This window comes from Hymenobacter sp. J193, assembly GCF_024700075.1.
GTDB lineage: Bacteria > Bacteroidota > Bacteroidia > Cytophagales > Hymenobacteraceae > Hymenobacter.
In genome coordinates this window covers 1147409-1376526 of the sequence record NZ_JAJONE010000001.1, presented here as the reverse complement: position 1 = coordinate 1376526, position 229118 = coordinate 1147409, and the positions used below count along the sequence as shown (strand labels likewise).

203 protein-coding genes, 1 tRNA gene, 1 other RNA gene and 3 pseudogenes (2 of these 208 running past the window's edge) are annotated in these 229118 nt (G+C 61.2%); 106 read left to right on the top strand and 102 right to left on the bottom strand.

What is annotated here, in order from left to right:
• The 7 genes from ureG to cobA form a co-directional block, all read left to right on the top strand.
• Nucleotides 1-105, top strand: partial view of an urease accessory protein UreG gene (gene ureG, locus LRS06_RS05955; RefSeq protein WP_308239871.1) — the 3' portion only. The gene continues 639 nt to the left of window position 1, outside the view; the window shows 105 of its 744 coding nt (coding positions 640-744); its start codon lies beyond the left edge, outside the window; it ends in the stop codon at nucleotides 103-105.
• 289 nt (nucleotides 106-394) lie between these two features.
• Nucleotides 395-2899 carry a nitrite reductase large subunit NirB gene (nirB, locus tag LRS06_RS05950; protein WP_257870646.1) on the top strand — a complete coding sequence of 835 codons (2505 nt, stop codon included), beginning with the start codon at nucleotides 395-397 and terminating at the stop codon, nucleotides 2897-2899.
• Between the two features lie 146 nt (nucleotides 2900-3045).
• On the top strand, nucleotides 3046-3396 hold the full coding sequence (gene nirD, locus LRS06_RS05945) for a nitrite reductase small subunit NirD (protein ID WP_257870645.1): 351 nt from the start codon (nucleotides 3046-3048) through the stop codon (nucleotides 3394-3396).
• A gap of 112 nt (nucleotides 3397-3508) precedes the next feature.
• Nucleotides 3509-4771 (top strand): MFS transporter, encoded by a 1263-nt coding sequence (locus LRS06_RS05940; protein WP_257870644.1) that lies wholly within the window; start codon nucleotides 3509-3511, stop codon nucleotides 4769-4771.
• Nucleotides 4772-4808: 37 nt separating this feature from the next.
• Entirely contained in the window at nucleotides 4809-8324 is a 3516-nt protein-coding gene (locus LRS06_RS05935) for a nitrate reductase (protein ID WP_257870643.1), read from the top strand.
• A gap of 31 nt (nucleotides 8325-8355) precedes the next feature.
• Nucleotides 8356-9852 (top strand): rubredoxin, encoded by a 1497-nt coding sequence (locus LRS06_RS05930; protein ID WP_257870642.1) that lies wholly within the window; start codon nucleotides 8356-8358, stop codon nucleotides 9850-9852.
• 101 nt (nucleotides 9853-9953) lie between these two features.
• Entirely contained in the window at nucleotides 9954-10754 is an 801-nt protein-coding gene (gene cobA / locus LRS06_RS05925) for a uroporphyrinogen-III C-methyltransferase (RefSeq protein ID WP_257870641.1), read from the top strand.
• Here cobA and LRS06_RS05920 read toward each other — a convergent pair.
• The 11 genes from LRS06_RS05920 to LRS06_RS25330 form a co-directional block, all read right to left on the bottom strand.
• The gene (locus LRS06_RS05920) at nucleotides 10692-11285 is read right to left on the bottom strand and encodes a DUF4202 domain-containing protein (protein WP_257870640.1); all 594 of its coding nucleotides are present in this window, start codon (nucleotides 11283-11285) and stop codon (nucleotides 10692-10694) included. The genes cobA and LRS06_RS05920 overlap by 63 nt on opposite strands.
• 98 nt (nucleotides 11286-11383) lie before the next feature.
• Entirely contained in the window at nucleotides 11384-12241 is an 858-nt protein-coding gene (locus LRS06_RS05915; RefSeq protein ID WP_257870639.1) for an urease accessory protein UreD, read from the bottom strand.
• A gap of 114 nt (nucleotides 12242-12355) precedes the next feature.
• Nucleotides 12356-12763, bottom strand: coding sequence for a hypothetical protein (locus tag LRS06_RS05910; protein ID WP_257870638.1), 408 nt, complete (start codon nucleotides 12761-12763; stop codon nucleotides 12356-12358).
• Nucleotides 12764-12942: 179 nt separating this feature from the next.
• Nucleotides 12943-13590: a bifunctional 4-hydroxy-2-oxoglutarate aldolase/2-dehydro-3-deoxy-phosphogluconate aldolase gene (locus tag LRS06_RS05905; RefSeq protein WP_257870637.1), complete on the bottom strand. Its 648-nt coding sequence runs from the start codon at nucleotides 13588-13590 to the stop codon at nucleotides 12943-12945.
• Between the two features lie 84 nt (nucleotides 13591-13674).
• The gene (locus tag LRS06_RS05900) at nucleotides 13675-14049 is read right to left on the bottom strand and encodes a PH domain-containing protein (protein ID WP_257870636.1); all 375 of its coding nucleotides are present in this window, start codon (nucleotides 14047-14049) and stop codon (nucleotides 13675-13677) included.
• Nucleotides 14050-14076: 27 nt separating this feature from the next.
• A complete protein-coding gene (locus LRS06_RS05895; protein ID WP_257870635.1) occupies nucleotides 14077-14718 on the bottom strand; it encodes a hypothetical protein in 642 nt (213 codons plus the stop codon).
• 60 nt (nucleotides 14719-14778) lie between these two features.
• A complete protein-coding gene (locus LRS06_RS05890; RefSeq protein WP_257870634.1) occupies nucleotides 14779-15282 on the bottom strand; it encodes a HEAT repeat domain-containing protein in 504 nt (167 codons plus the stop codon).
• A 187-nt stretch (nucleotides 15283-15469) separates the two neighbouring features.
• Nucleotides 15470-15862 carry a hypothetical protein gene (locus LRS06_RS05885; protein ID WP_257870633.1) on the bottom strand — a complete coding sequence of 131 codons (393 nt, stop codon included), beginning with the start codon at nucleotides 15860-15862 and terminating at the stop codon, nucleotides 15470-15472.
• Nucleotides 15863-15960: 98 nt separating this feature from the next.
• Nucleotides 15961-18303, bottom strand: a complete 2343-nt coding sequence (locus LRS06_RS05880; protein ID WP_257870632.1) for a M1 family metallopeptidase — start codon at nucleotides 18301-18303, stop codon at nucleotides 15961-15963.
• Nucleotides 18304-18501: 198 nt separating this feature from the next.
• Nucleotides 18502-18912, bottom strand: a complete 411-nt coding sequence (locus LRS06_RS05875) for a HupE/UreJ family protein (RefSeq protein WP_308239870.1) — start codon at nucleotides 18910-18912, stop codon at nucleotides 18502-18504.
• Nucleotides 18884-19105 (bottom strand): HupE/UreJ family protein, encoded by a 222-nt coding sequence (locus LRS06_RS25330; RefSeq protein WP_308239869.1) that lies wholly within the window; start codon nucleotides 19103-19105, stop codon nucleotides 18884-18886. The genes LRS06_RS05875 and LRS06_RS25330 overlap by 29 nt, the downstream gene beginning before the upstream one ends.
• Nucleotides 19106-19198: 93 nt before the next feature.
• Between LRS06_RS25330 and LRS06_RS05870 the strand changes: the two genes are divergently transcribed.
• From LRS06_RS05870 to LRS06_RS05860, 3 genes are all read left to right on the top strand, one after another.
• The gene (locus LRS06_RS05870; RefSeq protein ID WP_257870631.1) at nucleotides 19199-20107 is read left to right on the top strand and encodes a hypothetical protein; all 909 of its coding nucleotides are present in this window, start codon (nucleotides 19199-19201) and stop codon (nucleotides 20105-20107) included.
• 220 nt (nucleotides 20108-20327) lie between these two features.
• Complete coding sequence (locus LRS06_RS05865; RefSeq protein ID WP_257870630.1) at nucleotides 20328-20732, top strand: hypothetical protein; 405 nt, start codon at nucleotides 20328-20330, stop codon at nucleotides 20730-20732.
• A 54-nt stretch (nucleotides 20733-20786) separates the two neighbouring features.
• Nucleotides 20787-21218, top strand: coding sequence for a hypothetical protein (locus tag LRS06_RS05860; RefSeq protein WP_257870629.1), 432 nt, complete (start codon nucleotides 20787-20789; stop codon nucleotides 21216-21218).
• A gap of 143 nt (nucleotides 21219-21361) precedes the next feature.
• Here the strand turns inward: LRS06_RS05860 and LRS06_RS05855 are convergent, their stop codons facing one another.
• The 3 genes from LRS06_RS05855 to clpB all read right to left on the bottom strand — a co-directional run bounded on the left by LRS06_RS05855 (nucleotide 21362) and on the right by clpB (nucleotide 25378).
• Nucleotides 21362-22150 carry a hypothetical protein gene (locus tag LRS06_RS05855; RefSeq protein WP_257870628.1) on the bottom strand — a complete coding sequence of 263 codons (789 nt, stop codon included), beginning with the start codon at nucleotides 22148-22150 and terminating at the stop codon, nucleotides 21362-21364.
• A gap of 150 nt (nucleotides 22151-22300) precedes the next feature.
• Nucleotides 22301-22492 carry a hypothetical protein gene (locus LRS06_RS05850; RefSeq protein WP_257870627.1) on the bottom strand — a complete coding sequence of 64 codons (192 nt, stop codon included), beginning with the start codon at nucleotides 22490-22492 and terminating at the stop codon, nucleotides 22301-22303.
• Nucleotides 22493-22762: 270 nt separating this feature from the next.
• A complete protein-coding gene (gene clpB, locus LRS06_RS05845; protein ID WP_257870626.1) occupies nucleotides 22763-25378 on the bottom strand; it encodes an ATP-dependent chaperone ClpB in 2616 nt (871 codons plus the stop codon).
• 597 nt (nucleotides 25379-25975) lie between these two features.
• On the opposite strand from clpB, the pseudogene LRS06_RS25505 reads away from it, so the two are divergent.
• Both LRS06_RS25505 and LRS06_RS05840 read left to right on the top strand, forming a co-directional pair.
• Nucleotides 25976-26308 (top strand): annotated as a pseudogene (locus LRS06_RS25505) (IS5 family transposase); the annotation flags it as partial.
• Nucleotides 26214-26744, top strand: a complete 531-nt coding sequence (locus LRS06_RS05840; RefSeq protein ID WP_374679417.1) for an IS5 family transposase — start codon at nucleotides 26214-26216, stop codon at nucleotides 26742-26744. The pseudogene LRS06_RS25505 and the gene LRS06_RS05840, both read left to right, overlap by 95 nt.
• Nucleotides 26745-26899: 155 nt before the next feature.
• Here LRS06_RS05840 and LRS06_RS05835 read toward each other — a convergent pair whose 3' ends face one another.
• The 4 genes from LRS06_RS05835 to bla form a co-directional block, all read right to left on the bottom strand.
• On the bottom strand, nucleotides 26900-27481 hold the full coding sequence (locus LRS06_RS05835) for a hypothetical protein (protein WP_257870625.1): 582 nt from the start codon (nucleotides 27479-27481) through the stop codon (nucleotides 26900-26902).
• Between the two features lie 145 nt (nucleotides 27482-27626).
• On the bottom strand, nucleotides 27627-28343 hold the full coding sequence (locus LRS06_RS05830) for a hypothetical protein (protein ID WP_257870624.1): 717 nt from the start codon (nucleotides 28341-28343) through the stop codon (nucleotides 27627-27629).
• 604 nt (nucleotides 28344-28947) lie between these two features.
• Entirely contained in the window at nucleotides 28948-29886 is a 939-nt protein-coding gene (locus LRS06_RS05825) for a DUF808 domain-containing protein (protein WP_257870623.1), read from the bottom strand.
• Nucleotides 29887-30125: 239 nt separating this feature from the next.
• Complete coding sequence (bla, locus tag LRS06_RS05820; protein WP_257870622.1) at nucleotides 30126-30875, bottom strand: subclass B1 metallo-beta-lactamase; 750 nt, start codon at nucleotides 30873-30875, stop codon at nucleotides 30126-30128.
• Between the two features lie 195 nt (nucleotides 30876-31070).
• On the opposite strand from bla, the gene LRS06_RS05815 reads away from it, so the two are divergent.
• From LRS06_RS05815 to LRS06_RS05805, 3 genes are read left to right on the top strand one after another with little or no spacing between them, the layout of a single operon-like run.
• Nucleotides 31071-31301, top strand: a complete 231-nt coding sequence (locus LRS06_RS05815; protein WP_257870621.1) for a hypothetical protein — start codon at nucleotides 31071-31073, stop codon at nucleotides 31299-31301.
• Complete coding sequence (locus LRS06_RS05810) at nucleotides 31294-31803, top strand: DUF2243 domain-containing protein (RefSeq protein ID WP_257870620.1); 510 nt, start codon at nucleotides 31294-31296, stop codon at nucleotides 31801-31803. The genes LRS06_RS05815 and LRS06_RS05810 overlap by 8 nt, the downstream gene beginning before the upstream one ends.
• A gap of 17 nt (nucleotides 31804-31820) precedes the next feature.
• Entirely contained in the window at nucleotides 31821-32552 is a 732-nt protein-coding gene (locus LRS06_RS05805; RefSeq protein WP_257870619.1) for a DUF72 domain-containing protein, read from the top strand.
• 158 nt (nucleotides 32553-32710) lie between these two features.
• Here LRS06_RS05805 and LRS06_RS05800 read toward each other — a convergent pair whose 3' ends face one another.
• On the bottom strand, nucleotides 32711-33634 hold the full coding sequence (locus tag LRS06_RS05800; RefSeq protein ID WP_257870618.1) for a manganese catalase family protein: 924 nt from the start codon (nucleotides 33632-33634) through the stop codon (nucleotides 32711-32713).
• A gap of 289 nt (nucleotides 33635-33923) precedes the next feature.
• Here LRS06_RS05800 and LRS06_RS05795 point away from each other — a divergent pair, with 289 nt between their 5' ends.
• A complete protein-coding gene (locus tag LRS06_RS05795) occupies nucleotides 33924-34652 on the top strand; it encodes a DUF72 domain-containing protein (protein WP_257873383.1) in 729 nt (242 codons plus the stop codon).
• Nucleotides 34653-34874: 222 nt separating this feature from the next.
• On the opposite strand, the gene LRS06_RS05790 is transcribed toward LRS06_RS05795, so the two are convergent.
• Complete coding sequence (locus LRS06_RS05790; protein WP_257870617.1) at nucleotides 34875-35828, bottom strand: 1-phosphofructokinase family hexose kinase; 954 nt, start codon at nucleotides 35826-35828, stop codon at nucleotides 34875-34877.
• Nucleotides 35829-35949: 121 nt separating this feature from the next.
• On the opposite strand from LRS06_RS05790, the gene LRS06_RS05785 reads away from it, so the two are divergent.
• The 4 genes from LRS06_RS05785 (at nucleotide 35950) to LRS06_RS05770 (ending at nucleotide 38878) form a co-directional block, all read left to right on the top strand.
• Nucleotides 35950-36741 carry a HipA family kinase gene (locus LRS06_RS05785; protein WP_257870616.1) on the top strand — a complete coding sequence of 264 codons (792 nt, stop codon included), beginning with the start codon at nucleotides 35950-35952 and terminating at the stop codon, nucleotides 36739-36741.
• Entirely contained in the window at nucleotides 36728-37105 is a 378-nt protein-coding gene (locus LRS06_RS05780; protein WP_257870615.1) for a DUF3037 domain-containing protein, read from the top strand. Before LRS06_RS05785 ends, LRS06_RS05780 begins: the two co-directional genes overlap by 14 nt.
• Nucleotides 37106-37141: 36 nt before the next feature.
• Nucleotides 37142-38188 (top strand): methyltransferase domain-containing protein, encoded by a 1047-nt coding sequence (locus tag LRS06_RS05775; RefSeq protein ID WP_257870614.1) that lies wholly within the window; start codon nucleotides 37142-37144, stop codon nucleotides 38186-38188.
• Nucleotides 38189-38359: 171 nt separating this feature from the next.
• Nucleotides 38360-38878, top strand: coding sequence for an HAD family hydrolase (locus tag LRS06_RS05770; RefSeq protein WP_257870613.1), 519 nt, complete (start codon nucleotides 38360-38362; stop codon nucleotides 38876-38878).
• A gap of 204 nt (nucleotides 38879-39082) precedes the next feature.
• Here LRS06_RS05770 and LRS06_RS05765 read toward each other — a convergent pair whose 3' ends face one another.
• The 4 genes from LRS06_RS05765 to LRS06_RS05750 form a co-directional block, all read right to left on the bottom strand.
• On the bottom strand, nucleotides 39083-41212 hold the full coding sequence (locus tag LRS06_RS05765; RefSeq protein ID WP_257870612.1) for a prolyl oligopeptidase family protein: 2130 nt from the start codon (nucleotides 41210-41212) through the stop codon (nucleotides 39083-39085).
• A gap of 210 nt (nucleotides 41213-41422) precedes the next feature.
• Nucleotides 41423-42133 carry a pirin family protein gene (locus tag LRS06_RS05760; RefSeq protein ID WP_257870611.1) on the bottom strand — a complete coding sequence of 237 codons (711 nt, stop codon included), beginning with the start codon at nucleotides 42131-42133 and terminating at the stop codon, nucleotides 41423-41425.
• 12 nt (nucleotides 42134-42145) lie between these two features.
• Nucleotides 42146-42724: a nitroreductase family protein gene (locus LRS06_RS05755; RefSeq protein WP_257870610.1), complete on the bottom strand. Its 579-nt coding sequence runs from the start codon at nucleotides 42722-42724 to the stop codon at nucleotides 42146-42148.
• Between the two features lie 111 nt (nucleotides 42725-42835).
• Nucleotides 42836-43549 carry a pirin family protein gene (locus LRS06_RS05750; RefSeq protein ID WP_257870609.1) on the bottom strand — a complete coding sequence of 238 codons (714 nt, stop codon included), beginning with the start codon at nucleotides 43547-43549 and terminating at the stop codon, nucleotides 42836-42838.
• 428 nt (nucleotides 43550-43977) lie between these two features.
• Here LRS06_RS05750 and LRS06_RS05745 point away from each other — a divergent pair, with 428 nt between their 5' ends.
• The gene (locus LRS06_RS05745; protein ID WP_257870608.1) at nucleotides 43978-44889 is read left to right on the top strand and encodes a glutamate--tRNA ligase family protein; all 912 of its coding nucleotides are present in this window, start codon (nucleotides 43978-43980) and stop codon (nucleotides 44887-44889) included.
• Here LRS06_RS05745 and LRS06_RS05740 read toward each other — a convergent pair.
• The 3 genes from LRS06_RS05740 to nfi are packed head-to-tail and all read right to left on the bottom strand — an operon-like array spanning nucleotide 44866 to nucleotide 46257.
• Nucleotides 44866-45168: a hypothetical protein gene (locus tag LRS06_RS05740; RefSeq protein ID WP_257870607.1), complete on the bottom strand. Its 303-nt coding sequence runs from the start codon at nucleotides 45166-45168 to the stop codon at nucleotides 44866-44868. The genes LRS06_RS05745 and LRS06_RS05740 overlap by 24 nt on opposite strands.
• Nucleotides 45110-45571, bottom strand: coding sequence for a hypothetical protein (locus LRS06_RS05735; protein ID WP_257870606.1), 462 nt, complete (start codon nucleotides 45569-45571; stop codon nucleotides 45110-45112). Before LRS06_RS05735 ends, LRS06_RS05740 begins: the two co-directional genes overlap by 59 nt.
• Complete coding sequence (gene nfi / locus LRS06_RS05730) at nucleotides 45571-46257, bottom strand: deoxyribonuclease V (RefSeq protein WP_257870605.1); 687 nt, start codon at nucleotides 46255-46257, stop codon at nucleotides 45571-45573. Before nfi ends, LRS06_RS05735 begins: the two co-directional genes overlap by 1 nt.
• 248 nt (nucleotides 46258-46505) lie before the next feature.
• On the opposite strand from nfi, the gene LRS06_RS05725 reads away from it, so the two are divergent.
• Entirely contained in the window at nucleotides 46506-47084 is a 579-nt protein-coding gene (locus tag LRS06_RS05725) for a DUF1990 domain-containing protein (protein WP_257870604.1), read from the top strand.
• Nucleotides 47068-47796 carry a DUF1990 domain-containing protein gene (locus LRS06_RS05720; protein ID WP_257870603.1) on the top strand — a complete coding sequence of 243 codons (729 nt, stop codon included), beginning with the start codon at nucleotides 47068-47070 and terminating at the stop codon, nucleotides 47794-47796. Before LRS06_RS05725 ends, LRS06_RS05720 begins: the two co-directional genes overlap by 17 nt.
• A 13-nt stretch (nucleotides 47797-47809) precedes the next feature.
• Here the strand turns inward: LRS06_RS05720 and LRS06_RS05715 are convergent, their stop codons facing one another.
• The 3 genes from LRS06_RS05715 to LRS06_RS05705 all read right to left on the bottom strand — a co-directional run bounded on the left by LRS06_RS05715 (nucleotide 47810) and on the right by LRS06_RS05705 (nucleotide 50975).
• Nucleotides 47810-48358, bottom strand: a complete 549-nt coding sequence (locus LRS06_RS05715; RefSeq protein WP_257870602.1) for a hypothetical protein — start codon at nucleotides 48356-48358, stop codon at nucleotides 47810-47812.
• Entirely contained in the window at nucleotides 48337-49209 is an 873-nt protein-coding gene (locus LRS06_RS05710; protein ID WP_257870601.1) for a hypothetical protein, read from the bottom strand. The genes LRS06_RS05715 and LRS06_RS05710 overlap by 22 nt, the downstream gene beginning before the upstream one ends.
• 218 nt (nucleotides 49210-49427) lie before the next feature.
• Nucleotides 49428-50975: a glycosyltransferase family 39 protein gene (locus tag LRS06_RS05705; protein WP_257870600.1), complete on the bottom strand. Its 1548-nt coding sequence runs from the start codon at nucleotides 50973-50975 to the stop codon at nucleotides 49428-49430.
• Nucleotides 50976-51089: 114 nt separating this feature from the next.
• On the opposite strand from LRS06_RS05705, the gene LRS06_RS05700 reads away from it, so the two are divergent.
• Nucleotides 51090-52133: an NAD(P)-dependent alcohol dehydrogenase gene (locus LRS06_RS05700; RefSeq protein ID WP_257870599.1), complete on the top strand. Its 1044-nt coding sequence runs from the start codon at nucleotides 51090-51092 to the stop codon at nucleotides 52131-52133.
• 67 nt (nucleotides 52134-52200) lie between these two features.
• Here LRS06_RS05700 and LRS06_RS05695 read toward each other — a convergent pair whose 3' ends face one another.
• The 5 genes from LRS06_RS05695 to LRS06_RS05675 form a co-directional block, all read right to left on the bottom strand.
• Nucleotides 52201-52701: a hypothetical protein gene (locus LRS06_RS05695; protein ID WP_257870598.1), complete on the bottom strand. Its 501-nt coding sequence runs from the start codon at nucleotides 52699-52701 to the stop codon at nucleotides 52201-52203.
• 89 nt (nucleotides 52702-52790) lie between these two features.
• Nucleotides 52791-53447 carry a cytochrome b/b6 domain-containing protein gene (locus LRS06_RS05690; RefSeq protein WP_257870597.1) on the bottom strand — a complete coding sequence of 219 codons (657 nt, stop codon included), beginning with the start codon at nucleotides 53445-53447 and terminating at the stop codon, nucleotides 52791-52793.
• A gap of 110 nt (nucleotides 53448-53557) precedes the next feature.
• Nucleotides 53558-54754, bottom strand: a complete 1197-nt coding sequence (locus tag LRS06_RS05685) for a pyridoxal phosphate-dependent aminotransferase (protein WP_257870596.1) — start codon at nucleotides 54752-54754, stop codon at nucleotides 53558-53560.
• A gap of 55 nt (nucleotides 54755-54809) precedes the next feature.
• Nucleotides 54810-55301, bottom strand: coding sequence for a hypothetical protein (locus LRS06_RS05680; RefSeq protein WP_257870595.1), 492 nt, complete (start codon nucleotides 55299-55301; stop codon nucleotides 54810-54812).
• Nucleotides 55302-55591: 290 nt separating this feature from the next.
• Nucleotides 55592-57130, bottom strand: coding sequence for an aldehyde dehydrogenase family protein (locus tag LRS06_RS05675; RefSeq protein ID WP_257870594.1), 1539 nt, complete (start codon nucleotides 57128-57130; stop codon nucleotides 55592-55594).
• A 191-nt stretch (nucleotides 57131-57321) separates the two neighbouring features.
• On the opposite strand from LRS06_RS05675, the gene LRS06_RS05670 reads away from it, so the two are divergent.
• Both LRS06_RS05670 and LRS06_RS05665 read left to right on the top strand, forming a co-directional pair.
• A complete protein-coding gene (locus tag LRS06_RS05670) occupies nucleotides 57322-58572 on the top strand; it encodes a tol-pal system protein YbgF (protein ID WP_257870593.1) in 1251 nt (416 codons plus the stop codon).
• A 190-nt stretch (nucleotides 58573-58762) separates the two neighbouring features.
• Complete coding sequence (locus tag LRS06_RS05665) at nucleotides 58763-59269, top strand: DinB family protein (protein WP_257870592.1); 507 nt, start codon at nucleotides 58763-58765, stop codon at nucleotides 59267-59269.
• Nucleotides 59270-59346: 77 nt separating this feature from the next.
• Here the strand turns inward: LRS06_RS05665 and LRS06_RS05660 are convergent, their stop codons facing one another.
• The gene (locus LRS06_RS05660) at nucleotides 59347-59856 is read right to left on the bottom strand and encodes a hypothetical protein (RefSeq protein ID WP_257870591.1); all 510 of its coding nucleotides are present in this window, start codon (nucleotides 59854-59856) and stop codon (nucleotides 59347-59349) included.
• A 264-nt stretch (nucleotides 59857-60120) separates the two neighbouring features.
• Here LRS06_RS05660 and LRS06_RS05655 point away from each other — a divergent pair, with 264 nt between their 5' ends.
• The 3 genes from LRS06_RS05655 to LRS06_RS05645 all read left to right on the top strand — a co-directional run bounded on the left by LRS06_RS05655 (nucleotide 60121) and on the right by LRS06_RS05645 (nucleotide 62213).
• Complete coding sequence (locus LRS06_RS05655; protein ID WP_257870590.1) at nucleotides 60121-60528, top strand: hypothetical protein; 408 nt, start codon at nucleotides 60121-60123, stop codon at nucleotides 60526-60528.
• Between the two features lie 103 nt (nucleotides 60529-60631).
• Nucleotides 60632-61234 carry a Crp/Fnr family transcriptional regulator gene (locus tag LRS06_RS05650; protein WP_257870589.1) on the top strand — a complete coding sequence of 201 codons (603 nt, stop codon included), beginning with the start codon at nucleotides 60632-60634 and terminating at the stop codon, nucleotides 61232-61234.
• A gap of 52 nt (nucleotides 61235-61286) precedes the next feature.
• Nucleotides 61287-62213: an alpha/beta fold hydrolase gene (locus LRS06_RS05645; protein ID WP_257870588.1), complete on the top strand. Its 927-nt coding sequence runs from the start codon at nucleotides 61287-61289 to the stop codon at nucleotides 62211-62213.
• A gap of 90 nt (nucleotides 62214-62303) precedes the next feature.
• On the opposite strand, the gene LRS06_RS05640 is transcribed toward LRS06_RS05645, so the two are convergent.
• The 6 genes from LRS06_RS05640 to LRS06_RS05615 all read right to left on the bottom strand — a co-directional run bounded on the left by LRS06_RS05640 (nucleotide 62304) and on the right by LRS06_RS05615 (nucleotide 71172).
• Nucleotides 62304-62789, bottom strand: a complete 486-nt coding sequence (locus LRS06_RS05640; protein ID WP_257870587.1) for a hypothetical protein — start codon at nucleotides 62787-62789, stop codon at nucleotides 62304-62306.
• Nucleotides 62790-62864: 75 nt separating this feature from the next.
• Nucleotides 62865-64130: an NADP-dependent isocitrate dehydrogenase gene (gene icd, locus LRS06_RS05635; protein ID WP_196955155.1), complete on the bottom strand. Its 1266-nt coding sequence runs from the start codon at nucleotides 64128-64130 to the stop codon at nucleotides 62865-62867.
• Nucleotides 64131-64632: 502 nt separating this feature from the next.
• The gene (locus LRS06_RS05630; protein WP_257870586.1) at nucleotides 64633-67668 is read right to left on the bottom strand and encodes a pitrilysin family protein; all 3036 of its coding nucleotides are present in this window, start codon (nucleotides 67666-67668) and stop codon (nucleotides 64633-64635) included.
• Between the two features lie 530 nt (nucleotides 67669-68198).
• A complete protein-coding gene (locus tag LRS06_RS05625; RefSeq protein ID WP_257870585.1) occupies nucleotides 68199-68681 on the bottom strand; it encodes a hypothetical protein in 483 nt (160 codons plus the stop codon).
• A 389-nt stretch (nucleotides 68682-69070) separates the two neighbouring features.
• Entirely contained in the window at nucleotides 69071-70351 is a 1281-nt protein-coding gene (dnaX, locus tag LRS06_RS05620) for a DNA polymerase III subunit gamma/tau (RefSeq protein WP_257870584.1), read from the bottom strand.
• Nucleotides 70352-70407: 56 nt separating this feature from the next.
• On the bottom strand, nucleotides 70408-71172 hold the full coding sequence (locus LRS06_RS05615; RefSeq protein WP_257870583.1) for a LuxR C-terminal-related transcriptional regulator: 765 nt from the start codon (nucleotides 71170-71172) through the stop codon (nucleotides 70408-70410).
• 264 nt (nucleotides 71173-71436) lie between these two features.
• On the opposite strand from LRS06_RS05615, the gene LRS06_RS05610 reads away from it, so the two are divergent.
• The 13 genes from LRS06_RS05610 to LRS06_RS05550 all read left to right on the top strand — a co-directional run bounded on the left by LRS06_RS05610 (nucleotide 71437) and on the right by LRS06_RS05550 (nucleotide 96374).
• Nucleotides 71437-75501, top strand: a complete 4065-nt coding sequence (locus tag LRS06_RS05610) for a two-component regulator propeller domain-containing protein (protein WP_257870582.1) — start codon at nucleotides 71437-71439, stop codon at nucleotides 75499-75501.
• Nucleotides 75502-75762: 261 nt separating this feature from the next.
• Nucleotides 75763-76380 carry a GNAT family N-acetyltransferase gene (locus tag LRS06_RS05605; RefSeq protein ID WP_257870581.1) on the top strand — a complete coding sequence of 206 codons (618 nt, stop codon included), beginning with the start codon at nucleotides 75763-75765 and terminating at the stop codon, nucleotides 76378-76380.
• Between the two features lie 165 nt (nucleotides 76381-76545).
• Nucleotides 76546-77106 carry a DUF6252 family protein gene (locus tag LRS06_RS05600; RefSeq protein WP_257870580.1) on the top strand — a complete coding sequence of 187 codons (561 nt, stop codon included), beginning with the start codon at nucleotides 76546-76548 and terminating at the stop codon, nucleotides 77104-77106.
• Between the two features lie 32 nt (nucleotides 77107-77138).
• Nucleotides 77139-77672 (top strand): hypothetical protein, encoded by a 534-nt coding sequence (locus LRS06_RS05595; protein ID WP_257870579.1) that lies wholly within the window; start codon nucleotides 77139-77141, stop codon nucleotides 77670-77672.
• Between the two features lie 35 nt (nucleotides 77673-77707).
• On the top strand, nucleotides 77708-79453 hold the full coding sequence (locus LRS06_RS05590; protein ID WP_257870578.1) for a hypothetical protein: 1746 nt from the start codon (nucleotides 77708-77710) through the stop codon (nucleotides 79451-79453).
• Nucleotides 79454-79479: 26 nt separating this feature from the next.
• Nucleotides 79480-85524 (top strand): carboxypeptidase-like regulatory domain-containing protein, encoded by a 6045-nt coding sequence (locus LRS06_RS05585; protein ID WP_257870577.1) that lies wholly within the window; start codon nucleotides 79480-79482, stop codon nucleotides 85522-85524.
• 90 nt (nucleotides 85525-85614) lie between these two features.
• Nucleotides 85615-87672 carry a hypothetical protein gene (locus LRS06_RS05580; protein WP_257870576.1) on the top strand — a complete coding sequence of 686 codons (2058 nt, stop codon included), beginning with the start codon at nucleotides 85615-85617 and terminating at the stop codon, nucleotides 87670-87672.
• 43 nt (nucleotides 87673-87715) lie between these two features.
• Complete coding sequence (locus LRS06_RS05575) at nucleotides 87716-88252, top strand: hypothetical protein (RefSeq protein WP_257870575.1); 537 nt, start codon at nucleotides 87716-87718, stop codon at nucleotides 88250-88252.
• 89 nt (nucleotides 88253-88341) lie between these two features.
• Nucleotides 88342-89403 (top strand): OmpA family protein, encoded by a 1062-nt coding sequence (locus LRS06_RS05570; protein ID WP_257870574.1) that lies wholly within the window; start codon nucleotides 88342-88344, stop codon nucleotides 89401-89403.
• A 194-nt stretch (nucleotides 89404-89597) separates the two neighbouring features.
• A complete protein-coding gene (locus LRS06_RS05565; protein ID WP_257870573.1) occupies nucleotides 89598-91772 on the top strand; it encodes a prolyl oligopeptidase family serine peptidase in 2175 nt (724 codons plus the stop codon).
• A gap of 297 nt (nucleotides 91773-92069) precedes the next feature.
• Nucleotides 92070-92441, top strand: a transfer-messenger RNA (tmRNA) gene (gene ssrA, locus LRS06_RS05560).
• 474 nt (nucleotides 92442-92915) lie between these two features.
• Entirely contained in the window at nucleotides 92916-93593 is a 678-nt protein-coding gene (locus tag LRS06_RS05555; protein ID WP_257870572.1) for an IS1595 family transposase, read from the top strand.
• Between the two features lie 150 nt (nucleotides 93594-93743).
• Nucleotides 93744-96374 (top strand): gliding motility-associated C-terminal domain-containing protein, encoded by a 2631-nt coding sequence (locus LRS06_RS05550; protein ID WP_257870571.1) that lies wholly within the window; start codon nucleotides 93744-93746, stop codon nucleotides 96372-96374.
• 92 nt (nucleotides 96375-96466) lie between these two features.
• Here the strand turns inward: LRS06_RS05550 and LRS06_RS05545 are convergent, their stop codons facing one another.
• Together LRS06_RS05545 and LRS06_RS05540 are read right to left on the bottom strand one after the other, a co-directional pair.
• Complete coding sequence (locus LRS06_RS05545; protein ID WP_257870570.1) at nucleotides 96467-98329, bottom strand: histidine kinase dimerization/phosphoacceptor domain -containing protein; 1863 nt, start codon at nucleotides 98327-98329, stop codon at nucleotides 96467-96469.
• 148 nt (nucleotides 98330-98477) lie between these two features.
• On the bottom strand, nucleotides 98478-99254 hold the full coding sequence (locus LRS06_RS05540) for a response regulator (protein ID WP_257870569.1): 777 nt from the start codon (nucleotides 99252-99254) through the stop codon (nucleotides 98478-98480).
• 150 nt (nucleotides 99255-99404) lie between these two features.
• On the opposite strand from LRS06_RS05540, the gene LRS06_RS05535 reads away from it, so the two are divergent.
• On the top strand, nucleotides 99405-100724 hold the full coding sequence (locus LRS06_RS05535; protein ID WP_257870568.1) for a cystathionine gamma-synthase family protein: 1320 nt from the start codon (nucleotides 99405-99407) through the stop codon (nucleotides 100722-100724).
• Nucleotides 100725-100964: 240 nt separating this feature from the next.
• On the opposite strand, the gene LRS06_RS05530 is transcribed toward LRS06_RS05535, so the two are convergent.
• From LRS06_RS05530 to LRS06_RS05510, 5 genes are all read right to left on the bottom strand, one after another.
• Entirely contained in the window at nucleotides 100965-101324 is a 360-nt protein-coding gene (locus LRS06_RS05530; protein ID WP_257870567.1) for a hypothetical protein, read from the bottom strand.
• Between the two features lie 15 nt (nucleotides 101325-101339).
• On the bottom strand, nucleotides 101340-102260 hold the full coding sequence (uvsE, locus tag LRS06_RS05525) for a UV DNA damage repair endonuclease UvsE (RefSeq protein ID WP_257870566.1): 921 nt from the start codon (nucleotides 102258-102260) through the stop codon (nucleotides 101340-101342).
• Nucleotides 102261-102500: 240 nt separating this feature from the next.
• Nucleotides 102501-103181, bottom strand: coding sequence for a carboxypeptidase-like regulatory domain-containing protein (locus LRS06_RS05520; protein WP_257870565.1), 681 nt, complete (start codon nucleotides 103179-103181; stop codon nucleotides 102501-102503).
• Nucleotides 103182-103346: 165 nt separating this feature from the next.
• Nucleotides 103347-104006, bottom strand: coding sequence for a hypothetical protein (locus LRS06_RS05515; protein WP_257870564.1), 660 nt, complete (start codon nucleotides 104004-104006; stop codon nucleotides 103347-103349).
• Between the two features lie 161 nt (nucleotides 104007-104167).
• Nucleotides 104168-105406: a metallophosphoesterase gene (locus tag LRS06_RS05510; RefSeq protein ID WP_257870563.1), complete on the bottom strand. Its 1239-nt coding sequence runs from the start codon at nucleotides 105404-105406 to the stop codon at nucleotides 104168-104170.
• Nucleotides 105407-105593: 187 nt separating this feature from the next.
• On the opposite strand from LRS06_RS05510, the gene radC reads away from it, so the two are divergent.
• Nucleotides 105594-106295 (top strand): DNA repair protein RadC, encoded by a 702-nt coding sequence (gene radC, locus LRS06_RS05505; protein ID WP_196953635.1) that lies wholly within the window; start codon nucleotides 105594-105596, stop codon nucleotides 106293-106295.
• A 199-nt stretch (nucleotides 106296-106494) separates the two neighbouring features.
• Entirely contained in the window at nucleotides 106495-107133 is a 639-nt protein-coding gene (locus LRS06_RS05500) for a DUF1684 domain-containing protein (protein WP_257870562.1), read from the top strand.
• A gap of 15 nt (nucleotides 107134-107148) precedes the next feature.
• Here LRS06_RS05500 and LRS06_RS05495 read toward each other — a convergent pair whose 3' ends face one another.
• Entirely contained in the window at nucleotides 107149-107757 is a 609-nt protein-coding gene (locus LRS06_RS05495; RefSeq protein WP_257870561.1) for a Uma2 family endonuclease, read from the bottom strand.
• A 192-nt stretch (nucleotides 107758-107949) separates the two neighbouring features.
• On the opposite strand from LRS06_RS05495, the gene pheT reads away from it, so the two are divergent.
• From pheT to rny, 4 genes are all read left to right on the top strand, one after another.
• Nucleotides 107950-110385 (top strand): phenylalanine--tRNA ligase subunit beta, encoded by a 2436-nt coding sequence (gene pheT, locus LRS06_RS05490; RefSeq protein ID WP_257870560.1) that lies wholly within the window; start codon nucleotides 107950-107952, stop codon nucleotides 110383-110385.
• Between the two features lie 150 nt (nucleotides 110386-110535).
• Nucleotides 110536-110832: a hypothetical protein gene (locus LRS06_RS05485; RefSeq protein ID WP_196953561.1), complete on the top strand. Its 297-nt coding sequence runs from the start codon at nucleotides 110536-110538 to the stop codon at nucleotides 110830-110832.
• Between the two features lie 27 nt (nucleotides 110833-110859).
• The gene (locus LRS06_RS05480) at nucleotides 110860-111150 is read left to right on the top strand and encodes a cell division protein ZapA (protein ID WP_257870559.1); all 291 of its coding nucleotides are present in this window, start codon (nucleotides 110860-110862) and stop codon (nucleotides 111148-111150) included.
• Nucleotides 111151-111275: 125 nt separating this feature from the next.
• The gene (gene rny, locus LRS06_RS05475; protein ID WP_257870558.1) at nucleotides 111276-112970 is read left to right on the top strand and encodes a ribonuclease Y; all 1695 of its coding nucleotides are present in this window, start codon (nucleotides 111276-111278) and stop codon (nucleotides 112968-112970) included.
• Nucleotides 112971-113291: 321 nt separating this feature from the next.
• Here the strand turns inward: rny and LRS06_RS05470 are convergent, their stop codons facing one another.
• The 3 genes from LRS06_RS05470 to LRS06_RS05460 all read right to left on the bottom strand — a co-directional run bounded on the left by LRS06_RS05470 (nucleotide 113292) and on the right by LRS06_RS05460 (nucleotide 116717).
• Nucleotides 113292-113990 carry a hypothetical protein gene (locus LRS06_RS05470; protein ID WP_257870557.1) on the bottom strand — a complete coding sequence of 233 codons (699 nt, stop codon included), beginning with the start codon at nucleotides 113988-113990 and terminating at the stop codon, nucleotides 113292-113294.
• A gap of 344 nt (nucleotides 113991-114334) precedes the next feature.
• A complete protein-coding gene (locus LRS06_RS05465) occupies nucleotides 114335-115075 on the bottom strand; it encodes a hypothetical protein (protein WP_257870556.1) in 741 nt (246 codons plus the stop codon).
• A gap of 241 nt (nucleotides 115076-115316) precedes the next feature.
• On the bottom strand, nucleotides 115317-116717 hold the full coding sequence (locus tag LRS06_RS05460) for a mercuric reductase (protein ID WP_257870555.1): 1401 nt from the start codon (nucleotides 116715-116717) through the stop codon (nucleotides 115317-115319).
• A gap of 123 nt (nucleotides 116718-116840) precedes the next feature.
• On the opposite strand from LRS06_RS05460, the gene LRS06_RS05455 reads away from it, so the two are divergent.
• The 4 genes from LRS06_RS05455 to LRS06_RS05440 all read left to right on the top strand — a co-directional run bounded on the left by LRS06_RS05455 (nucleotide 116841) and on the right by LRS06_RS05440 (nucleotide 120747).
• Nucleotides 116841-117572 carry a hypothetical protein gene (locus LRS06_RS05455; protein ID WP_257870554.1) on the top strand — a complete coding sequence of 244 codons (732 nt, stop codon included), beginning with the start codon at nucleotides 116841-116843 and terminating at the stop codon, nucleotides 117570-117572.
• A gap of 174 nt (nucleotides 117573-117746) precedes the next feature.
• Nucleotides 117747-118979, top strand: a complete 1233-nt coding sequence (locus tag LRS06_RS05450; RefSeq protein ID WP_257873382.1) for an NADP-dependent isocitrate dehydrogenase — start codon at nucleotides 117747-117749, stop codon at nucleotides 118977-118979.
• 208 nt (nucleotides 118980-119187) lie between these two features.
• Complete coding sequence (locus LRS06_RS05445) at nucleotides 119188-120297, top strand: glycoside hydrolase family 18 protein (RefSeq protein WP_257870553.1); 1110 nt, start codon at nucleotides 119188-119190, stop codon at nucleotides 120295-120297.
• Nucleotides 120298-120390: 93 nt separating this feature from the next.
• Nucleotides 120391-120747 (top strand): antibiotic biosynthesis monooxygenase, encoded by a 357-nt coding sequence (locus LRS06_RS05440; protein ID WP_257870552.1) that lies wholly within the window; start codon nucleotides 120391-120393, stop codon nucleotides 120745-120747.
• Nucleotides 120748-120956: 209 nt separating this feature from the next.
• Here the strand turns inward: LRS06_RS05440 and LRS06_RS05435 are convergent, their stop codons facing one another.
• Nucleotides 120957-121313 (bottom strand): DUF4870 domain-containing protein, encoded by a 357-nt coding sequence (locus LRS06_RS05435; RefSeq protein WP_257870551.1) that lies wholly within the window; start codon nucleotides 121311-121313, stop codon nucleotides 120957-120959.
• A 147-nt stretch (nucleotides 121314-121460) separates the two neighbouring features.
• Nucleotides 121461-122342, bottom strand: coding sequence for a succinate--CoA ligase subunit alpha (gene sucD / locus LRS06_RS05430; RefSeq protein WP_149072193.1), 882 nt, complete (start codon nucleotides 122340-122342; stop codon nucleotides 121461-121463).
• 255 nt (nucleotides 122343-122597) lie between these two features.
• Between sucD and LRS06_RS05425 the strand changes: the two are divergent.
• Nucleotides 122598-123572, top strand: a pseudogene (locus tag LRS06_RS05425) (PLP-dependent cysteine synthase family protein); the annotation flags it as partial.
• Nucleotides 123573-123613: 41 nt separating this feature from the next.
• On the top strand, nucleotides 123614-124021 hold the full coding sequence (locus LRS06_RS05420; protein ID WP_257870550.1) for a response regulator: 408 nt from the start codon (nucleotides 123614-123616) through the stop codon (nucleotides 124019-124021).
• A 203-nt stretch (nucleotides 124022-124224) separates the two neighbouring features.
• Here the strand turns inward: LRS06_RS05420 and ade are convergent, their stop codons facing one another.
• Nucleotides 124225-125898 (bottom strand): adenine deaminase, encoded by a 1674-nt coding sequence (ade, locus tag LRS06_RS05415; protein WP_257870549.1) that lies wholly within the window; start codon nucleotides 125896-125898, stop codon nucleotides 124225-124227.
• 118 nt (nucleotides 125899-126016) lie between these two features.
• On the opposite strand from ade, the gene LRS06_RS05410 reads away from it, so the two are divergent.
• The 7 genes from LRS06_RS05410 (at nucleotide 126017) to LRS06_RS05380 (ending at nucleotide 130382) form a co-directional block, all read left to right on the top strand.
• A complete protein-coding gene (locus tag LRS06_RS05410; protein ID WP_257870548.1) occupies nucleotides 126017-126142 on the top strand; it encodes a hypothetical protein in 126 nt (41 codons plus the stop codon).
• Between the two features lie 45 nt (nucleotides 126143-126187).
• A complete protein-coding gene (locus LRS06_RS05405) occupies nucleotides 126188-126583 on the top strand; it encodes a hypothetical protein (protein ID WP_257870547.1) in 396 nt (131 codons plus the stop codon).
• A gap of 129 nt (nucleotides 126584-126712) precedes the next feature.
• Nucleotides 126713-127126: a hypothetical protein gene (locus LRS06_RS05400; RefSeq protein ID WP_257870546.1), complete on the top strand. Its 414-nt coding sequence runs from the start codon at nucleotides 126713-126715 to the stop codon at nucleotides 127124-127126.
• Nucleotides 127123-127851 (top strand): (d)CMP kinase, encoded by a 729-nt coding sequence (gene cmk, locus LRS06_RS05395; protein ID WP_257870545.1) that lies wholly within the window; start codon nucleotides 127123-127125, stop codon nucleotides 127849-127851. The genes LRS06_RS05400 and cmk overlap by 4 nt, the downstream gene beginning before the upstream one ends.
• Before the next feature lie 65 nt (nucleotides 127852-127916).
• Nucleotides 127917-128801, top strand: a complete 885-nt coding sequence (locus LRS06_RS05390) for a 4-hydroxy-3-methylbut-2-enyl diphosphate reductase (RefSeq protein ID WP_257870544.1) — start codon at nucleotides 127917-127919, stop codon at nucleotides 128799-128801.
• Nucleotides 128802-128882: 81 nt separating this feature from the next.
• Nucleotides 128883-129434: a DUF502 domain-containing protein gene (locus tag LRS06_RS05385; RefSeq protein WP_257870543.1), complete on the top strand. Its 552-nt coding sequence runs from the start codon at nucleotides 128883-128885 to the stop codon at nucleotides 129432-129434.
• A 156-nt stretch (nucleotides 129435-129590) separates the two neighbouring features.
• The gene (locus LRS06_RS05380; RefSeq protein WP_257870542.1) at nucleotides 129591-130382 is read left to right on the top strand and encodes an alpha/beta fold hydrolase; all 792 of its coding nucleotides are present in this window, start codon (nucleotides 129591-129593) and stop codon (nucleotides 130380-130382) included.
• Nucleotide 130383: 1 nt separating this feature from the next.
• On the opposite strand, the gene LRS06_RS05375 is transcribed toward LRS06_RS05380, so the two are convergent.
• Nucleotides 130384-130947 carry an O-acetyl-ADP-ribose deacetylase gene (locus tag LRS06_RS05375; RefSeq protein WP_257870541.1) on the bottom strand — a complete coding sequence of 188 codons (564 nt, stop codon included), beginning with the start codon at nucleotides 130945-130947 and terminating at the stop codon, nucleotides 130384-130386.
• 164 nt (nucleotides 130948-131111) lie between these two features.
• On the opposite strand from LRS06_RS05375, the gene LRS06_RS05370 reads away from it, so the two are divergent.
• The 10 genes and pseudogenes from LRS06_RS05370 (at nucleotide 131112) to LRS06_RS05325 (ending at nucleotide 141012) form a co-directional block, all read left to right on the top strand.
• Nucleotides 131112-131402 (top strand): 2TM domain-containing protein, encoded by a 291-nt coding sequence (locus LRS06_RS05370; protein WP_257870540.1) that lies wholly within the window; start codon nucleotides 131112-131114, stop codon nucleotides 131400-131402.
• 64 nt (nucleotides 131403-131466) lie between these two features.
• The gene (locus LRS06_RS05365) at nucleotides 131467-132591 is read left to right on the top strand and encodes a sorbosone dehydrogenase family protein (RefSeq protein WP_257870539.1); all 1125 of its coding nucleotides are present in this window, start codon (nucleotides 131467-131469) and stop codon (nucleotides 132589-132591) included.
• Nucleotides 132592-132882: 291 nt separating this feature from the next.
• Complete coding sequence (locus tag LRS06_RS05360) at nucleotides 132883-133356, top strand: RimK/LysX family protein (protein WP_257870538.1); 474 nt, start codon at nucleotides 132883-132885, stop codon at nucleotides 133354-133356.
• Nucleotides 133357-133423: 67 nt separating this feature from the next.
• A pseudogene (rimK, locus tag LRS06_RS05355) lies at nucleotides 133424-134369 on the top strand (30S ribosomal protein S6--L-glutamate ligase).
• 140 nt (nucleotides 134370-134509) lie between these two features.
• Nucleotides 134510-135571, top strand: coding sequence for a succinylglutamate desuccinylase/aspartoacylase family protein (locus LRS06_RS05350; RefSeq protein WP_257870537.1), 1062 nt, complete (start codon nucleotides 134510-134512; stop codon nucleotides 135569-135571).
• Nucleotides 135572-135902: 331 nt separating this feature from the next.
• Complete coding sequence (locus LRS06_RS05345) at nucleotides 135903-136538, top strand: OmpH family outer membrane protein (RefSeq protein WP_257870536.1); 636 nt, start codon at nucleotides 135903-135905, stop codon at nucleotides 136536-136538.
• 208 nt (nucleotides 136539-136746) lie between these two features.
• On the top strand, nucleotides 136747-137169 hold the full coding sequence (locus LRS06_RS05340; protein WP_257870535.1) for a hypothetical protein: 423 nt from the start codon (nucleotides 136747-136749) through the stop codon (nucleotides 137167-137169).
• 166 nt (nucleotides 137170-137335) lie between these two features.
• Nucleotides 137336-139699 carry a TonB-dependent receptor gene (locus LRS06_RS05335; protein ID WP_257870534.1) on the top strand — a complete coding sequence of 788 codons (2364 nt, stop codon included), beginning with the start codon at nucleotides 137336-137338 and terminating at the stop codon, nucleotides 139697-139699.
• A 13-nt stretch (nucleotides 139700-139712) separates the two neighbouring features.
• A complete protein-coding gene (locus tag LRS06_RS05330; RefSeq protein WP_257870533.1) occupies nucleotides 139713-140714 on the top strand; it encodes a DUF4249 domain-containing protein in 1002 nt (333 codons plus the stop codon).
• Between the two features lie 67 nt (nucleotides 140715-140781).
• Nucleotides 140782-141012 carry a hypothetical protein gene (locus LRS06_RS05325; protein ID WP_257870532.1) on the top strand — a complete coding sequence of 77 codons (231 nt, stop codon included), beginning with the start codon at nucleotides 140782-140784 and terminating at the stop codon, nucleotides 141010-141012.
• Between the two features lie 74 nt (nucleotides 141013-141086).
• Here LRS06_RS05325 and LRS06_RS05320 read toward each other — a convergent pair whose 3' ends face one another.
• The 3 genes from LRS06_RS05320 to LRS06_RS05310 form a co-directional block, all read right to left on the bottom strand.
• Complete coding sequence (locus tag LRS06_RS05320; RefSeq protein ID WP_257870531.1) at nucleotides 141087-142493, bottom strand: T9SS type A sorting domain-containing protein; 1407 nt, start codon at nucleotides 142491-142493, stop codon at nucleotides 141087-141089.
• Nucleotides 142494-142648: 155 nt separating this feature from the next.
• Complete coding sequence (locus LRS06_RS05315) at nucleotides 142649-144016, bottom strand: T9SS type A sorting domain-containing protein (protein WP_257870530.1); 1368 nt, start codon at nucleotides 144014-144016, stop codon at nucleotides 142649-142651.
• 261 nt (nucleotides 144017-144277) lie between these two features.
• Nucleotides 144278-144502 carry a hypothetical protein gene (locus tag LRS06_RS05310; RefSeq protein ID WP_257870529.1) on the bottom strand — a complete coding sequence of 75 codons (225 nt, stop codon included), beginning with the start codon at nucleotides 144500-144502 and terminating at the stop codon, nucleotides 144278-144280.
• On the opposite strand from LRS06_RS05310, the gene LRS06_RS05305 reads away from it, so the two are divergent.
• Nucleotides 144485-144859, top strand: coding sequence for a hypothetical protein (locus LRS06_RS05305; protein WP_257870528.1), 375 nt, complete (start codon nucleotides 144485-144487; stop codon nucleotides 144857-144859). The genes LRS06_RS05310 and LRS06_RS05305 overlap by 18 nt on opposite strands.
• Nucleotides 144860-144912: 53 nt before the next feature.
• On the opposite strand, the gene LRS06_RS05300 is transcribed toward LRS06_RS05305, so the two are convergent.
• The 3 genes from LRS06_RS05300 to LRS06_RS05290 form a co-directional block, all read right to left on the bottom strand.
• Nucleotides 144913-145587 carry an NAD-dependent epimerase/dehydratase family protein gene (locus LRS06_RS05300; RefSeq protein WP_257870527.1) on the bottom strand — a complete coding sequence of 225 codons (675 nt, stop codon included), beginning with the start codon at nucleotides 145585-145587 and terminating at the stop codon, nucleotides 144913-144915.
• 86 nt (nucleotides 145588-145673) lie between these two features.
• Nucleotides 145674-146507, bottom strand: coding sequence for a S1 RNA-binding domain-containing protein (locus LRS06_RS05295; RefSeq protein ID WP_257870526.1), 834 nt, complete (start codon nucleotides 146505-146507; stop codon nucleotides 145674-145676).
• Between the two features lie 150 nt (nucleotides 146508-146657).
• Nucleotides 146658-148559 (bottom strand): hypothetical protein, encoded by a 1902-nt coding sequence (locus LRS06_RS05290; RefSeq protein ID WP_257870525.1) that lies wholly within the window; start codon nucleotides 148557-148559, stop codon nucleotides 146658-146660.
• 243 nt (nucleotides 148560-148802) lie between these two features.
• Here LRS06_RS05290 and LRS06_RS05285 point away from each other — a divergent pair, with 243 nt between their 5' ends.
• From LRS06_RS05285 to LRS06_RS05260, 6 genes are all read left to right on the top strand, one after another.
• On the top strand, nucleotides 148803-150068 hold the full coding sequence (locus LRS06_RS05285) for a putative DNA modification/repair radical SAM protein (protein ID WP_257870524.1): 1266 nt from the start codon (nucleotides 148803-148805) through the stop codon (nucleotides 150066-150068).
• A 77-nt stretch (nucleotides 150069-150145) separates the two neighbouring features.
• Nucleotides 150146-150325: a hypothetical protein gene (locus tag LRS06_RS05280; RefSeq protein ID WP_257870523.1), complete on the top strand. Its 180-nt coding sequence runs from the start codon at nucleotides 150146-150148 to the stop codon at nucleotides 150323-150325.
• Between the two features lie 47 nt (nucleotides 150326-150372).
• Nucleotides 150373-151251, top strand: coding sequence for an alpha/beta fold hydrolase (locus LRS06_RS05275; protein ID WP_257870522.1), 879 nt, complete (start codon nucleotides 150373-150375; stop codon nucleotides 151249-151251).
• 9 nt (nucleotides 151252-151260) lie between these two features.
• Complete coding sequence (locus tag LRS06_RS05270; protein WP_257870521.1) at nucleotides 151261-152214, top strand: TIGR03915 family putative DNA repair protein; 954 nt, start codon at nucleotides 151261-151263, stop codon at nucleotides 152212-152214.
• 30 nt (nucleotides 152215-152244) lie between these two features.
• Nucleotides 152245-153099, top strand: coding sequence for a dTDP-4-dehydrorhamnose reductase (gene rfbD, locus LRS06_RS05265; protein ID WP_257870520.1), 855 nt, complete (start codon nucleotides 152245-152247; stop codon nucleotides 153097-153099).
• A 454-nt stretch (nucleotides 153100-153553) separates the two neighbouring features.
• The gene (locus tag LRS06_RS05260) at nucleotides 153554-157030 is read left to right on the top strand and encodes an Ig-like domain-containing protein (protein WP_257870519.1); all 3477 of its coding nucleotides are present in this window, start codon (nucleotides 153554-153556) and stop codon (nucleotides 157028-157030) included.
• Between the two features lie 92 nt (nucleotides 157031-157122).
• On the opposite strand, the gene LRS06_RS05255 is transcribed toward LRS06_RS05260, so the two are convergent.
• From LRS06_RS05255 to LRS06_RS05245, 3 genes are all read right to left on the bottom strand, one after another.
• Nucleotides 157123-158244 carry an MFS transporter gene (locus LRS06_RS05255; RefSeq protein ID WP_257870518.1) on the bottom strand — a complete coding sequence of 374 codons (1122 nt, stop codon included), beginning with the start codon at nucleotides 158242-158244 and terminating at the stop codon, nucleotides 157123-157125.
• A 423-nt stretch (nucleotides 158245-158667) separates the two neighbouring features.
• A complete protein-coding gene (locus tag LRS06_RS05250; RefSeq protein ID WP_257870517.1) occupies nucleotides 158668-159135 on the bottom strand; it encodes a nuclear transport factor 2 family protein in 468 nt (155 codons plus the stop codon).
• A gap of 96 nt (nucleotides 159136-159231) precedes the next feature.
• A complete protein-coding gene (locus tag LRS06_RS05245; RefSeq protein WP_257870516.1) occupies nucleotides 159232-159402 on the bottom strand; it encodes a hypothetical protein in 171 nt (56 codons plus the stop codon).
• Between the two features lie 225 nt (nucleotides 159403-159627).
• Between LRS06_RS05245 and LRS06_RS05240 the strand changes: the two genes are divergently transcribed.
• A complete protein-coding gene (locus LRS06_RS05240; RefSeq protein WP_257870515.1) occupies nucleotides 159628-159798 on the top strand; it encodes a hypothetical protein in 171 nt (56 codons plus the stop codon).
• Nucleotides 159799-159991: 193 nt separating this feature from the next.
• Nucleotides 159992-160276: a hypothetical protein gene (locus LRS06_RS05235; protein WP_257870514.1), complete on the top strand. Its 285-nt coding sequence runs from the start codon at nucleotides 159992-159994 to the stop codon at nucleotides 160274-160276.
• A 2-nt stretch (nucleotides 160277-160278) separates the two neighbouring features.
• Here the strand turns inward: LRS06_RS05235 and pbpC are convergent, their stop codons facing one another.
• A complete protein-coding gene (gene pbpC / locus LRS06_RS05230; RefSeq protein WP_257870513.1) occupies nucleotides 160279-162579 on the bottom strand; it encodes a penicillin-binding protein 1C in 2301 nt (766 codons plus the stop codon).
• Nucleotides 162580-162657: 78 nt separating this feature from the next.
• Between pbpC and LRS06_RS05225 the strand changes: the two genes are divergently transcribed.
• On the top strand, nucleotides 162658-163254 hold the full coding sequence (locus LRS06_RS05225) for a Uma2 family endonuclease (RefSeq protein WP_257870512.1): 597 nt from the start codon (nucleotides 162658-162660) through the stop codon (nucleotides 163252-163254).
• Nucleotides 163255-163304: 50 nt separating this feature from the next.
• Here LRS06_RS05225 and LRS06_RS05220 read toward each other — a convergent pair whose 3' ends face one another.
• The 3 genes from LRS06_RS05220 to LRS06_RS05210 form a co-directional block, all read right to left on the bottom strand.
• The gene (locus tag LRS06_RS05220; protein WP_257870511.1) at nucleotides 163305-164072 is read right to left on the bottom strand and encodes a protease inhibitor I42 family protein; all 768 of its coding nucleotides are present in this window, start codon (nucleotides 164070-164072) and stop codon (nucleotides 163305-163307) included.
• 149 nt (nucleotides 164073-164221) lie between these two features.
• A complete protein-coding gene (locus LRS06_RS05215) occupies nucleotides 164222-164551 on the bottom strand; it encodes a hypothetical protein (RefSeq protein WP_257870510.1) in 330 nt (109 codons plus the stop codon).
• A gap of 138 nt (nucleotides 164552-164689) precedes the next feature.
• Complete coding sequence (locus tag LRS06_RS05210; protein WP_257870509.1) at nucleotides 164690-170245, bottom strand: alpha-2-macroglobulin; 5556 nt, start codon at nucleotides 170243-170245, stop codon at nucleotides 164690-164692.
• Nucleotides 170246-170438: 193 nt separating this feature from the next.
• Here LRS06_RS05210 and LRS06_RS05205 point away from each other — a divergent pair, with 193 nt between their 5' ends.
• From LRS06_RS05205 to LRS06_RS05190, 4 genes are all read left to right on the top strand, one after another.
• The gene (locus tag LRS06_RS05205) at nucleotides 170439-170783 is read left to right on the top strand and encodes a DUF6567 family protein (RefSeq protein WP_257870508.1); all 345 of its coding nucleotides are present in this window, start codon (nucleotides 170439-170441) and stop codon (nucleotides 170781-170783) included.
• Between the two features lie 457 nt (nucleotides 170784-171240).
• Nucleotides 171241-171795 (top strand): helix-turn-helix domain-containing protein, encoded by a 555-nt coding sequence (locus LRS06_RS05200; protein ID WP_257870507.1) that lies wholly within the window; start codon nucleotides 171241-171243, stop codon nucleotides 171793-171795.
• 520 nt (nucleotides 171796-172315) lie between these two features.
• A complete protein-coding gene (locus LRS06_RS05195; RefSeq protein WP_196953507.1) occupies nucleotides 172316-172732 on the top strand; it encodes a hypothetical protein in 417 nt (138 codons plus the stop codon).
• Nucleotides 172733-172875: 143 nt separating this feature from the next.
• The gene (locus tag LRS06_RS05190; RefSeq protein WP_257870506.1) at nucleotides 172876-173289 is read left to right on the top strand and encodes a hypothetical protein; all 414 of its coding nucleotides are present in this window, start codon (nucleotides 172876-172878) and stop codon (nucleotides 173287-173289) included.
• 22 nt (nucleotides 173290-173311) lie between these two features.
• Here LRS06_RS05190 and LRS06_RS05185 read toward each other — a convergent pair whose 3' ends face one another.
• Nucleotides 173312-173908, bottom strand: coding sequence for a Uma2 family endonuclease (locus LRS06_RS05185; protein WP_257870505.1), 597 nt, complete (start codon nucleotides 173906-173908; stop codon nucleotides 173312-173314).
• 106 nt (nucleotides 173909-174014) lie between these two features.
• On the opposite strand from LRS06_RS05185, the gene LRS06_RS05180 reads away from it, so the two are divergent.
• Nucleotides 174015-174773, top strand: coding sequence for an IS5 family transposase (locus tag LRS06_RS05180; protein ID WP_257869755.1), 759 nt, complete (start codon nucleotides 174015-174017; stop codon nucleotides 174771-174773).
• A 190-nt stretch (nucleotides 174774-174963) separates the two neighbouring features.
• Here the strand turns inward: LRS06_RS05180 and LRS06_RS05175 are convergent, their stop codons facing one another.
• Nucleotides 174964-175170, bottom strand: a complete 207-nt coding sequence (locus LRS06_RS05175) for a hypothetical protein (protein WP_257870504.1) — start codon at nucleotides 175168-175170, stop codon at nucleotides 174964-174966.
• Between the two features lie 327 nt (nucleotides 175171-175497).
• Between LRS06_RS05175 and LRS06_RS05170 the strand changes: the two genes are divergently transcribed.
• The 3 genes from LRS06_RS05170 (at nucleotide 175498) to LRS06_RS05160 (ending at nucleotide 178267) form a co-directional block, all read left to right on the top strand.
• The gene (locus LRS06_RS05170; protein WP_257870503.1) at nucleotides 175498-176403 is read left to right on the top strand and encodes a LysR substrate-binding domain-containing protein; all 906 of its coding nucleotides are present in this window, start codon (nucleotides 175498-175500) and stop codon (nucleotides 176401-176403) included.
• Nucleotides 176404-176471: 68 nt separating this feature from the next.
• Complete coding sequence (locus LRS06_RS05165) at nucleotides 176472-177668, top strand: threonine synthase (protein ID WP_257870502.1); 1197 nt, start codon at nucleotides 176472-176474, stop codon at nucleotides 177666-177668.
• A gap of 56 nt (nucleotides 177669-177724) precedes the next feature.
• The gene (locus LRS06_RS05160) at nucleotides 177725-178267 is read left to right on the top strand and encodes an alpha/beta hydrolase (RefSeq protein WP_257870501.1); all 543 of its coding nucleotides are present in this window, start codon (nucleotides 177725-177727) and stop codon (nucleotides 178265-178267) included.
• On the opposite strand, the gene LRS06_RS05155 is transcribed toward LRS06_RS05160, so the two are convergent.
• Nucleotides 178260-179504 carry a glutamate-5-semialdehyde dehydrogenase gene (locus LRS06_RS05155; RefSeq protein WP_257870500.1) on the bottom strand — a complete coding sequence of 415 codons (1245 nt, stop codon included), beginning with the start codon at nucleotides 179502-179504 and terminating at the stop codon, nucleotides 178260-178262. The genes LRS06_RS05160 and LRS06_RS05155 overlap by 8 nt on opposite strands.
• 337 nt (nucleotides 179505-179841) lie before the next feature.
• Nucleotides 179842-180933, bottom strand: a complete 1092-nt coding sequence (proB, locus tag LRS06_RS05150; protein WP_257870499.1) for a glutamate 5-kinase — start codon at nucleotides 180931-180933, stop codon at nucleotides 179842-179844.
• Nucleotides 180934-181069: 136 nt separating this feature from the next.
• Between proB and LRS06_RS05145 the strand changes: the two genes are divergently transcribed.
• The gene (locus LRS06_RS05145) at nucleotides 181070-182059 is read left to right on the top strand and encodes a M28 family peptidase (RefSeq protein WP_257870498.1); all 990 of its coding nucleotides are present in this window, start codon (nucleotides 181070-181072) and stop codon (nucleotides 182057-182059) included.
• A 106-nt stretch (nucleotides 182060-182165) separates the two neighbouring features.
• Here LRS06_RS05145 and LRS06_RS05140 read toward each other — a convergent pair whose 3' ends face one another.
• The 3 genes from LRS06_RS05140 to LRS06_RS05130 form a co-directional block, all read right to left on the bottom strand.
• A complete protein-coding gene (locus tag LRS06_RS05140; protein WP_257870497.1) occupies nucleotides 182166-186500 on the bottom strand; it encodes a hypothetical protein in 4335 nt (1444 codons plus the stop codon).
• A 286-nt stretch (nucleotides 186501-186786) separates the two neighbouring features.
• Nucleotides 186787-187992 carry a tetratricopeptide repeat protein gene (locus LRS06_RS05135; RefSeq protein ID WP_257870496.1) on the bottom strand — a complete coding sequence of 402 codons (1206 nt, stop codon included), beginning with the start codon at nucleotides 187990-187992 and terminating at the stop codon, nucleotides 186787-186789.
• A gap of 6 nt (nucleotides 187993-187998) precedes the next feature.
• On the bottom strand, nucleotides 187999-189369 hold the full coding sequence (locus tag LRS06_RS05130; protein WP_257870495.1) for a 26S protease regulatory subunit: 1371 nt from the start codon (nucleotides 189367-189369) through the stop codon (nucleotides 187999-188001).
• A gap of 249 nt (nucleotides 189370-189618) precedes the next feature.
• Between LRS06_RS05130 and LRS06_RS05125 the strand changes: the two genes are divergently transcribed.
• Nucleotides 189619-191001: an ammonium transporter gene (locus LRS06_RS05125; protein WP_257870494.1), complete on the top strand. Its 1383-nt coding sequence runs from the start codon at nucleotides 189619-189621 to the stop codon at nucleotides 190999-191001.
• A gap of 131 nt (nucleotides 191002-191132) precedes the next feature.
• On the opposite strand, the gene LRS06_RS05120 is transcribed toward LRS06_RS05125, so the two are convergent.
• From LRS06_RS05120 to LRS06_RS05090, 7 genes are all read right to left on the bottom strand, one after another.
• Nucleotides 191133-191930 (bottom strand): ZIP family metal transporter, encoded by a 798-nt coding sequence (locus LRS06_RS05120; RefSeq protein WP_257870493.1) that lies wholly within the window; start codon nucleotides 191928-191930, stop codon nucleotides 191133-191135.
• 61 nt (nucleotides 191931-191991) lie between these two features.
• Nucleotides 191992-192261, bottom strand: a complete 270-nt coding sequence (locus LRS06_RS05115) for a DUF167 domain-containing protein (protein WP_257870492.1) — start codon at nucleotides 192259-192261, stop codon at nucleotides 191992-191994.
• A 2-nt stretch (nucleotides 192262-192263) separates the two neighbouring features.
• Nucleotides 192264-192464, bottom strand: coding sequence for a hypothetical protein (locus tag LRS06_RS05110; protein ID WP_257870491.1), 201 nt, complete (start codon nucleotides 192462-192464; stop codon nucleotides 192264-192266).
• Nucleotides 192465-192552: 88 nt separating this feature from the next.
• A complete protein-coding gene (gene nth / locus LRS06_RS05105; RefSeq protein WP_257870490.1) occupies nucleotides 192553-193302 on the bottom strand; it encodes an endonuclease III in 750 nt (249 codons plus the stop codon).
• Nucleotides 193303-193408: 106 nt separating this feature from the next.
• Complete coding sequence (locus tag LRS06_RS05100) at nucleotides 193409-194314, bottom strand: hypothetical protein (protein WP_257870489.1); 906 nt, start codon at nucleotides 194312-194314, stop codon at nucleotides 193409-193411.
• 197 nt (nucleotides 194315-194511) lie between these two features.
• Entirely contained in the window at nucleotides 194512-194928 is a 417-nt protein-coding gene (locus LRS06_RS05095; protein ID WP_257870488.1) for a response regulator, read from the bottom strand.
• 20 nt (nucleotides 194929-194948) lie between these two features.
• Nucleotides 194949-196478 carry an ATP-binding protein gene (locus LRS06_RS05090; protein WP_257870487.1) on the bottom strand — a complete coding sequence of 510 codons (1530 nt, stop codon included), beginning with the start codon at nucleotides 196476-196478 and terminating at the stop codon, nucleotides 194949-194951.
• Nucleotides 196479-196578: 100 nt separating this feature from the next.
• Here LRS06_RS05090 and LRS06_RS05085 point away from each other — a divergent pair, with 100 nt between their 5' ends.
• A complete protein-coding gene (locus LRS06_RS05085; RefSeq protein ID WP_257870486.1) occupies nucleotides 196579-197394 on the top strand; it encodes an RNA methyltransferase in 816 nt (271 codons plus the stop codon).
• Between the two features lie 341 nt (nucleotides 197395-197735).
• Complete coding sequence (locus LRS06_RS05080) at nucleotides 197736-198011, top strand: acylphosphatase (RefSeq protein WP_257870485.1); 276 nt, start codon at nucleotides 197736-197738, stop codon at nucleotides 198009-198011.
• Nucleotides 198012-198211: 200 nt separating this feature from the next.
• Here the strand turns inward: LRS06_RS05080 and LRS06_RS05075 are convergent, their stop codons facing one another.
• From LRS06_RS05075 to allB, 6 genes are all read right to left on the bottom strand, one after another.
• Entirely contained in the window at nucleotides 198212-199642 is a 1431-nt protein-coding gene (locus LRS06_RS05075; protein ID WP_257870484.1) for a phosphoenolpyruvate kinase, read from the bottom strand.
• Between the two features lie 221 nt (nucleotides 199643-199863).
• Nucleotides 199864-200202 (bottom strand): hydroxyisourate hydrolase, encoded by a 339-nt coding sequence (uraH, locus tag LRS06_RS05070; RefSeq protein WP_257870483.1) that lies wholly within the window; start codon nucleotides 200200-200202, stop codon nucleotides 199864-199866.
• Nucleotides 200199-200705: a 2-oxo-4-hydroxy-4-carboxy-5-ureidoimidazoline decarboxylase gene (uraD, locus tag LRS06_RS05065; RefSeq protein WP_257870482.1), complete on the bottom strand. Its 507-nt coding sequence runs from the start codon at nucleotides 200703-200705 to the stop codon at nucleotides 200199-200201. The genes uraH and uraD overlap by 4 nt, the downstream gene beginning before the upstream one ends.
• Before the next feature lie 135 nt (nucleotides 200706-200840).
• The gene (gene allE, locus LRS06_RS05060; protein ID WP_257870481.1) at nucleotides 200841-201587 is read right to left on the bottom strand and encodes a (S)-ureidoglycine aminohydrolase; all 747 of its coding nucleotides are present in this window, start codon (nucleotides 201585-201587) and stop codon (nucleotides 200841-200843) included.
• 145 nt (nucleotides 201588-201732) lie between these two features.
• Nucleotides 201733-202953: an allantoate amidohydrolase gene (locus LRS06_RS05055; protein ID WP_257870480.1), complete on the bottom strand. Its 1221-nt coding sequence runs from the start codon at nucleotides 202951-202953 to the stop codon at nucleotides 201733-201735.
• Between the two features lie 4 nt (nucleotides 202954-202957).
• Nucleotides 202958-204292, bottom strand: coding sequence for an allantoinase AllB (gene allB, locus LRS06_RS05050; protein ID WP_257870479.1), 1335 nt, complete (start codon nucleotides 204290-204292; stop codon nucleotides 202958-202960).
• A 220-nt stretch (nucleotides 204293-204512) separates the two neighbouring features.
• On the opposite strand from allB, the gene LRS06_RS05045 reads away from it, so the two are divergent.
• A complete protein-coding gene (locus LRS06_RS05045) occupies nucleotides 204513-205919 on the top strand; it encodes a urate hydroxylase PuuD (RefSeq protein ID WP_257870478.1) in 1407 nt (468 codons plus the stop codon).
• Nucleotides 205920-205936: 17 nt separating this feature from the next.
• Here the strand turns inward: LRS06_RS05045 and LRS06_RS05040 are convergent, their stop codons facing one another.
• Nucleotides 205937-206737, bottom strand: coding sequence for a DUF547 domain-containing protein (locus LRS06_RS05040; protein WP_257870477.1), 801 nt, complete (start codon nucleotides 206735-206737; stop codon nucleotides 205937-205939).
• A gap of 240 nt (nucleotides 206738-206977) precedes the next feature.
• On the opposite strand from LRS06_RS05040, the gene arsS reads away from it, so the two are divergent.
• From arsS to LRS06_RS05020, 4 genes are all read left to right on the top strand, one after another.
• Entirely contained in the window at nucleotides 206978-208024 is a 1047-nt protein-coding gene (arsS, locus tag LRS06_RS05035; protein WP_257873381.1) for an arsenosugar biosynthesis radical SAM (seleno)protein ArsS, read from the top strand.
• Between the two features lie 110 nt (nucleotides 208025-208134).
• Nucleotides 208135-208803, top strand: a complete 669-nt coding sequence (locus tag LRS06_RS05030) for an MIP/aquaporin family protein (protein WP_257870476.1) — start codon at nucleotides 208135-208137, stop codon at nucleotides 208801-208803.
• Between the two features lie 220 nt (nucleotides 208804-209023).
• Nucleotides 209024-210352, top strand: a complete 1329-nt coding sequence (locus LRS06_RS05025; RefSeq protein ID WP_257870475.1) for a cytochrome ubiquinol oxidase subunit I — start codon at nucleotides 209024-209026, stop codon at nucleotides 210350-210352.
• Between the two features lie 132 nt (nucleotides 210353-210484).
• Nucleotides 210485-211525, top strand: a complete 1041-nt coding sequence (locus LRS06_RS05020) for a cytochrome d ubiquinol oxidase subunit II (protein WP_257870474.1) — start codon at nucleotides 210485-210487, stop codon at nucleotides 211523-211525.
• 65 nt (nucleotides 211526-211590) lie between these two features.
• On the opposite strand, the gene typA is transcribed toward LRS06_RS05020, so the two are convergent.
• Nucleotides 211591-213399 carry a translational GTPase TypA gene (typA, locus tag LRS06_RS05015; RefSeq protein WP_257870473.1) on the bottom strand — a complete coding sequence of 603 codons (1809 nt, stop codon included), beginning with the start codon at nucleotides 213397-213399 and terminating at the stop codon, nucleotides 211591-211593.
• Between the two features lie 255 nt (nucleotides 213400-213654).
• On the opposite strand from typA, the gene msrB reads away from it, so the two are divergent.
• Both msrB and LRS06_RS05005 read left to right on the top strand, forming a co-directional pair.
• Nucleotides 213655-214212: a peptide-methionine (R)-S-oxide reductase MsrB gene (msrB, locus tag LRS06_RS05010; RefSeq protein ID WP_257870472.1), complete on the top strand. Its 558-nt coding sequence runs from the start codon at nucleotides 213655-213657 to the stop codon at nucleotides 214210-214212.
• Nucleotides 214213-214464: 252 nt separating this feature from the next.
• Entirely contained in the window at nucleotides 214465-214770 is a 306-nt protein-coding gene (locus LRS06_RS05005; RefSeq protein ID WP_257870471.1) for a hypothetical protein, read from the top strand.
• Between the two features lie 76 nt (nucleotides 214771-214846).
• Here LRS06_RS05005 and LRS06_RS05000 read toward each other — a convergent pair whose 3' ends face one another.
• Complete coding sequence (locus tag LRS06_RS05000) at nucleotides 214847-215440, bottom strand: hypothetical protein (RefSeq protein ID WP_257870470.1); 594 nt, start codon at nucleotides 215438-215440, stop codon at nucleotides 214847-214849.
• 196 nt (nucleotides 215441-215636) lie between these two features.
• Between LRS06_RS05000 and metG the strand changes: the two genes are divergently transcribed.
• Entirely contained in the window at nucleotides 215637-217685 is a 2049-nt protein-coding gene (metG, locus tag LRS06_RS04995; RefSeq protein WP_257870469.1) for a methionine--tRNA ligase, read from the top strand.
• 165 nt (nucleotides 217686-217850) lie between these two features.
• Here metG and pth read toward each other — a convergent pair whose 3' ends face one another.
• The 4 genes from pth to LRS06_RS04975 form a co-directional block, all read right to left on the bottom strand.
• Nucleotides 217851-218420 carry an aminoacyl-tRNA hydrolase gene (pth, locus tag LRS06_RS04990; protein WP_196953471.1) on the bottom strand — a complete coding sequence of 190 codons (570 nt, stop codon included), beginning with the start codon at nucleotides 218418-218420 and terminating at the stop codon, nucleotides 217851-217853.
• Between the two features lie 217 nt (nucleotides 218421-218637).
• Nucleotides 218638-219210, bottom strand: coding sequence for a 50S ribosomal protein L25/general stress protein Ctc (locus tag LRS06_RS04985; protein ID WP_257870468.1), 573 nt, complete (start codon nucleotides 219208-219210; stop codon nucleotides 218638-218640).
• A 361-nt stretch (nucleotides 219211-219571) separates the two neighbouring features.
• Nucleotides 219572-220501, bottom strand: coding sequence for a ribose-phosphate pyrophosphokinase (locus tag LRS06_RS04980; RefSeq protein WP_257870467.1), 930 nt, complete (start codon nucleotides 220499-220501; stop codon nucleotides 219572-219574).
• A gap of 85 nt (nucleotides 220502-220586) precedes the next feature.
• Nucleotides 220587-220659 (bottom strand) — tRNA-Gln (locus LRS06_RS04975).
• A gap of 277 nt (nucleotides 220660-220936) precedes the next feature.
• Between LRS06_RS04975 and atpD the strand changes: the two genes are divergently transcribed.
• From atpD to LRS06_RS04960, 3 genes are all read left to right on the top strand, one after another.
• Entirely contained in the window at nucleotides 220937-222442 is a 1506-nt protein-coding gene (gene atpD, locus LRS06_RS04970) for a F0F1 ATP synthase subunit beta (RefSeq protein WP_257870466.1), read from the top strand.
• Nucleotides 222443-222549: 107 nt separating this feature from the next.
• Entirely contained in the window at nucleotides 222550-222789 is a 240-nt protein-coding gene (gene atpC / locus LRS06_RS04965) for an ATP synthase F1 subunit epsilon (protein ID WP_196953467.1), read from the top strand.
• 130 nt (nucleotides 222790-222919) lie between these two features.
• Nucleotides 222920-224047 (top strand): PLP-dependent aspartate aminotransferase family protein, encoded by a 1128-nt coding sequence (locus tag LRS06_RS04960; RefSeq protein ID WP_257870465.1) that lies wholly within the window; start codon nucleotides 222920-222922, stop codon nucleotides 224045-224047.
• A 122-nt stretch (nucleotides 224048-224169) separates the two neighbouring features.
• Here LRS06_RS04960 and LRS06_RS04955 read toward each other — a convergent pair whose 3' ends face one another.
• The 3 genes from LRS06_RS04955 to LRS06_RS04945 form a co-directional block, all read right to left on the bottom strand.
• Nucleotides 224170-225309, bottom strand: coding sequence for a DegT/DnrJ/EryC1/StrS aminotransferase family protein (locus LRS06_RS04955; protein ID WP_257870464.1), 1140 nt, complete (start codon nucleotides 225307-225309; stop codon nucleotides 224170-224172).
• Nucleotides 225310-225463: 154 nt separating this feature from the next.
• On the bottom strand, nucleotides 225464-226165 hold the full coding sequence (locus tag LRS06_RS04950; RefSeq protein ID WP_257870463.1) for a NeuD/PglB/VioB family sugar acetyltransferase: 702 nt from the start codon (nucleotides 226163-226165) through the stop codon (nucleotides 225464-225466).
• A 1-nt stretch (nucleotide 226166) separates the two neighbouring features.
• The gene (locus tag LRS06_RS04945) at nucleotides 226167-226814 is read right to left on the bottom strand and encodes a sugar transferase (protein WP_257870462.1); all 648 of its coding nucleotides are present in this window, start codon (nucleotides 226812-226814) and stop codon (nucleotides 226167-226169) included.
• Nucleotides 226815-226958: 144 nt separating this feature from the next.
• Between LRS06_RS04945 and ispE the strand changes: the two genes are divergently transcribed.
• A complete protein-coding gene (gene ispE, locus LRS06_RS04940) occupies nucleotides 226959-227771 on the top strand; it encodes a 4-(cytidine 5'-diphospho)-2-C-methyl-D-erythritol kinase (RefSeq protein WP_257870461.1) in 813 nt (270 codons plus the stop codon).
• 113 nt (nucleotides 227772-227884) lie between these two features.
• On the opposite strand, the gene LRS06_RS04935 is transcribed toward ispE, so the two are convergent.
• Both LRS06_RS04935 and LRS06_RS04930 read right to left on the bottom strand, forming a co-directional pair.
• Nucleotides 227885-228820: a DMT family transporter gene (locus tag LRS06_RS04935; protein ID WP_257870460.1), complete on the bottom strand. Its 936-nt coding sequence runs from the start codon at nucleotides 228818-228820 to the stop codon at nucleotides 227885-227887.
• A 121-nt stretch (nucleotides 228821-228941) separates the two neighbouring features.
• Nucleotides 228942-229118, bottom strand: the final stretch of a protein-coding gene (locus tag LRS06_RS04930; protein ID WP_257870459.1) for an LptF/LptG family permease. Its footprint extends 900 nt past the window's final position; only the last 177 of its 1077 coding nucleotides appear in the window; its start codon lies off the right edge, out of view; its stop codon occupies nucleotides 228942-228944.

Sequence of the window (229118 nt, the reverse complement as noted above, 5' to 3'; positions counted from 1 at the left end):
CTCTTCGCCCGTGCTCTGCACGGTCTAGGACTCGATGAGATAATCCAACACATTCATGCCGCCAAAGCCCAAGCCCTGGAGTCGGTGCGAGAGGATAGACGGTAGACAACTTCCTGTAGCCTGTCATCCAGAAGCCCCTAAGAAAAAACTTAGGGGCTTCTGCTTTGAGTAGGGGTTTTTTCAGGGGTGTAAGCTTGTGAATAATATAAAAAAATGTTTTATCCCCTTTGATTAGAGGGGGTGATTGTATATAATTGCCAAGATGAGTCTGAAAAGACCCTAATTTTTAAAGGGGTATAGTATTCGATATGCTATGAATGCCCCACCCGCGCCCACTTACCTATCCCACCCACTTAACCCCAGATAGCATTTGAATTTCTAACATCCTGGTCCTATGGTACTGCAGCCCGTTCCTACCGTCGTTGTTGTTGGCAATGGCATGGTTGGCTATAAGTTTTGCGAGAAGCTCCTCGCCAAAACTCGTGCCTTCAACTTGGTTGTCTTCGGGGAGGAGCCCCGCGTGGCCTACGACCGGGTGCACCTGAGCGAGTACTTCGGGGGCAAGACCGCCGACGACTTGCTGATGGCTCCACTGCAGTGGTATTACGACCATAACATCACCCTCCACCTGGGCGACCCTGTCCAGGAAATTGACCGCACCAGCCAAACAGTGCATTCCCGCGGCGGCCTGGTACAGCCCTACGACTACCTGGTGCTGGCCACTGGATCCTCGGCCTTCGTACCCGACATTCCGGGCGTGGAAAAGGCGGGCGTGATGGTGTACCGCACCATTGAAGATTTGGAGGAAATCAAAGCCTACGCCGCCACCGCCACGTGCGGAGCCGTGCTGGGTGGGGGCCTGCTGGGCCTGGAAGCAGCCAAGGCCCTGCTAGATTTGGGTGTGCCCGAAACCCACGTCATTGAGTTTGCCCCCCGCCTAATGCCCCGGCAAATCGACGCGGCTGGCAGCCAGATGCTCCAAACCAAGCTCGAAGCCCTGGGTTTGCAGATTCACCTGAGCAAGGCCACCAGCAGCATTGCCGGGGAAAACAGGATTGAGGCCCTGCACTTCGGCGACGGCTCTGTGCTGGATGTGGATATGCTGGTGATTTCGGCCGGCATCCGCCCCCGCGACGAGCTGGCGAAACTCGCTGGCCTGGAAGTGGGCTTGCGCGGCGGTATCGTGGTCAACGACGAGATGCAAACCAGCGACCCGCGCATTTTCGCCATTGGGGAGTGTGCCCTGCACGGCGGCATGATTTACGGCCTGGTCGCGCCCGGCTACGATATGGCCGAGGTAGTTGCCAGCCAGCTCACCCAGGGTGCCCGCGCCTTTACTGGCTACGATATGAGCAGCAAGCTCAAGCTGATCGGGGTGGACGTGGCCAGCTTTGGCGACCCGTTCATTGCCGAGCCCCACAGCCGATCCATCGTGTTCGAGGACGCCCACAGCGGCGTGTATAAGCGCATCAACATCAGCCCCGACGGCAAGTACCTGCTTGGTGGAGTGCTCATTGGTGACGCGGAAGCTTATAACATGCTGCTGCAAACCGTCAACAACAGAATCGTGCTGCCGCCCCACCCCGAAGACCTGATTCTAGGCGCCCGTGGCGGGGAAATTACGGAAGGCGCGGGCGTGCTGGGCTTGCCCGACGAGGCGCTGGTCTGCTCCTGCGAGGCCGTGACCAAAGGCGCTATTTGCGGAGCCGTGAGTGAGCTGGGCATCACGACGGTGGACGGCATGAAGAAGTGCAACAAGGCCGGCACCGGCTGCGGGGGCTGCGTGCCCATGGTGAAGGACCTGATCAACGGTACGCTCCTGGCCCAGGGCGCCTACATCAAGAACGTGCTGTGCGAGCATTTCGAGTACTCCCGGCAGGAGCTGTTCGACCTGCTCAAAATCAACGACATCCGCACCTATGATGCCGCTCTGGACCACTTCGGCCGGGGCGACGGGTGCGAAACCTGCAAGCCCGCCATCGGCAGCATTCTGTCGGGTTTGTGGAATGACTTGATTGTCAGGCAAAACACAATTCAGGATACCAACGACCGGTATTTGGCTAATATCCAGAAAGGTGGCAGCTACTCGGTGGTACCCCGCATTGCGGCCGGCGAAGTCACACCCGAGCAGCTGATGGTCATCGGGCGGGTGGCCCAGAAGTACGGGCTCTACACCAAGATTACCGGCGGGCAGCGCATCGACCTGTTCGGGGCCCACGTGAGTGACTTGCCCGACATCTGGGAGGAGCTGATCAACGCCGGCTTCGAGAGTGGGCATGCCTACGGCAAGTCCCTGCGCACGGTGAAAAGCTGCGTGGGCAGCACCTGGTGCCGGTTTGGCCTGCACGACAGCGTGTCGTTGGCCATCGAAATCGAGAACCGCTATAAGGGTATCCGCTCGCCCCACAAGCTCAAAAGCGGGGTGAGCGGCTGCGTGCGGGAGTGCGCCGAGGCTCAGGCCAAGGACTTCGGCATCATTGCCACCGAGAAGGGCTGGAACCTGTACGTGTGCGGCAACGGCGGCGCCAAGCCCCAGCACGCCCAGCTCCTGGCCACCGACATCGACAAGGAAACCCTGGTGCGCTACCTCGACCGGTTCCTGATGTTCTACATCAAAACCGCCGACCCGCTGATGCGCACCGCCACTTGGCTCAACAAGCTGGACGGCGGCCTGGCCTACCTCAGAAACGTGGTCATCAACGACAGCCTGGGCATCTGCGCCGAGTTGGAAGCGGAAATGGCCCTGCTGATTCAAAACTACCACTGCGAGTGGCGGGAGGTGGTCGAGAACCCCGAGCTGCGCCGGCAGTTCACCCACTTCGTGAATGCGCCCACGCTCAAAGACCCCTCGATTGAGTTCGAGCCGGTGCGGGGCCAGAAGATTGTAAAAGCCTGGTAGGGGCCACCCAAAGCTTTTTTCGGACGAGAATAATGCTGCCTCACGTCGGGGCAGCCCGGCAGACCAACGAGCAAAACGGGCGCGGTGGGTGGTGTTGCAGCGCCGCTCATTCGCCGCCCAAATCCTTTCAAACCAAGCTAAAACCGATGGAAGCTGTCATTGACGTAACGTGGGTGGCCGTGTGCCGCGCCACCGACATTCCGGCCGACGGGGGGGCCTGCGCCCTGGTAGAGGGCGAGCAAGTGGCCATTTTCAACTTCGCCCGCCGCGGCGAGTGGTACGCCACCCAGAACCTGTGCCCGCACAAGCAGCAGATGGCCCTGGCCCGGGGCATGATTGGCAGCACCGGCGAAGCCTGTGAGCCCAAAGTGGCCTGTCCGTTCCATAAGCGCACGTTTTCCCTACTCACGGGGGAGAGCCTGAACGGCGACGAGTGCAGCATTCAGACCTACCCGGTAAAGGTCGAGGACGGCGTGGTGTACATCGGCTGGGCCTGAACTGGCTGGTTTTTATCCTTCACTACTAACACCCTGGCCCGACGCCTATGGATGCTCAGCACTCCGACCAGCCGCTGACGCGGCTCCGCCTTTTGCCTTCCAAGGCGTGCAGATGCGCACGTTTCACCTAACCTGGCTCACGTTCTTTTTCTGCTTTTTCGGCTGGTTCGGTATTGCGCCCCTGATGCCGCTGGTGCGCGAGCAGCTCCACCTCGACAAAAGCCAGGTGGGCAACATTATTATTGCCTCGGTGTCGGCCACCATTCTGGCGCGCTTGGTCGTGGGCCGGCTCTGCGACACCCTTGGACCACGCCTGACCTACACCCTGTTGCTTGTGGTGGGGGCCGTGCCGGTTATGCTGATCGGCCTGAGTAATAGCTACGCCAGCTTTCTGCTGTTTCGCCTCGCCATCGGCATTATCGGGGCTTCTTTCGTCATCACCCAGTTTCACACTTCCATGATGTTTGCGCCGGGCGTGGTGGGCACGGCCAACGCCGTGGCCGGCGGATGGGGCAACCTCGGCGGCGGTATTGCCAACATGGTCATGCCCCTGGTAGCCGCCGCTTTCGTATCGCTGGGCTACGTGGACCAGGCCAACTCCTGGCGGCTGGCCATGGTGGTGCCCGGCGTGATTCTGCTGGTTATGGCCTGGCTCTACTACAAGTACACCGTGGATACGCCCCGCGGCAACTACGCCGACATTCAGCGCGCCGCGGCCGTGAAGCCTAAAGGCACGTTTTTGCTGGCCCTGCGCGACTACCGCACCTGGGTGCTGGCTTTGGCCTACGGGGCCTGCTTCGGCATTGAAATCACCATCGACAACGTGGCCGCCGTGTACTTTGTCGACCACTTCGGGGCCACGCTGGTCATGGCCGGCATGCTGGCCGGTGGCTTTGGGTTCATGAACATCTTCGCCCGCGGCCTGGGCGGCTGGGTGAGCGACAAAGCCGGGAGGGCCTACGGTATGCAGGGCAAATGGCTGCTGTTGAGCGGGCTGCTGGTGCTGGAAGGCATCGGCATTTCCTTGTTCGCGCTGGCGCCGAGCTTGCCGCTGGCTATTGCCGCCATGCTCGGGTTTGCCCTGTTCCTGAAAATGGCCAATGGCTGCACCTACTCCATTGTGCCCTTCGTGAATAAGCAGGCCCTGGGTAGCGTGAGCGGCATTGTGGGCGCGGGCGGCAATCTGGGCGCTATGCTGGTTGGGTTCCTGTTCAAATCGGCCTCCATCAGCTACAACACGGCTTTTCTTTACATCGGCATGGGGGTGGCGGCCGTGGGCGGCTTGGTGCTGCTCGTGCGCCTGGCGCGGAAGGAAATCGGTGAAGCCACGGCCGTAACCTCTACGGAAGCTTCCCTTACGCTGGCCGGGGCTTAGGCCGGAGGTTATTTTCTGACTTACTCACTCTATAGTTATGGGCCTGTCCTCCGATGCTGTTGCCTCCACCTGTTGCTACTGTGGCGTGGGCTGTGGCGTACTGGTCAAGCCGGAGAAAAGCGGCGACGTGACCGTGACGGGCAACCCCGACTACCCCGTCAACCGCGGGGCGCTGTGCAGCAAGGGCCTGAACCTGCAGTATACGGTTAATGACCGGAGTGACCGGCTGCTGTTTCCGCAGATGCGCTACAGCAAAAGCCGCCCGTTGCAGCGGGTGAGCTGGAACGAAGCCCTGGAGCGCACGGCCGCCGTGTTCAAAACCTTCATCGAGCAGTACGGTCCCGAGTCAGTGGCTTTCTATGCCTCCGGGCAGTGCCTGACGGAGGAATACTACGTCATCAACAAGCTCATGAAGGGCTTTATCGGCTCGAATAACCTCGACACCAACTCCCGCCTGTGCATGAGCAGCGCGGTGGTAGGCTACAAAATGGCCCTGGGTGAGGACAGCGTGCCGGTCTGCTACGACGACATCGAGCTGGCTGATTGCCTGCTGGTGACCGGGGCCAACCCAGCCTGGTGCCACCCCATTCTATGGCGCCGGGTGGAAGCCCACAAAGCGGCCAACCCGACCACTAGAATCATCGTGGTGGACCCGCGCGTGACGGATACCTGCGCCCTGGCCGATGTGCATTTGCAGCTCATTCCGGGCACCGACGTGGTGTTGCACCAGGCCCTGGCCCGGGTGCTATTGGAAAACGGCGACCTGGATATGGCCTTTGTCGGGCAGCATGCCGAGGGCTTCGAGGCCTACCGCGCCATCATCCTGGAACGCACCGTGGCTGAGTCGGCCGAGCTGTGCGGGGTAGCCGAGGCGGATATTCGCCTGGCGGCCGGCTACATCGGCTCGGCCCGGGCGTTCTTGTCGATGTGGACGATGGGCCTGAACCAGAGCGTCGTCGGCGTCGACAAAAACCTGAGCTTGCTGAACCTGCACTTGCTAACCGGCCAGATTGGCAAGCCGGGCGCCGGGCCATTGTCCCTGACCGGTCAGCCCAACGCCATGGGCGGGCGGGAAGTAGGGGGCCTGTCGAACCTGCTGCCGGCCCACCGCAATATGGCTGACTCCGCGCACCGGGCCGAGGTGCAGCAGTTCTGGGGCAGCGGCCCGCTTTCCGACCAGCCCGGCTACACGGCCACCGAAATGTTCGAGGCCCTGGCCGATGGCCGCCTCAAAGCCATCTGGATAGTCTGCACCAACCCGCTGACCAGCCTGCCTAATGTGCGGCAGGCCGAAGCGGCGCTGGCCAACGCCAGGTTCGTAGTGGTGCAGGACATCAGCAACAAGCCCGAAACCCTGGCCTACGCCGACGTTATCCTGCCGGCTGCCGCCTGGGCCGAGAAGGAAGGCACCATGACCAATTCTGAGCGGCGCATCAGCTACCTGCCCCGCGTAGTGGCCGCCCCCGGCGAAGCCCTGCCCGATTCGGAAATCATCTGCCGCTTTGCCCGGAAAATGGGTTTTCCCGGCTTCGACTTTCCGACGACCGAGGCTATTTACCACGAACACACCCGCCTGACGGCCGGCACAACGCTCGATATTTCGGGTCTGACCTACGAGGTCCTGCACCAGCGCGGCTCGGTACAGTGGCCCTACCGCGCCTCTGCCGCTGCGCCCGACACAGCCCGGCTTTTCACCGACCACCGGTTCTACACGCCCTCAGGCCGCGCCCGGATTTACCCGGTGGCCGTGGCCATGCGTAGTGAGATGCCCGACGAGGATTTCCCCTTTATCCTGACCACCGGCCGCATCCGCGACCAGTGGCATACGATGACCAAGACGAGTAAAGTCAGCAAGCTGCGCCAGCATATTCCCCAGGCCTTTATCGAGCTACACCCTCAGGATGCAGTAAGCCTACAGGTCGGGGAAGGCGACTTAGTGACGGTAAGCTCGCGGCGGGGCGAAGTGCGGGTGGCGGCGCGGCTGAGCGCGGGCATACGGCCGGGGGTAGTGTTTCTGCCCATGCACTGGGGCAAGCTGCTGGGCTCGGACCTGCACCGCGCCAACAACGTGACCTCCGGCGCCGTGGACCCCATTTCCAAGGAGCCCGACTTCAAGTTCTGCGCCGTGCAGCTGACCAAGTACCGCAAGCCCCGGCAGCGCATCGTGGTGGTAGGCGCGGGGGCCGGGGCCTTTGGCTTTGTGCAGGCTTACCGGGAGCTGAACCAGGACGACAGCATCACCATTTTCAGCAAAGAGGACTTTCCGTTCTACAACCGCGTGATGCTGCCCGACTACATCAGCGGCCACCAGCACTGGGAGCAGCTGGTGAAAATGCGCGAGGAGGAGGAGCCTGGCTATAGCATTGAGCTGCGCCGCGGCGTGAGCGTGGAAGAAGTAAACCGGGCGGAGAAATACGTGGTGGACTCCCGCGGCCAGCGCACCGACTACGACGTGCTCATCCTGGCTACCGGCAGCCGGGCGGCGGTGCCGCGCAACGTGCCCGCCCTACCCGGCATCTTCACCATGCGCAGCCGCCTCGATGCCGATTCGTTTAAAAGCCACCTGCCGGCTCAGAATGCCCACGTCGTGATTGTGGGTGGTGGGCTGCTGGGTCTGGAAATGGCGGCTTCCCTGCGCGAAACCGGCGTGCGGATTTCCATCATTCAGCGCACTTCCCGCTTTCTGGACCGGCAGCTCGATGCCCTAGGCAGCCAGTTGCTGCAGGAAGAAATGGTGGACCAGGGCTGCGAGCTGTACTTCAACGACGAGGTGGAGCTCTATTACGGCCGCGCCCGCCTGACCGGCGTGGGCCTGAAAAGCGGCCGGCGCCTCGACTGCGACGCCCTGATTCTGGCCATTGGCACGACGCCCAACCTGGAGCTGGCCCGGGAGGGTGGCCTGGAGTGCCGCCGTGGGGTGGTCGTGAACGAGCGGCTGCAAACCTCCGACCCGAGCGTGTTTGCCTTGGGCGAAATTGCTGAGTTTGAAGGCACGCTCTACGGCATCACGGCCGCCGCCGAGCAGCAGGCCGCCGTGGTGGCCCGCTACCTGAGCGGTGACGTGGGCAGCGTGTACCGGGGCAGCACCTTCATGAACATCATCAAGATTCACGGCTTCGACCTGTGCAGCATCGGCCTGCCCGAGTGCCCGGCCGGTGGGAGCCACGAGGAAATTACCTTCATCGACAAGGCCCGGCGCTACTACAAAAAATGCATCGTGCACCAGGATCGGCTGGTAGGCGCTATTCTCATCGGCGACAAAACCGAGTTCCAGGAGTTTCGGGAGCTGATTACCAACAAGACCGAGCTCAGCGACAAGCGCCTGCAGCTGCTGCGTAGTGGCCGCCCGGCCGCGCCCGTGCTGGGCAAGTTGGTATGCAGCTGCAACAACGTGGGCCGGGACAATCTGCGCCAAGCCATTGGGGCCGGCTGCGAAACGCTGAAGGAGCTGTGTGCTACCACCGGTGCCGGTACCGGCTGCGGCTCCTGCCGGCCCGAGGTGCAGCAAATCCTGGCCGCCGAGCTGGTAACTCTGGTTCCCCTGGCCACTTGAAACGCCCGTTAGCAGCCCTACCTGATTTTTCATGACCTCCACTGACTCTGCTCACTCCCTGGTTGCCATAAACCTGCCCGGCGGTATCGTGCCGGCCGGCGACCTGCTGGCCGTGCTCAGCGCCGCCGAAGCCGCCGGCATCGAGCAGGTGCAACTCGGGCACCGGCAGCAGCTGTTGCTGGCCGTGGAGCCTGCACGGCGGCGTGCCCTGCTGCAGGCGCTGGCCGCGGCCGCGGTGCTGGTTGAAACCGATCCGGAAGCGCACCCCAATATTGTCAGCTCCTACGTGGGCGAGGAGGTATTCTACAGCGCGGCCTGGCTGCGTGAGGGCGTATACAAGGACATTCTAGATCTGTTTGACTACCGGCCCCGGCTGAAAATAAACTTGGTCGACAGCCGGCAGACCTTCGTGCCATTTTTCACGGGCCACCTCAACTTCATTGCCGCCGAAACCAGCAACTACTGGCACCTGCACGTCCGTTTTCCCCGCACCGGCTACCTCTACGCCTGGCCCCATTTGGTGTATTCCGAGGACGTACCGGGGCTGAGCGCGGCCATAGAGCGGGTGTTGCTGCCAACGGTTGGCCAGTTTGCCAACGACCTGACGACGGCCGGTATCCGGCTGTACGCCCAGGTTAGCGCGGCCCTGCCCTTGGGGTCGCGGATGGTAGCTGAGGCACTGGTATTACCGCCTTTCATGCTGCCGTATTACGAAGGTTTCAACCGCAACGGGCAGCATCTGTGGCTGGGTATCTACCGGCGCAACGAGCAGTTTTTGGTGGCGTTCCTGCAGGGCCTGTGCCGAGTGTGTTTGCAGACAAGGGTAGGGCAGCTGTGCACCACCCCCTGGAAATCATTGATAATAAAAGGTATTGCCCCCACCGACCGGCCGCAGTGGGATGCCGTGCTATGTCGGCACCGCATCAACGTGCGGCACGCGGCCAACGAGCTGAACTGGCAGGTGGAGGATAATTGCCCCGGGGGCCTGGCCCTCAAGCACGAGCTGGTGCGCTACCTCAACGAGGAAGATGTGCGCACCTACCAGCTTTGCTTTGCCATCAAAACGCGGCCCCAAACCGGGCTGTTTGGCTCCATCATCATCCGGACCCAGCCGGGGCGCCCCGGCGCCGAGCAGTACGAAATTCTGCATACCCGCGACTTCAACCCCAACTCCCGCGACTTTGTCTCATTTCGCCAGCAGGTGCGCCCCGACATGCTGGGCTGGTATCTGGCCGAGCTTTGCCACCAGTTCTACGCCCAGGCCGGGGCCGAAATGCCGGCAAATGAAGCGGCCTTGCCGCCATCCACCATTCCACTGCCCGTTACGGAAACCCTAATGCGCTGCCGCCGCTGCCTGACGGTGTACGACCCCGAGTACGGGGACGCTAACCAGGGTGTATCACCGGGGACGCCCTGGGATGCCCTGTCGGGGTACCACTGTTCAACCTGTGAGGCCCCGGCTCATGCGTTCGAGCTCTGGGAGGAGCCCGTCTCCGCCAGCCGGGAAGCTGCCCCGGTTGCTTCCTGAGAGTTGAGTTTAGGGCACAAAGCTCATGGCGGACAGCTTGCCCGGACAAGCCATTTACCATCATTCACCGCAGTAAAATCACAACCACTAGCCGCGCAGATATGGGGCAGATAGTACCCGAATTGTATGTAGTAGGCGCCGGCCCCGGCGACCCGGAGCTGCTCACGCTCAAAGCCTACAAGGTGCTGCAAACGGCCGCCGTTATTCTGTATGACAACCTGGCCAACCAGGAACTGCTGGCTTTGGCGCCGACCGAGTGTGAATGTGTGTATGTGGGCAAAAAGCCCTACGGTGACTATACGCCGCAGGAAACCATTCACGAGTTGATCCTGGAAAAGGCCCAAACCCGGGGCCGCGTCATCCGCCTCAAAGGCGGTGACCCGTTCATCTTCGGCCGCGGCTTCGAGGAAATTCTGTTTGCCCGTGCCCACGGCATTAGCACGCACTACATCCCCGGAATTTCGAGCATGCAGGCGCTGGGCTTCGAAGACATTCCGCTGACCCACCGCATCGTGAGCGAGGGCGTGTGGATGGTGACGGGCACTAAGAAGGACGGCTCCCTGTCGGTAGACCTGCGCCTGGCTATGCAGAGCAATTCCACCGTGGTCGTTTACATGGGCCTGAAAAAAGCTGCCGAAATTGCCGCCGCCTACTGCGAAATGGGCAAAGGCGATACGCCCGCTGCCGTAGTGCAGCACCTCACGCTGCCCCAGCGCAAGCTGGCCGTCGGACTCGTGCGCGACTTGCCGGCGCTGGTGGCCAGTCAGCAGATTACCTACCCGGCCCTCATTGTTATCGGGGCGGTAGTAGGTTTAGGCCACGAGGTTCCGGAATATGCGCTAAGCCAAAGCCTTGGCCACCAATGCCTGAGCTTCGGCGGGCAGCGGGAGCTTCAGCGCTAACGCGTGGCCCTGCGGGGTCATCTTGCGCCAGGTTTTCTGCACGATGTCAATGACTTTTTCCTCGGGGTGTTGGCGGGCGAAAGCGAGGAAGTAATGCTCCAGGAACACCAGGCAAATAACGTCTTCCAGCAGTTGTACATCGGCATCGTGGGCAAGCTCCTTCTTTTGCAGCAGCGCCTGAACCCGGGTAATAGTAGCCTCCTCATAGCCAGCCTCTGCTAAAACCTGGCCGGCTACCTCGGCGTGGTACTGCTTAAGGGTGTTGCGCCACCGGTGGTAACCCGCGCGGTCCAGTGGAAAGTCCTGACGAGGAATAGCCCACCGACGAATATGCTGACAGCGGGCTGCCAGCTGCACCGGTTCCGGGGCCCCGTGCGCTACCTGGGCCAGGCCGGCACTCATGCGCTGCCCATAGAGCAACTCCTTGGGCCAGACACGACCTTCAGCGTCCGTGTCCTGGTTAGGGTCTTCGGCATTCAGGGCATCAAACTTTTCGAGGGCCGCCGCAAAGCGGGCAGAAGGCAGGCTCATAGCACGAACACGTAACAGGAAGGTAACTGGCCGAGGCAGGCCTAGCCAAAGATAAGCGGGAACCTTATAACCAAGCTAAGCCATTGGAAAGGCCGCCGCTAGTACTTCCGCAGCCCCACGTTGAAGCCCAGCAGATCCGGCGAAGCCAGGGCTTGGTAGAGCTGGTCGTAAATGGGCTGCAGGGCGGCGCGGCTGGTGCCCAGGGCCCGCAGCAGCAGCATGCCGGGGCGAACCTGCGTCACGGCCACCACGCAGTCGTGGGCTGATACATCAACAGGCAGGCCGGCGCGGGTTTGGGTTTGCCGGGCCTGGAGCACAGCTGCCAGCTGCTGAAACCGGGCGTCGTCGGGGGAGCCGGCCAGGTACACGGCCAGAGAAGTCTGGTGTTGACTGAAGTGCGCCGGCGAGGTGGCAATGTGCTCTTCGGGCCGAAACGCAAACCGGTCGAGTACCGTCAGGCGTTCTTCCTGGCTTATCCGTAGCTCCGATTGGTATTCGGTAAAGGCGAACTGCTCGCCGCTGTCTATGCGGCCGGAGTGAAACCAGTCGGCCAGCAAAAGCAGGGCGCCAGTGGCCAGGTGCCAGTGCTGGTGCTGGCGGTAGCGGCTCTGGACCTGGAGTACGATAGGGTCGGGGAGGACCACAACCAGGGCGCCGGCGGCAATGTGTGCCTCGGTTAGCTGTTCGGCTATGGCACCGTTATCGGAGCGGTACACGCGGGTGTTGGCCTGAGTGCTGAGCAGCAGACGTGCCTCAGGCTGCACCATTACACGTAGTCGGATAACGTCGCCGGCCAGCAGGCCGCCGCCGTAGCTGCTGAGCACCACGTGGCAGCTTCCGGCCGCAGTTCCGGGGTTCAGAAGCTTTAGAGGCTGCACGTTGCGGCTTACCGTCAGCACCGACTGGCCGCGCACGACCGTAACTTCGACTTCACTCCACAACGACGAATCGGACATAGCAAAGGGCTGAACGGCAAAGATGCAGCGCCCTGCACGGCAACCGGCCACCTTCACCCGGAAAAATGGGGAAAGTGGCCGGGCTAGTGGCGTCGCAAAGGTTTTTAAATGCGGTTACGGGTTCGGAGTGCCGCACCACCCTTCGCTCTTGCACTTGGGGTCCGTTAAAATCACCCGGTCCAGATCGTACGAGGTATAAATAGCTATGCAGGCCTGGTCGGGGGCTTCCGCATCGGTGGCCAAGCGCAGGCCCGTCAGGAAGCTTTGCGACTCGGGCAGCCCGGCCGGCACCTCCGAGTAGGTGGCTACCACGTTGGCGTAGCTCACGCCTTCAATGGTGATTGTTTTGCCAAGATTAACGTCCGTCGGGAGCTGGAGCATGGTACCGTCGCAGCTGCGGCCGAGCACTTTCACCGTGGTGCAGGAGGCCTGGGCAGTGGCGGTTTCCTCATCTTCTTCGCAGCCGCTGAGCACCCCAAACGACAGCAGGCCCAGGGTTAGCAGGGTAAGGATTTTAGGCATGGAGCATACTGGGTTAGATGTGTAGTAAAGAGAGCCGGGGCGTTAAGCAAAAGTTGCAAGCAGTACCCTGACAATTGCTGCGCTTCTCAAAGTGCAGCCATCAAGGGTGAAAAAGTCACGAGAAGATATGCTGCCTCTGCCGTTCGCGCAGTCGAAGCATGACCCTCTTACTGGTTTTCCTAAACCGACTGCAGTACGGCCAGCAGTTCCGTGAGCTGAGTTGTGAGGCGATTGGGCTCGGCGGTGTCGAGCAGGCGGGCGTCGATGCCCACGCAGGTGGCACCAGCCTGCTTCCACGCGCGCAGGCTCTCTACCGTAGGCTGAATCCCACCGGTGGCCATGAGGGGAAGGTGGGGCAGCGGGCCGCGCAGAATCTGCAGATAGGCGGGCGTAAGGTAGGCCGAAGGAAAGAGCTTAACGATGGTGGCGCCCAGGCGGTGGGCCTCGTACACCTCGTTCAGTGTCTGGGCACCGGGCAGCCAGGCTAGGTCGTAGCTGCGGCACACGGCGGCCACATCGGGGCTGCACACGGGCTGGACGATGAAGTCGGCACCCGATTCGATGAAGCGGCCGGCTTCTTCCGGGGTGAAGATAGTGCCCGCGCCCAGGAGCAGATCAGGATAATCGGCCTCCACGAAGCGCTGCAGGCGAGTGAAGATGGCGTGGGCCTCGGGGCCGCGGTTGGTGAACTCAAACAGGCGCACGCCGGCCGCGTAGCTGGCGGCCAGCACCCGGCGGGCGTAGTCTTCCTGCGCGTGGTAGAAAACCGGAATAAGCGGGTGCAGCCGGGCCTGGGCCAGCGTGTGGGCAGAAGAAAAACGGGGCATGGGTTGAGTTGCTGGTTTCTGGTTGCTAGTTTACCTAACGTCTACGGATAACCAGCACCTAGAAACCAGAAACCAGCAACTTAACTATAGCGCATACTCGCCGAGGGCGCGGTACACGTCGTAGATGTTTTGGTCGTTGCGGAAGGTGCGGCCGATGGGAGCTGCCATGCCGCGTACCCAGATGTAGAGTTCCGATTCCAGGTCGAAGTGGCCGGTGGTTTCCATCGAAAACCGCTCGATGCTGCGGTAGGGAATGCTCATGATTTCGCGCTTCTTGCCCGTTACGCCCTGTTTATCAACCAGCAGCAGGCGCTGGTTGGTGAAGATGATCTGGTCGCGCAGGATGGCGTAGGCTTTTTCCACCCGCTCGCCGGCGGCCAGAATACGGTTCAGCTCCTGCTGAATCTGTTGCGCGTCGTTTTCGGAAGCATTGCCGAGAAGGCCATCGAGAAGTCCCATAAAGCAGTTTGTTTTCGGGGTGAGAGGTTAGGAAGAAGGCGCTTTTTTGCGGTATACGCGAATAAGCTGGTCGCGTAGCTGGTAAGCCAGCACCGAATCAACGCAGGCAATGTCGGTCAGCTCCTCATCCAGGGGGTGACAGGTTTGCTGCTGGATGGTAACGGAGAGGCCGCCGGGGACTGATTCTACCAGGCTGGTGCGTACGTAAGCGTCCCCGGCGTCCCCGAAGGTTTCCGCAACCTCCAGGTCGGCACTGATACGCCCGGTTGAATCAGTCAGGACAAACAGCCGGATGCGGGAAGAAAAATACTCGCCCGGTACGCGGGTCAGCAAGGCCAAACGATGATTGGGAAGCGGAATTTTTCCCACCGCGAATACCTCCTCACCGTTGGCCGCCACATACTCGCCAAACAGCGGCAGCAAGCGGGCCGGAATCAGCCGGCCGTGCATGGGCTGGGTGCTGGCCGCCGGGGTACCGTCTTCCAGGTCCTGAGAGGAAACCTTGATGGGCAGCGTCAGCAGCGGATAGAGAGCCAGCAGCTCCTGCAGCTGCAAGGTAGTGGAGTCGGGCGGGGAGGACGCTGGCGGGAGAGCCGCCTCCTCTGGAGCAGCCGAGGTTTCCGGCGCGGTGTTGGTTTGGCAGCTGCTGAGTAGCAGAACCGAAAACAACAGGAGGTTTGAAAGCCTCCAACGATGGAGAGTCATACAGAAAGCTGTATAGGTGTGTTATTACAGTTCTTCTATTATTTCCTCTATCCAGTTGAGGCCGATTTCCTGTAGGGCGCGGTCGGGCTTTTGGCGAACCTGCTCCCAGAGCCGCCGGATTTCCTTTACGTCTTCTTCGGAGTACACAAATTCCTGCTCCTCCAGAATATCGAGGGCCATGTGCTTGGCTTCGTAGCCCTGATAGAAGACAATCAGGCATAAGTCTTTCAGCAGGTGGCGGCAGTCGTGAGTAGCCAGCGCATACACCAACGTACCATTGCGGCCGTGGTTGGCGGGCTTCTGAATGGCTGCCAGCAACGGTTGAACGGCTCGTTGGTCGGCTAGGTCCCGCAAGCTACTGGCTGCGCTGTTGCGTAGTAGAGGCTTATCTGTTTCCAACAGCTGCAGAAGGAACTGGAACATTTCTTCCCCGCCCAGCGCAGTCAGCTCCTCAAAAGCGTCGTCCGCCGCCTCGTCATCATCACTGAAAATAAGCGCCTGAAGCGCGGCAACGCGTGCGGTGGGCATAAGAATAGGTATAAATGTGATAATAAAAAGCAGCCGAACACAACGAACCCGGCTGCTGAAAGCTAATAGAAAAAGGCGGGATTAATCGGGGAAGCTGATAAGCTTCTCTGGCTGCCCTTACTGTTGCAGTCGATATTCGGCAGCATGGCTGAAGAGGTGCACGGGAGGCCCGATAGTGGTTGGGTGTTTAGTCGTTGTAAAGCTTCCGTAAAGTTCTTTTTCCCGCCTGATATTTAACATGAAAAAAGTAGACGGAACCAGCAGGCTTGTAGAGCGAGTCGCCTAGTTGCAGGGAATCATAATAACGCCGGCTGCCGGGGAAGTATATTTTTTCATCCTGGCAAAGAAGGTCGATAGTTTGGTATGCTTGCTTTTGCTCTCTTAGATACTTTCTTGCTACGACAGCGCTAATGCTGCGTGCTATAAACCGTTCGTCTTGTTGCCTTGAGCTATAAAGAAAAGTCAGCGTTAGAGCGGTTGCAAGTACTATCCCAAAGCAAATCAGAACGGGAGTAGCCTTCGCAAAAGCGCCTTTTGTTTCTTCATCGAAGTCTTCCCAATCATTCTCATACAAACTCATAGCGCGAGCAAATTTCTGAACTCAATCTAAGCGCAAAGAGCCGGACTACGTGGTAGCCCGGCTCTTTTGGTATTCTTCAGAAAGTGAAGCCAGGTAGCTTAGTTGCCGCCCGTGCCGGTGGTGCCAGCCGGCTTCTGCTGCGAAGTCTGCTGCATGGGATTGGGCTGGGCGCGCTGCTGCTGCTCAAACAGTTCGAAGCGCGAGGGCGCGGCCCGGTTCGGGTAGGCGTTGTTGCTCAGGTCCGTGTCGGCGGTTTCCAGGAAGGGGTCCAGCACGAAGCTTACCACGGGCTTTTCGGTGATGAACACCTTGGTTACCTGCGCGTTGTTCTTGCGCCAGATTTCGGCCGGAATGTTCACCACTTCCTGCTTGCCGTCCTCGTAGGTCATCTGCACCACCACGGGCATGGTGAGGCCACCCAGGTTTTTCAGGCTCACCTCGTAGAAGTGCAGGCCGCTGCTCAGGCGCTTTTGCTGCTCGGGCGTGAGCTTGGCCACGTAGTCCTGGTAGCGCTTTTTGTCGGCCTCGGTGGCGGCCAGCGGGTCGTAGGCGTTGTAGAAGTCCTTGAGCTGGGGCTTGTCATCCACCAACGTGCGCTTGATGTCCTGCAGGTTGCGCTGCTGGGAAAGCGTTTTGGGCGCGGCGTTCAGTTGCTCCCGCTTGCGGGCATTCTCGATTTCGGGGTTCTTCGAGTCGACGGTGTACCACTTCACGCCCTCAATAGCCAGGTCGGTGTGGTCGGTGGTGTAGAACCAGCCGCGCCAGAACCAGTCGAGGTCGGTGCCGGAGGCGTCTTCCATGGTGCGGAAGAAGTCGGCAGGCTCAGGGTGCTTGTAGGCCCAGCGACGCGCGTATTCCTTGAAGGCATAGTCGAAGAGCTGACGGCCCAGGATGGTTTCGCGCAGGATGTTGAGGCCGGTGGCGGGCTTGGCGTAGGCATTGGGCCCAAACTGCAGCACCGATTCCGAGTTCGTCATGATGGGCGTCTGCACATTTTTGCCGGTGCGCATGTAGTCCACAATCAGCTTCGGCTCGCCGCGGCGGGAGGGGTAGTTCCGCTCCCATTCCTGCTCGGTCAGGAACTGCACAAAGGTGTTCAGGCCCTCATCCAGCCACGACCACTGCCGCTCGTCGGAGTTGATGATCATGGGAAAGAAGTTGTGGCCTACTTCGTGAATAATCACCGAAATCATGCCGTACTTCCGCTCGGCCGAGTAGGTGCCGTCCTTCTCGGGGCGGCCGCCATTAAAGCAAATCATGGGATACTCCATGCCGCCCACCGGCCCGTGCACCGAAATAGCCACCGGGTATTCGTAGTCGATGGTGAACTTGGAGTAGGTTTTGATGGTGTGCGCCACCACTTCGGTGGAGTACTGGCCCCACAGCGGGTTGCCTTCCTTGGGATAGTAGCTCATGCACATCACCGGCTTGCCCGCCTGCTTGATCTGCATGGCGTCCCAGATAAACTTGCGTGAAGAAGCCCAGGCAAAATCGCGCACGTTTTTGGCGGCGTAGGTCCAGGTTTTGGTGCCTTTGGCGCGCTTCTGCTCGGCGGCTTCGGCTTCCTGCTGGCTCACGATGAGCACCGGGGTTTTGGTGTTCTTGGCTTTTTCGAGGCGCTGGCGCTGGGCGGCGCTCAGCACTTCGTTGGGGTTCTGCAGCACGCCGGTAGCGCCCACCACGTGGTCGGCGGGGGCGGTGATGCTCACGCGGTAGTCGCCGAAGGGCAGGGCAAACTCTCCGGTGCCCAGAAACTGCTTGTGCTGCCAGCCCTGGAAATCGGAGTACACGGCCATGCGCGGGTAGAACTGGGCAATTTCGTAGAGGTAGTTCTTGTCCTCGGGGAAATACTCGTAGCCGCTGCGCTGGTTTATTTTCAGCTGGTCGTTGATGTTGTAGCTCCACTTGATGCTGAACGTCACGGCTTGCTTGGGCCGCAGGGGCGTGGGCAGGTCGATGCGCATCATGGTGTGGTTGATGACGTGGGGCAGGGCCTTGCCGCCTTTCAGCTTCACCTCCGAAATCTTGAAGCCGCCCTCAAAGTCCGAGTTCATCAGGTATTCCAGCCCCCGAAACGACATGCGGTCCGACAACTCGCCCACCTCCGTGGCCTGGGTGATGGACGTTTTGTCCATGATGTTCTGGTCGAGCTGCACCCACAGGTAAGTGAGTACGTCGGGCGAGAGGTTGGTGTAGGTAATGTCCTCCGATCCGGTAATGGCCTGCTTCTCGTCGTCGAGCTTTACCTGGATGTTGTAGTCGGCGCGCTGCTGCCAGTACTGGCTGCCGGGCGCCCCCGAGGCGGTACGGTAGGTGTTGGGCGTGGGCAGCTCCTGGCCCAGCTGGGCAAACTTATCGGTGCCGGAGTTGGTAGTTTGGGCCGCCAGGGGGCCGGCGGCCAGCGCGGCCAGAGCGGCCGAGCGTAAAAGATGTTTTAGCATTGAAAAGCGTGAATGCGTGTAGCGAGGCGAAAAAGTACAGGAAAACCGGCAGATAACAGGTAAAGTCACCGGCAAAGTGCCAGAAGTTGCACGGGCGGAAAGATGGTGAGACAGTGAGCTGGTGAAATGGTGAGCTTGACGTTCTGTTGGCACAGCTCTGCGCATATGGCGCGGTCAGGACGCCAACTCACCATTTTACTATTTCACCAGGAGCACCAGCGCGATGCCCAGGGCGGCGCCGCTGACGACCAGGAGCCAGTCGCGGCGGGCTACGCCGAGGCCGCGCAGCAGCAGGGCCCCGAGCAGCAGAATCAGCGCTACGATCAGCAGCTGGCCCAGTTCCACGCCCACATTGAACGCCAGCAGTTCCAGCACCGGGCGGCTCTGGTGGCCCAGCAGCTCGCGCAGGTAGCTGGAAAACCCAAGGCCGTGAATCAGCCCGAACACGGCGGCCAGCAGGTTGGGCCAGGCCAGCACCACCGGCTCCGGCGCCGGGCGCAACACCGGCCGGGCAGTAGGGCGGCCGGCGCGGGTCAGGTTCAGCAGGCACGTCAGCACTATCGTCACCGGAATCAGCACCTCAATAACCTGGGGCGAGTACTGCACCACGCTCAGCGTGGCCAGGGCCAGGGTGAGGGGAGTGGCCGAGGGTGAAGCTGGTAACCAGCGCCACCACGCGGCGCCAGTCCTGCAGCACGTAGGGCGCACATAGCGCCAGCAGAAACACGAGGTGGTCGTAGGCCTGCAGGTTGAAGATGTGGAAGAAGCCGAGCTGGAGGTAAGTCTGAAACGTGGAGGCCATAGGGCAAAAGTACAAGCGCGGCCAACATAGCGGCTTTCTCGCGGCTTTCTGATATTTTGCACCGACTTAAGCAGTTTGCATTCTGGTTGATGTATGTATAGATATTTTATGTTGAGCCTGCTGGTGCTCGGTTTAGCCCTGGAAGGCCACGCGCAGGCCCCCACACCCTCGCTGCCACCCGCTTACCTGACTGAGTCCCGCCTGAGCCGTGCCGATACGGCCCGGGCCGTGCACGAATTGTTCAGGAGCCGGCGTAGTGGCGGCTTTATCTGGCCGATAGTAGGCACGGTGGGTATGTTGGCGGCAATTCTACCGGCGCAACAATCAACCAGCGCCGGGGTCTGGACGCCGGGGGTAGTGGGCGGCGCGGCGTTGGTGGGCGTAGGCGTAGGTAAGAGTGTGCGGTTTAAGCGAAAAAACGAAACGGCCGTCATGCGCGAGCTGGCGCTTACGGGCCATCTGCCGGCTTATGTCAGCCGCCGCCTGCGGGGCATCCACCGGCCTATACCCGGTACCGCCAATGAGGAAAACCCGCTATTGGCACCCGGTATCGGCACGGACAGCCTGCGGCGGAGTGCCGCCCAACTCATGCCCGAGCAAGTTCTGGCCAATGCCCGGCAGGATACACTGGATGCCGTTACGGCGCTGTTTATGATGAAGCGGGTAAGTGGAGAATGGCCGCTGGCCCTGGCGTTGCCCGGCCTGAGCCTGATGTCCGGCGGCACCCGCGAATACAATCCCGTCACAGGCAGTTGGGACGAAACGCCGGCTTCGGGCGGCGCGGTTGCGGCTGGGCTGGGGCTGGCTGGGGTGGGCCTTACGTATATGCTGGTCCGGCACACTACCTACAGCTACGAAAAGCTCAACGCCCTGCACGCTGCGTGTGCTGCAGGGGCGCCAATTCCAGCGCAGTACCGGGCGCAGCTGCAGCCGCGCCACTTTGCCAAAGCCGGCCTGTGGAAAGCCCGGCTGGCCCGAAGAGAAGCCCGCCGGCGCCGGTAGAACGACGGGTTAATCATACTCATCGGCTGCCGGATTAAGCGGCTATAAGCTGGTGTAAAAGGATTGGATAGTTGATGAGCAGCTGCTGCAACACCGCATTCCTGCGCTTCAGGGTTTCCTAGCCGCTACCGCCTACCTTGCGCCGCTAATCTGTCTGCTACTTATTGCTCCCCTAGCGTAGGGCTCTTGCTTTCTGCACCCGTATACAACCAACACAACTATGCGGTGCTATCTGTTATTACTAGCCTGCCTGCTGGGGCTGCTGGTGCCCGGCCGTGCGCAGCAACTCTTACTTCCCGATTCCGCCGTGGAAAGTGCGCCGGTGGCAGCTGATTCGGCCCAGGCCGTGGGCAAATTGTTTAGCCAGCGCCGGGCCGGGGCCAGGCTGCTGCGGATTCCCGGACTTATTGTGCTGGGGGTAGGGGCGAGTATCTTTTTCAACTCCGCACAGGGCGGAACCTCCTCAATCCTTCTTGGCGGCGTCATGCTCACCGGCTTTAGTTTGGCTAAAAGTAGCCGGTGGAGCCAGGCAAGAGAACACGCGTTGCAAAATGATTATTTGCACGGTAAGCCGCTGCCCAAGGCCATCCGCCATAAACTGCGACACCGGCACTTTCAGCTGTAGGCTTAACCTGGTTGCTCACTCACATTACTTGCTGACTTAATTATTCAACTCCATATGCACAAATACCTTTTGACGCTCATTGCGTGCGCCATTTGTTTAACGAGCTACGGGCAGAGCGCCAGTAGTCCTTCGCCGCCACCTCGATTGTCGCCGCTGCAGCAGGATACTGTGCGGGCGCTGAATAATATGTACAACACCCGTCGACGGGCCGGTAAAATCTGGTTGGGCATTGCTGCCTCCAGCTCACTGGTTTTCGTGCGGGTACTAACGGAGACGCGTACTACTCCAAACGGCCCCGTTGTAAAGGAGCAACCGGTAGGCCTGTATCTGGTATTTGCCGCTATTTCTGGCGGCTTGGCTACGGTGGCAATCAATAAGCTCGCTGGCACCAGCAAAGCCCGGCAACAGGAAGTCTCCGATACTTATTTTACGACTCTAAAAATGCCTAATAGCGTTCGGCGACGCATCAAGAAAAAGTATTTTTAGGAGGACCCTAAACAAACCAAAACGAAGTAAGGCCCGCCTGCTCCTGACCCCAAACGTTTCCTTCCTCACCTTTCTTCTTATCTGCCTGCTTCGTCTGGGGCTCGGTATCAACTAGCCTTTCCCGCTTCTGGTGAATGGAGCAGCTAGCGGGCTTTGGGCAGGCCCAGCAGGTAGAGCTTTTTTGCCTTGCCCGCCATGCGCCCGGTTTCCCAGGTGTAGTCCTGGGCTTGCAGCCCATCGAGCAGAATAGCCATATCCGCCAGGGTATACGTCCGGGCGTTGGAAACCGCGCCGTCCCAGGCAAAGCAAAACGGAATAACCGGAAGTATATAGGTGAAAAAGAGCTGCCGGAGCGTGAGCGGCCGCGCAAAAGGCGTGATGAAAAGCGCCAGTAGGAAGTTCGGCAGCAAGGGTACCCACCACAAGCTGATCGGGAAGCTGTTGTCGCTAATTTCGTACACGCAGATGGGCTGGTGCTGGTCACGCGCGTCCTGTAGGATGCCCCGCGCTACCTCCGGCCGCATGTGGTGCAGGCTGCAGAGCATGGTGCGGACGCCGCGCAGCTCCGCACCTACGCGGGTTGCATCGACGGAGCTGGTTTCATAGCAGATACCTGCTTGGGGCTGGCGGTTGATGGCTGCGGCCAGCTCCAGGTTGGGGTACAGGTCCGTGAGGGTAAGCTGCAGCTGCTGCCGGCCGGGCTCTTGCTTTAGCGCCTGGTAAGCTTCCAGCATGGGCCCGCCGCTGCCCGAGCACAGGTCCACGATGGCCGCGCTTTCGGAGTGCGCCAGGGCCCGGTTGAGCAGCTGCTGCAGGTCCGCCGACGAGCCCAGCAGCTTGTGCATGACCACAATCAGCCGCGTGAGGCAGATGCGGAGGCCGTTAGGAAACCAGGCGAAGTCTTCAAACTCAAACAGGTGGATCCGTTTCATGCTGCTAGACGAGCTGATTTTGCGGCGGCAACTTACAAGGCGGCGTCGGTAAGGACTAGGAAATTTTAAGAGATGCAGCGGCACATGAAGCCCTGCCGGCTGCTGGCGAGGCTTTGCATGCTGCTTCAGTAGCAGCGGAGCTGGCGGCTTCTATTCCTGCCCGAGTTCCTGGCTTTCCTCGTTTTCCTTCTTGTCTACTTGCTCCGTCTGGGGCTCGATGTCGATAAACCGTTCCCGCTTCTGGTGAATGGGGGCGGCCCCCGTGAGACCTACGCCCGCGGCGGCTAGCAGCAGCATGGCAATCAGGCCGAGCAGGCGCAGGAACTTCTTGAGCTTTTCCATAGAGGGGTAGGCTGTGAGGAGAGTATGTGCAAAAGAGCCCTTTACACCTTTAGCACGTCATGCTATATCTCTTGTCATGCTGAGCGGAGTCGAAGCATCTCTCCCGCTTCGTTGTGGTAGTAATTCAACGAAGCGGGAGAGATGCTTCGGCTGCGCTCAGCATGACGTTCTGTTTTGGTTGGTTAGCGACTACACCACTTAATGGGCAAGAAAAACGCCCTGCCGGTACGGGTACTGGCAGGGCGTTTTTATCAGTTGTTCAGCATGAGGTTACACGCCGGGGATTTCCACGTCCACGTTGTTGAAATGTACTTGCCCGTCTTCGAGCACGGCTTCCACTACGGCGTCCTTCGAGACTTTGCCGCTCAGGATTTCCTTCGACAACTCATTCAGGATTACCCGCTGCAGGACGCGCTTGAGCGGGCGGGCGCCGAACTGCGGGTCGAAGCCCTGCTCGCCGAGGAAGTCGAGCACTTCGGTGGTGGCTTCCAGGCGGATGCCGGCTTCTTCCAGGCGCTGCTGAATCTGCCGGAACTGGATGTCAACGATGCGGCGGATTTCCTTGCGCTTGAGCGGCTGGAACATCACGATTTCGTCGATGCGGTTCAGGAACTCGGGGCGCATGTGCTGCTTGAGGCGCTCCACCACTTCCTCGCGGGTGCGGTCCACCACCTCATCATGGTTATACTCGTTCAGCTCCTTGAAATTGCGCTGAATGATGTCGGCGCCCGTGTTCGAGGTCATGATGATGATGGTGTTCTTGAAGTTGGCCACCCGACCCTTGTTGTCGGTGAGGCGGCCGTCGTCGAGCACCTGCAGCAGGATGTTGAACACGTCGGGGTGGGCCTTTTCGATTTCGTCGAGCAGGATAACCGAGTAGGGCTTGCGGCGCACGGCCTCCGTGAGCTGCCCGCCCTCGTCGTAGCCCACGTAGCCGGGAGGCGCCCCGATCAGGCGCGAGGTGGCGTGGCGCTCCTGGTACTCGCTCATGTCGATGCGCACCATGCTGTTCTCGTCGTTGAACAGGTACTCGGCCAGGGCCTTGGCCAGCTCGGTTTTCCCCACCCCGGTGGTGCCGAGGAAGATAAATGAGCCGATGGGGCGCTTGGGGTCCTGCAAACCGGCGCGGGAGCGGCGCACGGCGTCCGAAATAGCCGCAATGGCTTCCGACTGCCCGGCCACGCGCTTGCCCAGCTCGGCTTCGAGGTTGAGCAGCTTCTCGCGGTCCGACTGCAGCATCTTGCTCACCGGAATGCCGGTCCACTTGGCTACTACCTCGGCAATGTCCTCGTGGGTTACCACTTCCTGGAGCATGGAGCCACCGTCCTTGTTGGCGTTGGCTTGTTCCTGCAGGGTTTTGAGCTTGGCTTCGGCTTCCTGAATCTTGCCGTAGCGCAGCTCGGCCACGCGGCCATAGTCGCCCTGCCGCTCGGCCTGCTCGGCTTCCACCTTGAAGCGTTCAATGGATTCCTTGACGGTCTGAATGTTGGTCAGCACGTCTTTTTCGCCCTGCCAGCGGGCTTTCAGCGAGTCGCGCTTTTCCGACAGCTCGGCCAGCTCCCGGTTCAGCACGGCCTCGCGGTCCTTGTTGTCTTCGCGGCGGATGGCTTCGCGCTCAATTTCCAGCTGCATGATGCGGCGCTGCACCTCGTCGAGCTCCACGGGCATGGAGTTCAGCTCGATGCGCAGCTTGGCCGCCGCCTCGTCCATCAGGTCGATGGCCTTGTCGGGCAGGAAACGGTCGGTGATGTAGCGGCTCGACAGCTCCACGGCGGCAATGACGGCGTCGTCGGTGATGCGCACGCCGTGGTGCAGCTCGTACTTCTCCTTGATGCCGCGCATGATGCTGATGGCGTCCTCAATGGTGGGCTCATCTACCATCACGGCCTGGAAGCGGCGCTCCAGGGCCTTGTCCTTCTCAATGTACTTCTGGTACTCCTTGAGGGTGGTGGCCCCGATGGCGTGCAGCTCGCCGCGGGCCAGGGCGGGCTTGAGCAGGTTGGCCGCGTCCATGGCGCCGTCGCCGCCCGCGCCGGCCCCGATCAGGGTGTGCATCTCATCGATGAACAGGATGATCTGGCCTTCGGAGTCGGTGACTTCCTTGATGACGGACTTGAGGCGCTCCTCGAACTCGCCCTTGTACTTGGCCCCGGCAATGAGCAGACCCATATCAAGCGACATGATGACTTTCTCGCGGAGGTTTTCGGGCACGTCGCCGGCCACGATGCGCTGGGCCAGGCCCTCCACAATGGCGGTTTTGCCCACGCCGGGCTCCCCGAGCAGCACGGGGTTGTTCTTGGTGCGGCGGGAGAGAATCTGGAGCACGCGGCGGATTTCCTCGTCGCGGCCAATGACGGGGTCCATCTTGCCGGTGCGCACTTGCTCGTTGAGGTTGCGGGCGTAGCGGTTCAGGCTCTGGTACTGGTCCTCGGCCGACTGCGAGGTGACTTTGCGGCCGCCCCGCAGCTCTTTGATGGCGGCTTTCAGGTCTTTGGTATTGAAGCCCGTGTCCTTGAGCAGGGTGGCCGTGGCGTCGCGGCCATCGACGAGGGCCAGCAGCAGGTGCTCCACGGCTACGTACTCGTCGCCGAACTCCTTGAGGAAGTTGTTGGCGCGCTGCACGGCGTTGGCGGCCTCGTTGGCGAGGTAGGGGGAGCCGCCGCTTACCTTGGGGTAGGCCTCTACCTGGGCATCGAGGCGGGGGGTGAGGATATTGAGGTTGGCGCCGAGCTTCTTGGCGAGGAAGCCGGTCACGTTTTCATCCACCTGAAAGAGGGCTTTCAGGAGGTGGCCCGTTTCGATGGCCTGCTGCTGATGGCCGCCGGCAATTTCGGTGGCCTTCTGCACGGCCTCCTGGGCCTTGATGGTGAAGTTATTGAAGTTCATAGCTGCTAGGTCTTAGTAGGTGGCTTCAGGTTGGAAGCTCTACGCAGGGACTAGCAAACGGGGTGCAGAAGATGTTTTGCTGACGTTTTGGCTGATATAATTCTGAGGTTTAGTTGAAAATATGCCAATAGTTCATACTTATTCGTACACCTCAAGCTCAGGAATATGCTCAGGGTTTAGCTCGGCTCCGCAAGTAACCGTCCTAGTAAGATACTGACTGCTAAAGCAGATCCATTTTCTCCCTCTGTATCTATTCCTACTATCGTAGATAATAGCCACATTATTGAATGTGCCGTACAATTTGCCATTATTATATATCGTTTTTCTAACGCCAATTCCACTTCTATTCTTTATGTCAACATAAATCACATTGCTGTTAAATACAATACTCTGCTTCTCATAAAGTACTAGAGCTTCGATTTCTCCAGTACATTCTTGGGACGAACAAGCAGATAAAATGAAGGCTGTTATTGTGAATAGTACTTGATATTTCGACATTGTTGGTTTGTGAAAGGTAATTATTTAAAAGCGGTTGAATGATAAATTTATATCTCCTAATATCTAGGGGGTGTTTACAGTTAGGTTCGACCTTTGAGCATGAATAAAGACCGGAGCATGTTGACGGACGAGCAGTGGGCGCGGCTTTCGCCACTGCTACCGGGGCAGGAACGTTCGCCTGGCACGACGGCCAAGGACACGCGCCTGTTCGTCGAAGCCGTGCTCTGGCGGGCCCGCTGCGGGGTGTCGTGGCGGGATTTGCCGGCTGAGCGGTTCGGGCCCTGGCACACGGTGTATGCGCGGTTTCGGCGCTGGCGGCAAGCCGGCGTGTGGCCCCATGTGCTGGCCCAGGTGCAAACCGCCACGGGCTTGCACCGGCTGCTGGTCGATTCCACCGCCGTGCGGGCGCACCAGGTGGCGGCCGGGGCCAAAAAAAGACAGCCCCTGCGGGCAGGCCCTCGGCCGCAGCCGCGGCGGCTTCACCACCAAACTCCACCTGAGCTGCGACGCCTACGGCCGCGTGTGCGCCTTGGCCCTGACCGGCGGCCAAGCCGGCGACTGCCCGCAAGCGCCGGGCCTGCTGCGGGGCCACCTGCGCCCGGGCCAAGCCGTGCTGGCCGACAGGGCCTACGATGCCGGCTACGTACGGGCCCAAATCCAGCAAGCCGGAGCCACGGCCGTGATTCCAAGCAAGAAAAATCGAATTGTGTGCCTGGAACATGACGCTGAAATCTATAAAGAGCGAAACCGCATCGAACGCGCCATCAACGGCTTGAAACGCTTTCGGGCCGTGGCCACCCGCTTTGACAAGCGCGCGGCCAACTACTTTGCCACCTGCTGCCTCATTGCCGCCTTGACGTGGCTCTGATTGTAAACACGCCCTAGAACCATAGGGCGCAGATTGGGGATTAGTGCATTCGATAAATCAGGATAAAATGCCAAAAAATTAATGCTTCAACCGGTAGAAATTGTTGCGAGTTGAGCTAAGCTAAACTTTCATCAGTACGGGCTATTTATCTCTCACTACAATTCTTTGGTGGTTGCTGGATCATCAAAGTGTAAAGATGAAAAGAAACGCTTTTTATCGGCAAGAGCACCTTCTTCTTCGGGAATAGAGTAGGAGCAAGTAAGCAGATAAATGGCATGATCGTGCGTTAACCAAATCGTCTCGATGTTAATCGGTCTTTGGCGATACTCATCAAAGCCCCGATAAAGTGCGGCACGGGCAAAGGTGCCAGCAAAAGCAACGTCACCATAAGACATCAATCTGCCTTTTAATACTTTATGATTAAACAACTTGGAGGCTTTATCATACACTTTGCTAAGCTCTGATTTGCTCAGGACGGCATCGGGGTTGTAATTAGGAATATAACGTAGATCTACCCTAAAGACTTGAAATTCATTATCTGAGGTCGAGGTCCAAAACCGTTGAACCCCGCGGAGCTTGGGGTCTGCTGCCTTTGTGTCTTCCTCCAATGTAGCCGCATAGGGCATCTGGATGGTAAGTTGCTCATCTATACGGGTGGTAGGCCAGCTGCTTTGAGCAATTGATAACGTGGGGAGCGTCAAGCCTGTTAAGAAAAATATCCAGTAGAAATAGCGCATAAGTTGTTTTTTGACTCATTAAGTTTTCAACAAATTTAATGGCTTGCAGTGGCATGATTTGTACACCAGCTAAATAATCCAAGCAGTTTTGAACACAACAAAAATCAGCGAATCAGATGAATCCCTTCACTCTGCTTCACTCCGTTCAGGATAACACTTGAGTAATTACCCCGGCTGCTCCGGCGTCTCTCCGCTGCCTTTGTGGCTGCCGGGGCGGTCTACTACGATGCGAGCGGCCTGGATGCGCTGGTAGAGGGCGGGGGCGGAGCGGGCGTATTTGCGCAGGCTGCGTTCGAGGCGGTCTTCGAGCAGGGTGGCGAGCTGGGCGAACTGGTCTTTGATGGCGAGGCGGGCGGCTTTGCCCTCGCTGATGTGCTGGCGCGGGTCGTTTTTGCCGCCGTTGAAGCTGGTGAGGGCGGTTTGCAGCTCGGTGAGGCGGGTGGGGGGTGAGGCCGTAGTCGAGGAGGGCGGTTTTGTGGGTGGTGGCCTCGTCGTAGATGTGCTGGGCCAGATCGGCGAGGGCGGTAGCGCGCAGCTCGTAGAGGGCGGAGTAGTTGTAGTCGGCGCTGGTTTGCAGGGTGCGGTTCTGCTGGTCGGTGGCGTAGCTGTACACGTCGCCGGCTACCTCGGCGGCCGCGGTGGCCAGTAGTTCGCGGCGCTGGGCTTTGGTTTTGGAGGCGCCTTGGCTGGCGGTGCGCAGGCCTTGCTGGCGCAGGGGCTTGAGGGCGGCGAGCAGGGCGTCGAGGTCGGTGCGGATTTTCTGCAGGGCCTTGTCGGCGGTGTAGGTGGGGGCCGCCTCGGCCAGGGCGGCGGATACGTTTTCGGCGGCCGTGAGGCGGTTGTCTTGTTTGGCGGTAAGCATAACGGAGTAGGTAGAATGAGGAATGAGGGATTCGGCTGGAAATGAAGCAATAGGGGAGATAAGATAGGAGCAGCGCGGTGCTATAAGAATACCGGATTCCCACGATATTTCAAGGTGCGGGCGGCGGAAAAGTTGGGGCGGCACCGCGAACGACCGGGGCGAGGCCGCGAGCCCCTGCGGCGGGGCCGCGAACGACCGGGACTAAGGCGCGAATGATCGGGGCGAAGGCGCGAACAACCGAGGCGGCACCGCGAATGCTTGAGGCGAAGCCGCGAACGACTGAGGCGACACCGCGAACGACCGGGGCGAAGGCGCGAAGAACTGAATCCAGACCGCGAACGACTGCGCCCGTAGGTCGGACTTTTTGCGAGAAAGGGGGAGTGGGCGGCGTGTTATGTCCACATCAGAGCGCAGGCAGTGTCTGCACAACTGACGCGGGGCTTTTCCTGGATGCAGGTGGGGCTTCCGCTAGCACGTCATGCTGAGCGCAGCCGAAGCATCTCTACCTCTGACTAATCAGTGGCCTTGCAACGAAGCGGTAGAGATGCTTCGGCTGCGCTCAGCATGACGTTCAGGTGAGGGTTGATTCTGTTATCCCGGCGGCTTAGGCAGCCTGCTCCTTTTTGCCTTTGCCAACCAGCTTCTTGGCCAGCAGCACCAGCTTTTCCACCACGAAGCCAATCAGCAAGCCGCCTATGGCACAGCTCAGGGCTTTGGCCAGCCAGGCCACCGCCGGAATGTGCGCCAACGACTCTTCCAGCTCGTGCAGTAAGTGCGCGGTGAACGGAATACCGTGGGCTATGATTTCGGCGCCCACCCAGAGCATGGCGGCGGTGCCCACGTAGCTGAGGATGCTCAGGAAGTGGGGCATGAACTTGACGATGCCGCGCCCCAGCTTTTGGGTGGCGGGGTGGAATTTGTCCTGGGCCAGGTGGACGCCGAAGTCGTCGGCCTTCACAATGAGGCCCACAAAGCCGTAGACGGCCACAGTGATGAACACGGCCACGGCCAGCATCACGGCAATCTGGTTGACCAGGGGCTGGCCCGTAACCTGGCTGTAGGCAATGGCCATGATTTCGGCCGACAGGATGATGTCGGTGCGCACGGCCCCGGCCACCCGCTCCTGCTCCAACTCCTCGGGGGTAATGGTTTTTAGCTGCTCGCTTTCGGCCGGCACCTCGGGGTGCTTGCTGAACATGGAATGCACCTTCTCATACCCTTCAAAGCACAGGTAGGCGCCGCCCAGCATAAGGATGGGCGTAATGGCCCAGGGGGCAAAATACCCAAGCACCAGGGCGGCGGGACTCAGAATAAACAGCTTATTGATCAGGGACTTTTTTGCTATCCGATAGATAATGGACAGCTCCCGGGAGGGGTCGAGGCCTACCACGTACTTGGGGGTCACGGCAGTATCGTCGATGACAATGCCGGACACTTTGCCGGTAGTCTTGGCAATCTGGGTGGGTACATCGTCCAGACTAGCGGCGCTTACTTTTACCAAGGCGGAAATATCATCCAAGAGCGCGAAAAACCCTGAAGCCATGTTCTCTGTGTTTGTTACTTAAGTGTGTTGTCAGCTGATTACGCGTTTCCGCGCCAAATAGCCGGGCAGCAAGTTAGGGCTGATTCCGGCAACCCAGCCGGCGGGGGCGGTACGGCGTGGTTGGGGCCAAGATGAGGTCGGCCGGCAATGCATACGCGCCAGGCATCCTGTTTGATGGGAAACCCCACCCGGCCGCGGCACCAACGCCGCCGCCGCAGTAGCCGCCAAAACCCGCGAAATCAGGGCTGCTGAAACAGCTGGATGGTGTAGTCGAGCAGGCTGGGGCCGCCCACAGCGCCGTGGCCGGGAACCACCACCTGCAGGGCGGGGTAGGCCTGCTTTACCCGGGCTACGGTGGCGGGCCAGGCGGGCACGTTGGCATCGGCCAGGTTGCCTTTGCCGGCCTGCAGTTCCTTGATGAGGCAGCCCCCGAACAGCACTTCGTCGGCGGGGAAGTAGCCCACCAAGTTGTCGCGGGTGTGGCCTTCCCCAAAAAAGGTAGTGTACACCTTGGTGGTGCCCACGCGCAGGGTGAGGCGGCGGGCAAACCCATGCTGGGGCACGTTGAACTTGTGCTGCCGGGCGTACTCAATGGTCTTTTTGTGGGCGTAGGACGGAATGTTATGACGTTGGAATTCCGGCAGCCCGCCCACGCAGTCTTCGTGGAAGTGCGTCGGAACAACCGCTTTCACCTTACAATGAAGCTCCTGGGTTATCCAGGCAATCAGCTCCCCGGATTCTTTGTCGCCGGTGGGCGTGTCGAACACCACGGTTTCCGCGCCGCTTTTTACCACCAGGCCGTTGCAGGGCACCTTGCCGAAGGTTTCGGTCTGCAGAAAGGAGGTGTGCACATAGCTGTTCGGGGCCACCTGGGTGATGGTTAAATCGGCCGACTGGTACACGACTTTGTTGGGGCCGGGCTCGGAACTAGGGAATTTGCTGTTCGTGGCAACGGCCGCCAGCAGGGAAAGGGCAAGCAGGAATTTCATGGGCGGTGATAAGCAAAAGGCTAAGCTGGGGCCCAATATACTGGCTCAATGTCGGGTTAAGCTGGCTGAGGTTCTTGCCCTGAGCTCTGGGGAGTGCCCAGCAGGCTCGACCTTAACCTGGCAGGTAAGGGCTGCGTTCTACCACCGCCGGCCCGTTGCAGGGCCGGCGCTTTGCTGAAACGTGCCTGATCTGCTATGAAGCTTCTGCTGATAACCTGTGGCCTGCTGCTCCTGCTGCCTCCAGCTGCTCAGGCATGCCGGGTGTGCCGGCCGCGCGTGCAGGCCACCATTCACGGCCCCGACTATGGCCAGCACCTGGGGCTGCTGCTGTTGCCGGTGGCGGTGCTGCTGCTGGTAGGGCTAGGCGTGTTTTTCGCGGCCGATATCCGCGCCTATTTCCACCGTTTACGTGCTACGCATGACTAACACAGCCTCAGAACCATTGCACCGGGGGCCACTCCTGGCAGCTGGTATCCTGCTTGGGGCGGGCCTGGGCGGCTTCGTGGATGGCATTGTGCTGCACCAGATTCTGCAGTGGCATAACATGCTTTCCAACCAGCTCCCGCCCGACAACCTGATTAATGCCAAGGTGAATATGTACTGGGACGGGGTGTTTCATGCGGCCGTGTGGGTAATGACGGCCGTGGGGCTGCGCCTGCTGTGGGCAGCCGGCTGCCGGGCCGATGTGCCGTGGTCGGGCCGCACGCTGGTGGGCAGTTTGCTCCTGGGCTGGGGCCTTTTCAACGTAGTCGAGGGCATTATCGACCATACCCTGCTGGGCTTGCACCACGTGAACGAGTACGCCGCTGATAAGCTGCCCTGGGATATGGCCTTCCTGGGGTTTGGGGTGCTGCTGCTGCTGGCCGGCTACTTGTTAGTGCGGGCCGGTCGCCATGACACGGCGGTGCGCGGCGGCTCACGGTCCTAACCCTTACTGGTTCTGCTATGCTGCCTGCCTGGTTTATCGGCTGCTCCGGCTACCACTACCGCCACTGGAAGGGCGCGTTCTACCCCGATAAGCTGCCCCAGCGGCGGTGGTTTGAGTTCTACAGCCAGCACTTCAACACCCTGGAGCTGAACGTGACCTTCTACCGGTTTCCGCAGCTCTCGTTTGCGGAGGGCTGGTACGCGGCCAGCCCGCCGGAGTTCCGGTTTGCGGTGAAGGCGCCGCGGCTGATTACGCACTACAAGCAGTTTCGCGACACGGCCGGGCTGCTGGCCGATTTCTACGGTACCCTGCAGGAAGGGCTGCGGGAGAAGCTGGGGCCGGTGCTGTTTCAGCTCCCGCCCAAGGCGGCCTACACCGAGGAGCGGCTGGGCCGCATTCTCGACAGTCTGGACCCGGCCTTTCGCAACGTGCTGGAGTTTCGGCACCCGAGCTGCTGGACGGGCGAAGTGTACCGGGCGCTGGCGGCCCGGGGCGTGAGCTTCTGCGGACAAAGCCACCCCTTGCTGCCCGATGAGCTGGTGCGCACTACGCCGGTGGGCTACTACCGCCTGCATGGGGTACCCGACCTGTACCGCTCGCCCTACCGCGAGGAGTTTCTGCGCCGGCTGGTGCAGGAGGTGCAGGAGCCCGGGGAGCCGCTACGCGAAATGTATTGCTACTTCAACAACGACATCGACGCCTCCGCCATCGGCAACGCCCGACAGCTACGGGCGCTGGTGGGGCAGTAGGGGCGGGTCTTGCCCCCGCCCGTTGTTCGCAGCGTGACCAGAGGTCGATAGACCCGACCACGCTAGTGGTGGGCGGGGGCAAGCCCCGCCCCTACAAAAAACCGGGCCTGCTCGTTGGAGCAGGCCCGGTTTGAGAATAGCTGAATACACCCGAAGGCTTAGCCATGGCGCTGCTTCCACTCATCGGAGAGGCCGAGCTTCTTGGCAATGTCCTTGAACATTTCGGGGTCGAAGTCGTCTTCGCCGGGCGAGGACAGCTGGGGCTCTTCTTCCAGCACGGGGTAAGGAACGCCCTGAATAGCGCCCTGCACCACTTCCAGCGGGGAGCCGTCTTCGGGGTGCTTGCCGTTCCAGATCAGGCCGGCTTCGGCGTAGGCGTTGGGCGAGAAAGTGTAGAGCTGACGGTGCAGGCCGTGCTCCATGAACTTGCGGGCCTCGGGGAACTTGTCGTTGGACAGCGGCGGCACGGGCATGATTTTCTTTACATCGACGCCGGTAATAACCTCCAGGGCCTTGGCGTAAGCATACACGTGCAGGCCGCCGCGCACCAGCAGGTAGCCTACCATGGTGCGGGCGCAGGGGTCGGTTACCATTTCGTAGGCTTTGATTTTGTTGGCCCGGGCACCACATTCCAGGAAGAAGTTATGCAGCAAGTCGAGGCGCAGGTTGCCGGAGCTGTTCACGTACTGGCCGGTCCAGGGGTTGCCCATGGAGTCGAAGGGCAGGGCCGCCTGCCCGCTGGCCAGGAAGTGGTAGGTGTTGCGGGCATCCACGGCATCAGACAGTGGGCCTGGCTTGGGGTCTTTGCCGCGCTCCGTCACGCCGGTGAGCAGTAAGTTGATGGCATAGCTGACCGCCTCGATGTGGGAATATTCCTCGGCGGCAATGGCCGACGTGAGGGCGTAGAAGGGCCGGAGCCGGTCGCGCCCCCGGAAGTTGAACGACTGGAACGTGTAGTTCATCAGCGTGCTCATCTCCCCGAACTTACCGCCCAGCAGCTCCTGGATAGCAGCGGCGTCGTTGGCCGAAGGATTTTTGGGTTTTGGCAAATCAAGCGCCAACTCATCGAGACGAAGAATCATAGAAAAGAAAGTAAGAAGGTGAAGGAAGGTCGGGAGAGGGGCAAAGCCCGGATGCGCCACATTGAGGCGCCAGCTGCACTAATCAGGCGTGGTAAGCAGCAACATACGCACAGAAGTACCCTTGGTCGCGTACAGAATTTGGCGGCTCAACAGTAACAGGGGCCTGTCTGGCTGGCTATTTTAGCGCCCAAGCGGGCAGCAAATAAGCCAGTGCGCGACTCCCAGGCCCCAGCTGCGTAGAAGCCCACACCTCCACAACCTGCTATGACTACCTACTACATCGGCTGCTCTGGCTTCTCGTACCGCGACTGGAAGGGCGTGCTTTACCCCGAGGGGCTGCCGCCGCGCAAGCTGGTTTGCTTACTACTGCACCCAATTCAACACCCTGGAGGTAAACGTGACCTTCTATCGGATGCCGGAGCTAAAGGTATTTGAGAGCTGGTACGAGCAAAGCCCCGCCGACTTCCGGTTTGCCGTGAAGGCCCCGCGCCCGGTGACGCACTACAAGAAGTTCAACGCGGAGTGCAGCCCCATTCTGGCCGATTTCTACGGTACGGTGCGCGAAGGACTGCGCGAAAAGCTGGGACCAGTGCTGTTTCAACTCCCGCCCAAGGGCGCCTATACCGAAGAACTGCTGGGCCGCATCCTGGAGCACCTCGACCCCGAGTTTCACAACGTGCTGGAGTTCCGCTACCCAAGCTGGTGGACGGGGGAAATCTTCCGCACCCTGGCCCGGCGCGGCATCAGCTTCGTGGGCCAGAGCTACCCCGCTGCCCTGCCCGATGAAGTGATTGTGAACACGCCGCAGGTGTACTACCGCCTGCACGGGGTGCCAGAGCTCTACACGTCGGCGTACTCGGAGGAGTTTCTAGCCAGCGTGGCCCGGCAGATTCAGGCCGAGCCCATTGTGCGGGAAGCTTACGTGTACTTCAACAATGGCATTGGGGGCGCGGGCGTAGTGAATGCCCGGCAGCTGCAGGCGCTGGTAGGGGAGCAGCAAATGAAGACGATTCCTTAAAGCAGATGAATTGTACTCTATAAGAACGTCATGCTGAGCAAAGCCGAAGCATCTCTACCGCTTCGTTGCAGTGGTATTCAGACGAAGCGGTAGAGATGCTTCGGCTTTGCTCAGCATGACAGTTACCACTGCAACGTCAGCACGCGAGATGCCTCGGTCCCCTGGCTTGATGCGCTACATGCTCGGCATGACCGGCAACGAGCTTGCGGCATGGCCCGTCACCTACGCCGCCACGCCGGGCTGCGCCTGTTGCAGGAGCCACTGGTAGAGCTTGTCCACATCAGCCTTGCGGAACAGCTCAGTGCCGGGGTTCATGGTGGCGGCCGTGCCGCAGGCCACGCCCAAGCGGGCCGTTTCGCGCACCGACAGGCCAGTAGACAAGCCGTAGACCAGGCCGGCTACCATCGAGTCGCCGGCGCCTACGGTGCTGCGCTTTTTTACGGAGGGCGCGGGCACGTGGTCAGTGAAGTCCCGAGTCACGACGCAGGCGCCCTGGGGCCCAAGCGACACTACCAGGATTTCGGCCTTGCCTTCACGCACCAGGCGCTGGGCCACTTCCGCTGCGGCTTCGTTGTCGAGCTCCTCTACGCCGGCCATTTTGCTTAGCTCACCCACGTTGGGCTTGGCCAGGTACACGCCTTCCTCCAGCACGCGGTGCAGGGCCGGGCCCGAGGTGTCGGCCACTACTTTGATGCCCATATCCTTAGCCGCCCGCACGATCTGCACCAGGAACTCAGGCTCCACGCCGGGTGGCAGACTCCCGCTGATGACCAGGAAATCGGGCACCGTGGGCAGGTTGCGCAGGGTGGTCAGCACCTGCTGCTGCTCGTCCTCGGCAAGCTCGGTGCCGGGCATGCCGAAGCGGTACTGCTGGCCGGTGCGCGCATCTACCACGATGAAGTTTTCGCGCGTTCGGCCCGCCGTTTCCACCGGCTGCTGCTGAATCTGCTCCTGGGTGAGGAGCTCCCGCAGCAGCTGGCCGCTGGGTCCGCCCACCGGAAAAACCGCTACTGAGTCGGCGCCGAGCCGCTTCAGGGCCCGCGACACGTTGATGCCGCCCCCGCCGGGCTCGAACTTCGGCGCTGCGCACCGCAGCTTCTGGTCGGGAATGATCTGGTCGGCCGTGGTGCTTTTGTCCACAGTGGGGTTCAGCGTGAGCGTTACGATAGAAGCCATGCGCGGGAGTATCGGGGTTGTTTCGGTGAATGTACTGTGGTTTGGCGGTGGGGTTGCCGTAGGGCTTCCGAACAACTGGCGGATTTATGCGTTTTTTGCGGCTGTACCTGTTCTCCGCTCTATGTCGGTTGAAATTCCTGAGCTGCGCACCGTGAACGTGACGCGCTACGTGACCCCCTTGCGCGAAGGCGGCTCACTGCCCGCCCTAGTGGAGGCCGATGATAATTTTCTGTATGTGGTGAAATTCCGGGGCGCGGGCCAGGGCCTGAAGGCGCTGGTAGCCGAGCTGATTGTGGGTGAGCTGGCGCGGGCTCTGGGGCTTCGCATGCCCGAACTGGTGTTTATCGAGCTCAACGAAGCCTTTGGCCGTACCGAGCCCGACGAGGAAATCCAGGACCTGCTGCGCGCCAGTACCGGCCGAAACCTGGCCCTGCACTACCTCAGCGGCGCCATCACCTTCGACCCATTGGTGACGGTTATCGAGCCCCGGCTGGCCTCGCTCATCGTGTGGCTCGACGGCCTGACGCTGAATGTGGACCGCACTGCCCGCAATACCAATCTGCTGATGTGGCACCGGGAGCTTTGGCTGATTGACCACGGGGCAGCCCTGTACGTGCACCACATCGGGCCGGGCTGGGCCAAGGTCAAAAACCGTCCGTTTGCCCAGGTGAAAGACCACGTGCTGCTTCCCCAGGCTGCCGAGCTAGCCTGGGCCGACGCCGAAGGCCATGCGCGCCTCACCCCGGAGCGCCTGCGCGCCATCGTGGCCCTGGTGCCCGACGAGTGGCTGCAGGAGCCCGACCTCACGCCCGAGCAGCAGCGCGCCAACTACGTGCAGTTCCTGGAAAACCGCCTGGCTGCGTCCGAAATCTTTGTTCAGGAAGCTACAACCGCCCGCCATGCACTTGTTTGAGTACGCCGTGCTGCGCATCGTGCCGCGGGTGGAGCGCGAAGAGTTTCTGAACGTGGGTGTCATCGTGTATTGCGCTTCCCAGGGCTTTCTGGAGTGCCGCTACGGCGTGCCCGAGGCCCGGCTGCGCGCCTTCACCCATTGCGAGCTGGACATGGACGACCTGCTGGAGCGGCTGCGCTCCTTCGAGCGTATCTGCCAGGGAAGAAGGCACGGTGGGCCCATCGGGCAGCTGCCGGTGGCTTCGCGGTTCCGGTGGCTCACGGCCACGCGCAGCACGCTGGTGCAAACTTCGCCCGTGCACCCTGGTTTGTGTGAAGACCCCGCCGCTACCTTAGCCCGCCTCTACGCGCAGCTGGTGGAGTAAGCCAGTAACTCTTCTTTCGCTTATTCGCCATTCATCATGGAAAACGACATTCAGCAGCAGGTACAGGATTACTACGGCACCGAGCTGCGCACCAGTCAGGACCTGAAAACCAACGCCTGCTGCACCGACGACATTCCGGCCGCGCACAAGAAGATTCTGGCGACGCTGGAAAGCGAGGTGCTGGAAAAGTACTACGGATGCGGGGTGTGCATTCCGGCCGCCATTGAGGGCTGCACCGTACTCGACCTGGGCTCCGGCTCGGGCCGCGATGCCTTCCTGCTCTCGAAGCTGGTGGGGGAGCAGGGGCACGTGATTGGGGTGGATATGACCGAGGAGCAGCTGGCCGTGGCCCGCCGCCACGTGGCCGCCCACACCGCACGGTTTGGCTACCAGCAGCCCAACGTGGAGTTCCGCAAAGGCTACATCGAAGATCTGCGTACCGCCGGCCTCGACGACAACAGCGTGGACCTGGTGGTGAGCAACTGCGTGCTGAACCTGAGCACCGACAAAACGGCCACCTACCGCGAAATATTCCGGGTGCTGAAGCCCGGCGGTGAGCTGTACATTGCCGACGTCTTTGCCGACCGCCGCGTGCCCGAAAGCCTGCGTCAGGACCCGGTGCTGTACGGAGAGTGCCTGAGCGGGGCCATGTACATTGAGGACTTCCGCCGCCTGCTGCGCCAGCTGGGCGTGCACGACTACCGCCTCACGGCTAAGCGCCAACTTTCCATCGACAACGAGGAAATTGAGCAGAAGGTGGGCAACATCAAGTTCTACTCGCTCACGGTGCGCGCCTTCAAGCTCGACCTTGAAGACCAGTGCGAAGACTTCGGGCAGGTGGCTACGTACCTAGGCACAGTGCCCGGGGAGCCGCACCGCTTCGTGCTCGACGACCACCACACCTTTGAAACCGGCCGTCCGGTGCTGGTGTGCGGCAACACCGCCGATATGCTCTCCCACACCCGCTATGGCGCCCACTTCCGCGTGCTGGGCAACAAAGAGCAGCACTTCGGCCTATTTCCCTGCGGCCCCGCCCCGGCGGCCACTGCATCCGGCGAAGCTGCGTCTTCCTGTGGTTGCTGAGAAGCGTATGGTTGGAACTGCTGTAGAGACGCCTACTTGCGTCTCGTCTATGAACGACACTTGTTGTGATTGCGCGGCCGACGAGACGCAAGTAGGCGTCTCTACAGCATTCATTCTATCAGCTTTTTCCACACAGGTGAAGCTGGGCGCTTTCTCTGTTTTTTCTGACCTATGCAACAACCCGTAGATAGTATCATTTTCGACCTTGACGGCACGCTGTGGAATGCCACCGAAGCCGTTACGCAAGCCTTTCAACATGCCGCCCGTAGTGTCGACTACATCTCTGATTCCGTGACGGTGGCCGACGTGGAAGCCGTGACCGGGCAGCCCTTCAGCGCGGTGTACGACAAGCTGTTTCCCTCTTTGCCGGCCGAGAAGCGCGACGAGTTCAAGGCCATCTGCGCCGAGCAGGAACTGAGTTATGCCCGGCAATACGGTGGCACGCCCTACCCCGGCCTGGCCGATACGGTGCGCTACCTGGCAGCCCGTTACCGCCTGTTTATCGTGAGTAACTGCCAGACGGGCTACATCGAAGCGTTTTTCCAGCACACCCAGCTGGAGCAGTATTTCGAAGGCCACCAGTGCTTTGGTACCAAAGGGCTGCCCAAATCCGAGAACATTAAAGAAGCTGGTAGCCACCTTCGGCTTACAGGCACCCGTGTACGTGGGCGACACCCGCAGCGACTTTGACGCCAGTCAACTGGCTGGGGAACCATTTATCTTTGCTGAGTACGGTTTCGGTAAAGTGCCGGCCGAAGAAGCGCCAGTGCGCATTCAGCAGATAACCGACCTCCAGAAACTGCTGTAAATTGTTTTGCGCCTTCTGCAGCCACTAAACAAAATGAGCCGGCTTCTGTGGAAGCCGGCTCATTTGCTGAAAACCAGTAACCCGGGTTAGTTGGCCGGAGTCTGGTAAGGCGTCAGGCCCATGTTCTGGAATAGGAAAGCCCACTTGTCGGTCTGCTCACTAATAACCTGGGCGGTGGAGCGGCCTGCCCCGTGGCCGGCTTTGGTTTCGATGCGGATAAGGGCCGGAGCCGGGCCTTTCTGCATTTCCTGCAGGCGCGAGGCAAACTTGAATGAGTGCGCGGGCACCACCCGGTCGTCGTGGTCGGCGGTGGTCACCATCGTAGCGGGGTAGCTGGCGGGCTTAAGGGCGTGGTAGGGCGAGTACTTGTAGAGGTACTCAAACATTTCCTTCGAGTCCTGGGCCGTGCCGTAGTCGTAGGCCCAGCCGGCGCCGGCCGTGAACTGGTTGTAGCGCAGCATGTCCATCACGCCCACGGCCGGGAAAGCCACTTTGAACAACTCGGGCCGCTGCGCCATCACAGCCCCCACCAGCAGGCCGCCGTTGGAGCCACCCGAAATAGCTAGGTAGTCCTTGGAGGTGTAGTTGCTTTTTACCAGGTACTCACTGGCGGCAATAAAGTCGTCGAACACGTTCTGTTTCTGCAGCTTGGTGCCGGCCAGGTGCCACTTCTCGCCGTATTCGCCGCCCCCGCGCAGGTTGGCCACGGCGTACACGCCCCCGTTTTCGAGCAGCACAATGGTAGAGGTGCCGAAGCTGGGCGTGAGGCTGGAGTTGAAGCCGCCGTAGGCGTACAGCAGCGTGGGGTTCTTACCGTTCAGCGCCAAGCCCTTCTTGTAGGTGATAATCATGGGCACCTTGGTGCCGTCCTTGGACGTGTAGAACACCTGCTTCGACTCGTACTTGCTGGGGTCGAACTGCACGCCGGACTTTTTGTATACCTCTGATTTGCCGGTGGCAATGTCGTACCGGAAGATGGTGGGCGGGTAGATGTAAGAGGTGAAGGTGTAGTAGGTTTCCTTTTCTTCCTTCTTGGTGCCGAAGCCCCAGGCCGTACCCACCGAAGGCAGCTGAATGGAACGCTCCTTCTTGCCGTTCATATCGTACTGCTCAATAAGCGTGGTGGCATCCTGTAGGTAGTTGGCGAAAATTTTGCCACCGCCGGTGCTCACCGTCAGCACGTTCTTGGTTTCCGGAATCAGATTTTTCCAGTTCGCGGGCTGGGGCTTGGCCGCTTCTACGGTCACTAAGCGGTTGTTGGGCGCGTTCAGGTTGGTGGAAATGTAGAGCTTACCGCCCACGTTGTCCACCACTTCATTCTCGTTCTTTTCGTGGTCTACTACCGTTACGATGGCGCTGCCGGGCTTGCTGAGGTCCTGCAGATACAGCTCGTTGCCGGTGGTGGTATTGGCCGCCGTAATAACGAGGAAGCGCTGGTCTTCCGTGAGTGAGGCTCCGATGTAGCGGCGCGGCGTCTTATCACCCCCAAAAATGAGCTTATCCATGCTCTGGGCCGTGCCCAGCTTGTGGTAGTAGAGCTTGTGATACTGGGTTTTGCCGGCCAGTTGGCTGCCGGCCTTGGGCTTGTCGTAGGAACTGTAGTAGAACCCCTCGTTGCCCTGCCAGGCCAGGCCCGAGAACTTCACGTCGCGCAGGGTGTCGCCTACCTGCTTTTTATCGGCCGTTTTCAGCACAATCACCTTACGCCAGTCGGAGCCGCCCTCCGAAATCTGATAGGCAGCCAGGGAGCCATCTTTGGTGAAGTTGATGCCCGCCAGTGAGGTAGTGCCATCCTTGGCGAACTGGTTGGGGTCGAGAAATACCTCCGGCGCGCCCGTGCCCACCTGCCGGTACAGCACCGACTGGCTTTGCAACCCCGAATTTTTGTAGAAGTACGTGTACTTGCCTTCCTTGAAAGGGGCGCTGTATTTCTCGTAGTTCCAGAGCGTTTCGAGGCGCTTGCGGATGGCGTCGCGGTACGGAATCTGGCTGAGGTACTGCTGGGTTACCTTGTTTTGTTCATGCACCCAGCCCTTGGTATCGGCCGACTGGTCGTCTTCCAGCCAGCGGTACGGGTCGGCCACCTTGGTACCGAAATAGGTGGTAACGGTATCGACCTTGCGCGTCTGGGGATAAGGCAGGGTTTTGATGGTAGTTTGGGCTACAGCTGTAGTGCCCATCAGCAGCGCCGCCAGCGCCGGAACAATGTGTTTCATAGAAAAGCGCCAGCGTAAAAAGCTGTCTGGGCGCTTAAATTAGCAAGCATTCGGCAAAGTGGCGCGCTGGTGCCTGCGTAGCGGTCCAGTTCCTCAATTGCCAGTAGCCAACTGCCTACGAACACGCAAAGCCTACGCCCCTGGTTGTGCCAAACGCAACGCCCTGGCTTTCGGCCAGGGCGTTGCAGCGGGTCCTGAAAAAGCAGGTTGTCAGGAGTTAATAGGCGCTTCGATAATGATAAAGCGGCTTTCCGCAGGGCACTCAATCGAAACCAGGTCTGTGTCCCAGAGGCCGATACTGTCGCGCTTGCCTATGGCCTGGCCGTTCACCATCAGGCTGCCGTCCATCACGAAAACGAATACAGCTTTATTGAGCGGCTTGAGTGGGTATCTGAGCTGCTGACCGGCCTCGAAGTAGCCCAGCGAAAGGCGGGCGTTCTGGTTTATCCAGCAGTGGGCCGTGCCTTCGTCGTTGCTGACGATAGTCACGAGCTGGTTGCGGCGCTTTTCCTCGGGGAACTGTCGGCGCTGGTAGCGCGGGGCAATGTTGCCCAGCTTGGGCTCAATCCAGATCTGCAGGAAGTTGACCTCGTCGTCGCCCACGTTGTATTCCTCGTGGCGCAGGCCGGTGCCGGCACTCATAATCTGCACGCCGCCGGGCTCAATTATTTCGGAGTAGCCCAGCGAGTCCTTGTGGTTCATGCGGCCGGCCAGCAGCACCGAAATAATTTCCATGTTCTGGTGCGCATGCAGTCCAAAGCCGCCGCCTTTCTGCACGAAGTCGTCGTTGAACACGCGCAGCAGCCCGAAGCCGCTCCGCTCGGGGTTGGCGTAGCTGCTGAAGGAAAACGTGAAGTTGCTTTGCAGCCAGCCAATGTCTTTGAGGCCCCGCTCGGCAGCCCGGATGATGCGGTAGTTCATAGCAGAAAACGGTTAGCCGGGAAGCTGGGTGTGAAAGGCAAAATCGGCGAGCGGCTTGCGCTGGCGCGGGGCTTTTTCGCGGCTCAGGAACGGCTCCTCCAGCTGCTCGGCTTCGCCCAGGTAGCCCAGCGCCAGCATCACCACGGGCTGCAGGTTTTCCGGCAACTGAAAGGCTTGCCGGGCCTTATCACGGTCGAAGCCACCCATAAAGTGGCCGTGCAAACCGAGGGCCGTGGCTTCCAGCATCAGGTTGGCATTGGCCATGCCCAAGTCGTGGAGGGCGGCGCCGTTGGGCGTGCCGTTGCCCAGGTCGGTTTTAATCAGGGCCAGAACGAGAACGGGGGCGTGCCGGGCCCAGGGCTGGTTGCCGGGCAGCAGGCAGTCTACCATTTTTTGGAAAGCCTCGGTGTCGGCGTGGTGGGCGTAGACGTAGCGCCAGGGCTGCTCGTTCATGGCGCTGGCGGCCCAGGAAGCGGCCTCGAACACCTGATTCAGGGTTTCGGGAGCTACGGGGTAGCTGGCAAATGCGCGCGGGCTCCAGCGTTTGCGAATAAGGTCGTGCACCGGGTAGGTGGTAGGGGCGTGTTTCATATCAGGAAAGCAGCAGCACGGGCAGCCGCTGAAGGAAAGTTGAAAAAGTAAAGCCTATTAAGGCGTAGCCGGAAGCCAGTGCATACGTAGTTCCAGCCGCCGGGTAGGCTGCTAGAAGCTCATAGGTACTTCCATCAGCAGCACCCGGGCATTCGTATCGGCGCTGAATTGCAGGGTGTCGGTTTCCCACACGCCCAGCCCGTCGCGGCGATGCAGGGGCTGGCTGCTCACGGTCACGTCGCCTTCCAGCACAAACACATACACGCCGTTGCCAGGCTTTTTCAGCGAATAGTCGGCGGCGTGGCCGGCGGAGAAATCGGCCAGGTGAAACCAGGCATCCTGCTGAATCCACACCCCGGCATCGTCGGGCGAGGGCGACAGGATTTGCTGAAACTGGTTTTGGCGGTCTTCGGCCCGGAACGTCTGCTGGTCGTAGCGGGGCGTAACGTTGCGCTGGTTCGGAAACACCCAGATCTGCAGAAACTTCACCTGCTCCTGGCGGCTGTGGTTTTTCTCGCTGTGGGCAATGCCGGTGCCGGCACTCATCACCTGCACGTCGCCCTGGCGGATGATGCCGTGGTTGCCGGCGCTGTCTTTGTGCTCCAGCGTGCCTTCCAGCGGAATGCTGATGATTTCCATGTTGTCGTGCGGGTGCGTGCCGAAGCCCATGCCCGCCGCCACGGTGTCGTCGTTGAGCACACGCAGGGCTCCGAAGTGCACCCGCGCCGGGTTGTTGTAGCCCGCGAAGCTGAAGGTATGGTAAGAGTTGAGCCAGCCGTGGCTGGCGTGGCCGCGGCTATCAGCCGCGTGCAGAACCGTTTTCATAAAAGTAGAGCGTAATCGAAAGCCGTCCGGAGTGAAGCGGCTGCGAATATATGTACATACATAGGTTGCGACAAAATGTTTCCTTAGCGCTATATATTTTTTCAGCAGGAAGCAGCCGCTAATGCGTTTCGGATAACAGCGAGGTATTCGTAAGCCAACTGAATCGGAAGCAAAACGGCCTTGCCTGATTGTCAGCGCCTTTTTGCTTACTGCACCATCAGGTGCTGCACGCCGAGGTTGTGGCCATCGGCGGCAAAGCCCTGCACCAGGTACAGGAGCAGAAAGAGTAGGCAATGTTTCATGGGCAGCGCAGGAAAACGGGGGAGGCGCTTGGACGGCCGCGCAAGTGAATAGTTTAAGCTGAATATACCAAAGGGCCGTCAGCGCGGCCGCTGTTGATATCTTTACGCGTCGCTATACTGCTGCCCTTGTCCCTTATTTCGCCCGTTGTTTCGCGTCTGGCGCCCACGCCCAGCGGCTTTCTGCACCTGGGCAACGCCGTGAACTTCACGCTCACCTGGCTGCTGGTGCGCCAGGCTGGCGGCACCCTGCACCTGCGCATCGACGACCTGGACCGCGCCCGTTTCCGGCCGGCTTACCTGGAGAATATCTTTCAGACCCTGCAGTGGCTGGGCCTCGACTACGACCACGGCCCCGGCGGCCCCACCGACTTCGAGCAGCACTTCTCCCAGCGCCATTTTCTGCCCGAATACGAAGCCGTGCTGCAGGCGGCCCGCGCAACGCAGCCGGGGCTGTTTTACGGCTGCCGCTGCTCCCGCACCGAGCTGGCCCGCACCACCGTAAGCGGGCATTACCCCGGCACTTGTCAGAAGTTGGATGTGCCCCTTGATGCGACCGAAACGGCCTGGCGGGCACGGGTGCCGGCCGGTACGCTGGTTGATTTTCAGGACCTGTGGCAAGGACCAGCAGTAGTGCCACTGGATGCCGTGCTGGGCGACTTTGTGGTGCGCCGGAAAGACGGATGGCCGGCTTACCAGCTGGCTTCGGTGGTGGATGATGTGCGCCTGGGCGTGACGCTTATCGTTCGGGGCCAGGACCTGCTGCCCAGCACGGCCGCGCAGCTTTGGCTGGCTTGCAAGCTGCCCGGCATGGCTGCCTTTCAGCGCATCCGGTTCGGCCACCACGCCCTGCTGCCAGGGGCCGATGGCCTAAAGCTCTCCAAATCAACCCAGGCTTCCACGCAGCGCGGTATTGCGGCCGAGGCCGATAGCCCACGGGTGGTATATGTAGTAGTGGCGCAACTGCTGGGCTTGCCGACAACGGCGGCGGAGTCATTGGCGCATCTGCAGGCTGCTTTAGGCGCTGCAGGGCACGCGTAAGTCCATAAACAGCAGCCGCCAGCGCCCATCAGCCAATCGTCCGAAATGAAACCGGAAGCTGGTGGCCGTTTGCAGCACCGTGCGCCTCACGCGCTGCTGGGCCGCCTGACCCTGGGCCTGCGTGCCGCCCCGAACGGTAGCGTAGGGCCACACCTGCAGCGCCCGAAACTCAGTGCCCGGCCCCACGAAACACCCTTCCCGCGCAAAGCCAGAGCGGCCCTTATCCTGGGCCCCGCAGTCGAAAGGCGGAAACTGCTCTACGGCGGTGGGGGGTAGCACACGGCATCAACTGGGCCACAAGCGAAAACAAGGGCTGTTGCTGGTACTCGCGGCGGAAGGATGCCGTCCGCACAACGTGCGTCAGCAGCGGCATAGCGCCCGGTTGCTCCAGTATCCACAGACCGGCAGCGGGGTCAATCAGCGCCTGCAGGGCCACGGAATCCGACTGCCGTAGCGCACGGTCGAACTGCTGCCAGGTGGCCAGGAAGGAGGTGTCAGCGGCAGCCGGAGCTGTTGCCGACGTGGTGCGGGGCTGGCCGGAACTGGCAGCCGGAGCAGATGGAGGAGGAGCGGCGGCCGGAGCTGCTGGGGCAGAGGCGGGCTGCCGGGGCGTATCGGACTGGCAGCTAAGCAACCCGGCTACTACGGTGCTCAGCAGGCAGAAAACTGTTTTTCGGAACATCAGCACAGCTCTTTCTTGAATTCTTCGGCCCAGTGGTCGGCCAGGCGGGTAGGCTCGGGCAGCTTGTAGCCGCGCAGACAGGCCAGCGTGAGGCGGGTAGCCGTGGCCTGGTCGCAGCGGTGGCCGGGACTCACGAACAGCGGCAGCACCTTGTCCTTGCTGCGGATAACCTGGCCCAGCAGCTCCCCGCTTTTGTCGGTGAGCGGGCTGATGCTGCCCTTCTCCGGCGCGGGTTCCTGGAAAGTGCCCGTCAGCTTGTTTTTGGCGACGCCGAAGGTGGGCCGGTCGAGCAGCACGCCCAGATGCGCAGCAATGCCCATGCGGCGCGGGTGCGCAATGCCGTGCCCATCCACCATGATAACGTCGGGCTTGTGCTGCAGCTTATCGTAGGCCAGCAGCAGGTTGGGCGCTTCCCGGAAAGCCAGCAGCCCCGGAATGTAAGGCAGCGTCACGGGGCCGGTATAGTAAACCTTCTCCACCAGCTCCAGCGACGGAAACCGCAGCACCACAAACACCGACAACACCGTTTCCGGCGTCGGAAACGAGGAGTCGCAGCCAGCAATAAGGGCGGGCTCAGCTGCCAACGGTTCCAGGCGGAGGTGGGCGCGCAGCTCGTCCTGCTGACGCGTCAGGTCCCGCACAATGAGTGGGTCGGCGGGCGGGTGATAGGGGCGGTAGTAGGCCATTGGCGAGTGTGAGTGAGTGAGTGAGTGAGTGAGTGAGTGAGTGAGTGAGTGGATTTGACGTTGCGCACGGTATCTGTTGTCTGATAGAGACGCGCGGCTACGAGCAAGAAAAGTTGGCCTTATACGGTGGCGCGGGCACATCTATTCATTCACCCATTCGCTGATTTACCGCCAGCCTAACCCGGCTGGGCTGCGCTGCGTTAGGAAAACCTGGCTTGGCGGCCACACCCCGGCGCCGGCCCGCTGCTATGAACAAACCCGAACAACCCGCCCAGACCGGTGCCGGCCCGCACATCGAGCGGCGGTACTATATCGACGTGGAGCACCCCCAAAAATCGGCTAAGGAGCTGTTCAACGAAATCAAGTGCGACCTGGAGAAATTTTCTCCCGACCTGCTGGCCGATTTTCACAAGGAAAAAGGTGAGGCCCACAGCCTGGCCGTCGGCGACGAGTTTCACATCAAAATTCTGGGTCCCTGGAACGGGGAAGTGCGCGTGACGGAAGTAGCCGACCAGCATTTTGAGCTGGTGACGCTCGAAGGCCACCCCGAAGCTGGCCGCATCCGCTTTTCGGTCCGCCAGCTGCCTGGCAAAGCCAATGCGCTGCGGTTTGAAATTCACTCGCGGGCCCGCTCCCGCGACGGACTGGTAGCCTTTGCCTACAGCACCATCGGGGTAGGTAAGCAGGTCCAGGAGCAAACCTGGGTGACGTTTTGCCAGCGCGCCGCCGAGGCCAGCGGCGGCCACCCCCTAGGGCCGGTGCAGGTAGAAACCGTAGAAAAAGACGAGAACGGTCAACATAAGGAACGTCATGAACGCCCCATCTAACGCCCCCGCGCTCTGGGAGCAGGAGCAAGCCCGCCTGGCGGCTTACGAAAAGGCCCAGGTAAACTTCGACCTCACCCGTGTGAGCGAGTACACCGCCGAAAACGGCTGGCGCATCGACGACTACGAGCTGGAATTGCCCCGGGAAACGCCTGGTCCGCCGGCCGCCCACGGCAGTTGGGTTGCGGCCCAGGAAGTGCTGCGTCGTTACTCCTTTCCGCCGCCCAACCTCATCACCGGCATCTTCGTGCCCGATCAGCCCCTGGAGAAACGGCTGATGGTGCTGCGGGCGCAGTTTCTGGGTTTCTCGTTCTGGTTTGGTGTGCGCATCGGCGGCGTCACGGACGAGCGGCGCCCCTCGCCCGAGGGCGAGGAGCAGGTGTGGGGCTACAACTACCGCACCCTAGAAGGCCACTTTGAGCGCGGGCAGATTGACTTCACCATTCATAAATTTCTGGCTACCGGGCGCGTGGTATTCCGCATTCACGCCTTTTCCCAGCACGGCCAGATTCGCAACCCATTCTACTGGATTGGCTTTAAGCTTTTCGGCCGGATGCTGCAGAAGCGCTTTGCCCGCGAATCGATGCGCCGCCTGCAGGAACAGGTTGCCGAAATCATGCGTACCGGGCAGGCTGCTCCCGCTGCCGAAGCCACGCCTGTACAGGCTGCCTCCGAAAGCAAAGCCGCGCAGACTCAACTGGATAAGGCCAGCTGATCAAAGGTGCTTCCTACTTGCGCAACGTGAGCGTGTAAAACAGCCGCTCGTTGCGGGTGGTGCCGTTGGCACCCGCCGGGAAAATGTAAAACAGTTTCCGCTCCTGCTTGCTCACCACTTCCACATTCACGGTGCGGTGGTAGCTGACGCCTGGCGCAATGCCCCAGATCATCAGCCGCCGCGCTTCCGGGTCAGCATCCCAGTACAGCGACCAGCCACCGGGAATCCGGTTTCCCGCCGCTACGCCCCGAAAGTAACTCACCAGCTGCGAATTAGCTGCCTCGCCTTCGAACGCCACGTCGTTGAACACGTCACTGCCTTCCTGGGAGGCAATGCGGAACGTGGCCGTGCCCTGGTCCGTCTGCACGGTTTCGGAGCGCACGTTACCCAGCGTATCCGTCACCACCAGGCGAATTTCGGGCACCTGCCAGGTGCCTTCCCAGCGGGTTTCTTCCTGCTCAATGTCGCGGATTTCGGGCTTTTCGCAGGCGGTGCTCAGCCCCAGCAGGCATAGGGCCGTCGTGTAGCGCCGGCGGGCGGTTAGTTGGCGTCGGCGTACCATTCGTAGGGCGTCAATATGAGGTTAGCGGAAAAGGCCCAGCCGTGTACCGTGCCCGAAAACGCCTCTCCGCCGCCCACCATCGTGGTGTACACGTTGTTGCGCTGGCTTACTTCTTCGGGCAGGTAGAAGCGCAGGGTGCCGTCGGCGTGCCCGCTGCCGCCCCTCATCTTTTTCATCATCTGGTCTGAATACGGCAGCAGGTAGGCGTTGCCCTCCAGGAATTTGCGCGTCACGCCCGCGTACGTGCCGCGCATCGACAGCGTCAGCAAGGGCCGTTTCTTCACCCGCACGAGCTGAAAGTCGACGCGGGCGCTGCCCGTTATGGCTCCGCCGCTGATCGAGCGAAAAATCCCGTTGAGCGCCTGATCCTCGCCGTAACTGAGCGGGCCGCCCGCGTAGCGCAGGCCGCTGCGCACGGTGGCATTTTCGACCCGTAGCCCGCAGCCCGCGCCGGCCTGCAGCCGTTTGCCGAACAGCAGTTCGAAGTGCATGTCCAGCGGGTTGTAATCCAGCGTCATTTCGCGCTGGTCGCCGTTCTTGAACTTCGCCACGGCCGTGGCGCTGCTGAACTGCTTATTGAAGCTCAGGTGAATTGGCCCGAAGTACAGCCCGCCCCCAAAGTTCTGGAAGCGCTGCGGCTGCCAGGCGCCCAGCTCGGTTTGCAGCCGCGAGCGGGCGGCCTGGTTGAAGCTGGCCCGGAACCGGTCGTACGAGTCCAGCTTGAAGCCGGGCGTATAATTCGTGCCGCCCTGCACGTAGAAGCCGAAGCCGAATTCCTCATCGTCCTGCGCCCACAGCACGGTTGGGGTAGCCAGCAGCAGGAGAAGCAATACTAGTAATGGTTTACGCATGGTATTTCCGGGCTGCCAGCAAGGAGCAACCCGGAAACAAAGGTGGACACTCGCACGGCGCAGCGCTATCCGTACCAGCCCGTAGTTAAGGCGGGGCGCGGCGGTATTTTGCGGCTACTGCCTAGCAGGAGCTGCTTACCCTAAACCAAGTCAGCGGTGCTTGGAATGACTGGTTTTTACTCTGAAATTTTGGGTGGGCAACTGACTGATGAAATCGGTTACCGCAGCTGTTGGCGGTCTTTCAGTCGTTGCTGCAGCTTCGTGATAATAGCTTTGTCGGGGCCGATAAGGAGCAGAACCCGCGTGGCGTGTTCACGCGCCAGCGGCTCCGTTACGCGGCCGATAAGGCGCACTTGCCGAAAATGTGCGCCGTCTTCCGCATCGGGTCCGTCTTCGCTCACCAGCACAATGGCCTGGACAGAGCGCAGATCCGGAAACCAGTACACGTAATCGGCATTGAAGGACACGGCGGGTGGCAGGCGGCCAGCAGCGTAGTAGTTGATGGCGCCGGTCTGGCCGTAGTTGTCGCAGAGCACCAGGGTGTGGGCACGGAGGGAGTCGGGCAGGAGCTGGTAGGCCCGGGTAGCCTGGTCGGCCATTTCGCGCCAGCCCAGCATATCGGCAAAGTCCTGAGGCAGGGGATGGTTGCGGCCATCTTCCCAGCGCAGCAAGCCCAGCGCCTCAAAATCGGCGGCACGGCGCTGCAGGGCGGCCGGCGGCTGCAGCGGAAACGCTACCCGCAGCATGGGAATAAACAGCAGCGCCTGCACCAGCGGCAGTACCGGCCGCAGGTAGCGCCAGCGCCCGGCTTGCAGCAGATGCTCCATATACACCGCGCCCACGGCCAGCAGCGGCGGGTACAGCCCAATGGCGTAGTAGTCTTTGGCTCGCAGCGCCAGGAAAATGGCCAGGGTCAGCAGCACGCTCCAGCCCAGAAACCGGTAGGGCCGCAGCGCGGGCCAGCGCGCCAGCCCTACCCCGGCGGCCACCAATAGCCACAGGCTGTTCAGAAAAAACAGCAGCTGGCTTTTCAGGAAATCAGCGGGCTGCACGTTTACCAGCTGGGTGCGCTTGAGCTCCTGCATGTGCCACACTACCGGAAAGTTGTGCTGTACCTGCCAGAGCAGGTTCGGTAGGAAAATCAGCAAGGCCAGCCCCGCTGCCAGGTACATGGCCCGCCGCCCGAACACCCGCGCGCGATGCTTTGAGAGCAACAATGCCGGCGCTATGCCGGCGGCCCAGAACACGATGTTGTACTTGTTCAGCAGCCCCAGGCCCAGGGCCGCGCCCACGCCCAGCATCCAGCCCAGGCGCTCGGTGCGCAGGTAGCGCACCAGGCAATACGTGGCCGCTGTCCAGGCCAGCACATCAAAGGAATTAGGCTGAAACAGCAGGTTGATGCGCAGCAGGGCCGAAAACAGCACGGCCCCGGCGGCCAGCAGCTTAGCGTAGAGGCCACCGCCCAGCTCGTGGACCAGCGCCCACACCAGCGCCAGCGTGAATACCCCAAACAGGGCCGGGAAAAAGTGCACCCAGAACTCACTGTTGCCCAGAGCCTGCACCAGCCACGCCACCCACGACGTAAGTGGCGGCAACGAAATATAGCCCCAGGCCAGGTGGTTGGCCTGGTCGAGGTGCAGGTACTCGTCGCGGTGAAGCTGGTAGCTGGGGTGCGTGAGCTGGTACTGCGCCGCCATTCGCAGCATTGCCAGTACAACCAGCCAGCCTCCGTAAAAACGGCGCGTAGGCGCAGGCGAGGGCATCATAAGCAGGAAAAAATGACGACAGAAGAATATCGGCGAGGCAAGATACTGCGCGGTGGCGCACAACCTTCGGGCAGCGGCAGAGTTAAACAGACTTCTTTTCAAGCTTTCTTACCCATGACCCCAGCCAAAGCCTACGCCGCCCCTGCGGCCAATATTCCTCTTGAGCCTTTCCAGTTTGAGCGCCGCGAAGTAGGCGCCCACGATTTACAAATCGAAATTCTGTTCTGCGGCGTGTGCCACTCTGACCTGCACCAGGTGCGCGACGAGTGGGGCGGCTCTATCTTTCCCATGGTGCCCGGCCACGAAATCGTGGGCCGCGTGACGCAGGTGGGCGCCCATGTGAAAAACTTTAAGGTAGGCGACCTGGCTGGTGTAGGCTGCATGGTGGACTCCTGCCGCACCTGCCCCAGCTGCCAGGAGGGCTTGGAGCAGTACTGCGAAGTGGGCATGGTAGGCACCTACAACGGCCGCGAAAAGGAAACCGGCGCGCCCACCTACGGCGGCTACTCCAACCTGATTGTGGTGGATGAAAAATACACGCTGCGGGTGCCCGACTCCCTGCCGCTGGCCGGCGTAGCCCCGCTCTTGTGCGCGGGCATTACTACGTACTCGCCCCTGCGCCAGTGGAACGTAAGCCCCGGCCACCGCGTAGGCGTGATGGGCCTGGGTGGCCTGGGCCACATGGCCGTGAAGCTGGCCGCCGCCATGGGCGCCGAGGTAACCGTGCTCAGCACTTCCCCCGATAAGGAAGCCGATGCCCGGGCCCTGGGAGCCCATAAGTTTGTGGTAACGAAAGATAAAGGCGCCCTCAAGAGCGTAAGCAACTACTTCGACTTCATCATCAACACCGTTTCGGCCCCGCTGGATCTGAGCCAGTACGTGAGCCTGCTGCGCCGCGACGGCACCATGATTCTGCTGGGCGTGCCCCCGGAGGCCCCACAGCTGCACGCTTTCCAGCTCATTGGCAAGCGCCGCCGCATTGCCGGCTCGCTTATCGGGGGCATCCAGGAAACCCAGGAAATGCTCGACTTCTGCGCCCAGCACAACATCGTGTCCGACGTCGAAGTCATTCCCATGAGCTACATCAACGAGGCCTACGAGCGGATGCTGAAGAGTGACGTGAAGTACCGTTTCGTTATTGACTTAGCAACGCTATAAGCGAAAAGGCCGACAAGCAATAATTCGGGCTGCTCCTCAAGAGTGGCCCAAATTGATTTTAATGGGGCTACCGCTCCTCGTAGGGAAAGGAAAAAGAGCCTTCCAGCACCAGGCGGCGGGCGGCGCTGCGGGCCACGTTGGTCTGGCACAGCACGGCCCGGTAGGTACCCGTGAGGAGGTGATGCTCCGCGTCTACGGCCGTGACGCGCACTTCCCCGTCGTTCAGGGCGCAGGCTTTCGACTCAGCCGATACATTTCCCACGCGGTAGGAAGCCTCCCGGATGTGCCCGCTCAAAATTTCCTTGAAGCGGTACACCTGGGGCACAGGCTTGAACTCATCTACCATAATAGTCAGGCCGGGGTCGTCGGGTGCGTCAGCCGGTACGATGGTGAGCGTGAGTACGCGCCCCGCGCCCGGCGACACCTCAAAGCGGGAGCTAAGCGAATCGGTGGACAGGGCCGCGCCGTTGCGCCGTAGCGTAAGGTACTGGGCCTGACGAGCGGGCGGCGTGCTGCTCAGCAACAAGCCTGCGCCTACAACCCCGACCAACAATACGGAAACTCGCATCAGCAACAACTATCTAAGCATGAAAAACCGCCGAAGCCCGCCCGCAGGCCGCTTCGACGGTTTTAAGATACGCAGTAATCGGCAGTTTCTTACTCCTGGTCAGTGGCCTGGCCTCCGTGCAGCATGTCGGAGGTGATGCCCCGGTCCTTGTGCAGCTCGGCCCACACCACGCCCACGATGTGTACCACGATAAAGGCCAGGATGAGGTACATATTCAGGCTGTGGATGTCCTTGATGAAGTGCTCCATCTCGTGCAGGGCCTGCACGTCGTCGGCGTACACCAGCAGCAGGCCCGTGGCTACCATCACCGTCAGCAGCAGGTAGAATACGAGGTAGCTGTACTTCACCGCCGCCGACTTACGCAGCCGAAAGCCGGCGCCCGCCGCAGGCGCCTGATTGGCCTGCCGCAACCGCGCCCGGAAGCTTTGCACGGCGGGCTGCACCAGCTCGGTAATGATGCGCCAGCCTAGCAAAATCGATAAGGCCACGCCCAGGTAGATGTGCCAGTCCCAGATGCGGTGGCTGACCAGCCTTCCCACGCCGCGTAACTGCTGCTCGGTGGCTGAAATGCCCTGCTCCTGCAGTACCTGCTGCATTTTCGGGAACAGCCCGCGCATGTTGATGATGACCCGCAGAAACAGAATGGTGCTCAGCAGCCCCGAAATCACGAGGTAGTTGGACCAGTGCCAGATGCGCAAACCGGCGGAGTACTTTTTCACGGACGCGGTTTCAGTAGGCTGGGGCATAACCAAAGAGCAGGGGACGCGGAGTATGAGGCGAGAATAAACCAGGCAAACCGTTGGCAAAAGCTACGGCTTATCCTGCCGGAATCAGCTGACAACCGCTCCGCTACCTACTATCTTCGGCCAGGGTACACCTGCAGGGCGTGCTCCAGGCAGTCCATAGCTGCATTCAGGGCCGGAATATTCAGCACGTAGGCCAGGCGTACCTCGTCGAGGCCCGCGCCGGGGGTGGCGTAGAACCCCACGGCCGGCGACATAATCAGCGTCTGGCCTTCGTGATTGAAGTCCTCCAGCAGCCACTGCGAAAAGCGGGCGGCATCGTCTACGGGCAGGCGGCAGAGCACGTAGAACGCACCGCCGGGGCGGGGGCATACCACACCAGGCATGGCCTGCAGGCGCGCCACCAACTGGTCGCGGCGGGCCTGGTACTCAGCCTTGGTGTGGTCAAAGTAGGTTTCAGGTAGGTCGGCGGCGGCTTCACCCAGCAACTGGGCCAGGCCGGGCGGGGAAATACGCATCTGCGCAAAGCGGAAGGCGGCGTCGCGCACGGCCTGGTTTTTCGTGACCAAAGCTCCCAGCCGCGCCCCGCAGGCACTGTAGCGCTTGGAAATAGTATCAAGCAAAATCACGTGCTCGTGGGTGGACGGGCCCAGGTGCAGGGCACTCACGTAGGGGGCGTCGTAGCAAAATTCCCGGTACGCCTCATCCGACAGCAGATATAGGTCATGGCGCAGGCACAAGTCCAGCAGCTGCTCCAGCTCCGCGCGGCTGTACACGTAGCCGGTGGGGTTGTTGGGGTTGCAAATGAGCACGGCGCGGGTGCGGTCCGTGACGTGAGCCTCCAGCTCGGCCAGCGGGGGCAGCGCAAAGCCCGTTTCGATGTGCGAGAGAACCGGCACCAGCGTGACGCCGGCCGCAATGGAAAAAGCCGTGTAGGCCCCGTAGTAAGGCTCCGGTACCAACACCTCGTCGCCGGGGTTCAGGCAGCTGAGCATGGCAAACAAAATGGCCTCCGAGCCGCCCGTGGTCACAATAATTTCCTCGGGCGTCACATCAATGTCGGCGCGCTGGTAGTAGGCCGCCAGCTTGCGGCGGTAGCTGGGGTTGCCGGCGCCGTGGCTGTACTCCAGCACCCGGATATCGGCCTGCTGTACGGCCGCCAGCATGGCCGGGGGCGTTTCAATATCGGGCTGGCCGATGTTCAGATGGTACACGTGCAGGCCGCGGGCTTTGGCGGCTTCGGCATAGGGCGTAAGGCGGCGGTAGGGTGAGAGGGGCATGGCCCGGCCGCGCTGAGAAACTTGCAGCATGGGCTAAATGTACGCCCCGTTTGCTTGCGCGCCTATACCAAAAGGGGCGCTTCTACTATTTCTGTAGCACTACCACCTTGCCCAGCCCCGGCTCGGTGGGCTTTCCGTTGAGCTCGAAACGGGTGAGCGTGGTTTCTGTGCAGCCGCAGTTGCTTTCTGACGTTTTCACTTCCAGGGCGTTGATATCGTAGGTGCGCGCGGCGGCGGGCACCACCAGCCGGTAGCTTTGCGGCAGCGCCCAGTTGGAGTAGGTCGGCGAATTAATATTGGCTACGGGCAGCAGCGAAAGCATGGCCTGGGGCCAGTACACGCGCAGGCTGGTAGGCTGCCGCAGCGTATCCAGGGGCTGGGTCAGGGCGTCGTCCTGGTAGCGCACCACGTAGGCCGAGCGCAGCTCAGCCCGCCGAAAACCCTGGCCCCCCAGCGAGTCAGTCGAAAAAGCCAGCGACAGGTATTCGTTGCCGTCGTTGCCGATACACGTGCCGCAGCAGCCCGACAGTGCGCCGGCCAGCAACAAAGTTCCTATGGCCAGGGAAGGATAATACATAGCAGATAGCAAGCGAAAAAAGGGCGGAAAGCAAGCCGGGCCTCCCGGCCCGCATACTACCTGGGAGCCGCATCCTGCCGTAAAAGTTGCAAGCCTCCCCACAGCATCTCAAGTCCAGGCAGGCGATGCGCAAACCCAGTAGAGGATGCTAGCGGATTGATATATCACACTAATATGAACTGCCGCCGTAAGCCGACTGGCTCACGCAAAATCCCCCGGCGCGGCTCATTTCCTGTCAGGAAAGAAACCACACCGGGGGATTTACAAAAGCAGAAGTAAGCGCTGTGGGCTTAGGGCTTCTCGGGCAGCAGAGTAGCTTCTTCGTAGTTGCCAAGCACCGGGGCGGGGCCTTCCGTCACGGCTTCCACCAGCAGCTTGCCACCTACGAAGGCACCTTTCCACGACTCACCCAGCCCGCCGAACACCTCTTCCCGGTCGCCGCGGGAGCGGAGCTTGTTGATGCCCACTTTGAAGGCGCGCACCTCGCGGGCCGTGCGCTCGGCCCACTTCTGGTCGTCGGAGGCTACGGCAGCTACCAGGGCCCCGTTGCTGATGTTCATTTCGCCCACCAGCTCCTCCACGCGGTCTACCAGCACAATGCTGTCGATGGGGCCGAAGGGCTCTTTGAAATACAGCTCGCTTTGGCGCGGCAGGTTTACCAGGGCGCGCGGGGCGCGGTAGGCCGAGCGGTCCTGGCCCGGTAAAAACAGCGAATCATCCAGTTGGCCCTCGAAAATGGGCGTGGCGCCGGTTTTCAGCGCGTCGGCGTAGAGGCGGTCCAGATCCTCGGCCTGGTTACGGTTGATGACGGGGCCGAAAGCCAGGTCGGGCAGCTTGTCGTCGGGGCCGTCTACCAGCGTGGGGTTGCCCACTTTCAGGCTGCGGATGGCTTCCCAGTAGGTTTCGAGAAAGCGCGGGAACAGGCTGCGCTGCACCACGAAGCGCACGTAGGCAGTGCAGCGCTGCTTGCCGTAGTCGTAGCCCTTCTTGAGCTGGTCGCCCAGCGCATTCCAGTCGGAGTAGTCCCAGATGCCGTAGGTGTTCACGCCTTCCATTTCCAGCATGTAGCGCTTCTGGTGCTGGGCCAGGGCGTCGGCAATGTTGCGGCCGTTGTAGCGCCCGCCCACAAAGCTCAGGCAGTCAATGGCCTCATTCTTCACCAGTGCGTCGCTCAGCTCCCCACCCGGGCCGCTGACCAGCGTCACGGGCAGGCCGCAGCGGCGGGCAATGGCAAAGGCCAGACTCAGGGAGATAAAGCCGCCGTCGGTGGGCGTCTTGGCAATAACGGCGTTGCCGCACAGGGCCTGCACTAGCACCGCGTGCAGCAGCACCGACATCGGGTAGTTCCAGGAAGCAATGTTGCTGACCAGCCCCAGCGGCTTGCGGGAGCCCAGCATGCCTTCTATGTTATCCACGTACCACTGCACGCCCTCAATGGCGCGGTCGATGTCGGTGAAGCCCAGCTTGTAGGTCTTGCCGATTTCCCACATCAGCAGCTTGCCGATGAGGTCTACCTGGGGGCGCAGTTGGTCGAGGCAGTCCTGCACGCGGCGCTTGCGCTCGTCCAGGTCTACCTTAGCCCAGTCGGCGGCTTCCTTTTTAGCCGCGTGCACGCCGCGCAGGGCCGCGTCGCGGTTGAGCATGGGTAGCGGGCCCAGCGGCGAGCCATCAATGGGGGAGGTGAACTCGCGCGGGGTGCCGGGTTCCTGCCAGCGGCCTTCCAGCAGGTTCAGAAATTTGCCGTCGGCAGAAAAAACCTCAGGTGTGGCTGCTTTCATCTGCTGCAGCAAAAAACTGAATTCGACCTGCGGGGAAATGATTTTGGGCATGCGTTTTCGGGGTTTTAGGAAGAAGAGAAGGCAGACGTGATGGGGTCAAAGTAGGACTTTGCGCCGGGAAACCGCGTACTATTTCCGAACCGCCTACAACGTCTAACCGTTGGAGGTCCGGGGCGGTTATACTGGCAGCCTTCGGAAACCACTATTTTCGCGGTACCTTGCGCGGCTTCTTTCGCTTCTCTATGCACCGTTATTTCCTTGTGTTTCTGCTGTTAAGTCTGGGCTGCCCGCTGGCCGCGTGGGCCCAGCAGCCCGATACTACGCAGCGCCAGCAGCCCATGCGCAATATCGAGCTGGATGGTGTGGAAGTGGCTCCCAGTGCTGTGGACACCAAAGGCTGGCTGCTGCTCGACAAGGATATTCAGGTGGAGCTGGGCGGGGCCGTCGAAAACCTCTACAACTTCAAATTCGATAAGGCCGAGCGTCAGTTTCGCTCTTTGCGGCGGCGCTACCCCAACCACCCCATGCCCTACTTCCTGCTGGGGCTGAGCACCTGCTGGAAGATGATGCCCAGCAACTTTCAGGACAAGCAGTACGACAAGCTGATGCTGGCTTACCTGGATACGGCCATAGTGCACGGGGAGCGGCTCTACGAAGACGACAGCAAAAACTACGAAGCCAGCTTTTTCCTGGCCGCCTCCTATGGCTTTGCGGCCCGCCTGCACGCCGAGCGCAAAAACTGGCGCAAGGCCACCCTCAACAGCAAGGAGGCCCTCGACTACCTCGATAAAAGCAAGGAAGCCAACGGCCTCAGCGCCGACTTCCTGTTCGGGCAGGGCCTGATCAACTACTACGCCGTCTGGATTTCGGAAAACTACCCGCTGCTGCGGCCCGTGCTGCTGTTCTTTCCGAAGGGCAACCGCCAACTGGGCATGCAGCAGCTGCGCACGGTGGCCCGCAACGGGTTCTACACCAGCACGGAGGCCAAGTTTTTCCTGATGCGGCTGCTGTACACGGAGGAGAAAAATCCCAAAGCCAGCCTGCAAGTCGCCCGCGAGCTAGCCACCAACTATCCCGATAATGCCTACTTCCAGCGCTATTACGCGCTGGTGTGCTACAACCAGGGCGAGTTTGTGGAGTGCCAGCGCGTGAGCAAGCAGATTCTGGACAAGCTCAACCGGGGCCTGCCGGGCTACGAGGCCATCAGTGGGCGCTACGCCTCGTTTTTTCTGGGCTATATCGCGCAGTTTATGGAGCGCGACCTGCCGGCTGCCCAGAACTACTACCAGCGCAGCGTGGTGTTTGCCGAAACCACCGGCGAAACCGAAAGCGGCTTCTACCTGCTGGCCAACGCCTACCTGGCTCGCATGGCGGCCAAAGACGGGGACAAGAAAGCTGCCCGTAACTATTACTTGGTGCTGCGCGAAAACGCCGAGCACCGCTCCGACCTCTACCGCGAAGCCCAGGCTTACCTGAAAGGCAATAAGAAGTGAGGAAGGTGAAGAAGTAACAGGTGACACGTAACAGGTATGTACGCCTGGCGGCAGACTTAACCCGCGCAGCGGGCGCGTCTGCCCGCCGAAGAATAGAAGCCAGTCTCCCGACTGGCGGCTGCCCCAGCGGCCATGCGGCCCCGCGCCGCTAATCACCTGTTACCTGTCACCTGTTACCTGTCATCTCCCCATGTCTACCCTGCCCGAGGTATGGCTGCGCGGGCCGCTGCCCGAGGTGCCGCCGCTGCTCCAGCCCATTGCCCACGCACTGCTGCAGGCCCAGGAAGAGCTGGATGCCGCTCTGCAAAACTTCCCCGACCATTTACTGGCCGCCCGGCCGGCCGGTGTGGCTTCCGTAGGCTTTCATCTGCGCCACCTGGCCGGCGTGCTCGACCGGCTGGCCACCTACGCCCGCCAGGAGCCGCTCACCGCGGCGCAACTGGCTTACCTGGCCGCCGAAAACGATGTGCCCACTGCCCCCGGCAGCACGGCCGCGCTGCTGGCGCATTTTCATGAGCAAACCGAACAATTCCTCGCTCAGCTGCGCACCACGCCCGAAAGCAGCCTCCCGGAGTTCCGGCCGGTGGGGCGGGCCGGGCTGCCCAGCACGGTGGTGGGGCTGCTCACGCACGCCGCCGAGCACACCACCCGCCACCTGGGCCAGCTGCTCGTCACGGCGCGGGTAGTGCAGGCCTGACGCAGTGCTGCCCCGGCCCCGAAACCGTTGAGGAAGGTTCCGGGGGCGGGGCAGCGCTGTTTATGCGCACCGTTTGTTTAAGCCGCCTGCGCCGGCTCCAGGGCCGCTACGCCGCCGTGCCGGGCGAAAAACTCCAGGGTGTGGCGCTGCAGCTGCCGGAAGTCGTTGGAGGTTAGCTCGGCCAGGATCTGGTCTTCGCGGTTGAGGTGGGCGCTGGTAGCCAGGAGGTAGCCCGATTCGTGGAGCCAGGCGTACACGTACAGCACGGTGCCGTCGGCGGCGGGGCGGGGGTGGCGGTAGCGCACATCGGTGGTAGCCACGTAACTGAGAGGCTGCGCGGCGGCCAGCTGATGCACGGGCTGGTCGGTACGCAGGGGCACGAAGCCCAGCGCCTTGAGGTAGCTGTCTTTGAGCACCAAAGAAAGGGCGGCGGGCTGTGGAGAGCGGGGAGCGGCAGGGGTGATGGAGAAGGTGCGCATAATAACCAGGAAGTAAGGGGAGGAGCCGGGGCCCGGCGGCAACGACACGAGCAATTCTACGGCGAAACGCCAGCAGATGAAAGGCAGAATCAGCTTGATTTGTGACACGGTGCTAGGCCTATTTTCCTGGTCTGAATACCACAAACAGAAGTGGAACCGTTAAAAAATGATGAATGTTCCTGGCGAAGTTTTATGTAATCGTGACTACGGTATTTTTGCCGATCTGCTTTTATTGTCACTGCTTCCTGCCAAGGCCGGCCCCAGCCGAACCTGCCCGAATGCCAGTAACTTTCCGGCTATGCCCATGCCTGCGTGTAGCTGAGGGCCGGCGAGAAATAAGCTGTAAGTTGACGCCTCCTATCCGCTTTGCTCATGCCTGCTACGCCCACTACCGTTGTCGAATGCCGCCAGTTGCTACTGGAACGCCTTAAATCCGGCGACTACTGCCTGTCGTCTTCCGATAAGGAAGGCTACCGCGTGCTGTGCTACTACCACGGCGCTTTTCTGTTCGTAGCCGTCGGCGACGATGGCACCAGCGTGCTACACCTGCCTGCCGACGAAATCTTGCTCAACTACGTCTGGGCCCGGGATGGAATGCGGATGGACTTGGAGTGGGTAGACGGGCAGCCCCGCTGGCGCTATGCCCTCACGCCCGAAGAGCAGCTGGAAAGCTGGCAAAAGCTTCTCACTCGCCTTTCCCCGGTTGCTGAAAGTACCCGGCGGTTTGTCGCCAGCACACTGGGCGGGCATGCGGCTATTGCTGGTAGGTCTGACGACTAACGGAGCTTTCGTAGCCGAGGAATACAATAAGTTGGGATACTGAGGCAGTAGCGTTTCGGCGTTCTTTTCTTTAGCTTTCAAAGACACGCTGATTACTCTCTGTATGGCTGTTTCCTGTACCACAGCGGCCGTTACCCACGCCGACTACAAGCCTTTCTTACGCAAGTTTCACGTTACGGACGACAGCGTATACGACCTGCTTTTTGCGGAGCTGCAACCCGTCAGCTACCAGAAAGGGGAGTTTCTTGTGCAGGAAGGCAGCGTGGAGCGCGACTTGTATTTCGTGTATGAAGGGGTGCAGATTGCCTATTTCAACAACGACGGCAAGGAGCACGTGGTGTCGTTTTCGTATCCGCCCTCGTTAGCGGGCATTCCCGATTCGTTTCTAAACCAGAATCCCTCGGAATATGCCATCCGGGCCCTGACGGCGAGTCGGCTGGGGCGGGTGTCGTTTCAGCGGCTGAATGAGCTGTTTGACAAGTCGCAGCAACTGGAGCGGCTGTTTCGGAAGATGGTGGAGGCCAAGTTTGTGGGCTTGGCGGCCCGGCACCGGGAGTTCCACGCCTGTAGCATTGAGGAACGCTTTATCCGGTTCACACAACGTAGCGCACCCCTGTTTCAGCTGGTACCACACAAGTACATTGCCAGCTACCTGCACATCGACCCCACCAACTTCAGCAAGCTGTATAACTCCATCCGGTTTTGAAAACTTGGTTTACACCAAGTTTTGCCGGGGGCGTGGGCGTGTCCTTTGCGGCATGAAAACCGTCGTCTCCGTGGCCGCTGCCCATCGTTCCTCTTTCAAAGACCAACCCCGAGCCGAAGCCTTTCTGGCGCGCTGGGTGGAGCAGGTGGAAACCTTGAACAACTGCTGCTACCAGCGGCTGGAAGTTTCTTCGCTTCTGGGTACTACCGTGGTGTGGACGATCAATGCTGAGCAAACAGACTGGCCAGCGGTAGTGGTGTTTCCCGGGTTTCGTACGGTGGGACTCTTCTGGGACCTGGACGGCAACCTGGCCCCGCTAAAGGAGAAGTTCCGCATTTTCCTGGTGGACGTGAACGGGCAGCCCTGCCTGAGCGACGGAGCCACGCCCGACGTGAAAGGAGACGGGTACGGGCATTGGGCCGCCGACCTGCTACGTCAACTGCGCCTGTCCAAAGCGCATATCCTGGGTGCCTCATTTGGTGGGCTGCTGGCCCTCAAGCTCAGCCAAGAGGCGCCAGAGCTTGTAGATAAGATTGTGCTGCTCAATCCCGGGTGCTTGCAGGCATTTTCGCTGGGGCTGCGCAACCTATATTACAACCTGCTGCCGTTGCTGCGCCCAACCACGGCCAACGTGCTGACCTTCCTCGACCGGGCCGTGTTTTGCCCGCCGCATCACCAGCTGTCGGCACCCGCCCGGCAACTGCTGGCCGACTACGAGCTGTTTGCCATCACGCAGTACCAGGACCGCACGCAGAAGCCTTACGCTATGCCCGCCGCTGAGTTAGCCAACGTTTCGTCGGACGTTTACCTCTTGGTAGGGGAACAGGATATGCTGTTTCCTTATCGCAAATCCGTGGCAGTGGCCCGGCAATACCTGCCCCGGCTGCGGGAGGTACAAACCTTTGCCAACACGGGGCACGGTATCGAAACGTCCCGTGAGGCGCTGGCAGCCGTAGCGACGTTGCTGCTGGCGGAGTAAGGATAAATAGTCTTAAGAGCTTATAAAGAGCTACAATAATATAAGTAGGCACAACTGAAAGTGATGCTCATTGTCTCGTTATTAAATAGATCATAAAATCATCAAGCTGGATTTAGGCAACGATTTTATATTTTTATTCCTGTAAACAATTTTATAAATGAAGCTACGGATAGAATAAAAGTCTTTAACTTTTTCGTCATGTGTAGTGCAGCCGTTATGGAAAACGACTTTTTTATTTTGTCCGTTTGCTCTGACGATTAAGTTGTCTGTCTCTGAGGGTTTGATGTAATCTTCACAAGGAACTTTTATTTCTTCAGGCATAGAGAAAAATGCCTTTTCACCCATAAAAAAATAGATGGAGTCCTTTTGTTCAGTAGTCAGTGTTAAGGTTACTGTAGTATCCGTGAAATTAATAGAACCTTGATTAATGCCTCTCCTCGTAAATGTGTTTTCATACGTGTCAATAACGTCAGTAAAACCATCAATTCTGAACGCAAAATCAGCTGGAGCATGAGTCTGATTTTGACATGATATTGCTGTTGTCAGAAAAGGAAGAAGGAGCAGTCTGCTTTTCATAATTATTAAGTAAAAACCCCGCGCCAGCCTTACAGCCAACGCGGGGTTTCTAATGAATTGGCCTATGCCAAGCTACTACATATTCTTTACAATCTCCTCGCCGAACTCGCTGCATTTGAGCAGGGTAGCGCCTTCCATCAGGCGTTCGAAGTCGTAGGTGACGCGCTTGGAAGCAATGGTGGCTTCGATGCCTTTGTAGATCAGGTCGGCGGCTTCCTGCCAGCCCAGGTGCTCCAGCATCAGGGCGCCGCTCAGGATGACCGAGCCGGGGTTTACCTTGTCCTGGTTGGCGTACTTGGGCGCCGTACCGTGGGTAGCCTCGAAGATGGCGTGGCCGGTGAGGTAGTTGATGTTGGCGCCCGGCGCGATGCCGATACCGCCCACAATGGCGGCCAGGGCATCGGAGATGTAGTCGCCGTTCAGGTTGAGGGTGGCTACCACGGAGTAGTCGGCGGGGCGGAGCAGGATCTGCTGCAGGAAGGCATCGGCAATGCTGTCCTTGATGAGGATTTTACCGCTGTCGAGGGCCAGCTTCTGCTGGGCGTCGGCCACATCCTGGCCTTGCTTGGCGGCCACCTTATCGTACTGGTTCCAGGTGTACACCTTGTCGCCAAACTCCCGCTCGGCCAGCTCGTAGCCCCAGGTTTTGAAGGCGCCCTCGGTGAACTTCATGATGTTGCCCTTGTGCACGATGGTCACCGAGGGCTTCTTGTTTTCGATGGCGTACTGGATGGCGGCGCGCACCAGGCGCTCCGTGCCTTCCTTGCTCACGGGCTTGATGCCGAACGAAGACGTTTCGGGAAAGCGGATTTTCTTCACGCCCATCTCGTCCTGCAGGAATTCCAGCATTTTCTGGGCCTGCGGGGTGCCGTTCATGTACTCAATGCCGGCGTAGATATCTTCCGTGTTTTCGCGGAAAATCACCATGTCCGTCAGCTCGGGGTGCTTCACGGGAGAGGGCACACCCTCAAACCAGCGCACCGGGCGCACGCAGGCGTACAGGTCGAGTTCCTGGCGCAGGGCCACGTTCAGGGAGCGGATGCCACCACCCACGGGGGTAGTGAGGGGCCCTTTGATGCCCACAAGGTACTCGCGGAAGGCATCGAGGGTATCGTTGGGCAGCCAGTTGTTGAGCTGCTTGAAGGCTTTTTCACCGGCCAGCACCTCTTTCCACACCAGCTTGCGCTTGCCGCCGTAGGCTTTTGCCACCGCCGCGTCAAACACTTTCACGGAAGCCGCCCAGATATCGGGCCCGGTACCATCGCCCTCGATAAAGGGAATCGTGGGTTGATCCGGAACGTTAAGCTTGCCGTTTTTGATGGTGATTTTATGGTCTGCCATATACTACGTTGTCAGGAAGTTGACGCGGGGGTTAGAGGGTTGTAGGAGGAGCGAACGGGCACTGGCGGCCGAAACAGGCAAAAAGGACGGGCCGCCGCCGTATCAGGATGCAAAGCACCGATTAAAATCGGGGGAAACAAGCGTTTAAAAAAAATGTCGTATATGCCGGCCGCGTAGGCCTCACCCCCCGCTGACCCCGGTGGCCCCGGCTCCCGGCCCCTTCCCTCACTTGATGCGCGACATCATGGAGAGCGGGACCCTGACGATTTCGTTCCGGCGGGGCCTCACCCCCGGCCCCTCTCCCGCAGAGAGGGGTGCCAGCCGTCAGCAATGACGCGGAGCTGCTTCGCTCGCGCTGCGCAGCCCCGCCGTGGGCGTTTCTTTGTTTTGGCTTTCGGCTGGGACATAAAAAAAGCGGGCACAATGAGCCTAAGCTCATTGTGCCCGCAGTCGTTGCTGATGGCTGACTTCCCTCTCCGCGGGAGAGGGGCCGGGGGTGAGGCTAGTACCCGAAGATTTCCTTCAACGTCAGCTGCTGCACCTGGCCGTACTTGGCCAGCTCCTTGAAGTTGAGACGGTCCTTGGAGCCGATGACGAGGATGCTCTGGTTCTGGCCTTTCACTTTGGCTTCCTGAAACTTGCGCAGGTCATCGAAGCTCATGTTCGGGGTCTGCTCGTACACGTCGCGGCGCAGGTCGTAGTCGAGGCCGAGGCGCTTGGCCCGCTCGTAGCTGAAGAGGATGTCGCTCTTGGTGATGCGCTCGGTGGCAATGCTGTTGCGGATGGCGTCCTTGGCAATCTGCAGGTTGGCTTCGGCCACGGGCATATCGTTGAGCAGGGCCTGCATGCCGGCCATGGCCTCGGGCAGCTTGTCGCTCTGGGTGCCGATGTAGGAGCTGATGTAGTTGGAGCGGCCCACCTTGCCGGCGTTGGAGTAGCCGGAGTAGGCCGAGTACGCCAAGGCCTTGCTTTCGCGCAGCTCCTGGAACACGATGCTGCCCATGCTACCCCCGAAGTACTCGTTGTAGAGGCTCACGGTGGGCACCAGGGCTTTGTCGTACACGTCGCCCTTGGTCAGGAACACGATTTCGGCCTGCACCATGTTGTAATCCACCCAGTACACCTTGCGGCTGTTCATGGGCAGCTCGGCAAAGTCCTTGGCCGCCGGCACCGGCGTGAGCTTGGTGGGCGTTTTGTGGAGCTTTTCTAGTGTGTTTACTAAACCTGATTCAAGGCGCACAACGCCATGACAATCACGATTCACTTGTTCAGCATCCTGCTTATTTTCTGTCTCCTTGACAGCCCGCGGTCCGTAATACAGCACGCGGTGCTCGTAGGTCGGAATCTTCTGGATGAGGGCCGTCAACTCCTGGGGTTTCAGGGCTTTGAGCTGCTTCTCGCTGAGCTGGGTGGTGAAAGGGTTCTTCGGGCCGTACTTAGCGTAGTTCACCAATGCCTGGTTGAGAATCACGCCTTTGTTGAGCTTGGCGTCCTGGCGGGCTTTCAGTACCCCGGCCACCATGTTCTGCAGGGCTTCGGCGTCGGGCTTGGGCTTGGCCAGCAGGCTCTCAAACAGCTGCACGGCCGGCTCGAAGTTGCTGTCGAGGCCGGAGAGGCTCACGTAGATACGGTCGGCCCCGCTCTGCACCCCGAAGGAGCAGCCCAGCTTGTAGAACTCCTGCTGGAGCTGGGCGGCGGTGTACTTGTCGGTGCCGAGGTACTGGAGGTAGTCGGCGGCCAGGCCCAGGCGCGGGTCGTTGTTGGTGCCCATGTCGAGCACGTAGTACAGGTCGAAGAGGTTGTTTTCGGTGTTGCGGGTGTAGAACACCGGCACGCCCGAGGCCAGCTTGGTTTCCTGGATATCCTTCTTATAGTCCACGAACACCGGCTGGAGGGCCGGGGCCGGAAGGCTGGTTACCTGCTTGTAGAAGCCGGAAGCGGCGTCGCGGTTCACGGGCACGGGCGTGATGGTGGGCTTCACCACCTTCACCTTGTTGGGGTCCTGGCCGGTGCGCTTGTACACGGCCACGTAGTTCTGACCGTAGTTCTGATTAGCCACGCGCATCACATCCGCCTTGGTAATCTTGGCGAAGTCGTCGATCTGCTTTATGTAGTCTTTCCAGTCCTGGCGGGCAATGAAGGCCGAGACGAAGGCGCCGGCGCGGGCCTCGTTGCTTTCGTAGCTCTTGGTGCGCTGCAGCTTTTCGCTGTTGATAATGGCCGGAATCAGCCAGTCGGGGAAGTCCCCTTTCTTCACCTTTGTCAGCTCCGCGAGGAGCAGGTCGCGCACCTGTTCCAGCTTCTGGCCCTGGCGCGGGGTGGCGTAGAGCACGTGGGTGGAGTAGTCGTTGTTGAGGTCGGTAAACGTGGCTGCCTGCAGCACTTTTTGCTGCTGGTTGAGGTCGAGGTCCACGAGGCCGGCCTGGCCGTTGGTCAGAATCTTGTCGATCATGCGCAGCACCACGGCGTCGGGGGTGGTGGTACCGGGAAAGCGGAAGCCCAGCATCACGTTTTCCGCGTCGGGGCCTTTGATTTCCTTCACGATGGGCGCCGTGATGGGCGCTTCCTGCGCGGGCGTAAACGCCGGTATCGGCTGGCGCTGCAACCCGCCAAAGTACTTATCGATGATGCGGATGGTCTGGTCGTAGTCCAGGTCGCCGCTCAGCGTCAGGGCCACGTTGTTGGGCACGTAGTACTGGGTGAAGTACTTCTTGATTTCCGTGATGGACGGGTTCTGCAGGTGCTCAATGGTGCCGATGGTGGTCTGGGTGCCGTACTCGTGCTTCTGGTAGAGGGCAGCGTTCAAGGCCTGATACTCCTTGCTGAAGTCACTGTCGAGGGTGCGGTTTTTCTCCTCGTACACGGCTTCCAGCTCGGTGTGAAACAGGCGGGGCACCATTTCCCCAAACCGCTCAGCCTGAATGGCGGCCCACTTCTCCACCTGGTTGCTCGGAATGTCTTCTTGGTACACCGTCTGCTCCACCGAGGTGTAGGCATTGGAGCCCTTGGCCCCGATGGCGCCCATAGCTTTGTCGTACTCGTTGGCCACGGCGTACTTGGCCGCCACGCCCGATACCGAGTCAATCTGGTGGTAGAGGCGCTTGCGCTCGGCTACATCGGTTTTGCTGCGGTACTGCTCGTAGAGGGCCTCAATCTTGGCCAGCTCGGCCTGTTCGGCGGCCCAGTTCTGGGTGCCCAGCTTGGAAGTGCCCTTGAACACCATGTGCTCCAGGTAGTGGGCCAGGCCGGTGGCGGTGTGCGGGTCGTTCTTGGAACCAGCGCGCACCGCTACGTAGGTCTGAATGCGCGGGGCGTCTTTGTAGTCGGAGAGGTACACCGTCAGGCCGTTGTCGAGGGTGTAGATGCGGGCCTTCAGCGGGTCGCCCTCCACGGTCTGGTACTTATATTCCTTTTGGGCCGGCGCGGCGGGGGCCGGAGTCGTCGTAGCAGCGGCCGTAGCGGCCGGCTTGCTCGACTGGCACTGGGTTAAACTCAGCACCGCCATAGCCGGCAGCACGAGTAGCAGGTTTTTTTTCACGGAAAACAGATGAGGTAGGGCAAAAGAATAAAAGTCAAAGATAAAGGCGCTGCGTTAATGTGCTTCGCTTCGCTAAGGTGGGAAATGTGCTGAGGTGCTAATGGATAGATTAGTCGTAGCGCGAACTGTGTAGTTCGCGCTACTGCCCACACGGCACGGCTCCTTCATAACCTGGTGCGTTGCCCAGGACGGATGGCTACTCCACTGGCTTGATGCGCCACATACTCTCAATGACAAGTAGAAAACAGCCGCTGCCTGCCAGAGCGAAATAGTATTTCTCCGTAATGGCCTGTATGGTGCTCCTTAAGGGGAGGGAAGGAGTGGGTAAATAGTGCCTAATATCCATTTCACCTTCCCAATGCCTGTGCCCTGCGCCGAATATGGCCAGCCGAAAATAGGATGGAAGTTAGAACACGCTACTCTGTGCCAGATGATTTCAAGCCGCTTGCCCAGGCAGCGTTGAAGCGCAGCAGGAAATTAGCATTAGCACATCAGCGCAGCGCAGCACATTCTCCACTTTAGCACATTAATCAAAAGTCAGTATCCAGGCCCAGGCGCTGCTTCATGGTGACCAGGGCGGGAAATTTCTCGGCCAAGTACTCGAACTTGTCGGCGGAGGTGTAGAGCTTGCGGCCGGTGCTTTGCTGCTCCACCACCTCCACCTGCACCGTGAGGCGCGGGTAGCCCGTGCGGCGGCGCAGCTCCCCCAGGAAATCGGCCCGGAAGTCGTTGAATACGTCTTCCTGCACGGGGTTGTCCACGCGCAGCCGAATTACGTGCCGCTCATCGGCCTGTACCGGGCGGTTCAGCACCGTGTACTCGCTCATGCTGCCAGCCTTGCGCAATTCCTTGAGCTCATTCCATACCTGCTGCAGACGGGCATCGTCGATGGCGGGCAGGGTGCCGGGCGCGGCGGCCGGGGCATCCTCCTCGGTGGCGGTAGTTTTGGGAGCCGCGCTCTGGCGTGCCGCCTGCTCCTTCATGGCCGTGAGGCTGGGCAGCTTGGAGGCCACGCCGGCGCCACGGGTAAGGGAAGGAAGGGGGGCGGAGGGGGGCAGCTACGATGGGTGCGTCCTGGGGCTCGTGGCCGGCCACGCTGGGGCGGCCGGTGTCTACGTGCGGAGCCGTATCGTGCAGCTGGCGGCGGGCCGGCACGACGGCCGGCGGGTTTTCGATGCTGGGCGTAACGTGCAGCTCTTCCACGCCGCTGTCGACTGGTACAATGGGCTCCGGATCGGCGGGAGCGTGAACGGGTTGCTGGTTTCTGGTTTCTGGTTTCTGGTTTCTGGTTGAAGTGGCGCGGTAAGCGGCCGGGGTTTCGGCGGTGCCATCGGCTACGAGGCGGCCGGCAGGCGCCGATGGCGGTACGGGCGCGGCGGCAGCCGGGGCGGGCGTTGTTACACTACTTTTTTTTCGCCTCGCCATTATCCGACGATGCTACGCTGGCTTGAGCCGGACCTCCCTGCAGGTCGCGGGCAAACTGCACGGCCCCGTTCAGGTAGGCTAGCTTCATGAGCGTGAGCTCCACGTGCAGGCGCTGGTTTTTGGCTTGCTTGAACTCCCGGTCGCACACGCTTACCAGGTTCAGGGCCGAGAGCAGGAATGCCAGCGGGGCGGCCTGGGCCTGCTGCACGTAGCGCGCCCGGATGTTGTCCGACACTTCCAGCAGCTGCACCGTCACGGGGTCTTTGCACACCAGCAGCCCGCGCAGGTGCTCGGCGGCGCCCACCACAAAGTTGTGCAGGTCGAAGCCCTGCTGCATCACCTCATCCAGCAAGAGCAGCGTGGCCGACAGGTTTTCCGTTAGCAGTGCGTCTACCAGCCGGAAATAGTACTCGTAATCCAGAATGTGCAGGTTCTGCACCACATCCTGGTAGCGCAGGTTCTGGCCCGAGAAGGTCACCATCTGGTCGAACATGCTCAGGGCGTCGCGCAGGCCGCCGTCGGCTTTCTGGGCCAGCAGGTGCAGAGCGTCGTCTTCGGCCTGAATGTGCTCCTGGGTGGCCACGTAGCGCAGGTGGTTGCGCATGTCGTCCACCTTGATGCGGTTGAAATCAAAGATCTGGCACCGCGACAAAATCGTGGGGATAATCTTGTGCCGCTCCGTGGTAGCCAGAATGAAGATGGCGTAGCCCGGGGGCTCCTCCAGCGTCTTCAGAAAGGCGTTGAAGGCTGCATTCGAGAGCATGTGCACTTCGTCGATGATGTACACCTTGAAGCGGCCCTGCTGCGGGGCGTAGCGCACTTGCTCCACCAGAGAGCGGATGTCTTCCACCGAGTTGTTGGAAGCCGCATCCAGCTCGTGCACATTAAAAGAGGCGCTTTCCTGGAAGGCCCGGCACGAGGGGCACTTGCCGCAGGCCTCCAGGTCGAAGGGCGTATTGTCAGGGTCGGCAACCTGTTGCAGGGCCGCGGGCACGATGTCGGGCTGGGTCTTGATCAGCTCCGAAACCGGGCGGCCCTGGCGCACGTGCTGCTCTACAAACTCGCAGTTGATGGTTTTAGCCAGGATGCGGGCGCAGGTGGTTTTGCCCACGCCGCGCGGTCCGCAGAACAGAAACGCCTGGGCCAGGTGCTGAGAGGCAATGGCGTTCTGCAGGGTGGTAGTAACGTGCTGCTGCCCCACCACGCTGCGAAACGTGGCTGGGCGGTACTTACGGGCCGAAACAACGAAATTTTCCATACGAGCTAGTCACAAAGATAAGCAACCGCCCGCCCGATTCCGCCCCATCCGGGCCGCTAGTACGCCCCGCGCCCCAATACCTGCCCCAGCGCCGCCGTGCGGTTGGTCACGCCCAGCTTGCTGTAGATGTTCTGCAAATGGTTCTGCACCGTGCGGGTGCTAATGCCGCTCTGCTGACCTATTTCCTTGTCGGTCAGGCCCCGGCTGAGCAGGGTCAGCACGTGGGTTTCGCGGGCCGTAAGCGCCGTGAGTAGGGCCATTTCCGGGGCGGCGGGTGGCCGGTTCTGAAGGCGGGCTACGGTGCGGGCGTGCCGCACGGCCACCTGCACGTGGGGCTTGAGCAGGTGCAGCACCTGGCGGTCGGCCTCGGTGAAGTTGCGGCGGCGCCGGGCCAGGGCGCAGGTAACCCAGCCGTAATCCGTCAGCTCCAACCCCAGAATCATATGGTGCGTGAGGGCCAGGGGTCGGTAAAAGGAATTGAACAGGGTGGTTTGAAAGTACTGCGGCATCCGGCAGAAGTCGCTGGTGCGCAGGGGCTCGGAGCGGCGCTGCTCCATAATGGCCGGAAACAGCGGATGCTCGGCAATGTGGTTGCCGAGCAGGGGAAAGTCGTCGGCCACAAACAAGCCCTCGGGGTAAGCGCCCAGGTGGCCAATGCGGCCCTGCAGGTCGTAGCCGTCGAAACACACCGTTTCGGCCGAAATAGCCAGCATCACAGCCCTCGACAACTGCCCGAACAACCCCAGCGGCTCGGCCTCGGCGTGGACCAGCTCAATGGCGTGGTTGAGGCGCAGAAAATCGGCGTGGCGCAGACGAATCATTCGGGAAGATAGCGACAACGCCGGAATAGCCTACTTACAGGCATAGGTAATCTTACTCATTTTAACTAGGACTATAGCCGGTAGCTTTGGCCCAGCTTGCCGTGGCGGTATGCTTCAGCTTGAAGTTTCACATCATCATGTGGTTGAGAACGATAAGCGAATAGACCACCTTGCAGGATGTTTGATAGTGCCATTTAATCTGAGTTTTCTACCAGGCTGCCTTTGTAAGGCACTTTGGTAGCTAACGAACCTCCACCGTTGCCGATGCTGCACTTCTCCGCCCGTTTCGGCTTACTTCCTTTTTGCTGGCTGCTATCCGTTGCGCTGGTAGTTGGCATTGGCACTGCCCACGCCCAAACGCTGGCTACCCGCGTGTATGGCCTAGCCGATGGGCTGCCGCAAAGCACCGTGTACTGTCTGGCGCAAGATGAGGGCGGGCGGCTGTGGGCCGGCACGCAGGGTGGGGTATGCTGGTTTGATGGCCGCCGCTTCCAGACCCTCGACTCCCGCCAGGGCCTCCCCGACAACCACGTAAGCAGCCTGTTGCCGGCTCCGGGAGGAGGCATGTGGCTGGGCCACGCGGCCGGCATCATCACGGCCATCAGCCAAACCGGGCAGGTGGGCAAGCTGGGCCCGGCCCGCTGGCGCGCCACTGCCAGCATCCGCCAGCTGTTGCCCGCCCCCAACCAGCAGCTGTGGGTGGCTACCCTCGGCAATGGCCTGTACCGTCTGCCGCAAGCTGGCAATGGGCCAATCAAGCACGTAGCTGCTCCCCACGCCCTACCTTCCGATACAATCTTTCAAATAGCCGCTGGTGCCGCCCAAGAGCTGTGGGTGGCCACTGCCCAGGGATTAGTAATTGTACACGCCAATACCGGGCAGCGGCTGGAGGCAGCCACGGCAGCCTTGCCCGCCGCTATCCGCCAGCAACGGGTTTATTCCATTCACCGGGCCTCCGACAATGCGTATTGGCTGGGTTTGAAAAACGGTTTGGGTCAGCTCACGCGGACCTCACCCGCCCAGCCCTGGCAACTGCGGGTGATAGGGCGGGAGCAAGGCCTGTGCGCCGCCGCACCCCAGCGGGTGCTGCCCGACCGCCTCGGGCGGGTGTGGGCCGTGTCGGCGGCGGGCGTGAGTTGCTACGAGCCGGCCACGAGCCGCGTCACTTGCTTTCCCCAGCACAGCCTGCTCAGCGACCAAACCGCCTGTGGCTTGCTCGAAGATCGGGAAGGCAGCATGTGGGTGGTGCTCGACGACGGCATCCTTCAGCACATTCCCGACGAGCAGTTTGCCTTGTTTGGGTCGGCTGAGGGGTTGGGAGGCCGCAACGAGTCCGGCGAGGCCGACGTGCAGAATATAGTAAATGTTGGGCCAGGCGTCTACTGGGTGGGTACCCGGCTGGGCCTGTGGGAGTTTCGGCCTGAAAACCCTGCGGGCCGGCAGTTCCGGCTGGCCTACCGGCGGCCGGGTGGCGACGCGGCTAACTTCGTGCGGGCCTTGTTCAAGGACGCGCAGGGGCGCATCTGGCTGGGCAGCCGGGGCAGTGGCGTGGCTGTGTATACACCAGCTACCGGACGCTGGCAGGGGCTAAACAACATACCGGGTCTGGCGGGCCAGAACGTGCGCCAGTTTGCTCAGGACAAGCTGGGCCGGGTGTGGGCCGTAACGGCCGCCGCCGGGGCTACCGTGGTGCTGAACCCCGCCACCGGCGCCAGCCGAACCTACGGCGCTAGTTCGGGCCTGGGTACCAACGCGCTGTGGGCGGCCTTCCAGGACCGGGAGGGTACTCTCTGGCTGGGTACCGACGACCAAGGCCTGGTGCGTGTGGACGTGCAGGCCAATGGCCCCGACCAGCTGCGCCGCGCCGACGGCCGCACCGACCACCTGAGTATCGGCTCCATCACCCAAGACCCGCGTGGCTACCTCTGGCTGGGCTCCATTGGGGAAGGGCTGCTGCAATTTGACGGGCAACGCCTGAAAGCCTACGGACCGGAAGTAGGGCTGAAATCCAACAACCCGTACTTCGTGCGCTGTGATGCCCGGGGCCGGGTGTGGGTGGGTACCAACCTGGGCCTGGATGTGTTCGACCCGGCCACGCGCCGCACTGTGAGCTACGGCACCGCCGAGGGCTTTCTGGGGCAGGAAACCAACCAGAACGCCGTGTTGCTGGAGCCCGATGGCAAGCTGTGGGCCGGCACCGTGAACGGCCTCATGCGCTACGACCCGCACCTGGCTCGCCCCAACCCCGTGCCGCCCAGCACGCACGTCACTCACCTGCGCGTGTTTGGCCGCGACACGGCATTGGCTGCGGGGTTCACCTTGCCTCACCACCTCAACCAGCTGGCCTTCGAGTTTGTGGGCGTCAGCCTCACCAGTCCTACCAAAGTCCGCTACCAGTACCGCCTCACGGGGTTCGACGAGCGGTGGAGCAAGCCCGCCGAGGCTACCTCCGCTACCTACACCAACCTGCCGCCGGGCAGCTACACCTTTGAGGTGAAGGCCGCCAACGATGCCGGCCGGTGGAATCCGCAGCCCACCCGGCTGTCTTTCACCATCAGCCCGCCTTGGTGGCGTACCTGGTGGGCCTACCTGTTGTACGCGGCGGGTGTGGCCGGGGCCTTTTATGTGGTGCGCCGCAACACCCAGCGCCGGGAGCGGGAGCGGGCCCAGCAGCAGCTGGAATACCAGGCCCTGGTACATCTGCAGGAAATGGACCGGGTGAAAACCGACTTCTTCACTCACATCAGCCACGAGCTGCGCACCCCGCTCACGCTTATTCTGGGCCCGGCCGAGGAGCTGGCCTACGACGAAACGATGCCGGCCCCGGCCCGCCGCCACGGCCTGCGCATCGGCGACAATGCCCGCAAGCTGCTGCGCCTTATCAACCAGCTCCTCGACTTAAGCAAGCTGGAAGCCGGCGGGCTTACCCTGCAGCCCCAGGCCGGCGACGTGGCCGCATCGGCCCGCGCCTGGCTGGCGGGGTTTCAGCACCTGGCCGCCGCGCGGCAAATAGGCCTGCACCTGGCCGTGCCGGCCCAGCCGGTGCCGTTGGTGTTTGACGTAACGCGTCTGGAAGAAGTAGTGAGCAACCTGCTCGCCAATGCCCTGCGCTTCACGCCCGCCGGGGGGCACGTCACGCTGGCCGTGCACGACGAAGCGCCCACGCCGCTGGCACCCCAGGGAACCGTGGTGCTGAGCGTGCAGGATACCGGGGTGGGCATTGCACCCAGCCACCTCCCGCACCTGTTCGACCGGTTTTACCAGGTAGTGAGTAGTGGCGCGGACTCCGGAGGCAGCGGGGTAGGGCTTGCCCTGGTGAAGGAGCTGTCGGAGCGCCACGGCGGCACGGTGCAGGTGATGAGCACCCCAGGCGCCGGTACCACCTTCGTAGTGCGGCTGCCGCGCGGCTTGCTCTCGGCGGTGGCCGCTCAGCCAGTGGCTGGCGCTATGGATGCTATACTGCATGTGCCTACTGAAAACGCCCTGCCTGAGCCCGCCGAGGATGCCGAGGTTATACTCGTAGTAGATGACAGCGCCGAGGTGCGCGCCTTTGTGCAGGAAACCCTGGCTTCGGCCGGCTACCGCCTGCTCGAAGCCGCCGACGGCCCCGAGGGCGTGCGGGTAGCGCGTGAAACGGTTCCTAGCCTGATTGTATCGGATGTGATGATGCCGGGCTTTGACGGCATGGAGCTATGCCGCCAGCTCAAGGCCGACCTGGCTACCAGCCACGTGCCCATCGTGCTGCTCACGGCCCGCGCCGAAGCCGCCGACCGACTAGCCGGCCTCGAAACCGGTGCCGATGCCTACCTGCCCAAGCCCTTCGACCCGCGCGAGCTGCGTGCTCAGGTGCGCAACCTGCTGGCCCTGCGTCGGAATGCGCAAACTCAATTGGGGCTGCTGGCGGCCGGGTCGAATGCCGCAGAGGAGCCTGTTCCTGCTTCCGCCGCCCTGCCCGACTCTTACGCTGCCTACGCTGCGGCCGTAGCCGCCCTGCCTTCCCTCGACCAGTGCTTTCTGAAGCGGGTAGAGCAGGCCATTGAGCGCCACCTCGACAACGGGGAGTTCAGCGTGGAAATGCTGGGCGACGAGGTGGCCCTGAGCCGGGCCCAGCTCCACCGCAAGCTCAAGGCCCTCACCGGCCAAGCCCCCAGCGACTTTATCCGGGGGCTGCGGCTGCGGCGGGCCCACGTGCTGCTGGCCGCCCGCACCGGCACGGTATCAGAAGTGGCGTACCAGGTCGGCTTCAACTCCCCGGCCCATTTCAGCACCAGCTTCTCGCGCCACTTCGGCTACGCCCCCAGCGAGGTTCCCAGCATGGTTGCTGGTTGATAGTGGTTGACGATTGTTTGTCACTGAAAAGAACGTCATGCTGAGCGGAGTCGAAGCATCTCTACTGCTTCGCTGCAGTGGTATTCAGACGAAGCGGTAGAGATGCTTCGACTTCGCTCAGCATGACGGGCTAGCGAACAACGAACAACTGGCAACTAAACGCACTCTGCGACGTGCGCGCAAGCCTTTGCGACCTGCGTGAATGCCGCGGCTACGCCTTCCGGCGTCCTTTGCTGGCACTTGCTCTAACCCGCTGGCGCTATGCACACCCTGGTTCTTCCGGCCCGTCGCCTTACCCTTTCCGATGAACGCTGGGCTGCCGGGCTCCTGGCTGACGCCTATGTTCAGGACCCCTTGTACGGGGCCGTACCCGGCGAGCTGGGCCACCCCAATTACTACCTCCGGCTGCTGGTGCGCTATGCCCTGCGCACGGGGTGCGTGTATGCCAGCCCCAGCGGGCAGGCGGTAGCCGTGTGGCTGCCCGCCGAAGCGGCCGGGCTTTCCTGGGCGCAGGTGGTGAAAGCCGGACAGCTGGCCTTGCCGCTAGGCGTGGGCTGGTCGCGGTTTTGGCAGCTGGTGGGCTGGCAGCACCAGCAGGACGAGATGCGCCGCCGGGTTCTGCCGCTTCCCCACCATTACCTGCTGGCCTTGGGAGTGCGCCCGGCCCGGCAGCACCAGGGTGAGGGGCGGGCGTTGCTGCGGGCGTCGTTGGCGGCGTTGGGCGCGCGCTACGCACCCTGCTACGCCAGTGTGCACACGCTGGCCGCCGTTCATTTCGGGCAGCGGCTGGGGTTTGGGGTAGCCAGCTACGGGGAGCTGACCACCACCAAAGCCGCCGTGCCCTGCTGGGGTCTGATTCGACCGGCCGGGCCGGTGTAGCGCACATCTCATTTTGTTGCGTGCGACGTGTGCGCAAGCCTTTGCGACCTGCGTGAATGCCTTTCGGAGCCCGGAGCCGCACTTTTGGGCCATCGGTAGCGCCTCCTGCAAAACGCGCATTTCATCTGAGAATCTTTCTGGTAAACCTCTTCTCTTATCAAGCTCATGAAAACGAAACACCCCTTGGCTTTCCGCTTGCTTACGTTGCTGCTGTGTTTGCCTTTGCTCACGGCCTGTTCTTCAGATGACAAGGAAGACGACCCCGACCCCACGACCGAGAACAGCGGCGACGAAGTGCGCTGGACGGTGAGCGGCACCGAGTACGCCGGCTTCGGCAGCAACGTGCAGACCCAGGGCCACTACCGCCCCAGCAACACCGACAATAAGAAAAAGGAGCTGCTCATCCTCGCCGACGACTCCAAGAACTACCAGGTGAGCGTGCTCATCGACGGCTTCACCGGCAAGGGCACTTACACGCTGGTACCTAACGGCGACTCCCGCGGCGGCCTCACCGAAATAACCGGCGCCAAGAACACCTACATCAGCGTGTGGGCAGTCGGCAGCCCGGCCGGCAAGGTGGAAATAACAGAATGGGACCCCGCCACTACCCATGTGAAAGGCACCTTCTCCTTCAAGGGCCGCGTGCGCAACTCCGGTGGCACGTTCGGGCCCTCCGTGGAGGTAACCAGCGGCTCCTTCAACTTCAAGTCAGTCTACAAATACTAAGGCTTTTCATTTCAATCGACCACCCCACAGCTATGAAAACGACTTCCTTCCTGTTCCGCCCGCTGCTTCTGCTAACCTGCGCCTTCCTGCTGCTGACCGGCTGCGGCAAAGACGATGAAAACGAAGCCCAGCCCGCCGGCGACGGTACCGTTACTTGGACGCACGGTGGCACCACGTACACCAGCACCATCAACAGCAGCGCTTTTGTGCAGGGCGCCGACGAAATGCTGCTTACCGGCGGCTCGGCTGACCTGAACAACATCGTGTCGCTGCGGCTGATGGGCATTGCCACCAAGGGCAAGGGCGTCTACGAGCTGAAGAAAGGCTCGGCGCTGGATGACTATTCGTCGGCCAACATCTTGATTGGCGGCAGCACGGGCAAAAGCTACTCCACCCTCTATCTGGGCTCTGCCGTGAACGGCACCATCACCGTGACGGAATACGACAAAGGCGGCCAGAAGCTGGCCGGTACGTTCAGCTTCACGGCCGGCGCCATTCCCAATACCAGCAGCACCGGTACCCAAAGCGTCACCAACGGGTCGTTCAGCTTCACCCGCTTCCGGTAAGCCGCCCGCTTTTCACCTGCCACTCCACTACTGCTATGAAAACTTGGATTCCCGCCGGCCGGCGCGGGGTAGGGGGCGCTTTGCTCGGCCTGGGCACGCTGCTGGCCCAGCCGGCCGGGGCGCAGGACGTAGCCACCCTCGGTCAGCAAAGGCCCGTCACGCTTTCGGGCACGCTAGATCTGCGCGGCGTTTTCTACCAGGCTCAGGGAATTGAAGCCCGGCGCAAGCCGTTTTCCTACGTGCTGGCCGGCTCGCCCACGCTGAGCTTGTACGGCATAGCAGTGCCCGTGAGCTTTGTGCTGAGCGAGCAGGACCGCCGGTTTCGCCAGCCCTTCAACCAGTTTGGCCTAAGCCCCACCTATAAGTGGGTAACGGTGCACGCCGGCTACCGCAACCTCACGTTTTCGCCCTTTACCCTGGCCGGGCACACCGTGCTGGGCGGGGGCGTGGAGCTGAACCCCGGCAAGCTGCGCTTTGCCAGCATGGTGGGCCGCTTCAGCCGGGCCACCAGCGTAGACCCGGTGAGCGGCTCGCTGATGCCGTTTTCGTTTTCGCGCAAGGGCTACGCCGGCAAGCTGGGCTTCGGCACCGAGAAATCCTTCATCGACCTCAGCCTGGTACGGGCCCGCGACGACAGCAGCAGCGTGAGCCGCGAAACCCGGCAGTTGGCCGAAACCACTGGGGCCAACAACACCCGGGTGCTGCCCGCCGCCAATTTGGTGCTGGGCCTCAGTGGTCGCCTAACCATCAGGAAAGGCTGGTTGCTGGAAGCCGACGGAGGCCTGAGCTTTTTCACCCGCGACGTGGGTAGCGCCCTGGCCGTGGAAGAAGCCCTGCCGAAAGCCCTGCGCCAGCCGCTCAGCAAGCTCATTGCCGTGAATGGCTCCACCGAAGCCTACACCGCCTGGCAGGCGGCCGCGGGCTACCAGCACAACGGCAACGGCCTGAAAGTGCGCTACCGCCGGGTGTCGCCGGGGTTCCAAAGCATGGGCGCGTATTATTTCCAGGACGATGTGCAGAACCTCACGCTGGTGCCCACGCTCACGCTCTGGCAGCAGAAGCTCCGCCTCACGGGCAGCGTGGGTATTCAGCAGGACAACCTGCGCGAGCAAAAGCAGCTCACCAGCCGCCGCCTCATCGGCTCCCTGAATGCCTCCGCGGAGTTTACCGAGCGGCTGGGACTGGATGTGAGCTACACCAACTACACCACCGACCAACAGCCCGGAGCCGTGCAGGTAGCCGACACGTTTCGGCTGGCCCAAACCCAGCAAAGCCTGAGCCTGGCCCCGCGCTACACCTACGCTGGCGAAACCTGGGGCCACACCGTGCTGCTGAGCGCCGACCGCGCCATCCTGCGCGACCAGGGCCCCGATGAGCTGGGCAAGCTAGGCGAGTTTACGTCCTACAACGCCTTCCTCAGCTACCAGCTCACCTGGGTGCCGCGCCGCTTTTCGGTGGGGGCCACCTACAACTACACCCAGCTCAAGCTAGCTACCGGCGACGACGGCAACCACGGCCTCCAGCTCAACGCCGACCAGGCTTTCGGGCAAGACGGGCAGGTGCGCCTGGGCGTGCGCGGCTCCCTGCTGCGAAGCCTCCGTGCCGACCAGCCCAGCCGCTTAGTCGGCGGGGGGCTGCGGGCTGCCTGGCGCGTGAGCCGCCACCACACCTTCCGCACCGATGTAGCCTTCACCGGCCATTATCCCACCGCGGCCGAAACCACCCAAAACCGCCGTTACAGCGAAACGCGCGGGGAAATCGGCTACGCCTTCACGCTTTGACCTCTCTTACCTTCTCTCTTGCTGCTATGAAAACAACTCGTACTACGGGCCGCTGGTGGTGGCTGCTGGCGCTGCTGGTGCTGCTGAGCGCCCCGCGGACCTGGGCTCAGTCGGGCACGGATGTGCGCGTGACGGTGCTGGCGCTGCCGCCCTACTCCACGCATTTGGCCGACTACGTGGATCAGCCCAACCGCCTCGTTGTCACGCTCACGAATACCACGCGCCAGCCCCTGCAGCTGCAGTTGGCGGGCACCCTCACCGGCGACAATGGCGTGCAGGCCCGCACCCGCGACCAGGTGCGCTCGGCCCGGCCCCTGGAGCTGGCTGCCCTGCAAACCCGCCGCCTCGACCAGGACGAGCTGGGCCGCCTCTTCGACGAAAACCAGCTGACGTACTCCGGCATCACCCTCCAGCAGATGGTGCGCGGCAACGGCCTGCCCGAAGGTACTTACACCATCTGCGTGCGCGCCCTCGACTACAGTACCCTACGCCCATTGTCGGCCGAAAACCCGTTGGGGTGCAGCAAGTCGTTTCTGCTGCGCAGCCTGGAGCCGCCCCAGCTGGTGCGGCCCACGCCCGACGAGGTAGTAAAAACCCGCAGCCCCCAGAACATCCTCTTTACCTGGACGCGCCCGGCCGGGGCCGCAGCCACTACCGAGTACGAGGTGCGCATTGTGGAGCTGTCGGACAACCGCCGCAACCCCAACGACGCCTTTCTGGCCGGCACCACCCCGCCGCTGTTTGAGCGCACCGTGCCGGGCGTGACCACGCTGCTCTACGGCCCCGGCGAGCCGGCCCTGATTCCGGGCCGCCGCTATGCCTACGCCGTGACGGCCCGCGACCCGCAGGGCCGCGCCGCCTTCCGTAACAATGGCCGCTCGGAGGTCAGCACCTTCGTGTACGGGGAAACCACCACGCCCCCGAAAACCAGCCCCGTAGCGGCCACCACCCAGCCGACCAAAAACACCGCCAAGCCCATTTCAGAGGTAAAGACCGACCTGAAAATGCCGGCGGTGCAGATTCGGGGGCGGATACTGTGGGCCTTTCGCAAAAGTGAGGAAGGCGGCTTGCCATTTTCCTCAGTGCCCGCGCCGGGCGTAGAAATGCAGGGCGCGGCCTATGCGGCCATGCTCGACCCTACCACCGGCGGCAGCGGCAGCGCCGCTATTCTAGGGGCGGTGCAGGCCGGCAAAAGCGGCCCCGGAAAAGCCAACCCCAGCTCGCCTTCGGCCAGCCCAAACCCTACCGGCGCATACAATACTACTACGACCACCACAACCCTGGTGAGCGTGATGAACGGCAGCACCAGCGGCAGCGTGGGTGCCGACCTTAGCAAGACCACCGTGGTGAGCGGGGGCGGGCAGCTCGGCACCGTGTTGGTTGGCAACGGCCTCTACGATAACGGCTCCGGCAAATCCAGCAAGCCCGGCGACATTGGCCCGCTTCAGCCTGCGGGCTCGGCTCCAGAGCTTAAGCTTGCGCCCCTGCTGGGCGCCGCCCGCTACCCGCTGAGCTACACCAAAGTGCGGCTCGTGTACCGCTACCACCGCATCAGCAAGGGCAAGGTGGGCTGGGATGACCCCACGCTGAACCCCGAGCGGGAGGAAGTGCTGGGCCTGGGCACCACCGACGACCAGGGCAACTTCAGCATCGGCGTGGTGTCGCCCACGGCCTTCGACAGTCCGGTGGCTCAGGCTCCCGGTACCCCAGCTTATATCAAATGGTTGATTGACGGCAAGCCGGAGGAAATCGGCTACCTGCACGTGGAGGTAGTCAACTCTCGGTTTTTCTCTGAGCCGTCTGCCTACTCGATCAAGACTGCCGCTGATGGCGGCTACGACCTGGGCGAAAGTGTGTGTCTGGCCAACACCTACCGGCTCAAAATAAAGGTGATGGAGTCGGCTACCAAGGCGGCCACCGGGCCCGTGCAGGTACAGGTGCTGCGCCTGAGCAACTGGTACGACCCCAAAGCCCGCACCTACGCCCGCCAGGAAGGCCAACTGCCCGCCGACAACCGGCCTACCGTGATGTTCGACAACCCCAACAGCGCCACCCAGGGCCAGGGCACCATCGTGACGCAAGCGGCCACGGCCGACAAGGACTTCACCCGCCTGTTTCCGAACCTGGAAGGCGCGGCCGACAAGTACCTCATCAGCCTGAAAGCGGATGGCTACAGTGACTTCACCACCTCGGTAGCCGTGCAGCCGGGCATCCAGGACTACGAGGACGGCGTTGTCACCGTCACCAAAACCTACACGCTCAACAGCAATCCGCCCCAGGTGCGCGGCCGGGTGGTGCGCCAGCACGACAGCTCCCCCGTAGCCGGGGCAAACATCCGCCTGGCCCGTACCAACCCTGGCAGCGGCAAAGTCTACACCACCCAAACCGACGCCCAGGGTCGCTTTATCATCACCACCGCCGGGACTACGATGGTGCCGATGACGCTGGAAGTACTGCCCGGTGGCGAAGTAGGCAAAGGATGGAAAGAAGAAAACCTCAAGCTCAACAAAACCGGGCCGGCCGGCATTATCACCCGCGACCCTATCCCCGTGGACGTGACTATGCACCCCTTGGTGGGCGTGGTAAATAGCAGTGAAGGCGGCCCCGTGGCCCAGGCCAGTATGCGCTGGAGCACCGGCGGCCAGCCCTGGCTAACCGATGAGTACGGCCGCTTCCTCACTACCCACCAGGCCGGGGCCGACACGCTCATCATCTCCCGCCTGGGCTTCCAGGAGCTGCGCAAGTTGGTGCTGGTGAATAGCTCCACTAAGTTCTTCGCCCTCGAAACGCCCAAGGAAATGCAGGGTGCGGCCAAGCAGCTTGGCAATGCCTTGGATGGTGCCGCTAGTCTACAGGTCGCCGGTGCCCCGCTTTTCCAGCTGCCGGGCACAGGTTCGGTTGCTTCCGCTCCTGAAAATAACTCGGGGAGCGGAAGCAAGCCGGGCTACCAGGTGAGCCTGGGAAGCGCCACTACCTACGCCGGCGGTCTGGTGTCCGACAAAGACGCGCTGAATGGCTACCTGGGTTCGATAGGCGCAAGCGCAAAGTCACCCCTGGGCGAAGGCCAGGACCTGGGCCAGTTCACGCTAACCAAGCTGGTGGGCCGCCTGCGCGTAACGGTGCTCGACTCGGCCAGCGGCCAGCCTTTGCCGGGCACTTTGGTCGCCTTTGCCGGTACCGAGCCTTCCTTGGAGCAAACCACGGGCGCCGATGGGCAGACGTATTTTGGCAAAGCCCCCGGCGGCTCGGTGAGCTTGCGCGTGAGCGGCCCGGCCAAAGGCGCGGTGGCCTACGTGCCTGCCCTGCAGGACGTGGCGGTGGCCGTAGATGGCACTACCACGCTGCTTACCGTGAGACTAGCGCCCGGCACCCGCGTGCAGGGCACTGTGCGCGCCGGCACCCTGGCCGTAGCCGGGGCCACCGTGCGGGTGCAGGGCCGCCCCGAGCTGACTACCCAAACCTCAGCTACCGGCCAGTACGAGCTGGTGGGCGTGCCCAAAGGCAGCTGGACGCTTGATGCCACCAAGTCGGGGTTGGTGGGCCAGAGCCAGACCAGGAAGTTTGCGCCCGGCACCACGGCTACGGTGGACTTCACGCTCACCAGCGCGGGCTTCGCCATCGACAAGCTGCTGGGCTTCCCCATCGAAGTGAAAACTCTCACGCTGGGCGCCGACACCTTGCTGACCGGGGCCTTCGTGAACCTGCCCGGCAACGCTGCCTTTGGCGTGACCACGGGCACGCGCCTAGAATTTGCCAACGTCCCCGTGCATGTGGGCAAAACCGGTTTGCCGCGCCCCAAAGGCAAAGACTTTGTGCTGACGGACGCCACCGAGCTGGCCCTCACGGCCTTTAAGTACCTGCCCGTGCTGGTGGCTGAGCCCACCGGCCTGAAAGTGCAGATGCAACCCGGCAACCCGGCCAAAGGACAGCTGGTGGGCGCAGTAGTGCCCAACTTTGGCGCCCTGGGCTCCGGCCTGGGCTGGGCCTGGAAAAATGGGGTGAAGCTCTACCTGAGCGAAGCGGCGGGTACGGGTCCGGTGCCGGCCCTTGCGGTGCTCACCTCCGATGGCAAAGTGCCTTACGCCAGCGGCCTGAAGCTGCGGGCTCCGGCCAAATCAGTAGGACTGGATTTGTACGGCTTCACGGCTACTGTGGACCTGACGCAAAGCAGCGTGGCCGCCGATGGCCTGCGCTTGGCCGGCAGCGTGGATCTGAAAAGTGTGCCGGGCCTGGGCTCGGCCGCCATTCAGGTGCCGCAGCTGTGGATTGGGACGGATGGAAGCATCAAAACGACTAAGCTGGGCTTTTCGCCGCCGGTGGTTGTGTCCATCGGTGGGTTTGGCTTCACGCTCACGGGCGGGGGCCTCACCGAGCAGGGGTTCAGCCTGAACGGCAACGTGAAAGTGACGGTGCCCGGCTCGGAAGTCACGAACATCAGCTTCGCCGATCTGGCCATCGGGCCCCAGCAGCTTTACGGCGGCAAGTTTGCCTTGCCCGAAGCGGGGCTGGATGTGTTCGGGCTGGCCCGGTTCAAGCCCGTGAAGGGGAGCCCGCTGGCGTTTGGCAAGCTGCCCGACGGCCCTTCCTTCTTTAGCGGGGGCGCCCAAACCACCCTGGGCCTGATTAACAAGACGGTGACCATCGAGTCGTTCACGGTGCGCTCCGATGGCAAGTTCTCGGCCCAGGTGCCCGCCGACTACCAGCTGGACTTCCTGAGCATGGCCCAGCTCAACATCACGGGCGTCAAGTTCAACACCATTGGCACGCTGGGTATTGATGTGCTGGGCGACCTGCGCCTGCAGCTGCCCATGGTCCAGGCCGAGGTAAGCAACATTCAATACCGCCAGGGCCAGGCCCCGCTGTTCACGGCGGGCCTGCACGTACCCATTGGGGTAGGCACCTTGGGCGGGGGCATCAGCTTCAAGGACAACGGCTTCAGCGGGGGGTTGGGCCTGAAGGTCATCAGCGTGCTGGACGTGCAAACGGACTTCAGCTACGGTAAAGTAAACGGGGCCGTGCAGTTTGACGCCAAAATCAAGACCAGCACGCCGCCTATTCCTGTGGGCCCCGGCTTGGCCCTGACAGGCATTTCAGGCGGCATCGGCTTCAGTGGTGGGGCCCTGAGAAAAGTGTCGGTGGGTGGGGTAGTGAGCTTTGTGGGCGTGGAGGCCGGCTTGGCACTGAACCCGATTGAGGTGACCGTAGAGCCCGGCCCGGTGGTAACCGGCAAAGCCAGCCTGACGGTGCTCGACCAGGCCGTAGCCGATGCCGGGCTGGTTATCGACTTCCCGAACTCGGTGGCCTCGGTGCAGCTCAACATCGACTACAACCCCATACCGCTGGTGAGCACCGCCACGGCCAGCGGCAAAATTATCGTCAGCGGCAAGCCCAACGACACGTACTGGGCGATAGGGCTGTACGCGCAAGCTAGCCTGGCTGGGCTGCTCGACGCCAACGCCAACGTGCTGGCGGGTCAGAACCTGAACACGGCGGCTCACCCCGAGCTGAGCGAGTTTACCAGCTTCATCGACAAGAACTACCTCTCGGGTGGCACCACCGTGAATGGGGGCCATCTGCTGGGGACTTCGCACTTCGGCCGGAGCAAGGACAACGCTTGGTCGGTGTCGTTTCTGGAAGTAACGGGCAAAGCCTGGCTTTACAACGACGGGGAAATGCGCCTCAACGCCAATTTCAAGGACAACGCCTACGGTCTGCGCGTTGCCTCGGCCTGGGGCGGTGGCGCCGAGCTCAGCGTGGCGGGCTTCACGTTGGGCAGTGTCGATATCGGGGCGGAGTACGCCGTGAGCGGGGGGTACAACAAGCCCCAGGGCTGGAACTTCGATGGCAAGGCCGGGGCTCACCTCATTGCCTCTTTCGGAGACTGTACCGATGCCTGCGAAACCAAAATCTGCTGGGAAGCCGGCTGCGCCGACCCATGCTACTACGCCACCTTCGGGTGGAAGTCCTGCGAGGTGTGCGTCATCCCCACCGGGGCCAAGGTGTGTGTGCATCCTAGCCTGCACGTGACCTACAATGCCAACGACGGGTTAGATGCCAGCCTAGATTTTTGAGTTGCCAGGTGCCAGAACCCAGCGAATTATCCCGCTGACAACCGATAACTGAAAACAGGCAACTGGATACTGAAAACTGACTTTCCTGCTATGAAACGCTTTACCATACTTCTTCTGCTGACGCTGCTGGCGGCGGTGGTCAGTGCCCAAACGCCGGCGCCCAAAAATGCCGAGCTGCCGGCTTATCCCTCGCCGGAAGGCGTGTGGGTGGTGCTGGCCAAAAACCGCCCCGAGCCGGGCCCCGGCACTCTGCTGGGAGCCCGCCTGCTGCGCGCCGCGGCCGGCTCCACCGACTTCCGGGAAGTGGCCGTGCTGCAGGCGGCTACCTCCCTGGCGGAGCTGCGGCTGCTGGCTGGTCAACCTGTTATTGACGGGCTGCGCGCCGCCCTCCGCCTGCCCTCCGACGAAGCCGTGTGGACCTTCGTGCAGACGCATCCCAACCTTGACAGCTACGGGGTGCATGGCCTGAGTATGTCCTTGCGCCGGGCGCTAGGCACCGTTATGCTCGATGCCTCGGCGGCCCAGGCCGCGCCCGGCACCCGCTACGTGTACCGCTTGGCCCCGGCCGCCAATTTCAAACCGGAAAAAGCAACCGGGGCAGCCGCCATCAAGCCCATGGAGAAAACGGTGGAAATCGGCCGCCGCAGCAACCTGCCGCGCCCCCGCGCCCGCCGCAGCCTCGGCCGCGACTCCTCGGTGGTGGTGAGCTGGGCCGCCCGCGTGCAGCCCGGGGCCAGCACGGTGTTCGGGCGCGTGTACCGCCAGGGGCCGGGGGAGCGGGGCTTCGCCCTATTGCCCGGGCGCCTGCTGGTGCGCCAGGTGCGCGACTCCGCGTTTTTCGTGCTGGAGCAGCGGGTAGAGCCCGAGGCCATGTACCGCTACTACCTCGAGCCCCTGGACTTTGTGGGCAACCCCGGCCCGGCCTCTGATACGGCCTACGTGCTGTCGGTGACGGCGGGGCGCATGCCGTTGGTGCAGCGCGCCACCGCCCACGATACCACGGCCGGCATTGTGCTGCGCTGGCCGGCCCTGCCGCGCAAGGCGTATCTGGCGGGCATCGAAATTCAACGCTCCCGCGACGCCCGCGGCAACTACGTGCGCCTCGACACCCTGCCGGCCACGGCCACCAGCTACCTCGACACGCGCCTGCTGCCCAACATAGGCTACCACTACCGCCTGCGGGCTTTGCTGCCAAAAGGTATTCCCACGCCGGGCGCGGCCTCGGCCACGGCCTTTGCCAGCCACCAGCCTGGCGCTATGGCGGCGCTGCTCGCCCCCGTGGCCCTCACGGCCGAGCCGGAAAGGGAGGGGGTACGCCTGCGCTGGCTGCCTGCCGCCCCCGACCTCACCCACGATGCCTACTATGTGTACCGGGGCACCTCGACCCAGGACTCCCTGGTGGTGGTGTCGCCGCCGCTGCGGGGCAACGTGCTGACGTTTCTGGATACCACCGCCCGCAACGGCCGCCGCGAGTACGTGTACGCCGTGCGCGACGCCAACCAGAACATGCAGCTGAGTCCGTTCTCGGCTTTGGCATCGGCTAGGCCCAACCGCGCCATGCCGGTGGCCGCGCCGCTGGGAATCAGCGCCTACGCCGCCGGCCCGGCTGTGCAGCTTACCTGGGACGATGCCCGCCGCGACCCGGCCGTGGTAGCCTACCGATTGTACCGCCGCGCGGCTTCTGCCACGGCGGCCACCGGCCCGGCGCGAGCGGCAGATTTCACGCGACTGGCAGCTGCCTTGGTTTCGCCGGCTTATACCGATGCGGCAGCCAAGGCTGGCCAGACCTACCAGTACGCCGTGGCCGCCGTGGATGCCCAGGGCACCGAAAGCCCCTTGTCGCCGGTGATGGTGGTGCGCGTGACGGGTGCCCCGCTGGTGCCGCCCGCCCAGCTGGTGGCCCGCCCGGTAGCTACGGGGCTGGAGGTAAGCTGGAGCCGCCCGGCCGTGGCGCCGGCTAAAGGCTACGCCCTCTACCGCCGCCAGCGCGACCAGCTCACGGCCCAGCGCTTGGCCACGCTCACGGCCACCCAAACCCGCTACCTCGACCAGACCGCCAAACCCGGCACGCTCTACATCTACTCCCTCAGCGCCCTCACGCCCACGGCCGAATCGGCCAGAACGCCCGAAATCAGCGCACGGCGCTAGGCTTTCTACTCAACTTTTCCCTCACTTATTTCTCTCTTCGCTTATGAAAACCTTCCGCCATTACCTCGTGCTATTTGCCTTGCTGCTGACTGTGGCCGCCTGCAAAAAGGACAAAGACAACGAGCCTTCCAAAACCGCGCTGCTGACGGCCAAAGCCTGGAAAGACGACACCCAGACGCTCCGCCTGAACACCAGCGAAGGCACCTACAAGCCCTCGGCTTCTTCGGTCAGCTACTACCAGTTTGGGGCCGATGGCAAGGTGACAATGGGCCTGAACAGCGGCGGTGCCACCAGCACGGGCACCTGGGCCTTTGCCAAGGAGGAAACCCAGCTGGCTATTACCTCCCAGGGTAAAACCACCACGTTCGAGCTGTTTGAGCTGACGGACAACCGCCTGTCGTTTGGCTTCAACTACGACCAGGCTCAGATTCAGGCCGCGCTCAACAACCAGAACAACTCCTCCCAGCTCACCTTGCTGCTGCTCTCGGCCGGGAGCTTCACGTTTGCGGGCGGCACCCCCAACATTCCGGCCGCCCAGCTGACGAGCGTGCAGTGGAAAACCAACCTGATTCCCCGCTAGACAGCCTCCTGAAAACTGCGCGGGTTGGCCCGGCCGCTTCCGGGTGCCCCGCGCAGCCTGGTTTTCTCTAATCGTTATTTCCTGTTCTCATGAAGCGTCTCGTTGCTATCAGCTGGCTTAGTTTGCCGGCCATTCTGCTGGCTTGCTCCTCCGAGCCCAAAACGCCCGAACAAACCGCCACTGTGGTGCCCGTTACCGCTAAATCGGCAACTCCAGCCTCGACCCCTACAGCCGCTGCCCCGGCGCCGGCCGCGCCACTGGCGGCCGTTGGCTTCGATGTAAGTCAGGTGCCCGTTGCTAACCCCAAGCTCGGGGCATTTCCCTACGTCAGCTTGATTGACGGCTACCAGAAAGGCACCCGCGAAAACATGTCGGGCAGCACGGCCAAGGAGTACTTAAAGGATGTGGCCTTTGATAAGTACGAGTTCTTCGATGGCACCCGCATGATTCCGGTGGAGGGCCGCCTGTACACGGTGAAGGCCCTGGGCAAGGGTGCGTCTTTCTTTCAGGCCCAGAAAACCTACGAGAAGCTGGTGAAGGACATGGGCGGGGTCACGGTGTTTGAGGGCAGCGGCAAAAAGCTGAACGAGCTTAAGCTCAAGTACGAAGACGGCCGCCACCGGGCCCGTTACATGCCCGAGCACGAGGACATGGGCGTGTACATGGTGCGCCTGCCCGACCGCGAAATCTGGACGGAGGTGTACAAAGCCTGGGACGACCAGGAAAACTACTGGCTGACGGTGGTGGAACGCAAAGCCCTGCCCATGGCGGCCAAAATGCTGCCTGCCGAGGAGCTGAAAAAGGCGCTGGATGCCAACGGCCATGTGGCCGTGTACCTCAACTTCGACACCGACCAGGCCACCCTGCGCTCCGACGCGGCCCAGGGCATCGGGGAAATTGTGAAGCTGCTGCAGCAGGACCCCACCCTGCGCCTGACGGTGGAAGGCCACACCGACAACACCGGTGCCTTCGCCCGCAACCAGCAGCTCTCGCAGCAGCGGGCAGGCACGGTGGTAGCGGCCCTCACCGCCCAGGGCATCGAGGCCAGCCGCCTCCGGCCCAAAGGCCTGGGCCAAACCAAGCCCCTGGCCGACAACAGCACGGAGGAAGGCAAAGCCAAAAACCGCCGGGTGGAGCTGGTGAAGCTCTAGTTACTCCGGAAATCTGGCGCAATGAGACCTGGACGCAACAGTTTGCGACCTGCGTGAAAGTCCGGGTAAAAGGAATGGCGTTCCTTTAGGTGGTTGATAAATAGTAAATTAACCTGGCTAGTGGCGGCGGTTGACATGGTAGCCGACGCGCCGGCCAAGCGGTAGCAGTATTTTACTTTCTTTCCTTTCTGCGCATGAAAACAACGTTTCCAGTTCTCGCTCTTCTGCTGGCAGCTGCTCCGGCGGCCCTGGCCCAGTCGGTCCTGCCCGCGGCTCCGGCCAAGCCTGCCACCGATACCTACTTTGGGGTGAAGGTGGAAGACCCGTACCGCAACCTTGAGAACCTGCAGGACCCGGCCGTGGCTTCCTGGATGAAGGCTCAGAGCGAGTACGCCCGCCGCACCCTCAACGCCATTCCGGGCCGCCAGCAGCTGCTCGACCAAATGGTGGCCATCGACCAGCGCAAGGCCGCCCGCGTCAGCGACATCCGGGTGACTGATAACGACCGGTACTTTTACTTTAAGTCGCGCCCCCAGGACCAGCAGCCCAAGCTCTACTGCCGCGACGGGTACCAGGGCCAGGAGGTGCTGCTCTTCGACCCCGAGAATTTTGAAAAGGGCAAGGTCTTCAACATCAACGGCTTTTCGCCCAGCGACGACGGCTCCAAGGTGTCGTTCGGCCTCAGCGAGAAAGGCACCGAGCTGGGCCGCACGCTCATCATGGACGTGAAAACCAAGAAGCTCTACCCCGAGCAGCTCCAGCTTAACCGCGGCGGCGGCACCTGGCTGCCCGACAACCAGAGCTTTACCTACACGCCCTTCAACAACGCCGACCTGAAGGACATGGCCGCCCGCCAGAACACACGGAGCCTCCTGCACCGGGTGGGCACGCCCCAAAGTCAGGACCAGCCACTTCTCGCCGCTAAGCTCTACCCCAAGCTCGACATCAAGCCCAGCGACTACCCATACGCCGGCATCGACCGGGACACCAAGCTGGCCTACGGTTTTCTGTATTCCGTGGACCGCTACCTCAAGGCCTACTACGCACCCGCCGCGGCCCTCGCTAAGCCCAATGTGCCCTGGCAGCCCCTGTTTAAGCCCACCGAGGAAGTCACCAACTTCGTCTCCGACGAGCGGTACATCTACTTCGTAACGTCCAAGAACACGCCGCGCCAGAAGATTATGCGCATGCCGGCCGCCAAGCCCAGCATGGCCACGGCCGAAGTGCTGGTGCCAGAAGCCGCCGACGAGGCCATCGTGGATGAGCAGCTGAAAACCACCAAAGACGGCCTGTATTTCGTGCGCAGCCGCAACGGGGTAGAGGCTAAACTGTACTTCGTGCCCAAGGGCAGCAAAACCGTGCAGGAGCTGAAGCTGCCGCAGTCGGCGGGCCGCTTGGAACTGGCCGGCAAAACCCTGCAGTCCTCGGAGCTGTGGGTGACCATGGGTGGCTGGACGGCCGACCGCAAGCGGTACCGCTACGACGTGGCCGGCCGCCGCTTTGTGCTGGAGCCGCTTTCGTCGGAGGCGCAGTACCCCGAGTTTAACGATCTGGTGGTAGAGGAAATCATGGTGCCCTCACACGATGGCGTACAGGTGCCCTTGTCCATCGTCTACAAGAAAGGGTTGAAGCGCGACGGGTCGGCGCCCACGCTCATGGTCGGCTACGGCGCTTACTCTGTTTCGATGGAGCCCACATTTATGCCGCCTTTCCTGCTCTGGGCGCAGCAGGGCGGCATTCTGGCCGTGCCGCACGTGCGCGGCGGCGGGGAGCTGGGTGAGGCCTGGCACAAAGCCGGCCAGAAAACGACCAAGCCTAATACCTGGAAAGACCTGATTGCCAGCGCCGAGTACCTCACCAAAAACAACTACACCGCGCCCGGCAAAATAGCCATCAACGGGGGCAGTGCCGGGGGCATCCTCATCGGCCGGGCCATGACGGAGCGCCCCGACCTGTTTGCCGCCGCCATTCCGGAAGTGGGCTGCCTGAACGCCGTGCGCATGGAAAACTCGCCCAACGGCCCCGTAAACACGCCCGAGTTCGGCACCATGACCAAGGAAGACGAAGCCAAGGCGCTGCTGGAAATGGACGCTTACCATCACCTCAAGCCTGGGACCCGGTACCCGGCCACGCTCGTCACGGCCGGCTTCAACGACCCGCGCGTTATTGCTTGGCAGCCGGCCAAGTTTGCCGCCCGCCTGCAGGCCAGCAACGCCGGCGGCAAGCCCGTGCTGTTCTTCACCGACTACGAAGCCGGCCATGGCATGGGCGACTCCCGCCTCAAGCAGTTTGAAAGCATTGCCGACCTGATGAGCTTCGGCCTGTGGCAAACCGGCGCGCCCGGCTTCCAGCCCACGGCTGTGAAGTAAGAGCTAAATACCAGTTAACAAGTAAGAGGTAGATCAGAACGTCATGCTGAGCGAAGTCGAAGCATCTCTACCGCTTCGTTGGATTACCACTGCAATGAAGTGGTAGAGATGCTTCGACTTCGCTCAGCATGACGTTCTATACTTTTCGGGTAGACGTTTAATCAGGTGAAAAACGACCAGGGCAGGCCCGCAAATTACCCGCTGCGCCGGAACATTTCGGCGCATCCACAACGTTTATTCCCTGATGTGCGTACCTTCGCACCCCACCTTTCGGGTGGGTTTCGTTCTTTCTAATCTGGGGCTGACTGGAATTGACAGCTCGTGCAAGTCGCGAGTAAGCGTGTCGGGAGTTGGATGAATCTCCCGCCAAAAAATCCTCCAACCAATAAATGGCGACTATTCGTACGCCATGGCTGCCTAGTCTAGGTACTAAGCACTAGCCATCATCCCGCGTCCGTCTTCCTTTTCACGGACGAGTTCGGGGTGTCGTAAGCATAAGGATAGTCTGGGCGGCGCTGCGACGCCCAGGCGAAACTCAAGCAGATAAGGGTAGCCTATAGGCCTGATGTGCGCCTCGGCTGCTTCGAACAAATCAAGCATAGCTACACACGTAGAAAGCTCGACGCCTTCCTTGTCTGGACCAGGGTTCGAATCCCTGCAGCTCCACCCTAAACCTCGTTTGCCCCTGGCAGACGAGGTTTTTTTGTTTTATGAGGTCGCCAGTCCACCACAGCTTTACTATCCCGCCGCACCCCACGTGCTTTCCTGAAAAAGACGCTGGGTAAATCAACGGGGGCAAAGTACCTTAGCCCTCATCTTTCCCTGAAGCAGGCGTGCAGGCCCCGATAAGGCGGTGTGTAAGCCTCTCTTCAAATTTCATCTACCAGATTGGTTTATTCTTACCGTTAATTACTAATGAAAAGTGCTGATATATTGATGGATAAGTCATTTGCGGCTTGCCAGGAAAAAAGCCTGATGGGGTCCCGATATTGGAAAGCGTGTTGGCTTGTTATCGTACTACTGTTTTCCATGCACTCCGCTCAGGCTACGCACATCGTAGGTGGGGAGCTAGACCTTCGCCATAGCGTTTTTAACTAGGGGCTTAGGAAGCAAAGGATTGTAAAACCTTTGTAACTTCCAATAATGCAGCGAGTTAACCGCTATTATAAGCGCGCAAAAATTTCAGAGGCCAAATTCCGCTATCTGCTGCGCCTGTTTGCCATGGATTTAACGGCCTCGGATACGGTCCGGCTTACCGGTCTTAGCGTGCGCTCAGTTAATTCTCTCTACCTGCGGCTGCGCCACCGCTTGCAGGCCGAATGCCCCGTGCCAGTGGAATTGGCCGGAGCCGTGGAATTAGACGAATCCTACTTCGGCCCGCGACGGGTCCGGGGAAAGCGCGGGCGCGGAGCAGGTGGCAAAACGGTGGTCTTTGGCCTGTTCAGACGGGGTGGGCAAGTCTACACCGAAATCGTCCCCAACTGTCAGGAAAAGACCTTGCAAGCCATTATCAGAGGCAAAATTGACGTTAGCGCCATGGTCAACACGGACGGCTGGCGCGGCTACGACGGCTTAGTCGATGTTGGCTATGATCGGCATTTTCGGGTGCATCATGGGCAGGATGAATTTGTACAGGGCGCCTCGCACATCAACGGTATCGAATCATTCTGGAGCTTCGCCAAAGCCCGTCTTCACCAGTTTCACGGTGTGGCCAAAGACACGTTTGAGCTGCATCTGAAAGAGTGTGCGTTTCGCTTTAATCACCGACATGAAGACCTCTACAAATTCCTGCTTAAATTACTTCGACAGCAACCGCTTTAACCCAGTTTGCTTCCTAAGCCCCTTAACTATTATGAGCTCACACTCAATCTTTACTTTGACGACATCAACGGCAGCCCCGATGCATATGATTATGGGCTGACAGCGGCAATCTATGCCAAACGGACCAATAAGATTGTCCAAAGTGTCGCTTTGCCTCGTACCCAAGACACCTTTGTCGCCTACACCAATCCAGCCTGCGAAGCCTCCTCGCTGCGTACCCGCCACCTTGTCTATAATGCCCAAGTAGAGCTAACGGAAACATACTACGCAGACCCGGCGGGGTATTACGTGGTAGTGGAGCGCTGCTGCCGCAACGGGACCATCAACAACATTGAGGAACCCGGCAACGCTGGCCAGACCTTTTACCTGGAGTTTCCGGCTATTGTGCGCGACGGGGAGCCGTTCTACAACTCCTCACCCCGCGTGTTTCCGCCCCTGAGTGACTACGCCTGCAAAGGAGAGCTGTTCTACTACGACTTCGCCGGCACCGACCCTGACGGCGACTCCCTGGTCTATGAAATGGCCACGCCCCTCAACGGCCATGCTAGCTATGATGACCCAATCCCGCAACTACCTGGCCCAGCGCCGTACTCCCTCATCCACTGGCTGCCCGGCTTCAGCACCGAGCAGCAAATTCCCGGCAACCCCGCTCTGAACATCGACCGGCAGACAGGTCGCCTGCAGGTACGGCCTTCCCAGCTCGGCCTGTTTGTCTTCAGCATCCGCTGCCTGGAGTACCGCGATGGGGTGAAAATCGGGGAAGTGCGCCGCGACTTTCAGCTCAAAGTCATCAGCTGCCCCGACAACCAGAAGCCGCGCCTGACGGCGCGCCTGCCCGGCCAGACGCGCCCCTACGCACCCGGTCGCGACACACTACGCCTGCAGCCGGGCCAGGACCGCTGCGTGCCCCTGCGCTTCACCGACCCCGACGCGGCCTCCCGCCTTACCCTCTCGCTGCACCCGGTCAACTTCACCGGGGGCCTGCCGCCCCTGACCTTGAAGCAGGGCACCGTGCGCACGCCTGGCCAGCCCGACACGTTAGCCTCGCAGCTGTGCTTTGCCGAGTGCATCGACACGCAGGGGAAAGTCTACCTGCTAGATGTGTTGGTGGCCGACAACGGCTGCAGTCTGCCCAAGCGCGACACGGTACGGATTGCCTTTATCGGCACGGGCCCACCCAATGCCCCGCCCACGCTCACGACCACGGCCACACAACCCCTGAAGGTGCGCGCCGGCACCTGGGTCACCTTCGATCTGCTGGCCACTGACCCCGACGGGGATGCTGTGACGCTCACCATGCGGGGCAAGGACTTTGATGCCGACTGGCGCAAGGCTGAGCTAACCCAGACGCCGGGGAAGGGGCAAGTGAAAGGCACTTTCCGCTGGCAGGTGCCTTGCCCGGAACGCTACTACAAAAAATACGCGTTTATCTTCGAGGCTACCACTACATACTGCGACCGGCCGGAAACAGCCCGCGTCGAGGTGGTTATCGACATTGATGAGAGCAACGTGCCGCCAAAGGTGATGACCACGGCGCCCACCACCCGCCCAATAATAGTGCACCCGGGGCAGCTACTTTCGTTCCAAATGGTGGGCACGGATGCTGACCAGGACACGGTTGATCTGGGGGTAAGCGTCAGAGGGTACCCCGCCAGCTCCTTGGGAGCTGAATTGCTCTGGGAGCGGCGGCCGGGCCGTAGTGAAGGCACTTTCAACTGGCTGGTACCCTGTATTGAGCAGGATAGTATCCTGTATAACTTCGTGCCTTATGCTAGCTCGCTCTTCTGCAACTATGCTCCCTATGACACGGTTAGCGTACCGGTGCTGGTCATCCGGAACAATGCGCCCCCGGTGCTGACGGCTACGGCGGGCCCGGAGCCGTTGCGGGTTCGCCCCGGTCAGCTGCTTTCCTTCGATCTGCTGGCCGTTGACCCCGATAGCAACGCCGTCACGCTCACCTGGTCCGGCCAGGGCTTTTCGCCTGATGAGGTAGGCGCGCAACTCACGCAGCAGGCCCATGGCGCGCAGCAGCAGGGCCGCTTTAGCTGGCAGGTGCCCTGCCCGGTGGCCGGCAAGTCCTTGTACGAATTCGAATTCACGGCCACCGACGTGCCATGCGGAGAGGTGAAAACGGCGGGTCTGCGCGTGCCCGTGCAGATTGAGGATACCAATAGCCCGCCTGCCCTTTCCTCCTCCTTGTTTGCGGCGGCCCCGGCCCCGCTGCTGCTCCGGCAGCTGCCCGGCACCACGCTGGAAGCTACCCTCACGGGGCTGGACCTGGACCAGGACCAGCTCACGCTCACCGCCCGCGGGGTAGGCTTCGACCTGGCCACAGCCGGTATGCACTTCACGGCCCAGAATGGCGCCGGGCAAGCCGCAGGCACTTTCCGCTGGGACGCGCGCTGCGCCGAGGCTTTCCCGGAGGGGTATGAGGTGGTCTTTGAGGTGCAGGAAGCCGGGTGCCAGCCGCAGCCGCGGCAGCAAACGGTGCGCTTCGTGGTAGCAGACCCCGAGCCGCAGGCGTTTGTGCCGCCCAACATCTTCACGCCCAACCACGACGGGCAGAATGAGGTGTTCACGCTGCCCATGCTGCCGGCCGATATCTGCGCCCAGCGCTTTGCCTCCATCAAGGTGTTCAACCGCTGGGGCAAGCAGGTGTACGCCTCCACCGACCGGGGCTTTGCCTGGAACGGCGGGGGCCTGCCCGGCGGGGTATATTTTTACCTGATTGACTTCGTCAACCGGCCCCAGTTCAAAGGCTATGTTACTATTGCCTATTAAAGCAGTCAATAAGAACTGACAGGCTTCCGCGGACAAATCAACTCGCAGCCATTGGGAAGCTTGAGGTTCCGGCGCAGAACATCCGGCCCTAGCTACCCCCGCGCTGGCTTCGCCTCAATAGCCGGTTCCGGTACTACCTGGCCTTCGCCGGTAGAGGGAATCAGCAGGCGGAACAGGGTGCCGGCCTGGTTGAGGTAGTGTGTCTGGCCGCCCAACTGCTCACTCAGCAGAAGAATAAGCCGCTGGCCGAAAGAGGTAGTGGACTGGCCCGCAGTTTCGGGGGCAATGCCGGGGCCGTTGTCCTGTACTTCCAGGAGCAGCTTACCGGTGTCCTGTTGCTGGCCCAGGTGGATGCGCAGGGCTGGCTGCGTAGCCAGCGGCAGGGCGTGCTTGAAGGCGTTGGTCAGCAGCTCGTTCAAGATCAAACCCAGCGGCACGGCTACATCCACCTCCAGTCGGGTCTGGCTGATGGTCACTGTCAGATCCAGGGATTCGGGCGTGTAGCCGTAGGTAGTCATCAGGCTGTCGGTGAGGTCGGCCACGTAGCGCGGCATGTCCACGGTCGTCACGTCCTCGGTCTGGTAGAGGCGCTGATGCACCAGGGCCATGGCTTCTACCCGCTGCTGGCCTTCCTGCACGGCCTGCACGGCGCTTTCGTCGGTGAGGCGTTTGGCCTGCAGCCGCAGCAGGCTGGAGACGATGGCCAGGTTGTTCTTGACGCGGTGGTGCAGCTCCTGCATCAGCACCGTCAGCCGGCTGGCTTGCTCCGTAATGCGCTGACTGTTCTCCAGAACGGTGCGGTTGGTGGCGTGGAGCTTGGCATTGGTGCGCCGGATGATGCGGTACTGCCACACGGCCACCCCACACAGCAGGGCCAGCGCCCCCGCCCCCAAAGCCAGGGCCCCCAGCTGCCGCTGCTGCCGCACATTATCCTCCGCCAGGCGCGCAATGCGGGCTTCCTGCTTTTCGGCGGCGTAGGCAGCTTCCACGCCGGCTACGGCGCGGGCTACTTCGCCGTTCATCAGAGAGTCGTTGCGGGTTTTATACTCATCGAGCAGCTCCACTGCCTGCTCGTAGCGGGCGGCGGCGCGGTAAGCCAGGTACGCGGCCTGCAGGGAGTTGACCAGACGGTGCGGGTCGCCGATGGCGCGGCCCAGCGCCAGGGCCGAGTCGCCCAGCTCCACGGCGCGGGTCAGGCGGCCCTGCTTGCGGTAGGCCCAGCTCAGGTTGCGGTAGGCGTGTTCCTGCCCGTTGCGGTTGTGCTGGGCGCGGTACAGTGGAATGGCCCGCCGGAAGAACCCGATAGCTTCATCCAGACTCTCGCCGTTGTCCATCAGAAACTGGCCGTAGTTGGCGTAGCAGACCGGCAGAGTGGTAGGCTGAAACGGATGCTGCTGGGCCACGCGCATAGCCCGCAGGTAGCAGACCTTGGCCGAATCGAGCTGGCCCAGGTCGCGGTAGATGATGCCCTGCACCAGGTAGGCGCTGCTCAGCTCCCGGTAGTGCGGGCCCTGCGCGGCCACCGCTGCGGCCCGCAGCGCCAGTTGCAGGCCTTTGCGGGTGAGCTGCTGCACCTGCTGTCCGTCGGCCATGCGCTTGTAGTTCTGCGCCAGCAGCGTGTAGGCCGCAGCCTGCCCATCGAGCCGGTGCTGGGCTTCGAAGCGGGTGAGGGCCTGCTGGCCGTAGTAGAGGCTGGAGTCGAACTGCGTTTGGTTGCGCAGCGCGCAGCCCAGCAGGTAGTAGCCCTGGGCCTCCCCGTAGGCATAGCGCAGCTGCTGCGACTGGCGAATGATGGCCCGTCCGTTGCGCGCCGCCGAGTCGACGCTCGTCAGCAGCTGCCGCTCGGTTTGCCGGCACAGCCGCCGCAGCTGGCTGGTATCCGGGGGCGCAGGCTGCGCCAGCACGGCAGTTTCCGCACCCCAGCTAAGGCAAAACAACAAGAGGAACAGGCGCATGGGCAAGGCAGACAAAGGCAGACGCGGCCCCGGCCGCTAAGGCCGGAAGTCAACAAGGTAAAATACAATTGCCAGGATTGCGTGGCTGCCGCTGCTAACGTCGTTAGGTGGGTGGTGAACAACCCGTTTTGGTACGTCAGGCGCCGACTTACCGAAAATGGAAATGCTGCAGGAATGCCTCCTTATACTGGCGGCCTAGTGGCACCGCCTGGCCAGCCACAGTGGCTTCCGTCTCGCTGAACGCCTCCACCCGCTGAATATTGACGGCGTAGGAGCGGTGGATACGCACCAGCTGGACAAAGTGCAGCCGCTCCAGCACCGCGCCCAGCGACAGGCGTAGCGCGTACTTGCGGGTGGGCGTTACGAGGGTAGTATAGGTGTTGTCGGCGGCCAGCAGCAGAATATCGGCCAGGGGCACGCGCACAAACTGGTAGTTGTGCTTGATGAAAACATGGTCGTCGAGCTGCAGAATCGACTCGCGTGAAAGAGTTTCGCGGTCGGGAAGCGGGGCGCTTTCCGCAGCAGGCGCGGGCGCCACCTGCCGGGCAAACGTATGGAAAGCTACCTCAATGGCGGCGCGCAGCCCGGCCGTGGTAGCGGGCTTGGTGAGGTAAGCCGCCGGCGTAGTGGTCAGGGCGCGGTCCAGGGTATCTTTATCGGCCATGGCGGTGAGGTAGATGACCGGCACGGGCCGCTCCGCCAGCAGGCGCCGGGCGGTTTCGATACCATCCCAGGGCCCCTGAATATGAATATCACAGAGCAGGATATCGATGCGGTGCTGCCCGAACAGCTCCAGGGCGCGGGGGCCGTTGCGGGCCGGGCCCACCACGGCGTAGCCCTCAGCCTCCAGCGTGTCGCATAAGTCCAGGGCCAGCACAGCTTCATCTTCCACGAGCAGAATCTGGATGCGGGTATCGGAGGACATGGCGGCGAGGAAAAGCAAAGAAGCTGGGTGCAACTCAGCGGAGGCTAAGTTCACTTGCCGGGCCCACATCACCAAACCGCCAACCGCGTCGGGGCCGGCCTTTGCACAAATTCCTACCTTCGCCTCCCCATCCACCCAACCCACCCACCCATGAATCTTCCCAAGGAAGCGGCCGAAATCAACGGCCACCAACTCCGGCCCGAGAGCCTGATGATGAGCTACGGCTACACCCCGGCCTGGAGCGAAGGCGCCATCAAGCCGCCTATTTTCCAGACGTCCACCTTCGTTTTCAAGAGCGCCGAGGAAGGCAAAGCCTTCTTTGAGCTGGCCTACGGGCTGCGCCAGCAGGGCCCCGACGAAGAAATGGGCCTGATTTATTCCCGCCTCAACAACCCCAGCCTCGAAATCCTGGAGCACCGCCTCACCTTGTGGGACGGAGCCGAGGAAGCCGCCTCGTTTGCCTCGGGCATGGCCGCCATCAGCACCACGCTGCTGGCCCTGCTGCAGCCCGGCGACGTAGTGCTGCACTCCGAGCCCGTGTACGGCGGCACCGATTTCTTCCTGAAAAATGTGCTGCCCCGCTTTGGCATCACGTCCGTGGGCTTCGAGCCGACGATTACGGAAGAGGCGCTGTCGGCGAAAGTGGCTGAAATCACCCAGGGCCGCCTGGCTATGATTTACGTGGAAACGCCCGCCAACCCCACCAACCATCTGGTTGACCTGCAGGCCTGCGCCAACGTTGCCCGCCGCCACGGCGCTGCCGACAAGCCCGTTCGGGTAGTAGTCGATAATACGTTTCTGGGGCCGGTGTTTCAGCACCCGCTGCACCACGGCGCCGATGTGGTGCTATACTCAGCCACCAAGTTCCTGGGCGGCCACTCCGACCTTATTGCCGGCGCAGTCCTGGCCAGCAAGCCACTGATGAAGGAAATCAAGGCCATGCGCACCTTTATGGGCACCATGTGCGACCCCAACACCGGGTGGATGCTCATGCGCAGCCTCGAAACCCTGAAGCTGCGCATGGAGCGCGCCGCCCAGAGCGCCCAGGTGGTGGCCGACTGGCTGCGCGAGCATCCGCAGGTGGAGCGCACCTACTACCTTACCCACCTGGAGCACGACCCGCGCCAGCAGGCCATTTTCGAGCAGCAGTGCCTCTCGCCAGGCTCCATGATTTCGTTTGACATCCGGGGCGGCGAGGCCGAGGCCTTCCAGTTTCTCAACCGCCTCAAGCTTATCAAGCTGGCCGTGAGTTTGGGCGGTACCGAAAGCCTGGCCGAGCACCCCGCCACCATGACGCACTCCGACATCATGCCCGAGGTGCAGCGCGAAATGGGCATCACCGCCCAGATGATTCGCTTGAGCATCGGTGTGGAAGACCCACAGGACCTCATGGCCGACCTCACCCAGGCCTTCGAAGCGGCCGCCGCGGCCGTGCCCCAGGAGCACGACGCGTTTGCCATGTACATCTAGCGCGTCCCTAAGTAGGGGCGGGGCTTGCCCCCGCCCGTCAGTGAACGATGGATAGCCGGAGTCGTTCAACGCCGGGCGGGGACAAGCCCCGCCCCTACTTTCCGAAAGCTTGTCAAGACTAGCCCCGAGGCGCTTTCAGGGCTGTAAAAACCAGGCAGGAATTGTATCGGCTACCTTCCGTAAATCAAAAAGCCCTTCCCGATTACCTGGGAGGGGCTTTTTGTTGACTGTTGACGACGCTTACTGCGTGGGCTGATTTTCCAGCTCGCCGCCCAGGCGCAGCAGCTGAGTACTCAGCTCCGAGAGGTTGGGGGCGTGGGTGAGTGGAGCGGTTTTGCTGAGGTCGTTGGTTTGGCTGCCCAGCATACTCAGGCTGCGGCCGATAGCGGCCCCATCCAGGGGCTTGGCCGTGAGTAAGGACTGCAGGTTGCCGATTTCGCGGGCCACGTCCTGCAGTTCGGGCTGGCCGCTTTGCAGAAACTGCTGTTGCCAAGCTTCGGTGGCGTCCATTGCGCTGCTCAGGGGTACGTTGGTAAGGCCCGATTGTAGGGCCTGCAGGGTGGTGGCCAGGAGCTCGGCCGTGGTGGGAGAGGTTGCCATGAATGAAAGTAAACGTTAAATAGAAACGGTAGAGGAGGCTGCGCGCACCAGCAAGCCTACGTCGTGCATGATGGCACAGGCGCGGTTGGCGCTGGCTTCCTTGTCCTTGATTTCGAGCATGATGTCGGCATCGTGGCCATGCAGGTGGGTGAGAAACTCCCGAAACAGCTCCTCGTCCAGCGAAGCCGTGTGCTTGCCCTTCCGCTCGCCTACCGACTGCGCGCTGTAGTCCATCATGGGTACGCCGTCGCGCTGGGGGTGCCAGGTACTGAAGGCCAGCGCCAGGGCTTCGGCCATCGGCTCGCCGTGGTTGAGGCACTCGTGGTGCAGGTTGTCGAAGAGAATGGGCACGCCTACGGCCTCGTGCAGGCGCAGGCAGCTGCGGAGGCTGTACAGCCGGTCGTCGTTTTCGACCACCAGGCGGGCTTTCACGGCCTCGGGCAGGGTGTGGTAGGTGGCAATCCAGCGCGTGAGGGCCGATTCCATGTCGCCATACAGTCCGCCGGCGTGGATCTGCAGCTTCATGGTGGAGTCGAGGCCCATCAGATCCAGCACCGAGCCCTGGTACACCAGTTCCTGTACGCTGCGCTCCACAATGCCGGGGTCGGGCGAGTTCAGCACCACAAACTGGTCGGGGTGGAAGGACACGCGCAGTTTGTTGGCCTTGATGTAGTTACCCACGCTTTTCAGCTCCGCCGCGAAGTGCGTTTGCCAGGGAAAGGTATTGATGGGGTGGGAGCCGAAGGGCACGATGCCCGAGCCCATCCGAAAAAACAGCAGCCCGTGGCTTACATTATACTCCAGAATGCGCTGCAGGCAGGCTAAGTTGTTGCTGACGGCCTGCACCAGCCGCTCCTCCGAGTAGGAAGCCAGCCGGAAAGTAGACGTCGAAGTACACGTCAACGACTCGTTGACGCAGGGATACCCAATTTTCATCTTGGGCTATACGGGGAAAAGGTGAAATGGTGAGATAGTGAAGTGATGAGTTTGAAAACGTGTCATTGCGAGCAAAGCGAAGCAATCCGTCCTGTACAATACGAGCCCCGTTCTTCTACCAGAAAGCCCTTATCTGTTGCATACGGGTAAGGGCTTTTCACATTAGAGGGCTTTGGGCGCTGTTCAGGACGGATTGCTTCGCTTTGCTCGCAATGACTGCGGCACTCACCATCTCACCATTCACTCCACCTCGTAGCCGGTGTTTTCCTTGAAGTTGCGGTTGTACTTCAGGCGGGCACGGCGGCTTTTGGCGGCGTCCGCCGCGGCTTTTTCGGCGGCCCGGATTTCCTCCATCTTGCGCCGCTCCTTGCCCTCGCGCGAAAACTGGTCGTAGAGCAAGCTTACGGGGCTTTGCAGGGTGGGGGTGGGCGGCTTGGGCGCGGCCGAATCGACGGGGAAGAGAGGCTTGGGCGCGGGCGGGCGCTTTACGGCGCTGGTGGGCGCGGTGCTGGGCCGCTTGATGTTGCGCAGGGCCCGGTTGATGGTGGCATCGTTGGGCCGGCCGCTGCGCACCTGCACCTCGCGCAGCAGCACACTGTCGCGCACCAGCTTGATCTGAACAATGAGCTGCGAAAGGCCCGAGCCGCCCAGCGGCAGCCGCTGCGGCTTGAAGCCCACTGCCCGAAACACGAGGGTATCGGTGCGGTCTACGAAGATGCTGAAGTCACCTTCTTCGTTGGCCACCACGCCCTGGCGGGTGCGCTGCACCACCACCGAAGCGCCCGGAATAGGCTTACGCGTGGCGGCTTCCTCCACCGACCCCGTTACGCGTACCTGCGCTGCAGCCCGCTGCCCGGCCAGCAGCAAGGGCAGCAGGCAGAGCAAAACACGCAGCACAACGGGTAGCAAACGAAACGACATCACCTACAAAGCTAATACAAGACCACCACGACCACCTGATGAAAACCGGCCAGCGCCCGGGTTTCATCGACCAAGCCGCTGGCAAGGGAGGCAAAAAAAGCCCCCGCCGTTGCACGACAGGGGCTTTGCGAAAGCAAGTATCCGGCCAGACGGACCGGGCGCTGCTTACTTGATAACGGTTTTGTCGCCGTCTTCGGGCTTGTCCTTCACGGTGCCGTCGTCGGCGTCCATTTTGGTTTTATTGCCTTCAGCATCTTTGATTTTCACGTCGCCGTCGCTTTTCACCTTCACCTTCGAGCCATCGTCATACTTGGTTTTCGAGCTGGCTTCCATGCTGGCATCCGACGAAGCGGATGCATCAGCCGACATGCTGGCATCGTCCATGTAGTTGGTGTCGTAGTAGCTCAAGCGGTCGGTTTCGTACTGCGTGTACATGGCCGGATCCACGAATACCTGCTTCATTTCCATGTCCGACTCGCTGTATACGTTGCGCATATCAGCGGCCATACCGGTGGTATCGGTGGCGTACTTATTGGCCAGCTCGCTCATGCGCATACCGCGGTTCACATACACGGTGCGCACTTTGGTGCGCATGGCTTCATCGAGCTTCATTTTGGCTGCCATATCGGCCGCAATACGGTCGGCACGGCTTTCCACGGCCTCTTTGGTATACATAGCCGGCGACATGGTCGTCGTAGTGGTAGTCGTGGTGGTCGTCATGCCGTCACCAGCATTGGTGGTAGCAGTATCGGTCGTTTTTTCCTGCGAACAGGCTCCCATCGTCAGCGCCACGGCGCACGAGAGGAAAAGCATGGTCTTTTTCATGAGAGAAGGAGAGTTTGGTGGGAGGGGAGAGGGAGAGAAGGGAAAGATGGGTGCCTATACGGTAGGGTTTGCGGCACGGTTACTCCGGGCCCGTAGCTCAACAGCAAAAACGCCACTGATCTGAAAACCAGTGGCGTTTCGCGGGGCAAGAAAAAGGGGGTTTAAGCGCGCTTCAACTCGAATACGGTGATTTCGGGCAGGAAGCCCACGCGGCCGTGGTAGCCAATAAAGCCCAGGCCGGCATTTACGTAGAGGTATTGCTTGCCGCGCTGGTAGAGGCCAGCCCACTGCTTGTAGGCATACTGCACGGGGCTCCACTTCAGAAACGACAGGTTGAGGCCGAACTGCATGCCGTGGGTGTGGCCCGAGAGCGTGAGGTCGATATCGGGGTACTCGTGCACCTGCCCGTCCCAGTGCGAGGGGTCGTGGGAAAGCAGGATTTTGAAGGGTGCGTCGCCGGAAGTGGCGTGGGCTTTGGCCAGGTTGCCGTACTTGGGAAAGCGCATCTGAGCCCCCCAGTTTTCTACCCCAATGATGGAAATTTTTTCGCCGTTGCGCTCCAGCGTGTGGCTTTCATCGAGCAGCAGACGCCAGCCAATGTTGGCGTGGTTCTGCTTGAGGCGGTTCAGGTTGGCCGTTTTTTCTGCGGGGCTGGGCCATTCCACGTAGTCGGCGTAGTCGTGGTTGCCAAGAACGGAGAAGATGGGCAGCTTGGATTGGATGCCCGCCAGCGTGTCGATGTGCTCTTCTACCTCCGTGGCCAGGTTGTTTACTAGGTCGCCGGTCATCACCACCAGATCAGCCTGCTGCTGGTTGATGAGGGCCACGGCGCGCTGCAGGGGCTCTTTGGAGTGAAAGGAGCCCGTGTGCAGGTCGGAAATCTGCAGCAGCTTGAACCCGTCAAAGGAGGCCGGCAGGTTAGGGAACCGCAGCGTTACGCGCCGTACGGTATAATCGGTGCCGCCCTTCACCATGCCCCAGATAAGCGAGACAAACGGCACGGCCCCGGCCAGCAGCGCAGCTTTGCTCAGAAACTCACTTCGCGAAATAGCCGGGCCGGTGCCGCTGCCGGCCGGCCGGCTTACGGCTTGCCAGGCCCAGCGGCCAAGGCGCACGAGGTCTTCCAGCAGCAGCGGAACGAGCACTACCAGCTTGGCGGCCAGCATAGCCAGCAGCACGCCTCCGAGGTAGGACTTGAAGGATGGATGCTCGCGCCGGTTGCTCATGGCCCAGAAGCCCAGCGCCCACACGGCCACCGTGAGCACCCAGTACCCTATTAGTACTAGGCGCCGGGACGAGGAACCGGGGGCAGGAGCCAGGGCCCGCACGGCTTGAAAACTATACCATTCGGCCGCCACCAGGGCCGCCAGAAAAAAGAGAGAACCAGTAAGTCGAGACATAACAGGAGGCAAAACCGTAGGCGGCGCATTTAGTTCAGCCCCGGCCCGGCAAAAACGAAAGACGAAGATTTTGGCTTTTTACTTTAGATTTCCCCGGGATATAGTATTTTTCACATAGTTATTCCTCTTTCTATCTTACCTCTGCCTGCCCGTGACGCTATCCGAGCTGCTGTCCGACACTTCGCCCCTGCACTACGCGGCGCCTTCTTCCTTCAGCATCAAGGCCTGGGCCGAGGAAGACCGGCCCCGCGAAAAGCTGCTCCAGAAAGGCCGCGCGGCCCTGTCGGATGCTGAGCTGATGGCGATTCTGCTGGGCTCGGGCACGGCCCGGCTGTCGGCCGTGGATGTGGCCAAGCTGGTGCTCAACGCGGTGCAGAATGACCTGAACGCCCTGGCCCGCCTCTCGGTGAAGGAGCTGATGAAGCAGAAAGGCATCGGCGAGGCCAAGGCCATTACCATCATAGCGGCGCTGGAGTTGGGCCGCCGCCGCAAGGAAGCCGACGTGCCGGCCCGGGCCACCATCACCTCCTCGGCCGATATCTACCGCGTCATCCGGCCGCATCTGCAGGATTTGCCCCACGAGGAGTTCTGGGTGGTGCTGCTGAACCGGGCCAACGTGGTGATGCGCACCGTGAGCATCAGCCGCGGCGGGGTGGCCGGCACCGTGGCCGACCCCAAGCTCATCTTCAAGGAAGCCCTGGAGCAGCTGGCGTCGTCCATCATTCTGGTGCACAACCACCCCAGCGGCAACCGCAACCCCTCCGCCGCTGATATAGCCCTCACCCGCAAGCTCAAGGAAGCCGGCCAGTTTCTCGACCTGCCCATTCTCGACCACCTCATCTATACCGACGCCGGCTACTACAGCTTCGCCGACGAAGGCACGTTGTGAGTTGTCCGTTGTCAGAATGTCATGCTGAGCGCAGCCGAAGCATCTCTACCGCTTCGTTGGGGTGGTAAGCAGACGAAGCGGTAGAGATGCTTCGACAAGCTCAGCATGACGGACTTTTATCATCTGATAACTCACAACTGACAATGGGCAACTGACAATTAGCAACGAGCAACTGCCCCCCGGCCGCTACCTTTGTGGCATGCGCATTACCCCCAAATTCTTTATTGGCCTTGGGCTGCTGGTTGTTATCGGCTATTTCCTGGCTGATCTGGTGTTCAACGACCACCAATACGCCCTGCGCCTGCGCAAAGACCGGCAGGAGAAAAACGATGCCTTCCGCCGGGTGGATGGCTCCCCGCTCAGCCAGGAGCAGCGCGACACCTTCGACAGCCTGCGCTATTTTGCGCCCAACAAGGCTTGGCGGCTGGAAGCGCAGCTGGAAACCTTTCCGCGCCGCGACACCGTGCAAATGGCCCTCACCGATGGCAAAGCCGACGCCTACCTGCGCTGGGGCCGGGCCAAGTTCATTTTAGATAAGCAGGAGTACCAACTTACGCTGTTTCTGAAAGCCGACGGCCAGGATTCCACGCTGTTTGTGCCTTTCACCGACAAAACCAATGGCTTCACCACCTACGGGGGCGGCCGCTACCTCGATGCTGCCTTGCCCGCCGCCGATGCCACCGAGCTGGTGCTGGACTTCAATGAGGCCTACAACCCCTACTGCGCCTACAACGACAGCTACGCCTGCCCCGTACCGCCCACCGATAACCGCCTGCTCGTGGCCATTGAGGCCGGCGAAAAAGAGTTTCATAGCCACGATGGCCACGCAGCCGAGTAACGGGCAAATAGTAGGCTACTCGGCCCGCAACGGCCGCAGATCCAGCCGGAAACCGGGTAGCACCGCTTCGCCGCTAAGCTCCTGGTTGTAGCCGCGTATTTCCTCAGCGGGCTGACCAGGGCGGTACACCCAGGCGGTTTCGGTTTCGCAATCCAGCAGGAAGCCCAGTTGCGCCCCGTTGTTCAGCCATTGCTCCATCTTGGCTTGCAGGGTGGTCGTCCGGTCCGAAGGCGACTTTACTTCCACCACGAACTCGGGGCAGACCGGCAGGAATTTGTTGCGCTCCGACACGGGCACCCGCGCCCAGGTAGCGTGGCTAAACCACGAGGCATCGGGGGAAAGGGTGGCCTTATCGGGCAATATGTAGGCTGCCGAAGATTCGCCGACGCGGCCCAACTGGTGTTGTTTGTTCCAGAGCTTGAGTTGAAAGACAACTTCAGCGCTGGCGGCACTCGAAAGGAATCCGGCGGGGGACATAAAAATGATTTCGTGGTCGGAAGTGCGCTCCACGCGCAGGTCGCGGTTGTCCTGGCATAACTGGAAAAACTCCTCGTCGCTGAAGCGGGTGACGAGCGGGCCACGCAGTACAATGGCTTCTTCCGAAATAGCAGGGCGGTTCGACATAGAAAACAGGCGTTGCTGTACCGAAATATACACCGAAACCCCGCGAGTCGGTTCGTTTTCCGGCGCCCGCCCGAATCCGTACCTTTGCCCGAAGTCAGTTGCCGGTTGTGCGTTGTCGGTTGCCAGTTTGTGCTGGTTGTCTGAAACCGTCGGCAGGCACCTGACACTTGGCAACCGGCAACTGAACACCCAATGAAGATATCCTACGACTGGCTTCGCACGCTCATTTCCACTGATAAACCGGCCGACGAAATCGGCCGCCTGCTCACCGGCTCGGGCCTGGAAGTGGAAGGCATTGAGGAGCTGGAAAGCGTGCCGGGCGGCCTGCGTGGCATAGTCCTGGGCACGGTGCTCACCCGCGAAAAGCACCCCGATGCCGACAAGCTGAGTTTAACTACCGTAGACGTAGGCGACGACACCCCGCGCCAGATTGTGTGCGGGGCCCCCAACGTGGCGGCCGGGCAGCGCGTGGTAGTAGCGTTGGAAGGTGCCACGCTTTACCCCACCACCGGGGAGTCGTTCAAAATCAAGAAGTCCAAAATCCGTGGGGCGGCCTCCGAAGGCATGATCTGCGCCGAGGACGAAATCGGCCTGGGCCAGTCGCACGCCGGCATTATGGTGCTGGATACGGACCTGCCCAACGGTACGCCCGCCGCCGAGTACTTCGGCCTGGGCTCCGATTCGGTGTTCGAAATCGGCCTCACGCCCAACCGCGCCGACGCGGCCTCCCACTTCGGGGTGGCCCGGGAACTGCGCGCTTTGCTGCGTCAGCCCTGCCACCTGCCCGATATCAACCACTTCCACGCGCCTGCGGAAGCCTCAAAGCCGGTTAGTGTAACGATTGAAGACGCGGAGGCCAACCCCCGCTACGCCGGATTGCTGCTGGAAGGGGTGCAGGTAGGCCCGTCGCCGGATTGGCTGCAGCGCCGCTTGCGCAGCATCGGCCTCTCGCCCATCAACAATGTGGTGGACGTTACCAACTTCGTGCTGCACGAGCTGGGCCAGCCCCTACACGCCTTCGACGCCGACCAGATTGCCGGAAACCAGGTGTGCGTGAAGCGGGCCGAAGCCGGCGAGAAGTTCACGACCCTGGATGGCACAGAGCGTAGCCTCAAAGCCGAAGACCTCATCATTGCCGACGCCAACGGGGCACCAATGGCGCTGGCCGGCGTATTCGGGGGCAAAACCTCGGGCGTGTCAGACGCCACCACGCGGGTATTTCTGGAAAGCGCCTACTTCGCGCCGGCCGTGGTGCGCAAAACCAGCCAGACCCACCAGCTCAAAACCGACGCTTCCTTCCGCTTCGAGCGAGGCACCGACCCCAACATGGTGCTCATTGCCCTGAAGCGGGCTGCCTTGCTGCTGCAGGAGGTAGCCGGCGCCACCGTGGCCGCGCCCATCGTGGATGAGTACCCCACGCACATCGGCCACACCCAAGTGCGTTTGCGTCTGCCCCGGGTAGAAAAGCTGGTAGGTCAGTTCATTGCTCCGGAGCGCATCCGCCAGATTCTCACCGACCTCGACATCCTCATCAGCGAGGAGCTGACCGACGAAGCTGGCCAAGCCGAGTGGATTCTGTCGGTGCCGCCGCACAAGGTAGATGTGACCCGGGAGGCTGACATCATCGAGGAAATTCTGCGCATCTACGGCTATAATCACGTGGCTTTGCGCCCGCACAACTCCGCCAGCTACCTCGCCCAGTTCCCGAACCCCGAACCCGAAATCATCCGCCAGAATACGGCGCGGCTGCTCAGCGGGCAGGGCTTTTCGGAAATCATTACCAACTCTATCACCAACTCGCTGTACTTCGAGAAAAGCGGAGAAAACAATGAGGCGCTGGTGCGGCTGCTCAACTTCAACAGCGCCGAGCTGAACATCATGCGGCCCACCATGCTGCACAGCGGCCTGGAAGTGGTGCGCCACAACGTGAACCGCCGCCAGCGCGACCTGAAGCTCTACGAGTTCGGTAAAACCTACCGCCGCAAAGCCGACGGTCAGTACGAGGAGCAGAACAAGCTGGTCATTTACCTCACCGGCAACACGGCCGCCGAAACCTGGCAGCAGAAGTCGGACAAGGCTACCTACCATCAGCTGGCTGGCGCGGTGCAGCAGGTGCTGGCCTCGTTGGGATTTGCGCAGCCTGCTTCGCAGCCGGTGCAGCACCCTTACCTGGCCGGGGGGCTCACGCTGCTGGCCCAGAACCAGCCGGTGGCCCAGCTGGGAGCGGTGTCATCGGCCGTGCTCAAGCAGCTGGATGTGTCGCAGCCGGTGTGGTATGCCGAGCTGGACTGGGACTGGCTGATGCGCAAGTACAAGAACGCGCTGGTAGCCCGCGAGCTGCCCAAGTTCCCGGAAGTGCGCCGCGACCTGAGTTTGGTAGTCGATAAGATGATTACTTTCGACCAGCTTCAGCAGATTGCCCGCCGCACCGAGAAAAAGCTCCTGCAGCAGGTGAACGTGTTCGATGTGTACGAGGGCGACAACCTGGGTGCGGGCAAGAAGAGCTACTCCGTGAGCTTCCTGCTTCAGGACCCTACCCAAACCCTCACCGACCAGGCCATCGACCAGGTGATGACGCGGCTGATCCAGCAGTTCGAGCAGCAGGCCGGGGCGCTGATTCGTAAATAAGTTTCTGGTTTCTGGTTGCTTGTTTCTAGTTTAGATGCCCGGGTTGTGCCGTTCAGCTGCTGGTTGCTGCCTCACCCCGCCGTCTTCAAGCGTGTAAAGCCGAGTATTGACCAGAAACTAGCAACCAGAAACCAGAAACTCTTTTATAAAATGGCCTCAACCCAGCAGCTTGCTCAACTTGACCGCCTGGAGCGGCAGGTAACCACCTTAGTGGCTGCCTATCAGCAGTTGCGCGAGGAGCTGGCCGATGCCCAAACCACCATTCAGCACCTGCGCGCCGACGTGCGCGACCGGGAGCGGCAACTCAAGGATTTCCAGAATCAGGAGAATATCACTAAACTTGTCAATACCATAGCAGGAGAACCTGCCAACGTCAACGAGCTAAAACTTCGCCTCAACGAATACATCCGCGAAATAGATAAGTGCCTTGCCTATTTGAGGGAGTAACCACCATCCAATCCTGCCCGCCTGCTGATGTCCGAGCTTTCCATCAAAATCCGCCTTGCCGACCGTGACTACCCCATGCGGGTAGCTGCCCAGGACGAGGAGCGTCTGCGCCTGGCCGGGCGCATGCTCAACGAGCGGCTGCGCGAGTTCCGGGACCAGTACGGCATCCAGGACAAGCAGGACTTGCTGGCCATGCTGGCCCTGGCCACCATGGCCGACCGCCTGAAAGTGGGTAAGGAGAAGGACGGTACCGACGCAGCCCTGACCGAGCGCATCGCGCGCCTGGACGAGCTGTTGTCGGGGGTAGTACTCGGGTAGCGGCGTAGCCGCGTACGTTTAGGGCCCGGCTGGGGGGCGGAGCAAGCGGCTCTGCCATCCGGCCTTCAGTGGTTCCGCAGTTCTCTGCTATGGGTGTACTCACCTTTTCCAACCCCCCATAGCTCATGTCCGACACTCTTTATATCGTCTTAGCCGTAGCCGCCCTTATGGTCGGCTTTGTGCTGGGGCGCCTGCAGGCCGGCAAGGCCCGGCAGGACCACGAAGCCGACGCCAAAACCCGCGCCCAGCAGCTGCTAACCGAGGCCGAACAGCAGGCCAACCGCATCCGCGACGAGCGGATTCAGCAATCCAAAGACAAGTTCCGCACCCTTAAGCAGGAGTTTGAGCAGGAAAGCCGCCGCCAAAAGCTGGCCCTCGACCAGGAACTCACCGAGCGCCGGGCCACCGTAGTGGAGCAGGAGCAAAGTATCAAGCAGCTCACCCAGACCACCCAGAAGCAACTCGAGCAGATTCAGCGCAAGGAAAAAGAGCTGGATGCCACCCGCGAAAAGATTGAAACCCAGGCCCAGCAGCAGCGCGAGCGGCTGGAGGCTCAGGAAGAAAAACGCAGAAGCGTGCTCGAAAATCAGCTGGCGAAGCTGGAGCAGCGCGAGCGGGAAGTGGAAGACGAGCTCGAAACCACCCGCCAGGACCTCGGTGAAAAGCAGCGCCAGGTGCAGCAGCAGCTCGAAACCATTTCAGGCCTCACCGCCTCCGAAGCCCGCGAGCAGCTGGTTGAGAGCCTCAAAAACGAAGCGCAGATTCAGGCCAGCTCCTACATCAAGGACGTGGTGGCCCAGGCCAAGCTCACGGCCACCAAAGACGCTAAGAAGGTGGTGCTCGAAACCATCCAGCGCACCGCCGCCGAGCACGCCATCGAGAACTGCGTGAGCATCTTCAACATCGAAAGTGACGATGTGAAGGGCAAAATCATTGGCCGCGAAGGCCGCAACATCCGCGCCCTCGAAGCCGCTACCGGCGTCGAAATCATCGTGGACGACACGCCCGAGGCCATTATCATCTCCGGCTTCGACCCGGTGCGCCGTGAGGTGGCCCGCCTTTCCCTGCACTTGCTGGTGAAGGACGGCCGCATTCACCCGGCCCGCATCGAGGAAATTGTAGCTAAAACCCGCAAGAACATCGACGAGGAAATCGTGGAAATCGGGGAGAAAACCATCATCGACCTCGGCATTCACGGCCTGCACCCCGAGCTCATCAAGATGGTGGGCCGCATGCGCTTCCGCTCTTCCTACGGCCAGAACCTGCTCCAGCACTCCCGCGAAGTAGCTAACCTCTGCGCCACCATGGCTGCCGAACTGGGCCTGAACGTGAAGCACGCCAAGCGCGCCGGCCTGTTGCACGACATCGGCAAGGTGAGCACCGAGGAGCCCGAGCTGCCCCACGCCATCCTGGGTATGGAAATGGCCAAGAAGTACAAGGAGCACCCCGATGTGGTCAACGCCATCGGTGCCCACCACGACGAAATCGAGATGACGGCCATGATTTCGCCCCTCGTGCAGGCCTGCGACGCCATCAGTGGCTCCCGCCCCGGCGCCCGCCGCGAGATGATGGAAAGCTACATCAAGCGCCTCAAGCAGCTGGAAGAAACGGCCGTGGGCTTCGACGGCGTGCTGCAGTGCTATGCCATCCAGGCCGGCCGTGAGCTGCGCGTGATGGTAAACGCCGACAACGTAACCGACGACCGCGCCCAGGAGCTGAGCTACGAAATTTCCCAGAAAATCGAAAAGGAAATGCAGTACCCCGGCCAGATCAAAATCACCGTCATCCGCGAAATGCGCGCCGTATCCTACGCCAAGTAGGGGAGAAATAGCAGTACCCAAACCGCCCGCCGCGACGAGAGTTGCGGCGGGCGTTTCTGTTTTGGTGACTGGCGCGAGCTTAGCGGAGCGTAACTCGTGCCGCATCATGCCGGGAGGCTGTGCCTCCCGGCACCATACTACCCAAACGACGCGGTTCCGGCTTGCCGCGTTGCGGCAGTGGAGGTACAACCTCCACGCCATAGCCGGGCACGAATTACGCTCCGCTAAAATCGCGCCGGGGCAAAGCCAAAACCCCCGCCGCAACAAGCGTTGCGGTGGGGGTTTCTGCGAAGCGGGGCGTACCAGGCGCAGCTGCGCGGCCTACTCCTTGGGCTTGTACAAGTCAAACCGCAGGTCGTAGGTGAAGCTGGAGGCGTGTAGCCGGGGGAAAAACAGCGTGGGCGCCCCGTTGTGCAGGATGGTGCGCTTGGTGATGCTGGTCAGCGTCCGGCTGAAGTTCACATCGGCGTGCAGGCGCCCGAGCGTGAGGCCCCCGCCCAGCTTGAACCCAGCCACGAAGGGCGAGATGCCGTGCTCAATATCGTAGAAAATGTAGCGGTTGGGCCGCTGGCTGGGCACTTGGTCCACGTCCGGGTCGGGGAGGCGGTACCAGCCGAACAGGCCGGTATGCAGCTGCCAGTACTTGAACTGCTTCACCACCAAGGGTGCCACTTCCAGCCGCTTATAGGCCGGCACCCTACTGGATTGAATCCAATTGGCGTCGTCTACCGTCAGGTCCACATCGGGGTTCCAGGCACTCATCTGGAGGCGGTGGTTAATGTAGGAAACCTCCGGCCGTAACTGTAAGCCATGCGGAAGATGAAAAGTGGTGTAGGCACCCACCCGAATGTTGTCACTGTCCGTGCTGCCAATGTACACGGGAAACCGGCCTACCAGTTGCAGCCGCGTGTCTACCTTGAGCGTGGTGTAGCCGGCTATCAGGCCGATTGGACCCAGCTTCGATTGCGCCTGCGCCGCTTTGGCTCCCAGCAAGCCCAGCAGCGGTAAGAATAGTTTCATCGTGTGTATCCCAGGTAAGAGTAAGTACAGCAGCCAATAGAGCCGGCCATCCCGCAAACCTACGCCATACATCGGCACTTTAACAGGCAGATCCCGGCGCCGTTGTGACATTATAGAAGCGGCATGCTTCCGTCGGTTCACCCCCTGCCGTCCTGTCGCCCCTCGCCGTCGCTCGGCTATGCCGAGTGACATCTACGCCTGAGGGGCTATGCCCCGAATCCGCCCGCGCCGTTTGCCCAGCCGGTGCAGGAGCGCGCAGCACAGCGGCTTGGATGTAGTCGTCACTTAACAAAGCCGAGCGGCGGTAGGAGCAAAACACGCATGTCAGCAAGCCCCACAGCCTCCTACGGCAGCTGCGAAGCCAGGTACCACACAAACAGCAGGGAAAGCCCCAGCGCCGACAACCGCAGCAACAGCCTCGTGCTGCCCGCCAGCGTAGGAGTGGGCACCGCCGAGTGAGCCTGCAGCAGCAGGGCCACCACCCGTACTCGTTCCGTCCAGAGCAAAAACACCAGCCCCACCGTCAGCACCACCGACTGCAGCAGCGCCCCTGCATTCAGGTGGTAGAACACGTTTATCAAGACCAGATTGCCCATTACCGCCAGCAACAGAAACACCCCCAGCAACAGCGTCCGCCGAAACAGCAGCAGCCCGGCGCCCACAATCTGCAGCCCGGCTATAATCAGCCCAAACGCCTCCGAATACCCGAAGTAGTACCACGTCAGCCACTCCCCCGACTGCTGGTTCATGGGCTGCGCGGCTATTTCCGTCGGCACCACAAACTGCAGGCCAAAGAGCTTCTTCCAGCCAAAGCTGGCAATATTGAAGGCCAAGCCATAGCGGATAACCCCGTATAGCCAGCCATACACCTGCTCCGAGTTGATGCGCTGCCGCCGCTCCAGCCCCTGCCACACCACCGGAAAAACCACCGCCACCAGCAAAGCCGCACCCACCAACGAAAATACCACCACCGGCGGAAACCACGCCAGACTGCCGCTATTACCCAGCACCAGCAGCAGCGCCGCTACAACTAGTCCCGCTACCAGGCAGGTAGCAAGTTTTTGAAGGAAAGAGGTGCTCGGCATACAGCGAAGGGTAGTAGTTGGGTAGTTAAAAGCACTGGTTTCTCAATCGTTGAAAAAGAAGGCACCGCGTAGCCCAAGGGTGGGCAAAACGATAAGTGTGCTCGACGTGCACTTTCCTCGCCAACGAAAAAGCACATTTACCACCGACAGACGGGCCGCGCCTTTCCCTACTGACCTGGGTTTTCGCCTGGCAGTTGCCCAACTCGCTCTTTATTATTCCTTTTCTGCTTTCAGGAGTAACTCAGCCCCGCACCAGCTTCGCAAACAGGTTGTTCAGCGCCTCTGCCCAAGTGGGGTGCGCAAACACCGTGTCTTGCAGCTGCTCGCACGTGAGCCGGCCCGCCATGGCCAGCTGAATCATTGACATGATTTCTCCGCCCTGCGCACTGAAAATGGCCGCCCCGATGATGCGCCGACGGTCGTCCACCAGCACCTTCATAAAACCTGCCGTGTGTCCCGTTTGCAGGGCTCGGCCCACTACTCGCACCGGCATGGAGGCCACATGGTACGGAATCTTCTGGTGGCGCGCCTGTTGCTCCGAGAGGCCGATGCGCCCCAGCTGCGGCTCCGTAAACACTACATAGGGCAGAGGCCGCGCCTTGGCCGAGCGACGCTTGCCGTGCAGCAGCGCGTCGCGCAACACCCGGTAGTCGTCGTAGGCTAGGTGCGTAAACTGCGGCCCCGGGTGCACGTCGCCCAGCGCGTACACCCCGCGCACGTTTGTTTGCAGCCGCTCATTCACTTGCACGTAGCCCCGCTCATCCGTTTCGATGCCGGCAGCGTCCAGTCCCAAGTCGTCGGTGTTGGGCGTGCGGCCGGTGGCTACCAGCAGGTGCGTGCCGCGCAGGCGCCGCTCCCCACTGGCCGTGCTGGCTGTGAGCGTGTATTCTCCCGCCGCGTTGCGCGACACCCGCCGCACCCCGGCCCCCAGCACCAGCTCTACCCCGTCGGCTTCCAATTGGGCCTGCATGGCGGCGCACACGTCCGGGTCTTCGCGCTCCAGCAGGTGGTCGGCATTTTCGATGATGGTCACCTGGCTGCCGAAGCGGCGGAACATCTGCCCGAACTCCAGCCCCAGGTAGCCTCCGCCCAGAATCAGCAGATGCTCGGGCAGTTCCTTCAGGTCGAGGATTTCCACGTTCGTCAGGAACCCGCTTTCCACCAGCCCTGGCACGTCCGGCACCGCTGCCCGCGTGCCGGTATTGATGAAAATCAGTGGGGCCTTCACCATTTGCTCCGCTCCACCCACCAGGGCCACCCGTATCATGTGCTTGCCCGTGAAAGTCGCGTGCCCGTGCAGCACCGTAATGCCCGACTGTTCCCTGGTGAGGTTATGGCGTACACCGTCGCGCATCTGCTGCACAATGGCGTCCTTACGGGCCACAATAGCGCGCAGGTCGGGCCGGGGCGCACTGGTGTTGATGCCGTACTCAGCCGCCGTGGCCACCTGCCGTACCCGCTCGGCCGAGGCCAGCATGGCTTTTACCGGTGAGCAGCCGTAGTTGATGCAGGAGCCGCCCAGCAGGCTTTTTTCTGCCAGCACCACCTTGCGGCCTGCTTTCGCCAGGGCCGTTGCCAGCGGGTTGCCGGCCTGGCCGGAGCCGATAATCAATGCGTCGCAGGAGAGAGTAGCTGCCGCCATAAGGTGCCCGAGAAAGCCCGGCCGTAGTGCCGCGCCGCCTTCCATACGGCGCCCTCGGCCCCGCGGCTACACACGTAAACCGCCTTTTCGCCGTTCTGGCCCCGTCTACCTTCCCCGAAACCGATGCGAAACGCCTTCCGAGTGGCCCTGGCCGGCTTGCCGCTGACGCTGAGCAGCTGCGCCTCCATGTACTTTCCGCCGGCTCCCAATGCGCCCCTGCTCACCCAGAAAGGCGAGTTCAGTGGGGGCGCCCAAGTTAATTTTCAGGGCAACTTCACGGCCCAGGCCGCCTACGCGGCCACCAACCACCTGGGCATCATCGGCACAGCCTCCTTCCTGCACACCGATAAAAAGAAGAAGGTCCTCGACCACGACTTCGGCGAGCTGGGCGTGGGCTACTTCACCCGCCTCGGCGACAAGCGCGTCATTGAGGCCTACGCCGGTTATGGTTTTGGCACCAGCCACCGTACCGAGCGTACCCGGGAAGGCCTCGTCACGGACCGCCGCGACGCCCGCCTCGAAAAGTATTTCGTGCAGGTAAACTACTCTTCCAAGGACAGCAAGACCGTGCACCTGCTCCAGCGCGACTGGCCCATCAGCTACGGCACGGCCCTGCGCGTGAGCTATATGAACATGTACGACTTTCAGCTCAACAACCAGCCCGGTCCCAGCGAAACCAACATTCTGCTGGAGCCGATTACCTGGACGCGCGTGGGGCTGTTCGGGCCGGTGCAGTTTCAGTTTATCAGCGGCAGCAATTTCGGCTTGCGCCACCGCAAGTACATGAAGGCCGCCAACTCCGTGTTCAATTTCGGCCTCATCTTCAGCGTGGGCGGGCAGGAGGGGAGGCGCTAACCGCACCGGCCGGCACCGTTTCTGGGCGGTTTGTAGAGGTCGGGTAGCGGGTGATGAAGAATACTCCCTTATTATTGGCCTGGGAAATGCGCCGCCGCGCACGGTTCAGTTATGCGCTGGCCCGCAGTACAGCCCGTCAATACCCCGAAACACCAGCTAAACCCGCTCACCTCCATGACCAAAATCAAAGTAGCCAACCCCGTAGTAGAGCTTGATGGCGACGAAATGACGCGCATCATCTGGAAGTTTATCAAGGACAAGCTCATCACGCCCTACCTCGACCTCGACATCAAGTACTACGACCTCGGCATCGAGTACCGCGACGAGACCAACGACCAGGTAACCATCGACGCGGCCAACGCCATCAAGCAGTACGGCGTGGGCATCAAGTGCGCCACCATCACTCCCGACGAGGAGCGGGTAAAAGAGTTCAACCTCAAGCAGATGTGGAAGTCGCCGAATGGCACTATCCGCAATATACTGGATGGTACCGTTTTTCGCGAGCCTATCGTGATGAGCAACGTGCCGCGCCTGGTGCCCAACTGGACCGCCCCCATCTGCATCGGCCGCCACGCCTTCGGCGACCAGTACCGCGCTACCGATTTCGTCACCAAGGGCAAGGGCAAGCTCACCATCACCTTCCAGCCCGAAGACGGCGGCGAAGCCCAGTCGTTTGAGGTGTTCAACTTCAAGAGCGACGGCGTGGCCCTGGCCATGTACAACACCGACGAAAGCATCCGCGGCTTTGCGCACGCCTGCTTCAACCAGGCTTTGATGAAGGGCTGGCCGCTGTACTTGAGCACCAAGAACACCATCCTGAAAAAGTACGACGGCCGCTTCAAGGACATCTTCCAGGAAATCTACGAGCAGGACTACCTGGCTAAGTTCAAGGAAGCCGGCATCACCTACGAGCACCGCCTCATCGACGACATGGTGGCCTCGGCGCTGAAGTGGAACGGCAACTTCGTGTGGGCCTGCAAAAACTACGACGGCGACGTGCAGAGCGACACCGTAGCCCAGGGCTTCGGCTCACTCGGCCTGATGACCTCCACGCTGGTAACGCCCGACGGCGGCACTATGGAAGCTGAAGCTGCCCACGGCACCGTAACGCGCCACTACCGCGACCACCAGAAAGGCAAGCCCACCTCCACCAACCCCATTGCCTCCATCTTCGCCTGGACGCGCGGCCTGGAGTTCCGCGGCAAGCTGGACGGCAATCAGGAGCTCATCGACTTCTGCCAGAAGCTGGAGCAGGTGTGCATCGAAACCGTGGAAAGCGGCAAGATGACTAAGGATTTGGCCGTCTGCATCCACGGCAACAACGTGGAGCACGGCCGCGACTACCTCTACACAGAGGAGTTCCTGGCCGCGCTGGACGAAAACCTGAAAGCCAAGCTGAGCAAGTAAGCGCTGCAGGCTGCTATACCAAGAGCCCGTCTGGACGTCCAGGCGGGCTCTTGGCGTGAAGGTAGATGACACTTCAGTTGAGTTGCGGACAAGAAGCTGGGCGGCCGCCTACATGATCAGAGATACAAAATTGCCGTGTAGGGTGGCATGTGTGCGCAAACGCGGTGCTTTAGAGCTTGTTTTGTTTCACCAAGCGGCTCCCTGAATCGTGAGAAATATTCTGTATTTGTTCGCACTGCTTCTGAGCATGGCGGCTTGTTCCCCGGCCTCCACTACCGCCATCGTCTCTGAGCCTGATGTGGCCATTATTGCCTATTACGCCGGTGATTCTACGAGTTTCAGGCAATATCCTACAACGAAGCTTACGCACATTATCTACAGCTTTCTGCATCTGAAAGGCAGTGCTTTGGCCTTCGACAAACCCCAGGACAGGGCTACAGTGAAAGCACTGGTAGCCCTTAAAGCAAAGAATCCAGGGCTGAAGATTATGTTGTCCTTGGGTGGCTGGGGTGGCTGTGAAACCTGCTCATCCGTGTTTTCAACCGAAAAAGGCCGGACCGATTTTGCTTTGTCGGTAAAGGAAATCCTGTCTGCCACCCGCACCGACGGAATAGATCTGGACTGGGAGTATCCGGCTATTGTGGGAATGCCTGGCCATCGGTTCACGCCGGAAGACCGGCATAATTTCACCCTGCTCATCCAAGCCCTCCGAAAAACACTGGGCCAGCAGTATGAAATAAGCTTTGCCGCCGGTGGCTTTACGGAAGCTCTGCAAAAATCAATTGAGTGGGCGCAGGTCATGCCCCTGGTAAACCGCGTGAACCTGATGAGCTACGACTTAGTGAACGGCTACAGCACCACTACAGGGCATCATACTCCGCTTTACTCCACCCCAACCCAAGTAGAATCGGTAGACCGCGGGGTGCGTTTCTTGGACTCGGTAGGCGTTGCTCCCGGAAAAATTGCTATTGGGGCCGCATTCTATGCACGTATTTTCAGCGAAGTACCAGCGGCTAACCATGGCTTAAACCAAGCCTGTAAGTTCAAGACTACGGCTAACTACAAGCAGTTTGGGGACAGCCTTTCTGCCAGGCATGGCTTTGTAACCTATTGGGACAGCCTAGCTCAGGCACCTTTTGCCTATAGCAAGAGCCGAAAGGAATTCGCCTCGTTTGATGATAAAAGGTCGGTACAACTAAAAACCCAGTACGTCCTCAATAAGAAGCTGGGTGGAATCATGTTCTGGGAGTTGACCGGAGACCAGCCTCAAAACGGGTTGCTCGATGCTATTTCCCAAGTAGCTCACCCCACGAAATAGTTCTCAGGCAGCATTCGTAGCAGGATGCTATCTTGCTGCAAACCTTAATCACCGAACCAGAGCAGCTACAACTACCTAATCTTAGCAATCTACTTGCCTGACGGTCGGGCTCAGCTTTTCTGGCCAATAACAAAACGACATAACGCTGTAAGTATGCCCGTCCTGGAAGTAGCTATTCTGCAAGTCATTCCGGCGCAGACTCTTGCTTTTGAACAAGCCTTCACGAAGGCTCAGGTAATTATTGCGGCTTCGCCGGGCTACGTTTCGCATGAGTTACAGCGCTGCCTGGAAAAGCCCAACCAGTATATTTTGCTGGTGCGCTGGCAGAAGCTTGCAGACCATACGGATGGGTTCCGGCAGTCGGCTGCTTATCAGGAATGGAAAAAGCTCCTGCACCACTTCTACAGCCCATTCCCTGTGGTCGAGCATTATGAGGCGGTAGTGCAATAGGTAAGCTACGGTCCAAGCCAAGTAAGCCCCACGTACCCGAATTTCAAGAAACACAGACGTATGTGAGCCGCAAGAAGCGCAAATTGTGGCTGCAGCACAGCGTAGCAAGCACTTTTTGGCCTAATGCTAGGCTCGCGCTGGCCAGCCGTATTACGGCGTTTATAGGCCTTATGGACCGCTTTGCCAGGCGAGTACCTCGCCACACACGCCTAGGAGATGATGCGCAGGCAGAGCGGATACGACCACAAGGTGCCTTCATTGGCCTTTACGGCCCCGATAATCGGGAAAATCACCGAAATCAGCCCCAGCGCCAGCAGCAGCGGAACACCCACAAACACAATGCACAGCAACGCGCCCACTGCCCCATAAATCAGGGTGCTGATAATCCAGTTGGCCACCATTTTGCCGTGGGCATCAAGACCGGGAATTTCATCTTTTTTGATCTGCCACAGGATGATCGGGACGATAAAGCCTGCCCCGGGCACCACTACCCCGGCCAGCTGGGAAAGGTGCAGGTAAGTCGCCCACTGGCGAAGGTTGGCGTCGGCGGCGTGCAGGTCGTTCATGGGCAGGGGTATAAGGCGAAAGATGGCGCAAAGTAAGCGGGGCACAGCTATTTACTGCTAACCCTGCCGGACTGTATTAAAAAAAGCGTGGCGGCTCCCAGGAAAGGAAACCGCCACGCTTTGGTGGGCTATTCAAAAAGCAGCCGCTTACTTGCCGCTCAACACGCGCAGCATGGTGTCGCCGATTTCGGCGGGCGAATCCACTACGTGGATGCCGCACTCGCGCATGATGGCCATTTTGGCGGCAGCCGTGTCGTCGGCGCCGCCTACGATGGCACCAGCGTGGCCCATGCGGCGGCCGGGAGGCGCCGTCTGGCCGGCAATGAAGCCAACCACGGGTTTCTTGTTGCCGGTTTCCTTGATCCAGCGGGCCGCCTCAGCTTCCATACCGCCGCCGATTTCGCCAATCATCACGATGCCCTCGGTTTCGGGGTCGTTCATGAGCAGCTCCACGGCTTCCTTGGTGGTAGTCCCGATGATAGGGTCACCACCGATGCCGATGGCCGTGGTCTGGCCCAGACCGGCTTTGGTGAGCTGGTCAACGGCTTCATACGTCAGCGTGCCCGACTTGGACACGATGCCTACGCGGCCTTTCTGGAAGATAAAGCCGGGCATGATGCCCACTTTGCACTCACCGGCCGTCATCACGCCGGGGCAGTTCGGCCCAATCATGCGCAGCCCTTCGCGGCCTTTCAGGTATTCCTTCACCGCAATCATGTCCTTGGTGGGGATGCCCTCAGTGATGGTCACGATAACCTTGATGCCCGCGTCGGCGGCTTCCATGATGGCGTCGGCGGCAAAAGCCGGGGGCACGAAGATGATGCTGGTATCGGCGCCGGCTTGCTCTACGGCCTCCGCCACGGTGTTGAACACGGGCCGGTCGAGGTGCTGGGTGCCGCCTTTGCCGGGCGTCACGCCGCCTACCACGTTGGTGCCATACTCAATCATCTGCTGGGCATGAAACGAGCCTTCGGAGCCCGTAAAGCCCTGCACAATCACTTTGGAATCCTTGTTGACCAGAACACTCATAGAAGTGGGGTTAGCGGAAAATTGCGGGTTGAGGGTGGGAATTTCGCCGACAGCCAAGGGCCGCGGCGGGGCAAAAGTAGGCTTTTTTAGGTGGAGCGCGAAGCCTTGTTTGCCATTCTGCCGCTAGGCCAGGTTATGGTAGAGCTTACCAGGGTGTTTGTCCTGATTCGGCCGCCAACTCTGGCCCGCTACCTAAGCCGCCCATCCAAAATCCGTACCTTTGCCGGCTCTCACCCAGATGACCTTTTCTTTCGAATGTACCTCAATAACATTGTTGAAGCCATTGGCAACACGCCGCTGGTCAAGCTTAATAAAGTAGCCGACGGCATCAAAGGCACCGTGCTGGCCAAAGTGGAATACTTCAATCCCGGCAACTCGGTGAAGGACCGCATGGCCGTGAAAATGGTAGAGGACGCCGAAAAAGCCGGTTTGCTCAAGCCGGGCGGCACCATCATCGAAGGCACCAGCGGCAACACCGGCATGGGTCTGGCGCTGGCCGCCATTGCCAAAGGCTACCAGTGCATCTTCGTGATGAGCGACAAGCAGAGCAAGGAAAAGCAGGATATTCTGCGGGCCGTGGGCGCCCAGGTAGTGGTGTGCCCGGTTGACGTGGCCCCCGAAGACCCGCGCAGCTACTACTCCGTGGCCAAGCGCCTGAGCGAGGAAACACCCAACTCGTTCTATCCCAATCAGTACGACAACATGTCGAACACGGCGGCTCACTACGAAAGCACCGGCCCCGAGCTGTGGCGCCAGACGGAAGGCACCATCACGCACTTGGCCTGCGGCGTGGGCACCGGCGGCACCATCTGCGGCACGGCCAAGTACCTGAAGGAACAGAACCCCAACCTCGTGGCGGTAGGGCTGGATACCTATGGTTCGGTGTTCAAGAAGTACAAGGAAACGGGTATTTTCGACGAAAACGAAATTTACCCCTACAAGACCGAAGGCATCGGCGAAGATATTCTGCCCAAGAATGTTAACTTCGACCTCATCGACCTGTTCATCAAGGTGACCGACCAGGATGCCGCCGTGATGACGCGGCGTCTGGCCAAAGAAGAAGGTCTGTTCGTGGGCTGGTCGTGCGGCTCGGCCGTGCATGGCGCGCTGGAATACGCAAAAGAACACCTCAAGGAGGGCGACACCATGGTCATTATCCTGCCCGACCACGGCACGCGCTACCTCGGCAAAATATACAACGACGACTGGATGCGCGCCCAGGGTTGGCTGTAAGCCACCTCCGTTTTCGCCCCGGCCTTATGGCATTTCCTATGACGCAGAAGTTGCAAAGCATCGTCCTGGTAGACGACAACGAAACTACCAGCTTCCTGAACAACCGCCTGCTTAACCGCCTGGAAGTGGCCGAGCAGATTCAGACCTTTTCCAAGGCCGAGCAGGCATTTCAGGAATTGTGGGGCGGCCAAAATGCGGAGCCCCGCGCCGACGCGCCTAATCTGGTGTTCGTAGACCTGAAAATGCCCGGTATGGATGGCTTCGAGTTCCTGGAGCTGTTCAACAAGCTGCCCGAGGCGGTACGTGAAAAAACCGTCATGGCCGTACTCACAACTTCCATGCACGCCGCCGATACCGCCCGCGTAGCCCAGTATCCCGGCGTGGAGTACCTGGCCAAGCCCCTCACCGAGGAGAAAATGCAGAAGCTGCTGAAAAAGCGGTTTTAACCCGCATGGCGGTTAGGTAACTTGTCATTGCGAGCAGCGCCAAGCAATCCGTCCTGAACAATACCAGACCCGTTCTTCTACCAGAAAGGCCCTGACATCCGCGTAGATGTCAGGGCCTTTTCACGTCTCAGGGTTGGGTGCGTTGCCCAGGACGGATTGCTTCGGCTCCGCCTCGCAATGACCGCGAAAAACAATACTTGCAGCTACACCACGGCTTCCACAAACCGGAATGCTTCCCCGTCGAAGAGGCCTTTGTCGCTGAGCTTGAGGCTGGGAATCACCAGTAGCGCCATAAACGACAGCGTCATGAACGGGGCCTGCAGCGGGGAGCCGAGCTGCTTGGCCAGGGCATCTACGGCGGCATAGGCTTCGGCCACGTGGTAGCCTTCCCGGTCCGACATCAAACCGGCTACCGGCAGCGGCAGAATCAGCTCCTGCCCATCGGGGCCCACGGCGGCCAGGCCGCCCCGCGCTTCCATCACCAGGCTCACGGCCCGGGCCAGGCTTTCATCGTCGCAGCCCACAGCCGTGATGTTGTGCGAGTCGTGGCCCACGGAACTGGCCAGGGCGCCGTGCTTCAGCCCGAAGCCCTGAATGAAGGCCACAGCCGGCGCAGCCGGCTGGTAGCGGTTCACCACGCTCAGCTTGAGAATATCCCGCGTTACGTCGGGCAGGACCAGGCCGTTTTCCGTGCGGGCAGGCACGTCGTGGCGGGCCGTAATCAGCTGACCGTCGAAGCACTCGATGACCCGGATGGTTGGTTGTTCGTTGCTCGCTAATGTTTTTTCGGGTGCTTTCAGCTCGAAGTCAGCAGCGTGCACGGTGGATGCCACGAAGTTGTTCACCACGGCTACCGGCACGGCCGGAATGCGCGTCTGTCCGTTTTCGGCCACCAACTGTCCGTCCAGATAGGTCTGCCGCACCCGAAAATCGATGAGGTCGTCCACCACAATGAAGTCGGCTGCGTCGCCCGCGCGGAGCAGGCCCACGGGCAGGCGGTAGTGCTCCACGGGGTTGCGGCAGGCCACGTGCAGCACTTGCAACACGTCTTGGCCGCGGGCCACGGCGCGCTGCACCAATTGGTTGATGTGGCCCAGCACGAGAGTATCGGGGTGCTTGTCGTCGGAGCAGAACATCAGGTTTTCATAGTGCTCCGGCAGCAGGTCAATCAGGGCCTCGAAGTTGCGGGCCGCTGAGCCCTCCCGAATCAGGATTTTCATGCCCACGGCTAGCTTGTCGAGGGCTTCTTCGGCTGTGAAGCACTCGTGGTCGGTGCTGATGCCGGCTCCGGCGTAGCGGCGGGCATCTTCGCCGCGCAGACCGGGCGCGTGCCCATCCACCGGGCGCCCGTACTGTTGGGCCAGCCTGATTTTCTCCATCACGCCGGCGTCGCGGCTGAGCACGCCAGGCCAGTTCATCATCTCGGCCAGGTAGCCGATTTCGGGGTGCTCTTTGAACAATAGCTCGATGTCAGCGGCGGTTATTTCGGCCCCGGCTGTTTCGAAGGGCGTGGCCGGCACGCACGACGGAGCCCCAAAGCAGAACTTGAACGGCACCTGCGCCCCGTTTTGGAGCATGTACTGCACGCCCGCCACGCCCAGCACGTTCCCGATTTCGTGCGGGTCGGACACGGTCGCCACGGTCCCGTGCGTCACCGCCAGTCGGGCAAACTCCGAGGGTACCAGCAGGGAGCTTTCCACGTGCACGTGGGCATCCACGAAGCCGGGCAGGGCGTAGGGCAGGGTCGCATCGGGCTCAGTGGCACCAGTAGGCTCAACGGCCGCAATACGCCCGGCAGCTACGCGCACCGTAGCGGGGCGGATGGTGTTGGCAAACAAATCGACCACATTGGCCAGCAGGGAGAAATCGGCAGACATAGGCAGCACACTACAAAGGCAACGGGTGGCGTTGCGGGGTAAAGAACCTTAACTTTACGTACATTTCAGCAAGGTTTTCGCCGTGAGAAAGAGTATTTCCCTGTTTTTGGTCGCGTGCATGCTGCTTTCCGTGGGCGGTGGCGCCACGGGCTGCGCGCGCCACTCGTCCCTGCAAAAGAAAACGGCCTCCTACAAGCGCAAAGCCAAGAGCGGCAAGATTCCCTGCCCCTGTGAAAGTCATTAGGGCTACTATTGCGTGCGTAACAGGCCTCACGCCTAACTATTTTCTATGCCTTCCGAATCTCCCCTTGCTGCCCTGCACGCCGCCGCCGAGGCCGTGCGCCAGCAGCTTCAGGTAAACGCCTTCGATGCCCCCGCCGTGCAGCGTCTCACCGACTTCATCGAAGCGCAACGCGCCACCATCCAGCCCGCCGAACGCGAAGGCGTGGTGATGGCGCTGGGCTGTTTTCTGGGCCAGTGCCTGGTAGATACCTATCAGGGGGAATGGGCCGCCGGGCCCGATGGCAGCACGGGCGTGGGCCTGGCGGGTAAATTATTTTTCAACCCCTTCTACCTGGTGAGTGAGCAGCTCACCAAGGGCCGGGAACAGTCGGTGGCCGGTTTTTTTGCTGGTATTCCGGCCCGTTTGGCAACTACCGGACAGCGTAAAAGCTGGATTAAATAAGAATTTTCAAACAAAAATTTCATTTTTCCGCGCCGTTTAAATATACTTACTCAACCCACCCTGAGTCCACCCGGAAAGACACCTATGGTTGAGTAAACTGGTCAGCTGAGAAGCTGGTCGCAACGAGCAGTGGAAGAACTACGTGCAGCCGCCGAAGCAGTGCGGCAAAACCTGAACATTTCGTCCTTCGACGAAAAAGCCGTGCAAACGCTGGCTCAGTTCATTGAAAAAGAGCGCGCCAGCGTGCCTGCCACCGAGCAGGCCGGCGTCATCAATGCCCTTGGGTGTTTCCTGGGCGAGTGCATTGCCCGCACGTTTGGGGGCCACTGGCACCGCACCGACAGCGGCGAAGTGGGCATCCGGCTGGGCAGCCGCACCTTCATCAACCCCTTCGGAACCGTCGAAAAACAGCTGTTGCACGGCGCCGTCGATGCCGTATTGAGCTTGTTTCGGGAGGTGGCGCCCACGTTGGCGCCGGTAGCCGTAACGCGGAGAACGTGGATACCGCTACCTTTGCCCCCGCGCCGATCCATTTCATCATGAAACAACTCGTCATTGCCATTGATGGCTATTCCTCGTGCGGAAAAAGCACCACGGCCAAGGCCGTTGCCGCTGAGTTAGGCTACGCCTACATCGACACGGGAGCCATGTACCGGGCAGTGACGCTGTATTTGCTGGAGCACAGCATCAGTTTCGATGATTTGCCGCGCATCGAGCAGGCTCTGCACGATATGACGATTTCGTTTAAGCGCAACCGCCGCACGGGCCGCAACGAGCTGTGCCTGGACGGCACCATCCGCGAAGACGAAATCCGGCAGATGCGCATTTCCAACTCCGTGAGTGAGGTGTCGGTGATTCCGGCCGTGCGCCACGCCATGGTGCGCCAGCAGCAGCGTATGGGCCGCAAGCGCGGCATCGTGATGGACGGGCGCGACATTGGCACCACCGTATTTCCGGACGCCGAGGTGAAGATATTTATGACGGCTGACACCCGCACGCGCGCCCTGCGCCGCCAGGAAGAGCTGGCCGTGAAGGGCGAGCAGGTAGCGCTGGAAGACATCATCGACAACCTCGTGAAGCGGGACCACCTTGACTCCACGCGGGCCGAAAGTCCCCTGCGGCGGGCTTCCGACGCGGTGCTGCTCGACACCTCGCACATCACCATCGACGAGCAGGTTGATTTCGTCCTGGAACGCGTTTCGGCCGTACTACTGGCTACGGCCGCCGCCAACTCCGGCTGGTGGGCCGGCAGTGAATCCGTGCGCTAGCGGCTGTTCATATTCGGGCGCGAAAGTTGCACTAAACGCGGGCTTGCGTTGTAGAAACAGAATCCATGAACGTTACCATCGATAAAAATTCCGGCTACTGCTTCGGCGTCGAATTTGCCATTCAGATGGCCGAAGACGAGCTGGCGCACGAGCCGACGCTGTATTGCCTGGGCGACATTGTGCACAACCGTATGGAAGTGGAGCGCCTGCACGCCCTGGGTTTGCGCATCATCGACCGGGAGCAACTCGGCACCCTGCACGACTGCAAAGTGCTGATCCGGGCCCATGGCGAGCCGCCGGAAACCTATCAGCTGGCCCTGGAAAATAACCTGGAGCTGATTGATGCTTCCTGCCCGGTGGTGCTCAAGCTCCAGAACCGCGTGAAGCACGCCTTTGATGCCACCACGCGGCAGGATGGTCAGATTGTGCTCTACGGCCAGCCTGGGCACGCCGAGGTGACGGGCCTGAACGGACAGACCGGCAACCGCGCCATCATTGTCATGCACGAGGAAGACCTCGACCAGATTGACTTCACGCGGCCCGTTACCCTGTTCAGCCAGACCACCAAAAGCACGGCGGGCTTCTACCGCATGAAGCAGCTCATAGAGGAACGCATTCAGGCGGCTGGCGGCTCCCTGGAGGCCTTTGATGCCAACGACAGCATCTGCCGGCAGGTAAGCAACCGCGAGCCGGCTCTGCGCCGCTTTGCTACTGAACACGACGTTATCATCTTCGTGAGCGGGCGCAAAAGCTCCAATGGCAAGGCCCTGTTCTCGGTCGTCAATCAAACCAACCCGCGCAGCTACTTCGTGGAAAACGAGCAGGAACTGGATGAATCCTGGTTTGAGGCGGCGCACTCGGTAGGCATCTGCGGGGCTACCAGCACGCCCATGTGGCTGATGCAGCGCGTAGCCGACCGGATTTCGATTGTGCCCGAAGCGGCCGTGTAGCTTAGGCGTCGGGCCCGAATGTGGTAATTTTCTCAGGCCCGGCCGTTTTGGCCGGGCTTTCTTGCGTAGCTTCCGCCTGTTATGGGTAAACTCATCAAATATTTCCTCAATGGGCTGCTGCTGGTAGCGCCCATCGTGCTGACGGTGTACATCCTGGTGGCCCTGTTTTTCTGGATCGACGGGCTGATGAACATCGACAGTGAAAAATACCCGGGCCTGGGGCTGCTCACCATGTTCGTGCTCGTCACTGTCGTGGGGTTTATTGCCCGCTCCCTGGCCGTGCGCCCTTTGCTGGTACTGGCCGAGCGGATTCTGCACCGCACCCCGCTGGTCAGCATCATCTACTCCAGCCTGAAGGACTTGTTTGATGCCTTCGTGGGCGACAACCAGAAGTTCAACCGCCCGGTGCTGGTGTGCGTGAATGAGGAAACCAAAGCTTACCGCCTGGGCTTTGCCACCTGCGACGACATTGCCGGCCTGCACCGCCCCGAGCTGATGGCTGTGTATTACCCGCACTCCTACAACTTCTCGGGCGAGCTGCAGCTGGTACCCAAGGAAAGCGTAACCTACCTGGAGCTGCCCAGCAGCGAAGTCATGAAGTTCATCGTGTCCGGCGGCGTATCAAAACTATAATTAGGTGATGAAGTAACAGGTGACAGGCGCGCCTGGCAGCAGCCTGTCGAAGGGTTGAAGCCAGCCTTCCTGCTGGCGGCCGTAAAGCGGCCATCCGCCGGACACTTCCGCTGCGTGGCGCGTGTTACCCGTCACGTGTCACCCAAACATAACCCCATGAAAACCCTGCTGCATTACCGGCGCTACGGAACCGGGCCGCGGGTAGTGCTGGCGTTTCACGGCTACGGGCAGCAGGAAAGCTACTGGCGCAGCTGGCTGGAGGTGCTGGGTCCAGAGGTTTCAGTGCTGAGCTTCGATTTGTTCTACCACGGCCGCAGCCGCTTGGCCCGCATCGATGCGCCACTCACCAAAAAACGCTTGGGTGAGCTGCTGACCGAGGTATTGGAACGGGAAGGTGTTGAAAGCTTCGGGCTGCTGGCGTTTAGCATGGGCGCCAAGTTTGCCCTCACGCTGCTGGAGCAGCATCCCGGGCGGGTAGAAAAGCTCTGGCTGATTGCCCCCGACGGCCTGCAGCGCCAGTTTTGGTATACCCTGGCAACCTATCCGCCCTGGATGCGCGGGGTGCTGGGCCGGGCCGTGCTGCGCCCCCAGCGCCTGCTGGGCTGGCTCGATACCCTGGAGGAGCGCCGCCTGGTGCACAGTGGCCTCGTACGCTTTGCCCGCTGGCAGCTCGACAGCCGCGAAAAGCGCCTGCGCGTTTACCGCAGTTGGCTGGGCTTTCGGCAGCTCACGTTTCAGCTCACGAAACTCAGTCGGCTCCTCAATCAGCACCAGATACCCGTCACGTTCTTCCTGGGTCGCCACGACCGGGTGATTCCGCACGCTGAGCTGGCGCGGTTTATTGCCAGCATCAAAGGAGCGCAGACTGTGCTGCTGGAGGCCGGGCACGGCGGGCTGCTCTACGATGTGGCGGCCTACCTGCGCCGTCACCCCGGGGTGCGCTGGTAGCTCAGGCTTGCAGGGCCTGCTCGTAGAAGCGGCGGGCTTCTTCATCAAAAACCACAAAAACCACCGTGCCAGGAAATGCATGCTCCGCCAGAAACACCCGTGCTTCCCGCACGGCTACGGCGGCCGCCTCGGCTTTGGGGTAGCCGTAGATGCCCGTGCTGATGCCTGGAAACGCCACGCTTTCCACTTGGTGCTGCTCGGCCAGGGCCAGGCTATTGCGGTAGCAGCGGGCCAGCAGCTCCGGCTCCTGCTTGTGGCCGCCCTGCCAAACCGGCCCCACGGTGTGAATGACGTAATGTGCCGGCAAGCGCCCACCGTTAGTGAGCACGGCCTCGCCGGGCGGGCAGCCGCCCTGCCGCGCCCAGATCTGCCGGCATGCATCCAGAATGGCCGGGCCGCCCGCGCGGTGAATGGCCCCGTCCACGCCCCCGCCGCCCAGCAGGCTGGTGTTGGCAGCATTTACTATGGCCGCGGTGTCGAGCTTGGTGATGTCGCCCTGGTAGAGGCGGATGCGGCCGAAGGCGGGGGCGTCGCGCCAGGAAGCAGGTGGAGTGGGGGAGGGCATAAATGGGCTGGCAAGGCAGCGTCAGGATAAGAATGGCTTTTCGTTCGGTAGGCAGTTTCGACGCCTCAACCCTGGGAACCGACGCTTGGGTAAAGTAAAGCAGGAAAGCGCGAAGAAGCCGGGTAGGTTTGAATCATCAATCACCCCAAAACTTGTCCTGCACCATGGAAACGACCACTACTCCCCGCGACCCCCAACTCTGGCGTATGGCGAAGGCCCGGGCCAAATTCAAGTCTCACCTGCTCACGTACGTGTTCGTGAATACCCTGCTGTGGGTTATCTGGTTTGTGACGGGCCGCGACGCCGACCCGCTGCCCTGGCCGGTGTGGTCAACGCTGTTCTGGGGCATTGGCGTGTTTTTCCAGGGCCTCGGCACCTACGGCAATATCAACCGCGGGCAGCTCTCGGAGCGTGAGTACGAGCGTCTGCTGCGCCAGCGTGACGGGCAGCAGTAGCCGGCCAGCGCCGCCTCAGACCAAATCGCGCAACCTTAGCGGCGGCGGGCTGGTTTGACGCAGTATGAAACTGCGCCATCTTCTTCCGCTTGCCGTGCTGGCCCCGCTGGCTTTGGCCTTCACCACGGCGCCCGCGCCCTCGGCCGCCGATACCAACCTCGCCAAAATCAAGCTCCCCAAGGGCTTCGTCATCAGCTACTTTGCCCGGGGCGTGAAAAGTGCCCGCGAGCTGGCCGTAGGCCCCGACGGTACCGTGTACGTGGGCACCAAGGACGACAAGGTGTACGCCCTGCCCGACCGCAACAAAGACGGCCGCGCCGATGAAGTGGTGACGGTAGCTACCGGTCTGAACTCGCCCAACGGCGTGGCCGTGCGCAACGGAGCCCTGTACGTGGGCGAAATCCACCGCATCGTGCGCTACGACAACATTGCGGCGCGCCTCAAGCAGAAGCCCAAGCCCGTAGTGGTGTACGACAAGCTGCCCAACAAAGAGTGGCACGGCTTCAAGTACATCAGCTTCGGGCCCGATGGCAAGCTCTACGTGCCGGTGGGCGCGCCCTGCAACGTGTGTGAGCCGGAAGAGCCTATCTACGCCACCATCAACCGCCTCAACGCTGATGGCACCGGCCTCGAAACCGTGGCCTACGGGGTGCGCAATACCGTGGGCTTCGACTGGAGCCCCCAGGACAAGGCTATGTGGTTTACCGACAACGGCCGCGACCAACTGGGCGACAACCTGCCCGCCGACGAGCTGAACCGGGCCGCCAGCTCCGGCCAGCACTTCGGCTTCCCGTACTTCTTTGCCGGCGACGTGCGCGACCCGCAGTTTGGTGCCGGCAAAAATCAGAGCACCTACGTGGCGCCGGCCCAGAAGCTGGGGCCGCACGTGGCCGCGCTGGGTTTGAAGTTCTATACCGGCAAGCAGTTTCCGGCCCAGTACCGCAACCAGATTTTCATTCCTGAGCACGGCTCCTGGAACCGCAGCAAAAAGCTCGGCTACCGTATCAGCCTGGTGCGCCTCGATGCCACCGGTAAAAAGGCTCTGGGCTACGAAACCTTCGCCGAAGGCTGGCTCCAGGGCCAGCAAAGCTGGGGCCGCCCCGTGTGCCTGCTGGTGCTGCCCGATGGCTCCCTGCTCGTCTCCGACGACCAGAACGACGCCGTCTACCGCATCAGCTACAAAGCGTAGTGAATGTGCTGCGCTTCGCTAATGTGCATAATGTGCTAATAGGGGAATGTGTCATGGCGAGCCGCGCGAAATCATCCGTCCTAGGCAATGCTCGTCCCGTTTTTCTACCAGAAAGTCCTTTCCCGTACGCAGCGGGAAAGGGCTTTTTACATCTCAGGGTCTGACACGTTGCCCAGGATGCATGGCGTCGTCGTGCCTCCTCGCCATGATAGCACATTGCCCACATTCCCCACATTAGCGAAGCGCAGCACATTAAACCCACATTAGCACATTAACTCTATCTTGCCTTCCATGAAAAAGCAGCGGGTACCGAAGCGGGTAGTGGGACGGCGTGAGCTGGTCGATTTTCCGGAATTGCAGCTCTGGGGGGTGGAGGCCAAGGTAGATACCGGCGCGTACACCGGCGCCATTCACTGCTCCAACATGCACGAGGAAACGCGGCCTGATGGCCGGCGCGTGCTGCACGTGCAGCTGCTCGACCCCTCGCACCCCAACTTCGATGGCCGGGCCATGCAGTTCGCGGCCTTCTCGCGGCGGGATATTCGCTCTTCCAACGGGGAAGTGCAGGAACGATACGTCATTCGGGCCGTGTTGCGCCTGTTCAATGAGAACATCGAAACGGAATTTTCGCTTTCCGACCGCTCCGATATGCGGTATCCGGTTTTGATTGGCCGTTCTTTGCTGCGGCAACGGCGGCTGGTGGTGGATGTGCTGCGCCGCAACGTTTCGTACCGCGAAACGCACCGAGCCGCCCGGCCCCGCTAAACCTGTTGGGCTTTTCGCATCTTTGCCGCCCGCTTCTGCTCTCTACCTTCTCCAAGCACCTCTCTCCATGAAACTGGCGATTCTTTCGCGCGAGCCGAAGCTGTATTCTACTACCCGCCTGGTGGAAGCTGCAACCCAGCGCGGCCACGAGGCCGTGGTCGTCGACCATCTGCAGTGTAACCTAGTGCTCGAAAAAGGCGCGCCCAGCATTATCTACCAGGGCCAGCCTCTTATTGGCTTCGACGCCATCATTCCGCGCATCGGGGCATCCGTCACGTTCTACGGCACGGCCGTGGTGCGCCAGTTTGAGATGATGAAGGTGCGCACTGCCATTGAAAGCCAGGCCATTGTGCGCAGCCGCGACAAGCTCCGCTCCATGCAGATCCTGAGCCGGGCCGGCGTGGGCATGCCCAAAACGGCCTTCACCAACTCCTCCGAGGAAGTGCCCGAAATGATCCGGCAGGTAGGCGGGGCGCCCGTCATCATCAAGCTGCTGGAGGGCACCCAGGGCCTGGGCGTGGTGCTGGCCGAAACTGAAAAAGCCGCCCAGTCCGTCATCGAGGCATTTCATAACCTCAAGGCGCGCATCATTGTGCAGGAGTTCATTGCCGAGAGCAAGGGTGCCGACCTGCGCGCCTTCGTGGTGAACGGGGAAGTGGTGGGCGCCATGAAGCGCCAGGGCAAGGAGGGCGAGTTTCGCTCGAACCTGCACCGGGGTGGTACCGGCAAGCTGGTGAAGCTCACCCGGGCCGAAAAAGCCGCCGCCCTGCTGGCCACCAAAGCCCTGGGCCTGGGCATAGCCGGCGTGGATATGCTCCAGAGTGTTCGTGGCCCCTTGGTGCTGGAAGTTAATTCCTCCCCCCGGCCTCGAAGGCATCGAAAAAGCCACCGGCCTCGATATTGCCGGCAAAATCATCGAGTACACGGCCGATATAGCCCGGAAGACCAAGCCCAAAGCCTCCAAGACCGGCAAGACCGCCCCCGCAGCCATGCCCGACACCCAGGCAGATTAACCGCCCGTAGTGCAGCTCAGCGGTTGGGGTGGTTGCCGCGTGAGCGGGTAAGGAAAAGTAGTCTGGCGGCCGAAGCGTACTTTCCGTATTCCCGTAAAGGCGCGGCTTCGTTCTGCCCCGCGTCTCTGGCCCACTTCTGCATGACCTCATCCGCCACTGTTGCACCCGCCGATTTTCACCTCAATGGCCTCACCATTAAGCCGGGCGAGCGGGCCACCACGCGGCTGGTGATTTCCAAGCTGCCCTCGGGCACCGTCATTGATGTGCCCGTGAACGTGTACCGCTCCTCGGAGCCCGGCCCCACGGTGCTGCTGATGGCGGGCATGCACGGCGACGAGGTGAACGGGGTGGAAACCATCCGGCGCCTGATCCGGCGGGAGCTGCTGCGGCCACTGCGGGGCTCCATCATTGCCATTCCCCTGCTCAACATTTACGGCTTCCTGAACTTCTCCCGCGAGGTGCCCGACGGCAAGGACGTGAACCGCTCATTTCCAGGCAACCCGCGCGGCTCCCTGGCCAGCCGCGTGGCCCACCGCTTCATGCGCGAAATCATGCCTTTGGTCGACTACGGCATTGATTTTCACACGGGTGGAGCGGCCCGCTCCAATGCTCCGCAGGTGCGGTGCCTGCTGGGCGAAGATGCCGAAACCGATGCCCTGGCGGCCGCATTCGGCGCCCCATTCACGCTGCACTCGGGGCTGCGGCCGGGCTCCTTGCGCGAGGCCGCCATGCGGGAGGGAAGGCGCATTATTGTGTACGAAACCGGGGAGTCTTTGCGGTTTGACGAGGCTGGGATTGAGCTGGCGCTGGCGGGCACGTTTCGGGTACTGCACCACCTGGGCATGGCCCCGCCGGCCGCCCCGGTGGCCCGGCCCGGCATCATCTGCCCCCGCCATACCTGGCTGCGGGCCAAGTTTGCGGGCCTTTTTCGGAGCGACGTGCAGCTGGGCGACTACCTGGAAAAAGGGCAGGTGTTCGGTACCATCACCGACCCCTACGGGCAGATGTCGGTGAAGCTGGAGTCGATGGTGAGCGGCTACGTGGTAGGGCTCAACCACATGCCCGTGGTAAACCAGGGCGACGCGCTGCTGCACATCGGCCGCACCGATGCCGCCTTCAGCCGGGTAGATCTGAGCCCGCCCTTCGAGGAAAAGCCCAGCCGCGCCACCGAGCCCGAGCCGGAAGACGACGATTTAATGTGAGGTAATGTGCTGATGTGCTAATGTGGAGAATGGGCTGATGTGCTGATGATGGGAACGTGTCATTGCGAGCCAAGCGAAGCAATCCGTACTGGGCAATGCACCAAGCCCTGAAATTCACCAAGCCCTGACGTGCGCACTTCAGGGGCTTGGTGGTAGAAAAAAGTGTCTGGTTCTGAAAAGGCCGGATTGCTTCGCTTGGCTCGCAATGACAGACCATTAGCACATCAAGCACATTCTCCACATTAGCACATTACCTCACATCCAGCCAGAAAATCCTTTTCTTTGGGGAGCCATTGACCGGCTGCTTACCCGTTTTTTCTTTCTTTTTCTAATGAACAACCCTTTGCGCCTCGTTATTGACGCGGTACTGGTCATTGCCGTGGCCGTATTGTTTTACCTGCACTTTGCCAGCAAGCCCGCGGCTGCCCCGGCGGCTCCAACCCGCAAAGTAGCCATCAGCACCGACTCTACCAGCCAGGCCACCACTGCCCTGGAAGCCGTAGCCGACACCGATAAAGTAGCCTACGTGGAATCGGAAAAGCTGCTGGAAGGCTACCAGGCCATGAAGGATGCCCGCAAGAGCTTCGAGGCGAAAGTGAAAAAGTGGAGCGCCCAGAACGACGCCATCGGCCGCCAGTTCCAGAGCGCGGTGCAGAAGTACCAGCAAACGGCCGGGGCCCTCACCCAGGAGCAGCGCGCCGCCACTGAGCAGCAGCTGGAGATGCAGCGCATCAAGGGCGGGCAGGAGCAGCAGAAGCTGCAGCAGCAGGCCGCCGAGGAAGAAGCCCGCATGACGAAGCAGGTGCTGGACCGTGTAGACAAGCAGGTGGAGGCCTACGGCAAAGCCAACGGCTACCGCCTCATCCTGATTTCGGCGCCCGGCGGAGCCATAGCCTACGGCCGCAAAGACATCGACATCACCAAGGAAGTGCTGGCCGATCTGAACGCCGCTTACAAGAAGAAGTAAGGGTTACCCGTTGTAGTTGTAAAAAGCCCCTGGTGTTGATAGCGCCAGGGGCTTTGTGCGTCAGAGAGGAGTGGTAGCTACGCAAAGCTGCTGATGCTGAGCCGGGAAATAACCGGGTGCGGCTTGGGGAAGGTGCGCCGTAACTTATATCTTTCGGCTCACCCGCTTGAATATAGGATTCAGGAGGGGCCACTTTTTATCTTTTCATATGCGTAACCAATATCCTTCTCTCCTATACGGCCTGCTGCTGACCGCCCTGCTGGGCAGCTGTCAGCGCGCCGAATACGCGTTTCGCCCCGCTGTGCCCACCTATGCGGCAGTGCCGGTAGCCCCGGCGCCGGCTACCGATGTCCCGCAGGCCAGCGTGGCTGTAGCGCCGGCTACCCTGGCAGCTCCGGCGCAACAGGCTGCCGCTGTGCTGGCCAGTGCCCCGGCTATGGGACCAGCGCCTGCCGTGGCGGCCCCTGTGCCCGCCACCCCCCGCAGAACTGTAGCACCGGCGCACGAGGCCGCCGTGGCCCTGCAGCCGGTTAAGCAGCGCAAAGGCAAGTCTAACAAAGCCTTGTGGATTGTCCTGGGCGTGGGGGCATTGCTGGCTATTCTTCGCATTGCCACTGCTTCCAAAGACTAACCGGGCTGCGGTGGTTAGCCCGGCACCCTCTGGCTGATAATGGCCGGAGGGTGTTTTTTTGCGCAACACTTTTCCGAGGCGCGCTGCAACCTGCCGCTGCTGCCCAGGCTCTTGCCAGGAGCAAGAGGTCATCTTCCTGCCGCTCTGTTTTCCTTTATTCTCAGCTATGAAACAACGTTTACGCGGCTGGCTCCTGGGCCTGCTGCTACTGCTGCCCGGCTTGGCGCAGGCTCAGCAAAAGCACACCATCAGCGGCTACGTGCGCGACGCCGCTACCGGCGAAAACCTTATTGGCGTGGCCGTGGTGCATCCGGCCTCGGGCCAGGGCACGGCCACCAACACCTACGGCTTCTACTCGCTTACCTTGCCCGCCGCCTCAGACTCGGTGCGGCTGCTGGTAAGCTACCTGGGCTACCAGAAAGCCCGCTGGGCCGCGCCCGCCGGCACCAACCAAACGCACGATTTCCGGCTGCAGCCGCTGTCGGCCGAGCTGGCTGGGGTGGAGGTAGTAGGGAGTCGGGAAGAGAAGATTGCGCAGAGCACCCGCATGGGCACTATCAACGTGCCCATCACCCAAATCAAGACCTTACCGGCTTTGCTGGGCGAGGTAGACGTACTGAAAGTGCTGCAGCTGCTGCCGGGCGTGCAAAGTGGGGGCGAGGGCACCAGCGGCCTGTACGTGCGCGGCGGCTCCCCCGACCAGAACCTGATTCTGCTGGATGGCACACCGGTGTACAATGCCTCGCACCTGTTCGGGTTTTTCTCAGTATTCAACGCCGACGCGCTCAACAACGTGGAGCTGATCAAGGGCGGCTTTCCGGCGCGCTACGGCGGCCGCCTTTCGTCGGTGCTGGATATTTCGATGAAGGAAGGCAACATGCAGAAGTTCCAGGGCGAGGGTGCCGTGGGCATCATTGCCTCCAAAATCACGCTGGAAGGACCTATCAAGAAAGACACGGCCTCGTTTATCTTCTCGGCCCGCCGCACCTACATCGATCTGCTGGCCCAGCCCCTCATTAAGGCAGCCCTGGCCAGTGAGAGCAGCAGCGGCTCCCTGGGCTACTTCTTCCACGATCTGAACGGCAAGCTGAACTGGAAAATCAGCTCCCGCGACCGGGTGTACCTGAGCGCCTACACGGGCTACGACAAGTTCTACTCCCGCATCCGCGACCAGCAGCAGAACGACGACTACAGCAGCCTGAAGGCCGGCCTGGGCTGGGGCAACCTCACGGCGGCCCTGCGCTGGAACCGGGTGCTGAACAATCAGCTGTTTCTGAACACCCACCTCACGTACAGTAAGTACCAGTTCAACATTGGGGTAGAAGACGAAAGCCGCCGGGGCGGGCAAACCGACAAAACCAGCCTGCGTTACTTCTCCAATATCCGCGACATCAGCCTGAAGACGGACCTGGACTATCTGCCCTCACCCGACCACTACATCCGGGCAGGCGGGCAGTACATCCGGCACTCCTTCAAGCCGGGCGCCCTGCAGGCCAAAGGCTCCGGGGATTTAAGCGACTTTAACTCGGTGGCGCAGGTGGGCGCCCACGAAGCCTCCCTGTATGCCGAAGACGACTACCGCCTGACGGAGCGGCTGAAGGTGAACGGGGGCCTGCGTCTGAACGCCTTTGGAGTAGATGGCAAGTTGTATCCCTCGCTGGAGCCCCGGCTGGCAGCCCGCTTTCTGCTCACGCCAGAGTGGGCCTTCAAGGCGTCGTACGCCCGTACCACCCAGTTTATTCACCTGCTCACCAACAGCGGCATTGGGCTGCCCACCGATCTGTGGGTACCGTCCACCAAAAACATCCGGCCCCAGCGCGCCCAGCAGCTGAGCGTGGGGGCAGCCCGCACCCTGCGCCACCACGAGCAGGACTACGAGCTGAGCCTGGAAGCCTACTACAAGCCCATGCGCAACCTCATTGAGTACCGCGAGGGCGCCAGCTTCCTGGGCACTACCGACAACAACTGGGAAAGCAAAGTAACGAGCGGCCGGGGCTGGGCCTACGGAGGAGAAGTATTCCTGCAGAAGAAAAGCGGCCGCACCACCGGCTGGATTGGCTACACGCTAGCCTGGAGTGAACGGAAGTTTCCGGAGCTAAACCAGGGCCGCTTGTTTCCCTTCAAGTATGACCGGCGTCACGATGCCTCGCTCGTGGTCATTCATAAGCTCAAGGAAAACCTGCTGCTTTCGGGCACCTGGGTGTACGGCACCGGCAACGGTGTGACCCTCGCGCAGGGCCGCTACCGCCTGGGCGTGTACGAGGAGTACGACGACTACGGCCCGCGCAACTCCTACCGCATGCGTGCCTACCACCGCATGGACCTGGACTTAAGCCATACCAAGAAAAAGCGCTGGGGTGAAGTCGTCAACAGCATCTCGCTCTACAACGCCTACAGCCGCAAAAATCCCTACTACCTGTACCTGAACGAGGGCGGCACCGATGTCGATGGCAAAGAAATAAAGCCTTCATATCGGCAGATCTCGCTGTTTCCCATTATCCCGTCCTTTAGCAAAAGTTTCCGCTTCTAACGCCGTGTCTGCTATGAAACCTACTCTGTTCCAGGCAGTGGCCATAGTGCTGCCAGCCTTGCTGGCCGGCTGCGAAATGGCCGTGGATGTGCCCATGCCCGAGCACACGCCCCGGCTGGCCCTCAACTACGTGCTCAGCAACCAAGTGCCCGACTCGCTGTATTGGCAAACTCACCCGCACCGCCTGCTGACGGTGAGCGTAAGCCAGAACATATTTACTGCCAAGCCGGTGCGCCAGCCGGCAAATGCCACCGTGGAGCTGCTCGATGCCAATGGGCAGGTAGTGGATCGGTTCCGGGGGCGCTACCGCTATTACAACCCCGTCAGCCAGGATAGCATCGACGCGTATTACGTGCCCCAGTACGGCTTTGCGGGGTATCCCGGGCACCGCTATACGCTTCGGGCCTCCATGCCGGGGATGGAAACGGCCGAGAGCAGCCTCACGCTACCGGCGCCGGCCACGGTAAGTGCTGGCAGCTTTGTGCGCCGGGCGCCCGGCCCGGGCCAGGGCGAACATTCCGTAATGGGCCGCCTGAGCGTGAGCGTGCCCGACCCGGCGGCTTCTGCCGACTACTACGTGGCTACGGCCCGCGTACTCGATACCAACGGCCGGCTTTGGGGGGTACTGAGCAACGACTATGAAAACGACCCGGAGGACGACAGCGGTATTTCCATTGAGCGGTTCCAACTCTCGGAAAGCTACAACACCCAGCCCGAGGTGTACGCCGACCTGAACGTGAACGGCCGCACCATTTCGCTGACCCAGAACGTGCGGGCCTGGTCTTCGGGCGGCTACGTGCCGGGCCAGCCGCAGTACCGGCAGCCGGCCTTCGTGGAAGTAACCATCAGCACCCTCACCCGCGAAGCCTACGACTTCTATCAGTCGGCGCAGCGCTACCAGGATAGTAACGGAAACCCGTTTGCCGAGCCCGCCCCGCTGGCCTCCAACGTGCGCAACGGCTACGGTCTGTTTGGCGGCGCCACGGACGTGACCTACCGGATACCTATCCAGTAACCCGATTAAACCCGGCGCTGCCAGGTGCATCCAAGCCAGTGTTGTTTCCTCCTCACTGTTCTGGCTTATGCGTAATTATCCGTTGTTTCTGGCGCTGGCTCTGCTGTTTGGGCTGGGCTTCTCAGTTTCTTCCTGCGTGGCCACTGCTCCCGTAGTGGCAGGGCCCCCGCCACCCCGCCGCTTAGTGGTAGTGCAGGCGGCCCCGGCAGTAGTGCGGGCCCGGCCGCTGCCTCCCCCGCGCCTCTACTACCACCGGCCCGCCTACCGGCGCCCGGCCCGGGTTATAACGGTGCAGTAGTACGAAGGAGTATCATCAAGAAAAAAGCCCCGCCAGCTTAGCTGGCGGGGCTTTTTTGAGCCTGAAACAGAACCCTAGCGGTGCATGAGGCGCTTGGTCACGGTGCCTTCCGGGGTGTGGGCGCGTACCAGGTACACGCCGGCCGACAGGCCGCTCAGCTCCAGCGTAGCACGGGTAACGCCCGGCTGCGTGCGCACCTCTACTGTGCGCAGCACCTGGCCTACGCCGTTGAGGATTTCTACCCGTACCATACCAGCCTGCCGCAGGGCCGGCAGCTCCAGCGTGGCAGCGTCGGTAGCGGGGTTGGGGTAGAGGCTGGTGCGGCCCGCCAGCTCCCGGGCCTTGCTGCTGAGGGCTACCTCTTTAAAGTCGGTGAAGGTGTACATCTGCAGCGGGGTGTACTCTTCGATGCCGAAGAACGGATATACCAGTTGAGTGGCTTGCTGAATGAGGTTGCCGGCCGCATTGTAGCGCGAGGCGTTTTTGATGCCGTAGAAGTACTCCCAGGAGTCACCGTTCCAGTCTTCCAGCTTGAGCTCGGCCAGGTTGCCGTACTCATCGCGGGTTTCGGTGTCGCGCATGTACGCAATCCAGTTTTCGCCTTCCAGGTATTCGGTGGTGGCTACGCTGCCGGTAGCGGTATAGGTGGCGCTGTAACGCTCAGTCGTTACCCAGTCTTTCTCGTCCAGCTCCTGAAAGTTGTAAGAACGTGCCTGGCCCAGGGCGTAATCGTGCCATACGATGTCGGTGTGGCGGTATGAAGCTTCCCAGGCCCCATCGGCCCATTCTTCGAAGGTAATCTGGGTGGGCTTGCCGTCGGTGCCCAGCACATAGGTTTCCCGCAGCGCATTGATGAAGGCTCCTTCTTCCACGTCATACTCTTTCGTAACCCGGCTGGTGAGCTGCTTGGCCGCGTTATAGGTATTTTCGTACTTGCTGCCCTCGTAGGTTTCCCAGGCGGTGCCAGACCATTCCTGCGTCACCTCTTCCGTGGCCATCTGCTGGGCGTCGAAGGTAGTGGCGGTGCGTTCGTAGTTTTCCCAGGCCTTGCCGTCCCAATCCTGCTGGATGGACTCCGTCTGCACACCCTGCGCATTGTAGGTATTGAGCGTCTGCGACAGGTTTTCGTGGGTGATGGAGTCAGTATACACCTCTTGCGTCACCTGAGCGTTGGCGTTGTAGGTGTACTGCACATGGGCGGCATCTACCCATTTGCCAGCGGCACCATCTTCGCCTTCTTCCCAGTTGTAGGCGTGGCCCTGGTAGGGCACTACGGGAGCCTGAGGCTGGCGCTTGGCCGTGGAGCGCTTGGTGGTGGGCAGTACGGGTACTGTGGTGCGGGGCAGCTCACGCAGCTGCTCGCGCAGGGCCTTGGTGCCAAGCTGGGCCTTAGGGAAATGCGGGGCCGCGTGGTGAGCCGATTGAGCTACAACGGATTGAATAGACAGTCCTGCGGCTACAAAAAGTAGGGGTAAACGCATATAAAAATGGAAAAGTGAAGCCCGTACGGCCATGATTGAAAAGCTAATGTATCGACTCAGGACGGCCCGCGCAAGTTGCTTGCCGGAAGAATAAAAAAACGAACAGGCTCCATCCCGTACCCGGATGGAGCCTGTCAACGCACTATTGCGGGCTATTAACGCTTGATAAGCGGATAGGCCAGGGACCCTTCTGTGGTGTGCAGCCGTATGGTGTACAGCCCGGCCTGCAGGCCCCGCACATCCACCCGCTGGCGGATGCTGCCCTGGTTAGGCTGCAGGGTCAGGGTGCGCACTACCTGGCCCAGGCTATTGAGCAGCTCTGTTTGCATAGGCGCCGTTTCCCGCAGGCCGCTCACGGCCAGCGTTACGCTCTCGGTGGCGGGGTTGGGGTATACGCTGCCACTGTGCGTACGGGTGGCAGGGTGGCTGGCGGTAATGACAAACGACTGGAAAGCGCTGTGATTGGTACGGCTGCTGTTATCGAACGAGTCGTCGCTCAGATCAAGGTCCTGCTCTACGGAGCGCAGCACGCGGTTGTTGGGGCCATACGTGAGCACCTGGCGGGTTTCCGAGGAAACTTCCCACGCGGTGCCGTTCCAGAACTCTTCACGTTGGCCGGCTTCGTTGCCAAAGCTGTCGAACAGAAACGACTCCTGCGAATCGTTCACCCAGGCGTTGTTTTCGCGGATCTGCAGGGTTTCAGTGCTGCCGCCATTGCCGGCGTAGGTGAAGATGTGGCGTAAAACGTCTTTCCAGCCGTTGTTTTCCCACTCCTGCTCCTCGTAGGAGGCCGGCGTGAGCGTGGCCCAGTTGGCCCAGGCAAAGTTCCGCTCCCGGCTTTCATTTACCCAGGCGTTGTTGTGCCAGAACTGGTACGTAACGTCGGTATAGCGGCCGTTGCTGATGGTATATACCTCGCGGGTAGCCTTGGTGTATGGGCCGTTCTTCTTCGATTCTTCTTCCACCACTTCCTGCCTCAGGCCCTGAGCGTTGCGGGTGATAATAAAGCGGGAGCTTTGCGCGGGTACCCAGGCTGTACCTGCCCAGTCCTCCGTCGCAAACGAGGTCAGGTCGCCGTGGGCATCATACCCAAAAAGAAGCTGGGAGGCGTTGCTCCACTTCGTGCCCAGCCAGACTTCGATCTTCAGGATCATTGGCCGGCCCTGCGCGTCGAAGGTGTAGCCCTGGCGCATCAGCGGAATTTTGCTAACGGAGTCAGAATATACAATCTGTGAAGGGCGGGCCTGGGCATCGTAGGTGAAGGCGGCCATTTGGGCATCTTCCCATTTTTCTTCTTCCTCGTTCCAGGCATAGGCCACCGACTGGCCCGGGCGGTACACGGTGGTTTTGGCCTGCACGGCCTGCTTTTCGTGCCAGGGCGTACGGGTGGGTAGCTGCACAGCACTGTGGAGCGCCGCAGGCAGTGCGCGGCGCAGGTAGGCCTGGGCCTTGTGTTGCGCCTGCGCGGTAGTGGCTGCGAGGCCGCACACAACGGCCATCAAAAAGAGTCGAAGCGTTTTCATAGCAGAAAAAGAAGGGTGACAGGGCGGAGGCCGGGCCGTGCGGGGAAGCAGCGGCACCAGCAACACAAAGGTCTGGCTGGTACATGCGCAGCACAATCACATAAGTATGTGGAGTGGCGGCTCAAGCCCGGGGCATGCATTCCCGCGCCTCACATATTGAAGTGAAGCCCCGCTGCAAGCCAACCAGGAGTCCATAAAAAAACCGGCGGCAGACCCGAAGGCCCACCGCCGGTTTCGGCTGGCTGCGTTGTCGCCGGGAGGCTACAGAATAATGCGCAAACTCAGGGCCGCGTCATGGTACACGCCTGCGTTGCCATCAAACACCTCGAAGAAGGGCTTGTAGTCGACGCCCAGCACGAAGGGCAGGTCAGGCATCTTGTACTCCAGGCCCAGAATCAGGTCGGCGCCGGCGGCTACGTAGCGTGCATCATCGTTGTAATACCGCGTGTAGTAGTAGGTGCGGCCCTTGTGCTTGTAGTAGCGCACTTCATCATAATAGTAGCGCCCCCGGTAGGCGCCCACGTGGGCACCGGCTCCATAGTAGTAAGCCAGGCCTTTTATGTCCTTGATGGCGTTCTGCTTTTCGAGCAGCAGCGTGAGACGGGCACCTTTGGCCTTATACTCGGTGGTAACGAGGGCTTCGAGGGCTACGCCGTTCTTGCCGGTCAGAAAGTGTTTCAGGGTGAGGCCCGAGGAATAGCCGCCGGCCCGCAGGCCTACGCCGGTGCCGTAGCCGGCGCCACCGTCACTGCCTTTTTCTGGGCCCAGGTGCTGGTGCTGGCTAACAGCAGCATCAGTAGGGCAACCACTACATTCTTTTTCATGCGCACTAGGAGGAAATAAACGAACTGGTGAACCACAAAGGTAACACCCGACCCGCCAACCAGCCAGCTGCCTCAGCCATCGGCCCGGATGCCGCGGGCAATTTCGTCCGACAGATACACCCGGCTACCGCCTCCATCCTGCCCGGCGGCGCCCAGCATAGCCTGCGCCACCGCCTCGGCCGACACGGCCCGGTACTTGCGCAACGGCCCTACCAGCAGGGGCTTTACCAGGGCCAGCACCACGGCGCCTACCTGCTCGCCGAGGCGCTTTTCGGTTCGCTCACCAAGCAGCAGGGAAGGCCGGAAGAGGTGAATGGCTCGAAACGGGGTCTGGCGCACGGCCGCCTCCATTTCGCCCTTCACCCGGTTGTAGTAAAAGCGCGAGTCCGCGTCGGCACCCATAGCCGATACTACCATCAGCTGGGCCGCAAAATTAGCCGCCGTGAGGGCCGCCAGCTTCACCACGTACAGGTAATCGACCTTGTAAAAGGCCTCTTTGGAGCCGGCCTGCCGGATGGTGGTGCCCAGGCAGCAGTACACGTCGTCGGCAATCAGGCGCAGGCGGTGCTCCTCCAGGTGGTCGAAGTCTACCACGCGCTGCTCCAGCTTGGGGTGCACCAGCGGCAGCGCCCGCCGGCCTACCGCAATGACTTTGGAGTACCGGTCGCTGGCCAGCAGCAAGGGCAACAGGTGCTGGCCTACCAGGCCGCTGGCGCCGGCAATAAGGGCGGTTTTCTGAATTTTCATGGCAAGAGCAACAACCGGAAACCTACCAGGCTACCGGCCGTCCTTACGCAAAAAAGCCGCGCGGGGCTACATAGCCGCCTGCTAATTTAGCTCTCGGCTACCAGCTGGGTATGCTCGGGGAAAAGCTGAACCAGCCCGCGCTTGTAGAGGGTGCCCAACGCCTTTTTGAACACCTTTTTGCTGATGCCCAGGCGGCGGTAGATGTCGTCCGGCTCGCTTTTATCGGACAGTGGGAGCGTACCGCCAGCCTGGCGAAGCGCCGTCAGCAGCTGCTCGGCCACATCCAGGGCCTCATCGAACCCGGGTTTCTGCAGGCTCAAATCCAGCTTGCCATCGGGCCGCACGCGGCGCACGTAGCCGGTGTGCACGTCGCCCAGGCGCAGGGGCTTGAACACTTCGTTGTGGTAAAGCAAGCCCTGGTGGGTACCATCTACAATGACTTTGTAGCCGAGGTCGGTTTCCTCGGCCACGAACAGGTCGGCGGCGTCGCCCTCCTTACCAGGGTAGGGCTGGTCGCTGAGAAACCACTCCCACTTGGCCGAGGCCACAATGCGGTCCGTGGTTTCGTCGAGGTACACAAACACCGTGGTTCGCTCGCCGGGGCGCAGGTTGCGACGCTGGTTGCGGTAGGGCAGCAGCAAGTCTTTTTCCAGGCCCCAGTCGAGGTAGGCGCCGGTGGGCGTCACGTCGCGCACGCTCAGGGCCGCAAACTGGCCCACGCGGGCGTAGGGCTCCAGGTTGGTGGCAATCAGCCGGTCTTCCGAGTCGCGGTACACAAACACGCGCACTACGTCACCTACGCGGGTGCCTTCGGGAATGTACTTGCGCGGCAGCAGCAGGTCGCCGTCGTCGGAGGTCAGGTACATCCCGAAATCAACTTCGCGGGCTACTTCCAGGTCGTTAAAATCGCCGAGTTGCATAAGGGTAGGAATTACGCGGAAAACAGAGCCGTAGTCTGATTCCGGCCCCAACGCAAAGGTAGAGGAATGTCAAACAAGCCGCCGACCTGCCAGCGGGCAAACCAGCAGACGTTGCACAGGCGCCAAAAGGCATTACGCGGGCGTCGGCCCCTACTCGTACCGCGTAATGCCCGGCTGCCCGAAAGTGAAGCCGCTGAAATCGTAGTAGGGGCGGGCGTTTTCGAAGATGCGCAGGCCGTTGTTGGTGTACTGCCCGCGCGGGTAAAAACCCAGCAGCAACTGGAACGTGCGCAGCACGGTGTACTCGTTGCGGAAGCGCAGCCCGATGCCGATGCCGGTATACGGCGCCTCGCTGAAGGGCAGGGCCCGGCCCGGCTTGGTATTCAGCCAGGCTGCGTCCAGAAAGCCCACCGCCGCCACTCGGAAGCCCAGAAACGAAAACGGGGTGTACACGGTGGTTTCGTAGTTGACCACAAAGCGGCTGGTGCCGCGCAGGTTGCCATCGGAGGTGAAGCCGCGCAAGCCCCGCTCTCCTTCAATCGAGAGGGGCCGCTCATCGAGCCGCCGGTTTACGCCAATGATGGAGCGGTTCCAGAGGAAATGCCGCCACTGGAAGTTGCCAGTGTGGTAGAGGCGGGTGAAGTACAGGATTTCGCTGCTGATGAGGCCCTGCTGCCAGTCGTTCTGCCGGCCCTGGATAAACGAGCTTACCTCGCCGCGCATATACAGGTAGCCCCGGCGCGGATGGTAGCCGGCCCCGGCCAGCTGCAGGCCGTAGTAGCGGCGGTTATCCACGCCATTGAACTCGTAGCCGGCCGTGAGGCTAGCCAGGGTGCCCGTCGGGATGTCCTCAGTGCGCCCGAAGCCAAACAGGTAGGTATCCTTATAATAGCGCCGCACGCTGTAGCCCACCGTACCCAGCAGCAGCACGTTGTCGCGCTGGATTGGGTCGTAGCTGCGGGTGTAGGCGGTGCGAATCGAGCGGCCCGACACAATCAGTCGGCCGGGGTTTTCATAGCCCAGGTCGTAGCTTTTCAGGCGCAGGGAGCGGCCCAGCCACATATCCTGCACGTGGTAGGTGACGGGCTTGAACACGTACGGGTCTTCCGGGGTGCCCAAGCCGCTGACGGAAGGCAGCAAATCAAAATAATCGTAGCTAAGGGCGCCCGCGTACTTGGTCGTAATCGAGTAAAAGTCGCGGGTGATGCGCAGGCCACCCTGGCGGCGCCGGGTTTCGTTGAGGTAGTTGGCCTGGGCATTCAGAAAGTAGCGGAACGGCACCAGATAGCTGCCCTCGTAGCGCCAGGGCTGGGCGCCCTCCAGCCCATCGGTACTGCGGCCATACTCGTAGCGGTTGCGAAACTGGTGGCCCTGGCCCAGGAAGTTCACGTCGCGCAGCCCGATAACGCCGGCCGCCACGTCGCGCAGCTGCACCGAGCCGCTGAGGCTGAACACGTCCTTGGTTACTACCTCAATGTCCACACTGTCGCGGGAGCTGGTTTGCTCGTTCACGAACACGCGGGCGTCCAGCAGCTCGGCCGTCTGGCGCAGCAGGCGCTCTGATTCCGACAGCGCCTGGGGCTCCAGCTCGCCGCCGCGCCGAAACAGCAGCACCTGCCGCACCCGCGCCCGGGAGGTTTTGATGTGCAGCGCGTTGCCGCCTTTTTCCAGCAGGTTGCGCGGCACCCGGCTGGGGTCGTTGATGCGGTAGCCAAACGCGTCGAGGGTGCGGATATTGATGCGCCGCACGATTTTGTAATTGTGCCGGTCGTACTGTCGGTTTAGCAGCTCGGCATCGAGGCCGGCCTTTTCCTCGCGCCGCTCCGTGAAGTTGAACAGCGCCGCTGCAGCTTTGCCGGCAATGGTTTTGCGCTTGGTATAGGCCTTGAGCTGGTTGAGCAGCTTTTCCTCGTCGAAGCGGCGGCGCAGGGAGTCGGCGCGGGTTTCGCTGATGGTGTCGGGCGCGGCCGTGGGCACGGGCTGCTGGGCCGCAGCGGGCCGCACCAGGCCCAGCGCCAGCAAAACTCCCCCAATCCAGGCCACATAGTTCATAGCATTCCCACGGCAGATCGGGCAAGATACAGCCTCGCCGGCTTTGATGCACATGGTTGCTGCGCGCGGGTAAGCAGAAGAGCAGCAAGTTGCCCAACCAGGTTGGCATAGCCAAGGCACGAAGGCTGGTTGGTACTCGGGAAAGTTGGTGGCACCGACGGAACGATTCTAAAAAAATTAGCCTTGTATTCTATTGCGTAGCAAAGAGCAAAGGACTATTTTTAAGCCCAGAAACCGCCCCCGATGAACGAGCGAATCCAGGAAAAGCTAAGTATTTTGGCAGACGCCGCGAAGTACGACGTATCGTGCTCCAGCAGCGGCGGCAAGCGCAAAAACGTGGACAAAGGCCTGGGCAACGCCGAGGGCATGGGCATCTGCCACTCCTACACTGAGGACGGCCGCTGCGTGAGCTTGCTGAAAATCCTGCTCACCAACCACTGCATCTTCGACTGTGCCTACTGCGTGTCGCGCCGCTCCAACGACCAGAAGCGCGCCGCCTTTACGGTGGATGAAGTGGTGGACCTGACTATGAATTTCTACCGGCGCAACTACATCGAAGGCTTGTTTCTGAGCTCGGGCATCTTTTCCTCGCCCGACTACACCATGGAGCGGCTGGTGCGCATCATCAAAAAGCTGCGCACGGAGCATAAGTTCAACGGCTACATCCACGTGAAAGCCATTCCGGGCGCCTCGGAGGAGCTGATTCAGGAGGCCGGCCTGTATGCCGACCGGCTGAGCGTGAACATCGAGCTACCCTCGGAAATGGCCTTAACCACCCTGGCGCCCGAGAAAAACTACAAGGAAATCCTGACGCCAATGGCGCAGATCCGGGACGGCATCATTCAGAACAAGGAAGAAAAGTCCCTGTTCAAGAAGGTGCCGCAGTTTGCCACGGCCGGCCAGAGCACCCAGCTCATCGTGGGCGCTTCCGCGGAAAACGACCTGCAAATCATTAACCTGTCCGACTCGCTCTATAAAGGCTACGGCCTCAAGCGCGTGTACTACTCGGGCTACATTCCCGTCACCGACGATGCCCGCCTGCCGCAGGTCACGCAGCCGCCTCTGATCCGGGAGCACCGCCTCTACCAGACAGACTGGCTGATGCGCTTCTACGGCTTCCAGGCCGACGAAATTCTGGACCCCGCGCACCCTTTCCTCGACCTGGAAATAGACCCCAAGCTGGCCTGGGCCCTGCGTAACCGCCATGTGTTTCCGGTGGACGTGAATACGGCCGACTACGAAATGATTCTGCGCATTCCCGGCGTGGGCGCCCGCTCGGCCAAGCGCATTGTGGCCGCCCGGCGCTTTGCCCCGCTCACCCTCGACCACCTGCACAAGTTCGGGGTGGTACTCAAGCGGGCCAAGTTCTTCCTCACCTGCCGCGGCCAGGCCCTGGAGCGGCGGGAGCTGGACGAGCAAGCCATCCGCCGCCAGATTCTGTTCGGGGCCGGCTCTGTCCGCTCGGCCCTTGTCACCCAACAGCTCGATTTATTTGCCCAGGCTTCTTAGCTGGTGTTTGACTTTGCCTAGTCCTTCGACCAGCTACGAACCTAAAAACCAACAACAATCAACTTAAAACAATCATCATGACTGTTTCTCACCGCGGTGCCGACGCGTCGGCCGCTTCAACTCACATGGCTAAGTCGGAAAAAGTAGCGCGTCTGGCGTGCTGCTGCAAGCTCTCAGAACTGCTGCCGCTGGTGCGGCAGATGCACCAGCGGGCCGCCCAGGCCAATGCCTCCCGCCAGGAGCAGCAGGCCGCGTAGCGGGGCGCCTGGCATAACCTTTCCGGGCGCGGCCGGGTAGGCAGAGCATGACTTTTCCACTTGAGGACCACTACGTTCGCACCAACGGACGCACCCTGCACGTGGTGCAATGCGGGCCCGCCGCCGGCCCGCTGGTTGTGTTGCTGCACGGCTTTCCCGAGTTCTGGTACAGCTGGCGGCACCAGCTGCCTGCCCTGGCCGCGGCGGGCTTCCGGGTGTGGGCTCCCGACCAGCGCGGCTACAATCTCAGCGACAAACCCACGGAGGTAGCGGCCTACCGTCTGTCGGAGCTGGGCAAAGACGTGCTGGGCTTGCTCGACGCGGCCGGGCACGCGCAGGCCGCTATTGTGGGGCATGACTGGGGCGGCATTGTGGCGTGGTGGCTGGCGGCAGAGCATTCCAACCGGATTTCGCGGGCCGTTATCCTGAACGTACCGCACCCTAAGGCACTGGGGCAGGTGCTGGGGCAGGCCCCGCGCCAGCTCCTTAAAAGCTGGTACGTGTTCTTCTTCCAGCTGCCCGGGCTGCCCGAGTGGCTGTTTCGGCGCCGGCGGTTCCGGTTTGGGCGTGGCAGCCTGCGGGGCACGAGCCGGCCGGGGACTTTTCCGACTGAGGAGCTGAGCCACTACGTAGCTGCGTGGGCGCAGCCGGGGGCGCTGACGGGGATGATCAACTGGTATCGGGCCGCTTTGCGCCAACCCACGCGTACGGGGCGGGTAAGCATTCCGGTGCAGGTGCTTTGGGGCCGGCAGGATGTGTTTCTGGAACCGGAACTGGCCCAACTCAGCCTGCGCCACTGCGACCAGGCCACGCTGACGTACTTCGAGCAGGCTACCCACTGGCTGCATCAGGAAGAGCCCGCCGAAATAAACCGGCTGCTGCTGGAGTTCCTGGGGCCGGAGCTGCCAGATTCCCCATCTGTCTAACTGCTGCATATGCCTCGTTTTCTGCCTGCGTCTCAATCGTCAGTTCCAGTGCCAAGCGTCGCCGCCAACCCACGCAGGAATGCTCCGAGTCTGCACAACGCTCCGCTCGACTACTCCTACGACGGCACGTTTGAGGGCCTGCTGACGGTCTTGTTCACAGTCTATGACCGCCAGGCCGCGCCCAACAGCATTCAGCCCCACGGCGCGGTGCAGGGCGGCTTGTTTGCGCAGCCCGTCTCGGTAGTTACCGACGAGGCGCTGGCCGCGCGGGTGTGGAAAAACCTGCTGCGCTATGTGGATAAAGATGCCCGCACGCGCCTGTTTCACGTGTTTCTGAGCGAAGCGTCTGACCGGGAACTACTGATTTTTCGCTACGCCGATCTGGCTATGCGCGCCGGCCGCGACATCTCGGAAAACTATGCCGATGACAATGTGCGCCGCGTGCAGCGCCTGGCCCAGCAGATGTACCGCGAAAAGCACCGCATGGAGGCCTTCGTGCGCTTCGAGAAAACCCAGGATGGTCTGTTCCACGCCACCATCGAGCCCGATTTCGACGTGCTGCCGCTTATTGCCGCCCATTTCAGCACCCGCTACGCCGACCAGCGCTGGCTGATTTACGACCGGCGCCGCCGCTATGGCCTCTACTACGACCTGCACCGCACCGACGTGGTGGAGTTCGATACTGCCTCGCCCCGGCACAGCGCGTCGGTGTCAGCTACGGTGCTGGACGAGCGGGAGCCCCTGTTTCAGCTGCTCTGGCAGGCCTATTTTGACCACGTGAATATTCCGGAGCGCAAAAACCTGAAGCTGCACCGCCGCCACATGCCGTTGCGCTACTGGCGCTACCTCAGCGAAAAGCAGCCCCGTGAACAGCGCTTTGAGGCTATTCGCAACAAGCGACCGGTGCAGCCTGGAAGTCCGGCAATAGGGCCGGGTGAGCATCCGGAGGAGGAAAAAGGGTAATTTGCGCCCATTCCTCTCTTTCCTGATTCTATGGGTTCTACTCTTGTTTTCGGTGGCGGCGGCCAACTGGGCCAATGCCTGCAATATGTGGCGCAGCAGCGCAACCTGGCGGATATCGTATTTCTGCCCGAAGAGCAGGCCAACATCCTGGACCCTGGAGCTTTGCGTGAAACCTTTGCCCGATACCAGCCTGCCTACATCATCAACTGCGCCGCCTATACGGCCGTGGATAAGGCCGAGGATGAGGTAGACCTGGCCCGCCGCGTGAACCGCGACGGCGCTGAAAACCTGGCCCGCCTGTGCGGGGAGTTTGGGGCCACGCTGCTGCACATTTCCACCGACTTCGTGTTTGCCGGCACCAGTAACCAACCTCTCTCGGAAACCGACGAAGCCGCGCCCATCAGCGTGTACGGCCTCACCAAGCTCGAAGGCGAGGAAGTTATTCCGCGGCACACCAGCCAGTACTTTATTCTGCGCACCAGCTGGCTGTACTCCGAGTACGCCGGCAACTTTGTGAAAACGATGCTGCGCTTTGGCCGGGAGCGGGAAGAAATGCGCGTTATCTGGGACCAGCTTGGCACGCCAACCTATGCCATCGACCTGGCCGGCTGCCTGCTGCACATCATCGAGAGCGGCAGCACGGCCTACGGGCTCTACCACTACAGCAACGAGGGCGTAACGTCCTGGTACGATTTCGCGGCGGCCATTTTTGAGTTGGGCGGCCTGCCTACCCGCGTGGTGCCCATCCGCACAGCCGAGTACCCTACCAAAGCCACGCGCCCGGCTTTTTCGGTGATGGACAAAACCAAAGTGAAGACAACCTTGGGGCTGACCATTCCGCACTGGCGGGACAGCCTGAAAGTTTGCCTGAGCCGGCTGGCCTAAAGTCGGCGGCAGCGTAGTTGCCTTAAGCCTCGCCGGGTAGTTTCATAACTGCCGGGTGGGGCTTTATTGTGTCTGTCTGATTGGGTAAGATGGAGGGTGAAGAAGCAAAAAAATTGGTTTTCTGGCCATTTGACCCCATTTTACGAGGTATGAACCAAGCAGAAAACCCGGTAAGCCTTCTTGTTTATACGCTTGCTGCACACGTTCGCCGCAGGGGTAAACCCTTCTGTTTGCCTAGCTATAGCAGTTGATTAGGAGTGAAGGTAACCTACAAGCCAATTCAGGTTTGCGCCTTAGGCGCAAGCAACAGACCTCACCAACTCAAAATGAATCAGCACTAGCCCTGCCAGGAAACGAAATCTGCTCTCAAAAGGCGCCGAATCAAAAGAAAATAAGTCTGGTCTTATGGCCGGTACTGCAGAAAGACAACTCATCTACTTAATCCCCACCACGCATGAACCAAACGACTACTACTGCCCACCTCTGGCGCCGGCTGGCGCGCCCGCTGCTGGCGGGGGCGGCTCTGCTCGGTAGCGCCCTTACCACCAATGCCCAGACGCTGGTTTGGGAAGAAAACTTCGACGGCAACGCTATCAACCCTGAAACCTGGACCTTCGACTTCGGCGATGGGTGCGAGCGGGGCGTGTGCGGCTGGGGCAACCAGGAACTGCAGTATTACACGAGCCGCCCGGAAAATGCCCGCGTCGAAAACGGCAGCCTCGTGATTGAGGCCCGCAAGGAGAAATTCCAGAACAAGGAATTCACTTCTGCCCGTCTGAAAACCTTTGGGCGTGTGCAGTTCAAGTACGGCACGCTCGAAGCCCGCATCAAAGTGCCCAACCTGAAAAACGGCCTCTGGCCCGCGTTCTGGCTGCTGGGCACTACCGGCACCTGGCCCGCCAGCGGCGAAATCGACATCATGGAAATGGGCGCGCAGGCTTCGTACCCCAGCAACGTGAACAACTGGACCAGCGGGGCCGTGCACTGGAGCTACAAGGGTACTCAGGCCGACTACGGTCAGACCTATAAAGGCACCACCGACCTCACCGACGACTACCACGTGTACAAAATGGTGTGGGATGCCCAGGCCATCAAAATGTACATTGATGGCACCCAGTACTTCGTGGTAGACATTTCCAAAGCCACGGAAAACGACATGGAGGAGTTCCACAAGCAGCAGTACATCCTGTTGAACCTGGCTGTGGGCGGCAACTACACGGGTATTCCCAGTGTGGGCGGCATTACGGCCCCGCTGCCTGCCAAAATGATGGTGGACTACCTGAAGCTCTACCAGAACCCCAGCGACGAGTTGTACCTGGCCAAGGAGCATGCCTATGCCGGCGAGTTCGGCATCTACACCGAGAAGGCATCCATCACCGATAAGTTGAAGTTTGGCGAGGGTGCGGAGCTGTACTACTGGAACAACCTCACCAACATCGACCCGGCCCCGGCGGCCTACGAAGGCAGCGAGGTGCTGGCCGTGCGGGCCGCGAGCGGCAACTGGTTTGGCATGGGCGTGGACCACGCTCCGCTGAACATGCTCAATTTCGCTGAAAACGGCGCGCTCAAATTCCAATTCAAGAGCAGCTACAAAGGGCAGTTCAAGATTGGGGTGAAAAGCGGGCACGGGGAAAGCTGGATCAACTTCCCGGCGGGCGGCGCAACTCAGTACGGGCTGGTGCGCGACGGCGCTTGGCACGAGGTAACCATTCCGCTGAGTGCCTTCAACCAGCCCAACGTAGGCATGCACATCGACCTGGGTTCCATGACCAGCCTGTTCATGTTTGCCGGCGACCCGGCCACCAGCAACGCCGACTTCCACTTTGACGACATGCGCCTGAGCGGGGGCGTAGCGGCGAATCCTTCGCCTACCGTATCCATTACCGCGCCTACGGCCGATGCCATAGCCACCACGCCCGCCAGCGTAACCATCACGGCCACGGCCGCCGACGAGAATGGCTCAGTGGCGAAAGTGGAGTTCTACCAAGGCGCCACCAAGCTGGGCGAGGACACGTCAGCTCCTTACACCTACACCTGGACGGGTGCCGCGGCCGGCATATACACGCTTACGGCTAAGGCCACCGACAACGAAGGTGCTGTGACTACCTCGAAGCCGGTAACGGTTTTCGTGGCCGCGCCCAACAACGCCGCGCCGGCCGTGAGCCTGACTACCGACAAAACCAGCTACCTCACGCCCGCCAGCATCACGCTCACAGCTACGGCTACCGATACGGATGGCTCCATCTACAAGGTAGATTTCTACCAGGGCACTACGCTGCTGGCTACCGACATGACCAGCCCCTACACCTACACCTGGACGGGCGCGGCAGCCGGCACCTACAGCCTCACGGCCAAAGCCACCGACAACGGCGGCGCGGTGAAGACATCAACCGCCGTGAGCATCACGGTGGCTGACCCGGTGAAGCCAACCGTCACACTGACCAGCCCCGTGGCTACCGACAAGTTCACGGCTCCTACGACCATCACGCTAACGGCTACGGCGGCGGATGCCAATGGCACCGTGAGCAAAGTGGAGTTCTATAATGGCGACACCAAGCTGGGCGAAGACACCTCGGCCCCGTACGCATTTGAGTGGAAGAACGTGGCCGCCGGCACCTACAGCCTCACCGCCCGGGCTACCGACAACGATGGCAACATGACTACCTCAGCGGCCGTGGCCGTGGCGGTGAAAGCCGTAGCCTGCACCGGCACCGCCACCAGCGGCGACTACAGCTACGAGGTGTTCAGCCAGGGTGGCAGCGTGACGTACACCTTCCACCCGCTGGGTGCTACGGCCGGCGGCAACCTCGCCCTCATCTACATTCAGGAAGGTGGCGCGGGCGCGTATCCCGGCTACGGCATGACGAAAAACGACGCGGGCGACTTCACCTTTACCCGCCCCATTGCTGATGGCGTAGCTACCAGCTTCTACTTCACGTACCAGGCAGGAGCCGGCGGCCCGGAGAAAAACACCGCTGCCACCCCGCATACCTACACCGTAGGCCAGAACTGCGGCGGCACCACGCCTACCAACTCGGCGCCTAGCGTGAGCATCACGGCGCCCGCGGCTTCGGCCAGCTTTACGGCCCCGGCTACCATCACCATTACCGCCGATGCGGCCGATACCGATGGCACCGTGAGCAAAGTGGAGTTCTTCCAGGGTACGACCAAGCTGGGCGAAGACACCTCGGCTCCGTACGCATATGAGTGGACGGGCGTAGCGGCCGGTACCTACAGCCTCACCGCCAAAGCCACCGACAACGAGGGTGCGGCCACCACTTCGGCGGCCGTGAGCGTGACGGTAACGGGCAGCAGCACTGGCACAGAGGGGTATTGCTTCACTACGGAGGAGTACAGCTTCAAGGCCGAAACCATGGGTGAGAACGTGACTTTCACCTTCCACCCGCTGGGCGCTACGGCCGGTGGCACCCTGGCCCTGATTTACATCCGGGAAGGCGCCGAAGGAGCTTACCCCGGCTACACCATGGCCAAGAATGACGCCGGTGACTTCACTTTCACCCGCCCCATTGCCAGCGGCACTGTCACGAGCGTGTACTTCACGTATCAGGTAGGCGCCGGCGGGCCGGAAAAGAACACGGCTGCTACCCCACATAGCTACACGGTAGGCAGCAGCTGCGTCACTACTACCGCCAGCAAGCAGCCCGGTAGCCTTACGAGCATAGCGGTGTACCCCAACCCCAGCGCGGGCCGCACGGTCATTTCCTTTACTTCCCTGAAGGCCGGCAACTACACGGCCATCCTCTACGATCTGAAAGGAGCCCGACTCCGCACCATCGGCGCGGGCCGCGCGGTCGGCAGCCAGCCGGTAGCCCTGGAGCTGAACGCAGCGGAGCTGGCTAATGGCGTATACCTGATTCGGGTAGTAACCGATAAGGAAGCCGTAACCAAGCGCCTTGTCATAAGCCGGTAGTTCATCTGCTCTATCATCGTGAAAAAGCCCTGGCCATTACTGGTCAGGGCTTTTTGCTTTCAGGAAACTGAGGGTAGCCAGCGGCGGCCCGGCTAGCGGGCGTACCAGCGGTTCGCCAGGTAGGCCGCTACTACAAAGCTTAAGCCCAACCCGCACACGCCCCACCAGTGGAAAAGCGCCCAGGCCTGCCCGCCCAGCAAGGAGCCCAGCGAAGCTCCGATAAAGCAGGCCGTCATGTACACGGTGTTGAGGCGGCTGCGAGCCTCGGGCAGCAGGGAGAAAATACGGGCCTGATTGGAAATGTGGGCCATCTGCTGACCTACGTCCAGCACCAGCACACCCAGCACCAGCACCAATAGGTACTGCCCGCCAAAAGCCAGTACCACGTAGGCACTCATAAACAACAGCACACCCAGGTTCAAAGCATAATCAGGCCCTTTGCGGTCGGCGGATTTGCCGGCGAAGGAAGCGGCAAAGGCGCCGCTGGCTCCGATGAGGCCAAATAAGCCGGCTACTTCGCTGCCGTAGCGGTAGGCGGGGCTTTCCAGGAAAAACACGAGCGTAGTCCAGAAGGCGCTGAAGCCGGCAAACAAGCACAGGCCCACCAGCGCCGAGCGGCGCAGCACCGGCAGGTCGCGAATGAGGGTGCCCAGAGAGCGAAGCAGGCTGCCGTAGCTGCCGGGAAAGTGCGGCTGGTTGCGCGGGAGCATCCGGGCCAGCACCGCTGTAATAAGCACCATCACGGCGGCACCCACCCAGAACATGGTGCGCCAGCCGAAGTGCGCCCCTACGTAGCCGCTGATGGTGCGGGAGAGGAGCACGCCAATCAGCAACCCGCTCATGATGCGGCCCACCACACGGCCCCGTTCTTCCTCACTGGCCAGCGAAGCCGCCATGGGAATCAGCAGCTGCGGCACCGCCGAAAACAGCCCGATCAGCAGGCTGGCTCCTGCCAGCAGGAGGAATGTAGGGGCAAAAGCTGCGCCGGCCATCCACACGGCCGCGCACAGCAGCAGCGCCAGAATCAGGCTTTTCCGTTCGCGCTTGTCGCCAAGCGGCACCACAAACAGCAAACCCAGCGTGTAGCCTACCTGCGTGATAGTGGCTACCAGGCTGGCCTGGCTTTCGGAAAGGCGGAAGTCGCGGGCTATTTCGGCCAGCAGCGGCTGGTTGTAGTAGATGTTGGCCACCACCAGCCCGCACGTCACGGACATCAGCCAAACCAGACCGGACGCGAGTGGGGAGTGGTTGAGTCCTTTAGCTTTTCGGCGGGTACAGAACCCGCCGCAGGAATAGGAGAAGACATAAGCAGATACCGCCGGCCGCCGCCGGGTGCGGCTGGCCAAACAGCCCCTACTAACCGATTTCAGCGCGGAAGGTTGCTGTTAGGCGTGTTATCCTAGCTAGCTTGACTTGTTACCTGCTACTTAAAAAGCTTCTGAGAACGGGTCACGTAGTTGAAACCAGCCGAGCAAGTCTATCCAGGTATTATAATGCTGGTGCATGATCCGGCGTATGATAGAAAAGAAGATGCGCTTTGCGTGTCAAAAGGGCTTGGCAGCATCCTCCGTAAACAACAAATGCCCCGCTGGTCAAGCCAGTGGGGCATTTGTTGTTTGTAATCCAGGAGGCAGACGTTACTTCACTCGCACCGGCAGGCCTTCGAGCTGGGCGTAGCTGAGCTTCCAGGCGTTTTTGGCGTTCTTTTTCCAGAGCAGGATGAAGTTTCCTTCGCCCACGCCACGGGGCTGGGTGCGGTCTTCGGGCACTACTTCCACTTCAAAGGTGCCGGCTTCATAGGCCGTAGCGGCGTCGTTGCCGGAGCTCACGGGGCTTAGCTTGAGGTCGTTGATGGTGCCCACGGTTTCGCGGATCCACTTATCGGAAACCTCCGACTTGCCGCTGAAGTGCGACTCGCCCTGCAGGTACTGCACGTCGTCGGCGAGCAAGGTGTCGAGTTGCGTGGTGTTGCGGCTGTTCCAGGCGCCAATGAACTGCTGGTTGAGGGCGTGGACGTCGACGGCCGTGGCGGTGTCTTCTTTCTTGGTTTGGGTGCAGGCGCTCAGCAGGGCAAAACCGAGGCCCGCCAGGAGGGAGTAACGCATGAGAACAGGGTGTTGGTGAGGGAGAAAGGAAGAGAAAAGAACCAGAAAACCCAGGCCCGCAGGCCTGGGTTTGATATTAATAAGGTGCTGAGCCGATTACCAGCTCTTGCGACGAACCTGCGAATCGGGATACGCCGAGTCACGGTCACCGTATGAGTCGTTGGGCAGGTAGGCGAGGCCATTGGCGCTGGCACCGTAGGGTACGGGGTTGCCGTTGGCATCGTAGAGCATGGCGGCACCTACACCAGCGCCAGCTGCCAGGGCCATAGCCGGCGCGGCCGAAGATGTTTTGGTAGTTACCGTACGGGTTTTAGCCTGGTTGGAGCTGGCTACGCTGGCCCGGTAAGCGGCGCGGTCGGCGGCGGCCTGGTTGGCAGCGGCTACGCGGGCGGCTTCGGCCTTGCGCTTGTTGTCGACGCGCTTCCCGATTACATAGCCTACGCCGGCACCGGCGGCGCCACCTACTGCGCCCCCTACAACCCGGTTGCGCTTATGAATGACAGCACCAGCCGCGGCACCACCCAGGCCACCAATGATGGCACCTTTAGCCTGCGGGCTTACTTTCTTTTATCCTGCGCATGGGCAGACTCACCAAAAGCCGAGGTGAACAATATGACGAGGGCGAAAATCCAGCTGATCTTTTTCATGACAAATTGCTGTTAAGGGTCGGAGGTGTACTTGTTGATTCTGGAAGGGATTTTACAAGCACCATGCCAGTACGGCCCCAGTAACGGTTGGGTTCGGGTTTCTGCTAGTTATATATAATTGGGTTGATATAATGAAAATGGCCGCCTAATGTGCTGCAAATGGCAATAATTACGTATGACCTGGCATGATGGAACACTGCCTGCTCCGCGTGGAAAAAAGTTTTAGCCTGCCGGGCTTGGGGGTGTTATTACTCCCCGAAAACCCGTCATCGGTCCTGAGCGAACTGGCTTTATACAGCGCCCTGGCCGTGCAGCTTCGCTACCCCGATGGGCATGCGGAAGCCGCCACCGCCACGGTTGAGGAAGTATCGAGAGAAACCACCGCAACAACTAAAAGCTCAACCGTCCGGGCGCTACTGCTCACTCACGCCGAGGCCACGCCCGTGCCCGCCGGCACCGAGGTGTGGTGGGCGGGCCAAGAGGCCGGCTGGTAGGCTTACAGTTCCGTCACGGTCACCAGCACATCGGTGTTGCGGCCGTGGTCGTCGGCACAGGAGATTTTGAGCGGCCCGGGCTGGGGCCGGAAGAATACCCGCTCGGTGGCGGCGGCGGTGCGCAGAAACTTGTCGTTCACGTACCAATGCACCTGGCGCACCTCATTATCCGTAGTGCAACTAAGTAAGAGTTGCTGCTGCTCGTGGCGGTTGAGCACGTACTCCGTGTTGGCAGCCGGGGAGGTAATGGTCGGTGCCCGCTCGGTGCCGCGCACCAGCTGACACAGCGGGTTGTGGGGCGGCAGCCGCCGGTACGGAATGCCCTGGTCTTGCTTGTAAGCGGCCACTTCGGGCAGCAGATTGGGGTACAACTCCCGGCGGTAGCCCGCCGCCGGGGCGCAGGTGCGGCAGTACGTAAAGCTCCCATCAGCCGACACCAGTACCTCCCGCACATGCTGGCAGCGCAGCCCGTTGGATACGCCCGGTAGGAAATAGTCGATTACCTGATTCGGGCAGTTTTCACCCGGTACCAGCCCGCTCTCGGCGCATACCAGCCTGAAGTCCAGCGCGGCGGGCGGCACAAACCAGTCATTGGGCGAGTTGTAGGCCAGCGTGTTGAAGAGGTCGAACAGCAGGGGCGTAGCCACGTCGGAACCCGTGAGGGCCGGGCTGCCCTGCCCGCTGAAGTTGCCGACCCACACGCCAATGGTGTACTGCCGGTTGTAGCCAATGCTCCAGGCGTCGCGGCGGCCGTAGCTGGTGCCGGTTTTCCAGGCAACTTTGGGCAGGCGCATGCTGCTGGCCGCGCCCAGCGGGAGGTCGGGTCGGGTAAGCTGGGCCAGGATGTCGGTGGTGAGAAAAGCGGAGGCTTCAGAAAGTAGCACCGCCTTTTGCTTGCTGGCCGGGGCCGATACAAGGCTCAGCGGCGCGTACTTTCCCGCATCGGCCAGCGTCACGTAAAGGTTGGTCAACTCCTCCAGGCTGGCCCCACAGCCGCCCAGAATACTGCTGAGGCCTAAACGGGCGCGGTTGCGCGTTACGCTCTGAAAGCCAGCCTGCCGCAGCTTGTCGGTGAAGGTGGGCACACCCAGTTGGTTGAGCACGCGCACGGCCGGGATGTTGAGTGAGAAAGCCAGGGCCCGTTCCAGCGTCACCTCCCCGTTGCAGTGCTTGTCGAAGTTCTCGGGGCGGTATCCCTGGAAGTTGGTGGGCACGTCGGGCAGTAGTTGCTTGGGTGTGACGAGGCCGCGGTCCATGGCCAGCGCGTACAGAAACGGCTTGAGCGTACTGCCTGGGGAGCGGACGGCCACCACGCCGTCGTTCTGGCCCTGGCCCGCGAAGTCCCGGAAATCGGCCGAGCCCACGTAGGCTTCCACCTGCCGGGTGCGGTTATTTACTACCAGCACGGCAGCCTGCGTGATGCCCAGCTCGCGGAGGCGGCGCACGTAGTTGCGCGTCAGGTCTTCGGCCTTGCTTTGCTTGCTGCGCTGCAGGCTGCTGCGGATGATGGCCTGGCGCGGAAACTGCCGCACCAGCCGGCGCGAAAGGTGCGGGGCCAGCACCGGCGCGGCGTGGCGCTGCACGTCCAGCGGCTCCAGCAGGGCATCTTCCACGTCGTCTTTCGGAAAAAGCCCGGCCTCTCCGAAGCGCTGCAGCCAGCGGTTGCGCTCCTGGAGCACCGACGCGTTGTTTTTGCCTAGTATCAGCCCCCGGGGCCGGTTGGGAATGATAGCCAGCGTCACGGTCTGGGCCAGGGAAAGGTAATCGGGCGTTTGCTGGAAGTACAGCAGCGCCGCCGACTTCACTCCCTCCACGTTGCCGCCGTAGGGCACCAGGTTCAGGTAAAGCTGCAGAATCTCGTCCTTGCTGTAATGGGCTTCCAGCTGGGTGGCGCGCAGCATTTCCAGCAGCTTGTTGCCGAAGGTGCGCTCCTTGGGCTCCAGCAGCCGCGCCACCTGCATGGTAATGGTGCTGGCCCCCGTAGTGCGCCCCTTGCCGAAGAGGTTGCGCCCGGCCGCCTGCACCAGGGCCACGGGGTTCACCCCGAAGTGCCACCGAAACCACCGGTCTTCCTTCTCGATAATGGCCTTGCGCAGCACCGGCGTGATTTCGCGCAGCTCGGTTTTCATCCGCCACTTCTGGGTGGGGTTGAGGTAGGCGTGCAGCACCGAGCCATCGGCTGCCAGCACAATGGGCGAGTACTGCGGCGCGGGCGGCAGCGGAAACGCCCAATCCAACCCCAGCAGAACCAGCAGCAACAAGCCGAAGCCCGCCAGAAGACGTAAAATGATGCGGCGTTTCACGGGAGCAAGTTAGCAGATGCGCACCCTGCACCGGTTGATTTGCATCGTATATTCGTTTGTTTCTCTACTGCTGCAGCCATGCCCGTCATCACCGATATTTCTCAGCTCGACCTCACTAAAACCTACACCTACGCCGATTACCTCACCTGGCAGTTGGATGAGTTTGTGGAGTTGATCCGCGGCAAAGTGCGCCGCATGAGCCCCGCCCCGCGCGTACGGCACCAATCTATTTCCTTCAACCTGGGAGGAGTAATCAGAACGGCTTTGCGCGGTAAGACCTGCCGGGGCTTCGCCGCGCCGTTCGATGTTCGCTTGCTGAAAACCTCCGCCAACGGAGACGCCCAGATGACTACCGTGGTGCAGCCCGACCTCTGCGTGGTGTGCGACCTGGGTAAGCTGGACGAGTTTGGCTGCGTGGGTGCGCCCGATTGGATTATCGAAATCCTAAGCCCCGGTAACACCGCTCACGACAGCAAAACCAAGTTCGATCTGTACGAAGAGAACGGCGTGCTGGAATACTGGATGGTGGACCCCGGCCAGAAAAACGTCATCATCTATACCCTTAAAAACGACCAGTATGAGCTGCGGGGAGAGTTCTACCAGCCCGGACCCATTCCGGTAGCCACGCTACCCGGGGTAGAGCTGGAATGGACAGAGGTATTCGAAGGAATATAAAACTGCTACTATTCCGGTCATAAAAACGGCCAGCTTAGGTAGCGGAGCGTCTATTTGGGCGGCTCGGGTACTTCCACGTCTACCTCGAAGTCACGCTTGGGCGGCGCTTCGTTGCTGGTGGCATTGCGGTAGAGAAAGCGCAGCGTGGTGCGGCCCGGCTTCAGGGCCTGAAACTGGAACGTAACATCGTCTTCGCTGCCGGCTTTGCGCTTTTTCGGTTTCTTCGCTGGCTTCTCGGCCGGGGTAGGTAGCAGCTGCAGCACGCTGTCGTCAAGCGGCAGCACTTCCCAGGTGTACTGCGAGCCTACGGTGTTGTCGAGGCGGATGAGCAGTTGGTCGCCCTGGTTTACTTTCACCCGACTATGGTTGCCGTATTCCGTGATGTTCACGTTTTTGGCCACGCCCGGCTTGTCGATGGTGATAAACACGTGGAAGAAGCCACCTAAAGCTGCATATCCGCTCCCCGGTTGAGCCGATACTAAGGCCAGGTCCAGGCCACCCGTTCCCACCGCTTGGAAGTGGATTTCGAAGGTAGCCGGTGCCCCCGGCACGCCGCTACTGATGCCCGGCAGGCTGTGCGTATTCGTCACCGTCAGCTGCCCCGGGTAGGTTTGCGTCAGGCGCCAGCCAAAGCGCGGGGAAATGGTCGGCAGCCGAAGAATCAGCTGGTCGCCCACGTTCAGCTGCACCTGCTTGCCGTTGTCGTTGGCGTTGAGCGTGACGATGTCGGCTCGGGCATCTTGAGTGCTCATCAGCCCGGCTATGAGCAGCACACTCACACAGAGAAAACGTCGGATGTGGATAGGCAGTAGCTTCATCGGAAACAGGCGTAGAGAAGGTTCATCTGGCTAACACGCTGAAACAGCGGCCGAATGAACCTTCTCTACGCAGGCCTACGGGAAAAGCTGCGGCCGAGCTTTCGGGAAAAGATAGCAGGAGGGGCTTGAAGATTGCTACAGTTCAGGTGTTACTGAGCCTGTTTCTCCCGGTAGGTGCGTGCCCGCAGGGTATCGAAGCGCTGCTCCAGGTCTTCGGTACTGACGAAGAAGGCCGGGTTCAGGTCAGCGTCCCGAAGCGAGTCGAGCAGGGCTTTGGCCGGGACGTACTGCCGCTGTTTGATCAGCGCGTCGGCCCGGCTCAGCGTTTGCTGGCCCCGGGCGGCCGCTTCGGGACTATCGGCTTCCCGCGTTACCCGGCCCTGGCCATCGGTGTGGAAGTAGAAGTAATAACCCATCCACAGGATCATGCCCAGAAACATAACCAGGATGGAAATCAGGATAACGCGCAGGTTTACCATAGTTAAGAAGGAAGTCTGTTTGCAGAGGAAAATAAGAACGTCATGCTAAGCGAAGCCGAAGCATCTCTACCGCTCCGTTGAATCGTTCGGTAGAGATGCTTCGGCTGCGCTCAGCATGACGGACTAGGGCGCCAACACTTACCGCACCCGCACTACGCCGGCGCCGTTGTAGCTGTGGTACTCGGCGTTGTACATGGCATCGGCGCTGACGGGGCCGAGCTTGAAGGTGCCCTTGCTCACGGCCCGGCAGAGGTAATAGAACGCCTTGGGCGCGGGCGTGACGGTGGTGAACAGGTTGATCCGGTCGTCGCGCACGTCGAGGTAGTCGGGTTGGGCGGCGTCGGTAGCCCAGGCCAGGTCGCGCACCGCCCCGATGCGCGGATTCTCGATTTCCAGGCCGGCGGGGAGCAGGTCGGTAATGGCCACGTTCTTCACTTCCCCGGCGGTTTCGGCCGACTGGATGGTGATTTTGACCACTACCAGGTCGTTCTGCCGGAAGCTGGTGCTACCTACGGGCGCGCCGCTGCGGTCCAGGAACTGGCGACGCACTTGCAGGTAGGCGTCTTCCTCGCGCACCTGGCCGGTGGGCGAAATGCCCTCCGTTTCCCAGAAGTAGTACAGGCTGCCTTTGCCGCTGGTGCGCAGGGCCAGCTGGCGGTTGGCCACGTTGCTTACCGTGAGGTCTTTGCCCGAGAAGTTGCCAATGGCCTTGCCATCAGCCAGCAGGCTAGCCACCACGGTGCTGCCGGCGTTTTTCTTCGCCAGCTTGCCCAGGGCCAGCAGGGAGAAGGCCCGCTCCTGGGTGTTGAGCCAGCCGGCCTGCTTTACCTGACGGCTCAGCTGGCGGGCCAGCGTGGTTACCTGCGGGTTGGCGGGGTCGGCGGCGAGCAGGGCATTGAGCACTAGGGCCTCGTCGCGGATGGGGGAGGAGAAGGCCCCGTCGAGCTGGCGGCCGGCAATGCTGGGCGAAGCCCCGAAGCGGGAAGGCACCGTGCTCTGGTAGCCGCGTTGGTTGCCGCTTAGGGCGAAGGCCGCCGCCAGCAGGTAGCGCGAATCCTCGGCCAATTGCGGGCGGTTGGCTTTGTAGTAGTTCAGGCCCACGGCATCGGGGCGGCCAGCCAGGGCCAGCACGTAGAGCGAGTAGGCAATTTCCTTTTTGGCCAGCGTCACGGGCTGAATCACGCCGCCGGTCTGGATGATGTTGTAGGTGTCGGTTTCGCGCTTGCGCACCCGGGCCTGCAGGTAGCGCAGCACCCGGTCCAGCACGTTCTTATTCACGTCGAAGCCGGCTTGCTGGGCTTCCAGCAGGAAGTGCGCGGCGTAGGTGGTGGCCCACCAGTTGTCGTACTCGCCGCCGGGCCAGTAGCTGAGGGAGCCATTGTACATCTGCTGGGCTTCCACCTTGCGGATGGCTTCCTGCACGTGGTAGTTGGGGTTGAACAAGCCCGCCTTGCCCGTTTTACCGGTTTTCTGACCCAGCGTGGCGGCCAAATCACCGTAGTACAGCTGCGGGAAAGCGGCCGATACAGTTTGCTCCAGGCAGCCGTAGGGGTACTGCAGCAGGTAGCGCAGGTCCTTGGAAAACTCCGTCATCGGCGAGCGGCTCACTACCAGCTGGCTCCGCAGGGAGGAAGGCAGGAAGTCGGTTTTCAGGTTGAGCTGCTGGGCCGCCCCGCCCGCCACCACGCCACTGCCGGTACGCTTCTGCAGCGGCGAAGCAGGACGAACGGGTAGCTCAATGGTTTCGGTAGAAAGAGGGTCAATTTTACCATTGGATGTGGTTTTACCAACCGTAACTTTAATCGTTACGTTACCAATAGCCCGCTTTGCAGCTATTCTATACAAAAATCGTTTCTCAGTATTAGGTGGCAGGCTTCCCAGTTCAGCGTGGTTCTGCCAAGTTGCTTCGCCTCGACTATTCATCTGGGCAGCCGGTGCATCTACCAGTTCCGCAGGGCCTGTTACTTGAATAGCGCGTGAAAAATCCATTGCGGCTTTTGTCGTATTCGTCAGCGTGACGGGCACATCAATTGTGTCGCCGGGGCTGAGGAAGCGGGGGAGGGCGGTTGAAATAACCACCGGGTCAGCCACTTTCATGGTGTGCTCGGCCGAGCCGAAGGCATCGTCTTTGTAGGCCACGGCCATGATACGGATGGCCCCGCTGAACTGGGGCACCTGCAGCTTGTAGCGCACCTTGCCGCTGGCATCGGCGGTGAGCACGCCGCTCCACTTGGCGAGCAGGCGCACGCGGCGGTTGGGCACGGGCGTGGTGCGGCGCGAGAGGTCGTAGCCGTCGCCGCCGGTGGAGCTGGAGCCCAGCTCGGGCAGCAGGAAGGGGTACACGTCGTAGGCCTGCACTTCCAGGGCGCGCTTCTGGTAGAAGTAGCCGTAGGGGTCGGGCGTCTGGTAATCCTTCATCTGCAGAATGCCCTCATCTACCATAGCCAGCGTCACCTGGGCGCCGGGGGCGGTGGTTACCTCAATCAGCTGGGTGGTGCGGGAGCGGCTTTGCGCGGGCGCCTTAATGGCCACCTGCAGGCGGGCGCCAGGCTTTTCTACCGTAAGCGGCACAAAGCCCCGGGCCACCGTCAAGGGCAGGCGGTTGTCCTTGATTTCACGGATGGCGGTGGCCGTCACGTAGATGTTGGGCACGTGGTTGCCGCGAATCGCTACGTCCACCTTCGCCGATTTCTCGTCGGTGTTTACGTAGAAGTGCTCGAGCACCCGGTCCCGCTCCACCGTCACGAGCACGCGGCCGGGGAAGGGCGTTTTCAGCAGCAGGTGGGCGGTTTCGCCGGGCTCGTACTTGGGCTTGTCGGCCTCTATGGTCACCTCGCCCTCGTTGTTTACCTCAAAGGAGTTGCTCTGGGTGTCGCCGTAGCCGTAGGCATACACGCGCCGGGCCACGTAGGTAACCGCACCCGGCCGGGAAACCCTGATTTCGTACTCGCCGGAATAGGTGGGCGAGAAGTTCAGGCCGGCGTCGGAGCCCCCTCTGGCTACCGTCACGCTGCGGTTGAGCACCAGCTGCTCGCGCTTCTGCGAGTTGTAGATGTAGCGGCCGCCCTGGCGCTCAATCACCGTTTCCCAGAGCAGGCGCACGATGGACACCCGGGCCTGGGCCGACGTAGGCTTGCCGGCGGGCGTGAGGGCTGCCAGCTGCACGGCCAGGGGCTTGCCGGTGCTCACCAGGTCATCGGCGCTCCGGATGCCGAACAGCACCGGCTGGGTCTGCACCTCGAAGGTGGCGAGGCGGTTGACGGGGCGGCCGGTTTCATCGAACACGGTGGTGAAGGCAGCGCCTTCCAGGGTGCCCAGGTCAGTGTAGTCGGGCACTTCGTAGGTGGCGGTGCCGCGGCCGTTGGCGTCGGTGGTGCCTTCGCGGGTGGTTTTCTCGAAGCGGTTGGAAATAGGCGTCGATTCCAGGTCGCCGTAGGCCCCGCGCTGCTTGTCGCCGCTGTTGATGGCGAAGGTGTACTGCTCGTAGCCTTTCGGGCTAAAGCTCTTCTCCTTGAGGGAGAATTCCACCTCAAACTTGCGGTCGGCGGCGGGCGGGCCAAACAGGTTCTGGGCCGTAATCTTCGCCGAAACCGACTGCCCGGGCTTCACCACGGCGCGGTCGGCTTTCACCGTCACCTTCATGCGGTCCGGAATAAACTCTTCCACCGAGAGCTTGCGCGAAGCCAGCAGCACGTCGTTGCCGGTCAGCACTTCCAGGGTGTAGAGGCCGGTCATCACGGCCGGGGGCAGCAGGAAGCGCGCCTCAAAGGAGCCGGCCCCGGATAGTTTCTTCTGCAGACTGGCGTACTCCTTGCCCGTGGGCAGCAGCAGTCGGATTTTAACCGGCAAGCCCTTGGGCGGGGCCTGCCAGTCCTCGGTGCGGATGACGGTGTTGGTTTGGATAGTGTCGCCGGGGCGGTACAGGTCCCGGTCGCCGTAGAGGAAGGCTTGGTAGCGGGCCGCGTTGCTTTGTAGCCCGCCCACCTCGAAGCGGGAGGTTTCTACCCGGCTGCGGTTCAAATCGAGGAAAGTGAAGTCGGAGCCCTGCTGGGCCATCACCATGCCCAGCTTGAAGCGGCCGTTGGCGGCGGTGCTGTCGAACTTGGCCACGCCGTCGCGGTTGGTGAGGCCGGTGCCCATCACCTGGTTATTGGTGCTGATAAAGCGCATTTCCACCCCGCTCATGGCCTTGGCGTTGCGGATGGAGTTGGCAAACACCAGCGTGCTGCCGGCCTTGCCCTGCTTGACAATCAGCCCGATGTCGGACACGGCTACCAGCTTGCTTACCTGCAGCCACTGCCGCTCGGTGTCCTGCACCTTGATGATGTAGAGGCCTTTCAGCCCCCCGGCAAACTCCAGGTCTTTCAGGTTCAGGTTCAGCAGCCGCAGACCCTGGGCCTTGGGCAGGCCCGACACGGTGTAGGTGCGCTCGGTGAGGACGTTGCCCAGGTTTTCCACGTCGTAGTACTGGTAGGAGCGGTCCACGTACTCGCCGTCCTCACTTTCCTCCTCGTAGCCTTCGGAGTCTTCGCCATCGTAGCCGGGGTAGCCATACTGGGTGCCCCCGCGCAAAAGCTGCTGGATGTTGTTGGCGTACACCTTGGCAATGGTCACTTTCACCTGGCCCACCTCGTTGATGCGCACACCCAGGTTGCGGGAGCCCAGGGCATCAAGGTACATGGCCTTCTCGGCGCTAGCAAAGGAAATGGTGGGCCGCTCATCGGAGAAACTCACCGTTTGGGTGAAGTTCTCGTTGAGGATGCCGCCCAGCCCGCCGCGCAGGCCCTGGCGCAAGCTCACCTGGTAGCTCTTGCCCACCTCGAAGCCGCCCTTGAGGCGGAAGCCGTTTTCCAGCTCCTCCACCTCATACGCCACCTGCGGCGACACCGACAGGGCGCTCTGCAAATCCACTGTCGTGACGGGCTGGTTGGTGAGGATGGTCACAATGGGGTCGGCCGACTGCAGCGTGCCCGTGATGGAGCGCACTTCCAGGGCTTGGGGGTCGGGCACTTCTACCTGCTTTTCGTAGTCGGACTTGGAGGGCTGGTCGCTGCCCACGGCGTGCAGGCCCTGAGCCAGGGCCACCGTGAGGGGAGAGCCGGGGCGCACCTGCTGGTTGAGGCTCACGCGCACCGTCTGGCCCGGCTCGTTGCTGGCCACCTCGAAAGCTACGGGCTGCCCGTCCTGGGTTACGCGGAGCAGGGGCTTCACGTCGGTGGGCTTCACGGGGTAGTTGAAGGGCAGCTCCACGCGCATCTCGGCGGTGCCGGCGGCCCGTTCCGAGCGTCCCCAGAAGGCCTGTGGCTCCTGCAGCTCCAGGTAGGGCGTGTGAAATTTCTGGCGGTTTTCGGGCAGCTCCACGTTGCGCTTGCCCTCCGGTAGCGCGGCCGTTTGCAGGGTAGCCTTGAAAGACGTGCTGGGCCGGAACGGCGTGCTGGGTGAGAAGATCAGCTCCCGGTCGGAGTTCCACTTGAACTTGCCGCGCACGGCGGGCTCAAACTTCACCACCTGCACCGTGTCCCAGCGGTCCTGCAGCTCGGGCGTCACCACGGCATCCGTGAACTGAAACACGAGGTTCTGGTACGGGTCAATTTCCTCGCCGTTGGGGTCTTGGCCGGCGTCGGAGCCCAGCTTGGAGCAGGCGCATAGCAAAGCCAGCAGCACCAGCAGCGGCAGGCGAGTAAGGGTTTTCAATAGCATGGATAGGGAGGAGCTTGAAAGGACGCCGGAAGGTATATTTTTTATGCTTGTCAGCTAGGTGCTTACAGTGTAAACGTAGAAATTAGTTTGAACCAGAATATCTGTGTGGCTAGTTTTAGAGAAATATTAGTGTCAATTAAGTATTTGTATTAAATACCGTTATGCTAATATTTAACACCCATTTTTCATGAAAAAAGCGTTACTAACCTCTCTTGCTGCCTCATTGTTGCTGACTCAATCTTGCGCTGTTCACAGTGGCTTAATCACGAGTGGTGCGACTATCCAAGCAAACAACTTTACGATAGTTGAAAGCAATGTACAGGGAATGGCTAAGGCCAGGTATATCTTCGGTATCGGTGGGCTTTCTAAGAATGCACTAGTTGCTGAAGCAAAGAAGGACCTAACTCAGAAGCACCCTTTGAAAGCCGGGCAAGCCTACACAAACTTCATTGTGGACTTTAAGGCCTCTTATCTTCCTATTGTAACTGGCAGTAAATGTACAGTAACCGCCGATATTGTTGAGTTCAAATAGGTGTTATTTTGCTAAAGAAATAAAGGCTTGGCTCATAGGATGAGCCAAGCCTTTTAACTGACGCCTTACTGGCGCGAGTTTAGCCCAGCGTAACCCATGCTCAGCCATAAGGTGGAGCTTGTAGCTGCACTACCGCAACGCGGCAAACTGGTACTACGCCGTTTGGATAAGATAGGCAAGGGCAGGCGAGTTGAAAACTCGCGTCATGTTGTGACACGAGTTACGCTCCGCTAAGCTCACGCCAGTTGCGGAGACGCTACCGTGTTAAACTCACGCATCCAACGAAGCGGTAGAGATGCTTCGACAAGCTCAGCATGACGGTCTTTTGATCTTCGTTCGGATTCCGTAAAGACCCAAAGAAGCAACTGTCTCCTTAAAACAAAAATTACCAAATAGCGAGACAAGAGCGGTGTCTCCTTATATTTGAGAACAAGAAAAAAGGAGACAATTCAACGCTATGCCCCGTTCTCTGCGCGTGACGGCCGTGCCGCACTACCTTTCGCTGATTCGCACGGGGCTGGGCCTGACGCAGGAGCAGCTGGCCGGGGCCCTGAGCGTGTCGCGCCACTTGGTCACGAAGATAGAAGCCAACCAGCGAGTATTGCCACCGGCGGCCGGTTTAATTGTTGCGTGGCTGGCGCAGGCATTGCCGGTACCCGGTCCGCCCGTGCCGGCCGCGCCCTTGGTGCCCACCCACCTGGCACCCCTCCAGGCCCGGGCTACGGTCGTGGCCTACGAAACCGAGCAGCTCGCCCGCCGGCTGGCGCGGGGACAGGCCCGGACCGCCCGCGCCCTCGACTGGCTGCGGGCCGCACCCAAGCTGCTGGCCACGCTGCCCCCCGAGGCCGAGCGCCAGCGGCTGTGGGTAGCTGCCGTAACGGCCGAAGCCGAAGGCGCCCTGGAAGGGGACGGCAACCCCGCCCAGCACCGGCTGCTGGCGGCCCGCCTGGCCGGCCTGCGGGCCGAGGCCACCGCCCTGGCGGCCTACCTGGCCGAGGTACCGGGGGTGTGAAGGCTGGTGTCCCTGGCAGCGTACGACTGGCGCGAGTTTAGCGGAGCGTAACTCGTGCTCAGCCATTAGGTGGAGCTTGTAGCTCCACTGCCGCAGCGCGGCAAGCTGGTTCGTGCCATTTGGGTAGATTAACGCAGATGGACGAGCTGAAAGCTCGCATCATGGCATGTCACGAGTTACGCTGCGCTAAACTCGCGCCAGTTGCGGGGTCTCTATCCCTACTTAAATTCGTGGGGAAGTGAATTGCGAAAAGGTGGTAGGGTGCGGGGCTTGTCCCCACCCGTCGGGCGCGCCGTTAGCGAGTAAGCGGGCAACGACGGGCGGGGACAAGCCCCGCACCCTACGCACGACAGGTAGCGCTACGTTAAGCGGCTGGCATAGCCGCTGATTAGCAAGTGTATAGTATATAGAAAATATTTTGCTTTGTGTAAGCAATGTGGCTGATCCTGTGGCGTTTTAGTGGGGCGGGTAGCACCCCACACTGCCCTTCACTTTCTCCACCTTTATTTACTTACCCTTCATGGCATACCCTGTGAATTCATTGACTTCCAAGGCCGACTGCGACCTGGTGCTGGAAGAAGCCGCCGAAGAGCGCGCCGACCTGGAGTACCGGCAAACCCAGCTGCAGCGCCTGCACACCATGGGCAGCGACCGGGCCACCGAGAAAAGCGCCGAGCTGACCGGCGCTACGGCCGAATACAATACCCTGACCACGCTGCTGGCCAGCATGACCGAGGGTCCTACCAAAAAGAAGAACGAGCGGGAACACAAGCGCCTGGAGTACCGCATCTACGTGCTCAACCAGCAGCAAGCCACCGGGGCCACGGGCGTGGTAGCGCAGTTCAAGCGCCTCTACGAGCTGAACTGCATCACTCGGGAGCTGGCCGAAAACGCCGCCCTTAAATCCGAGGTGGAGGCTCGCAAAGCCGCGCTGTAGCATTCAGGTATAGGTAGTTATCCGCTGGCCCTTCGGGGGCACCATCGTGGGGATGGTGCTTTCGAGGGGCTTTTTGCAGTACTTACCGTACATTTTGTTTTCCTCGCACTCATTGACCTGCAAAAATGCCGGTGGCATTACCCTTGGATATTTCGGATGAAGGCTTACTAGAGGCAGTGCGCACGTGGGTGAAGCTACTGGAAGAGGAACGCTACAAAGACGCCTTTAACTTTACACACCAAGACCCCTATCATGCGTGGACGCCCGAACTAATGCGCGATATTATTTATGGATATGGAATCGTGGAAATGGAAACTGAGGGTGAAAGATTTAAAGTGACTTCTATCGAAGAAGCCAAAGAACGGAATGGTAGGCCGTACGCGGACGTGGATTTCCATATGCCACGAAAGCATAGCATAGAAAATACGTTGATAGTAGCGGAAATCTGGTTTAGCTTGCCACTGAATGGGGAATGGAGTGACCTCACAGCTTCCTTCAACGTGCTATATATGCCGGAATGCGTGTCGCTTGAGCTGCAGGAAATACACGTCTTCTGAGTAGATAGGAGTTTAGCTTTACTCACACTCCCTCAGACACCTCCGTCCACTCAATACTGAACTCCGGGAGCGTGTGCACGGGAATGAGGCCGGGGGTGTAGAAGTCGCCGTGGGGCTGGTAGCGGCCTTCGTGCAGCACGAACACGGAAACCGTCTTCTCGCCGGGAAACACAATCCAGTATTCCAGCACGCCGTTTTCCTCGTAGAGGTCGAACTTGCTCTTGGTGTCGTGGCTGGCGTTGCCGGGGCTCACGATTTCGATAATCCAGTCGGGGGCGCCGAGGCAGCCACGCTCATCCAGCTTCTGCGGGTCGCAGACCACGCAGATGTCGGGCTGCACCACGGTAGTAATCTGCGCATCGCCGTTGGGCGTGGCTTTGGACAGGCGCACATCAAAAGGCGCGTGAAAGACCTCGCACCCGCGGTGCGCCAGATACGAGTAAATCATGCCGGTAAACCGACTGGAAATCCGTTGATGCGCTACCCGCGGGGCAGGGCTCATGCGCCGCACTTTGCCTTTGATGAGCTCAATAAACTCGTCCAGCTGCCAGGTGAGGTAGTCGGCGTAGGTATAGGTTTTGGTAAGGTCGAGCTGGGAAATATCGGTGATAGGCGGCATAGCGGGGCGGCGGTTGATGCTTAGAGCGTGTTTGGGAATTGAGTAAGGGCTAAAAAGAGACGAGTCAGTAAGTTGCGCGGGGAGTTCCTAGGCTTCCACGGGCATTATGGTTGATGGCTACCAACCCCTTACTGACTCGCAGTGGCAAGTTATCAAGTCGCTGCTGCCCACGCAACGACGGCGGCGCTTGTGTTTGCGGCAGGTGTTCAACGCCTTACTGTATGTGTGCCGCACGGGCTGCCAGTGGCGGGCGCTGCCCCCACAGTTTCCACCCTGGACGGCGGTTTACTACTATTTCTATCGCTGGCAACGGCTGGGTCTGTGGCAGCAACTCAATACGGTCGTCAACGCCCTGGACCGAGTCGCACACGGCCGCGAACCGACTCCGGCGCTGGCCTGCATAGATAGCCAAAGCGTCAAGCTGGCCCCGCGCATCTACGAGCACCGCGGCCTGGACGCGCACAAGCTCGTCAACGGCCGCAAACGCCAGCTCCTAGTGGATTCCGGCGGGCGTATCTGGGCCGCGCACGTGCACGCGGCCCACCGCCACGACAGCACCGGCGCCCTGGCATTGCTGCCCCAGCGGCCTTGGTGGGCACGGCGCCTGCAGCTTGTGCTGACCGATGCGGCCTACCGTGGGCGCTTTGCCCAGCAACTGCTGCGGTTGGGCCTAGTCCAACAAATTAGTAGTCGGCCGCCTACCCTGCACGGCTTCGTACCCCTGGCCCGGCGCTGGGTCGTCGAGCGCACCTTCGCCTGGCTGGCCTGCTTTCGCCGCGTCGTAGTCGATTACGAATTTACCCCCGCTAGCCATGTCACGTGGCTGTTATTGGCCAACATCACCATGTCGCTCAATCGGTCCTAAATTCCCCAACACGCTCTTAAGGTAAAGATACGGCCCGCAACGCACAGACGACGTGGTGACATTCGTTGTCAACCGGACAAGCCTCCAGCCCTTAATCAGCAAGCCCGCCGCTCTTCTTCTCGTAGCGCTTGCAGGCGGAGAAAAAGAAACGACGGGCTCTTCATCTGGTTCACCAACCAGGTCCTATGGCTTAGAAGCTGAACATGCGCTTGCGGCGGCGCAACGTCTGCTTACGCTTCTGGATGCGGCTTTTTTCGATAGTCTTCTTGCCCAGCAGCGGCAACTTAGCCACGAGGGTAGTAGAAGCCGTAGCCGCTTCGGGCGTGGCCGCCTGCGTGGTGTAGAGAGGAGCAGTGGCCAGCAGGGCAACAACGAGGAGGGAAACGAAAGTTTTCATAGCGTATGGAGAAGAAGTGTGGAGCGAAGAAGTGCGTTGATTACGTCACAATATTACCACCGACTATTGGCTAAGTACAACCACATGATGATGTGGCAAGCCTGCCGCCAGCCACAGAGCAAGCCACTAAAATTGCGTTTACAGCGTAGATAACGTGTTTTTAGTGAGGGAGTAGAGCGGGCCTTATCACCCATATTGGGTGACTTAGAGGGGAAAGCTGTTTAGCCTGGGCAAGTGCACAGTCCACGAAAGCGGTTTTGCCGCCTGAAATGAGAAGCCGGCGCCGCAGGGTCAGGCGCTGCTCCGGGCAAGTAGTACCTTGCAGCCATGCTTTCCCATCCCCACGAAGTATTTCTGGAAGTAGCCCGGCAGCTTAGCTTTACCAAAGCCGGGCAGACGTTGTTCCTGAGTCAGTCGGCCGTGAGCAAGCAGGTGAAAGCCCTGGAAGAGCACTATAAAACGGGCTTGTTTGAGCGTCTCGGCAACAGCGTGGCCTTGACGCCCGCGGGGGAATTGCTTTACCGGAAGCTGTTGGTGGCCAAGCAGCTCCAGCACGAACTGCACCAGGAGTTTGCTGAGGTAAGTCCGGGCTTCAGTCCGCAGGTGCGCATGGTTATCGGAGCCAGCACCACCATTTCCCTGTATGTTATTCCGCCGGTACTCTCGGCCTACCTGCAGCGCTACCCGGGCACCCAGCTCACCCTTAAAAACCGCAACAGCGAAAACATCCTCAAAGCCCTGTTGGAGCACGAAATCGACCTGGGCATCATCGAAGGAATTCACAAGGTCAGCAACGTGACGTACACGCCCCTGCTCACGGATGAGGTAGTGGCCGTGTGCTCGGCGCGCCACGCCGGGCTGCCGGAGGAGTTGGCAGCTCAGGACCTGTACCATACCCCGCTGGCTTTGCGGGAGCAGGGCTCGGGCACCCTGGCGGTGCTGGAGCAGGCTCTGGCCGAGCAGAACATCAAGCTGACGGACCTGCCGGTGAAGGTGCGCCTGGGCGGCACCGAGGCCCTGAAAAACTTTGTGCGGGTGGATACCTGCCTGGCCTTTCTGCCCCGGCAGGCCGTCATGAAAGAGCTGGCTTCGGGCGAGCTGCGGGAGGTGCCTGTCCGGGGCCTGCACATGGTGCGGCACTTCGATTTCGTGCAGCGCAAAGGCACCGAGAACAACCTGCCTTACAAAACATTCGTGCAGTTTGCCCGGCGCTACTATTCCCTGCAGGCATAGCCTATTCCATATGGCCATTTGCGTTCGGCATACCGAACCGGAAGCTTTGCGTTTCATTTTCCATGCCCATGCAAAGCACCCTCGAAGCCATCAGCCGCCTGCAAACTCTGGAATGCTCGGTGTGCCGGACGCCTTACTCCGCTACCATTTTACAGCGCCTGTCGGACTGCTGCGCCGCGCCTCTGCTGGCAACCTATCAGCTGCAGGCACCCCTCAGTCACGAAGCCGCCATTGATGTACACGAGCCCAGCATGTGGCGCTACCGCAGTTTGCTGCCCTTGCTCGATGAGGCCAATCAGGTAAGCCTGGGCGAAGGGTTTACGCCGCTGCTGCCCCTCACCAGCCTGGCCCGCCGCTACAGCCTTTCAGAGGTTTTGCTCAAGGACGAAGGGCAGAACCCCACCGGCTCATTCAAGGCCCGCGGCCTGAGCATGGCCATTTCCAAAGCCAAAGAACTGGGCGTAGAAGGCTGCATTATTCCCACGGCCGGCAACGCCGGAGTAGCCATGGCTGCGTATTGTGCTAAGGCCGGGATGCGCGCCGTGGTCGTAATGCCCCGCCATACGCCCCAGGCCTTCAAGGAGGAATGCTACTGGTATGGAGCCGAAGTACACCTGGTTGATGGCCTTATCAACGACTGCGCCGCCCGGGTGCGGGAGCTCAACCATGCCCACGAGCTGCTTGATGTTTCCACGCTGAAGGAGCCCTATAGGCTGGAAGGCAAGAAGACGATGGGGTATGAGCTGGCCGAGCAGTTGCGCTGGGCGCTGCCCGACGTGCTATTGTACCCGGCCGGCGGGGGTACCGGCCTGATCGGCATCTGGAAAGCGTTCCGCGAAATGCAGACCCTGGGGTGGTTGCCCGCCCAGGTGCGGCTGCCGCGCATGGTAGCCGTGCAGGCAGCGGCGTGCGCGCCGCTGTGGGCCACCTACACGGGCCGGCAGGCCAACAGCCAGCAGTACGTGGGGCAGCCCACCATTGCCAACGGCCTGGCCGTGCCGCGCCCCCTCGGCGAAGCCCTGATGCTGCAAGTGCTGCGCGAGTCCGGGGGAACAGTGGTGCCGGTTGACGACCAGGAAATGCTGGAGGGAATGCGCGAGCTGGCCCGGCACGAAGGCTTGTTTGTGGCGCCCGAAGGAGCGGCCGTGTGGATGGCGGCCCGCAAGCTGGTGGATGCCGGCTGGATTGGTCGCCACGAGCGGATGCTGCTGTTGAACACCGGCTCCGGGCAGAAGTACCTCGAAAATGTAATGGGACAAGCCTGAGGAAGCTTAGTGAATACCACGGGCCGCTTACCTTGCCGCCGCTTATCGTAGCCTTTATGCCTGCTTTATCCCCCGTACTGCTCCTTCCTGGCCTGGGAAACTCGGGCCCCGCACACTGGCAAAGCCGGTGGGAGCAGCACTACGGCTACCCGCGCGTAAACCAGCACAACTGGGACCAGCCCGCCTGCCACGACTGGGTACAAATGCTTGACCGGGCCGTGGCAGCGGCCGGGCCGGACGTGGTGGTGGTAGCCCACAGCCTGGGCTGCGCCACGGTAGCGCACTGGGCCCGCACTACCCGTCACCGCCTGGCCGGGGCACTGCTGGTAGCTCCCGCCGACGTAGACCGCCCCAACTTCCCATCCGAAGTCACCGGCTTTGCGCCCATGCCGCTGGCCCCGCTGCCTTGCCCCAGCATCGTAGCAGCCAGCACCAACGACGAGTACGTGACCCTGACGCGGGCGCAGGCGTTTGCCGGGGCCTGGGGCAGCCGCCTGGTGAACGTGGGTGCCTTGGGCCACATCAACTCTGCCTCTGAGCTGGGTTTGTGGCCGCAGGGGCATGCGCTGCTGCGGGAGCTGATGGGCTTGCTTACGTAGTTCGCACCTGCCCGGTGCCGCGCACCAGCCACTTGTAGCTGGTTAGCTCGGCCAGCCCCATGGGGCCGCGGGCATGCAGCTTCTGCGTGCTGATGCCGATTTCGGCGCCCAGCCCAAACTGCGCCCCGTCGGTGAAAGCAGTGGAGGCATTGGCGTACACGGCGGCCGCATCTACCGCGTTCAGGAACCGCTCGATGTGGGCGGCATCTTCCGAAATAATAGCTTCACTGTGACGGGAGCTGTGCGCGGCAATGTGCGTCAGGGCTTCAGCAAGGTTGTCAACGGTTTTGATGGCCAGCTTCAACGAAAGAAACTCGGTGCCGAAATGCTCGGGCCGGGCCTGCTCCAGCAGCGCCGCCGGATACAGCCCGCGCAAGGCCGGATACGCCTGCGCATCGGCGTAGATGGTGACGCCGGTCTGGGCCAGCGGCGCGGTGAGAGCGGGCAGATCTACCAGCCGACTGGCGTGAATCAGCAGGCAGTCGAGGGCGTTGCACACGCTCACGCGGCGGGTTTTGGCGTTGGCAATAATGGCGCGGCCTTTCGCCAGGTCGGCGGTTTCATCGAAGTAGGTATGCACGATGCCCGCGCCGGTTTCGATGACCGGCACCCGGGCGTGCTGGCGCACGTAGTCGATGAGCGACTGGCTGCCGCGCGGAATCAGTACATCCACGTAGCCTACTGCCTGGAGCAGCGCCTCGGTGGCCTGACGGTCGGGTGGGAGCAGCGTGACGGTAGCGGCCGCCAGGCCGTGGCGGGCCAGCACACGTTGAATAACGAGGCCAATAGCCTGGTTGGAGTACGCCGCATCGGAGCCGCCCTTGAGCAGGCAGGCATTGCCGGTTTTCAGACAGAGCGCGGCTACGTCGAAGGTCACGTTGGGGCGGGCTTCGTAGATGACGCCTACCACGCCCAGCGGTACCCGCACTTTCGTAATCTGCAAGCCATTAGGCCGCTCTTCGGTCAGCAGGGTTTCGCCCAGGGGCGAGGGCAGCGCCGCCACGTTGCGCATGTCCTGGGCAATGGCCTCCAGGCGGGCGGCGGTAAGCTGCAGCCGGTCGTACTTGGGGTCATCAGCCGGCATCAGGGCTAGGTCCCGGGCATTTTCGGCCAGCAGGAAGGAGGTTTCCGCCACGGCGGCATCGGCCAGATCGAGCAATAGCGCCGTAATGGTTTCGGCCGGCACCTGGCTGAGTGGGCGGCTGGCTGCTTGCGTGGCCTGGAAGAGGGCTTGCATAGTTGTTAATGTGCTGATGTGGGTGAATGTGCTTCGCTTCGCTAATGTGTTTTGGCAATGTGCTAAGGTGGTTGAATGTGCTGATGTGCTAATGAGTTTGTGTTATGGCGAGCAACGCGAAGCCATCCATCCTGGGCAATGTGTCCAGCCTCGGGACGTGACAAACCCCCGACGTGCGCCACCCGCATCTGGCTGAGTGGGGAAAGAACGAGTCTGGTGTTGTACAGGACGAATTGACGCCGCTTGATGTGCGGAATGTCATAACTCCTCGCCACGACAGCTCAAATGCATTAGCACATCAGCACATTCAACCACCTTAGCACATTAGCGAAGCACATTAACTCATATCCGCCGAAAGAAAGAGGTAATCGTAGTGGACCAGGGGTTTCTGCTGCTGCTGGCCGAGGCGCTCCAGGGCTTTGTCGGCGCCGTATTCGGCCAGGCCCAGGCCCAGGGGCTTACCCACTTCATCCAGAATGCGGATGATGTCGCCTTTTTGAAACGTGCCCATGATGGCCAGCACGCCCACGGGGAGCAGGCTGGTGGCCTTGTTGGGCGCAAGCAAAGCGGCCCGCGCCCCGGCATTGATGAGCACCGCGCCCTTGGCCGCCAGGTCGGAATGGGCAATCCACTTTTTCTTGCCGGAAGCAGTTTTGTTCGGCTGAAAGCGGGTATTGACCACCTCCTGACGCAGCAGGCGGGGCAGCACGTTTTCGGTTTTGCCGTTGGCAATGTGCACGGAAATGCCCAGCTGGGCCACTTTGTGGGCCATGTGACACTTGGTAATCATGCCGCCGCGCCCGAACTGGGAGCGTTGCGTGGACACAAACGAGGAAAAGCTGGTGGTAGTGGGCGTAATTTCCGGGATAAGCTCGGAGCCCGGGTCCTGCGGGTTGCCATTGAAAATCCCATCCACGTTGCTTAGGATCAGCAAGGCATCGGCATCAAGCATGGTAGCCACCAATCCGGCCAGCTCATCGTTGTCAGTGAACATCAGCTCCGTGACGGAAATAACGTCATTCTCATTCACGATGGGAATGATGTTGTTCTGAAGTAAGGCCCGAAAGCAGTTCTGCATGTTCAGGTAGTGCTGCCGGTCGCGGAAGTCTTCCTTGGTTACCAGCACTTGGGCGCACAGCAGCGCGTGCTCGGCCAGCAGCTCGGCATAGGTCGCCAGCAGCTTCACCTGGCCCACGGCGGCCAGCACCTGTCGGCTGGTTACGGCATCGGCCTTCTCCGGCACCTGCACCAGGCTGCGTCCCGAGGCCACCGCCCCCGACGACACCACAATAACTTCCTTGCCCTGCTTTTTCAGCTCCGCAATCTGCTCCACCAGGTGGCGGATGCGGGCCAGATCAAGGGAGCCGTCGGGCTGCGTGAGGACGTTGGAGCCGATTTTTACGATGATGCGGTGGTACGGAAGCGCCATAGGTCGTCAGCAGGTTCGGGGCCGTAAGGTAAAGTAGAAGCGGCAGTTGCCTTCAACGGATACCAGCTTGTACTACGAAGTCTACCAATGTCCTTGGAGGATTCGTATTATCATTGCCCGATTCCGTTTGCTGCCTATGTCCTTCTTTTCCCGTTGCTTCCCGTGGTTGCTGCTGGCGCCGCTGGCCGTGCTGGCCTGCGAGTCGGGCGGAGCCCGGCAAAGCAACCCGCCTACCAATTCCCACCTTTCCATGCAAACCACCGCCATGCGCGCCGATACGAGCCGCCTTTACTCGCACGTCGAGTTCCTGACTTCCCTGCAGCCCGCCCGCAACTACCGCAACCTGACCTCGCTCAACCAGGCCGCCGACTATATCCGGGCCGAGTTTGAAAAGCTGGGCGGGCGCGTGGAGGAGCAGCCCTTCAAAGCCGATGGCCGCCAGTACCGCAACATCATCTTGTCCCTGGGCCCGCCCGACGCCGCGCGCATTATCGTGGGGGCGCACTACGACGTGTGCGGCGACACGCCCGGCGCCGACGACAACGCCAGCGCCGTCGCCGGTCTGCTCGAAACCGCCCGCCTGCTGCACCAGTCGGCCGGCCAGCTGCGCTACCGCGTCGACTTTGTGGCGTATGCCAACGAGGAGCCCCCGTATTTTGCCACCCGGCATATGGGCAGCGCTGTGCACGCCAGGTCTTTGCACGATGCGCAGGTGAAAGTGCGGGCCATGCTCTGCTATGAAATGATTGGGTATTTCCGCGACGAGCCCAACTCCCAGCAGTTTCCGAATGCGCAGCTGGCGGCGCTTTACCCCAGCACCGGCAACTTTATCATTGTCGTGGGCCGCACCGGGCAGGAGGCTTTTACCGGGCAAGTGCAAAAGCTAATGCAAACCAGCGCCAAGCTGGACGTGCAGCGCATCAATCTGCCCATGGAAATGGGCCTGGCAGGTCTTTCCGACCACCGCAGCTACTGGGAGTACGGCTACGATGCCCTGATGATAAACGACACCGCCTTCCTGCGCAACCCGAATTACCACTTGGCTTCCGATACCATCGAAACCCTCGACTTTCCCCGCATGGCGGAGGTAGTAAATGGTACCTGCGCCGCTATTGTAGGGCTGTGAACCGGGCATACTCACCCCGGATTGCTAATAGGTGACCAGGAAATTTTAATCGAAAACAACCGGGGCCGGCAACAGGAAACGCTTTTCCTGTTGCCGGCCCCAGCTTTTAGCCCAACGAATCAGCTAAATTTTCCTCCGATGTATCCTCCTCCGGTTCATCATCCAAAGGCTGTGGCGAAAACCGGCTCTTGAAGCGGGCGTACAGGGCATTCATGCCTAGCAGCAGCATGCCCATCAGAATGAAGACCACGGCGCGAGTGATAGTGCCATGCTGACGTAGGTCGAAGAGTAGCAGCCGGCCAAAGCAGAGTGCGGTTCCCGCCAATGCCACGTAGCGCAGGTCCTGGCGGCGAAGCAGCAGGCTACTCACAAACGCTGCCAGCACCTCCAGCATCAGCAGCACCGTGAGAATAGAACGGTCGAAAGTTTGGAGCAGCAGCAGCGTGAGCACCCCAAAGGCCGGATACAAGAGCACTGGAATCATGATGGCGGCGGGCATTCGGCCCAGCGCTGCCAGCGGCTTGAGTAGGCGGGGCCAGGTAGCTGCTAGGCGGCTGGGAAAGTGCGGCAGGGCCACGGCTGCGTAGGCGAACAGCCCGATGGTAGTAGCCAGCGTAGTGAGTCCCGCGAGAGTAAGCAGCTGGCCCGGCGCCAGTAAGGTGAGGGCCACATAGCTGCTCCAGAGCACGGCCGCCCCATAGAACAGCAGCCCGTACGTGTGAATGCGACGCAGCCGCAACGGCAACTTGCGCCCGGCCAGCGTGAGGGCAAAGCCGCCGAGCAGCCACAGCACGGAGTGCCACTCCACCCGTATTTCGTGCCAGACAGTAAAGCAGCCGAACAGCAGCCCGAGCTCCGGCAGCAGCGGATGCAGGTAGCGCCAGGAGTTGTATTGGGGACCCGTGGCCGGGGGGCGCTGCCAGGCCCAACCACCAAGCAGTACCAGCAAAGCCCCGGCCGTGAAGCGGTGGGCGGCCACTCCCAATAGCTTGTCGGAAGAGTGCGTAACCACTAAATCGAAATGCCCAATCAGGCTGATTGCCAGAAGTAAATACGCCAGGTGCAGGAAGAACCGGTCGGGTAAGCCCGCCCGGGTTAATGCTGGGGCGGTTGAAGCCCGTCGGCGCACCAGTTGTGCTGCCAGGATGGCACCGGCAGCCAGCAACGTCCATACCAATAGCGGCAAGGCTTGGTGACGCGGGGCCAGCGAAACCCACGTAGCCAGGAGTAGCTGCAGCCCACCCAGGTAAATCCAGGGCCAGCGCACATGCTGCTGGCGGCCTTCCCACCACGAGCAGAAAGCCCCAATTACCGGCATCACGATTAGCGGCAGCAGATACCCCACTACCGACCACGGCTGAGAAACTGGATTGATGGGTAACACCTGGCTCCACTGCAGTGCCTGATAGCCTACTGTTGCTACTACCAAGCCTACCCATAAGCCGGGCACCTGGCCAAGGCGGCGTACCACAAACAGTGCCCCTACTATGGCTGCCAGCGCCCAGCCCGCCCAGGTGTGCCCATACACCAGTCCACCGGCGGCCAGCACCTGAAGGCCCACCAATAAGCTCAGCAGACGCAAGCGGTAAATCGGGTTGTAAGACAAGGGAGCCTGGTCATGCACCGGTGCTCCCCGCCGAATTAAAGCTACTTGGGTGAGCAGTGAAGCCAGAGCAGCCGCTACCAGCAGCCCGGCCCGCGCGGTATCCGTCAGTTCAGCCTGACGATAAACGAGCAGGGGCAACACCGCGCCGACTATCAAAGCCAGATACAGCAATATGCGGTATACCGGCCACTCAGCCCGCCAGGCCAGGAGCAAGGTCATCAGCAAAACTTCGGCGTACAGCAGTGTGCTGGTAGCTGGCCAGGACAGGCCGGCTTCGTGCAACCCCAGCACGGCCACCATCAACAGCAACTGCCCAAGCAACAGGTGGGCAGGCCGGAACCAGCCGGGTGTACCGCGCAGCCACCAGGCCAACGCAAACAGCCCACCGGCCGCCGCAGTTGCGCCACTAAGCAAGACGGCCACCGGCGGGTGCGTCCAACTAAACAGCGCGTGGGTTAGCAAGAAGCTGCCTGCCAGGTAAAACAGTACCGTGAGGCCCTGCAGCGTTGCGTGCAAGTGCTGCGTGGTGCGTGTAGCCAGCAGCTGCGTAAGTTGAATAAGGCGAGTAGGTAGTGTGAGCAGCACGGAGCTACTGATGCCCGCCAGCAGGAGCAATAGCAAATTCTGGTAAAGCACTGCCTGCGGCATGCGCTCAAAGGCTTGGGTAGCAGCTAGTAGCAGCCAGCCGCCACTAAGCAACGCAGCCCCTAGCAGAGTTCGGTAGGCTACCCGCTCGCCTACCCGGCCCAGTGCCCCCGCCAGAAGCAAGGTTTCCAGGTACAGGATGGTAGCCGTAGCCGGCCAGCTCAGTCCCGCCTTATGCAGCCCAAGCACGGATACAGTTAGCAGTAGCTGGCCACCGAGCAGGTGCAGCGTGCGAAACCAGCCCGGCGTACTGCGCAACCACCAGGCTACCCCAAATACGGCACCCGCCGCTGCCAGAGCGCTGGAGGTCAGGCTGAAAACGGCAGGCTCGGGCAAGCCAAACAATCCCCGTAGCAGCAGGGCGGCGGCCCCACCATAGAGCGCGCTCACCATTCCGCCAAAGCTTCGGTACAGCTGCTGAGCTGCGGGCTGGTTTTCGTCGTCCGTCGTTTGCTGCTGAATAAGCTGGTAATAGCCTGCTCCCAGCAAGCCAGTCAGCAGTAGCAGAAAGGCGTTGCGGTGCAGCTCCACGGCCGGATAGGTGCCCAGCTGGATGAGGTTAAGCAGCAGCAGGCTGCCCGAGGCCAGCAACGCGCCAGCTGACGCCACCTGGAAGACCAGGGTTTCCCGCTCGCGCGCCATTATGAAGGCTACAAGCAACGTTTCCAGCAGCATAAATACCAGAATGAGGCTCCCCGACGCGTGCCAGCCTTGTAGGGAAAACGCTGTAAACAAAGCCAACGCGAGGGAAATGATACTATCGGTGCGGAAAAGCCAGGCAATGCCCAGCACCCGGGCCCGGCGGGCCACTCCAAAGGTGAGCAGCGCGCCTAAGCCCAACGGTATTGTTTTCCAGGGAGAGCCGGTGCTGTATTGGTATAGGTTGATGCCCAGACACGTCCAGTTCAGCACGTGCGCCGCAAACAGCAGGGCATCAAAACGGCTGTTGGCGTACACCTTGCGGTACTGCACAAACGCGGCCGCCACGCCCACCAGCAGCGTCAAGCCCATAGCTCCCAGGCGGAGCGAGTTGCTCAAGGGAGCTTCGGGCAGGGAATGATGCCAATACTGATGAAAGGCGAAAAAGCTGATAATACTCAGCAGCAGCTGATATTTCCAGCGCTGCCGGTACGTGATGCCAATACTGAAGGTCGTGACACCCGCCGCCGCTGCCAGCGTGAGCAGGGAATCTGGCAGTACGGCTAGGGCTACTAAGCTCAACACGCCGTGCAGCGTAGCCACGGCTTCCCGGCTGGCATCCCAGGCCAGCCACAGGTTGGCCGCCACGCCGGCCAGCAGCAGCAGGTAGCTCCACGGTGGCCCGGCCCACTGCAGTCCCGGTACGCTCACCGCCCCTACGCAGGCAAACAGAAAAACCGCCGCGGCACTGCTTTGCAGCCATACGTGCAGCTGCGCCGCAAACGGCTTGGGGCGTAGATAGTAGTGCAGCCCCAGCAGCGCGGCCGCAAATGCCGTTATCATTCCGAAACGTACCGGAGCACTTACGCGCAAGGCCGTATACACACCCAGAAAGCCTACGCCCATCACCAGCACTATGGCTCCCAGAATGCCCGTCCAGTTATCGAGCAGGAGCTGTTCAGTCCGGTCCCACCAGGTAGGCTCCGCTGGCGTCGCTATGGCAGGAGTAGGTATAGAGCGCCGAGGAGGCTGGGGAGGAAGCGTAGGAGGCGGGCTCGATTGAGCAGTCTTATCCACTGCGGGAATGGGCAGTGCTTTGGGAGCCTCAGGCGAGGCTGTTGCTGGCGATGTTGTAGCCGGAGAAGAACTTACCGGTAGCGGCGGCTTTGCTACCCCATCTGCACTGGGGCCTGATGCTTTGGACAGCACGGCTGGGGTGGGTTCCGGGGTAGGAGACACCGGGAGCGGAGCCGGCGTGGCAGCGGCCGTAGTAGCTAAGGCGGGCGGCTCGGCAGCCGCCGGTGCCCGGTACCACTCCTGGGCAGTAGGCGGTGAAGCCGGAGCGGGCTTGGCCGATGCCGCAACTGGTGGTAGAGAAGGAGCGGGGCTTTGCTGTAGCTCCTGGCGCAGCCGCTCTACTGTGACGACTAGATGAAGGTGCTCATCTTCGCGTTGCTGCAGGCGCCGGCTAAGCTCCCGAATACGCTGAACTAGATTCTGATACAGCAAGCCAATAACCACGGCTGCCAACATCAGCAGGGAAGTACCCATAGATGAAAACGGTTAAGTGATAAAACACAACCGGCCGCCGGCGAGCGGCCAATAATAGAGCGGGCTGGGCGCGGCCACCGATAACAGCGCCGCAGCCTATACCCCGCAGTAGCATAGAGAATTGAATGTATGAAATCTTCAGAAGATAATCAGCAAGAGAATGACAAAATTTTATACAATTATTTTCACAAACTGCCTCCGTAGCTTGGAAACGAGGTTTTTTGCCAGCAGTCTAGCCAGCTACTCAACCAGGGCTATAGTCTTTGATTTGGTTAGCTGAATAAGCTTAACTGGAGCGCAGACCCATCACCCACACGTACACCAGCGTGCCACCCAGGAAGGCCAGGAACAGCGGGCCGCTACCCGGCAGCCCCAGGGCTTCAGTGCCTACTGCCAGTGCCCCCACAGCCGCCAGACCCCAGCCAAACCACTTCGACTGCTGCCGCCGCTTGGGGTGCCACTGGCGCTGGGTGCCCACCAGCGGAAACAGCAGCCCCAGCCCCACGATGCCGGCCGTAGTGAGGGGCGCCAGGTAGCTGAAGTGGCCGGTCGCTAGCAGCGCCAATCCGCCGAGCAGCAGGCCCATAAACTGGTTGGAATACCGCGTGTCTTCCTCGCTCAGGGCAAAGCGGCCGTAGCGGTTCAGGCGCAGCAGGGAGTTGAACAGAGGCTCGGCAAACCAGCTCATGTACACCAGCACCAGGTACAGCGGTAGCAGCACCGGCACAAAGCGCGACAACACGAACATGCCGATGAACAAGCCCTGGCGCGCACCCGGACTTAGTGTCTGCGTCCAGACCATGAAGCGGTAAAACCAGTTATAAAGCCAGAACCGCGCCTTCAGGGACGATACCAACCCTTCGCGGGCGTAATCGGAGGTGGGGTTGAGGCGTAGGGCTTCCTGGAAGTGGCGGGCGGCGTCTTTGGCCCGGCCGCGCTCCAGGGCCACCCAGCCCAGGTCGGCGTGAGTACCGGCATCAGTAGGGCTTTGGCGCAGGGCTTCGTCGAGGTCGGCGGAGGCTTCGGTTCCCCGGCCTAGGCGGGAAAGGCACCGCGCCCGCAGCCCCAGGCAGTCGACGTGGGTGGGGTCGACCGCTAGGCCAGCTTCGGCCGCCCGCAGCGCTCCGTGCAGTTGGCCCTGCTGAAACCGGATCAACCCCAGCACGTGATGATAGTCGGCATCGTTGGGGTCGAGGGCCAGCGCCTCTTCAATAGCCTCCAGGGCCAGCGGCAGCTCGTGCTGGCGCTGCAGCGTGGCGCTGAGTACGTAAAAGGCAAAGCTGTTTTCGGGGGCCAGGTGAATGGCATGCTGAGCAGCTGCCTGAGCTTCCGACAGCCGGGCCTGCTCCATCAAAGCCAGGGCCAGCAGGCATTGCAGGTAGCCGTTTTCGGGGTCTTGATGCAGCAACCGGCGTGCTTCCTGCTCGGCATCCTGGGGGCGCTTGTGCTGGAGCAGCAGCTGCACGCGGCTGAGGTCTTGGGAGGGGTTCATTAGCGGCTACTTCTTGATGCCCAGGTAGGTCAGGATGTCGTCGTAGGTGCCGCCTTCGTTGGAGTAGAGCGCGTAGTTTTTGGCCGTGGCAAACCACTCCTTGGTGCTGGGCCGCACCTGTTTGGCGGCCGCCGTCAGGCTGCTTTGCTGCACCGGCAGTGCCTTGCCTGCCTTCATCGACTCGCGCAGGCAGCTTTCCACGGCCGTATCCACTACGGCTTTCAGGTCAGCACCCGAGAAGCCGGCCGTCTGGCTAGCCACGGAAGCCAGGTTCAGATTGTCGGCCACGGGCTTGCCGCGCAGCTGCACATCCAGAATGGCCACGCGGGCCGGCTCGTCGGGCGGCGTCACCAGCACAATCCGGTCGAAGCGGCCGGGGCGGCGGAAGGCAGGGTCGAGGTGCCAGGGGGCGTTGGTGGCGGCCAGAATCAGCACGCCGTCGTTGGAGCTGCGGGCTCCGTCCAGCTCTTCCAGAAACTGGTTGATTAGGGTGCGGCCGGCACTCTGTCGCAGGTCGTGGCGGTTGGCAGCCAGGGCGTCTACCTCATCAAAAAACAGCACGCAGGGCGCCTGCATGCGGGCCAGCTCAAACAGTTCGTGGAGCTTTTTCTCGCTCTGGCCCATCCACATATCGAGAATGTCGCTGATGCCCACGTGGATAAACGAGGCCTGCACCTCGCCGGCCGTGGCGCGGGCCAGGTGGGTTTTGCCGCAGCCGGGCGGGCCATACAGCAGCAGTCCGCCGCCAGCCGCCTTGCCATAGGCTTTGTAGAGGTCGGGGAACTGCAGCGGATGAATGATTTTCAGGCGGATTTCCTCCTTCACAGCGTCCATGCCGCCCACGTCGGAGAAGTTGATCTGAGGCTTCTCCAGGCCCGCAAACAGGGCCCGCTCATCCAGTCCCGCCGCGGATACGCTGGCCGAATACTCGGCCGGGCCACCGCTGGCCGTCTGCGCGGCCGGCCGTAAGCCCAGCTGCTCGTCGAGGTCAGCGTCGCGCAGGCTGCCGTCGAGCTGCAGCGCGTGCTGGTAAGCGGCGCGGGCCTCGTCGGGCGGGCCACCAGCGCGGGCCAGCAGACGGGCGTGCAGCAGGTGGGCGCGGGCGTGGTCGGGGTGGGTGCGCAGCAGCTCCTCCAGCACCACTAACGCCGCCGAGGTTTTCTGCAGGGCGGCATAAGTTTCGGCCAGCCCCAGCTGCAGCTCCTCATCGTCGGGGGCCTGGCGCAGGCCGGTGCGGTAGTGTTCTTCGGCTTCGGGCAGGCGGCCGGCTTGGTGCAGCAGGGCAGCTACGTGGCGGCGCAGGGGCACGTTGTCGGGCGAAAACGACAGGGCGTCGAGCAGGGGTTGCAGGTCAGCGTGGTTAAGCGGCGCGGCCATAGCTAGTCGATAAGTAAGTCAGGAGGCAAGCTACTCACTCCGTTCGCAACAGACCACTTTTTAGCTAGCTACTCACTTTTAGGGTAAAATAGTGCTCTGAGTGAATAGCCTGTCAAAATTGAAGGGTATTTGGAAAAATAGGGCATATATCCTTGGAAATCGTAGAGAAAAGAAAGGCTGATTTTGGAAATGTGCCATGCATTTCTAGATTGGAGCATCAAAACTAACAGGGGTAAACCGCTGCATTATATGAGCCTCACTACTTCTTCCCGCTTGTCGTTGTCCCGGCTGCTGCTGCTGGGCCTGTTTCTGGCTGCTCTGGCCGCTGCTTTCATCGAAGTGCCGCACCCTGCCGCAGCCGCCGGCTCCCTCAACGGCGCCGATATGGCCTGGATGCTCACCGCCACGGCTTTCGTGCTGATTATGACGCCGGGCCTGTCGTTCTTCTACGGCGGGATGGTGCGGCCCAAAAACGTTATCAGCACCATGCTGCAAAGCTTCGTGGCCCTGGGTATCATCACTATCGTGTTCTACTTCGTAGGCTTCTCGCTGGCGTATGGCGACTCCTGGCACGGGCTCATTGGCAATCCACTTACGTTTGCCATGCTGCGCAACGTAGGCACGGCACCCAATCCGGCGTTTGCGGCCACTATTCCGTTCGTACTCTACTTCGCGTTTCAGCTGAAGTTTGCCATCATCACCCCGGCCCTGATTACCGGCTCGTTTGCCGAGCGGGTACGGTTTAAGGGCTACCTGGCCTTCATGGTGCTGTTCTGCCTGTTCATCTACTGCCCGCTGGCCCACTGGACCTGGCACCCCGAGGGCTTCCTGCGCCAGTGGGGCGTGCTCGACTTCGCCGGCGGCACCGTGGTGCATATTTCGGCCGGTATTGCCTCGCTGGCCGGCGCTATGGTGCTGGGCCGGCGCAAAACGCACCTGCGCAACACTTCCTTCTCGACGCCTAATGTACCTTACGTAATGCTGGGTACGGGCCTGCTGTGGTTTGGCTGGTTTGGCTTCAATGCCGGCTCGGCTCTGGGTGCCAACGAGCTGGCGGCCCAATCATTTGTGAACACCAACCTGGCTTCGGCTTCGGCCCTAATTGCCTGGCTGCTGGTAGAAATAGCCCGGGGCACCAAGCCCACGGCCGTGGGCGCCTGCACCGGCGCGGTGGTTGGATTGGTGGCCATTACGCCGGCCGCCGGCTACGTTACCTATGGGCAAAGCGTGCTGTTTGGGGTGATTGGGGCGCTGGTAAGCCACGCGGCCGTGCACTGGCAAAACAAGCGCACGACCATCGACGACACGCTCGACGTGTTTCCCTGCCACGGCCTGGGCGGCATCGTGGGGATGCTGCTGACGGGTGTTTTTGCCGATAAAGTGGGCCTTATCCACGGCACCTTCACCACGTTTGGCTACCACCTCTTGGGCCTGCTGATTGTGGTAACGTACTCCTTCGTGGGCTCCTGGCTGCTGCTCAAGCTTACCGGCCGCTTCTTTGCCCTGCGCGTGAAAGACCACGAAGAAGAGCTGGGCCTCGACCTGAGCCAGCACGAGGAATCCACTTACCACATCGACGAAGAGTTCGAGAAAACGTACCGGCGCGCCCTGCTGGAACCAGAAACCGTCTGACCGAAACGGGCTGCGCTTTACCCGGAAGAAGCGCAGTGTTAGTAGGGGGGAATCTGACGGTAAACTCCCCGCGGCTGGTAATAGCCGCGGGGCGTTTGGTTTGTCGGTAAAGCTAGCAACCAGCAGCAGGTTTACTCGCCCATCTTGCTCAAGTAGAACGATACCAGGAAGCCCAGCACCGTAATCAGGCCGGTGAAGTTGTGGGCCACCTCGAAGGCCTCGGGAATCATGGTATCGGCAATCATGGCTAGCACGGCCCCGGCAGCCACGGCGGTGGTAGCGGCCACTATGTAGGGCGGAAAGTGGCTGAACACCGTGAAGCCTACCAGCGAGGCCACCCCCGAAACCAAGGCAATGCCGGCCCAAAGCAGCAGCACGTAGCGGGCTGGGCGGCCGGCTTTCTTCATGCCGGCAGCGCTACTTAGGCCCTCGGGCAGGTTGGAAAGAAAAATGGCTACCACGGCCACCGTACTCACCGCGCCCCCGGCCAGCAAGCTCAGCCCAATTACGATACTCTCAGGAATGCCGTCCAGCAGGGCGCCCACGGCCAGGGCCATGCCATTGTCGTCGCCGGGAGCATTGCCTTCGGTGGCCCCGGTTTTCACTTCCTGGCGCTCAGTTGCCTGCTGGGGACCGGAGCGTTTGCGGTGCTTGGCGCCGTAGCGGGCCAGCAGCCAGTTGGCCAGCGTGTAGCCGCCCGCGCCACCCAGAAAGCCTACGGCCGCCGAGTAAAAGCCGCCCTTGGTGTACGCATCCTCCATCAGCTCCAGAGAAAGCGTGGAAATGAGCACCCCGCTGCCAAAAGCCATAATGGACGCTACCACGCGCTGCGGCACCCGGAAAAAATAGCCGATGGCTGCCCCAATCAATAGGGCGGAGCCCGATACCAGGCCCCAGAATCCGGCCATCATCCACGTGGGAAACGTCATGTAGTTTGGGTTGTTAGTGCCTTGTGCTTGGTGGGTATCTGCTTTGCTTAAGTACTACGCACTATTTCTGATGAGGGGCCAGCATGGCAAGTAAATCCTCTTGCGACAAGCCAGCCAACTCTACTTTTTTGAAGGGTGCGGTATGGCCGGCCAGCAGCGTCAGGCTCGATTTGGGCTGCCCGAACACTTCCGCCAGGAAAGCCAGCAGGCAGGCGTTGGCCTTGCCGTCCTGCGCCGGAGCGTGCAGGCGCACGGTTACAGCGCCATCGGCCGCCACCAGCAGCTCGTTTTGGCGGGCGTTGGGCTTGGCCTTCAGGTGCAGGACGGCCACCGTTAAGCCGGGTCGTTGTAGGCGTCGTACACGTTCCAGGCCCAGATAACGAAAGGCACCACGAACGTCCAGGCCAGTAGGAAGCCTACCGCGCCGCCTAGCGCCCAGATCAGAAAGGCTTTCAGAAACTGGCCCTTGATCAGCTGACCCAGGCCCGGAATGAAAAAGGAAAGCAGCGCGGGAAGTCCGTAAGTAGGTTTCATAGGTTATGGGGTGAGTGCGTGAGGTTGGAAAGGTAAGCAGATACGCCAGAAGCAGAGGAGGGAAATCTGGTCGATGAAAGATTGCGCGTTAATGGCTGCTTGGCTTCTCCCTGTCGCCTGCTACCCGAGCCTGCCCGAACGGGCACAGGTTGAGTACCACGCAACGGCCGCAGGCAGGCGTATGAAAGTAGCAGCATTTCTGGCCATGAAACATGAGTGCCTCGTGGTGGTCATACACCTGCTGGGCATCCCAATCGGGGGGAAGGAGCTCGGCCAGCAGCTTGTGGGCCAGCTTTTCGTCCACCTTCGGGCCGATGAGGGCCAGGCGCTGCGCCACGCGGTGATGGTGACTATCGACGGGCATGGCCGGGAGGCGCAAGGAGCTAAAGAGCAAAGTAGCGGCGCTGGTTTTAGGCCCCACGCCGGGCAGCTGCTCCAGCCAAGCCCGCGCGGCCGGAATGGGCATTTCAGCCAGAAAAGCCAGGTCGCAGGGGCCGCCGCAGCGCTGGCTCACCTCACGCAGCACGTGCTGAATTCGCGGGGCTTTCTGCTCGGGCCAGGTGCAGGCGCTGATGGCCTCCTGCACCTCGGCCGTAGGCGCGTCGCGCACGGCGTCCCAGGAAGAGAAGCGGGCCCGTAGCTGCTGGTAGGCGCGGTGCGAATCCTGGTTGCGGGTGCGGTGCGAAAGCAGGGCGCTGATAAGCTCACTGAGCGGGTCCTTGACGCTGAAAAACCGGAACGGCGCTCCGTACTCGGCACACAGCCGCTCGTGCACCAGCAGGGCTTTGGTCTGACGGGCCGCAAAGTCATCAACAGGAGAGTCGGGGGAGGTGTTCACCCTGCTCCCTACGTAAAAAGCGAGAAGAGTGCAGAAGGGAAAGTTGATTGGCCGTCAACTCTTCCTTCTGCACTCCGCTCGCTTTATTCAAAAGACGCTCCGTGGTCTATTGGGTGTTGTAGAGGGCAATGGCCTGCTTGATTTTCTGCTGCTGCTTGCCTTGCAGTACCAGCGGCACCACCAGTAGCACCGGCGCGGCATACACCAGCGGTGAAATGCTCTGGCTGGTTCCTTGCAGCGACGACAGCAGCCCGGCCGCCATCAAACCACCCGCGCCAATGTAACTGAGCGTAATGGCCCTGCGGGAGCGGCGGGCCTGGTCGAGCAGACCCCGGGCCCCGGCGTTGTCGACGGTGGCCACGCTCAGGTTACGTAGGTTCAGGTCCTGCACCGGGCCGTTGTCTTTGCTGAAGTATTCCGTCTTGACGGTGCGGTAGCCGCCGCCGTAAGGGTAGCCGCCGTACCCCCCGTAGCCGTAGCGCCCGTAGCCGAAGGGGCTACCACCGGTGTTGTTGTACTGCGTGCGGGTGATGGAGTATAAGGCAATGCGGCCCGTCCGGTCGCGGCGCAGGGTGGTTTCGCGGGAGGAGCCGGGCAGGTTGGTGCGCACGTAAAAGCCGGTTTCATCCTCGTAGTAGCGGATGGCATCCAGCTCCAGCCGCTGCTGCCCGTCCAGCAGCAGGTAGTTGCGGCCCAGCAGGGGCTGCTTGGTTTCTACCTCGTAGGCTTTCAGCTCCTGCCCCGTTTTCAGGCCCACCCGAAAGCGCGTGGGCTGGGTGGAGGGTGGCAGGGCCCCGGGCTGGGCCGGGCGGGCGCCGGGCACCTGCTCGGCCACGGCGGGCGTTTGCGGAGTAGGCTCGGTAGCGCGGGCCGGCGCCGCGGTTTGCGCCTGCCGCACCGAGTCGGGCAGGGTGGGTTGGGAGTTGAGCTGGCGCGGGCCGTCCTGGGCCAGGCCACGGGTGGCGGCGCCCACAGTCAGCAGCGCCAGGGAAAGCATCAAACGAACGTGCATAGGAAGAAAAGCAGAGAGTACAGCTGCCCGCCAGCCGGCCGGCAGATTCAAGACTAAAACCAGAAAGAGGAGAAGAAAATTCGTCCCAAGGTTGCGCCGCTTTGCATTCAGTGGCTGCTTCTGGGTGCTAGTAAACGAAAAAGCGGGAGAAACCGATGGTTTCTCCCGCTTTGCACAGCGAGTGAGGTAGGCCAGAGCTACTTCAGCAGGGTTTCCAGCAAACTCATGCTATCCACCAGGTCGTGGCTGGTTTCAAAATCCAGGGGCTTGATAATGTAGCCGGCCACGCCCAGATTCTGGGCGCTGAGGCGGTCCACATCCATAGAGGACGTAGTGATGACGAATACCGGAATCTGGGCCAGGGCCGGGTGGTTTTCGCGTTCGGCCAGAAACTCGTGCCCATTCATCTTGGGCATGTTCAGATCCAGCAGAATCACCTCGGGCAGCGGGTTGATGGCCTCCACGCCGTTGCGGCCCAACAGCATATCCAGGGCCTCCAGGCCATTGAAGGCGGTATGGAGCTTGTGCGGAATACTGAACTTCTCGAAGGATTTCTGCACGGTCATCGTGTCAAAGAAATCATCTTCCACGAGCAAAACGGAACGGTCGGACATGGGGGAGCGAGCAAGGGGGATTAGGACGCCAGGGCTGGCGCGTCGGATCGGGCCGGCAGCGCCTGCTTGGGCCACGTAAAGATAAAGGCTGCACCTTCTCCGGCCGCCGATTTCACCCAAATACTGCCTTTCTGTTCGTCAATTATTTTCTTCACGATGCTGAGTCCGATACCGGTGCTTTCGGCCGTGTGCCGGTCGCGCAATGTCTGAAACATCAGGAAGATTTTCTGGTGATATTCCGGGGCAATTCCCGGGCCGTTGTCGGCCACCGAAAACTCGTAGAATTTTTTCTGCTCCCGGCAGCCGATGGTGATGGTGCCACCGCCCCGGTGGTGGTACTTCACGGCGTTGCCGATGAGGTTGGTAAACACCTGCTGCAGGCTGAGGCGGTCGGCTACCAGCGCGGAAGGCAGCGTATCGGGCAGGCGCACGTGGAAATCGGGCGGCACAACCATGTCGGTTACCTCGTCGAGGAGGGCGGCCACGTCCACCGGCTCCAGCTTCTGCTCGGTGCGCCCGATGCGGGCGTAGGCCAGCAGCCCGTTGATGAGGTCTTCGAGGCGCGAGAGGCGGCCTTTCATCATGTCCAGGTACTGGCGCATCTTGTCCGACAGCTCCCCCGACAGCTCGTCCTCAATCCACTTCACCACCGTCGTTACCCCGCGCAGGGGCGCTTTCAGGTCGTGGGAGGCCACGTAGGCAAACTGGTCGAGCTCCTTGTTGCGGTTTTCCAGGGCCCCGAAGGTTTCGGAAAGCTGGCGCGTCATGCGGTTGAGGGAGCTGGCCAGGCGGCCCAGGTTGTCGCGCTCCTCGTCCTTTATCTTCACCGAGTAGTCGCCCAGCACCACCTGCTCGGCCAGGTGCTCGATAATGCCGATACGTTGGGCCACCTGCTCGTTCACCTCCTGCAGCTCCTGCTGCAGGGCGGCGTTGGCGGCCAGCTCCTGCCAGATGCGGCTCACCAGCCACCCCACGATAAACAAGGTAAGCACGGCCGAAATCAGCAGGGCAATGGGCGTGGTTTGAGCGTAGAAATCCTGGTTCCGGTCCCGCTCTGCCAGCAGGCTGTCTTCGGCTTGTTTGATGCGGTTGATCATTCCCCGGATAATTTCCAGCCGCTCCTGGTTGCGGCTGATCATCACGCGGGCCGTGGGGGCCGAGGCGTTGCGGTCGGTCCACATCCGCAGGTCGCGGGTGTCGTTGTTAAGGGCCTGGCGCAGCGTGTCCAGGCGCTGCTGCTGGCGGGGGTTATCGCGGGTAAGGTCGCGCAGAATGTTAAACTGCCGGTTCATGTCCTGCTCGGCCAGGTCAAACTGGGGCAGGTAGGTGGTGTCGTTCAGCAGCAGGTAGTTACGCACACTGCCCTGGGCGTCGCGCAGGTTGGTGCGCAGGTCGGAGGTGGCCTGCAGCACCTGGTAGGTGTGCTGCACCTGCCGGGTGTAGTAGGATAGGCGCTGGTTGCTGAAGTAGGCCACGCCGGTGGTGAGCAGCAGCACGCCCAGCGCAATGCCAAAGCCGAGCAGAATTTTGGTGTTAAGGTTCAGGCGCATAGACTGCAAACCTACGGGTTTCGGCGCAAGCTGCGGTAGGCCCCGGCGTCGGCCGCGCGGGTTGGGGCGTATCTTCGCGGCTGACTTTCCCGCGTTGCCCATGGCTTTCCTTCCCGACCCCATCACTTCTCCCCAGAACCCGCGCATCAAAAACCTGCTCCGGCTGCAGCAGAAGTCCTCGGAGCGGCGGGCGCAGGGCCTCACCATTATTGAAGGGCTGCGGGAACTCACCATTGCCCGCGGCGCGGGCGTAGCCGTGCCGGCCGTGTTTGTATGCCCCGAGCTGGCCGGCCCTGAGCGGCAGGCCCAATTGCGGGAGTTGTTTGCCGATGGGGGCACCGAGTGGTTTCCGGTGTCGAAAGCCGTGTTTGAGAAAGTAGCCTACCGCGAAGGGTCCGACGGGGTGCTGGCCCTGGCCCGCCCGCCCCAGCTGAGCCTCGACGACCTGCAACTGCCCGCCGCCCCGCTGCTGCTGGTGCTGGAAGCCGTGGAAAAGCCCGGCAACCTGGGCGCCATCCTACGCACCGCCGACGCGGCGCGGGCCACCGCCGTCATCGTCTGCGACCCGCGCACCGATTTGTTTAACCCCAATGCCATCCGTAGCTCCATCGGCTGCTCGTTCACGGTGCCCACCGTGGCCACTACCCGCGAGGCCCTGCTTTCCTGGTGCCGCCTCCGTGGCATCCGCACCTACGCTGCTGCCCTCACGGAGCAGGCGGTGGCTTACACGTCTTGCGACTTTCGCGGCTCCACGGCCCTGGTGATGGGCACCGAGGCCGATGGCCTGACCCCCGAGCTGATGCAGGCCTGCGACCAGACCATCATCATTCCCATGCGCGGCGCCATCGACTCGCTCAACGTCAGCACCGCCACCGCCATTCTCACCTTCGAAGCCGTGCGCCAGCGGGAAGGCTAGCCCGTCGTTCCGAGTTCTGGCGGCATCTACAGACACCTGCCCATCTGCCTCTCAGGCCCCGGTTGGAGTGCCCGGAAGGGATGAAAATGCCCGCGAACGGGTTTCATACGCACGCGGACGGGTTTCATATGCTCGCGGAACCCTTTCAGCTACTCGCGCTGACGTGTAGAAGGCTCGCGGATAGCTTTAGGAGGGTCGCGCCTGCGCTTGGAAGGCTCGCGCCCAGCTGTTGAAGCCTCGCGCCAGCGAACAGGAAGTCCACGACGTTGCGCAGGAGGGCCGAGCCGGGCTGCAGGAGGGGCAGTAGGTGCATTCATAGGTTCCTCCTTTATTTGCGCCCCATGAGCCAGATCCACCACCGTACCCTGCACGTGCACGGCCGCGTGCAGGGCGTGTTCTTTCGCCAAAGCACCCAGCACGAAGCCCGCCGCCTGGGCCTCAGCGGCTACGCTTGCAACAACCCCGATGGTACCGTCACCATCGAAGCGGAAGGCCCCGCCGAGGCGCTGGACGCGCTGGAAACCTGGTGTCATAAGGGCCCACCGCTGGCCCGCGTCGATAAGGTAGAAGCTACTTCCGGCCCGATTCAGGGCTTCGACGGGTTTGAGGTGCGGTAAATGGTTTTATGGCTGTCATTGCGAGCAAAGCGAAGCAATCCGTCCTTTTCAAAACCAGTCCCGTTCTTTTACCAGAAAGCCCTTTTCTGTACGCAACGGGAAAGGGCTTTTCACCTTTCAGGGCTTAGTGCGTTGTCCAGGACGGATTGCTTCGCTTGCAATGACAGCCATTCAACCAGAAAACCATTCAACCACTCACCCTACTTCTTCCGGCGGCCTTCGAGGATGCGGAAAAAGGAACGGGACTGAATTTCTTCCTGGGTGAGGCCGGTGGCCAGCACTTCTTCCTCGGTGATGGCGCCGCAGTTCTGGGCTTTCAGGAAGAAGTTAAGCAAACCCTGACCGGTAGCGGCGTCGTCGAAGATGTCGCCGGTGAGGGTGCTGATGGCGGCCCGCTCCACGAAGGTGCGCAGGCGGTGCAGGGCGTCGTCGTAGGAGCTGAGGAAGAATGCGTAGGTGGCCGCGTAGCGCATGGGCAGCTGGGCGGGGTTCAAATCCCAGCCCTGGTAGAGGCCATTGATGAGCGAGTGGGTGGTGTGCGCAAAGCCCTGCCGCCAGGCGTTGTGCACCGACTCGCGGTTTTCGCGCAGCTGCTCGTAGCTCAGGTTTTCGCCCCGGTGCGGGCCGATGGGCATCACGTTGGTAGCCCCGTCGGAGAGGAAAATGCCGGTGCCGCCCAGCGCTACTTTGGTCATGTGGTGGGCAAAGTCGCAGACGGGGTGGGCCATGGTCTGGTACCGGGCCGTGATACCGCAGGAAGCCGTGTAGTCGTAGGTGCCGAAGTGGGCCGCCACGCAGCGCCCCTCGCTGGCCCGGATGATGCGCATGAGTGGGTTGCGGCCTTCCTCGTCCATCACAATCTGGGTGGCCTCCACCATCGTTTCCATGCGCAGGGTGCCGGGGATAAGGTGGTTGGCTTTTTCCAGCAGCTCAAACAGGCGCACCATCGTGGTCATCTGCTCGGGAATGGTCACTTTGGGCAGCATCACCACAAAGTTGTCGGGCAGCTTGCCGCCGGTTTCGGCCAGCAGGGTACTCAGGAAAATGTCGAGGGTACGCACACCCCGGGCCTTCAAATCCTCGGTGAAAGGCTTGATGCGGATGCCAATGAAGGGGGAAAGCGTGCCGTTCTGCATGCCCACGGCTACTTCCCTGGCGGCCTGCACGGCGGTGGCGTCCTCCTCGTCGTGGGGCCGGTTGCCGAAGCCATCTTCAAAGTCAATGCGGAAGTCTTCTACAGCTTCTGTCTGGAGCTTGCGCAGCATCTTGTTGTAGACGGAGTACGCCAGCCAGGCGGGCTGCTTTTTGCGGTCTGCCTCGCTCATGGCGTCGAGGCGCCGGGTGAGGTCGGCCACGTCGGCGCCCAGGGTGGGCAGGTGCTCGTGCCCACTCAGGCGCAGCACGCGGGCCAGCTCCACGAAGTTGGGCGCGTAGGTGCGCAGGCTATTGAGGGCCGTGTCGCCCATGCGCACGCAGGTATCCGACTTGAACAGGTTGGCCCCGCCGTAAACGGTGTGCACGGGCTGGCGGTCGGGCCGGTCGCCGGGGTACACCTGCTGGAAATGATGGTTGGCTACGCCCAGCTGGTCGAGCAGCTGGGTCTTATCGGAATCCGAAAGACTGAGTTTCATATGTAAGGAGAGGTGGGAATGGAAGAGGAATCCGGCTAAGAATTCCCCTCCTTGTTGAAGGAGGGGGTGCCCGAAGGGCGGGGTGGTCAGCTAAAACTAAAAGACTAGAGCTAGTTGGTCATTCAAAGTTTTTTAGTTCTAGTCATCGTGCTGACGACGGAACCACCCCGGCCTGCGGCCACCCCTCCTTCCAAAAAGGAGGGGAACTCCTAAATCTAGCCTTAACTGCCGCGGTACGTGGTGTAGCCGAACGGATTCAGCAGGAGGGGAACGTGGTAGTGCTCGGGGCCGCTGATGGTGAACACAATTTCCACGAAAGGGTAGAACGTGGCCGTGCCGAGGCGGGCGAAGTACTCGGCGGTGAAGAACTTCATTTTGTAAGTGCCGGCCGGCAGGGCATCGTCGGTGGGCAGCAGGTTGGGGATGCGGCCGTCCTGGTTGGTTTGGCCGCGGGCCAGCTCCTGCCAGCTGTCGGCCTGCTCCCCGTATAGCGCAATGGTGACGCCCGCCGCCGGCCGGCCCAGGGTAGTGTCCAGAATATGAGTGGTAAGGTGGCTCATGCAGTCAGCAGCTTCTTCAGCCGTATTTCGGTGATTTTGCGTTGCTCCTCGGCGGCTACGCGGATTTCCTCGGCCGGCTCATTCGGCAGCCGGGCCTGCAGCAAGGCCAGCATCTCGTCGGCCGATTTGCCGGTGGCGCACACGATGAAGATATAGCCGAACTTTTGCTCGTAGGCGTCGTTGCCGGCGGCTAGGGCGTGCAACGTTTCCTCCGAGGCCTGGGCTACGGCCCCCTGCTCCCCGGCGGCCCAGGCGCTGGTGCTGGCAAATTTTTCCTTGAGTGAGGCCACATCCCCAATTTTGGGATGGTGGGTGAAAGCCTCGCGCCAGTCGGCCTCATCCAAGCTGTTCCAGATACGGGCGGCTTCGGCCAGCAGAACGGCCTCATCGGCTATGGGAAAAAGGTCAACCATCTGCGTTACCCAGGCAGTAGCGCCGCAGCACTTGCGCAGGGCTTCGGTCAGGGCGGGGCGGGGTAGGTCGTTGAGTTCGGTTAAGGTCATAGGAACTGAAAATCGTCTGTCATGCTGAGCGAAGTCGAAGCATCTCTACCGCTTCATTACTACAATTTGATTAGCCAGAGGTAGAGATGCTTCGACTCCGCTCAGCATGACGTTCTTTTTATCCACTTCAGCCAGTTATATCACCGTGGGGAAGCGGTTCACGTTTTTGTAGTAGATATACACCGAGTCTTCCTGGCCCATGGCGGTGGCCCACTGCTGGCAGTAGGGCGCCATCCAGATCGAGTCACCCTTCTTCACGGGGTACCACTGCTGGTCGAGCATGTAGATGGCCTGGCCCTGCAGATACAGCAGGCCGTGCTCCATGATGTGGGTTTCTACCATCGGCAGGTGCCCGCCGGTGCTATAGGTGAAGATATTCACGGCCATGTCGAAGCTCAGCTCATTCGGCAGCAACTCCTGAATGCGCAGGGCCTCGTCGTTCATGTACACCGGGGCCTTGGCAATATCCCGCTCCCCAAACACCACGCCCGGCACTGCGTGGCCCGCCAGCGGCTCGTAGGTTTTGTGGAAGGTCAGTACCTGGGTGCCTTCCGTGGGCTGCTGAAACAGGTAGTCCTTTTCGATGGGCACGTACACGTACTGGCCTTCGGTGAGGGTGCGTTCCTGCCCGTCGATGGTAGCCTGCACCTGGCCAGCCACCACGTAGAAGAAAATCTGCGCGGCCTCGGTGCGGCCCGTAAGCTGGCCACCTTCGCGCAGGGTAATCAGCATCTGAGCCAGGCGGGCGCCCATCTGCTCGTTGATGATGACGTTGACGGTGCAGTTCGTCCAGCCCGGCACATTACTGTTGATGTAGCCATCCGGGGCAATAATGGCGTGGTTGCGCTTGACGACGGAACGGGTAAGAGCGGAAATTTCCATGTTTAGGTAGTAAGGGAGAGTGTCATTCCGAACGCAGTGAGGAATTTGGGAGATGCTAATGCGTCATTTTACCCAGATTCCTCACTGCGTTCGGAATGACAGGTGAAAAGCAGTTAGGGAGTTTGGTACGCAGAAGCAAGCCCTGTTAGAAACCGCTCTGCCACTTCAGGGCCGCTGCCACATCGGGCAACTCCACGTTTTCGAGCGGGTTGTGGCTGATGCCCTGGTAGCAGCGGATGAACAGCATGGTAGCCGGGGCCACCTGGGAAATGGGCACCGCATCGTGACCCGCCCCACTTACCAGGGAAATAACTTCTTGGCCGGCTTCAGCAATGGCCTGAGCGAGCTGCGCATTCAGGGCCGCGTCGCAGGCGACGGGCGCGGTTTGTTGGATGAGGTTCCAGCTCACGTCCACCTGGCGGCGCTGCCCGATGCCGGCGGCCTGGACCTGGAGTTGCGCGTAGGCGGCGGCCAGCTGGCTTTCGTCGGGGCTGCGCAAGTCGAGGCTGCAGATGGCTTCACCGGGAATCACGTTGCTGGCCGACTGCGGCAACTGCAGCTTGCCCACGGTGGCTACCAGGTTCCGGCCGTGCTGTTGAGCAAACAGCTCGGCGGCCAGCACAAACTCGGCGGCGGCCGTCAGGGCATCTTGGCGCATGAGCATGGGCACGGTGCCGGCGTGGCCGGCCATGCCCCGGAACGTCAGCTCCACGCGACGCTGCCCGGCAATGGCCGTCACCAGCGCCACCGGGGCCGGCCGTTCCCAGAGCACCGGGCCCTGCTCGATGTGCATTTCGAAGTAGCCCAGCCAGCTTTCCGGCGGCAGCGCGTCGACCGCTAGCTCCTCAGGCCGTCCGCCCATAGCCGTTAGTACCTCGGCCAGCGTGTGGCCGTGGGCATCGGGCCGCTGCAGCAGGCTCGTATCGAAGGAGCCGGCCACGACTTTGCTGCCCAGGTATGTGGTATGGAACCGCACGCCTTCCTCGTCGCTGAAGGCTATGAGCTCCAGATGAAAAGGCAACTCTGCCCGCTGGCTGGCTAGCTGCTCCAGCAAGTCGAGCCCTAGCAGTACGCCCAGCGGGCCGTCGTACTTACCGGCATTCACCACCGTATCTATGTGGGAGCCGATGACGAAGGTTTTGGCGGTGGGGGTGGGGCACACGAGGCGGCCACGCACGTTGCCGATGGCGTCGAGGCGGGTTTCCAGGCCGGCGGCGCGCATCCAGCTTTCCACCAAAGCGCGGCCCTGCTGGAAGGCTTCGGTGCCGAACGTGCGCGTTACACCCTGTGCGTCTTCGCTGATGGCGGCCAGTTCTTCAATGCGGCCCAGCACCCGGGCGGCGCGGCTTTGATAGTCGGTCATCATAAGGCTAGCGGGTAACGACCTGGCCCTGGTGAAGGCTGATGAATTCGGGACGGGTATAGACCAGCTGACCGGCCAGATAGGTTTGCTCTACTACCCCGCGCAGCTGCTGGCCCACATAGGGGCTGGTTTTGTGGCGGTGGTGCAGCAGTTCTTCGGTGACCGTGAACGTGGCTTCCTCATCCAGCACCAGCAAATCCGCGTCGAAGCCGACGGCAATCTGGCCTTTGCGGTGAGCCTGGCCGATGAGCTTGGCGGGGTTGGCGCTCAGCCAGTGCGCGAGGTCTACGAGGGACGCGCCGCGCTGCTGGGCCGCCGTCCAGAGCACCGGCAAGGCCAGCTGCAGGGAGGCAATGCCGCCCCAGGCCGTAGTGAAGTCGCCCGAATCGAGCTGCTTGAGGTCGGGCGGGGCGGGGGAGTGGTCGGTGGCTACGAAGTCGATGAGGCCGCTTTGCAGGGCCTGCCAAAGCAGCTCGTTGTTGGCCCGCTCCCGAATGGGCGGGGCGCACTTAAAGCGCGTCTGCCCATCGGGAATATCCTCGGCGGCGAAAAACAGGTAGTGCTGGCCGGTTTCCACCGTAATGGGCAGCCCTTCGGCCTTGGCTTCCGCCAGTTGGGGCAGGGAGTCGGCCGAAGATAGATGCACGATGTGCGTGCGGCAGCCCGTTTCCCGGCACAGCCGGATCATGAGGGCTACGGCTTCGTCTTCCCAGTTTTTGGGGCGCGAGGCCAGGTAGTTCGGGTACGACTGCTTGTCGCCCTGCTTCCAGGCGTCATCGTCCTGACTTAACTCGCAGTGCACCAGCAGGGGCAGGCCGTGGCGGGCCAGCAGGGGCATCACGGCGCGCAAGTCGGCCTCGGTAGCGTTAGGAAAATCATCAATGCCGGAGTGCGTCAGAAAGGCCTTGAAGCCGAGCACGCCGCGGGCAATCAGGCCTTCCACCTCCGCCGCATTGCCGGGCACTATGCCGCCCCAGAAGCCCACGTTGGTATGCAGGTTAAGGCGCGCGGCAGCCAGCTTCAGCTCCAGGTTGGCCACCGAAGTCGTGACGGGCGCCGAGTTCAGGGGCATGTCCACCAGCGTGGTGAGGCCGCCGGCCAGGGCGGCGCGGGTGGCCGTGTCGAACCCTTCCCAGGCGGTGCGACCCGGCTCGTTGATGTGCACATGCGGGTCGATGAGGCCCGGCAGCACGGCCCGGTCGCCTACGTCGATAATAGGCACCTGCACGGGCACGCCGGGTTCCAGCACCGCCGCAATGCGGCCCGCCTGCACCACTACCAGCGCCGGCTGCACGCCGGTGGGCAGCACCACTTTTTTACTGATGAGAGCGAAATCCTGCATGAAGTGTAGTGAACTGTGCTACAAAATGAGAATATTTCAAACACGAAGTGCTGCCTGCGTAGCCTTTCACGGGCCGAAACCGCCAAAATCAAATCCAAAGGGCTGCTCTTTCGGGAGGCTAACGGCTGGCAGATAGCATTTTGGCGGGTTTCGGCCAGTTGGTTTACAGCGTATTTACCTTTTCCCGAACCGGCATTCGGGGCGCGTTTTTAGTTGACGTATGATGCACGTAGTGGTTTTGTTGGTAGTGGCGGTGGTGTTTTTCCTGATCCTGGGAGCCAGCTGTGTGCTGCACCGGGTGGCCCGCACCCACCGCCACGGCGGGGCCCTGGGTGAGGGGGGCCTCACCATGCAAGGCTTCGGCTACGCCCTCACGGTGCTGGCGGTGCTGTTTCTGCTGCTGGTGTTCTACCTGCTGGTCCAGGGCACGCCCTGGGAAGGCCACCTGATGGAGTGGCTCAACATTGTGGTGCGCCTCGTGCACGTCACCTTCGGCATTGCCTGGATTGGCGCCTCGTTCTACTTCGTGTTTCTGGAAAATGCCCTCAACCGCACCGACAACGTGCGCGAGGAGCTGGCCGGCAACCTCTGGGCCGTGCACGGCGGCGGCTTCTACTACCTGGAGAAGTACAAGCTGGCCCCGCCCCGGATTCCCAAGGCCCTGCACTGGTTTAAGTACGAGGCCTACTTCACCTGGCTTACCGGCTTCAGCCTGCTGTGCGTGGTGTACTATTTCAACGCCGGCGCCATGCTCATCGACCCGCAGGTGCTGGTCATCAGTCCGCTGGCCGGGGTGGCTATTGGGGTGGGCTCCTTTGTGGTGGCCTGGGTGCTTTACCACGTGCTCTGCCGCACGCCGCTGGTGAAGAACGGACTGGCTATGGCGGTGCTGGGCTTCCTGATTTGCACGGCCTTCGCGTGGTTTTACTGCCAGGTGTTCAGCGCCCGGGCGGCCTACCTGCATTTCGGGGCCATGCTGGGCACGCTCATGGTGGGCAACGTGTTTTTTATCATCATTCCGGCCCAGAAAGCCATGGTGAAGGCCGCCACCGAAGGCCAGCCGCTGAACCCTGAACTGGGCAAGCACGCCGGCCTCCGGTCCCTGCACAACAACTACTTCACGCTACCGGTGCTGTTTGTGATGATCAGCAACCACTTCCCCAGTACCTTCGGGCACAGCTACCCGTGGGCCGTGCTGGCCGCCATTGCCCTGGGTACGGCGGGCATCAAGCACTGGCTGAATCTGCGCGAAAAGCACCAGGCTACTGGCTTGGTGTTCCCGCTGGCGGCGGGCTTGCTGCTGGCCGTGGCCTTCGTCACGGCCCCGAAAACCGAAGCCGGCGCGGCGGCCGCCTGTACGCCCAACGTGGGCGTGGCTCAGGTGCAGGGCATCGTGCAGCTGCGGTGCGTGCGCTGCCACTCCGCCACGCCCACCGATGAGGTGTTCACCACCGCGCCCAACGGCGTGGTGTTCGACACACCCGCCGACATTGCCCGCCTCCAGGACAAAGTTATGCAGCGCGTGGTCGTGACCAAGACCATGCCCCAGAACAACAAAACTCACATGACTCAGGAGGAGCGGGACCTGATTCGGTGCTGGATAGAGCAGGGCGCGAAGCTGGAGTAGACAAAGAATAGGGCCGACTACTGCTTGTTCAGGTTCCAGTTGTAGTCCTGATAGGTCACCTTGGCATCGGCGTTCATCTGGGTTTTGCTGTAGCGATTCACCCACTTGACTACCGACTGCCCGTTCCTTTCCCAGTCGGCCTTGTACCAGTCGAAGTAGCGGGAAAGCTGGGCGGTGGTGCGGCCGACGTTGTTTTTGGCCGGGTCGTTCAGGAAGTTACGGCCCTGGTCGTCGAGCTGCTGGCTGAGCTGGGCAGCGGTATAAGCCTCGTTGCGCAGACGCGGGCAGGAAATGGAGGCGCACACCAGCGCGAAGTGGATGCGCGGGTCGTCGTACTGCTTGCGCAGGATGCTGTGCTCGATGTGGTCGAGGCTCATTTTCTCGCCCCCGATGCTGAAAAACCGGGCCGCCCAGGGCGTAGACACAAGAGGAATCTGAATTTTCGAGCCGATGTCCTTGATGCTTTGCAGGGGGTAATGGTCGAGGATGAGCCGGATGGTATAGGCGTTGTAAGCGTTGATCCAGTAAGCCATCTGCTCGGGCTTGCTCCAGCTAGCCGCAGGCGGGTTCTTGCTCAGCTGTGCCAAATACTGGTTGAATGCCTTTTTATCGGCCCTGAAGCCTTGGTAATCGACCAGGCCCCGGGCGTTGACGTGCTTTTTTAGCAGCCGGTCAAAAGCCATGTGGTCGATGGGCGCGTTGACGGCAGGGGCGGCGGTAGCAGCCGGCCGGTGGGCCCCAGGCAAGGGCCGGGCTGTGAGTGCGCCGGCCGAAAGTACCAGGGCCGCGAGCAGGAGGGGAATGGGGAATCGTTTCATTGCAGCAGACATACGCAGGCGGCCGCCTGCAAAGATGTAGCCACGACTGGTTGGATAGTAGCGCGAATCTGCCGTAGTCCTGAGCAGCTTGCAGCGGCTGCGTACCTTGGCGAATAAAGCCCGGTGGTAACATCTGCCGGATTGGCTTTGTTCGTAGGTACCGTTCTATCGAATCGGCCGGCTTCTTCACTCGTTTCTCTGCCCGCGCCAGCATTCGGGCCGCTGCATTTTCCTGCCATGATCAAGTCCCTGAAAGCCACCGGCAGCCAGCTTGCCGACCCGGCCTACCAGCTCACCGTGCTCCGGGCCGACCAGGCCGAAGGAGCTTTTCTGCCGCCGTTTCACCAGAAGCTGCGCGAGGCCAACCTGTTTCCGCTACGGCCGGTGGCCCCGGCGGTGCTGCAGGTGAACGTGGGTAAGATGTGCAACCAAGTCTGCAAGCACTGCCACGTGGACGCCGGGCCCGACCGCAAGGAAATCATGACCCGCGCCACCATGCAGCTCTGCCTGGATGCCCTGGCTCAGACCGACATTCCGACGGTGGACCTGACTGGTGGCGCGCCCGAGATGAACCCGGATTTTCGCTGGTTCGTGGAGCAGATTCACGCCCTGGGGCGCCACATCATCGTGCGCTGCAACCTTACCATCATCGTCGCCAACAAGAAGTACCACGACCTGCCGGAATTTTTCCGGGTGCACGGGGTAGAAGTTGTCAGCTCGCTGCCGTTCTACAACGCCAGCAAAACCGACCGGCAGCGCGGCGACGGAGTGTTCGAGGATTCGGTGCGGGCCCTGAAGATGCTTAACGCCGTGGGCTACGGGCAGGAAGGCAGCGGCCTCACTCTGAATCTGGTGTACAACCCTGCCGGGGCGTTTCTGCCGGCTTCGCAGGCCGGGCTGGAGCGGGACTTCAAGCGCGCCCTGCTCAAAGACCACGGCATCGTGTTCAACCAGCTGTTTGCCATCACCAACATCCCCGTCAGCCGCTACCTCGACTACCTGATTGAATCGGGCAACTACGCGGCGTACATGGAAAAGCTGGTTTCGGCCTTCAACCCTACTGCTGCGGCCGGCGTGATGTGCCGCAACACCATTTCGGTGGGCTGGGACGGGCAGCTCTACGACTGCGACTTCAACCAGATGCTCGACCTGACGGTAGCCAGCCCCGTGCGCCACATCCGGGGCTTCGACGCGGTCCAACTGGCCGAGCGGGCCGTGGTGGTAAACCAGCACTGCTATGGCTGTACAGCTGGAGCCGGCTCCAGCTGTGGCGGTACTACGGCTTAGCCTATGCGCTTGCTTTCCTCTGCTTTCGACTTCAGCTGCGGTAGCCTTCCTAAGTCTATGCTTGTAGCGGCGGCTCTCTTTGCTGCCGCTGCGCTTACCTGTTGCGTTGCATGAGGACAGTTACGCTGCGCCAGTGCCTGCTGGCGGAAGCCCTGGGCACGGCCGTGCTGATGCTTTTCGGCACCGGTGCCGTGGTGGTAAACGAGCAAACCCACGCGCTGGGCCACGGGGGCATAGCCGCCGCCTTCGGGCTGGTGGTGCTCGTCCTGATTCAGGGACTGGGCCACGTGAGCGGGGCACACGTGAACCCAGCCGTGACGCTGGGTTTCTGGGCGACGGGGCGCTTTCCGGGCCGGCGGGTGCTGCCCTACGTGGCTGCACAGCTGGTAGGCGCCTTCACGGGCAGTGCGCTGGTGAAGCTCCTGGCCGTGCCGGGTTCCGCGCTGGGCGCTACGCTACCCGCTCACGGTGCCGCCCAGGCGTTCGGCATCGAGCTGTTTCTCGCGTTCTGGCTTATGCTCGTCATCCTGCGCGTTACGTCCGGCTTCTATGAGCAGGGCTTGCTGGTGGGGCTCACTATTAGCGCCACGGTAGCGCTGGAGGCCCTGGTGGCCGGCCCGCTGAGCGGCGCCTCCATGAACCCGGCCCGCTCCCTGGCGCCCGCCATTCTAAGCGGGCACCTCACCGCCGCCTGGGTGTACGTAGTTGCTCCTGTTGCCGGGGTATTGCTGGCCGTAGCAGTGGACAGGCTGCTGGAGCTGCGCCCGCCCAAGGCCTGAGTTGCTGCCGGACGCTACATCATGCACAGTGGGCTTGATTTCCTCTACAAATAGCCGCCGGCGCAGGATTTTCAAGTAAATCCTTCCAACCCTGGGCCGCGGGACCTACCTTGCCGGCGTTGTGGCAGGCAGGTTGCGGCCTCAGTCGAAACATACGCGACCTACCTGGCTTTTTGCCGCTCCTGCGGGAGGGGCTTCACGCCTTCGCTTGGTTTGCGCTATGGATGATTTTCTGGCCGCCCGCTCCCAAATGGCTTTATCGTTGGGCTTTCACATCATCTTCTCCTGCATCGGGATGGTGATGCCCTTTTTTATGGCGGTGGCGCACTACAAGTGGCTGCGCGGCGGCGACGAAACCTACCGCAACCTCACCAAAGCCTGGAGCAAGGGCGTAGCCATCTTTTTTGCCGTCGGGGCGGTGTCGGGCACGGTATTGTCATTTGAGCTGGGGCTGCTGTGGCCGAAGTTTATGGAGCATGCCGGTCCCATTTTCGGGATGCCGTTTTCCCTGGAAGGCACCGCGTTTTTCATTGAAGCCATTGCCCTCGGCTTTTTTCTCTATGGCTGGGGCCGGTTTCATCCGTGGTTTCACTGGTTTACGGGCGTGGTAGTAGGCGTGAGCGGGCTGGCTTCGGGCATTCTGGTGGTAGCGGCCAATGCCTGGATGAACAGCCCTGCCGGCTTCGACTACGTGAATGGCCAGTACCTGAACATCGACCCGATGCGGGCCATGTTCAACGATGCCTGGCTTTCCCAGGCCCTGCACATGACGCTGGCAGCGTTTGCCGCTACGGGCTTCGCGGTGGCCGGTGTGCATGCTCTCATGGTACTCAAGCGCCGCAACATCCACTTTCACTTCCGGGCATTTCGAATTGCGGCCGTATTCGGCACGGTGGCGGCTGTACTTCAGCCCTTGAGCGGCGACTTTTCGGCCAAGGACGTGGCCCGGCGCCAGCCCGCCAAGCTGGCGGCTATGGAGGCCCATTTCCACACCGAGAAATCGGCCGCGCTGGTGCTGGGCGGCCTGCCCAACGAAAAGGAGCAGCGCGTGGATTATGCCATCAGGATTCCCGGGGCGCTCAGCTTTCTGGCCCACGGTAACTTCGAGCAGGAAGTCATCGGCCTCGACCGGATTCCCGTGGCTGACCGGCCACCGGTGACGGTGCCGCACCTGGCGTTTCAGCTAATGGTGGGGCTGGGCATGTTTATGATGGGGCTGGCGCTGCTGTACTTCTGGGCCCTATGGCGCCGGCCGCACTGGCTACGCGCCGACTGGCTGCTGAAGCTGTTCGTGGCCGCTATTCCGGCCGGCTTTATTGCCGTGGAAGCGGGCTGGACGGTAACGGAAGTGGGCCGCCAGCCGTGGATTCTGTACGGCATCATGCGCACCCGCGACGCCGTGACGCCGATGCCGGGCATTGCCTACTCATTCTACCTGTTCACGGCCGTCTATCTGTCGCTCAGCTTGGTGGTGATATTCCTGCTCTACCGCCAGATCAAGATGGTGCCGGAACTGTACGACCGGCCGGATTTAGTTGAAGCGGCTTAACCCTTCCTGCACCCGGAAAAGCCGTCATGCTGAGCTTGCCGAAGCACTTCTGCCGTGTTTTCTGATTCGGTAAATCAAACAAGTAGAGGTACTTCGGCAGGCCATTATGGACGGTTAAAAACAACTCAGAAGATGCAATACGTCGTCATTACTTACCTGTGCCTGGCCATCTGTCTGTACCTGCTGCTGGGCGGCGCCGACTTTGGCGCGGGCATTATGGAACTGTTCACGCGAAGCAAAAACCGCAGCGTCGCCCGTCAGACCATGTCGCACGCCATCGGGCCTATCTGGGAGGCCAACCACATGTGGCTCATCATTGCGGTGGTGATTCTGTTTGTGGGTTTCCCGCGCATCTACGGCGTCATGTCGGTGAGCCTGCACATTCCGCTGGTGGTGATGCTGCTCGGTATTATTGCCCGCGGCACCGCTTTCGTGTTCCGCCACTACGACGCCGTGAAGGACCGGATGCAGATGCTCTATAACCGCATTTTCGCGCTTTCCAGCGCCATAACGCCGTTTTTTCTGGGCGTGCTGGCCGCCAGCGTGCTGGCTGGCTACGTAGACCCCGCCGCCACCGATTTTCTGACGGCCTACGTATGGAGCTGGCTGCACTGGTTTGCCGTAGCCGTGGGCGCGTTTACGGTGGCGCTTTGTGGCTTTCTGGCCAGCGTGTACAGCATCGGCGAAACGCACAATGAAGCGGATAAGCGCTACTTCATCCGCAAGACGCGCACCATGACTATCATTACCTTTCTGGCCGGCGGGCTGGTATTTGTGGCGGCCGGGTTCGAGGGCATTCCGCTTGGGCAATGGATATTTGGCAGCTGGGTAGGCGCCTCAGCGGTAGGTTTGGCTACGTTGTCATTGGGCGGGCTGTTCTACGCCGTCAGCCGGGGGCATACCACGCTGCCGCGCCTGCTGGCCGGCTTTCAGGTGACGATGATTCTACTGGCCATTGGCTACCGGCACTTCCCCGATTTTGTGGTGCTGCGGCACGGCCCTAACCTGTCCTTGCTGCGCGACCAGGCTCCGGCCGCTACCATGCAGGCGCTGGGCTGGGCCTTGCTGCTAGGCAGCATATTTATTCTGCCGGCGCTGTACTACCTCTACTACAGCTTTCAGCACGAGGCAGAAGAAGTGGCCGAAGGAACTACCATTGCGGTCCGGAAGTAGGCCGCACAAAAGTAAAAAGGGTTGCAGCCACTGGCTGCAACCCTTTTTTCTAGTACTTCTGAAAACTAGTCTACTTTCTTGGCCGAACGCAGACGCTCGTTTTCGTCGAGCAGGATTTTGCGCATCCGCACCGACTTCGGCGTCACCTCCAGGTACTCATCCTTCTGGATGTATTCCATGGCTTCTTCCAAAGAGAACTGGCGCTTGGGCACAATCTTCACGTTGTCATCCGTGCCGGAAGCACGCATGTTCGTGAGCTTCTTGCCTTTCTGGATGTTGATGGTCAGGTCGTTGGGGCGGGTGTGCTCACCGATAACCTGACCGGCGTACACCTCTTCGCCTGGATCCACGAAGAACTCACCGCGGTCCTGCATCTTGTCGATGGTGTAGGCGGTGCCGGCACCAGTGTCCATCGAAATCAGCGAACCGGAGATACGACCGGGGATTACGCCTTTGTACGGCTCGTAGCTCTGGAAGCGGTGGTTCATGATGGCTTCACCGGCGGTGGCGGTCAGCACGTTGTTCCGCAGGCCGATCAGGCCGCGGGCCGGGATGTTGAACTCCAGGTGCTGCAGGTCGCCCTTGGGCTCCATGATGGTCAGCTCGCCTTTGCGCATCGTCACCAGCTCGATAACCTTGCCGGCCGTTTCCTCCGGTACGTCTACCACCAGGTGCTCGATGGGCTCGGTGCGGTTGCCGTTCTCGTCTTCACGGAACAGTACCTGCGGCTGGCCTACCTGCAGCTCAAACCCTTCGCGGCGCATCGTTTCGATGAGAACCGACAAGTGAAGAATACCGCGGCCGTAGACGAGGAATGTGTCTTCCTTATCGGTTTCCTTAACGCGCAGGGCCAGGTTTTTCTCGGTTTCCTTGAACAGACGGTCACGCAGGTGGCGCGAGGTCACAAACTTGCCTTCCTTACCGAAGAACGGCGAGTTGTTGATGGTGAACAGCATGTTCATCGTCGGCTCGTCGATACTGATGATGGCCAGCCCCTCGGGGTTCTCGGCATCAGCCAGCGTATCCCCGATTTCAAAGCCTTCGATGCCGGTTACGGCGCAGATTTCGCCGGAGCTAACCTCCGAAACCTTGGTACGGCCCAGGCCTTCGAACACCTGCAGCTCTTTGATTTTTACTTTCTTGATAGTGCCGTCACGCTTCACCAGGCTCATGTTCGAGCCTTCCTTCAGCGTACCGCGGTGTACGCGGCCGATGGCGATACGGCCCACGAACGACGAGTAGTCGAGCGAGGTAACCTGCATCTGGGGCGTGCCGTCCAGGGTAGGAGCGGGGGGAATGGAGGCTACTACGGCGTCGAGCAGCGGGATGATGCTGTCGGTTTTCTCTTTCCAGTCGGTGCTCATCCAGCCCTGCTTCGAGGAGCCGTACAAGGTCACGAAGTCCAGCTGGTCTTCGTTGGCGCCGAGGTTGAACATCAGGTCGAAAACCTGCTCGTGTACCTCGTCGGGGCGGCAGTTTTCTTTATCGACTTTGTTTACCACCACGATGGGCTTGAGGCCCAGGTCAATGGCTTTGCCCAGCACGAAACGGGTCTGGGGCATGGCGCCTTCGAAGGCATCGACGAGCAGCAATACGCCGTCGGCCATCTTGAGCACCCGCTCCACCTCGCCGCCGAAGTCGGCGTGACCAGGGGTGTCGATGATGTTGATTTTTACGTCTTTGTACCGTACCGATACGTTTTTGGAGACGATGGTAATGCCCCGCTCACGCTCCAGGTCGTTGTTGTCAAGGATGAGGTCGTCGAACTGCTGGTGCTCGTCGAACAGCTTGGAGGCGTGAATGATCTTGTCCACGAGCGTAGTCTTGCCGTGGTCAACGTGCGCGATGATGGCGATATTGCGAATGTTCTGCATACAATGGGTTTTCCGGGTGCAAAGGTACGGAATGTTTGGCGCAAAAACCTGCAGGTAATTAATTGTTACTGAGAGAGGAAGAAACAGCCAACGGGAAGCAAGACAACTTATTGGCCCCCTGCGGTTCCAGATAGGCCCAAAAGGAACTGATTGGAGCGGCAAAGCCGAACCGCAGGCCGGCTGCGTATGTTGTACCTGCAACCCGGGCCGCTGCCCGGCCTTCTTAATCGTGCACTCGTCTTTTCCCTTTTCCGAATGCGTTCTTCCTTGCTTATTCTGCTGCTGTCTGTCTTTACTCTGAACTCGGCCTGCTCCCAGAAAAAACCCGTGGCCGTAGAAAAGCCTCAGGCGCCCACGCAGCCCACGGCCGCCGCCAAAGCCTATCCCAAGCCCCGGCTAGTGACGGGCAAGCCCGACGAGTTTCCCATCCGCAAAACCGATGCGCAGTGGAAAGCCCAGCTTACGCCCGATCAGTACTTCATTCTGCGGCAGCAGGGCACTGAGCGACCTTTCACGGGCAAGTACCACGACAACCACGAGAAAGGCAACTACTACTGCGCCGCCGACCACAATCTGCTGTTTTCCTCGGAAACCAAGTTTGAGTCGGGTACCGGCTGGCCCAGCTTCTGGGCCCCGGCCTCCGAAAACAGCCTGAAAGTAACGGCCGACAACACCTACGGCATGAGCCGCGACGAGCTGCTGTGCGCCCAGTGCGGCGGCCACCTCGGCCACGTCTTCAACGACGGACCCAAGCCCACCGGCCTGCGCTACTGCATGGATGGCAACGGCATGGTATTCGAAAAAGCCAAGTAGACGGCTGAATGGTTGACTTGTTAAAGGGCTGTCATGACGAGCCGCGCGGCGTAAAGCAGGCTTGAGCAACGACTTCGGCCCGGCTTCACCACGACAGCTGACAGCCCTTTAACAAGTCAACCACCTACCCAACCAGCCAAAGTCAACTTCCGCGCCGCTGCGCCGTTGTAGAGAAGCCCGTCGGTTAGTGGCGGACTTCTCTGTTTTTCTGCCATGAAACTCCCCGTTATTTCTTTCCGGCTTTTGCTTCCTATGTTCGCTGGCTTGCTTTCCTGCACGGCCGCCGAGGAAAGCGCCGCCGAGCTAGAGCGCCCCGCCGTGCCGGCCTCCATCCAGTCGGATGCCGACCGGCAGGCTGCTTACAATAGCAATGCGGGCTATGGTGGCTCGGTGCCCGATGCCACGCCCGGCCGCGTGCCTATCCGGGAGCAGGCCAGCGGCATCAATTCCCGCAAGCGCCCCGAAAGCCTGAACACCAACGACCCCAACAACTCCACGCCCGAAACCCGCTTGCGTCGCATCAACGGCGCTCCCACCGATACGCTGCGCCGGCCGTAACACTCAATCTAACCAAACATAAAAAGGTCCGCCAACTCCTGAGAGCTGGCGGACCTTTTTATGTTTGCTGGCTGACTTAGGACGCTTCGTTGGACGTGGCGGTGCTGTCGGCGGCGGGCTTGCGGTTGCCGGCCGGGCGGCGGCTGGCGGTTTTGGCAGCGCCTGAGGCGGCGGACTTGGCAGCGGGTCGGGCCTTGGCAACCGGGCGGCGTGGGGCCACAGGCGCCAGGGGGGCGTCCAAGCCTTCGTTGCCAGAGCCAGCCACCACGTCGGCATCAGTGCTGATGCTGTCGGAGCCGGCAGGGGAGCCAGTGTCGTAGTGGCGCACTATTGTGTGCAGGGCCTGCTCAAACATGCGCTCCGTATCGGCGTCGAGGCGGCGGGTGGCTTCCTTTACCACTTCCTTCAGCTTGGCTTTGGTTTCCTGCCGGATGCGTTTCACCACTTCATCCATGCGCTTGTCTAGTTCCTGCTGCAGCTGCTTGGCGGCTGCCTTCAGACTCTTCTTCTGGCTGGCTTTCTTCTGCGAGCGGGCATCCGTCAGCGACTCAGTGGAAGCGGCGGTAGCCTTGGTGGCTTTGGCCGCTTTACGCTGAGTCTTTTGCTCAGCTTTCTGCTCGGGAGTTTTCTTGGCCTTCTTTTCAGCTGGCGCTTTTTCAGATTTTTTCATAGAAAGAATAGATTTGGGAGAAAGGCTGAGGTTAGGTACGGAAAGCAAGCTGAGCAGTTAGCGAATAAAGGTAACCGGTTTTTGCTGCAGCTCTGGTCATAGAGTGGCTCCTGCCAGATATCCTGCTTTTTCCTTGTTCCTTTGTGGTCTGATGCCCGCGCTGCCGGGCTCTTGTGCCGTTTTTCAGCTTTTTCGTATGTCTGCTACTTTTCCCCAACGCTATACCGTTACGGCCGCGCTGCCTTATGCCAACGGCCCCGTGCACATCGGCCACCTGGCCGGCGTATACCTGCCCGCCGATATCTACGTGCGCTACCTGCGCGCCCAGCAGCGCGACGTGAAATTCATCTGCGGCTCCGATGAGCACGGCGTACCCATCACCATCCGGGCCCAGAAGGAAGGCGTGACGCCCCAGCAGGTCGTGGATAAGTACCACGCCATTATCCGCGACTCATTCAAGGATTTCGGGGTGTCGTTTGATATCTACTCGCGCACGTCCAACGAGACGCACCGCGAGGTAGCCAGCGGCTTTTTCAAGAAGCTCTACGAGGAAGGCAAGTTCATCGAGCAGACCTCCGAGCAGTACTATGACGAGAAGGCCGACCAGTTTCTGGCTGACCGCTACATCGTAGGCACTTGCCCCAACTGCGGCAACGAAAATGCCTACGGCGACCAGTGCGAGAAGTGCGGCACCTCGCTCAGCCCTACCGAACTGATCAACCCGCGCTCCATGCTCTCGGGCAACCAGCCCGTGCTGCGCGAAACCAAGCACTGGTATTTGCCCCTCGACCAGTATGAGCCCTGGCTGCGCGAGTGGATTGTGGAAGGCCACAAGCAGGACTGGAAAGCCAACGTATACGGCCAGTGCAAGAGCTGGATAGACCAGGGCCTGCACCCCCGCGCCGTAACCCGCGACCTGGACTGGGGCGTGCCCGTGCCGGTAGCCGGGGCTGAAGGCAAGGTGCTCTACGTATGGTTTGATGCGCCCATCGGCTACATCTCGGCCACCAAGGACCTGCTGCCCGACACCTGGGAAACCTACTGGAAAGACCCCGAAACCAAGCTGGTGCACTTCATTGGCAAGGACAACATCGTGTTCCACTGCATCATCTTCCCGGCGATGCTCAAGGCCCACGGCGACTACATCCTGCCCGACAACGTGCCCGCCAACGAGTTCCTGAACCTGGAGGGTGACAAAATCAGCACGAGCCGCAACTGGGCCGTGTGGCTGCATGAATACCTGCAGGATTTCCCCGGCCAGGCCGACGTGCTGCGCTACGTGCTCTGCGCCAACGCCCCCGAAACCAAGGACAACGACTTCACCTGGAAAGACTTCCAGGCCCGTAACAACAACGAACTGGTAGCCAACCTCGGCAACTTCGTGAACCGCGCTGTGGTGCTCACCCACAAGTTTTTTGAAGGCAAAGTACCGGCTGCCGTGGGTTTCACCACCGAAGATGAGGATGTGCTGCGCCAGCTCCAGGAGTTTCCGCAGCGCATCGGGGAGCTGATTGACAACTACCGCTTTCGCGACGCGCTGAACGAGCTGATGAACCTCTCGCGCCTCGGCAACAAGTACCTGGCCGACCAGGAGCCCTGGAAGCTCATCAAAATCGACGAAGCCCGCACCGGCACGGTTTTACACGTGTCCCTGCAGCTAGCCGCTGCCCTCGTGACGCTGCTGGAGCCCTTCCTGCCCGAAGCGGCCGCCCGTCTGGGCCGCATGCTCAACACCGAAAAAGGCACCTGGCCCCAGGCCGGCCGCCCCGACGCGCTGCCTGCCGGCCACCAGCTCGCGGAAGCCGCGCTGCTCTTCACCAAGATAGAAGACGCCACCGTGGAAGCCCAGGTGCAGAAGCTGCTAGATACCAAGAAAGCCAACGAGCTGGCCGCTGCCGTTTCGGCCCCGGCCAAAGCCGACGTAAGCTTCGAGCAGTTCCAGCAGATGGACTTGCGCATCGGTACCATTGTGGCCGCCGAGAAGGTCGCCAAAACCAAAAAGCTGCTCAAGCTAAGTGTTGACCTCGGTTTCGAGGAGCCGCGCACCATCGTGTCGGGCATTGCCGAGCACTTCCTGCCCGAGGCCCTCATCGGCCAGCAGGTACAGGTGCTGCTCAACCTCGCGCCCCGCGAAATCAAAGGCATCCAAAGCCAGGGCATGCTCCTGATGGCCGAAAATGCTGACGGCGTGCTGTCTCTGATGCAGCCCAGCAGCCCCGTGCGGCCCGGCTCCGGCGTAGCGTAGGGGCCTCACCCCCGGCCCCTCTCCCAAGGAGAGGGGAGCCTAATGGCCCGAACGAACAATGGCCTCAGCTTCTCAGCTGAGGCCATTGCATTTAATGGCTGACAAATCATTTCCAGCGGAGTCACCGGCTTTCCTATCCTTGGGAGAGGGGTCGGGGTGAGGCCCTTACTTCACGTTCACCACGTTCATGGCCCGCTCCACGCCCATGGTGCCGAAGGCCAGCACCGCTTCGGCGGCTTTTTCCAGGCGGCCTTCTAGATCAATGTTTTCATCGGCCGAGAAGGGGCTGAGTACGTAGTCTACCTGGCGGCCCTTCGAGAAGCTGGAGTCGATGCCGAAGCGCAGGCGGGCGTATTCGTCGGAGCCGAGAGTTTCCTGGATGTGCTTCAGGCCATTCTGGCCGCCGGCCGAGCCTTTGGCTTTCAGCCGCAGCTTGCCGAAGGGCAACGCCAGGTCATCGGTGACGACGAGCATCTGCTCTTTCGTCAGCTTGAGCGCGCTTAGCCAGTGAGCCGCTGCCTTACCGCTCAGGTTCATGTATGTAGTGGGCTTGGCCAGCACGAAGGTGTGGCCCTTATGGCGGATTTCGGTAGTGAAGGCGTGCCGGCCCAGCGCCCAGGGTGCGGCGTCGTGCTTTTGGGCCAGGTAGTCGCCCACCATAAAGCCTACGTTGTGCCGCGTATTGGCGTATTCCGGCCCGATGTTGCCCAGGCACAGCACTAAAAACTTGCTCACGGATTAACTCAGATGTAAACAGATTTCACGGATTTGTAGTCAGTGCGGGTTGTCCTGCCCGCAGAGTCCGCGGGCAAAAATAGCGGATGCGCCAGTAACCCCCGAAAAGCAGAAGGCCACCCTGAGAGCAGGATGGCCTTCCGAGGTAGAAAAGAACGAATGCCGAGCCGTCCACAAAATCCGTGAAATCCGCTAAGATTCGTACTAATCCGTGGTCTTACTTGTCGGCGTTGAGCGTGCCTTTGAGGGCACGTGGGATGGTAACGGTGGCAATAGGCGCCTGGGGGTTGGTGAGGATGGTGTAGCCTTTAGGCTCCACTTTGCTCACTTTAATGGATTTGCCCAGGCCCAGATCCGAGATGTCAACCTCCACGAAATCGGGCAGGTTCTCGGGAGCAGCCTTTACTTTCAGCTTACGCAGCTTGCTTACCAGCTTGCCACCCTGCTGTACGCCGGGCGAGGTTCCCATGTACTTCACGGGAATATCCATCTTCACTTCTTTACCCTCCTGCAGCTCCAGGAAGTCAACGTGCAGCAGCATTTCGTTCACGGGGTGGAACTGGGCGTCCTGCACGATGGCGCGGTACATGGTGCCTTCCACGTTCAGATCTACAATGTGCACCTCGGGGGTGTACAGCAGCTCACGGAACAGGATAGCGGGAGCGGAAAAATGCACTTGCTCAGCGCCGCCGTACAGTACGCACGGTACGTACGACTCGAGGCGGATGGCCTTGGCATCTTTCTTACCGAGATTCGCTCTTTTAAACCCTACAATCTCGAGGCTTTTCATAAAGGAGTGTGTTTGGAGAATGAAAACCGCTCACCCACAGCAGGCAAACGGGCCGCAAAGATAGGCGCTTTGTTTGGGAATAGAAAGTTCCGAATAAAGCGCCCCCGCTATCTTGAGACTGTTCTTGGTCTGTAGATGGACTAAATACGATGTATAACAGTATTATTATGACAAATAAAAACGCAAAAAGACCACCACTGACGAGAGCTAGTAGTGCCCGTAGAAGACCTTGGCCAAACGAACGAGCAGAGAGTATCCAGTAGACTATACAGAATAACAGGATAAGCAAAATCCCAACAATAACTAAAACGATGTATGTATTAGTCATGTCAAAACCCAATAAGGGTTGGGAACCGGCAGTTTATATAAACAACGAACTGATCGACTCGTGCGACACCACGTTGTGAATGGCCTGGGCGAAGAGGTTAGCCACCGAAATAACCCGGATTTTGGGGTTTTCCTGCTTGAGCGTGATGGTATCGGTGATAACCAGCTCCTCCAGCACCGAGTCGCGGATCCGGTCGTGGGCCGGGCCGGACAGCACGCCGTGCGTAATCACAGCCCGCACCGACTTGGCTCCGCGCTCCATCAGCAGCTCGGCGGCCTTGCAGATGGTGCCGGCCGTGTCCACGATGTCATCGATCAGCACCACGTTCATGTCCGTCACGTCGCCGATAACCTGCATGGAAGCAATTTCGTTGGCCCGCAGGCGGGTTTTGTCGCAGACCACGATTTCGGCCCCGAACTTCTTGGCGAAGGCGCGGGTGCGCACCACGCCGCCCACGTCGGGCGAGGCGAAGATCAGATTGTCGAGGTTGAGCGACTTGATGTAGGGCGCCGAAACGGTGGCGCCGTCGAGGTGGTCGACGGGAATATCGAAGAAGCCCTGAATCTGGCCCGCGTGCAGGTCGCAGGTCATCAGGCGGTCAGTGCCCACGCTCTGCACAAACTCGGCCACCACTTTGGCCCCGATGCTCACGCGCGGCTTGTCTTTGCGGTCCTGGCGGGCGTAGCCGTAGTAGGGCATCACCACGGTTACCGACGCGGCGGAGGCACGCTTGGCCGCGTCCACCATCAGCATCAGCTCCATCAGGTTTTCGGCGGGCGGGTTGGTGCTCTGAATCAGGAACACGGCGCAGCCCCGCACGCTTTCGTTGAAGCTCGGCCCCAGCTCCGTATCGGCAAAGCGCTGGATGCTCAGGTCGCCGAGGGGCTGACCGTACGCGGCGGCAATCTGTTCTCCTAACTCGCGGGACGCGTTGCCGGCGAATATTTTAACCTGCTGTGACATGGGCAAAATGGAAAAAGGGGAAAAAGCGAAAGGCGCCGAATCTTCCGGAGAGGAAGACTCAGCGCCTTTCGCATTACTTAGTCGGTTGTCCGACCAGGGCTCGAACCTGGACTTTCTTGAATCAAAATCAAGCGTGTTGCCAGTTACACCATCGGACAATTTCCCATTCGTAGTACCGCTATGGTGTTCCGTTTGGGTGTGCAAATGTACTACGGGTTTTATTCAAGGCAAATTTTTGGTGAAAAATATTTCGCGAGAATTCCGCCCAGTAGGCCCGAATGCGCCGTTTTATGGAGTCTGAATGCTTGATTTTCAGGGGCGGAAGAAACCGGGCGAAACCGGAAAATTTTCTGTGCGGGCCGACTTTGGCAAAGCGGCAATTAAGCCGTAGTTTTGCGGCCTGAAAACGTTGCCCACTCACTATAAAGAAACGCAATGGCGAATACCGGCAAAATCACCCAGGTTATCGGGCCCGTCGTAGACGTGAGCTTCGCGGGTGAAAGCTCCAAGCTTCCTAACATCCTCGACGCCCTCGAAGTCACGAAAGACAATGGCCAGGTGGTAGTCCTGGAGGTCCAGCAACACCTGGGCGAAGACCGGGTGCGCACCATCGCCATGGACTCGACCGAGGGTATGACCCGCGGCGCCGTAGTACGCGACCTGGGTGCGCCCATGTCGATGCCCACGGGCGAAGGCGTAAAAGGCCGCCTGTTCAACGTGGTAGGCTATGCCATCGACGGCATTCCCCAGCCCAAGAGCGACGGCCCGCTGCCGATTCACCGCCAGCCCCCGCCCTTCGAAGACCTGGCTACTTCGTCGGAGGTTCTCTTCACGGGTATCAAAGTAATTGACCTGCTCGCTCCCTATGTGAAGGGTGGCAAAATTGGTTTGTTCGGTGGTGCCGGTGTAGGCAAAACCGTACTCATCATGGAGCTGGTAAACAACATCGCCAAGGCCTACGCTGGTCTGTCGGTGTTTGCCGGTGTGGGTGAGCGTACCCGCGAAGGCAATGACCTGCTGCGCGAATTCATTGAGTCGGACATCATCAAGTACGGTGAGGAGTTCAAGCACTCGATGGAGCAAGGCGGCTGGGATCTGACCAAGGTTGACCAGAACGAACTGCTCAAGTCGCAGGCCACGCTGGTGTTCGGCCAGATGAACGAGCCCCCCGGAGCCCGGGCCCGCGTAGCCCTATCGGGCCTCACCATTGCGGAAAACTTCCGCGACGGCGACGGTTCCGGTGCCGGCCGCGACATCCTGTTCTTTATCGACAACATCTTCCGCTTCACCCAGGCTGGTTCCGAAGTATCGGCTCTGCTGGGCCGTATGCCTTCGGCCGTAGGGTATCAGCCCACGCTGGCCACCGAAATGGGTGCCATGCAGGAGCGGATTACCTCCACCAAGCGCGGTTCCATCACCTCGGTACAGGCCGTATATGTGCCAGCCGATGACTTGACTGACCCGGCTCCGGCTAACACCTTTGCTCACTTGGATGCTACCACGGTACTGTCGCGCAAGATTGCCGAGCTCGGCATCTACCCGGCCGTGGACCCGCTGGACTCCACCTCGCGCATCCTGTCGATTGAAGTTCTCGGCGACGAGCACTACAACACGGCCCAGCGCGTGAAGGAGATTCTGCAGCGCTACAAGGAACTGCAGGACATCATCGCCATCCTCGGGATGGACGAGCTGAGCGAGGAAGACAAGCAGGTCGTAAACCGCGCCCGCCGCGTGCAGCGCTTCCTGTCGCAGCCCTTCTTCGTGGCCGAGCAGTTCACCGGTCTGGCCGGCGTACTGGTTGACATCAAGGATACCATCAAAGGCTTCAACGCCATCATCGACGGTACCTACGACCACCTACCCGAGGCAGCTTTCAACCTGGTAGGCACCATTGAGGATGCCGTTGCCAAAGGCGAGAAGCTGATTGCCGAAGCCAAGTAATTGTTAATGTGCTGATGTGCTACTGTGGATTAATGTGCTACCGTTGACAGCACGTTTTCCACAGTAGCACATCAGCACATTAAACCCACATTAGCACATTAGAAAGCATGCATCTGGAAATCATCACACCCGACCGTAAGGTGTTTGAAGGCGAGGTTTCGTCGGCCCAGTTTCCGGGTACCGACGGCCTGTTTGAAGTGCTGAACGACCACGCTCCCCTGATTTCGGCCCTGAAAGAAGGCAACGTGGTGCTGAACGGCGGCGCTACCACCTTCCGCATCGATGGTGGGGTGGTGGAAGTGCTCCGCAACAAGGTTATCGTGCTGGCCGAGGGCGCTTCGGCGTAACTTGGTTTTAGCTTGAGGTAAAAAGCCTTTCCTTTGCGGGAAAGGCTTTTTCTTTGTTTGCAGGAGCCCGCAGTGGCCTTCCACTGCGGGCTCCTGCACCCTTCACTGCGAAACTCTGCGCGCAACGGCTATGCACATTCACCCTAAAATCACCCCGGTTTATCAGACGTCCGTTTTCAAGTTCGAAGATCTGACGGAGCTGGAGCTGTATTTCGGGGAGCCTGGCAGCCGCTACCTCTATTCCCGCAATGGCAACCCCAACTCCGACGAACTGGCCGAAAAAGTAAATGCGTTGGAAGGCGGTGCCGGGGCCATTGCCACGGGCTCGGGCATGGCGGCCATTCTGGCGTCACTGCTGGCCTGCTGCCAGGCCGGCGACCATGTGCTGTGTGCGGCTGATATCTACGGGGGCTCGTCGTCGTTGCTGAACCAGGAGCTGAGCCGGCTGGGTATTTCCGTCAGCTACGTGCCCTTTGAACAGCTCTACGATCTGGCGCCGTTCGTGCAGCCCACCACGCGCCTTTTGCTCTGCGAAACCCTCAGCAACCCGCTGCTGCGCGTTGCCGATCTGCGCCGGCTAGCCGGCGTGTGCCACGGCCTGGGTTTGAAGCTGGTCGTCGACAACACATTTGCCAGCCCCATCCTCACGCGCCCCCTCGCCCTGGGTGCCGACCTAGTGTTGCACAGCGTAACCAAGTACCTCAGTGGCCACTCCGACGTAACGGCCGGCGCCGTAGTAGCTGCCGATGCGGCCGTGGCGGCGCGCCTTAAGCAGATTGGGGTACTTTTCGGTCTTACCCTGAGCCCTATGGAAAGCTGGCTGGCAGTGCGCGGCCTTAAAACTCTGCGCCTGCGGATGCGCGAGCATAGCCACAATGCCCTGGCTGTTGCTGAGTTTCTGCAACGGCAGCCAGCCGTGCGGGCCGTGTACTACCCCGGCCTGCCTGACCACCCGCAGCATGAACTGGCCCGGGAGCAGGGCGCGGGGCTGTTTGGCGGAATGCTGTCCATTCTGCTGGCCGATGATGTCAACGTCGTGAACCGCTTTATCCGGGCGTGCCAGGGCTTTCCGTTCGCGCCGTCCCTGGCCGGTGTCGATTCTTCATTGTCGTACCCGCTCGGTACTTCGCACCGCTCCCTCACGCCGGAGCAGCAGCAGGAACTCGGCATCACGGTAGGGCTAGTGCGCTTGTCCGTGGGAATAGAGCCGGTAGAAGCCTTGCTAGCTGATTTAGAGCAGGTGCTGAAAGGGTTGTAGAAGCAGTCTGGTTTGTACTATAGCCAAAAAGCTTATACTCTCTGCACCAAGCTTTGGGCGTCTTGTGCTGCCTATTGAACTTTATGTACTGCTGGACCAGATTTTATGCTGGTACTGGTTCGTTACATCACCTCCTTTACCGCTTCCAAAACGCGGCGTAAGTCCATATCCGACATAGCGGAGCCGCTGGGCAGGCAAAGGCCGCGCGCGAACAAGTCCTCACTCACGGCGCCGCCGTACCGCGGCGTACCGGCGAAAAGCGGCTGCAGGTGCAAAGGTTTCCAGAGCGGGCGGCTTTCGATGTTGCGGGTTTCCAGGTGCAGGCGCAGCTGCTCGGGCGTGACGGTGGTTTGTTCCGCGTCGAGCAGCACGGTAGTAAGCCAACGGTTGGATCGGCTGCCGGCCGGCTCCTGGGGGCCGAAAATTAGGCCCGGCACGTGGCGCAGCTGCTCGCAGTACCAGGCGTGAATTTCCCGGCGCTTTTTCACCCGGTCTTCCAACAGCCCCATCTGCCCGCGCCCGATGCCCGCCAGCAGGTTGCTGAGCCGGTAGTTGTAGCCCAGCTCCGAGTGCTGATAGTACGGCGCAGCGTCCCGGGCCTGAGTGCCCCAGAAAAGAGCTTTCTGGGCCCAGGCAGCGTTGTTGGTAACCAAGGCACCGCCGCCGCTGGTCGTCAGAATCTTGTTGCCGTTGAAGGAGAAAACACCCACGGCCCCGAAGGAACCCAGGGGCTGGCCCTCGTAGCGGGAGCCCAGGGCCTCGGCCGCATCTTCCAGCACCGGAATGTCGAACTCCGTCGCTATGGCCAGGATTTCGCGCAGGCGGGCGGGCATGCCGTAGAGATGGACCAGTATCAAGGCTTTGGGACGGCGGCCCTGCCGGATACAGTCCTCAATGGCTTCGCGCAGCCGCTCCGGGCATATATTCCAGGTCTCGGCTTCGCTATCCACAAATACCGGCGTAGCACCCAGGTACAGAATGGGGCTGGCCGTGGCCACAAAGGTGAAGGACGAGCACAATACTTCGTCGCCGGGACCGACGCCCAGCAGCCGCAGCCCCAGGTGAATGGCCGCCGTGCCTGAAGTAAGCGCTACGCAGTGGCCGGCACCGGTAAATTCGCAGATGTCACGCTCAAACCCATCCAGGTTGGGGCCGACGGGCGCCACCCAGTTGTCTTCAATGGCCTTGTGCAGGTAGTTGAGTTCGTGGCGGCCCAGGTGCGGGGGAGATAAGTATAAACGGTCGAAATCCTGGCTACGCATAGGTGGAGAGCGGAAGAAGCGGCGGCCAACAACCCGAAAACCGGCGTCAGCTACCGAATAAGATACGACGCGGCGCGGCCTGTTGCACGGAAAAGGGTGGATTCTTTTGCGAAAATATCAACCTCCGTTATAGGTCGCTGATGCTCAACCGTCTTTAGGAGGTTGGGTGCTGCTTTGCTACCACGGCCGGCACGCCCACGGCGGTACAGTCGGCGGGGAGGGGGCGTACTACCACGGCCCCGGCACCTACCACGGTGCGGGCACCCACGCGCACTTGCTGGATGACGGTGGCATTGGTGCCCAGGTAGACCTCTGCCTCCAGCTGGGCCCCACCACCCACGTTGGCATGGGGCATCAGGGAGCAGAAGTCGGCCAGCACGGCATCGTGGCCAATGGTACAGCCCAGGTTCAGCAGCACGTGGCGGCCCAGGGTAATATCGGTGGTGAGGATGCAGCCCTGGCTGATGATGCAGCCCTCGCCCACCTGAATCTGCTGGTAGGGGCGGAGGGCTACGCTGGGATGAATGAGCGTGGCAAACGACAGCTGCTCGCCGGTGAGGCGGCCCACCACGGCGGCGCGGCTGCGGCTGCTGCCCACGGCCACGGCCACGTGCAAAGGGTCGGGCCAGGCGTTCAGGTCGGCCACAGTGCCGCGGTAGGGCACGCCGTGGATGGCGGGCAGGACAGGAGCTTGGTCATCGAAAAAGCCGATAACGTCCCAGGTAGGCTGCACTTCGTTGAGCTGGCGCACCAGCAGCAGCACTTCCCGTCCCAGGCCGCCCGCGCCCACAATGGCCAGGGGCCGGGGCGCGTCGCCGTCGGCGTTGTGGATATCGGAAAAGAAAAGCTGCGTCATATCAGAGAGAAGAGGAATCAGAAGAAGTGCCGCGAAAAGCTTCCATAGTGGCCTGGCCGGGTGCCGAAATGCCGTGGGCACCTAGCACCCGCCGCAGAGTCAGCCAGAGAATCCGCAGATCAACCCGGAAAGAAACGTGGTCGACGTACCAGACGTCGTACGCGAATTTCTGCTCCCAGCTGATGGCGTTGCGGCCGTTTACCTGTGCCCAGCCCGTGATTCCCGGCCGTACTAAGTGGCGCCGGGCCTGCGTGGCCGAGTACAGCGGCAGATACTGCTCCAGCAGCGGCCGGGGGCCCACTAGGCTGATGTCGCCGCGTAGCACGTTCCAGAGCTGGGGCAGCTCATCCACCGACGTAGCCCGCACCCAACTGCCCAGCGGCGTGAGGCGGTCGGCGTCGGGGAGCAGCTGGCCGGCGGCATTATGGCAGACGGTCATCGTCTGGAGCTTGTAGAGCGTGAATAGCTGCCCGTGCAGGCCCGGCCGCCGCTGCCGGAACAGCCACGCGCCGCCGTTCTGCCAGGCCAGCGCTGCCGCTACCGGGGCCAGCACCGGCAGGGCCAGCAGTAGCGCGGGCGCGGCCACGGCCACATCCAGCAGGCGCTTGCCGTGGCGCAGGTACCAGGTTGGCGGTTGGTGGTTGGCCATTGGCTGTTAGGGCTTAGCTGAAAAAGACGGAGGGCCGCAATGCCAAAGCAAATGGTTTTCGACTAGAATTCGGCCGGAATCGGAATATTGCAGCGTTTTCCTGCCTGTGCTGACTGCCAAGGGCTGACAGCTAAAGCTTCTTCTATGCTCGTTTTTCCGAACGCCAAACTCAACCTGGGCCTCTACGTGACCGGCCGCCGCCCCGACGGCTTCCGCACGCTCGAATCGGTGTTTGTGCCGTTGCCCTGGTGCGACGCCCTGGAGGTACTGCCCGCGGCTGCCACCACGCTCACGCTCACAGGTATTCCCATTCCCGGTGAGCTGGCCACCAACCTCTGCCTGCGCGCCTACGAGCTGCTACAGGCCGATTTTGCGCTGCCGCCGGTGCAGCTGCACCTGCATAAAGTAGTGCCCATCGGGGCGGGGCTGGGCGGTGGCTCCGGCGACGCAGCGTTTGCCTTGCGCGCCCTCAACAGCCTGTTTCAACTGCAGCTTTCCGCCGAAAGCCTGGAAAGCTACGCCCGCCGGCTCGGGGCCGATTGCGCGTTCTTTATCCAAAACAAGCCGGTTTTCGCCGTTGAGAAAGGAGATATATTCGAGGACATCAGCCTAGACCTGCGCGGAGTGGCCTGCAAGGTTATCTACCCCGGTCTGCACATCAGCACGGCCGAGGCCTACGCCCGCGTGACGCCCCGCCCGCCCCGCCACAGCCTGCGAGGGGCGCTGCAGCAACCCCTGGAAACCTGGCGCCACACCGTCAGCAACGACTTTGAGGAGGCGCTGACTCCGCACTATCCTGTGCTGGGCGACATCAAAGCGGCCCTTTACGCGGCCGGGGCCGCGTACGCCAGCCTCTCGGGCTCCGGCTCGGCGGTGTACGGCCTGTTTCCCGGTGCGGAAATGCCCCCGAAGACGTCCCTGCCGACTGAGTACCAGGTGTGGGACGGACAGTTATAACGGAGTAGGGGCGGGGCTTGCCCCCGCCCGCCGTTGCCCGCACCCAGTACGTGTCGTGCAACGGTAACGTAGGGGCACGTACTACTTTCATCACCCCATCAGCACCTCTTTCATCACCCCATCAGCACTTCAGCGGCCTCGGCACGGCGCTGGCGGCGCTTAAGCCACTGGTCGAGCACGGGCTGGATCAGTACACTAAGCAGAATCAACAAGGTGCCCAGGTAGAAGCCCGTGGAAAGCCGCTCCTGCCCGAAGCCAGGTATCCGCAGCGTATACATCAGCACCGCCAGCAGAATACCGTACACGGGCTCCAGGTTGATTGTCAAACTCACCACGAAGGCCGAAATGCGCTTCATCAGCTCCACCGACGAGGAGAAGGCGTACACCGTGCACACGCCCGCCAGCAGCAGCAGCCACAGCCAGTCGAGGCCCGTTAGTCCCAGCTGCAGGCCCCGGCCCTCGGTGAAATACTGGCTGTAGAAAGGCAGAAACAGCACGATGCTCAGGCAGGCCCCGGCCATTTCGTAGAGCGTGAGCTGCAGGGGCGTGTGGCGCTGCACCAGCTTGGCATTAAACACGCTGAACAAGGCCGATAAACCGGCCGATACTACCGCTACCAGCAGTCCCGTAAGCTGGTCCAGCTCGGCCTGCGACACCAGGTACAGGCCCACCATCGTGAGCAGGCCTAGGCCTACCTCGTAGATGCGCACCCGCCGCCATAGCACCAGCGGCTCCAGCAGCGACGTCCATAGGGCCAGCGTAGCCAGTCCGGCCAGACACACGCTCACCGACGAAAGGCGCGCGGCCAGGAAAAAGGTAATCCAGTGCGCGGCCACCAGCACCCCGATGCCCAGCATCTTCAGCATCTCGGCGGCGGGCACGCGCCAGGGCTGCCGCCGCAGCCCCAGCAGCAACGCCAGCCCGGTCGCGGCCAGCAGCGTGCGCCAGAACACCAGCTCTACCGGCGGCACCGAAATCATCCGCCCCAGAATGGCCGTGAAGCCCCAGAGCAACACAATAAAATGCAGACGCAGGTAATCCTTGAACATAGGGAGATATAGTGAAATGGTGAGTAGTGAAATAGTGAGTTTGACGTCTGTCCGCGCAGCTGACGCAAACTGCGCCAGCCGAATATCGAACTCACTATTTCACCATTTCACCAGTTCACCTTTATTTGGGTACCAACCGGTACAGGGCCGCGCCAATAAGCGTGAAGATGGTGCTGGGCACCCACGCTGCCACTAGTGGGGACAAGTCGCCGACCAGGGCCAGGTTACGACTCAGAATCACGAAGATGATGAACACGAAGGCCAGCGAGAAGCCCAGTGCAATTTGCCCGCCCACGCC

Coding starts and splice junctions, on each gene's coding strand:
- nirB (WP_257870646.1), top strand. CDS start 395: ATGGTACTGCAGCCCGTTCCTACCGTCGTTGTTGTTGGCAATGGCATG.
- nirD (WP_257870645.1), top strand. CDS start 3,046: ATGGAAGCTGTCATTGACGTAACGTGGGTGGCCGTGTGCCGCGCCACC.
- LRS06_RS05940 (WP_257870644.1), top strand. CDS start 3,509: ATGCGCACGTTTCACCTAACCTGGCTCACGTTCTTTTTCTGCTTTTTC.
- LRS06_RS05935 (WP_257870643.1), top strand. CDS start 4,809: ATGGGCCTGTCCTCCGATGCTGTTGCCTCCACCTGTTGCTACTGTGGC.
- LRS06_RS05930 (WP_257870642.1), top strand. CDS start 8,356: ATGACCTCCACTGACTCTGCTCACTCCCTGGTTGCCATAAACCTGCCC.
- cobA (WP_257870641.1), top strand. CDS start 9,954: ATGGGGCAGATAGTACCCGAATTGTATGTAGTAGGCGCCGGCCCCGGC.
- LRS06_RS05920 (WP_257870640.1), bottom strand. CDS start 11,285: ATGAGCCTGCCTTCTGCCCGCTTTGCGGCGGCCCTCGAAAAGTTTGAT.
- LRS06_RS05915 (WP_257870639.1), bottom strand. CDS start 12,241: ATGTCCGATTCGTCGTTGTGGAGTGAAGTCGAAGTTACGGTCGTGCGC.
- LRS06_RS05910 (WP_257870638.1), bottom strand. CDS start 12,763: ATGCCTAAAATCCTTACCCTGCTAACCCTGGGCCTGCTGTCGTTTGGG.
- LRS06_RS05905 (WP_257870637.1), bottom strand. CDS start 13,590: ATGCCCCGTTTTTCTTCTGCCCACACGCTGGCCCAGGCCCGGCTGCAC.
- LRS06_RS05900 (WP_257870636.1), bottom strand. CDS start 14,049: ATGGGACTTCTCGATGGCCTTCTCGGCAATGCTTCCGAAAACGACGCG.
- LRS06_RS05890 (WP_257870634.1), bottom strand. CDS start 15,282: ATGCCCACCGCACGCGTTGCCGCGCTTCAGGCGCTTATTTTCAGTGAT.
- LRS06_RS05885 (WP_257870633.1), bottom strand. CDS start 15,862: ATGAGTTTGTATGAGAATGATTGGGAAGACTTCGATGAAGAAACAAAA.
- LRS06_RS05880 (WP_257870632.1), bottom strand. CDS start 18,303: ATGCTAAAACATCTTTTACGCTCGGCCGCTCTGGCCGCGCTGGCCGCC.
- LRS06_RS25330 (WP_308239869.1), bottom strand. CDS start 19,105: ATGGCCTCCACGTTTCAGACTTACCTCCAGCTCGGCTTCTTCCACATC.
- LRS06_RS05870 (WP_257870631.1), top strand. CDS start 19,199: ATGTATAGATATTTTATGTTGAGCCTGCTGGTGCTCGGTTTAGCCCTG.
- LRS06_RS05865 (WP_257870630.1), top strand. CDS start 20,328: ATGCGGTGCTATCTGTTATTACTAGCCTGCCTGCTGGGGCTGCTGGTG.
- LRS06_RS05860 (WP_257870629.1), top strand. CDS start 20,787: ATGCACAAATACCTTTTGACGCTCATTGCGTGCGCCATTTGTTTAACG.
- LRS06_RS05855 (WP_257870628.1), bottom strand. CDS start 22,150: ATGAAACGGATCCACCTGTTTGAGTTTGAAGACTTCGCCTGGTTTCCT.
- LRS06_RS05850 (WP_257870627.1), bottom strand. CDS start 22,492: ATGGAAAAGCTCAAGAAGTTCCTGCGCCTGCTCGGCCTGATTGCCATG.
- clpB (WP_257870626.1), bottom strand. CDS start 25,378: ATGAACTTCAATAACTTCACCATCAAGGCCCAGGAGGCCGTGCAGAAG.
- LRS06_RS05840 (WP_374679417.1), top strand. CDS start 26,214: ATGTGCTGGCCCAGGTGCAAACCGCCACGGGCTTGCACCGGCTGCTGG.
- LRS06_RS05835 (WP_257870625.1), bottom strand. CDS start 27,481: ATGCGCTATTTCTACTGGATATTTTTCTTAACAGGCTTGACGCTCCCC.
- LRS06_RS05830 (WP_257870624.1), bottom strand. CDS start 28,343: ATGCTTACCGCCAAACAAGACAACCGCCTCACGGCCGCCGAAAACGTA.
- LRS06_RS05825 (WP_257870623.1), bottom strand. CDS start 29,886: ATGGCTTCAGGGTTTTTCGCGCTCTTGGATGATATTTCCGCCTTGGTA.
- bla (WP_257870622.1), bottom strand. CDS start 30,875: ATGAAATTCCTGCTTGCCCTTTCCCTGCTGGCGGCCGTTGCCACGAAC.
- LRS06_RS05815 (WP_257870621.1), top strand. CDS start 31,071: ATGAAGCTTCTGCTGATAACCTGTGGCCTGCTGCTCCTGCTGCCTCCA.
- LRS06_RS05810 (WP_257870620.1), top strand. CDS start 31,294: ATGACTAACACAGCCTCAGAACCATTGCACCGGGGGCCACTCCTGGCA.
- LRS06_RS05805 (WP_257870619.1), top strand. CDS start 31,821: ATGCTGCCTGCCTGGTTTATCGGCTGCTCCGGCTACCACTACCGCCAC.
- LRS06_RS05800 (WP_257870618.1), bottom strand. CDS start 33,634: ATGATTCTTCGTCTCGATGAGTTGGCGCTTGATTTGCCAAAACCCAAA.
- LRS06_RS05790 (WP_257870617.1), bottom strand. CDS start 35,828: ATGGCTTCTATCGTAACGCTCACGCTGAACCCCACTGTGGACAAAAGC.
- LRS06_RS05785 (WP_257870616.1), top strand. CDS start 35,950: ATGTCGGTTGAAATTCCTGAGCTGCGCACCGTGAACGTGACGCGCTAC.
- LRS06_RS05780 (WP_257870615.1), top strand. CDS start 36,728: ATGCACTTGTTTGAGTACGCCGTGCTGCGCATCGTGCCGCGGGTGGAG.
- LRS06_RS05775 (WP_257870614.1), top strand. CDS start 37,142: ATGGAAAACGACATTCAGCAGCAGGTACAGGATTACTACGGCACCGAG.
- LRS06_RS05770 (WP_257870613.1), top strand. CDS start 38,360: ATGCAACAACCCGTAGATAGTATCATTTTCGACCTTGACGGCACGCTG.
- LRS06_RS05765 (WP_257870612.1), bottom strand. CDS start 41,212: ATGAAACACATTGTTCCGGCGCTGGCGGCGCTGCTGATGGGCACTACA.
- LRS06_RS05760 (WP_257870611.1), bottom strand. CDS start 42,133: ATGAACTACCGCATCATCCGGGCTGCCGAGCGGGGCCTCAAAGACATT.
- LRS06_RS05755 (WP_257870610.1), bottom strand. CDS start 42,724: ATGAAACACGCCCCTACCACCTACCCGGTGCACGACCTTATTCGCAAA.
- LRS06_RS05750 (WP_257870609.1), bottom strand. CDS start 43,549: ATGAAAACGGTTCTGCACGCGGCTGATAGCCGCGGCCACGCCAGCCAC.
- LRS06_RS05735 (WP_257870606.1), bottom strand. CDS start 45,571: ATGTTCCGAAAAACAGTTTTCTGCCTGCTGAGCACCGTAGTAGCCGGG.
- nfi (WP_257870605.1), bottom strand. CDS start 46,257: ATGGCCTACTACCGCCCCTATCACCCGCCCGCCGACCCACTCATTGTG.
- LRS06_RS05725 (WP_257870604.1), top strand. CDS start 46,506: ATGAACAAACCCGAACAACCCGCCCAGACCGGTGCCGGCCCGCACATC.
- LRS06_RS05720 (WP_257870603.1), top strand. CDS start 47,068: ATGAACGCCCCATCTAACGCCCCCGCGCTCTGGGAGCAGGAGCAAGCC.
- LRS06_RS05715 (WP_257870602.1), bottom strand. CDS start 48,358: ATGGTACGCCGACGCCAACTAACCGCCCGCCGGCGCTACACGACGGCC.
- LRS06_RS05710 (WP_257870601.1), bottom strand. CDS start 49,209: ATGCGTAAACCATTACTAGTATTGCTTCTCCTGCTGCTGGCTACCCCA.
- LRS06_RS05705 (WP_257870600.1), bottom strand. CDS start 50,975: ATGATGCCCTCGCCTGCGCCTACGCGCCGTTTTTACGGAGGCTGGCTG.
- LRS06_RS05700 (WP_257870599.1), top strand. CDS start 51,090: ATGACCCCAGCCAAAGCCTACGCCGCCCCTGCGGCCAATATTCCTCTT.
- LRS06_RS05695 (WP_257870598.1), bottom strand. CDS start 52,701: ATGCGAGTTTCCGTATTGTTGGTCGGGGTTGTAGGCGCAGGCTTGTTG.
- LRS06_RS05690 (WP_257870597.1), bottom strand. CDS start 53,447: ATGCCCCAGCCTACTGAAACCGCGTCCGTGAAAAAGTACTCCGCCGGT.
- LRS06_RS05685 (WP_257870596.1), bottom strand. CDS start 54,754: ATGCTGCAAGTTTCTCAGCGCGGCCGGGCCATGCCCCTCTCACCCTAC.
- LRS06_RS05680 (WP_257870595.1), bottom strand. CDS start 55,301: ATGTATTATCCTTCCCTGGCCATAGGAACTTTGTTGCTGGCCGGCGCA.
- LRS06_RS05675 (WP_257870594.1), bottom strand. CDS start 57,130: ATGCCCAAAATCATTTCCCCGCAGGTCGAATTCAGTTTTTTGCTGCAG.
- LRS06_RS05670 (WP_257870593.1), top strand. CDS start 57,322: ATGCACCGTTATTTCCTTGTGTTTCTGCTGTTAAGTCTGGGCTGCCCG.
- LRS06_RS05665 (WP_257870592.1), top strand. CDS start 58,763: ATGTCTACCCTGCCCGAGGTATGGCTGCGCGGGCCGCTGCCCGAGGTG.
- LRS06_RS05655 (WP_257870590.1), top strand. CDS start 60,121: ATGCCTGCTACGCCCACTACCGTTGTCGAATGCCGCCAGTTGCTACTG.
- LRS06_RS05650 (WP_257870589.1), top strand. CDS start 60,632: ATGGCTGTTTCCTGTACCACAGCGGCCGTTACCCACGCCGACTACAAG.
- LRS06_RS05645 (WP_257870588.1), top strand. CDS start 61,287: ATGAAAACCGTCGTCTCCGTGGCCGCTGCCCATCGTTCCTCTTTCAAA.
- LRS06_RS05640 (WP_257870587.1), bottom strand. CDS start 62,789: ATGAAAAGCAGACTGCTCCTTCTTCCTTTTCTGACAACAGCAATATCA.
- icd (WP_196955155.1), bottom strand. CDS start 64,130: ATGGCAGACCATAAAATCACCATCAAAAACGGCAAGCTTAACGTTCCG.
- dnaX (WP_257870584.1), bottom strand. CDS start 70,351: ATGGAAAATTTCGTTGTTTCGGCCCGTAAGTACCGCCCAGCCACGTTT.
- LRS06_RS05615 (WP_257870583.1), bottom strand. CDS start 71,172: ATGATTCGTCTGCGCCACGCCGATTTTCTGCGCCTCAACCACGCCATT.
- LRS06_RS05610 (WP_257870582.1), top strand. CDS start 71,437: ATGCTGCACTTCTCCGCCCGTTTCGGCTTACTTCCTTTTTGCTGGCTG.
- LRS06_RS05605 (WP_257870581.1), top strand. CDS start 75,763: ATGCACACCCTGGTTCTTCCGGCCCGTCGCCTTACCCTTTCCGATGAA.
- LRS06_RS05600 (WP_257870580.1), top strand. CDS start 76,546: ATGAAAACGAAACACCCCTTGGCTTTCCGCTTGCTTACGTTGCTGCTG.
- LRS06_RS05595 (WP_257870579.1), top strand. CDS start 77,139: ATGAAAACGACTTCCTTCCTGTTCCGCCCGCTGCTTCTGCTAACCTGC.
- LRS06_RS05590 (WP_257870578.1), top strand. CDS start 77,708: ATGAAAACTTGGATTCCCGCCGGCCGGCGCGGGGTAGGGGGCGCTTTG.
- LRS06_RS05585 (WP_257870577.1), top strand. CDS start 79,480: ATGAAAACAACTCGTACTACGGGCCGCTGGTGGTGGCTGCTGGCGCTG.
- LRS06_RS05580 (WP_257870576.1), top strand. CDS start 85,615: ATGAAACGCTTTACCATACTTCTTCTGCTGACGCTGCTGGCGGCGGTG.
- LRS06_RS05575 (WP_257870575.1), top strand. CDS start 87,716: ATGAAAACCTTCCGCCATTACCTCGTGCTATTTGCCTTGCTGCTGACT.
- LRS06_RS05570 (WP_257870574.1), top strand. CDS start 88,342: ATGAAGCGTCTCGTTGCTATCAGCTGGCTTAGTTTGCCGGCCATTCTG.
- LRS06_RS05565 (WP_257870573.1), top strand. CDS start 89,598: ATGAAAACAACGTTTCCAGTTCTCGCTCTTCTGCTGGCAGCTGCTCCG.
- LRS06_RS05555 (WP_257870572.1), top strand. CDS start 92,916: ATGCAGCGAGTTAACCGCTATTATAAGCGCGCAAAAATTTCAGAGGCC.
- LRS06_RS05545 (WP_257870570.1), bottom strand. CDS start 98,329: ATGCGCCTGTTCCTCTTGTTGTTTTGCCTTAGCTGGGGTGCGGAAACT.
- LRS06_RS05540 (WP_257870569.1), bottom strand. CDS start 99,254: ATGTCCTCCGATACCCGCATCCAGATTCTGCTCGTGGAAGATGAAGCT.
- LRS06_RS05535 (WP_257870568.1), top strand. CDS start 99,405: ATGAATCTTCCCAAGGAAGCGGCCGAAATCAACGGCCACCAACTCCGG.
- LRS06_RS05530 (WP_257870567.1), bottom strand. CDS start 101,324: ATGGCAACCTCTCCCACCACGGCCGAGCTCCTGGCCACCACCCTGCAG.
- uvsE (WP_257870566.1), bottom strand. CDS start 102,260: ATGAAAATTGGGTATCCCTGCGTCAACGAGTCGTTGACGTGTACTTCG.
- LRS06_RS05520 (WP_257870565.1), bottom strand. CDS start 103,181: ATGTCGTTTCGTTTGCTACCCGTTGTGCTGCGTGTTTTGCTCTGCCTG.
- LRS06_RS05515 (WP_257870564.1), bottom strand. CDS start 104,006: ATGAAAAAGACCATGCTTTTCCTCTCGTGCGCCGTGGCGCTGACGATG.
- LRS06_RS05510 (WP_257870563.1), bottom strand. CDS start 105,406: ATGTCTCGACTTACTGGTTCTCTCTTTTTTCTGGCGGCCCTGGTGGCG.
- LRS06_RS05500 (WP_257870562.1), top strand. CDS start 106,495: ATGCGCATTACCCCCAAATTCTTTATTGGCCTTGGGCTGCTGGTTGTT.
- LRS06_RS05495 (WP_257870561.1), bottom strand. CDS start 107,757: ATGTCGAACCGCCCTGCTATTTCGGAAGAAGCCATTGTACTGCGTGGC.
- pheT (WP_257870560.1), top strand. CDS start 107,950: ATGAAGATATCCTACGACTGGCTTCGCACGCTCATTTCCACTGATAAA.
- LRS06_RS05485 (WP_196953561.1), top strand. CDS start 110,536: ATGGCCTCAACCCAGCAGCTTGCTCAACTTGACCGCCTGGAGCGGCAG.
- LRS06_RS05480 (WP_257870559.1), top strand. CDS start 110,860: ATGTCCGAGCTTTCCATCAAAATCCGCCTTGCCGACCGTGACTACCCC.
- rny (WP_257870558.1), top strand. CDS start 111,276: ATGTCCGACACTCTTTATATCGTCTTAGCCGTAGCCGCCCTTATGGTC.
- LRS06_RS05470 (WP_257870557.1), bottom strand. CDS start 113,990: ATGAAACTATTCTTACCGCTGCTGGGCTTGCTGGGAGCCAAAGCGGCG.
- LRS06_RS05465 (WP_257870556.1), bottom strand. CDS start 115,075: ATGCCGAGCACCTCTTTCCTTCAAAAACTTGCTACCTGCCTGGTAGCG.
- LRS06_RS05460 (WP_257870555.1), bottom strand. CDS start 116,717: ATGGCGGCAGCTACTCTCTCCTGCGACGCATTGATTATCGGCTCCGGC.
- LRS06_RS05455 (WP_257870554.1), top strand. CDS start 116,841: ATGCGAAACGCCTTCCGAGTGGCCCTGGCCGGCTTGCCGCTGACGCTG.
- LRS06_RS05450 (WP_257873382.1), top strand. CDS start 117,747: ATGACCAAAATCAAAGTAGCCAACCCCGTAGTAGAGCTTGATGGCGAC.
- LRS06_RS05435 (WP_257870551.1), bottom strand. CDS start 121,313: ATGAACGACCTGCACGCCGCCGACGCCAACCTTCGCCAGTGGGCGACT.
- sucD (WP_149072193.1), bottom strand. CDS start 122,342: ATGAGTGTTCTGGTCAACAAGGATTCCAAAGTGATTGTGCAGGGCTTT.
- LRS06_RS05420 (WP_257870550.1), top strand. CDS start 123,614: ATGACGCAGAAGTTGCAAAGCATCGTCCTGGTAGACGACAACGAAACT.
- ade (WP_257870549.1), bottom strand. CDS start 125,898: ATGTCTGCCGATTTCTCCCTGCTGGCCAATGTGGTCGATTTGTTTGCC.
- LRS06_RS05410 (WP_257870548.1), top strand. CDS start 126,017: ATGCTGCTTTCCGTGGGCGGTGGCGCCACGGGCTGCGCGCGCCACTCG.
- LRS06_RS05405 (WP_257870547.1), top strand. CDS start 126,188: ATGCCTTCCGAATCTCCCCTTGCTGCCCTGCACGCCGCCGCCGAGGCC.
- cmk (WP_257870545.1), top strand. CDS start 127,123: ATGAAACAACTCGTCATTGCCATTGATGGCTATTCCTCGTGCGGAAAA.
- LRS06_RS05390 (WP_257870544.1), top strand. CDS start 127,917: ATGAACGTTACCATCGATAAAAATTCCGGCTACTGCTTCGGCGTCGAA.
- LRS06_RS05385 (WP_257870543.1), top strand. CDS start 128,883: ATGGGTAAACTCATCAAATATTTCCTCAATGGGCTGCTGCTGGTAGCG.
- LRS06_RS05380 (WP_257870542.1), top strand. CDS start 129,591: ATGAAAACCCTGCTGCATTACCGGCGCTACGGAACCGGGCCGCGGGTA.
- LRS06_RS05375 (WP_257870541.1), bottom strand. CDS start 130,947: ATGCCCTCCCCCACTCCACCTGCTTCCTGGCGCGACGCCCCCGCCTTC.
- LRS06_RS05370 (WP_257870540.1), top strand. CDS start 131,112: ATGGAAACGACCACTACTCCCCGCGACCCCCAACTCTGGCGTATGGCG.
- LRS06_RS05365 (WP_257870539.1), top strand. CDS start 131,467: ATGAAACTGCGCCATCTTCTTCCGCTTGCCGTGCTGGCCCCGCTGGCT.
- LRS06_RS05360 (WP_257870538.1), top strand. CDS start 132,883: ATGAAAAAGCAGCGGGTACCGAAGCGGGTAGTGGGACGGCGTGAGCTG.
- LRS06_RS05350 (WP_257870537.1), top strand. CDS start 134,510: ATGACCTCATCCGCCACTGTTGCACCCGCCGATTTTCACCTCAATGGC.
- LRS06_RS05345 (WP_257870536.1), top strand. CDS start 135,903: ATGAACAACCCTTTGCGCCTCGTTATTGACGCGGTACTGGTCATTGCC.
- LRS06_RS05340 (WP_257870535.1), top strand. CDS start 136,747: ATGCGTAACCAATATCCTTCTCTCCTATACGGCCTGCTGCTGACCGCC.
- LRS06_RS05335 (WP_257870534.1), top strand. CDS start 137,336: ATGAAACAACGTTTACGCGGCTGGCTCCTGGGCCTGCTGCTACTGCTG.
- LRS06_RS05330 (WP_257870533.1), top strand. CDS start 139,713: ATGAAACCTACTCTGTTCCAGGCAGTGGCCATAGTGCTGCCAGCCTTG.
- LRS06_RS05325 (WP_257870532.1), top strand. CDS start 140,782: ATGCGTAATTATCCGTTGTTTCTGGCGCTGGCTCTGCTGTTTGGGCTG.
- LRS06_RS05320 (WP_257870531.1), bottom strand. CDS start 142,493: ATGCGTTTACCCCTACTTTTTGTAGCCGCAGGACTGTCTATTCAATCC.
- LRS06_RS05315 (WP_257870530.1), bottom strand. CDS start 144,016: ATGAAAACGCTTCGACTCTTTTTGATGGCCGTTGTGTGCGGCCTCGCA.
- LRS06_RS05300 (WP_257870527.1), bottom strand. CDS start 145,587: ATGAAAATTCAGAAAACCGCCCTTATTGCCGGCGCCAGCGGCCTGGTA.
- LRS06_RS05295 (WP_257870526.1), bottom strand. CDS start 146,507: ATGCAACTCGGCGATTTTAACGACCTGGAAGTAGCCCGCGAAGTTGAT.
- LRS06_RS05290 (WP_257870525.1), bottom strand. CDS start 148,559: ATGAACTATGTGGCCTGGATTGGGGGAGTTTTGCTGGCGCTGGGCCTG.
- LRS06_RS05285 (WP_257870524.1), top strand. CDS start 148,803: ATGAACGAGCGAATCCAGGAAAAGCTAAGTATTTTGGCAGACGCCGCG.
- LRS06_RS05280 (WP_257870523.1), top strand. CDS start 150,146: ATGACTGTTTCTCACCGCGGTGCCGACGCGTCGGCCGCTTCAACTCAC.
- LRS06_RS05275 (WP_257870522.1), top strand. CDS start 150,373: ATGACTTTTCCACTTGAGGACCACTACGTTCGCACCAACGGACGCACC.
- LRS06_RS05270 (WP_257870521.1), top strand. CDS start 151,261: ATGCCTCGTTTTCTGCCTGCGTCTCAATCGTCAGTTCCAGTGCCAAGC.
- rfbD (WP_257870520.1), top strand. CDS start 152,245: ATGGGTTCTACTCTTGTTTTCGGTGGCGGCGGCCAACTGGGCCAATGC.
- LRS06_RS05260 (WP_257870519.1), top strand. CDS start 153,554: ATGAACCAAACGACTACTACTGCCCACCTCTGGCGCCGGCTGGCGCGC.
- LRS06_RS05255 (WP_257870518.1), bottom strand. CDS start 158,244: ATGTCCGTGACGTGCGGGCTGGTGGTGGCCAACATCTACTACAACCAG.
- LRS06_RS05250 (WP_257870517.1), bottom strand. CDS start 159,135: ATGCGTTACTCCCTCCTGGCGGGCCTCGGTTTTGCCCTGCTGAGCGCC.
- LRS06_RS05245 (WP_257870516.1), bottom strand. CDS start 159,402: ATGGCCCTGGCAGCTGGCGCTGGTGTAGGTGCCGCCATGCTCTACGAT.
- LRS06_RS05240 (WP_257870515.1), top strand. CDS start 159,628: ATGAATGACAGCACCAGCCGCGGCACCACCCAGGCCACCAATGATGGC.
- LRS06_RS05225 (WP_257870512.1), top strand. CDS start 162,658: ATGCCCGTCATCACCGATATTTCTCAGCTCGACCTCACTAAAACCTAC.
- LRS06_RS05220 (WP_257870511.1), bottom strand. CDS start 164,072: ATGAAGCTACTGCCTATCCACATCCGACGTTTTCTCTGTGTGAGTGTG.
- LRS06_RS05215 (WP_257870510.1), bottom strand. CDS start 164,551: ATGGTAAACCTGCGCGTTATCCTGATTTCCATCCTGGTTATGTTTCTG.
- LRS06_RS05205 (WP_257870508.1), top strand. CDS start 170,439: ATGAAAAAAGCGTTACTAACCTCTCTTGCTGCCTCATTGTTGCTGACT.
- LRS06_RS05200 (WP_257870507.1), top strand. CDS start 171,241: ATGCCCCGTTCTCTGCGCGTGACGGCCGTGCCGCACTACCTTTCGCTG.
- LRS06_RS05195 (WP_196953507.1), top strand. CDS start 172,316: ATGGCATACCCTGTGAATTCATTGACTTCCAAGGCCGACTGCGACCTG.
- LRS06_RS05185 (WP_257870505.1), bottom strand. CDS start 173,908: ATGCCGCCTATCACCGATATTTCCCAGCTCGACCTTACCAAAACCTAT.
- LRS06_RS05180 (WP_257869755.1), top strand. CDS start 174,015: ATGGTTGATGGCTACCAACCCCTTACTGACTCGCAGTGGCAAGTTATC.
- LRS06_RS05175 (WP_257870504.1), bottom strand. CDS start 175,170: ATGAAAACTTTCGTTTCCCTCCTCGTTGTTGCCCTGCTGGCCACTGCT.
- LRS06_RS05170 (WP_257870503.1), top strand. CDS start 175,498: ATGCTTTCCCATCCCCACGAAGTATTTCTGGAAGTAGCCCGGCAGCTT.
- LRS06_RS05165 (WP_257870502.1), top strand. CDS start 176,472: ATGCAAAGCACCCTCGAAGCCATCAGCCGCCTGCAAACTCTGGAATGC.
- LRS06_RS05160 (WP_257870501.1), top strand. CDS start 177,725: ATGCCTGCTTTATCCCCCGTACTGCTCCTTCCTGGCCTGGGAAACTCG.
- LRS06_RS05155 (WP_257870500.1), bottom strand. CDS start 179,504: ATGCAAGCCCTCTTCCAGGCCACGCAAGCAGCCAGCCGCCCACTCAGC.
- proB (WP_257870499.1), bottom strand. CDS start 180,933: ATGGCGCTTCCGTACCACCGCATCATCGTAAAAATCGGCTCCAACGTC.
- LRS06_RS05145 (WP_257870498.1), top strand. CDS start 181,070: ATGTCCTTCTTTTCCCGTTGCTTCCCGTGGTTGCTGCTGGCGCCGCTG.
- LRS06_RS05140 (WP_257870497.1), bottom strand. CDS start 186,500: ATGGGTACTTCCCTGCTGATGTTGGCAGCCGTGGTTATTGGCTTGCTG.
- LRS06_RS05135 (WP_257870496.1), bottom strand. CDS start 187,992: ATGAACCCCTCCCAAGACCTCAGCCGCGTGCAGCTGCTGCTCCAGCAC.
- LRS06_RS05130 (WP_257870495.1), bottom strand. CDS start 189,369: ATGGCCGCGCCGCTTAACCACGCTGACCTGCAACCCCTGCTCGACGCC.
- LRS06_RS05125 (WP_257870494.1), top strand. CDS start 189,619: ATGAGCCTCACTACTTCTTCCCGCTTGTCGTTGTCCCGGCTGCTGCTG.
- LRS06_RS05120 (WP_257870493.1), bottom strand. CDS start 191,930: ATGACGTTTCCCACGTGGATGATGGCCGGATTCTGGGGCCTGGTATCG.
- LRS06_RS05110 (WP_257870491.1), bottom strand. CDS start 192,464: ATGAAACCTACTTACGGACTTCCCGCGCTGCTTTCCTTTTTCATTCCG.
- LRS06_RS05100 (WP_257870489.1), bottom strand. CDS start 194,314: ATGCACGTTCGTTTGATGCTTTCCCTGGCGCTGCTGACTGTGGGCGCC.
- LRS06_RS05095 (WP_257870488.1), bottom strand. CDS start 194,928: ATGTCCGACCGTTCCGTTTTGCTCGTGGAAGATGATTTCTTTGACACG.
- LRS06_RS05090 (WP_257870487.1), bottom strand. CDS start 196,478: ATGCGCCTGAACCTTAACACCAAAATTCTGCTCGGCTTTGGCATTGCG.
- LRS06_RS05085 (WP_257870486.1), top strand. CDS start 196,579: ATGGCTTTCCTTCCCGACCCCATCACTTCTCCCCAGAACCCGCGCATC.
- LRS06_RS05080 (WP_257870485.1), top strand. CDS start 197,736: ATGAGCCAGATCCACCACCGTACCCTGCACGTGCACGGCCGCGTGCAG.
- LRS06_RS05075 (WP_257870484.1), bottom strand. CDS start 199,642: ATGAAACTCAGTCTTTCGGATTCCGATAAGACCCAGCTGCTCGACCAG.
- uraH (WP_257870483.1), bottom strand. CDS start 200,202: ATGAGCCACCTTACCACTCATATTCTGGACACTACCCTGGGCCGGCCG.
- uraD (WP_257870482.1), bottom strand. CDS start 200,705: ATGACCTTAACCGAACTCAACGACCTACCCCGCCCCGCCCTGACCGAA.
- allE (WP_257870481.1), bottom strand. CDS start 201,587: ATGGAAATTTCCGCTCTTACCCGTTCCGTCGTCAAGCGCAACCACGCC.
- LRS06_RS05055 (WP_257870480.1), bottom strand. CDS start 202,953: ATGATGACCGACTATCAAAGCCGCGCCGCCCGGGTGCTGGGCCGCATT.
- allB (WP_257870479.1), bottom strand. CDS start 204,292: ATGCAGGATTTCGCTCTCATCAGTAAAAAAGTGGTGCTGCCCACCGGC.
- LRS06_RS05045 (WP_257870478.1), top strand. CDS start 204,513: ATGATGCACGTAGTGGTTTTGTTGGTAGTGGCGGTGGTGTTTTTCCTG.
- LRS06_RS05040 (WP_257870477.1), bottom strand. CDS start 206,737: ATGAAACGATTCCCCATTCCCCTCCTGCTCGCGGCCCTGGTACTTTCG.
- LRS06_RS05030 (WP_257870476.1), top strand. CDS start 208,135: ATGAGGACAGTTACGCTGCGCCAGTGCCTGCTGGCGGAAGCCCTGGGC.
- LRS06_RS05025 (WP_257870475.1), top strand. CDS start 209,024: ATGGATGATTTTCTGGCCGCCCGCTCCCAAATGGCTTTATCGTTGGGC.
- LRS06_RS05020 (WP_257870474.1), top strand. CDS start 210,485: ATGCAATACGTCGTCATTACTTACCTGTGCCTGGCCATCTGTCTGTAC.
- typA (WP_257870473.1), bottom strand. CDS start 213,399: ATGCAGAACATTCGCAATATCGCCATCATCGCGCACGTTGACCACGGC.
- msrB (WP_257870472.1), top strand. CDS start 213,655: ATGCGTTCTTCCTTGCTTATTCTGCTGCTGTCTGTCTTTACTCTGAAC.
- LRS06_RS05005 (WP_257870471.1), top strand. CDS start 214,465: ATGTTCGCTGGCTTGCTTTCCTGCACGGCCGCCGAGGAAAGCGCCGCC.
- LRS06_RS05000 (WP_257870470.1), bottom strand. CDS start 215,440: ATGAAAAAATCTGAAAAAGCGCCAGCTGAAAAGAAGGCCAAGAAAACT.
- metG (WP_257870469.1), top strand. CDS start 215,637: ATGTCTGCTACTTTTCCCCAACGCTATACCGTTACGGCCGCGCTGCCT.
- LRS06_RS04985 (WP_257870468.1), bottom strand. CDS start 219,210: ATGAAAAGCCTCGAGATTGTAGGGTTTAAAAGAGCGAATCTCGGTAAG.
- LRS06_RS04980 (WP_257870467.1), bottom strand. CDS start 220,501: ATGTCACAGCAGGTTAAAATATTCGCCGGCAACGCGTCCCGCGAGTTA.
- atpD (WP_257870466.1), top strand. CDS start 220,937: ATGGCGAATACCGGCAAAATCACCCAGGTTATCGGGCCCGTCGTAGAC.
- atpC (WP_196953467.1), top strand. CDS start 222,550: ATGCATCTGGAAATCATCACACCCGACCGTAAGGTGTTTGAAGGCGAG.
- LRS06_RS04960 (WP_257870465.1), top strand. CDS start 222,920: ATGCACATTCACCCTAAAATCACCCCGGTTTATCAGACGTCCGTTTTC.
- LRS06_RS04955 (WP_257870464.1), bottom strand. CDS start 225,309: ATGCGTAGCCAGGATTTCGACCGTTTATACTTATCTCCCCCGCACCTG.
- LRS06_RS04950 (WP_257870463.1), bottom strand. CDS start 226,165: ATGACGCAGCTTTTCTTTTCCGATATCCACAACGCCGACGGCGACGCG.
- LRS06_RS04945 (WP_257870462.1), bottom strand. CDS start 226,814: ATGGCCAACCACCAACCGCCAACCTGGTACCTGCGCCACGGCAAGCGC.
- ispE (WP_257870461.1), top strand. CDS start 226,959: ATGCTCGTTTTTCCGAACGCCAAACTCAACCTGGGCCTCTACGTGACC.
- LRS06_RS04935 (WP_257870460.1), bottom strand. CDS start 228,820: ATGTTCAAGGATTACCTGCGTCTGCATTTTATTGTGTTGCTCTGGGGC.